The sequence below is a fragment of the Pseudoroseicyclus aestuarii genome, assembly GCF_003217255.1.
Lineage (GTDB): Bacteria > Pseudomonadota > Alphaproteobacteria > Rhodobacterales > Rhodobacteraceae > Pseudoroseicyclus > Pseudoroseicyclus aestuarii.
On sequence record NZ_QJTE01000001.1, the window covers coordinates 388,247 to 610,669 of the forward strand.

207 protein-coding genes and 3 tRNA genes (2 of these 210 only partly in view) are annotated in these 222,423 nt (G+C 69.6%); 110 read left to right on the forward strand and 100 right to left on the reverse strand.

Annotation, left to right across the window (positions count from 1 at the left end; translation table 11 throughout):
- A protein-coding gene (locus DFP88_RS01840) for a CTP synthase (protein WP_110812733.1) crosses the window boundary here: on the reverse strand, positions 1-1,278 show its 5' portion. The gene continues 369 nt to the left of window position 1, outside the view; the window shows 1,278 of its 1,647 coding nt (coding positions 1-1,278); its start codon is at positions 1,276-1,278; the stop codon falls past the left edge of the window.
- A gap of 209 nt (positions 1,279-1,487) precedes the next feature.
- A complete protein-coding gene (gene secG, locus DFP88_RS01845; protein ID WP_110812734.1) occupies positions 1,488-1,856 on the reverse strand; it encodes a preprotein translocase subunit SecG in 369 nt (122 codons plus the stop codon).
- Positions 1,857-1,985: 129 nt separating this feature from the next.
- Between secG and DFP88_RS01850 the strand changes: the two genes are divergently transcribed.
- Positions 1,986-3,278, forward strand: coding sequence for an adenylosuccinate synthase (locus DFP88_RS01850; RefSeq protein ID WP_110812735.1), 1,293 nt, complete (start codon positions 1,986-1,988; stop codon positions 3,276-3,278).
- Positions 3,278-3,493, forward strand: a complete 216-nt coding sequence (locus DFP88_RS01855; RefSeq protein WP_110812736.1) for a DUF2842 domain-containing protein — start codon at positions 3,278-3,280, stop codon at positions 3,491-3,493. The genes DFP88_RS01850 and DFP88_RS01855 overlap by 1 nt, the downstream gene beginning before the upstream one ends.
- Positions 3,494-3,682: 189 nt before the next feature.
- Here DFP88_RS01855 and DFP88_RS01860 read toward each other — a convergent pair whose 3' ends face one another.
- The 4 genes from DFP88_RS01860 to thpR all read right to left on the reverse strand — a co-directional run bounded on the left by DFP88_RS01860 (position 3,683) and on the right by thpR (position 8,144).
- Positions 3,683-5,440, reverse strand: a complete 1,758-nt coding sequence (locus DFP88_RS01860) for an ATP-dependent nuclease (RefSeq protein ID WP_110813283.1) — start codon at positions 5,438-5,440, stop codon at positions 3,683-3,685.
- 230 nt (positions 5,441-5,670) lie between these two features.
- Positions 5,671-6,612 carry an NAD(P)-dependent oxidoreductase gene (locus DFP88_RS01865; protein ID WP_110812737.1) on the reverse strand — a complete coding sequence of 314 codons (942 nt, stop codon included), beginning with the start codon at positions 6,610-6,612 and terminating at the stop codon, positions 5,671-5,673.
- Positions 6,609-7,553, reverse strand: coding sequence for a nucleoside hydrolase (locus DFP88_RS01870; RefSeq protein ID WP_110812738.1), 945 nt, complete (start codon positions 7,551-7,553; stop codon positions 6,609-6,611). Before DFP88_RS01870 ends, DFP88_RS01865 begins: the two co-directional genes overlap by 4 nt.
- A 30-nt stretch (positions 7,554-7,583) precedes the next feature.
- Positions 7,584-8,144 (reverse strand): RNA 2',3'-cyclic phosphodiesterase, encoded by a 561-nt coding sequence (gene thpR, locus DFP88_RS01875; protein ID WP_110812739.1) that lies wholly within the window; start codon positions 8,142-8,144, stop codon positions 7,584-7,586.
- Positions 8,145-8,287: 143 nt separating this feature from the next.
- Between thpR and DFP88_RS01880 the strand changes: the two genes are divergently transcribed.
- The 17 genes from DFP88_RS01880 (at position 8,288) to cysE (ending at position 21,464) form a co-directional block, all read left to right on the forward strand.
- The gene (locus DFP88_RS01880; RefSeq protein WP_110812740.1) at positions 8,288-9,505 is read left to right on the forward strand and encodes a phage portal protein; all 1,218 of its coding nucleotides are present in this window, start codon (positions 8,288-8,290) and stop codon (positions 9,503-9,505) included.
- Entirely contained in the window at positions 9,498-9,716 is a 219-nt protein-coding gene (locus DFP88_RS01885; protein ID WP_110812741.1) for a GTA head formation protein, RCAP_rcc01685 family, read from the forward strand. Before DFP88_RS01880 ends, DFP88_RS01885 begins: the two co-directional genes overlap by 8 nt.
- A gap of 11 nt (positions 9,717-9,727) precedes the next feature.
- Positions 9,728-10,312, forward strand: coding sequence for an HK97 family phage prohead protease (locus tag DFP88_RS01890; protein ID WP_110812742.1), 585 nt, complete (start codon positions 9,728-9,730; stop codon positions 10,310-10,312).
- Positions 10,309-11,463: a phage major capsid protein gene (locus DFP88_RS01895; protein ID WP_110812743.1), complete on the forward strand. Its 1,155-nt coding sequence runs from the start codon at positions 10,309-10,311 to the stop codon at positions 11,461-11,463. The genes DFP88_RS01890 and DFP88_RS01895 overlap by 4 nt, the downstream gene beginning before the upstream one ends.
- Before the next feature lie 59 nt (positions 11,464-11,522).
- Entirely contained in the window at positions 11,523-12,107 is a 585-nt protein-coding gene (locus DFP88_RS01900; protein WP_110812744.1) for a head-tail connector protein, read from the forward strand.
- Complete coding sequence (locus tag DFP88_RS01905; RefSeq protein ID WP_110812745.1) at positions 12,104-12,445, forward strand: head-tail adaptor protein; 342 nt, start codon at positions 12,104-12,106, stop codon at positions 12,443-12,445. Before DFP88_RS01900 ends, DFP88_RS01905 begins: the two co-directional genes overlap by 4 nt.
- Positions 12,442-12,855 carry a DUF3168 domain-containing protein gene (locus DFP88_RS01910; protein ID WP_110812746.1) on the forward strand — a complete coding sequence of 138 codons (414 nt, stop codon included), beginning with the start codon at positions 12,442-12,444 and terminating at the stop codon, positions 12,853-12,855. Before DFP88_RS01905 ends, DFP88_RS01910 begins: the two co-directional genes overlap by 4 nt.
- Positions 12,856-12,876: 21 nt before the next feature.
- Positions 12,877-13,296, forward strand: a complete 420-nt coding sequence (locus tag DFP88_RS01915; RefSeq protein WP_110812747.1) for a phage major tail protein, TP901-1 family — start codon at positions 12,877-12,879, stop codon at positions 13,294-13,296.
- Positions 13,296-13,610 carry a gene transfer agent family protein gene (locus tag DFP88_RS01920; protein ID WP_110812748.1) on the forward strand — a complete coding sequence of 105 codons (315 nt, stop codon included), beginning with the start codon at positions 13,296-13,298 and terminating at the stop codon, positions 13,608-13,610. Before DFP88_RS01915 ends, DFP88_RS01920 begins: the two co-directional genes overlap by 1 nt.
- Positions 13,607-13,807 carry a rcc01693 family protein gene (locus DFP88_RS01925; RefSeq protein WP_281268141.1) on the forward strand — a complete coding sequence of 67 codons (201 nt, stop codon included), beginning with the start codon at positions 13,607-13,609 and terminating at the stop codon, positions 13,805-13,807. Before DFP88_RS01920 ends, DFP88_RS01925 begins: the two co-directional genes overlap by 4 nt.
- Positions 13,797-14,435: a phage tail tape measure protein gene (locus DFP88_RS01930; RefSeq protein ID WP_110812750.1), complete on the forward strand. Its 639-nt coding sequence runs from the start codon at positions 13,797-13,799 to the stop codon at positions 14,433-14,435. Before DFP88_RS01925 ends, DFP88_RS01930 begins: the two co-directional genes overlap by 11 nt.
- A 30-nt stretch (positions 14,436-14,465) precedes the next feature.
- Positions 14,466-15,098, forward strand: coding sequence for a DUF2460 domain-containing protein (locus DFP88_RS01935; protein ID WP_110812751.1), 633 nt, complete (start codon positions 14,466-14,468; stop codon positions 15,096-15,098).
- The gene (locus tag DFP88_RS01940; protein WP_110812752.1) at positions 15,095-15,967 is read left to right on the forward strand and encodes a DUF2163 domain-containing protein; all 873 of its coding nucleotides are present in this window, start codon (positions 15,095-15,097) and stop codon (positions 15,965-15,967) included. The genes DFP88_RS01935 and DFP88_RS01940 overlap by 4 nt, the downstream gene beginning before the upstream one ends.
- Positions 15,964-16,380, forward strand: coding sequence for an NlpC/P60 family protein (locus DFP88_RS01945; protein ID WP_110812753.1), 417 nt, complete (start codon positions 15,964-15,966; stop codon positions 16,378-16,380). The genes DFP88_RS01940 and DFP88_RS01945 overlap by 4 nt, the downstream gene beginning before the upstream one ends.
- Before the next feature lie 37 nt (positions 16,381-16,417).
- On the forward strand, positions 16,418-20,287 hold the full coding sequence (locus tag DFP88_RS01950) for a baseplate multidomain protein megatron (protein ID WP_110812754.1): 3,870 nt from the start codon (positions 16,418-16,420) through the stop codon (positions 20,285-20,287).
- Positions 20,287-20,571 carry a DUF7742 family protein gene (locus DFP88_RS01955; protein ID WP_110812755.1) on the forward strand — a complete coding sequence of 95 codons (285 nt, stop codon included), beginning with the start codon at positions 20,287-20,289 and terminating at the stop codon, positions 20,569-20,571. The genes DFP88_RS01950 and DFP88_RS01955 overlap by 1 nt, the downstream gene beginning before the upstream one ends.
- Positions 20,572-20,648: 77 nt before the next feature.
- Positions 20,649-21,464 (forward strand): serine O-acetyltransferase, encoded by an 816-nt coding sequence (cysE, locus tag DFP88_RS01960; RefSeq protein ID WP_110812756.1) that lies wholly within the window; start codon positions 20,649-20,651, stop codon positions 21,462-21,464.
- A gap of 4 nt (positions 21,465-21,468) precedes the next feature.
- On the opposite strand, the gene DFP88_RS17190 is transcribed toward cysE, so the two are convergent.
- From DFP88_RS17190 to DFP88_RS01975, 3 genes are all read right to left on the reverse strand, one after another.
- Positions 21,469-22,587, reverse strand: a complete 1,119-nt coding sequence (locus DFP88_RS17190; protein WP_220032272.1) for a DUF2278 family protein — start codon at positions 22,585-22,587, stop codon at positions 21,469-21,471.
- Positions 22,588-22,656: 69 nt separating this feature from the next.
- The gene (malQ, locus tag DFP88_RS01970) at positions 22,657-24,486 is read right to left on the reverse strand and encodes a 4-alpha-glucanotransferase (protein ID WP_110812757.1); all 1,830 of its coding nucleotides are present in this window, start codon (positions 24,484-24,486) and stop codon (positions 22,657-22,659) included.
- Between the two features lie 30 nt (positions 24,487-24,516).
- Entirely contained in the window at positions 24,517-25,479 is a 963-nt protein-coding gene (locus DFP88_RS01975) for a DMT family transporter (protein ID WP_110812758.1), read from the reverse strand.
- A 69-nt stretch (positions 25,480-25,548) separates the two neighbouring features.
- Here DFP88_RS01975 and DFP88_RS01980 point away from each other — a divergent pair, with 69 nt between their 5' ends.
- The gene (locus tag DFP88_RS01980) at positions 25,549-26,460 is read left to right on the forward strand and encodes a LysR substrate-binding domain-containing protein (protein ID WP_110812759.1); all 912 of its coding nucleotides are present in this window, start codon (positions 25,549-25,551) and stop codon (positions 26,458-26,460) included.
- 21 nt (positions 26,461-26,481) lie between these two features.
- Here the strand turns inward: DFP88_RS01980 and DFP88_RS01985 are convergent, their stop codons facing one another.
- On the reverse strand, positions 26,482-28,170 hold the full coding sequence (locus DFP88_RS01985; protein WP_220032273.1) for a DUF4091 domain-containing protein: 1,689 nt from the start codon (positions 28,168-28,170) through the stop codon (positions 26,482-26,484).
- A 176-nt stretch (positions 28,171-28,346) separates the two neighbouring features.
- A complete protein-coding gene (locus DFP88_RS01990; RefSeq protein ID WP_110812761.1) occupies positions 28,347-29,195 on the reverse strand; it encodes a glutamine amidotransferase-related protein in 849 nt (282 codons plus the stop codon).
- 359 nt (positions 29,196-29,554) lie between these two features.
- Here DFP88_RS01990 and DFP88_RS01995 point away from each other — a divergent pair.
- The 3 genes from DFP88_RS01995 to DFP88_RS02005 all read left to right on the forward strand — a co-directional run bounded on the left by DFP88_RS01995 (position 29,555) and on the right by DFP88_RS02005 (position 31,369).
- A tRNA-Asp gene (locus DFP88_RS01995) sits at positions 29,555-29,631 on the forward strand.
- Between the two features lie 127 nt (positions 29,632-29,758).
- Positions 29,759-29,835 (forward strand) — tRNA-Asp (locus DFP88_RS02000).
- 82 nt (positions 29,836-29,917) lie between these two features.
- Entirely contained in the window at positions 29,918-31,369 is a 1,452-nt protein-coding gene (locus DFP88_RS02005; protein WP_110812762.1) for a TrkH family potassium uptake protein, read from the forward strand.
- Between the two features lie 104 nt (positions 31,370-31,473).
- On the opposite strand, the gene DFP88_RS02010 is transcribed toward DFP88_RS02005, so the two are convergent.
- Positions 31,474-33,234, reverse strand: coding sequence for a serine protease (locus tag DFP88_RS02010; RefSeq protein WP_110812763.1), 1,761 nt, complete (start codon positions 33,232-33,234; stop codon positions 31,474-31,476).
- Positions 33,235-33,402: 168 nt separating this feature from the next.
- Here DFP88_RS02010 and DFP88_RS02015 point away from each other — a divergent pair, with 168 nt between their 5' ends.
- The 7 genes from DFP88_RS02015 to glmM all read left to right on the forward strand — a co-directional run bounded on the left by DFP88_RS02015 (position 33,403) and on the right by glmM (position 42,905).
- Positions 33,403-34,341, forward strand: a complete 939-nt coding sequence (locus tag DFP88_RS02015; protein ID WP_110812764.1) for a glycine--tRNA ligase subunit alpha — start codon at positions 33,403-33,405, stop codon at positions 34,339-34,341.
- Positions 34,338-34,868: a DUF6446 family protein gene (locus DFP88_RS02020; protein ID WP_110812765.1), complete on the forward strand. Its 531-nt coding sequence runs from the start codon at positions 34,338-34,340 to the stop codon at positions 34,866-34,868. Before DFP88_RS02015 ends, DFP88_RS02020 begins: the two co-directional genes overlap by 4 nt.
- A gap of 27 nt (positions 34,869-34,895) precedes the next feature.
- Positions 34,896-37,028 (forward strand): glycine--tRNA ligase subunit beta, encoded by a 2,133-nt coding sequence (glyS, locus tag DFP88_RS02025; RefSeq protein WP_110812766.1) that lies wholly within the window; start codon positions 34,896-34,898, stop codon positions 37,026-37,028.
- Between the two features lie 54 nt (positions 37,029-37,082).
- Positions 37,083-39,611 (forward strand): putative PEP-binding protein, encoded by a 2,529-nt coding sequence (locus DFP88_RS02030; RefSeq protein WP_110812767.1) that lies wholly within the window; start codon positions 37,083-37,085, stop codon positions 39,609-39,611.
- A 134-nt stretch (positions 39,612-39,745) separates the two neighbouring features.
- Positions 39,746-40,564, forward strand: coding sequence for a dihydroneopterin aldolase (locus tag DFP88_RS17440; protein WP_110812768.1), 819 nt, complete (start codon positions 39,746-39,748; stop codon positions 40,562-40,564).
- A complete protein-coding gene (gene folP / locus DFP88_RS02040) occupies positions 40,561-41,565 on the forward strand; it encodes a dihydropteroate synthase (RefSeq protein WP_110813284.1) in 1,005 nt (334 codons plus the stop codon). Before DFP88_RS17440 ends, folP begins: the two co-directional genes overlap by 4 nt.
- Positions 41,562-42,905 (forward strand): phosphoglucosamine mutase, encoded by a 1,344-nt coding sequence (gene glmM, locus DFP88_RS02045; protein WP_110812769.1) that lies wholly within the window; start codon positions 41,562-41,564, stop codon positions 42,903-42,905. The genes folP and glmM overlap by 4 nt, the downstream gene beginning before the upstream one ends.
- A 31-nt stretch (positions 42,906-42,936) precedes the next feature.
- On the opposite strand, the gene DFP88_RS02050 is transcribed toward glmM, so the two are convergent.
- The 3 genes from DFP88_RS02050 to ilvC all read right to left on the reverse strand — a co-directional run bounded on the left by DFP88_RS02050 (position 42,937) and on the right by ilvC (position 45,566).
- Complete coding sequence (locus DFP88_RS02050) at positions 42,937-43,179, reverse strand: hypothetical protein (protein WP_110812770.1); 243 nt, start codon at positions 43,177-43,179, stop codon at positions 42,937-42,939.
- 60 nt (positions 43,180-43,239) lie between these two features.
- Complete coding sequence (locus DFP88_RS02055) at positions 43,240-44,457, reverse strand: S8 family serine peptidase (protein WP_110812771.1); 1,218 nt, start codon at positions 44,455-44,457, stop codon at positions 43,240-43,242.
- Between the two features lie 86 nt (positions 44,458-44,543).
- Entirely contained in the window at positions 44,544-45,566 is a 1,023-nt protein-coding gene (ilvC, locus tag DFP88_RS02060; protein WP_110813285.1) for a ketol-acid reductoisomerase, read from the reverse strand.
- Between the two features lie 137 nt (positions 45,567-45,703).
- On the opposite strand from ilvC, the gene DFP88_RS02065 reads away from it, so the two are divergent.
- Both DFP88_RS02065 and DFP88_RS02070 read left to right on the forward strand, forming a co-directional pair.
- Positions 45,704-46,159 (forward strand): Lrp/AsnC family transcriptional regulator, encoded by a 456-nt coding sequence (locus DFP88_RS02065; RefSeq protein ID WP_110812772.1) that lies wholly within the window; start codon positions 45,704-45,706, stop codon positions 46,157-46,159.
- A complete protein-coding gene (locus DFP88_RS02070; RefSeq protein WP_110812773.1) occupies positions 46,156-46,623 on the forward strand; it encodes an Lrp/AsnC family transcriptional regulator in 468 nt (155 codons plus the stop codon). Before DFP88_RS02065 ends, DFP88_RS02070 begins: the two co-directional genes overlap by 4 nt.
- 113 nt (positions 46,624-46,736) lie before the next feature.
- Here the strand turns inward: DFP88_RS02070 and DFP88_RS02075 are convergent, their stop codons facing one another.
- Positions 46,737-47,930, reverse strand: coding sequence for an FAD-dependent monooxygenase (locus tag DFP88_RS02075; protein ID WP_110812774.1), 1,194 nt, complete (start codon positions 47,928-47,930; stop codon positions 46,737-46,739).
- A gap of 87 nt (positions 47,931-48,017) precedes the next feature.
- Here DFP88_RS02075 and DFP88_RS02080 point away from each other — a divergent pair, with 87 nt between their 5' ends.
- Positions 48,018-49,853 carry an ABC-F family ATP-binding cassette domain-containing protein gene (locus DFP88_RS02080; protein WP_110812775.1) on the forward strand — a complete coding sequence of 612 codons (1,836 nt, stop codon included), beginning with the start codon at positions 48,018-48,020 and terminating at the stop codon, positions 49,851-49,853.
- Positions 49,854-49,924: 71 nt separating this feature from the next.
- Here DFP88_RS02080 and acs read toward each other — a convergent pair whose 3' ends face one another.
- From acs to DFP88_RS02110, 6 genes are all read right to left on the reverse strand, one after another.
- The gene (gene acs, locus DFP88_RS02085; protein WP_181418559.1) at positions 49,925-51,868 is read right to left on the reverse strand and encodes an acetate--CoA ligase; all 1,944 of its coding nucleotides are present in this window, start codon (positions 51,866-51,868) and stop codon (positions 49,925-49,927) included.
- A 17-nt stretch (positions 51,869-51,885) separates the two neighbouring features.
- Positions 51,886-52,629: an ABC transporter ATP-binding protein gene (locus tag DFP88_RS02090; RefSeq protein ID WP_110812777.1), complete on the reverse strand. Its 744-nt coding sequence runs from the start codon at positions 52,627-52,629 to the stop codon at positions 51,886-51,888.
- Positions 52,626-53,384 carry an ABC transporter ATP-binding protein gene (locus tag DFP88_RS02095; protein ID WP_110812778.1) on the reverse strand — a complete coding sequence of 253 codons (759 nt, stop codon included), beginning with the start codon at positions 53,382-53,384 and terminating at the stop codon, positions 52,626-52,628. Before DFP88_RS02095 ends, DFP88_RS02090 begins: the two co-directional genes overlap by 4 nt.
- A 4-nt stretch (positions 53,385-53,388) precedes the next feature.
- Positions 53,389-54,570 (reverse strand): branched-chain amino acid ABC transporter permease, encoded by a 1,182-nt coding sequence (locus tag DFP88_RS02100; protein ID WP_245904686.1) that lies wholly within the window; start codon positions 54,568-54,570, stop codon positions 53,389-53,391.
- An 85-nt stretch (positions 54,571-54,655) separates the two neighbouring features.
- Positions 54,656-55,687, reverse strand: a complete 1,032-nt coding sequence (locus DFP88_RS02105) for a branched-chain amino acid ABC transporter permease (protein WP_110812780.1) — start codon at positions 55,685-55,687, stop codon at positions 54,656-54,658.
- An 88-nt stretch (positions 55,688-55,775) separates the two neighbouring features.
- A complete protein-coding gene (locus tag DFP88_RS02110; protein WP_110812781.1) occupies positions 55,776-57,119 on the reverse strand; it encodes a substrate-binding protein in 1,344 nt (447 codons plus the stop codon).
- A gap of 201 nt (positions 57,120-57,320) precedes the next feature.
- Here DFP88_RS02110 and DFP88_RS02115 point away from each other — a divergent pair, with 201 nt between their 5' ends.
- From DFP88_RS02115 to DFP88_RS02130, 4 genes are all read left to right on the forward strand, one after another.
- Positions 57,321-58,571 (forward strand): short-chain fatty acyl-CoA regulator family protein, encoded by a 1,251-nt coding sequence (locus DFP88_RS02115; protein WP_110812782.1) that lies wholly within the window; start codon positions 57,321-57,323, stop codon positions 58,569-58,571.
- A gap of 121 nt (positions 58,572-58,692) precedes the next feature.
- A complete protein-coding gene (locus tag DFP88_RS02120) occupies positions 58,693-59,070 on the forward strand; it encodes a response regulator transcription factor (protein ID WP_110812783.1) in 378 nt (125 codons plus the stop codon).
- On the forward strand, positions 59,067-59,339 hold the full coding sequence (locus tag DFP88_RS02125; protein ID WP_110812784.1) for a hypothetical protein: 273 nt from the start codon (positions 59,067-59,069) through the stop codon (positions 59,337-59,339). The genes DFP88_RS02120 and DFP88_RS02125 overlap by 4 nt, the downstream gene beginning before the upstream one ends.
- 6 nt (positions 59,340-59,345) lie before the next feature.
- The gene (locus tag DFP88_RS02130) at positions 59,346-61,985 is read left to right on the forward strand and encodes an ATP-binding protein (protein ID WP_110812785.1); all 2,640 of its coding nucleotides are present in this window, start codon (positions 59,346-59,348) and stop codon (positions 61,983-61,985) included.
- Positions 61,986-62,055: 70 nt separating this feature from the next.
- On the opposite strand, the gene DFP88_RS02135 is transcribed toward DFP88_RS02130, so the two are convergent.
- Positions 62,056-62,826: an ion transporter gene (locus DFP88_RS02135; protein ID WP_110812786.1), complete on the reverse strand. Its 771-nt coding sequence runs from the start codon at positions 62,824-62,826 to the stop codon at positions 62,056-62,058.
- Positions 62,827-63,071: 245 nt separating this feature from the next.
- Here DFP88_RS02135 and DFP88_RS02140 point away from each other — a divergent pair, with 245 nt between their 5' ends.
- From DFP88_RS02140 to glgB, 3 genes are read left to right on the forward strand one after another with little or no spacing between them, the layout of a single operon-like run.
- A complete protein-coding gene (locus tag DFP88_RS02140) occupies positions 63,072-65,084 on the forward strand; it encodes an alpha-1,4-glucan--maltose-1-phosphate maltosyltransferase (protein ID WP_110812787.1) in 2,013 nt (670 codons plus the stop codon).
- Between the two features lie 2 nt (positions 65,085-65,086).
- On the forward strand, positions 65,087-68,404 hold the full coding sequence (gene treS, locus DFP88_RS02145; RefSeq protein ID WP_425450799.1) for a maltose alpha-D-glucosyltransferase: 3,318 nt from the start codon (positions 65,087-65,089) through the stop codon (positions 68,402-68,404).
- 2 nt (positions 68,405-68,406) lie between these two features.
- Positions 68,407-70,605 carry a 1,4-alpha-glucan branching protein GlgB gene (gene glgB, locus DFP88_RS02150; RefSeq protein WP_110813286.1) on the forward strand — a complete coding sequence of 733 codons (2,199 nt, stop codon included), beginning with the start codon at positions 68,407-68,409 and terminating at the stop codon, positions 70,603-70,605.
- 10 nt (positions 70,606-70,615) lie between these two features.
- Here glgB and DFP88_RS02155 read toward each other — a convergent pair whose 3' ends face one another.
- From DFP88_RS02155 to DFP88_RS02165, 3 genes are all read right to left on the reverse strand, one after another.
- On the reverse strand, positions 70,616-71,659 hold the full coding sequence (locus tag DFP88_RS02155; protein WP_110812789.1) for a GTP pyrophosphokinase: 1,044 nt from the start codon (positions 71,657-71,659) through the stop codon (positions 70,616-70,618).
- A gap of 86 nt (positions 71,660-71,745) precedes the next feature.
- Positions 71,746-73,704 (reverse strand): DNA topoisomerase IV subunit B, encoded by a 1,959-nt coding sequence (gene parE / locus DFP88_RS02160; protein ID WP_110812790.1) that lies wholly within the window; start codon positions 73,702-73,704, stop codon positions 71,746-71,748.
- 89 nt (positions 73,705-73,793) lie between these two features.
- On the reverse strand, positions 73,794-75,089 hold the full coding sequence (locus tag DFP88_RS02165) for an alpha/beta hydrolase family protein (RefSeq protein WP_245904637.1): 1,296 nt from the start codon (positions 75,087-75,089) through the stop codon (positions 73,794-73,796).
- A gap of 73 nt (positions 75,090-75,162) precedes the next feature.
- Here DFP88_RS02165 and DFP88_RS02170 point away from each other — a divergent pair, with 73 nt between their 5' ends.
- From DFP88_RS02170 to DFP88_RS02185, 5 genes are all read left to right on the forward strand, one after another.
- Positions 75,163-76,053 carry an NAD-dependent epimerase/dehydratase family protein gene (locus DFP88_RS02170; protein ID WP_110812791.1) on the forward strand — a complete coding sequence of 297 codons (891 nt, stop codon included), beginning with the start codon at positions 75,163-75,165 and terminating at the stop codon, positions 76,051-76,053.
- Between the two features lie 103 nt (positions 76,054-76,156).
- Positions 76,157-77,419 (forward strand): beta-ketoacyl-ACP synthase II, encoded by a 1,263-nt coding sequence (gene fabF / locus DFP88_RS02175; protein WP_110812792.1) that lies wholly within the window; start codon positions 76,157-76,159, stop codon positions 77,417-77,419.
- The gene (mltG, locus tag DFP88_RS02180; protein ID WP_110812793.1) at positions 77,419-78,579 is read left to right on the forward strand and encodes an endolytic transglycosylase MltG; all 1,161 of its coding nucleotides are present in this window, start codon (positions 77,419-77,421) and stop codon (positions 78,577-78,579) included. The genes fabF and mltG overlap by 1 nt, the downstream gene beginning before the upstream one ends.
- A 209-nt stretch (positions 78,580-78,788) precedes the next feature.
- A complete protein-coding gene (locus tag DFP88_RS16795) occupies positions 78,789-79,121 on the forward strand; it encodes a hypothetical protein (protein WP_146227395.1) in 333 nt (110 codons plus the stop codon).
- Positions 79,003-80,412, forward strand: a complete 1,410-nt coding sequence (locus DFP88_RS02185) for a DNA-packaging protein (RefSeq protein WP_110812794.1) — start codon at positions 79,003-79,005, stop codon at positions 80,410-80,412. Before DFP88_RS16795 ends, DFP88_RS02185 begins: the two co-directional genes overlap by 119 nt.
- 90 nt (positions 80,413-80,502) lie before the next feature.
- On the opposite strand, the gene ilvN is transcribed toward DFP88_RS02185, so the two are convergent.
- From ilvN to DFP88_RS02200, 3 genes are all read right to left on the reverse strand, one after another.
- Positions 80,503-81,066 carry an acetolactate synthase small subunit gene (ilvN, locus tag DFP88_RS02190; protein ID WP_110812795.1) on the reverse strand — a complete coding sequence of 188 codons (564 nt, stop codon included), beginning with the start codon at positions 81,064-81,066 and terminating at the stop codon, positions 80,503-80,505.
- Positions 81,067-81,078: 12 nt separating this feature from the next.
- Positions 81,079-82,830: an acetolactate synthase 3 large subunit gene (locus DFP88_RS02195; protein ID WP_110812796.1), complete on the reverse strand. Its 1,752-nt coding sequence runs from the start codon at positions 82,828-82,830 to the stop codon at positions 81,079-81,081.
- Between the two features lie 279 nt (positions 82,831-83,109).
- Positions 83,110-84,054: a YihY/virulence factor BrkB family protein gene (locus DFP88_RS02200; protein WP_110812797.1), complete on the reverse strand. Its 945-nt coding sequence runs from the start codon at positions 84,052-84,054 to the stop codon at positions 83,110-83,112.
- A 136-nt stretch (positions 84,055-84,190) separates the two neighbouring features.
- Here DFP88_RS02200 and DFP88_RS02205 point away from each other — a divergent pair, with 136 nt between their 5' ends.
- Positions 84,191-85,831, forward strand: coding sequence for an alpha-amylase family protein (locus DFP88_RS02205; RefSeq protein WP_110812798.1), 1,641 nt, complete (start codon positions 84,191-84,193; stop codon positions 85,829-85,831).
- A 23-nt stretch (positions 85,832-85,854) separates the two neighbouring features.
- Here DFP88_RS02205 and DFP88_RS02210 read toward each other — a convergent pair whose 3' ends face one another.
- Positions 85,855-86,415 (reverse strand): hypothetical protein, encoded by a 561-nt coding sequence (locus DFP88_RS02210; protein WP_110812799.1) that lies wholly within the window; start codon positions 86,413-86,415, stop codon positions 85,855-85,857.
- Positions 86,416-86,519: 104 nt separating this feature from the next.
- Here DFP88_RS02210 and DFP88_RS02215 point away from each other — a divergent pair, with 104 nt between their 5' ends.
- Positions 86,520-87,266, forward strand: a complete 747-nt coding sequence (locus tag DFP88_RS02215) for a DUF6502 family protein (RefSeq protein ID WP_110812800.1) — start codon at positions 86,520-86,522, stop codon at positions 87,264-87,266.
- Positions 87,256-87,408 carry a hypothetical protein gene (locus DFP88_RS16965; RefSeq protein WP_181418539.1) on the forward strand — a complete coding sequence of 51 codons (153 nt, stop codon included), beginning with the start codon at positions 87,256-87,258 and terminating at the stop codon, positions 87,406-87,408. The genes DFP88_RS02215 and DFP88_RS16965 overlap by 11 nt, the downstream gene beginning before the upstream one ends.
- Positions 87,409-87,504: 96 nt before the next feature.
- Here the strand turns inward: DFP88_RS16965 and DFP88_RS02220 are convergent, their stop codons facing one another.
- On the reverse strand, positions 87,505-88,908 hold the full coding sequence (locus DFP88_RS02220) for a dipeptidase (protein WP_110812801.1): 1,404 nt from the start codon (positions 88,906-88,908) through the stop codon (positions 87,505-87,507).
- Positions 88,909-89,132: 224 nt separating this feature from the next.
- On the opposite strand from DFP88_RS02220, the gene hemA reads away from it, so the two are divergent.
- From hemA to DFP88_RS02245, 5 genes are all read left to right on the forward strand, one after another.
- Entirely contained in the window at positions 89,133-90,356 is a 1,224-nt protein-coding gene (hemA, locus tag DFP88_RS02225) for a 5-aminolevulinate synthase (protein ID WP_110812802.1), read from the forward strand.
- Between the two features lie 123 nt (positions 90,357-90,479).
- A complete protein-coding gene (locus DFP88_RS02230) occupies positions 90,480-91,781 on the forward strand; it encodes a helix-turn-helix domain-containing protein (protein WP_110812803.1) in 1,302 nt (433 codons plus the stop codon).
- Between the two features lie 45 nt (positions 91,782-91,826).
- On the forward strand, positions 91,827-92,975 hold the full coding sequence (gene ispG / locus DFP88_RS02235) for a flavodoxin-dependent (E)-4-hydroxy-3-methylbut-2-enyl-diphosphate synthase (RefSeq protein WP_110812804.1): 1,149 nt from the start codon (positions 91,827-91,829) through the stop codon (positions 92,973-92,975).
- A gap of 99 nt (positions 92,976-93,074) precedes the next feature.
- Positions 93,075-93,692, forward strand: a complete 618-nt coding sequence (locus DFP88_RS02240; RefSeq protein ID WP_110812805.1) for an SH3 domain-containing protein — start codon at positions 93,075-93,077, stop codon at positions 93,690-93,692.
- A gap of 137 nt (positions 93,693-93,829) precedes the next feature.
- On the forward strand, positions 93,830-95,005 hold the full coding sequence (locus DFP88_RS02245; RefSeq protein ID WP_110812806.1) for an endonuclease/exonuclease/phosphatase family protein: 1,176 nt from the start codon (positions 93,830-93,832) through the stop codon (positions 95,003-95,005).
- A 9-nt stretch (positions 95,006-95,014) separates the two neighbouring features.
- On the opposite strand, the gene DFP88_RS02250 is transcribed toward DFP88_RS02245, so the two are convergent.
- Entirely contained in the window at positions 95,015-95,779 is a 765-nt protein-coding gene (locus DFP88_RS02250; RefSeq protein WP_110812807.1) for a DsbA family protein, read from the reverse strand.
- Positions 95,780-95,913: 134 nt separating this feature from the next.
- Here DFP88_RS02250 and DFP88_RS02255 point away from each other — a divergent pair, with 134 nt between their 5' ends.
- The 5 genes from DFP88_RS02255 (at position 95,914) to DFP88_RS02275 (ending at position 102,883) form a co-directional block, all read left to right on the forward strand.
- A complete protein-coding gene (locus tag DFP88_RS02255) occupies positions 95,914-97,047 on the forward strand; it encodes a pyridoxal phosphate-dependent aminotransferase (protein ID WP_110812808.1) in 1,134 nt (377 codons plus the stop codon).
- Complete coding sequence (locus tag DFP88_RS02260) at positions 97,047-98,249, forward strand: N-acetylmuramoyl-L-alanine amidase (RefSeq protein ID WP_110812809.1); 1,203 nt, start codon at positions 97,047-97,049, stop codon at positions 98,247-98,249. The genes DFP88_RS02255 and DFP88_RS02260 overlap by 1 nt, the downstream gene beginning before the upstream one ends.
- A gap of 134 nt (positions 98,250-98,383) precedes the next feature.
- A complete protein-coding gene (locus tag DFP88_RS02265; RefSeq protein WP_110812810.1) occupies positions 98,384-100,909 on the forward strand; it encodes a penicillin-binding protein 1A in 2,526 nt (841 codons plus the stop codon).
- Between the two features lie 249 nt (positions 100,910-101,158).
- A complete protein-coding gene (prfB, locus tag DFP88_RS02270; protein WP_110812811.1) occupies positions 101,159-102,283 on the forward strand; it encodes a peptide chain release factor 2 in 1,125 nt (374 codons plus the stop codon).
- A gap of 72 nt (positions 102,284-102,355) precedes the next feature.
- Positions 102,356-102,883, forward strand: a complete 528-nt coding sequence (locus tag DFP88_RS02275; RefSeq protein WP_110812812.1) for a DUF3291 domain-containing protein — start codon at positions 102,356-102,358, stop codon at positions 102,881-102,883.
- A gap of 140 nt (positions 102,884-103,023) precedes the next feature.
- Here the strand turns inward: DFP88_RS02275 and DFP88_RS02280 are convergent, their stop codons facing one another.
- From DFP88_RS02280 to bcp, 3 genes are all read right to left on the reverse strand, one after another.
- Complete coding sequence (locus DFP88_RS02280; RefSeq protein WP_110812813.1) at positions 103,024-103,533, reverse strand: bactofilin family protein; 510 nt, start codon at positions 103,531-103,533, stop codon at positions 103,024-103,026.
- Positions 103,523-104,830, reverse strand: a complete 1,308-nt coding sequence (locus DFP88_RS02285; RefSeq protein WP_245904638.1) for a M23 family metallopeptidase — start codon at positions 104,828-104,830, stop codon at positions 103,523-103,525. Before DFP88_RS02285 ends, DFP88_RS02280 begins: the two co-directional genes overlap by 11 nt.
- Before the next feature lie 203 nt (positions 104,831-105,033).
- Positions 105,034-105,513, reverse strand: a complete 480-nt coding sequence (bcp, locus tag DFP88_RS02290; protein ID WP_110812815.1) for a thioredoxin-dependent thiol peroxidase — start codon at positions 105,511-105,513, stop codon at positions 105,034-105,036.
- A 62-nt stretch (positions 105,514-105,575) separates the two neighbouring features.
- Here bcp and DFP88_RS02295 point away from each other — a divergent pair, with 62 nt between their 5' ends.
- From DFP88_RS02295 to lpdA, 5 genes are all read left to right on the forward strand, one after another.
- Positions 105,576-108,971 (forward strand): AsmA-like C-terminal region-containing protein, encoded by a 3,396-nt coding sequence (locus tag DFP88_RS02295; protein ID WP_110812816.1) that lies wholly within the window; start codon positions 105,576-105,578, stop codon positions 108,969-108,971.
- Positions 108,968-110,032: a tRNA preQ1(34) S-adenosylmethionine ribosyltransferase-isomerase QueA gene (queA, locus tag DFP88_RS02300; RefSeq protein ID WP_110812817.1), complete on the forward strand. Its 1,065-nt coding sequence runs from the start codon at positions 108,968-108,970 to the stop codon at positions 110,030-110,032. The genes DFP88_RS02295 and queA overlap by 4 nt, the downstream gene beginning before the upstream one ends.
- A gap of 199 nt (positions 110,033-110,231) precedes the next feature.
- Complete coding sequence (locus tag DFP88_RS02305) at positions 110,232-111,521, forward strand: MFS transporter (RefSeq protein WP_245904640.1); 1,290 nt, start codon at positions 110,232-110,234, stop codon at positions 111,519-111,521.
- Positions 111,522-111,605: 84 nt separating this feature from the next.
- On the forward strand, positions 111,606-112,181 hold the full coding sequence (locus DFP88_RS02310) for a DUF924 family protein (RefSeq protein ID WP_110812818.1): 576 nt from the start codon (positions 111,606-111,608) through the stop codon (positions 112,179-112,181).
- A 105-nt stretch (positions 112,182-112,286) separates the two neighbouring features.
- Positions 112,287-113,681 carry a dihydrolipoyl dehydrogenase gene (gene lpdA / locus DFP88_RS02315; protein WP_110812819.1) on the forward strand — a complete coding sequence of 465 codons (1,395 nt, stop codon included), beginning with the start codon at positions 112,287-112,289 and terminating at the stop codon, positions 113,679-113,681.
- A gap of 80 nt (positions 113,682-113,761) precedes the next feature.
- Here lpdA and DFP88_RS02320 read toward each other — a convergent pair whose 3' ends face one another.
- Together DFP88_RS02320 and DFP88_RS02325 are read right to left on the reverse strand one after the other, a co-directional pair.
- Positions 113,762-114,742 (reverse strand): DUF4394 domain-containing protein, encoded by a 981-nt coding sequence (locus DFP88_RS02320; protein ID WP_110813289.1) that lies wholly within the window; start codon positions 114,740-114,742, stop codon positions 113,762-113,764.
- A 260-nt stretch (positions 114,743-115,002) separates the two neighbouring features.
- Entirely contained in the window at positions 115,003-115,347 is a 345-nt protein-coding gene (locus tag DFP88_RS02325) for a DUF3140 domain-containing protein (RefSeq protein ID WP_110812820.1), read from the reverse strand.
- Between the two features lie 166 nt (positions 115,348-115,513).
- Here DFP88_RS02325 and uvrA point away from each other — a divergent pair, with 166 nt between their 5' ends.
- On the forward strand, positions 115,514-118,372 hold the full coding sequence (uvrA, locus tag DFP88_RS02330; protein WP_110812821.1) for an excinuclease ABC subunit UvrA: 2,859 nt from the start codon (positions 115,514-115,516) through the stop codon (positions 118,370-118,372).
- A gap of 50 nt (positions 118,373-118,422) precedes the next feature.
- Here uvrA and DFP88_RS02335 read toward each other — a convergent pair whose 3' ends face one another.
- Complete coding sequence (locus DFP88_RS02335; protein WP_110812822.1) at positions 118,423-118,608, reverse strand: DUF6324 family protein; 186 nt, start codon at positions 118,606-118,608, stop codon at positions 118,423-118,425.
- Positions 118,609-118,736: 128 nt separating this feature from the next.
- Between DFP88_RS02335 and DFP88_RS02340 the strand changes: the two genes are divergently transcribed.
- Positions 118,737-118,813 (forward strand) — tRNA-His (locus DFP88_RS02340).
- Positions 118,814-118,822: 9 nt separating this feature from the next.
- Here the strand turns inward: DFP88_RS02340 and clpS are convergent.
- From clpS to DFP88_RS02365, 5 genes are read right to left on the reverse strand one after another with little or no spacing between them, the layout of a single operon-like run.
- Positions 118,823-119,128: an ATP-dependent Clp protease adapter ClpS gene (clpS, locus tag DFP88_RS02345; RefSeq protein WP_110812823.1), complete on the reverse strand. Its 306-nt coding sequence runs from the start codon at positions 119,126-119,128 to the stop codon at positions 118,823-118,825.
- A 60-nt stretch (positions 119,129-119,188) separates the two neighbouring features.
- Positions 119,189-120,034, reverse strand: a complete 846-nt coding sequence (locus DFP88_RS02350) for a metal ABC transporter permease (RefSeq protein WP_110812824.1) — start codon at positions 120,032-120,034, stop codon at positions 119,189-119,191.
- Positions 120,031-120,903: a metal ABC transporter permease gene (locus tag DFP88_RS02355; protein ID WP_110812825.1), complete on the reverse strand. Its 873-nt coding sequence runs from the start codon at positions 120,901-120,903 to the stop codon at positions 120,031-120,033. The genes DFP88_RS02350 and DFP88_RS02355 overlap by 4 nt, the downstream gene beginning before the upstream one ends.
- Positions 120,900-121,796, reverse strand: a complete 897-nt coding sequence (locus DFP88_RS02360; RefSeq protein ID WP_110812826.1) for a manganese/iron ABC transporter ATP-binding protein — start codon at positions 121,794-121,796, stop codon at positions 120,900-120,902. The genes DFP88_RS02355 and DFP88_RS02360 overlap by 4 nt, the downstream gene beginning before the upstream one ends.
- Before the next feature lie 13 nt (positions 121,797-121,809).
- Positions 121,810-122,757 (reverse strand): metal ABC transporter substrate-binding protein, encoded by a 948-nt coding sequence (locus tag DFP88_RS02365; protein WP_110812827.1) that lies wholly within the window; start codon positions 122,755-122,757, stop codon positions 121,810-121,812.
- Between the two features lie 181 nt (positions 122,758-122,938).
- Here DFP88_RS02365 and DFP88_RS02370 point away from each other — a divergent pair, with 181 nt between their 5' ends.
- Positions 122,939-123,595: a metal-binding protein ZinT gene (locus tag DFP88_RS02370; protein WP_110812828.1), complete on the forward strand. Its 657-nt coding sequence runs from the start codon at positions 122,939-122,941 to the stop codon at positions 123,593-123,595.
- Positions 123,596-123,635: 40 nt separating this feature from the next.
- Here the strand turns inward: DFP88_RS02370 and DFP88_RS02375 are convergent, their stop codons facing one another.
- On the reverse strand, positions 123,636-123,929 hold the full coding sequence (locus DFP88_RS02375; RefSeq protein WP_110812829.1) for a DUF6476 family protein: 294 nt from the start codon (positions 123,927-123,929) through the stop codon (positions 123,636-123,638).
- Here DFP88_RS02375 and DFP88_RS02380 point away from each other — a divergent pair.
- Entirely contained in the window at positions 123,928-124,944 is a 1,017-nt protein-coding gene (locus DFP88_RS02380) for an RluA family pseudouridine synthase (RefSeq protein WP_110812830.1), read from the forward strand. The two genes, DFP88_RS02375 and DFP88_RS02380, sit on opposite strands and share 2 nt — an antisense overlap.
- Positions 124,945-125,096: 152 nt before the next feature.
- Positions 125,097-126,011, forward strand: a complete 915-nt coding sequence (gene rpoH, locus DFP88_RS02385) for an RNA polymerase sigma factor RpoH (protein ID WP_110812831.1) — start codon at positions 125,097-125,099, stop codon at positions 126,009-126,011.
- Positions 126,012-126,137: 126 nt separating this feature from the next.
- Here rpoH and DFP88_RS02390 read toward each other — a convergent pair whose 3' ends face one another.
- The 5 genes from DFP88_RS02390 to DFP88_RS02405 form a co-directional block, all read right to left on the reverse strand.
- Complete coding sequence (locus tag DFP88_RS02390; RefSeq protein ID WP_245904642.1) at positions 126,138-126,824, reverse strand: NAD(P)-dependent oxidoreductase; 687 nt, start codon at positions 126,822-126,824, stop codon at positions 126,138-126,140.
- Positions 126,825-126,861: 37 nt separating this feature from the next.
- Entirely contained in the window at positions 126,862-127,848 is a 987-nt protein-coding gene (locus tag DFP88_RS02395; protein WP_110812832.1) for a Gfo/Idh/MocA family protein, read from the reverse strand.
- A 77-nt stretch (positions 127,849-127,925) separates the two neighbouring features.
- The gene (locus DFP88_RS17445; protein ID WP_281268142.1) at positions 127,926-128,051 is read right to left on the reverse strand and encodes a hypothetical protein; all 126 of its coding nucleotides are present in this window, start codon (positions 128,049-128,051) and stop codon (positions 127,926-127,928) included.
- Positions 128,052-128,084: 33 nt separating this feature from the next.
- Entirely contained in the window at positions 128,085-128,393 is a 309-nt protein-coding gene (locus DFP88_RS02400) for a GNAT family N-acetyltransferase (protein WP_110812833.1), read from the reverse strand.
- Positions 128,390-130,216: a M3 family oligoendopeptidase gene (locus tag DFP88_RS02405; RefSeq protein WP_110812834.1), complete on the reverse strand. Its 1,827-nt coding sequence runs from the start codon at positions 130,214-130,216 to the stop codon at positions 128,390-128,392. Before DFP88_RS02405 ends, DFP88_RS02400 begins: the two co-directional genes overlap by 4 nt.
- Before the next feature lie 196 nt (positions 130,217-130,412).
- On the opposite strand from DFP88_RS02405, the gene osmF reads away from it, so the two are divergent.
- Genes osmF through DFP88_RS02425 form a run of 4 tightly spaced genes read left to right on the forward strand, consistent with a single transcriptional unit; the run spans position 130,413 to position 134,219 of the window.
- Complete coding sequence (osmF, locus tag DFP88_RS02410; protein ID WP_110812835.1) at positions 130,413-131,327, forward strand: glycine betaine ABC transporter substrate-binding protein OsmF; 915 nt, start codon at positions 130,413-130,415, stop codon at positions 131,325-131,327.
- Positions 131,328-131,332: 5 nt separating this feature from the next.
- A complete protein-coding gene (locus DFP88_RS02415; protein WP_245904644.1) occupies positions 131,333-132,526 on the forward strand; it encodes an ABC transporter permease in 1,194 nt (397 codons plus the stop codon).
- Positions 132,523-133,485 carry an ABC transporter ATP-binding protein gene (locus DFP88_RS02420; protein WP_110812836.1) on the forward strand — a complete coding sequence of 321 codons (963 nt, stop codon included), beginning with the start codon at positions 132,523-132,525 and terminating at the stop codon, positions 133,483-133,485. The genes DFP88_RS02415 and DFP88_RS02420 overlap by 4 nt, the downstream gene beginning before the upstream one ends.
- Complete coding sequence (locus DFP88_RS02425; RefSeq protein WP_110812837.1) at positions 133,482-134,219, forward strand: ABC transporter permease; 738 nt, start codon at positions 133,482-133,484, stop codon at positions 134,217-134,219. Before DFP88_RS02420 ends, DFP88_RS02425 begins: the two co-directional genes overlap by 4 nt.
- Before the next feature lie 3 nt (positions 134,220-134,222).
- Here the strand turns inward: DFP88_RS02425 and DFP88_RS02430 are convergent, their stop codons facing one another.
- From DFP88_RS02430 to DFP88_RS02450, 5 genes are read right to left on the reverse strand one after another with little or no spacing between them, the layout of a single operon-like run.
- The gene (locus DFP88_RS02430; protein WP_110812838.1) at positions 134,223-135,293 is read right to left on the reverse strand and encodes an endonuclease/exonuclease/phosphatase family protein; all 1,071 of its coding nucleotides are present in this window, start codon (positions 135,291-135,293) and stop codon (positions 134,223-134,225) included.
- Positions 135,290-136,900 (reverse strand): ATP-dependent DNA ligase, encoded by a 1,611-nt coding sequence (locus tag DFP88_RS02435; RefSeq protein ID WP_110812839.1) that lies wholly within the window; start codon positions 136,898-136,900, stop codon positions 135,290-135,292. The genes DFP88_RS02430 and DFP88_RS02435 overlap by 4 nt, the downstream gene beginning before the upstream one ends.
- Complete coding sequence (locus DFP88_RS02440) at positions 136,897-137,937, reverse strand: ligase-associated DNA damage response exonuclease (protein ID WP_110812840.1); 1,041 nt, start codon at positions 137,935-137,937, stop codon at positions 136,897-136,899. The genes DFP88_RS02435 and DFP88_RS02440 overlap by 4 nt, the downstream gene beginning before the upstream one ends.
- Before the next feature lie 10 nt (positions 137,938-137,947).
- Positions 137,948-138,946, reverse strand: coding sequence for an alpha/beta hydrolase (locus tag DFP88_RS02445; protein ID WP_245904645.1), 999 nt, complete (start codon positions 138,944-138,946; stop codon positions 137,948-137,950).
- Positions 138,947-138,951: 5 nt separating this feature from the next.
- Complete coding sequence (locus DFP88_RS02450; RefSeq protein WP_110812841.1) at positions 138,952-139,242, reverse strand: SCP2 sterol-binding domain-containing protein; 291 nt, start codon at positions 139,240-139,242, stop codon at positions 138,952-138,954.
- Between the two features lie 166 nt (positions 139,243-139,408).
- Here DFP88_RS02450 and DFP88_RS02455 point away from each other — a divergent pair, with 166 nt between their 5' ends.
- The 5 genes from DFP88_RS02455 (at position 139,409) to DFP88_RS02475 (ending at position 144,519) form a co-directional block, all read left to right on the forward strand.
- Entirely contained in the window at positions 139,409-139,891 is a 483-nt protein-coding gene (locus tag DFP88_RS02455) for a tetratricopeptide repeat protein (protein ID WP_245904646.1), read from the forward strand.
- 73 nt (positions 139,892-139,964) lie between these two features.
- Positions 139,965-143,051, forward strand: coding sequence for a helicase-related protein (locus DFP88_RS02460; protein WP_110813294.1), 3,087 nt, complete (start codon positions 139,965-139,967; stop codon positions 143,049-143,051).
- A gap of 40 nt (positions 143,052-143,091) precedes the next feature.
- Positions 143,092-143,409 carry an RNA-binding S4 domain-containing protein gene (locus DFP88_RS02465; protein ID WP_110812842.1) on the forward strand — a complete coding sequence of 106 codons (318 nt, stop codon included), beginning with the start codon at positions 143,092-143,094 and terminating at the stop codon, positions 143,407-143,409.
- Between the two features lie 48 nt (positions 143,410-143,457).
- Positions 143,458-143,793, forward strand: a complete 336-nt coding sequence (gene fdxA, locus DFP88_RS02470) for a ferredoxin FdxA (RefSeq protein WP_110812843.1) — start codon at positions 143,458-143,460, stop codon at positions 143,791-143,793.
- A gap of 216 nt (positions 143,794-144,009) precedes the next feature.
- Positions 144,010-144,519: a CarD family transcriptional regulator gene (locus tag DFP88_RS02475; RefSeq protein ID WP_110812844.1), complete on the forward strand. Its 510-nt coding sequence runs from the start codon at positions 144,010-144,012 to the stop codon at positions 144,517-144,519.
- 135 nt (positions 144,520-144,654) lie between these two features.
- Here the strand turns inward: DFP88_RS02475 and purD are convergent, their stop codons facing one another.
- Positions 144,655-145,911, reverse strand: coding sequence for a phosphoribosylamine--glycine ligase (gene purD / locus DFP88_RS02480; RefSeq protein ID WP_110812845.1), 1,257 nt, complete (start codon positions 145,909-145,911; stop codon positions 144,655-144,657).
- Positions 145,912-145,979: 68 nt separating this feature from the next.
- Between purD and xseA the strand changes: the two genes are divergently transcribed.
- Positions 145,980-147,554 carry an exodeoxyribonuclease VII large subunit gene (gene xseA / locus DFP88_RS02485; protein WP_110812846.1) on the forward strand — a complete coding sequence of 525 codons (1,575 nt, stop codon included), beginning with the start codon at positions 145,980-145,982 and terminating at the stop codon, positions 147,552-147,554.
- On the opposite strand, the gene DFP88_RS02490 is transcribed toward xseA, so the two are convergent.
- Positions 147,551-147,949 carry a hypothetical protein gene (locus DFP88_RS02490; RefSeq protein WP_110812847.1) on the reverse strand — a complete coding sequence of 133 codons (399 nt, stop codon included), beginning with the start codon at positions 147,947-147,949 and terminating at the stop codon, positions 147,551-147,553. The genes xseA and DFP88_RS02490 overlap by 4 nt on opposite strands.
- A gap of 133 nt (positions 147,950-148,082) precedes the next feature.
- Here DFP88_RS02490 and ftsY point away from each other — a divergent pair, with 133 nt between their 5' ends.
- From ftsY to DFP88_RS02510, 4 genes are all read left to right on the forward strand, one after another.
- The gene (ftsY, locus tag DFP88_RS02495) at positions 148,083-149,300 is read left to right on the forward strand and encodes a signal recognition particle-docking protein FtsY (protein WP_110812848.1); all 1,218 of its coding nucleotides are present in this window, start codon (positions 148,083-148,085) and stop codon (positions 149,298-149,300) included.
- Complete coding sequence (locus tag DFP88_RS02500; RefSeq protein WP_110812849.1) at positions 149,297-150,190, forward strand: hypothetical protein; 894 nt, start codon at positions 149,297-149,299, stop codon at positions 150,188-150,190. Before ftsY ends, DFP88_RS02500 begins: the two co-directional genes overlap by 4 nt.
- A gap of 22 nt (positions 150,191-150,212) precedes the next feature.
- Entirely contained in the window at positions 150,213-151,115 is a 903-nt protein-coding gene (locus DFP88_RS02505; RefSeq protein ID WP_110812850.1) for a DMT family transporter, read from the forward strand.
- 83 nt (positions 151,116-151,198) lie between these two features.
- Entirely contained in the window at positions 151,199-151,798 is a 600-nt protein-coding gene (locus DFP88_RS02510) for an inner membrane-spanning protein YciB (RefSeq protein WP_110812851.1), read from the forward strand.
- Here the strand turns inward: DFP88_RS02510 and DFP88_RS02515 are convergent.
- Entirely contained in the window at positions 151,782-152,444 is a 663-nt protein-coding gene (locus DFP88_RS02515) for an SDR family NAD(P)-dependent oxidoreductase (protein WP_110812852.1), read from the reverse strand. The genes DFP88_RS02510 and DFP88_RS02515 overlap by 17 nt on opposite strands.
- Complete coding sequence (locus tag DFP88_RS02520) at positions 152,441-152,992, reverse strand: hypothetical protein (RefSeq protein ID WP_110812853.1); 552 nt, start codon at positions 152,990-152,992, stop codon at positions 152,441-152,443. The genes DFP88_RS02515 and DFP88_RS02520 overlap by 4 nt, the downstream gene beginning before the upstream one ends.
- Positions 152,993-153,189: 197 nt before the next feature.
- Between DFP88_RS02520 and DFP88_RS02525 the strand changes: the two genes are divergently transcribed.
- Positions 153,190-153,750, forward strand: a complete 561-nt coding sequence (locus tag DFP88_RS02525) for a biotin transporter BioY (RefSeq protein WP_110812854.1) — start codon at positions 153,190-153,192, stop codon at positions 153,748-153,750.
- Positions 153,751-153,822: 72 nt separating this feature from the next.
- On the opposite strand, the gene DFP88_RS02530 is transcribed toward DFP88_RS02525, so the two are convergent.
- From DFP88_RS02530 to alr, 5 genes are all read right to left on the reverse strand, one after another.
- Complete coding sequence (locus DFP88_RS02530; RefSeq protein WP_110812855.1) at positions 153,823-154,197, reverse strand: hypothetical protein; 375 nt, start codon at positions 154,195-154,197, stop codon at positions 153,823-153,825.
- A gap of 69 nt (positions 154,198-154,266) precedes the next feature.
- A complete protein-coding gene (purF, locus tag DFP88_RS02535) occupies positions 154,267-155,751 on the reverse strand; it encodes an amidophosphoribosyltransferase (protein ID WP_110812856.1) in 1,485 nt (494 codons plus the stop codon).
- A gap of 153 nt (positions 155,752-155,904) precedes the next feature.
- A complete protein-coding gene (locus DFP88_RS02540) occupies positions 155,905-156,468 on the reverse strand; it encodes a CvpA family protein (RefSeq protein ID WP_110812857.1) in 564 nt (187 codons plus the stop codon).
- An 11-nt stretch (positions 156,469-156,479) separates the two neighbouring features.
- Positions 156,480-157,898 carry a DNA repair protein RadA gene (gene radA, locus DFP88_RS02545; protein WP_110812858.1) on the reverse strand — a complete coding sequence of 473 codons (1,419 nt, stop codon included), beginning with the start codon at positions 157,896-157,898 and terminating at the stop codon, positions 156,480-156,482.
- A gap of 58 nt (positions 157,899-157,956) precedes the next feature.
- Positions 157,957-158,994: an alanine racemase gene (alr, locus tag DFP88_RS02550; protein WP_110812859.1), complete on the reverse strand. Its 1,038-nt coding sequence runs from the start codon at positions 158,992-158,994 to the stop codon at positions 157,957-157,959.
- A 108-nt stretch (positions 158,995-159,102) separates the two neighbouring features.
- On the opposite strand from alr, the gene DFP88_RS02555 reads away from it, so the two are divergent.
- Complete coding sequence (locus DFP88_RS02555) at positions 159,103-159,462, forward strand: VOC family protein (RefSeq protein ID WP_110812860.1); 360 nt, start codon at positions 159,103-159,105, stop codon at positions 159,460-159,462.
- On the opposite strand, the gene DFP88_RS02560 is transcribed toward DFP88_RS02555, so the two are convergent.
- The 6 genes from DFP88_RS02560 to DFP88_RS02585 all read right to left on the reverse strand — a co-directional run bounded on the left by DFP88_RS02560 (position 159,459) and on the right by DFP88_RS02585 (position 166,187).
- Entirely contained in the window at positions 159,459-160,241 is a 783-nt protein-coding gene (locus DFP88_RS02560) for a COG3904 family protein (protein WP_110812861.1), read from the reverse strand. The two genes, DFP88_RS02555 and DFP88_RS02560, sit on opposite strands and share 4 nt — an antisense overlap.
- Positions 160,238-161,554, reverse strand: a complete 1,317-nt coding sequence (locus tag DFP88_RS02565) for a hypothetical protein (RefSeq protein ID WP_110812862.1) — start codon at positions 161,552-161,554, stop codon at positions 160,238-160,240. Before DFP88_RS02565 ends, DFP88_RS02560 begins: the two co-directional genes overlap by 4 nt.
- 114 nt (positions 161,555-161,668) lie before the next feature.
- Positions 161,669-163,174 carry a replicative DNA helicase gene (locus DFP88_RS02570; protein ID WP_110812863.1) on the reverse strand — a complete coding sequence of 502 codons (1,506 nt, stop codon included), beginning with the start codon at positions 163,172-163,174 and terminating at the stop codon, positions 161,669-161,671.
- Positions 163,175-163,406: 232 nt separating this feature from the next.
- Entirely contained in the window at positions 163,407-164,078 is a 672-nt protein-coding gene (locus tag DFP88_RS02575; RefSeq protein WP_110812864.1) for an orotate phosphoribosyltransferase, read from the reverse strand.
- Positions 164,079-164,151: 73 nt separating this feature from the next.
- Positions 164,152-165,192 carry a dihydroorotase gene (gene pyrC, locus DFP88_RS02580; protein WP_110812865.1) on the reverse strand — a complete coding sequence of 347 codons (1,041 nt, stop codon included), beginning with the start codon at positions 165,190-165,192 and terminating at the stop codon, positions 164,152-164,154.
- 65 nt (positions 165,193-165,257) lie between these two features.
- Entirely contained in the window at positions 165,258-166,187 is a 930-nt protein-coding gene (locus tag DFP88_RS02585; RefSeq protein WP_110812866.1) for a hypothetical protein, read from the reverse strand.
- A 245-nt stretch (positions 166,188-166,432) separates the two neighbouring features.
- Here DFP88_RS02585 and DFP88_RS16970 point away from each other — a divergent pair, with 245 nt between their 5' ends.
- Positions 166,433-168,436: an OmpA family protein gene (locus tag DFP88_RS16970; protein WP_110812867.1), complete on the forward strand. Its 2,004-nt coding sequence runs from the start codon at positions 166,433-166,435 to the stop codon at positions 168,434-168,436.
- 63 nt (positions 168,437-168,499) lie between these two features.
- Here DFP88_RS16970 and hmuQ read toward each other — a convergent pair whose 3' ends face one another.
- Positions 168,500-168,817, reverse strand: coding sequence for a heme-degrading protein HmuQ (gene hmuQ / locus DFP88_RS02595; RefSeq protein ID WP_110812868.1), 318 nt, complete (start codon positions 168,815-168,817; stop codon positions 168,500-168,502).
- A 127-nt stretch (positions 168,818-168,944) separates the two neighbouring features.
- Between hmuQ and DFP88_RS02600 the strand changes: the two genes are divergently transcribed.
- Both DFP88_RS02600 and DFP88_RS02605 read left to right on the forward strand, forming a co-directional pair.
- Entirely contained in the window at positions 168,945-169,931 is a 987-nt protein-coding gene (locus tag DFP88_RS02600; protein ID WP_110813295.1) for an XdhC family protein, read from the forward strand.
- Complete coding sequence (locus tag DFP88_RS02605; protein ID WP_110812869.1) at positions 169,928-170,329, forward strand: hypothetical protein; 402 nt, start codon at positions 169,928-169,930, stop codon at positions 170,327-170,329. The genes DFP88_RS02600 and DFP88_RS02605 overlap by 4 nt, the downstream gene beginning before the upstream one ends.
- 80 nt (positions 170,330-170,409) lie before the next feature.
- Here the strand turns inward: DFP88_RS02605 and infC are convergent, their stop codons facing one another.
- The 7 genes from infC to cysG form a co-directional block, all read right to left on the reverse strand.
- Positions 170,410-170,994: a translation initiation factor IF-3 gene (infC, locus tag DFP88_RS02610; protein WP_425450800.1), complete on the reverse strand. Its 585-nt coding sequence runs from the start codon at positions 170,992-170,994 to the stop codon at positions 170,410-170,412.
- Positions 170,995-171,048: 54 nt separating this feature from the next.
- On the reverse strand, positions 171,049-171,837 hold the full coding sequence (locus tag DFP88_RS02615; protein ID WP_110813297.1) for a ferredoxin--NADP reductase: 789 nt from the start codon (positions 171,835-171,837) through the stop codon (positions 171,049-171,051).
- A gap of 88 nt (positions 171,838-171,925) precedes the next feature.
- A complete protein-coding gene (locus tag DFP88_RS02620) occupies positions 171,926-172,333 on the reverse strand; it encodes a DUF934 domain-containing protein (protein WP_110812870.1) in 408 nt (135 codons plus the stop codon).
- A gap of 85 nt (positions 172,334-172,418) precedes the next feature.
- Entirely contained in the window at positions 172,419-173,153 is a 735-nt protein-coding gene (locus DFP88_RS02625; RefSeq protein ID WP_110812871.1) for a phosphoadenylyl-sulfate reductase, read from the reverse strand.
- Positions 173,143-174,822: a nitrite/sulfite reductase gene (locus tag DFP88_RS02630; RefSeq protein ID WP_110812872.1), complete on the reverse strand. Its 1,680-nt coding sequence runs from the start codon at positions 174,820-174,822 to the stop codon at positions 173,143-173,145. Before DFP88_RS02630 ends, DFP88_RS02625 begins: the two co-directional genes overlap by 11 nt.
- On the reverse strand, positions 174,822-175,136 hold the full coding sequence (locus tag DFP88_RS02635) for a DUF2849 domain-containing protein (protein WP_110812873.1): 315 nt from the start codon (positions 175,134-175,136) through the stop codon (positions 174,822-174,824). The genes DFP88_RS02630 and DFP88_RS02635 overlap by 1 nt, the downstream gene beginning before the upstream one ends.
- Positions 175,133-176,524, reverse strand: coding sequence for a siroheme synthase CysG (gene cysG / locus DFP88_RS02640; RefSeq protein WP_110812874.1), 1,392 nt, complete (start codon positions 176,522-176,524; stop codon positions 175,133-175,135). The genes DFP88_RS02635 and cysG overlap by 4 nt, the downstream gene beginning before the upstream one ends.
- Before the next feature lie 141 nt (positions 176,525-176,665).
- Between cysG and DFP88_RS02645 the strand changes: the two genes are divergently transcribed.
- The gene (locus DFP88_RS02645) at positions 176,666-177,127 is read left to right on the forward strand and encodes an Lrp/AsnC family transcriptional regulator (protein ID WP_110812875.1); all 462 of its coding nucleotides are present in this window, start codon (positions 176,666-176,668) and stop codon (positions 177,125-177,127) included.
- Here DFP88_RS02645 and DFP88_RS02650 read toward each other — a convergent pair.
- Both DFP88_RS02650 and DFP88_RS02655 read right to left on the reverse strand, forming a co-directional pair.
- On the reverse strand, positions 177,124-178,302 hold the full coding sequence (locus DFP88_RS02650) for a cytochrome P450 (protein WP_110812876.1): 1,179 nt from the start codon (positions 178,300-178,302) through the stop codon (positions 177,124-177,126). The genes DFP88_RS02645 and DFP88_RS02650 overlap by 4 nt on opposite strands.
- Before the next feature lie 94 nt (positions 178,303-178,396).
- Positions 178,397-178,942 carry a TetR family transcriptional regulator gene (locus tag DFP88_RS02655; RefSeq protein ID WP_110812877.1) on the reverse strand — a complete coding sequence of 182 codons (546 nt, stop codon included), beginning with the start codon at positions 178,940-178,942 and terminating at the stop codon, positions 178,397-178,399.
- Between the two features lie 91 nt (positions 178,943-179,033).
- On the opposite strand from DFP88_RS02655, the gene DFP88_RS02660 reads away from it, so the two are divergent.
- On the forward strand, positions 179,034-179,921 hold the full coding sequence (locus tag DFP88_RS02660; RefSeq protein ID WP_110812878.1) for an SDR family oxidoreductase: 888 nt from the start codon (positions 179,034-179,036) through the stop codon (positions 179,919-179,921).
- Positions 179,922-179,956: 35 nt separating this feature from the next.
- Here DFP88_RS02660 and tpiA read toward each other — a convergent pair whose 3' ends face one another.
- Together tpiA and DFP88_RS02670 are read right to left on the reverse strand one after the other, a co-directional pair.
- The gene (gene tpiA / locus DFP88_RS02665) at positions 179,957-180,712 is read right to left on the reverse strand and encodes a triose-phosphate isomerase (protein ID WP_110812879.1); all 756 of its coding nucleotides are present in this window, start codon (positions 180,710-180,712) and stop codon (positions 179,957-179,959) included.
- A 96-nt stretch (positions 180,713-180,808) separates the two neighbouring features.
- Positions 180,809-181,156: a HesB/IscA family protein gene (locus tag DFP88_RS02670; RefSeq protein ID WP_110812880.1), complete on the reverse strand. Its 348-nt coding sequence runs from the start codon at positions 181,154-181,156 to the stop codon at positions 180,809-180,811.
- A 107-nt stretch (positions 181,157-181,263) separates the two neighbouring features.
- Here DFP88_RS02670 and DFP88_RS02675 point away from each other — a divergent pair, with 107 nt between their 5' ends.
- Positions 181,264-182,406 carry a winged helix-turn-helix domain-containing protein gene (locus tag DFP88_RS02675; protein ID WP_110812881.1) on the forward strand — a complete coding sequence of 381 codons (1,143 nt, stop codon included), beginning with the start codon at positions 181,264-181,266 and terminating at the stop codon, positions 182,404-182,406.
- 62 nt (positions 182,407-182,468) lie between these two features.
- The gene (gene map / locus DFP88_RS02680) at positions 182,469-183,221 is read left to right on the forward strand and encodes a type I methionyl aminopeptidase (protein ID WP_110812882.1); all 753 of its coding nucleotides are present in this window, start codon (positions 182,469-182,471) and stop codon (positions 183,219-183,221) included.
- Positions 183,222-183,236: 15 nt separating this feature from the next.
- Here map and DFP88_RS02685 read toward each other — a convergent pair whose 3' ends face one another.
- Together DFP88_RS02685 and DFP88_RS02695 are read right to left on the reverse strand one after the other, a co-directional pair.
- Entirely contained in the window at positions 183,237-184,070 is an 834-nt protein-coding gene (locus DFP88_RS02685) for a LysR family transcriptional regulator (protein ID WP_110812883.1), read from the reverse strand.
- A 262-nt stretch (positions 184,071-184,332) separates the two neighbouring features.
- Positions 184,333-186,066 carry a mechanosensitive ion channel family protein gene (locus DFP88_RS02695; protein WP_110812885.1) on the reverse strand — a complete coding sequence of 578 codons (1,734 nt, stop codon included), beginning with the start codon at positions 186,064-186,066 and terminating at the stop codon, positions 184,333-184,335.
- A gap of 207 nt (positions 186,067-186,273) precedes the next feature.
- Here DFP88_RS02695 and DFP88_RS02700 point away from each other — a divergent pair, with 207 nt between their 5' ends.
- A complete protein-coding gene (locus tag DFP88_RS02700; RefSeq protein ID WP_110812886.1) occupies positions 186,274-187,563 on the forward strand; it encodes a UDP-N-acetylglucosamine 1-carboxyvinyltransferase in 1,290 nt (429 codons plus the stop codon).
- On the opposite strand, the gene DFP88_RS02705 is transcribed toward DFP88_RS02700, so the two are convergent.
- The 6 genes from DFP88_RS02705 to DFP88_RS02730 all read right to left on the reverse strand — a co-directional run bounded on the left by DFP88_RS02705 (position 187,560) and on the right by DFP88_RS02730 (position 192,530).
- The gene (locus tag DFP88_RS02705; protein WP_110812887.1) at positions 187,560-188,267 is read right to left on the reverse strand and encodes a DUF3307 domain-containing protein; all 708 of its coding nucleotides are present in this window, start codon (positions 188,265-188,267) and stop codon (positions 187,560-187,562) included. The two genes, DFP88_RS02700 and DFP88_RS02705, sit on opposite strands and share 4 nt — an antisense overlap.
- Positions 188,264-188,923, reverse strand: a complete 660-nt coding sequence (locus DFP88_RS02710; protein ID WP_110812888.1) for a hypothetical protein — start codon at positions 188,921-188,923, stop codon at positions 188,264-188,266. Before DFP88_RS02710 ends, DFP88_RS02705 begins: the two co-directional genes overlap by 4 nt.
- Positions 188,924-189,031: 108 nt before the next feature.
- Positions 189,032-189,388 carry an SUF system Fe-S cluster assembly protein gene (locus tag DFP88_RS02715; protein WP_110812889.1) on the reverse strand — a complete coding sequence of 119 codons (357 nt, stop codon included), beginning with the start codon at positions 189,386-189,388 and terminating at the stop codon, positions 189,032-189,034.
- A gap of 133 nt (positions 189,389-189,521) precedes the next feature.
- Complete coding sequence (locus DFP88_RS02720; RefSeq protein WP_110812890.1) at positions 189,522-190,100, reverse strand: YqaA family protein; 579 nt, start codon at positions 190,098-190,100, stop codon at positions 189,522-189,524.
- Between the two features lie 45 nt (positions 190,101-190,145).
- Entirely contained in the window at positions 190,146-191,861 is a 1,716-nt protein-coding gene (gene metG / locus DFP88_RS02725) for a methionine--tRNA ligase (RefSeq protein ID WP_110812891.1), read from the reverse strand.
- 183 nt (positions 191,862-192,044) lie between these two features.
- A complete protein-coding gene (locus DFP88_RS02730) occupies positions 192,045-192,530 on the reverse strand; it encodes a hypothetical protein (RefSeq protein ID WP_110812892.1) in 486 nt (161 codons plus the stop codon).
- Positions 192,531-193,100: 570 nt separating this feature from the next.
- Here DFP88_RS02730 and DFP88_RS02735 point away from each other — a divergent pair.
- The 7 genes from DFP88_RS02735 to DFP88_RS02765 all read left to right on the forward strand — a co-directional run bounded on the left by DFP88_RS02735 (position 193,101) and on the right by DFP88_RS02765 (position 198,444).
- Positions 193,101-194,144 carry an aldo/keto reductase gene (locus DFP88_RS02735; protein WP_110812893.1) on the forward strand — a complete coding sequence of 348 codons (1,044 nt, stop codon included), beginning with the start codon at positions 193,101-193,103 and terminating at the stop codon, positions 194,142-194,144.
- 38 nt (positions 194,145-194,182) lie between these two features.
- On the forward strand, positions 194,183-194,692 hold the full coding sequence (locus DFP88_RS02740; RefSeq protein WP_110812894.1) for a lipocalin/fatty-acid binding family protein: 510 nt from the start codon (positions 194,183-194,185) through the stop codon (positions 194,690-194,692).
- Positions 194,689-196,194: a 3-hydroxyacyl-CoA dehydrogenase NAD-binding domain-containing protein gene (locus DFP88_RS02745; protein WP_110812895.1), complete on the forward strand. Its 1,506-nt coding sequence runs from the start codon at positions 194,689-194,691 to the stop codon at positions 196,192-196,194. Before DFP88_RS02740 ends, DFP88_RS02745 begins: the two co-directional genes overlap by 4 nt.
- 106 nt (positions 196,195-196,300) lie before the next feature.
- Positions 196,301-196,888 (forward strand): EF-hand domain-containing protein, encoded by a 588-nt coding sequence (locus DFP88_RS16975; protein WP_245904648.1) that lies wholly within the window; start codon positions 196,301-196,303, stop codon positions 196,886-196,888.
- Between the two features lie 86 nt (positions 196,889-196,974).
- On the forward strand, positions 196,975-197,589 hold the full coding sequence (locus DFP88_RS02755) for an RNA polymerase sigma factor (protein WP_110813298.1): 615 nt from the start codon (positions 196,975-196,977) through the stop codon (positions 197,587-197,589).
- Complete coding sequence (locus DFP88_RS02760) at positions 197,582-197,962, forward strand: dihydroorotate dehydrogenase (protein ID WP_110812897.1); 381 nt, start codon at positions 197,582-197,584, stop codon at positions 197,960-197,962. The genes DFP88_RS02755 and DFP88_RS02760 overlap by 8 nt, the downstream gene beginning before the upstream one ends.
- A gap of 2 nt (positions 197,963-197,964) precedes the next feature.
- The gene (locus DFP88_RS02765; RefSeq protein WP_110812898.1) at positions 197,965-198,444 is read left to right on the forward strand and encodes a periplasmic heavy metal sensor; all 480 of its coding nucleotides are present in this window, start codon (positions 197,965-197,967) and stop codon (positions 198,442-198,444) included.
- Here the strand turns inward: DFP88_RS02765 and DFP88_RS02770 are convergent.
- From DFP88_RS02770 to DFP88_RS02785, 4 genes are read right to left on the reverse strand one after another with little or no spacing between them, the layout of a single operon-like run.
- Positions 198,441-198,686: a ribbon-helix-helix domain-containing protein gene (locus DFP88_RS02770; RefSeq protein WP_110812899.1), complete on the reverse strand. Its 246-nt coding sequence runs from the start codon at positions 198,684-198,686 to the stop codon at positions 198,441-198,443. The two genes, DFP88_RS02765 and DFP88_RS02770, sit on opposite strands and share 4 nt — an antisense overlap.
- A complete protein-coding gene (locus DFP88_RS02775) occupies positions 198,670-198,876 on the reverse strand; it encodes a DUF4169 family protein (RefSeq protein ID WP_110812900.1) in 207 nt (68 codons plus the stop codon). The genes DFP88_RS02770 and DFP88_RS02775 overlap by 17 nt, the downstream gene beginning before the upstream one ends.
- Positions 198,873-200,264, reverse strand: a complete 1,392-nt coding sequence (gene fumC, locus DFP88_RS02780; RefSeq protein WP_110812901.1) for a class II fumarate hydratase — start codon at positions 200,262-200,264, stop codon at positions 198,873-198,875. The genes DFP88_RS02775 and fumC overlap by 4 nt, the downstream gene beginning before the upstream one ends.
- Positions 200,265-200,302: 38 nt before the next feature.
- Entirely contained in the window at positions 200,303-201,319 is a 1,017-nt protein-coding gene (locus DFP88_RS02785) for a sensor histidine kinase (RefSeq protein ID WP_110812902.1), read from the reverse strand.
- A gap of 359 nt (positions 201,320-201,678) precedes the next feature.
- On the opposite strand from DFP88_RS02785, the gene arfA reads away from it, so the two are divergent.
- The 5 genes from arfA to DFP88_RS02810 are packed head-to-tail and all read left to right on the forward strand — an operon-like array spanning position 201,679 to position 207,384.
- Positions 201,679-203,187, forward strand: a complete 1,509-nt coding sequence (gene arfA, locus DFP88_RS02790) for an arabinosylfuranosidase ArfA (RefSeq protein WP_110812903.1) — start codon at positions 201,679-201,681, stop codon at positions 203,185-203,187.
- A 4-nt stretch (positions 203,188-203,191) separates the two neighbouring features.
- Positions 203,192-204,268 carry an ABC transporter ATP-binding protein gene (locus tag DFP88_RS02795; protein WP_110812904.1) on the forward strand — a complete coding sequence of 359 codons (1,077 nt, stop codon included), beginning with the start codon at positions 203,192-203,194 and terminating at the stop codon, positions 204,266-204,268.
- A 26-nt stretch (positions 204,269-204,294) separates the two neighbouring features.
- Positions 204,295-205,572 carry an extracellular solute-binding protein gene (locus DFP88_RS02800; RefSeq protein WP_110812905.1) on the forward strand — a complete coding sequence of 426 codons (1,278 nt, stop codon included), beginning with the start codon at positions 204,295-204,297 and terminating at the stop codon, positions 205,570-205,572.
- Between the two features lie 55 nt (positions 205,573-205,627).
- A complete protein-coding gene (locus DFP88_RS02805; RefSeq protein WP_220032275.1) occupies positions 205,628-206,512 on the forward strand; it encodes a carbohydrate ABC transporter permease in 885 nt (294 codons plus the stop codon).
- Complete coding sequence (locus tag DFP88_RS02810) at positions 206,509-207,384, forward strand: carbohydrate ABC transporter permease (protein ID WP_110812906.1); 876 nt, start codon at positions 206,509-206,511, stop codon at positions 207,382-207,384. The genes DFP88_RS02805 and DFP88_RS02810 overlap by 4 nt, the downstream gene beginning before the upstream one ends.
- On the opposite strand, the gene DFP88_RS02815 is transcribed toward DFP88_RS02810, so the two are convergent.
- The gene (locus tag DFP88_RS02815) at positions 207,381-208,283 is read right to left on the reverse strand and encodes a LysR family transcriptional regulator (protein WP_110812907.1); all 903 of its coding nucleotides are present in this window, start codon (positions 208,281-208,283) and stop codon (positions 207,381-207,383) included. The two genes, DFP88_RS02810 and DFP88_RS02815, sit on opposite strands and share 4 nt — an antisense overlap.
- A 111-nt stretch (positions 208,284-208,394) precedes the next feature.
- Between DFP88_RS02815 and DFP88_RS02820 the strand changes: the two genes are divergently transcribed.
- Positions 208,395-208,817 (forward strand): RidA family protein, encoded by a 423-nt coding sequence (locus tag DFP88_RS02820; protein WP_110812908.1) that lies wholly within the window; start codon positions 208,395-208,397, stop codon positions 208,815-208,817.
- Positions 208,818-208,842: 25 nt separating this feature from the next.
- On the opposite strand, the gene DFP88_RS02825 is transcribed toward DFP88_RS02820, so the two are convergent.
- From DFP88_RS02825 to DFP88_RS02845, 5 genes are all read right to left on the reverse strand, one after another.
- Positions 208,843-209,808 (reverse strand): aldose epimerase family protein, encoded by a 966-nt coding sequence (locus DFP88_RS02825; protein ID WP_110812909.1) that lies wholly within the window; start codon positions 209,806-209,808, stop codon positions 208,843-208,845.
- Positions 209,809-209,819: 11 nt separating this feature from the next.
- A complete protein-coding gene (locus DFP88_RS02830) occupies positions 209,820-210,674 on the reverse strand; it encodes an SMP-30/gluconolactonase/LRE family protein (protein WP_110812910.1) in 855 nt (284 codons plus the stop codon).
- 48 nt (positions 210,675-210,722) lie between these two features.
- Positions 210,723-211,331: a 2-dehydro-3-deoxy-6-phosphogalactonate aldolase gene (locus DFP88_RS02835; RefSeq protein WP_110812911.1), complete on the reverse strand. Its 609-nt coding sequence runs from the start codon at positions 211,329-211,331 to the stop codon at positions 210,723-210,725.
- Positions 211,328-212,233, reverse strand: a complete 906-nt coding sequence (locus DFP88_RS02840; protein WP_110812912.1) for a 2-dehydro-3-deoxygalactonokinase — start codon at positions 212,231-212,233, stop codon at positions 211,328-211,330. The genes DFP88_RS02835 and DFP88_RS02840 overlap by 4 nt, the downstream gene beginning before the upstream one ends.
- A gap of 67 nt (positions 212,234-212,300) precedes the next feature.
- Positions 212,301-213,230, reverse strand: a complete 930-nt coding sequence (locus tag DFP88_RS02845) for a LysR family transcriptional regulator (RefSeq protein WP_181418541.1) — start codon at positions 213,228-213,230, stop codon at positions 212,301-212,303.
- 139 nt (positions 213,231-213,369) lie between these two features.
- Here DFP88_RS02845 and araD1 point away from each other — a divergent pair, with 139 nt between their 5' ends.
- From araD1 to DFP88_RS02865, 4 genes are read left to right on the forward strand one after another with little or no spacing between them, the layout of a single operon-like run.
- Entirely contained in the window at positions 213,370-214,347 is a 978-nt protein-coding gene (araD1, locus tag DFP88_RS02850; protein WP_110812914.1) for an AraD1 family protein, read from the forward strand.
- Between the two features lie 13 nt (positions 214,348-214,360).
- Positions 214,361-216,103 carry an L-arabinonate dehydratase gene (gene araD / locus DFP88_RS02855; protein WP_110812915.1) on the forward strand — a complete coding sequence of 581 codons (1,743 nt, stop codon included), beginning with the start codon at positions 214,361-214,363 and terminating at the stop codon, positions 216,101-216,103.
- Entirely contained in the window at positions 216,103-217,014 is a 912-nt protein-coding gene (locus DFP88_RS02860) for a Gfo/Idh/MocA family protein (RefSeq protein WP_110812916.1), read from the forward strand. Before araD ends, DFP88_RS02860 begins: the two co-directional genes overlap by 1 nt.
- A gap of 12 nt (positions 217,015-217,026) precedes the next feature.
- Positions 217,027-218,535 (forward strand): aldehyde dehydrogenase (NADP(+)), encoded by a 1,509-nt coding sequence (locus DFP88_RS02865; RefSeq protein WP_110812917.1) that lies wholly within the window; start codon positions 217,027-217,029, stop codon positions 218,533-218,535.
- 66 nt (positions 218,536-218,601) lie between these two features.
- On the opposite strand, the gene DFP88_RS02870 is transcribed toward DFP88_RS02865, so the two are convergent.
- The gene (locus DFP88_RS02870) at positions 218,602-219,102 is read right to left on the reverse strand and encodes an Lrp/AsnC family transcriptional regulator (RefSeq protein WP_110812918.1); all 501 of its coding nucleotides are present in this window, start codon (positions 219,100-219,102) and stop codon (positions 218,602-218,604) included.
- Positions 219,103-219,211: 109 nt separating this feature from the next.
- On the opposite strand from DFP88_RS02870, the gene putA reads away from it, so the two are divergent.
- Positions 219,212-222,423 carry the 5' portion of a bifunctional proline dehydrogenase/L-glutamate gamma-semialdehyde dehydrogenase PutA gene (gene putA, locus DFP88_RS02875; RefSeq protein ID WP_110813300.1) on the forward strand. It continues 250 nt past the right edge of the window, so only the first 3,212 of its 3,462 coding nucleotides appear in the window; it begins with the start codon at positions 219,212-219,214; its stop codon lies off the right edge, out of view.

Here is a 222,423-nt window from a genome sequence, read left to right on the forward strand (position 1 = left end):
CACCCATTCCTTGAGGTGGTAGACCACCGGCTCGAACCGGCGCTTGCCCGAGGATTCGTGGTCGAACTCTTCCGACCCGGCAGAGGCGAGGCCGGCGACGTTGCGGGCCGCCTCGATCACCGCCATCTGCATGCCGAGGCAGATGCCGAGGTAGGGGATCTTGTGCTCGCGCGCGAATTGCGCGGCCTTGATCTTGCCCTCGGTCCCGCGCTCTCCAAAGCCGCCGGGCACGAGGATGGCATGGAAGCCCGACAGATGCGGGGCGGCATCCTCTCGGTCGAAGAGCTCTGCATCGACCCATTCGGTGCGCACCTTCACCCGGTTCGCCATGCCGCCATGGGTCAGCGCCTCGGCGATCGACTTATAGGCATCCTCGAGCTGGGTGTACTTGCCGACGATGGCGACGCGGACCTCGCCCTCGGCGTTCTCCAGCCGGTCCATGACGTCTTCCCACTTGTCCATCACCGGCTTGGGCGCCGGGGCGATCCCGAAGGCATCCAGCACCGCCTGGTCGAGGCCGACGCGGTGGTAGGCCAGAGGCGCCTCGTAGATGGACTTCAGGTCGTAGGCGGGAATTACCGCCTCTTTCCGGACGTTGCAGAAGAGGGCGATCTTCTCGCGCTCGCGCTCGGGGATCTCCTGCTCGGAGCGGCAGACGAGGACGTCGGGCGCAAGGCCGATGGAGCGCAGCTCCTTGACCGAGTGCTGGGTCGGCTTGGTTTTCAGCTCGCCGCTGGCGGCGAGGAAGGGCAGCAGCGTCAGGTGCATGAAGACGCATTGGCCGCGCTGCTTTTCCTGCGCGAACTGGCGGATCGCCTCGAAGAAGGGCAGGCCCTCGATATCGCCGACGGTGCCGCCGATCTCGCAGAGCATGAAGTCGACCTCGTCCTCGCCGATGGAGATGAAGTCCTTGATCTCGTTGGTGACGTGCGGGATCACCTGGATCGTCTTGCCAAGGTAGTCGCCGCGCCGCTCCTTCTCGAGGACGCTCGAATAGATGCGCCCGGAGCTGACGGAATCGGTGCGCCGCGCGGCGACGCCGGTGAAGCGTTCGTAATGGCCGAGGTCGAGGTCGGTCTCGGCGCCGTCGTCGGTCACGAAGACCTCGCCATGCTCGAAGGGCGACATCGTGCCGGGATCGACGTTCAGGTAGGGATCGAGTTTTCGCAGCCGCACGGTATAGCCGCGCGCCTGCAAGAGCGCGCCGAGCGCGGCGGAGGCGAGGCCCTTGCCCAGAGAGCTGACCACACCGCCGGTAATGAAGATGAAACGCGCCATCCCGTGTCCTGTTCTTTTGCAAGCCAGCCGCCGCGCCCGGACGAGAGGTCCGGGTTTCGCAGCATCACGGGAGTCAATGGTATCCCGATCCGGGGCCTCGGGGCAACCGGCGACGCTAGATTTCGTGGGGACATGCCCCGGGTTTCGCAAGTCTGGGGTCGGCCCGCGGGCCGACCGTCATGGCGCCGCTTGCCGCGGCGCCTGCCGGATCACTCGGCCTCGGGGATCACCGGGCCGTCGCCGGCCATGGGGGGCAGCAGGTCGCCGCCCAGCGGCGTGGCGGGCGCGGGCTCGTTCTCGGCCGGGATGGTGGCGGGATCGGTGTCGTCCCGGATGCGGTCGACGACGGAGGAGCCGCCGGCATTCTCGGCCGCGATAATCGTCATCGCGATGGAGGTCGCGATGAAGGCCACCGCGAGGCCCCAGGTCACCTTGGCCATGGCCGTCGCGGCACCGCGCCCGGTCATCGTGCCGCCCCCGGAAAAGCCCAGCCCGCCCCCTTCGGAGCGCTGCAGCAGCACCGCGCCGATCAGCGACAGCGCGAGGACGAGGTGGACGATGAGGACGACGTTTTCCATGCGATGCTCCGGCCCGGCAGGACGGGGCGTATCTAGAGGCGCGCGGCGCCTGCCGCAACCCGATTTGCGGTTTCGCCCCCGCCCGTGCATCGCTATAGCGGGCGACGGTCTAAGAGGGAGTGACCGGGAATGGCGAATGTGGCGGTGATCGGCACCCAGTGGGGTGACGAAGGCAAGGGCAAGATCGTCGACTGGCTGAGCGAACGGGCCGATGTCATCGCCCGGTTCCAGGGCGGGCACAACGCCGGCCATACGCTGGTCATCGACGGCACGGTCTACAAGCTGTCACTGCTGCCCTCGGGCATCCTGCGCCCCGGCAAGCTGAGCGTGATCGGCAACGGCGTCGTGCTGGACCCCTGGGCGCTGGTGGATGAGATCGCGCGGATCGAGGCGCAGGGCGCCAGCATCAGCCCCGAGAACCTGATGATCGCCGAGAACGCGCCGCTGATTCTGCCCGTCCACGGAGAGCTGGACCGGGCGCGCGAGGCCTCGAACTCTGTCGCCAAGATCGGCACCACGGGCCGTGGCATCGGCCCGGCCTACGAGGACAAGGTCGGGCGCCGGGCGATCCGGGTCGCCGATCTTGCCGACGAGGCGACGCTGGACGCGCGCATCGGGCGGCTGCTGACGCATCACAACGCGCTGCGCCGCGGGCTGGGGCTCGAGGAGATCGACGGCGCCGCGCTCAAGGCGCAGCTGCTGGAGATCGCGCCGAAAATCCTGCCCTATGCCGCCCCTGTCTGGAAGGTGCTGGACGAGAAGCGCCGCGCCGGCAGCCGCATCCTGTTCGAGGGCGCGCAGGGTAGCCTGCTCGACGTGGATTTCGGCACCTATCCCTTCGTCACCTCCTCGACCACGCTCTCGGGCATGGCAGCGACCGGCACCGGGATGGGGCCGGGGGCGGTCGGCTTCGTCCTTGGCATCGTCAAGGCCTATACCACCCGCGTGGGCGAGGGGCCGTTTCCCTGCGAGCTCGACGACGAGATCGGCCGGCACCTCGCGGACGTCGGCCGCGAGAAGGGCACCGTGACAGGCCGCAACCGCCGCTGCGGCTGGTTCGACGCCGTGCTGGTGCGCCAGACCTGCGCGCTGTCGGGCGTCAAGGGCATCGCGCTGACGAAGATGGACGTCCTCGACGGGCTGGACGAGCTGAAGATCTGCACCGGCTACCGGCTGGACGGCGAGGTGCTGGACTACCTGCCCACCGCCGCCGAGGCGCAGGCCCGGGTCGAGCCGATCTACGAGGTGATCGCGGGCTGGAAGGAAAGCACCCAGGGCGCGCGCAGCTGGGCCGACCTGCCGGCGCAGGCGATCAAATACGTCCGCCGCATCGAGGAGCTGATCCGCTGCCCCGTGGCCCTGGTCTCGACCTCGCCCGAGCGGGAGGACACGATCCTCGTCACCGACCCCTTCGCCGACTGATGGCGCTGAGCCACAAGGCCCGCAAGCGCTGGTCGCTGGTCATCCTGCTGATCGGCCTGCCGGCCTATATCGTCGTCGCCGTGACGGTGGTGAACCTCTTCGAGCGCCCGCCTATTCTGGTGGAGCTGGGGATCTACGTCGGCCTAGGGGTGGTCTGGGCGTTTCCGTTGAAGGCGGTGTTCAAGGGCGTGGGGAGGGCTGGGCCGGAGGAGTAGGAGGGCTACAAAGCAGCGGCTCGGACAAAGATTTTTTTGTAGCATATCCTTCTGGTCCGAACCGACCATTCTGACTGTACGCCATAGTTCTCGGGTCCAGCCCCGTTGTCTAAAACATCTGTGCTACAAGCTATTGATACGGATGTAGATCGAATATGCAGTTTGGACTGGAATTCACATACATTCGTTCTAGCTATTTAGATGATCCTTCACCTCCTTCAGTATTTCAAAGATACCAGGCGGGATGTCAGCCGCTGTCATTTCATCAATAACTCGCGACGCAGTTACCGTTACCTTCAATGCCTCCTGTATCCTTTTAGCGATTGAGGCGAAAACCAATTTTCCTGGAACGACTCGATATCTAAATTCTAAATCGTCCCAGTTACCTGTAAAGAATTTCTCCTCGTCGGCGGAGATAGTCCCGATATCTTTTTTTGACTTTTTCTCGACGTTATAGCTAATCCTCGCACCGATCCTCGCTGATAAGGTCTTCGATTTTACTTCGTCTAAGCTTGTGTTGATTGCCTCTGACACAACTGCCTTCCAATCAGCTGGAAGTTGATCACGGCCATACTTCTCAACAACCCTAGCAATCGCATCTGGAACTAAAAGCAGGTTTTCAATCTCTTTTCGTGGCAGCACTCGGCAAAGCGTGTCCTCATTGTTCACATTTTCTATGAAGTCGCTAATCTCCTCGTCGCAACGATAATCGCGATCAAAAATAGCGCACACCGGTATCTTGAATTCAAAGAAGTTTTCGAAAACCCAGGAGGAAGTTGTGACCCTCGTCCAATTTTCGAATCCATCCGTCTTCATAAGTGTTACGGAAGAGTTAGAAATGAAATCCATGCCAGCAAGATTTTTGGCAATTTTTGACAATATCTTTGCATCTTTACCTTCGAAATACAGAACTTTCTTTGTTTTTGCTAGCCGGGCGAACTGCGCGTTTTCTGAGCTACCGATCGCTGAGTAAACATCCGAATATCCAGATTCACCTTGAATTCTTTTGGCGCTTCTAGAGCCGGGCCGAATGATTAATATTTCGCCAGCTTCGGCGTCATTTATAATCTCTGTGGAATGTGTGGCAATGAAATATTGACCCACCCGTTGGCCGACTAGCCGGAGTAAGCGATGCTGTAAGTCAGGGTGCAAGTAAATGTCAGGCTCATCCAGAACAAGAGTGGAGACATGATTGGCAGTCGCAAGATGCATCATGGTTTGCATCCAAACTTGGAAACCGAATCCTGCCCATTGCACCTCTCTGACATGGGCTCCTTCTCGAAAGTACATCCGCACAACTGGGCGCTTGCTTCCTCGCTCGACTTCAGGTCGCTGGAGTCTTATGCCTGGCCACCCCAATTCGACTAAATCAGCAAACAGTGAAAACTCTTCTTCAGTTTTTTGGAGCCAGAAATTTCGAAAGTTGCGACTAGCAAGTCGGCTATACCGATTTTTCTCAACTGTTTCTTGCTGCACCAGTTCTTCGTTTTGCTCTAGTGGGCTAAGCGTCGGGACAATCGTCAGATTAAGTGGAAATTGATCTTGCAGAAATTGAGTGCTCTTTCGAGGTTGAAGTCCTGTTTTTAAATAGCACTCCAAAGGTCCGTCGCCCGACATCAAAATAGTAAAAGAGTTTCCATTGTCTAATTTTATAGAAACTCTCGCCCTAGAATCGCCAAAATTATGTATGCAGTATCTCAAGTCAGTTTGTACAGCCGAAGCTGGAACCTGCCAAGTCGAGCATACGCCGTCTTCACCCTGAGACTTTAAAATTGCGTTTCTACGAGCAACGTATCTCAGCGTATCGAAGGAAATCCTGAACGCATCCAGAGCTGTAGATTTTCCTGCGTTATTGGGTCCAACAAGGATATTCTTATCCCTCGCAGAGATTGAGAATCTAGGGAAGGTTTTGTAGTCGTGAAAATCAATCGACTTTATTTTACTCATTAAGACTCCCTATTGGACGGCAGTGCTTGTATATGGGTCTTTCGAGAGGAAATATATCTTCTCTATAGATCGACAAGCTAGTAGATTCAGTTGGTGCGGAAAGCCTATGCACTCTAAATGAGATTAAGAAGACAATTTTCCATACAGCTCGCTCGTGCTCAACGACACCAATGACCGGTTCCCGCCCTATGTTGTCGTCTGCCAAGGGTGGCAAGTCCCCCCCCCCCTCCTCAATACCCCCCCTCCTTCGACACCACCCCGTGCAGCGCCTCGCGCTCTCCGTCGCGCCAGGCCTCCAGGTTCTGCCGCAGGATCGCGCGCATCCGGGCGGTGGTGCTGGGGGCCTTCCAGGAGGTGTGGGCGGTGAGGTGGACGCGGGGGTGGGTGTAGAGCCAGTGGCCCTCCTCGGGCGGCTCGGGGGTGGCGACGTCGAGGGAGGCGCGGGCGAGGCTGCCCTCGTCGAGCGCGGCCTTGAGCGCGTCCTGGTCGACATGGGCGCCGCGGGCGATGTTCACGAGGTGGGCGCCCTCCTTCATCCGGGCGAAGGCCTGCGCATCGAGGATGCCGCGCGTCGCCTCGGTCAGCGGCAGGCAGAGGACGAGGGCGTCGGCGCGGGCGAGGACCTCTTCCTTCGGGGCGGCCTCGACCCCCTCCATGCCCGAGGGGCCCTCGTGACGGCGGGCGGCGAGGACCTCCATGTCGAAGGCGAGGGCGCGGCGGGCGATCGCCTTGCCGATCTCGCCGAAGCCCAGAAGGCCAAGGGTCTTTCCGGCGAGATTGCCGAAGCGGTGCTTTTCCCACTGCGCCTTGTCCGTAACGCGCATGGCGGGGAGATCCTGCACGTGGTCCAGCAGGCAGCCCATGACGTATTCCGAGATCGCGGTGGCCTGGGCGCCGCGGCTGACCGTCAGGATCGGCACCTCGAGCAGCCAGTCCGGCACGTAGTCGATGCCGGTGGAGCTGAGGTGCGCCCACTCTACCGCGCCGGGCCAGCCTTCTGGGCGGGGGGTGTCGTGGTTCAGACCGCCGGCGTTCTCGGGATCGAGGAGGAGGGCATCGGTGCCCTCGGGCAGCCGGTAGGGTGCGGCGGGGTCGTTGGCGGCGAACTCCACCCCCTCGACCGGGCCGAGTTTCTTTAGGCTGGCGTCGGTGTACTGGTGGGCGATCTTCATGGCAGTCTCCGCAGGCGGTCGGTGAGAAGGGTGAAGAAGCCATCCGCATCGACATCGCCGATGAAGAGGGCGTTGGGGGCGCACTCCGTCACGCCCCACCAATCGGCGACGGTCATGCCGAGGGTGAGGTCGGACTGGGTCTCGATCTCGACGTTGATCTCGCGGCCGGTAAAGAGGTCGGGGCGCAGCAGGAAGGCGATGACGCAAGGGTCGTGCAGCGGCGCGCCTTGGGTTCCGTATTTCGCCGTGTCGAAGCGTTCGAAGAAGCCGAGCCAGCCGGTGACGGCCTCGGCGGCACTGGTGCCGAGGGCGGTGATGGCCGCGATCCGGGGCGGCGTGGCGAGCACCTTGTGCGTGACGTCGAGCGGCAGGACGGTGATCGGGCGGCCGCAGGCGAAGACGGCGCGCGCGGCCTCGGGGTCGACGAAGATGTTGAACTCGGCCGCCGGGGTGATGTTGCCGACCTCGAAATAGGCGCCGCCCATCAGGACGATGCCGGCCACACGCTCGACCACGTCGGGGGCGCGGGCGAAGGCACTGGCGAGGTTGGTGAGCGGGCCGAGGGCGCAGAGCGTGACGGAGCCGGCGGGTTCGCGGCGCAGCGTGTCGATGATGAAATCGACGGCGTGCTCCTCCTGCAGCGGCATCGAAGGGTCGGGCAGGTCGGCGCCGTCGAGGCCGGTCGCGCCATGGACATGCTCTGCCGTCTTCAGCGGGCGCAGCAGGGGCGCCTCGCAGCCGGCGAAGACGGGGGTCTCGGGGCGCTGCGCCAGCTCGCAGGTCACGCGGGCGTTCCGCTGCGCGAGGGGCAGGGGCACGTTGCCGGCGACGGCGGTGATGCCGAGCACCTCGATCTCCTCGGGCGAGGCGAGGGCGAGCAGGATCGCGATGGCGTCGTCCTGCCCGGGATCGGTGTCGATGATGATCTTGCGCGGCGTCATGGTTCCCCTCCCTCTGCGCGGCGCAGTCAATCAGGCGCCGGGGGCGCTGGCCAGAGGGGAGGCGGGGTAGAAGGCAAGCTCGTCGTGGATCGGCCCGGCCTTGGTGAGGGTGGAGCGGTAGAGCGCGAGGCCCTCGACCGTCACGGGCGGGCTGGGAAAACCGTCCCAGGTGGCGAGGGTGCGGGCGAGGCGCGCCTCGTCCTGCGGGTCCATCGGGCCGAGCCGGGCGAGGGTGACATGCGGGCGGAAGCGGCGGCGTTCGAGCACGATGTCTGCGCCGTAAAGGGCGGCACGGATCTTCTCGTGCAGGGCCGCGACGGGGGCGGGGTCGGCGAGGCCAGCCCAGAGCGTCTCGGGGCGCTTGCCGGGGGCATGAAGCCCGCGCAGCTGCATCTGAAAGGGGGCGAAGCGCAGCCCCTCGAGCGCCTCGTGCGCGGCCTCTACCGCGTGATCGGGCTGCTCGCCCAGAAAGGCGAGGGTCAGGTGCAGCTGCTCGGGGTCGGTGGGGGTGCCGAAGGGCAGCGCCTCCTGCACGGTTTCAAGGGCGATGCGGGTGGCGCGGGGCAGCGGGATGGCGATGAAGCAGCGCATGGCCCGGAGGGTGGCGTCGCCCGCGCCGGGCCGCAAGGGGGGCGTTGCGCGGCGCCACTGCCGCCCGCGCGGTGCTGTCAGCCCGCGTAAGGACCCCTTCGGCAGAGTGAGCCTCAAGACGCGGCAAGCGGAAGGGGCGGGCGATGTTCGAGATGTTCAGACGCGGGACCGGCGAGGCGGCGGCGCAGGCGGGCGAGGCCCCGGCGGAGCGCAAGGCGAGTGCCGTCCGGGCCAGCACCTGGCCCGGCGCGGGGCGCGTGGCCTGGACCCCGCGCGAGAGCGGGGCGCTGACGCGGGCAGGCTTTGCCGCGAACCCGGTCGGCTTTCGCGCGGTCAAGATGATCGCCGAGGCGGCGGCGGCGCTGCCACTGGTGCTGCAGGACCGCCGCCGCCGCTACGACACGCACCCGATGCTCGATCTGCTGGCCCGGCCCAATGCCGCGCAGGGCCGGGCAGAGCTGCTGGAGGCGCTTTACGGCCAGCTGCTGCTGACGGGAAACGCCTATATCGAGGCCGTGGGCGAAGAGGGGCTGCCACTTGAGCTGCATGTCCTGCGGTCGGACCGGATGGCGCTGGTGCCGGGGCCGGACGGCTGGCCCATGGCTTACGACTACACCGTCAACGGCAAGGCGCATCGCTTTGCCTTGGGGGGCGGGCCGTCCCCGGTCTGCCATATCAAGAGCTTTCACCCGCAGGACGATCACTACGGCTTCACCCCGCTGCAGGCGGCGGCGAGTGCGGTCGACGTCCACAATGCCGCCAGCCGCTGGTCGAAGGCGCTGCTGGACAATGCCGCGCGGCCTTCGGGCGCGCTGATCTACCGCGGCGCCGACGGGCAGGGCGCGCTGGGGCAGGACCAGTACGACCGGCTGGTGAGCGAGATGGAGATGCAGCATTCGGGCGCCCGCAACGCGGGCCGGCCGATGCTGCTGGAGGGCGGGCTGGACTGGCGGCCGATGGGCTTTTCCCCCTCGGACATGGAGTTCCAGCAGACCAAGGAGGCGGCGGCGCGCGAGATCGCCGTGGCCTTCGGCGTGCCGCCGATGCTGCTGGGGATCCCCGGCGACGCCACCTACGCCAATTACCAGGAGGCGAACCGAGGCTTCTACCGGCTGACGGTGCTGCCGCTGGCCGCCCGCGTCACCGGCGCGCTGGCCGACTGGCTGGGCGATCACGCCGGCAGCCATGCCGAGCTGCGCCCCGACCTTGACGGGGTGCCGGCGCTGGCGGCCGAGCGCGAGGCGCAGTGGCGCCGCGTCGGCGAGGCGACCTTCCTGACCGAGGCCGAGAAGCGGCGCCTGCTGGGCCTGCCCGAGGTGGCGCCGGGGCGGACCGCGCAGGAGGAGGCGCAGGATGGCTGAGGAATGGCGCGAGTTCGCCTGTGCCCCGGGCCTGCGGATCGAGGCGCACGAGAGGCTGGTCGAGCTGCAGTTCACGCAGGTCTCGATCGCCCTGAGCAAGATCGAGGCGACGATGGAGCGGCTGGAGCGGCGGCTGTGGCTGGCGGTCTACGGCGTGGTCGCCGCGGTGCTGGTGCAGGGGGTGCAGCAGCTTCTGGATATGGCGGCATGACGGGAGGGACGATGGAGCTGGAACTGAAATTCGCGGGCGCGGGCGCCGGGCCGGTGACCCTGGCCGAGGGCGAGACGGGCACGGTGCTGTCGGGCCACGCCTCGCTTTTCGGGGCGCGGGACGGCGGCGGCGACGTGGTGATGCCCGGCGCCTATGCCGCGGGCCTCAAGCGGTTGGCGGCGCGCGGGGGACGGGTGCGGATGCTGTGGCAGCACGACCCGGCCCAGCCGATCGGCGTCTGGGACGAGGTGTGCGAGGATGCGCGCGGTCTCTTCGTGAAGGGCCGGCTGCTGACCGAGGTGGCGCGGGGACGCGAGGCGGCGGCGCTGATCGCCGCCGGCGCGATGGACGGGCTGTCGATCGGCTACCGCACCCTGCGCGCCAGCAAGCGCCCCGAGGGCGGCCGGTGCCTCGAGGAGGTGGAGCTTTGGGAGGTCTCTCTCGTGACCTTCCCGATGCTGACCGGGGCCCGCGTCGGCGGCGGCGGCATCGCCGGCAAGGCGGCGGCCCCCTTGGACGATCTGGCCCGCGCGCTGGGCGCGGGGCGGGCGGCACTGGCCCGGCGGCGGGCCGATCTTCGGGGAGAGGTGCAATGAGCGATCAGGACATCTCGGCCGCAATGGCCGGGTTCATCAGCGAATGCAGCGGGTTCGCGGATGATGTGAAGGCAAGACTTCAACAGCAGGATGACAGGATGACCAAGCTGGACCGGAAAGCGGGCTACATCGGGGCGCGTCACGCGCTGGCCACCAAGACCGAAGATGCGGCGGCGCCGCATGTTCAGGCCTTCGGCGCCTACCTGCGCTCGGGCGACGACGACGGGCTGCGGGGCCTGACGCTCGAGGGCAAGGCGATGAGCACCGCGGTGGCGGGCGACGGCGGCTACCTCGTCGATCCGCAGACCTCCGAGACGGTGCGCGGCGTGCTGAGCACCACGGCCTCGATCCGGGCCATCGCCAATGTGGTGACGGTGGACGCGACCTCCTACGACGTGCTGATCGACCATACCGAGATGGGCGCCGGCTGGGGCAGCGAGGCCGGCCCGGTGGCCGAGACCGGCACCCCGGTGATCGACCGCATCACCATCCCGCTGCACGAGCTCTCGGCGATGCCCAAGGCCTCGCAGCGGCTGCTGGACGACAGCGCCTTCGACATCGAAAGCTGGCTGGCCGGGCGCATCGCCGACAAATTCGCCCGCTCCGAGGCGGCGGCCTTCGTGCTGGGCGACGGCGTGGGCAAGCCGCGCGGCTTCCTGGACTACGACCGGATCGAGAACGAGCTGTGGGAGTGGGGCCATATCGGCACCGTCGACACGGGCGTTTCGGGCGGCTTCCCCAGCGATGCGCCCGCCGATCCCATCGTCGAGCTGGTCTACGCGCTGGGCGCCGAATACCGCGCGGGCGCGAGCTTCGTGATGAACTCCAAGACCGCGGGGGCGGTGCGCAAGCTCAAGGATGCCGACGGGCGGTTCCTCTGGTCCGACGGCCTTGCCGCCGGAGAGCCGGCGCGTCTGCTGGGCTACCCGGTGCTGGTGGCCGAGGACATGCCCGACATCGCGGCCGGCGCGGTCGCCATCGCCTTCGGCAACTTCGAGGCCGGCTACACCATCCCCGAGCGGCCCGACCTGCGCGTGCTGCGCGATCCCTTCAGCGCCAAGCCGCATGTGCTGTTCTACGCGACCAAGCGCGTGGGCGGCGGCGTCAGCGATTTCGCCGCGATCAAGCTGCTGCGCTTCGCGGACAGCTGATGAGGGGGTGGGCCGCCCCGACGCCGGGGCGGCCGCGTCAGGCGGACAGGAGGCCGGAGATGGTGATCGAGGACGGGGGAATCGCGGAAGGGGCCCTGCCGCTGGCGGCGTTTCGCGCGCATCTGCGGCTGGGCTCGGGCTTTGCCGAGGAGGGGCTGCAGGACCCGGTGCTGGCCGGCTTCCTGCGCGCCGCGCTGGCGGCGATCGAGGGGCGCACCGGCAAGGTGCTGCTGGAGCGCGAGATGGCGCTGCGGCTGACCTGCTGGAGCGATCCGGCCCGGCAGGCGCTGCCCCTGGCGCCGGTCAGCGCCGTCGTCTCGGTCGCGCGGGTCGCGGCGGATGGCGTGGTGCTGCCGGTCGAGGGCTGGCGGCTGGTGCCGGACATGCAGAGCCCGGCGCTCGAGGCGGGGCCGGGCGGCTGGCCCGCGCTGCCGCCGGGCGGGGCGCTGCGGATCGCGGTGCTGGCGGGCTTCGGGCCGGAATGGACCGACGCGCCCGCCGATCTGCGGCAGGCGGTGCTGATGCTGGCCGCGCATTACTACGAGTTCCGGCACGACACCGGCCTCGGCTCGGGCTGCATGCCCTTCGGCGTGACGGCCCTGATCGAGCGGTTCCGCCCGGTCCGGCTGGGAGGCCGGGGATGAGGGTGCCGCGGCTGAACCGGGCCCTCGTGCTCGAGGCGCCGCAGCGCAGCCCCGACGGGGCCGGCGGCTGGATCACCCAGTGGCAGGCGCTCGGCACCCTCTGGGCCGAGATCGACGCGCGGTCCGGCCGGGCCGGGGCAGCGGCGGCGGGCGACGAGGTCAGCCTGACGCGGGTGCGCATCACGCTGCGCGGCGCGCCGATGGGCAGCCCGCGCCGCCCGATGCCCGAGCAGCGGCTGCGCGGGGCGGGGCGGGTCTTTCGCGTCCTCGCGGTGCGCGAGGCGGACCCGGAGGGGCGCTACCTCGTGCTGGATACCGAAGTGGAGGTGGCGCGATGAGCTACGGCGCGGGGGAGGCCCTTCAGGGGGCGGTCTACCAGCGGCTGCCGGGCTGGCCGGCGCTGACCGATCTGGTCGGCGGCGCGATCTACGACGCGGTGCCCGCCGGCGCGCTGCCAGCGCTCTACGTCGCGCTGGGGCCGGATCTAGCGCGCGACCGCAGCGACATCTCGGGCAGCGGGGCGGAGCATGAGTTCACCGTCTCGGTCGTGACCGAGGCGGCGGGGTTCGCCGGCGCCAAGGCCGTCGCGGCGGCGGTCTCGGACGCGCTGGTGGGCGCCGATCTGGCGCTGGCGCGCGGACGGCTGGTGGCACTGGGGTTCTACCGCGCGAAGGCGCAGCGGATCGACGGCGGCGCAAGGCGGCGCATCGAGCTGAGCTTTCGCGCGCGGGTCGACGACGGAATTTAAGGCAGGACAGGAGGATACGACATGGCGGTTCAGAGCGGAAGCGACCTGCTGCTGAAGGTGGACATGACCGGCGACGGCATGTTCGAGACGATGGCCGGGCTGCGCACCACGCGCCTCAGCCTGAACGCGGAAAGCGTCGAGGTGACCTCGCTGGGCAGCGGCGGCCGCTGGCGCGAGCTTCTGTCGGGCGCCGGTGTGCGCAGCGCGCAGGTCGCCGGATCGGGCGTCTTCCGCGACGAGGCCACCGATGAGCGGGCGCGGCAGATCTTCTTCGACGGGCTGACGCCGGATTTCCAGGTGATCCTGCCCAGTTTCGGCATCATCGAGGGGCCGTTCCAGATCATCGGGATCGACTACGCCGGCACCGTCAACGGCGAGGCGACCTTCGAGCTGTCGCTGGCCTCGGCCGGGGAGATGACCTTCGCGCCGGAGCCGGAGTGATGGCCAATCCGCTGGCAGGCGAGGTGACGGTCACGCTGGACGGCGTGCCGCACCGCGCGAAGCTGACACTCGGCGCGCTGGCGGAGCTGGAGGACGCGCTGGGCGAGGACAGCCTGACGGCGCTGATCGCCCGCTTCGAGGGCGGCGCCGTCTCGAGCCGGGATGTCCTTGCGCTGCTGACAGCCGGCCTTCGGGGCGGCGGCTGGCAGGGCGGCCGGGCGGAATTGCTGACGGCCGATCTGGCGGGCGGCCCGCTCGGCGCGGCCAGGGCGGCGGCGCAGCTTCTGGCGCGCGCCTTCTCGGTGCCCGCGTGAACTGGGGCGCCCTGATGCGGGCGGTGCTGCACGACCTTGGCCTGCGACCGGCTGAGTTCTGGGCCCTGACCCCGGCAGAGCTGCGGCTGATGCTGGGCGCGGGGGCCGCGCCGATGGGCCGCGAAAGGCTGGAGGAGCTGCTGGCCGCCTATCCCGACAGGGGCCGAGACGCCAAGGAGAGACGCGATGACGGATGAGGATCTGGACGCGCTGGAGCGCGCAATGGCATCGGCCGGCGGCATGACCGCGGCCTTCACCGAGGAGCTGGGGCAGATGCGCCGCGCGCTGGGCGCGACGACGCGCGATCTCGGCACGCTGGAGCGCGGCTTCTCGCGCGGGCTGCAGCGCGCGCTGAACGGCGTGGTCGTCGGCGGGGATCGCATGGCGGAGGTCTTGCACGGCCTCGCCGGGAGCATGGTCAAGACCGTCCATGCCGCCGCGACGAAGCCGGTCACCGACCATGTCGGCGGTCTTCTGGCGCAGGGGCTGAACGGGCTCGTCTCTGGGCTGATGCCCCATGCCCGCGGTGGCGCCTTGGCGGGCGGGCGCACTGTGCCCTTCGCCCGCGGCGGCGTGGTGACGGGGCCGGTGGCCTTTCCGATGCGCGGCGGCACCGGCCTGATGGGCGAGGCGGGGCCAGAGGCGATCATGCCGCTGACCCGCGGGCCGGACGGCAGCCTTGGCGTCGCGGCGCAGGGCGGCGCGCGGCCCGTGCAGGTGACGATCAACGTCAGCAGCCCCGATGTCGCCGGCTTCCGCCGCAGCCAGGGCCAGATCGCCGCCGAGGTCGCGCGCGCGGTCACCCGCGGCGCCCGAAACCGCTGATCCAAAGCGCGAAGAACGAAAGGTAGGGCTATGGAATTCCACGAGGAACGCTTTCCCATCGCGGTCAGCTTCGGCGCCTCCGGCGGGCCCGAGCGGCGCACCGAGATCGTCACCCTGACCAATGGCTACGAGGAGCGGAACACGCCTTGGGCGAACAGCCGGCGCCGCTATGACGCCGGCGCGGGGCTGCGCAGCCTCGACGATCTGGCCGAGGTCTTCGCCTTCTTCGAGGCGCGGCGCGGGCCGCTGCACGGCTTTCGCTGGAAGGACTGGGCGGACTACAAGTCCTGCGCCCCGAGCGAGGCGATCGACGCGCTCGACCAGCAGATCGCGCTCGGCACCGATGCCGACGACACCTTTGCGCTGATCAAGACCTATGGCGAGGGCGCCCATGCCTGGCAGCGCCGGATCGAGAAGCCGGTGCCGAACCGGGTGCTGATCGCCGTCTCGGGCGATCCGCAGATCGAGGGGGTGGATTACGAGCTGGACGATACGACCGGCCTCGTCACCTTCAGCCATCCGCCGGCCTTGGGCGCGGTGATCTCGGCGGGGTTCGAGTTCGACGTGCCGGCCCGCTTCGACACCGAGCGGCTCGAGGTCTCGGTCGAGACCTTCGGCGCCGGCGCCATGCCGCGCATCGAGGTCGTGGAGATCCGGCTGTGAGCGGGGCGCAGCTTCTGGCGCACCTCGAGGGGCAGGTCAGCACCGTCTGCCGCTGCTGGGCCGTGACGCTGGCGGATGGCCGCGTGGAAGGGTTTACCGACCACGATGGTCCGCTGGATTTCGAGGGCATCGCCTTCCGCCCCGAAGCGGGGATGAGCGCGCGGGCGCTGGTGCAGGGCACCGGCCTCTCGATCGACAACAGCGAGGCGCTGGGCATCCTCTCCTCCGCCGCGATCAGCGAGGCGGATATCGAGCGCGGGCTGCTCGACGGCGCCGGCGTCCGCATCTGGCTGGTGAACTGGCAGGCGCCCGAGGCGCGGCTGCTGCGCTTTGCCGGCACCGTGGGCGAGATCCGGCGCGGCGGCGGCGTCTTCCAGGCCGAGCTGCGCGGGCTGACGGAGCCCTTGAACCAGCCGCAGGGCCGCGTTTTCCAGCGCGACTGCACCGCGGTGCTGGGCGATGCCCGCTGCCGGGTCGACCTGTCGCAGCCGGGCTATACCGTCGAGGTGGCGGTTCAGGCGGTCGAGGATGCCGAGGTCACGGTTCCGGGCCTGACGCAGGAGGCGGGCTGGTTCGCGCGCGGCAGCCTGACCGTCCTGTCGGGCGAGGCAGAGGGGCTGTCCGGCGCGATCAAGAGCGACCGGGGCGGCGATCCGCGGCGCATCGCGCTGTGGCAGCCGCTGCGCGCGGCGCTGCGGCCCGGCGACAGGCTGCGGCTGCAGGTGGGCTGCGCCAAGCGCTTTGCCACCTGCCGGCAGAAATTCGACAACCTGATCAATTTCCAGGGCTTTCCGGACCTGCCCTCGGACGACTGGCTGGCCGCTGTGCCGAGGAGCACCGCCGATACCAGCGGCGGCAGCCGCAGGTGAGCCGGGTCGTGCAGGCGGCGCGCGGCTGGATCGGCACGCCCTACGTGCATCAGGCCAGCGCGAAGGGCGCGGGCTGCGACTGCCTCGGCCTCCTGCGCGGGGTCTGGCAGGAGCTGGCCGGCGCGCCGCCCGAGGTGCCGCCGCCCTATACCCCCGACTGGGGTGAGCCGCAGCGGGCCGAGCTGCTGCACGAGGCGGCGCTGCGGCACCTGGCCCCCCTCGAGGCGCCCGGGCCGGGCGACCTGCTGCTGTTCCGCATGCGCGCGGGATCGGTGGCCAAACATCTGGGGATCTGCACCGGCGCGGGCTTCGTCCATGCCTGGCAGGGACATGGCGTTGTCGAAAGCGCCTTTACCGCGCCCTGGCGCAGGCGGCTTGCAGCCGCCTTCGCGCTGGCCGCGCGGCTCGACTGACACCACCAAGGCGCCGCAGCGCGCAGGGAGATGAACCATGGCGACGATCGTTCTTTCGGCTGCGGGGCTGGCCCTCGGCGGCTCTGTCGGCGGCACGGCGCTGGGGCTGTCGGGCGCGACGCTGGGCCGCTTTGCCGGCGCGGCGCTCGGGGCGGCCATCGACAGCCGGCTTCTGGGGCAGGGCAGCGATGCGGTGGAGACCGGGCGGATCGACCGCTTCCGCCTGACCCGCGCCGGCGAGGGCGGGGCGATCCCGCGCCTTTACGGGACCATGCGGCTGGGCGGGCAGGTGATCTGGGCCTCGCGTTTCCTCGAGGATCGCGAGACGACGGGCGGCGGCAAGGGCGCGCCGCGCCAGCCGAAGGTGACGGAGTTCTCCTATACCGTCAGCCTTGCCGTCGCCCTTTGCGAGGGGCCGATCACCCGGCTGGGGCGGATCTGGGCCGACGGGCAGGAGATCCCGCGCGAGAGCCTGACCCTGCGCGTCTACGAGGGGACGGAGGACCAGCTGCCCGACCCGAAGATGGAGGCGATCGAGGGGATCGGCCGCGTGCCGGCCTATCGCAGCACCGCCTATGTCGTGATCGAGGATCTGCCGCTGGGCCAGTTCGGCAACCGCGTGCCGCAGTTCAGCTTCGAGGTGCTGCGCCCCGTCCCCGAGGAGGTCGGCGACGGCTCCGTCGCGCATCTCGTGCAGGGCGTGGCGCTGATCCCGGGCACCGGGGAATACGCGCTGGCGACGGAGCCCGTGCACCTCGAGCGGTCCTTCGGAGAGATGGTGCCCGCCAACGTCAACACGCCCTCGGGCCTGCCCGATTTCGTCACCGCCGCCGAGACGCTGACCGAGGAGCTGCCCAATTGCGGCACCGTCAGCCTTGTCGTCAGCTGGTTCGGCACCGACCTGCGCATGGCCGACTGCCGCATCCGCCCGCTGGTCGAGCAGGCCGAGGAGGACGGGCAGGAGATGCCCTGGACCGTCTCGGGCGTGACCCGCGCCGAGGCGGGCATCGTTCCGCTGGACGAGGGGCGCCCGGTCTACGGCGGCACCCCGGCGGATGCCTCGGTGATCCAGGCGATCCAGGAGTTGAAGTCGCGCGGGCAGAAGGTCGTCTTCTATCCCTTCATCCTGATGGACCAGATGGCCGGCAACGGCTTGCCCGACCCCTACGGCGGGGGCGAGCAGCCCGCGCTGCCCTGGCGCGGCCGCATCACGCTGAGCCGCGCGCCGGGGCAGGCGGGCAGCCCCGACGGCACCGCCGCGGCGGGGGCGCAGGTCGCCGCCTTCTTCGGCGGCGCGCAGCCGGGCGACTTCGACGGGCTGGACTATACAGGCCCCGAGGACTGGGGCCTGCGCCGCTTCATCCTGCATTGCGCGGCGCTGTGCCGCGCGGCGGGCGGGGTCGATGCCTTCTGCATCGGATCGGAACTGCGGGGCATCACGACGGCGCGCGGGGCCAGCGGCTTTCCGGCGGTGCAGGCGCTGCGGGTTCTGGCCGCCGACGTGCGGGCCATGCTGCCGGGCACGAAGATCTCCTATGCCGCGGACTGGTCGGAATACCACGGCTACCAGCCGGCGGAGGGCGGCAAGCTCTTTCACCTCGACCCGCTCTGGGCGGACGGGAACATCGATTTCATCGGCATCGACAACTACATGCCGCTTTCGGACTGGCGGGAGGGGACCGATCACCTCGACGCACAGACCTTCGACGCGATCTATGACCTCGATTACCTGACCGGCAACGTCGCGGGCGGCGAGGGCTATGACTGGTACTATGCCAGCCCCGAGGCGCGGGATGCGCAGCTGCGCACCCCGATCGAGGATTACCTCGGCGAGCCCTGGGTTTGGCGCTACAAGGACCTCGCGAGTTGGTGGGCTAACCCGCATTACGACCGCCCCTTGGGCGAACGGGCAGAGACGCCGACCCCCTGGGTGCCGCGCAGCAAGCCGATCTGGTTCACCGAGCTGGGCTGCCCCAGCGTCGACAAGGGCACCAACCAGCCCAATGTCTTCGTCGATCCCAAATCCTCGGAAAGCGCGCTGCCCTATTACTCGGACGGCACGCGGGACGAGCTGATCCAGCTTCAGTACCTGCGCGCCGTGCACCGGCATTTCGGCGATCCGGCGAACAACCCGGCCTCGGATGTCTACGACGGGCGGATGCTGGATACCGCGCGGATGCTGGTCTGGGCCTGGGACGCGCGGCCCTATCCGTGGTTCCCGGCGCGGGACGAGGTCTGGGCCGATGGCGAGAACTGGCGCCTGGGGCACTGGATCACCGGGCGCACCGCGTCCTGGACGCTGGCCTCGGTCGTCGAGGCGATCTGTCGCCGTGCCGGGGCGGTCCCCATCGATACCTCGGCCCTCTGGGGGCTGGTGCGCGGCTACCTCTTGGACGAGGTCGGCAGTGCGCGCGCGGCGCTGCAGCCGCTGATGCTGGCGCATGGCTTCGACGCGGTGGAGCGGGGCGGGGTCCTTTCCTTCCGCCTGCGCGGCGATGCGCCTGCGGCGAGCATCGAGACCGGCGAGACGGTGCACCTTTCCGAGCAGCCGCCGATCGAGATCACCCGCGCCGCCGAGGCCGAGGTCTCGGGCCGGGTGCGCCTATCCTACATCGAGGCGGGCGGCGATTACGAGCAGCGCACCGCCGAGGCGATGACGCCGGACGACGCGGCCCTGACCGTCGCCGGCACCGAGCTGCCGCTGGCGCTGACCCGCGCGGAGGCAAAGCAGATCGCCCTGCGCTGGCTGGCCGAGGCGGAGACCGCGCGCGAGACCGCGCGTTTCGCCCTGCCGCCCTCGCGCCTCGCGCTGGGTGCGGGCGATACGGTCACGCTCGAGGGGCCGGGGGGCAGCTGGCGCATCGACCGGGTGGAGCAGGCCGAGGCGCTGCAGATCGAGGCCGTGCGCACGCAGCCCGCGCTTTACCGCGAGGCGCCGGTGACGGACGAGCCGCCGCGCATGGGCGCCTTCACCCCGCCGGTGCCGGTGGTCGGCACCTTCCTCGACCTGCCGCTGCTGACCGGGGACGAGGTGCCGCATACGCCGCATTTCACCGCCGCCGCGCGGCCCTGGCCCGGCTCCGTCGCGCTGTATGATGCGCCGACGGACAGCGACTACGATGTCGACATGGTGCAGCCCGTGACCGCGATCCTCGGCACGACGCTCAGCGCGATGCAGGCGGCGCGGCCGGGGGTCTGGGACCGGGGGCCTGCGCTGCAGGTCAAGCTGGTCTCGGGCGCGCTGCGCAGCGCCACCGAGGCCGCGCTGCTGGCCGGCGCCAATGTCATGGCGATCGGCGACGGCGCCTCGGATCTGTGGGAGGTGTTCCAGTTCGCCGAGGCAGAGCTGGTCGCGCCGAATGTCTACGATCTGCGCCTGCGGCTGCGCGGGCAGGCCGGGACCGACGGCGTGATGCCGCAGGACTGGCCGGCGGGCAGCCGCGTGGTGCTGCTGGACCGCGCGGTGCGGCAGGTCACCTATCCGCCTTCCATGCGCGGGGTGGCGCGGCATTACCGCTACGGGCCGGCGCAGCGGGCGCTGGACGACGCGACCTTCCGGCACGAGGTCCGCGCCTTCGAAGGCGTCGGCCTGCGGCCCTACAGCCCCTGCCACCTGCGCGCCGCGCCCGATGGCGCGGGCGGGCTGCGGATCGGCTGGACCCGGCGCACCCGCATCGGCGGCGACAGCTGGACCGGCCCCGATGTGCCGCTGGGCGAGGCGAGCGAACGCTACCTTCTGGAGGTGCTGGTGGACGGCGCCCTCGCGCGGTCGGAGGTGCTGACAGCGCCGGCTTGGCACCTCGATGCCGCCACGCGCGCGGCGCTGGGCGCGGGCCCGGTGGTGATCCGCGTCGCCCAGCTCTCGGAGGTCTTCGGCCCCGGCCCCTTCGAGGTGCTTTCCCTCTGATGCGGCCGCTGCTGCCGGGGGACATGGATCAGGCGGTGCGCGCGCTTCTGGCAGTGCCGGAGGCGCGGCGCGCGGCCCTTGCCGGCCGCCTGATCCTGCGCGCCCATGCCGCCGACAAGTGGCGCAAGCGCCTGCGCCGGCCGCATCCCCTCTGGGGCGACGGCTCTCTCATGGCCGCGTCGATGCGCGCGCCGCAGGCCGGCTGGCGGGGGCGCTTTGATGCCGACTGGTGCGCCGCGCTGGCGGTGCTTCTGGCGGCACTGGCCGAGTGGCGGCGGCGCTGAGGGGCGGGCGGGGTCTTTACCCTTGGCCCGCGCGTCCCATCTTTGCTATGGCGCGCCAGAGCTTCAGGAGATCCGGCATGGAACAGCACCGGTCCAGCATCGCCCAGGTCGACCCGGTCTGGCACCGCATCAGGCAGGAGGCCGAGCAGGCCATCGCCGACGAGCCGCTGATGGGGCCGCTGATCCATTCGGGCGTGCTGCACCACGCCTCGCTCGAGCGGGCGCTGGCCTACCGCATCTCTCTCAAGCTGGCCTCTTCGGAGATGAGCGAGCAGATCCTGCGCGAGATCGCGGACGAGGCGCATGAGGCCGATCCCAGCCTCGCCGCCGCCGCCCGCGCCGACCTTGGCGCGGTCTTCGACCGCGATGCCGCCTGCCACCGGCTGATCCAGCCGCTTCTCTACTTCAAGGGCTTCCAGGCGCTGCAGGCCTACCGGATCGGGCATTGGCTTTGGCAGCAGGGCCGGCGCGACATGGCCTATTTCTTCCAGATGCGGATCTCGGAGCTCTTCGGCATCGACATCCACCCCAACGCGGTGATCGGCCGCGGCATCATGATCGACCACGCCCATTCCATCGTCATCGGCGAGACGGCGGTGGTCGGCGACAATGTCTCGATGCTGCATTCGGTGACGCTGGGCGGCACCGGCAAGGAAGAGGAAGACCGGCATCCCAAGATCGGGAACGGCGTCCTCATCGGCGCCGGGGCCAAGGTGCTGGGCAATATCCGCGTCGGCAATTGCAGCCGCATCGCCGCCGGCTCGGTCGTGCTGAAGGAAGTGCCGCCCTGCAAGACGGTCGCCGGCGTGCCGGCCAAGATCGTCGGCGAGGCGGGCTGCGACCAGCCCTCGATTTCCATGGACCAGCTTCTGGGCAACCACCTGAGCGGCTGATCCCTCAGCGGAACAGCACGAGGCCGCCTTCTTCCGCCGCGTCGTCGGCGGTATAGGCCACGCCGTCCACCTTGAGCCCGCGCGGATCGAGCAGGCTGATCAGCCCGCCGCCGTTCGACAGCGGCACCTCGATCGCGATCTCGACCGTGCCGCCGGGCGGCAGCCAGAGGTCCGGCGGCAGAACATGCGCCGCCTTGCGGGCGTTCAGCAGCCGCCAGCCCCCCAGCGAGACGCCGCGATCCGAGAGGTTCCGCAGCCAGACCGTCTCGGGCCGGCCGGTAAAGCCGGGGGTATTCTCGGCCCCGACCGGGTTCACCAGCGCGGCGGTGATGACGAGCGGCGGCGCGCCGGGCGTCGCAGGTGTACCGGGCGCCGACGGGGCGGCGGGTTCCGGCGGCGCGGCGGGTGCGGGTGGTGCGGCGGGCTCTGGCGGAGCCGGAGGGGCGGCGGGTCGCCGTGCGAGGAGGGCGGCGAAGGTCGGCACGCCGGGCAGGGCATGGCCGGTCCGGTCGTCGGTATGCACCGCCTGGCTCGCGAAGGCGAAGAACAGCGCCGCCACCCGCCGCTCGCCGGGGTAGCGGATCAGCACCGCGCCATCCTGCCATACCCCGTCGGAGCCGCGGAACCGCGCCTCGGAGCCCTGGTTCATGTGGATGTTGTGGATGCCCTGACCGTCGGAATAGGGATCTCCGAAAAGGTGAACCGTGGCGCCGCGCCGGATCGCGGCCCGAAGCTCTGGCAGGACGAGGTCGATGATGTCGTCGCGCGGCCCGGGCCGGTCATGCGGCAGCAGCCGCCCGCGCGTGACGTCGAGCAGATTGCCCCGGATGTAATCCAGCGCCAGCCCGCCCGGCCGCCGCGGCAGCCGGCTGAAGCCGGGGGCGAGGCCGGGCAGGGCGGCGCTGACCGGATGGACGAAATCCGGGATATGCCAGACCACCAGCTCCGACACCGCCGACTGCGACTTGACGTTGATCGAGGCGCGCTTCGCCCCGTCGAAGGTGCCGCCCGCGCCGTCGTCGTAGAACAGGTGGATATGCGGGCTGTCCGGATCCTGCGCCGCCCGCTCTGCCGTCACGCGCAGGGGGCTGGCGGTCCAGACGCCGTAGTCGCTGAGCGGCATGAAGATATCCGTGCGGGGGCAGGAGGCGGCAGAGTGCCGCCTCCTGCCGCCATTGCCAAGGGGGCGCGATCAGCGCTGCGCGGGGCCGGTCCCCGGGCGCGGGCGTTCGGAGCGCATGAGATCGGTGATCCGGGCAAAGCGCGGATCCTCGGCGATCTGCGCGATATCGACCGTGCTGCGGGGCTGCCAGTTCGGATGCTCGTCCGTCGTGCCCGGCACGTTGGTCTGCATCGCCGGGCCGGTCAGATCAGCCAGTCGGATCGCTGTCAGCAGGCTCGGCGTGCGGGCGAGGAAGCGGTGCGCGGCCTCGAGCACCTCTTCGGGCAGCTCCGGTGCGTCCGCGTTCAAGCGGCCGCGCAGCGTTCCCGACTGCCGCAGCCGCCTGACCAATGCCTTGCGCTCCTCGCGCCGGTGGGCGGCGGCCTGCTCGGACTGCTCCTCGTCGACGAGGCCGTGCCGGCGCCGCTCCTCGATGTCGGAGCCTTTCCACCATTCGCTCAGCACCGGCAGGTCATGCGTCGACAGGCACGCCAGCGCCAGCTCGGGGTAGGCGCTGCGGGGTTTGAAGCCCGCCTCCTCCTGTTCGAAGACGAGGATGCGGTAGGAGAGCACGTTGGCCGATGCCATGGCCCGGCGGAACCCCTTGGGCACGAAGCCCAGATCCTCGCCGATCACCACGGCCTCGTGCTTTTGCGACAGCTCGGCGAGGGCGGCGACCATGTCGGGGAAAGGGTAGCGCAGGTGCGTGCCCTCGGCGGGGCTCTCGCCCTCGGGGATCAGGAACAGCTGCCACAGCGCCATGGCATGGTCGATCCGCAGCGCGCCGGCATCCTGCAGCTGCGCGCCGATCATCTCGCGGAAGGGCGCGAAATCCGTGCGCGCAAGCTCGGTCGGGGAGGGGGCGGAGAGGGCCCAGTTCTGGCCCCTTGCTGCGAACATGTCGGGCGGCGCGCCGACCGTCAGCCCCGGCAGGGCGGCGGCTGCCCCCGACCATGTGGAGGAGCCGTCCGGCACCTCGCCCACCGCGAGATCGAGGTAGAGGCCGATGCGCATCCCGGCCTCCTTCGCGGCCTGCGCCGCCTCGGACAATTGCCGCCGGGCGATCATCTGCAGCCAGATGTGGAACGCGACCTCCTCGGCCAGCTCCTGCGCGAGGGCGCCGACCTCCGCGCGGGCGGGGTCGCGCAGCGCCTCGGGCCAGTCGCGCCAGCCGGCGCCGTGCCCCTCGTCCACCATGCGCTGCGAGATCGCCTCGAAAAGGGCGTGCAGGCGCAGCGCCTCGCCACCCTCGCGGGCGAAGGCCTCTTGCTGCGGCCGCTCCGCGCCGCGGTCGAAGGCCTGGCGAAGGGCCCCGATCTTCAGCGCGGCAACGGCGGCGTAATCGACCATCTCGGTCTCGCGCAGCGCCTCGAGCCCCTCGGGCATCTCGACGCCCTCGACCCGGTCCGGCGCGATGTAGAGCGGGTTGAGAAAGCGCCGGTTCGAGGGCGAGAAGGGGCTGCGGCGGTCCGGATCGGCCAGGAACAGCGCATGCACCGGGTTGATGCCAAGAAAGTCGGCCCCGGCCTCCCCGCAGAGGCCCGCCAGCTGCGCCAGATCCGCGAAATCGCCGATCCCCCAGTTCCGGGCCGAGCGCAGCTCGTAAAGCTGGCAGAAGAAGCCCCAGCCCGGCGCCTCGTGCAGGTTTGGCGGCAGCCAGCAGCGGGCGCCGCGCGGCACCGTCATCCGCTGCGCCGCCCCCTTGCCGGAAGGCGCGGCGTCCGGATCGACGCCGAGCCCCCGCAGCACGAGGCGCAGCGTCTCCTCCGGCACCGGGCGGGGCGCCGTCTCGCCGAAGGGGTCGTCATAGGCCAGCGTCAGGCCGTGATGCGTCGCGAGGCTGCGCAGATCGGGTGCCATGGGTCCATCCTTCCTTGGGTCAGCGAAGACTTAGCGCATCCCGCCGCGCGCCAAGGGCCAGCGCCCGTCGCGCGCCCGTCGCCTGCCGCTCATGAGGACCGCGCCCCCCGCGATCAGGCCAAGGCCGATGGCTTCGCGGGCGCTGGGCACCTCTGCGAAGAAGACCGCGCTCCAGAGGGCGGCGAAGCCGAGGTAGGCGGTATCGACGACGCCCACCACCGGCGTCGGAGCGAGGCGATAGGCCAGCGCGACCGCCGTCGCGATGATCGCCAGAAGCGCCCCGAGCAGGACCACGAGGCCCCAGTCCGCCCCCATCAGCCGCGGCCAGAGGGACAGGACGAAGCTCTCCTCTCCGCCGGGCTGGAGCACCGCGAGGAGGGCCAGCCCCAATGCGGCGACACAGATCAGGCAAAGGTTCAGCGTCAGCGCCATGGCGCCCGGGTGCTCCGCCTGACAGTGGCGGTAGGTCACGATCCCGGCCAGCGCGTAGAACCCGCCGGCGGCGAGCGGAAGCAGCAGCACCGGCGTGAGGGTGCCCGGCGCGGGAGCGACCGCGAGGAGCACGCCCGAAAGGGACAGCAGGATCGCGGCCCAGCCTCGGCCAGTTATCGTCATCCCCAGCACGAAGCGGCCCAGCAGCGCCATCCAGACCGGGGCCGTATAGTAGCAGGCCGCGGCGAGCGCCAAGGTCATGGAGGGCAGGGCCGCGTAGTAGCACAGCCACATCGCGGCAAGGCAGAGGCTGCGCAGCCAGACCCAGAGCGGCCGCCTCAGGCGCAGGCTGGCGACACCTCCGGTCGGCAGCAGCCACAGCGCCAGCAGCAGCGCCGCGACGAGCGAGCGCAGAAGGACCAGCTGCGCCAGCCCGAAGCGATCCCCGCTCAGCTTCACCAGTGCGTCCGAAAGCGACAGCAGGGCCACGCTTGCGAGGATCGCGAGGATGCCTCGGGCGGTGCCGCCGCGCGGGAGCGTGTTTTCGAGTGTCCATGCCATGCCGGATGCAAAGCACGTGCGATCCTGTCTATAAAATGAGATGATCTCGAAACTGCATGAGGATTTGGAATGGATTCCCGTCCGCTGCCGCCGCTGTCCCGCCTTCCGGCCTTCGAGGCGGCGGCCCGGCACGAAAGCTTCACCGCCGCCGCCGAGGAGCTTGGCCTGACGCAGACCGCCGTGACCAAGCAGATCGCCGCGCTGGAGGCGGACCTCGGGCTGCGGCTTTTCGAGCGCCGGAACAGGGCTGTCTTCCTGACCGAGGCGGGGCGCGCCTATGGCCGTGTCGTCGGCGCGGCGCTGGCCGAGATATCGAGCGAGACGGTGCGGCTGCGCGGCGGGCGCGCGCCGGGCGGGCTGGTCCTGCACTGCCAGCTTTGCGAGGCCTTCTACTGGCTGATGCCGCGCCTGTCGCAGTTCCACGAGCGCCATCCCGGCGTCGAGGTCCGCGTCGTCAGCGCACTCGCCCCGCTAACCGCAGCGCCCGATCCCTTCGACGTGGCGATCCAGACGACGGGGCGGCCCTCGGGCTCTGCGCGGCTGGCCTTCACCGCCTCGGACGAGGTCTTTCCCGTTGCCGCGCCGGGGCTGGTGCCGCCCGAGAGGCTGCCCCTCTCGCTCGAGGATCTGGCGCGGCAGCCGCTGCTCTCGCATCAGGTGCTGCCGCAGGACTGGATGGATTGGCCGGACTGGTTCGCCGCCCTCGGGCGCCCCGGCCCGCGCGGCGCGAAGGTGATCGGCTTCGACAGCTTTCCGCTGGTGCTGCAGGCGGCGGTCGCGGGGCAGGGCATCGCGCTGGGCTGGCGCAACACGGTGCGCGGGCTTCTGGCCGAAAGCAAGCTGGTGAGGGTCTGCGACGAGGCGGTGTTCCGGCCCGCCGAGATCTCGGTCTTTCGCGGCAGCCGAAGCGGCAACCATGCGCAGACGGATGCCCTGCTGACATGGCTGCGGGGCGAGCTGGCGGATCCTGCGCCGGCGTGACCGCAAGCGGTGACGCCGGCCTCAGCCTGCGTCTTCCAAAGCGGCGATCAGGCGGTTGCGCAGGTCCAGGTAATGCGCCGGATCGCGGGGGTAGGCGGTCAGCGTAATGGCGCCCTCCGGATCGACGAGGCGCTGCACGGCCTCCCGCCCCAGCCGCGCCTCGAGCATCTGCATCAGCGCCAGATCGTCGAAGGCGTCGCGCAGCACCTTGCCGCGCAGCGAGTGCCATGGCTCCCCCTCAGGGCCGGGGTAGAGGATGAAGGGATCGCCCGCGGGAAAGGCGCCGCCGGCATCGGGCGAGAGGAAGGGGTCGATGACCTGCTTCGACAGGTACCCGTTGTAGAAGTTCAGGCCCCAGTGCAGGAAGCCCGCCGCGCCGGTCAGCCAGAGCTGCAGCCCCAGCGCCCGCGTCCGGGCCGAGGGCATGGCGAAGAAGCGGTTCGACACCTCGCGGTGCTGGCCGACGCAGTAGTAGAGCCACATCGGTTTGACGCCGGCGTCGAGGAAGGGCTGGGCCTTGTCGCTGGCCACGACCGGCTCGGTCACGACCCCCTCGGAGTACAGGAGATAGGCGCTCATCGCGTCAACGACGCGGCAGCCCTCGAGCAGGTCGATCACCGTCTCCCGCGCAGCGCGGTAGCTTTCGAGCATGGCGCCCGTCGGCTCGTCGGAGATGTGGAAGATGACCCTTTCGAGGCCCCATTCAGCCGCGAGATGCGCCTTGAGCGCCGGCAGCAGCGCCTCCATCAGGCGGCGATAGCGCGGGTCGGTCGCGGCGACGTCCCAGCCGAAGTCGCGGCGGGTCTCGTTGCCGTGGGTGACGCGGATCGGCGGCGTCGCTTCGGCGCCCCATTGCGTGAAGAGATGCGCGACCTCGACATAGGCGATCCCGTTCTTGCGCAGCAGGTCCAGCCAGCGGTCGAGGGCCGAGAAATCGACGCTATAGCCATCCTCCTCCGCGCGGATCCCGAGGAGCTGGACGTTCAGCCGCTCCGCGCCGGGGGCGGTGTCTAGGACCGGCATCCAGACCGGCGTCAGCAGGCCGTTCACCCCGATCTCGGCAGCCGCCGCCATGGTCCGGTCAATCGCGTGCCACCATGGCTCGGACAGCGGCTCCACCCCGTAGTACTGCGCCGTGCAATCGCCGTGCAGCCAATGGGTGTTGACGATGCCGAGCGGCTCCAGCGCGATGTCCGCGACCTCGACGCGGAGGGTCAGCCGGGCGATGCAGACGTCCGTGCTGGTCGTCACGGTCAGCTCGATGTCCCGCGGACCGGCCTTTGCCTCGGGCGCGATCTCGATGTCGATCCAGAAGGCCTGCCACTGGCCGACATGGCTCGCCACCCGCTCGCCCGGGGCGAGGGGGCGCAGGGGGTCGGGCCAGAGACCGGGCGTGTCGCGCAGGTAAAAGTCGTCGTGCCCCTCGAAGGCGAGGAAGCGGGCAGGGACCAGATCGACGGCATGGAGCCGCGCCTCGAGGCCGTCCGGGGTGTCCGCCGTGACGCCGACGGAAGGAAGAAGGCCCTCGGGCGGATGCGGCAGGCTGGCGTTGTGCCGGGTCTCGGGCGGGCGCACCGCGAGTTGCACCCGCACCGCGCCGCCCCGCGTCCCGCGCAGCGGCAGGCCGGGGTCGAGGGCGCGCGGCGCGCTGTCTGGAAAGACTTTCTCGAGGCTGTCGCAGAGCACGACGGTCCAGGCGCGCTCGGACATGCGCATCTCCCGTTGGGGGTCAGGGGGCTGATCCGGCGCAGCGAACACCCCGCACGCGCCCTTGTCCAGAGGCGGCGCGGAGGAGGAGCCCTATGGGGCGCTGTCGCCTTGCAAGCCTCGCTGCCGTCTAGGCTAGGCCGGGCAGGGCGCCCGTGCCGACCGGCTCCGCAGAGCGCTCAACGCGGCGAAGCGGCCCCCTTGAGGTGCCGAAGGAAGTTCCGGATCTCCCGCCTGCGCCGCTGCTTGTCGATCACCTCGGCGTCGAGCCCCAGTTGCCATGCCAGATCGCGCCGCGCCGGGTCGGCGTCGAGGGCCTCCAGGTGCCGGCTGTAGCTGTCGATCACCTCCGGGCTGCGGGCCAGACCTTGATCCACCAGCGCGTCCGACTGCCCCCGCAACGCCTCGGCAATCTCCCGCAGCGCAAGCTCGGGGTGGTACTGGACGCCCCAGAAGACCCCGCGCCCCGACCGGATCTCTGCCGCTTCGATCGGAACCTCCGCCGTGCTGGCCAGCACCGTGCCGCCCGCCGGCATCCGGTCCACCATGGCGGAGTGCATCGTCGGTGCATCCCAGGCGCCCGGTCGGCCCTGCAGCATCGGATGGGCGCGCCCCGCATCGCTGGCCACGACACAGCGCGCAAAGCCCGCTTCCATCTCCGCATCCCGCGGCTTCACGGTGCCGCCGGCCGCGACGGCGGCAATCTGGAGCCCGGCGCAGGACCCGAAGGACGGCAGGCCCGCGCCGAAGACCCGCGCCATGAACCCCGCCGCGCTGCGCACCTCGGGCCTGTCCTCGTGCATCTGGATCGGCGAGCCGGCGAAGATGGCCCCGTCGAAGCGGCCAAGCCTCGCCTCGCTGATCGCGTCGCTTCCCTCCACGCAGGAGTGATGCTCGACGATGCAATCCGGATCCATGTCCCTCAGCGTCTCGGCATAGGTCTCGTGCGAGGCCAGTCCCGACCTCCTGCGGCGGGCAGCCTGCTGGTCGGGGGTCTCACTGGCGACCACGAGAAGGCGAAGCGGCATGGTGGGTCGGGACCTCTGGCAAGGGGCGCTGCCGGGCGCGGCGTGCAGCGAGGTGCACCCTATGCCCTCGCAGGCCGGGATGAACCACCCGCCGCGACAGGATGCCCGACCGGGGGGATCGGGCCGCCCCCTGTGCTGCCGTAGGCGGCGCCTTGATCCCGCACCCGGCGGACGAATCCGTCCTGCGCCTGCCGTGCCGCCAGGAGGGGCCCGGGGCGCCGCGAGGCGGGGCAGGGCGTCCCGACCGGACGACCTTGCGGCAGGCAGGGTAAAGCCTGCGCGGATTCGCTTGACGCCCGTCCGCCCCTTGCCTAGAACCCGCGTCACGTCAGGCGCCGGAGACGGTGCAGACGCGATGCGCGGTTGTAGCTCAGTTGGTTAGAGTACCGGCCTGTCACGCCGGGGGTCGCGGGTTCGAGTCCCGTCAACCGCGCCATCACCTTCTCCCAAAGACATCCCCAAGCACTCGGCCCACGGGCCGATGACCGCGCGGCAATAGCCATCGCCTTCTCGGCATCCGGTTATTGACGCCGGCCCTGCGCTCGCCTAAACGCCCCCTCAGCGCGGTTGTAGCTCAGTTGGTTAGAGTACCGGCCTGTCACGCCGGGGGTCGCGGGTTCGAGTCCCGTCAACCGCGCCAGTCTTCCCTCCCCATCCCCATGCGTCCCTGCTGACCCGCAGGCCCGCTTGACAGCCGCCGCGGCTGCGTCCAACGCTGCCTCATGATCGACATGCGGCCCGTCGGATACGTTATCGGCCTATTGCTGTGCGTGCTGGGGCTGACCATGGCCGGGCCGCTGGTGGCCGATATCGCCGTGGGCAACGGGCACTGGCCGGTCTTCCTCGAAAGCGCGACACTCTGCCTCGCCGTGGGGGTGCTGCTCTCGCTCGCCTGCCAGGGCGGCATGGGCGGCGGCGGGCTGACGCTGCGCCAGACCTTTTTGCTGACGACGCTGGTCTGGATCGTGCTGCCGCTCTTCGGCTCCATCCCCTTCATGCTGGGCGCGCCCGAGGCCGATCTGACCGACGCGCTGTTCGAGGCGATGTCTGGCATCACCACCACCGGCTCCACCGTCTTCACCGGGCTGCAGGACCTGCCCGCCGGCATCCAGCTCTGGCGCGGCATCCTGCAATGGCTCGGCGGCATCGGCATCATCGTCATGGCCATGGTCTTCCTCCCCGAGCTCAAGGTCGCCGGCATGCAGGTCTTCCGCTCCGAGGCCTTCGAGACCATGGGCAAGATCCTGCCCCGCGCGGCCGAGATCGCCAGCGGCATTGCCGTCTTCTACGTCGGGCTGACCGTGCTCTGCGCGATCTGCTACATCCTGTCGGGCATGGATACCTTCAGCGCCACGGTCCATGCGATGACGACCCTCTCGACCGGCGGTTTTGCCAATACCGACGCCTCCTTCGGGGCCTACGGCGGCGCCGCGCACTACGTCGGCACCCTCTTCATGATCCTCGCGGCGCTGCCCTTCGTGCGCTACATCCAGCTCGCCCGCGGGCAGGCCGAACCGCTCTGGCGCGACAGCCAGGTGCGCGCCTTTCTTCTGACGATCCTCGTCTGCGCGCTGCTGATCGGCGCCAGCCTCGCCTCCTACTCGCACGGCTTCACCGAGGTCGCCTTCCGCGAGTCGCTGTTCAACGTCGTCTCGATCATGTCGGGGACGGGCTATGCCAGCGCCGATTACATGCAGTGGGGGCCTTTCCCGGTCGCGATGTTCTTCTTCATCGGGCTGATCGGCGGCTGCGCCGGCTCGACCGCCTGCTCGGTCAAGATCTTCCGCTACCAGATCCTCTTCGCCTGCATCGGCGCGCAGATCCGCAAGATCCACGCCCCCCACGGCGTCTTCACCCCGCGCTACGAGGGGCGGCCGATCACCCGCGACGCGCTCAGCTCGGTCATGGCCTTCTTCGTTGTCTTCATCGTCGGGATCGGCATCGTCTCGGTGCTGCTGACCCTGACCGGCCTCGACGCGGTGACCGCCGTCACCGGTGCTGCCACCGCCCTCGCCAATGTCGGGCCGGGGCTGGGCGAGCATATCGGCCCGGCGGGCAACTTCGCCGGGCTCAACGATCCGGCCAAGTGGATCCTGACCCTGTCGATGATGATCGGCCGGCTCGAGATGCTCGTGGTGCTGGTCGTCGTCACCCGCCGCTTCTGGCAGGGCTGACGCGCGCCCCGTCTTCTCTTTTCAAATATCCCGGGGGAGGCCCGGCGCAGCCGGGAGGGGGGCAGCGCCCCCATGACGCCCCCGGGCCCGGCCCGGCGCAGACGCTACTCCCAGCAGCTGACCAGCGCCGTCATCCCGGCGGCGGCCCGGGCTAGACGCTCCGGGCTCTGCTCCGCCGCTTCGGCCCGCGCCGGGCTCACCCCCGCCGCCTCGAGCGCGGCGATCAGGGGACCCGCATCGCGCGCGAGGCCGATGCCATCGGGCAGCGCCGTGTCGCCCGCGCGCTGCGAAGGCAGCAGCAGGCCGATCACAGCCCCCTCGCGGTCGAGGACGGGGCCGCCCACGTCGCCGGGCCGCGCCGCGATCTCCAGCCGGCTCAGCGTCGCTTCGCCCTCCAGCCCGCGGCTGTCGGCAAGGGTGCCGAAAGTCACGGCGGCGGCGGGCAGGGCGCCGCCATAGGGATAGCCCGCCACGGCGATCTCGTCGCCGAGGCGCGGCGGCGCGCTGCGGAACCGGGCCGTGGCCATGGGCGCGAGGGGCGCCGCCGGGCGCAGCACCGCAAGGCCCGTCCCGGCATCGCTGTGCAGGACACTTGCGCCGCGGGTGCCCTCGATCGCGATATCGCCGCAGCCCGCGACGACCGCCTCCGCCGTCAGCACCGTGCCCGCGGCGTCGGCGAAGATACCGCTGGCCTCGCGCAGCGGCTGGCGGATCTGCAGACCCGAGACGAGGTCAGTCGCCTGCGCCTCGTCCTCGGGCATGACGGCGGGGTCGAGAACGCCCGGCAGCCGCTCGAAGCCCGCGCGCATCTGGCCGAGGACTCGGGTGCGCCGCGCCTCGTCGCCCTCGGGCCAGACGAGGGCAAAGCCCTTGATCTGCCCCGCCTCGAGGCTGGCCTCGACGACGGTGTGCCGGCCGCCGCCGGTGCCTTCGATGCTGAAGCGGCCCGCCTCGCGCCGGCGCGGGCCCTCTTCGGGCAGGATTTCCAGCGTCTGCATGATCTCGTAAAGCCCGGCCAGCGTCTCGGCATTGCCCTCTTGGCTGATCAGCAGCACCTGCACCGGCTCCTCGCCGGTGGGCTCGTAGCGCACGAAGGGCGCGGAGGCGGTGCCGCCATCGAGGATCGCGGTGGGCAACGGCAGGGCGATGCCCGCGTCGCGCCGCGCCACGCGGGTCATGCCCAGCCCCTCCAGCACCGCGTTATAGGCCTCCAGCAGCTGCGCGCGCTGGCGGGTGGTCAGGATGCCGGTCGTGGGCAGGCCCTGTTGCGCCTGCCACTGGCCCATCGCGGCCCGCGTCCCGCGCCCGAAGGCGCCGTCGATGGCGGCGTCGTAGACCCCGGCCCATTGCAGCGCGACCTGAAGCTGCTCGCGCTGGGCCCGGCCGAGGGCCGCCTCCGAGGCGCGGGCCTCGGCGGGCGTCTCGTCGGGGCGCTCCGGCTCGGGCTGCGGCTGCGGCTGCGGCTGTGGTTCCGGTTGCGGTGCCGGTGCGGCATCTGCAGAGGGCGCGGGGGCGGGACGCGCGGCCTGCGCGCCGAGGGGCCAGAAGCGCGTGCCGAAGCGGCTGCCGTCGACGATGAAGGCGTCCGAAGGGATCGCGCCGCTGGCCAGAAGGCGGGCGCGCAGGCTCTGGGCCTCGGTCTCGCCATAGGGGCCGAGGACGATGCCGTACCAGCCGCCGCCAAGGGCAAAGCCGCTCACGTCGCGCAGCTGCCCGGCGTAAAGCCGCGCCCGCTGGGTGGCGTCGCTCAGCGTCGGGCGTGCCTCGATCTGCACCCAGGCCTCCTGCGCCAGCGCCGGCAGGGCGGCACCCGCCGCCAGTCCCGAAAGAAGGGCTGCCAGCAGTCTGGCCTTCACTCGTGTCATCGCGCTCTCCCGGTCGGCTTGGTCCTTGAGGTCATGGCCCTAGCAGAGCCATCGCGCGCCCGAAGCCTAAATATCGCGTGAGGGCCGGCCTCGGCCGTGAACCGTGGCGCGATTGACCCGTCCGGCGCCGGGGGCTAGGCAGGCGCGGACCCAAGAGGGACGAAAGAGATGACAGGCAAACCCCGTTCGTTCCAGGACATCATCCTGGCGCTTCAGGCCTACTGGGCCCGCCAGGGCTGCGCGGTGCTGCAGCCCTACGACATGGAAGTCGGCGCCGGCACCTTTCACCCCGCGACCACGCTGCGCAGCCTTGGCCCGAACCCCTGGGCCGCGGCCTATGTCCAGCCCTCGCGCCGCCCCACCGACGGGCGCTACGGCGACAGCCCGAACCGGCTGCAGCACTATTACCAGTTCCAGGTGCTGATCAAACCGAGCCCGCCGGACCTGCAGGCCCTCTACCTCGGCAGCCTCGAGGCGATCGGCATCGACATGGCGCTGCACGACATCCGCTTCGTCGAGGACGACTGGGAAAGCCCGACCCTGGGCGCCTGGGGCCTGGGCTGGGAGGTCTGGTGCGACGGCATGGAAGTGTCGCAGTTCACCTATTTCCAGCAGGTCGGCGGGCATGACTGCCGCCCCGTCTCGGGCGAGCTGACCTACGGCCTCGAGCGGCTGGCGATGTACGTCCTCGGCATGGACCACGTGATGGAGATGCCCTTCAACGACCCGCAGACGCCGATGCCGTTGACCTACGGCGATGTCTTCCGCCAGGCGGAGCGGGAATATGCCCGCTGGAACTTCGACGTGGCCGATACCCCCACGCTCCTGCGCCATTTCGAGGATGCCGAGGCCGAGTGTGCCCGCATCCTCGAGCAGCCCGCGACCGACCCCCGGACGGGTCGGCAGATCGTCATGGCGCAGCCCGCCTATGACCAGTGCATCAAGGCCAGCCACCTCTTCAACCTGCTCGACGCGCGCGGCGTGATTTCCGTCACCGAGCGGCAGGCCTATATCGGCCGCGTCCGCGCGCTGGCCAAGGCCTGCGCCGATGCCTTCCTGCTGACCGAGGCGGGCGGCGGTGCGCCGGAGGCGGCGGCCGCGTCATGACCGCCCGCATCGCGATCATCGCGATGCTGCTCGCCGCGCTCGCGGTGGGGGCGGGGATCTACTACACGCAGGTCTACGCCTTCTACGAGCGGCTGGAGGCCGAGCAGATCGGCCCCGTCGCCCTGCTGCCGGTCGAGGGCGAGGTGGGCGTGCCGGTCGAGGTGAGCGGGATCGAGGCGATCGACAGCCCCTCCTCGCCGATCCGGTTCCGCGCCTGCATGGAGGTCGCCGACCCCGATGCCCTGGCGGGTGCCGCGCTGACAGCCGAGGAGGCCGCGCCGCTGACCGCCCCCGGCTGGTTCGACTGCTATGATGCCGAGATGATCGGCGATGCGCTGGAGGCGGGGCAGGCGCAGGCCTATCTCTGGCGCGGCAATGCGCCCTACGGGATCGACCGCGTTCTCGCCGTCTTCCCCGATGGCCGCGCCTATGGCTGGACGCAGCTCAATGCCTGCGGCCGCACCGTCTTCGACGGCGATCCCGCCCCCGCGGGCTGCCCGCCGCCGCCCCCCGAATACGCCGGCTGATCCGGCCCAGATGACCACGGAGCCGACATGCCCGACCTGCTGATCGAACTGCTGTCCGAGGAAATCCCCGCCCGGATGCAGCGCCGCGCCGCCGAGGACCTCAAGTCCCTCGTGACCAATGGTCTCGTGGAGGCCGGGCTGACCTATGCCGGCGCCGCCGCTTTCTCGACCCCGCGCCGCCTCGCGCTGTCGGTCGAGGGGCTGACCGCCTCCAGCCCCGACACCCGCGAAGAGCGCAAGGGCCCGCGCGTCGGCGCCCCCGACAAGGCGGTCGAGGGCTTCGCCCGCGGCGCCGGGGTCGAGGTCTCGGCCCTTGAAAAGCGCGATGCCGGCAAGGGCGAGGTCTACTTCGCCGTGATTGCGCATAAGGGCCGCCCCGCCGACGCCATCGTGGCCGAAGTGCTGGAGCGGGCGATCCGCGATTTCCCATGGCCCAAGTCGATGCGCTGGGGCACCGGCGATCTGCGCTGGGTGCGGCCCCTGCACGGCATCCTCTGCATCCTGACGGACGAGGCCGGGCCGCGGATCGTCCCGATGGAGATCGGCGGGCTGGCCGCCGGCGCCGGCACCATCGGCCACCGCTTCATGGGCAACGAGGCATTCTCCGTCTCCTCCTTCGAGGATTACGAGGCGAAGCTGAAGCGCGCCCATGTGATCCTGCGCCCCGAGGAGCGGGCCGAGACGATCCAGCACGACGCGCAGACCCGCGCCTTCGCGCAAGGGTTGGAGCTGGTCGAGGACAGGGGCCTGCTGGACGAGGTCTCGGGCCTCGTCGAATGGCCCGTGGTGCTGATGGGCGAGATCGGGGAAGAGTTCCTGCACCTGCCGCCCGAGGTCCTGCAGACCTCGATGAAGGAGCATCAGAAGTTCTTCTCGGTGAAGGACCGGCAGGGCCGGATCAGCCGCTTCGTTACCGTCGCCAATATCGACACGCCGGATGACGGCGCGACGATCCTTGCCGGGAACGGGCGCGTTCTGGCCGCGCGGCTCGCCGATGCGCGCTTCTTCTGGGACAACGACCTGCGCAAGGTGAAGGCCGGCGGCATGGAGGCGCTGGGCGAGGGGCTGGAGGCCGTGACCTTCCAGAGCCAGCTTGGCAGCCAGGCCGACCGCGTCGGGCGCATCGCCGCGCTGGCGCGCAGCATCGCGCCGCAGGTCGGCGCCGAGGCGGATGAGGCCGAGCAGGCCGCGCGGATCGCCAAGGTCGATCTGCGCAGCGAGATGGTCGGCGAATTCCCCGAGCTTCAGGGCCTGATGGGCCGCTACTACGCCGCCGAGGCCGGCCTGCCCGCCGCCGTGGCGCAGGCCGCCGAAGAGCATTATCGCCCGCTCGGCCCCTCGGACGCCGTGCCCGAGGCCCCGGTCTCCATCGCCGTGGCGCTGGCCGACAAGCTCGATACCCTGGCCGGCTTCTGGGCGATCGATGAAAAGCCGACGGGCTCGAAGGATCCCTTCGCCCTGCGCCGCGCCGCGCTGGGGGTGATCCGCCTCGTGCTGGCCAACGGGCTGCGGCTGCCGCTGCTGCCGCATCTGGCCTACACCGGCCTGAGGGCGACGGAAGAGGGCGAGGTCGCGGCCGCGCATGACGCCGTGGTCGAGGCGCAGCAGGGCACTCAGGCGCAGCCCGATGCCGCCGCCGATCTGCTGGGCTTCTTCCACGACCGCCTCAAGGTGCACCTGAAGGGCGAGGGGCTGCGGCACGACGTGATCGATGCCGCCGCCGCGATGCCCGGATCGGACGACCTGTGGCTTCTGGTGGCCCGCGCGCAGGCGCTGGCGGGGGTGCTGAAGACCGATGACGGCGAGAACCTGCTGCAGGGCTTCCGCCGCGCCAACAACATCCTGACCCAGGCCGAGACGCAGGACGGCGTGGAGTACGCCTTCGGCGCCGACCGCAAGTTCATCGAGGACCCGGCGGAGACGGTGCTCTTCGACGCGCTCGATGCCGCCCAGCCGAAGATCGACGAGGCCATGGGGCGCGAGGATTTCGCCGGTGCCATGGCCGCCATGGCCGGCCTGCGCGGGCCCATCGACGGCTTCTTCGAGGCGGTGCAGGTGAATTCCGAGAACCAGATCCTGCGGCGCAACCGTCTGAACCTGCTCTCGCGCATCCGCACGCTCTGCCTCTCGGTTGCGGATCTGACGCGACTGGAGGGCTGAGGCTTGTTACGCGGGGCGCGGCGGCGCTAGGCTTCGCGCCGGGGGGACGAGACAATGCAGCAGATCACGGTCCAGCCCTTGACGCGCGTCACCGAGACCGCCGCGATGACGGCGGCGCAGCATGGCGGGCGGGCAAAATGCCTGCAGCGGCTGGTGCGTCTGGGCCTGCCGGTGCCGCCGACCGTGGCGCTGTCCTTCGGCGCCGTCTCGGGGATCGCGCGCGGGCGGATGCCCGATATGGCGCAGATGCTCGAGGCCTTCGGTCCCGACCCGCTGCTCTCGGTGCGCCCCTCGAGCCAGGAGGCTGACTGGGGCGGTCCCGGCGCGATCCTCAACATCGGCATGAACGATGCCCGCCACGCCGCCCTCTCCGGGCGGCTGGGCGAGGCGGCGGCGACGCAGCTCTACCTGCGCTTCGTGCGGGCCTATGCGGTGCATGTCGCGCGGCTGGACCCCGATGTCTTCGACATGCCGGCCGAGCCGACGGCTGAGGCTCTGGCCGAGCGGCTGCGCGCCTACGAGGAAGAGGCGGAGGAGCCCTTTCCGCAGGATATCGCGGTGCAGCTCTCCGGGGTCCTGCGCTCCATGGCGCGGGCCTGGGAGGGGACGAGCGCGCGCCTGCTGCGCGAGGCGAAGGGGGCGCCGGCAGATGCCGGCCTCGGCCTCGTGGTGCAGGAGATGGCGCTGGGGCTGGGGCCGGAGGAAAGCGGATCGGGGCTGATCCAGTTCGTCGACGGCGCGACCGGCGCGCCGCGCGTGACGGGCCGCTACCGCAGCCAGAGCCAGGGCCGCGCCGCCCTGTCCGGCGCCGGCGCCATCGAGATGACGGGCGAGGGCGGCTTCGAGGGGCTTTGCCCCGAGGCCTTCGCCGCGCTGCTGGAGCATGGCGCCCTGTGCCGCGAGCGCCTGCGCGAGGAGATGCAGATCGAGTTCACGGTGCAGGCGGGCCGGCTGCGCGTGCTGGACGCGGTGCGCGTTCAGCGCAGCGCGCGGGCGGCGGTCAACATCGCCGTGGCGCTGGCCGAGGACGGGGTGATCGCGCGCCGCGACGCGGTCATGCGCATCGCCCCGCAGGCGCTGGGCGAGCTTCTGCACCGGCAGGTCGATCCCGCCGCCGCCCGCCAGAGCATCGTTCGCGGCATCGCCGCCTCGCCCGGCGCGGCGAGCGGGCGGATCGTGCTCTCTGCCTCCGAGGCGCAGGCCGCGGCGGCGCGCGGGGAGCCCTGCATCCTCGTGCGGCGCGAGACGACGCCCGAGGATATCCGCGGCATGCATGCCGCCCAGGCGGTGCTTACGGTGCGCGGCGGGATCACCAGCCATGCCGCGGTGATCGGCCGCGGGCTGGGGCTGCCCTGCGTGGTGGGCGCCAGCGAGCTGGTGGTCGACCGCAAGGCGCGCTGCGTCATCGCCCCCGGCGGCCGCCGCTTCGCCGAGGGCGAGGTTATCACCCTCGACGGCACCGCCGGTGAGGTTCTGGCCGGCCAGCCGGCGCTGCTGGAGCCGGCGCTGGACGGCGCCTTTCGCACGCTGCTCGACTGGGCCGACGATTTTCGCGACATCGGCGTGCGCGCCAATGCCGATACCCCCGCCGATGCCCGCATCGCCCGCACCTTCGCCGCCGAGGGGATCGGGCTGTGCCGGACCGAGCACATGTTCTTCGAGGAGGCGCGCATCGGCCTGATGCGCGAGATGATCTTCGCCGAGGAGCCGGCGGACCGGCGCGCCGTGCTGGACCGTCTGCTGCCGCTGCAGCGCGCGGATTTCACGGCGCTTTTCGAGATCATGGAAGGCCAGCCCGTCTGCATCCGCCTCTTCGATCCGCCGCTGCACGAGTTCCTGCCCTCGGGGCGGGCGGGGATGCGCGAGCTGGCAGAGGGTCTCGCCCTGCCGCTCGCGGATGTCGAGGCGCGGATCGAGGCGCTGACCGAATACAACCCGATGCTGGGGATGCGCGGGGTGCGGCTGGGGCTGACGGTTCCCGAGATCTACGAGATGCAGGCCCGCGCGATCTTCGAGGCGACGGTCGAAGCCTCGGGCAGCGGGGCGCCGGTGGTGCCGGAGGTGATGATCCCGCTGGTCTCGGCGATGAAGGAGGTGGAGCTGGTCAAGGGCCGGATCGACGCCGTCGCGGCGCAGGTGCGGGCCGCCACTGGCAGCACCTTCGACTACCGTCTGGGCGTCATGGTCGAGACGCCCCGCGCCGCCCTGCGCGCCGAGGAGATCGCCCAGCACGCCAGCTTCCTCTCCTTCGGGACCAATGACCTGACGCAGATGACCTACGGCCTCAGCCGCGACGACGCGGGCCGCTTCATGTCGGCCTATGTCCAGCTGGGCGTCTACGAGGAGGACCCCTTCCTGACGCTGGACCTGGAAGGCGTGGGCGAGCTCTTGCGCATCGGCTCCGAGAGGGGCCGGGCCGGGCGCGAGGGCATCACGCTGGCGCTTTGCGGCGAGCATGGCGGCAGCCGCAAGGCGATCGATTTCTGCCGCGGGCAGCGCTTTGACTATGTCTCCTGCTCGCCCTTCCGCGTGCCCCTGGCGCGGCTCTCGGCGGCGCAGCTGGCGCTCGAGGGGCGGGACTAGCCTTGGCGGCAGGACCGGGGGCTTCGCGCCCCCGGACCCCCGCGGGATATTTGCAAAGAGAAGAGAGGGGGGCGCGGCGCTGCTGGATTTCGGGCCGCCGCGCGGCTATCGGGGCGCGACGCCAAGGAGCTGCCATGACAGATCATCCCGACCGGCTGACGCTGCGCGATCACATCGTCGAGGCCGATATCGGCGCCTTCGAGGAGGAGCGGGGGCGGCTGCAGCGGCTGCGCTTCGAGGTCGAGGTGGCGCTGGCGGCGAGCCAGGGGGCCGGCGACGATGTCGACGGCATCCTCAGCTACGACGTGCTGACGGGCGCCATCGCCGCAGCGCTGGCGGCGGAGCGGCGGGCGCTGCTGGAGGTGCTGGCCGAGGATATCGCGGCGCGCATCCTTTCCGCCCCGCAGGCGGCGCGGGTTTTCGTGCGGGTCGAGAAGCTGGACCGTGCCTCTGGCGCGCTGGGGGTGGCGATCACGCGCAGTGGCGGTGCCTCTGCGCCGGCCCGCGCGGCAGAGGAGCCGGGCGGCAGGCTGGTGTTGCTGTCGCAGGCCGCGGCCGAGGCGGCGGATCTGCCGCAGGCGGGCGCCGCGGTGCTGCTGGCCGAGGCGCGCCGCGCACCGCGCGCCCAGGATCCCGAGGCGCAGCGGCGGATCGATCTTCTGGCGCTGGACCAGGCGGCATGGCTGCTGGCCGCGCGCCTGGGCGGGATGGCGGTGGCCGCCACCCGCACCGAGCTGGAGCATGGGCTGCGTCAGGGCGGGCCGGTGGTCTGGGCCCCGTCGCGACTGGTGCTGTCGCAGCCCGAGGCGCCGCAGCGGGTGGAGGCCCCGCGGCTGGCCGCCTGGCTCGCCGAGGCGATGGGGCTGCAGGAGATCCTCGCGCTGGGTTGCGCGCCGCCCGAGACACGGCTGCCGGTGCGCAGCCTGCCGCTGGATGCGGCGGGCGCGCCGTGAGGCCGCGTCCGATTGCCGGGCCCGAGGGTCCGGGCCTGCCGCTGGCCGGCAGCCGCAGCCTGCGGTTCAGCGAGATCTGGCAGGGCGGCGCGCGGCTGCCCGCCGGGGCGCTGGAGCCGGGCGTTCTGGCGCGGCTGACGGAGGAGCGTCCCGCGCTTTGCAGGCTGAGCCTCGATCGCCCGCGCCTCATGGGCATTCTCAACGTCACGCCCGACAGCTTTTCGGACGGGGGCGATCACCTCGCGCCCGAGGAGGCCGTGGCGCGGGCGCGGGCCATGGTGGCGGCGGGGGCGGATATCCTCGATATCGGCGGCGAGAGCACGCGGCCCGGCGCCGCCGAGGTGCCCGCCGCGGAAGAGGCGCGGCGCGTGGTTCCCGTGGTCGCCGCCCTGCGCGCGGGTGGCATCGCGACCCCGATCAGCATCGACACCCGCAAGGCCGCCGTCGCCCGCGCCACGCTGGCCGAGGGGGCGGACATGATCAACGATGTCGCCGCCCTCGGCTTCGATCCCGACCTCGCGGGCGTGGTGGCCGAGGCCGGGGTGCCGGTCTGCCTGATGCATCACCGCGGCACACCCGAAACCATGCAGGCGCAGGCGGATTACGCGGATGTCACCGCCGAGGTCGCGGACTGGCTGGAGGCGCGGATCGAGGCGGCCACCGCCCAGGGCATCGACCGGGCGAATATCGTGATCGACCCCGGCATCGGCTTTGGTAAGACGCTGCAACATAACGTGTCTGTGCTGCGGGGCCTTGCCCTTTATCATGGCCTCGGCCAGGCGCTGCTCGTCGGCGCCTCGCGCAAGCGCTTCATCGGCACCCTTGGCGGCGCCGAGGCGGCGAAGGACCGGATGCCCGGCTCTGTCGCCGTCGCGCTTTGGGCGGCGCAGCAGGGGGCGCAGATCCTGCGCGTGCACGACGTGGCAGAAACCAGACAGGCGCTCAGCCTGCAGCAGGCAATCATGGGCGAGCAGGCCCGGGACGAAGGGACAAGGCAATGAGCAGGACGCTTTTCGGCACCGACGGGGTGCGCGGCACCGCGAACCAGTGGCCGATGACGGCCGAGATGGCGCTGCGCCTCGGGGCCGCCGCGGGGCGGTATTTCCGTAACGACGGCAGCAACGGGCACCGCGTGGTGATCGGCAAGGACACGCGCCTCTCGGGCTACATGTTCGAGACCGCCCTGACGGCGGGCCTGACCTCGACCGGCATGAACACGCTGCTGCTGGGGCCGGTGCCGACGCCTGCCGTGGGGCTGCTGACGGTCTCGATGCGGGCGGATGTCGGCATCATGATCTCGGCCAGCCACAACCCGCATGAGGACAACGGCATCAAGTTCTTCGGCCCCGACGGCTTCAAGCTGTCGGACGAGGCCGAGACCGAGATCGAGGCCCTGCTCGAGGCCGGGGTGGAGCCGGCGCAGGCGGGCAACATCGGGCGCGCGAAGCGGGTCGACGACGGCCGCTTCCGCTATGCCGAGCGGCTGAAGGGCACCTTTCCGCATGGCCGGCGGCTGGACGGGCTGAAGGTGGTGATCGATTGCGCCAACGGCGCCGCGCACCGGGTCGCCCCCGAGGTGCTCTGGGAGCTGGGCGCCGATGTCGTGACCGTCGGCACCAGCCCGAACGGCGTGAACATCAACGACGGCGTCGGCTCCACCGCGCCGCAGGCGGCGGCGGCCAAGGTGCGCGAGACCGGCGCGGATCTGGGCATCTGCCTCGATGGCGATGCCGACCGGGTGATGATCATCGACGAGACCGGCCAGATCGCCGACGGCGACCAGCTCATGGCGCTGATGGCCGCGCGTTGGGCCGAGGCCGGGCGGCTTGCGGGCGGCACGCTGGTGGCGACGGTGATGTCGAACCTCGGGCTCGAGCAGTTCCTGACCGGGCGCGGGCTGCGCCTTGAGCGGACGCGGGTGGGCGACCGCTACGTCGTCGAGGCGATGCGCCGCGGCGGCTGGAACCTTGGCGGAGAGCAGTCGGGCCATATCGTGATGACCGATTACGCCACCACCGGCGACGGGCTTCTGGCCGGCCTGCAGATGCTGAACGCGATGATCGAAACGGGCCAGCCGGCCAGCGCGCTGGTGCGCCAGTTCGACCGGGTGCCGCAGCTCTTGAAGAACGTGCGCTACACGCCGGGCCGCGCGCCGCTGCAAAGCGACAGCGTGGGCCGGGCGATCCGCGACGGCGAGGCGCGGCTGAGCGGGCAGGGCCGGGTGCTGATCCGCGCCTCTGGCACCGAGCCGCTGATCCGCGTCATGGCGGAATCGACCGACGAGACTCTGATGCGCGACGTCGTGGACGAGATCGTTGCCGCGGTCGAGGCGGCGGCCTGAGGCGGCGGCCCTGCGGTCCGGGCCCCGGAGCCTATTGCGGCCTGCGCCCGGACAGTGGCGGCAGGCTGACGCGGTGTTCAGGCCGGGCCTGCGCGACCTCTCCGAGGTGCCGCAGGGTCTCGAGCAGCCGCTCTTCGCCGCTGCCCGTCAGGATGCCGACCTCGGGCAGGTAGCGGCTGATGCGCACGCCCACCGCCTCGATCCGGGCGCGCGCCTCTTCGGGGCGCGACAGCGCGGTCTGCGTCAGGACGATGGTCATGCTGATTTCGGCCATGAGGCTCCCCCGGGGTCCGGCATACATGTAGGACTGCCCCGGCCGGGCGGCCAGTCGCCCTTAGGACAGGGGCGGGCGCGGCGCCTGCGCGAGGCCGGCGCCGACGTCGCGCGCCGGCAGCGGCAGGGGCAGTGCGCTCGAGGTGAGCATGTGCCACAGGGCGCGGCCCCTGAGGGCCGGATCGCTGGCAGCCCAGAGCGCGGCGAGGCCCGCGACATGCGGGCAGGCCATGCTGGTGCCGCGCAGCTTCTTGTAAAGCTCGGGCCGCGGCACGCAGGAGAAGACGCCGACGCCGGGCGCGGCGATGTCGACCTCACCGCCGCCAGCGGTGATGCCACCGCAGGAGAACTCCGCCACCGCCAGCGCCTGGTCCAGCGCCGCCACCGCCATGATCGAGGGCGAATCCGCCGGCGCGCCCACCGGTGCGATCAGCCCGAAACTGCGCGAGCTTTCATTGCCCGCCGCCGCGACAATCAGGCTGCCCGCCTCGAGCGCGAGGGCGCCGAGCCGTTCGTAGGCGAGGGAGTAGCTTTCGCCGGGGCGGGTGCTGCGGCCCAGCGACATGGAGATGACGGCGCAGCCCTCCTCGATCCCCCAGAGCATCCCGGCGAGGATATCGCCCTCCTGTCCCGCGCCGCTGTCGTTCAGCACCTTGCCGACGAACAGCTCGGCCTCGGGCGCCACGCCGTAGCGGGGCACACCCTCGCGCGCGGGGCGCCCGGCGGCGGTGCCGGCGCAATGGGTGCCGTGGCCCTGCCTGTCCTGAACGCCCTCACCCTCAACGAAGCTGCGGGCAGTGATCTGGCGGCCCTGCCAATCGGGGTGGCCCGCGTCGATGCCTGTATCGAGAACGCAGAGCCGGACGCCCGCGCCCGTGGCCTGTGACAGCGCGGCGCCCGTCGCGGCGAGGCCCCAGGTCAACTCCGCGGTATCGGCGAAGGCGGGGGCGGTGTCCTGCGCGAACATCCAGAACTCGGGCCGGATCTCGGCCACGGCCTCGTCGTTCAGCAGGCGGTCGCGCAGGGCGGCTGTTTCCTGCGCGGCCTCCGGCAGGCCGGGCAGGATGGCGATGCCGGTCTCGGCCAGCCGCACGGCGCGGGACCGGGCGCGCATCGCCGGCAGATCGGCCTCGGAGGCGCTGTAGCGGGCTAGGCCGCTGCCGGCGGCATCCGTCAGGCAGCGCTCCTGCCGGCCAGTGTCCACGCCCGGCTTGAAGGTGACGATCAGCCCGCCGGTGGGTTCGGGCCGCAGGGCATCGAGGATCACATCGTCGGGCATCGCGCACTCCGCATCGCTTTACACGCTACGGTAGCGAAAAAGCCCGCCCTGTCGACAGGGCGGGCTTCACGTCACGCGCTCAGGCGTCAGTTGCGGGCCTTGTCGACCATCTTGCCCTTCGAGATCCAGGGCATCATCTCGCGCAGCTTGGCGCCGACCTGCTCGATCTGGTGCTCGTCGTTGATCCGGCGCGTCGCCTTGAAGCTGGGCTGGCCGACGGCGTTCTCCTGCATGAAATCGCGCACGAACTTGCCGTTCTGGATGTCGGTCAGCACGTCCTTCATGCGCTTCTTCGTCTCGTCGTAGGGCAGGATGCGCGGGCCCGAGACGTATTCGCCGTATTCGGCGGTGTTCGAGATCGAGTAGTTCATGTTCGCGATGCCGCCCTCGTAGATCAGGTCCACGATCAGCTTCACCTCGTGCAGGCACTCGAAATAGGCCATCTCGGGTTCGTAGCCGGCCTCGACCAGCGTCTCGAAGCCCATGCGGATCAGCTCCACCAGGCCGCCGCAGAGCACGGCCTGCTCGCCGAAGAGGTCGGTCTCGCATTCCTGCCGGAAGGTCGTCTCGATGATGCCCGAGCGGCCGCCGCCGATGGCCGAGCAATAGCTGAGGCCCAGCTCCAGCGCCGAGCCGCTGGCATCGCGGTCCACCGCGACGAGGCAGGGCACGCCGCCGCCCTTGGCATATTCGCCGCGCACCGTGTGGCCGGGGCCCTTGGGCGCCATCATGATGACGTCGACGCCCGCCTTCGGCTCGATCAGGCCGAAGTGCACGTTCAGGCCATGGGCGAAGGCGATCGCCGCGCCTTCGCGCAGGTTGTCGTGGACGTATTTCTTGTAGGTTTCGGCCTGAAGCTCGTCGGGCATGGTGAACATCATCAGGTCGCACCAGGCGGCGGCCTCGGCGATGCCCATGACCTGCAGGCCCTCGGCCTCGGCCTTGGCGGCGGAGGGCGAGCCCTCGCGCAGGGCGACGACGAGGTTCTTGGCGCCCGAATCGCGCAGGTTCAGCGCATGGGCATGGCCCTGGGAGCCGTAGCCCAGGATCGCCACCTTCTTGTCCTTGATCAGGTTCACGTCGCAATCGCGATCGTAGTAGACGCGCATGGCCATGGCTGGTGTCCTTCTTACCGTGTTGCGGCGATCATAGCGGCGATCTGGCGCGGATATGAAGGTGCGACGAGAGTAAAATTCGGCGTCTGGAGATATGGTCATTCGCGAATCTACGATTTACTGATGCACTCATGCTCGATGATCTCGACCGCCGTCTTCTGCGCCTGTTCCAGGCCGATCCCGCGCTCTCCACAGCAGAGCTTGCGGCGCAGGCCGGCGTGCCGGCGCTGAAGGCCGGGCGGCGGCTGGCGCGGCTGCAGGAGGCCGGCGTGCTGCAGGGGCAGGGCGCGGTGATCGACTGGAAGGCGCTGGGCTACGAGGTCGCCGTCTCGCTGCGGGTGACGCTGGACAAGACCCAGCCGCGCGCCTTCGACGAGTTCCTCGCCGCTGCGCGCGAGGTGCCCGAGGCGGTGGAGATCCAGACCTTCCTCGGCCGCGTGGACGTGCGCCTGTCCGTGGTGGCGCGGGATCTGGCGGCCTACCGCGATCTCTACCGCAGCCGTATCCTGACCCTGCCGCATATCGCCGATATCGAGAGCCTGATGACCCTCGCCGTGGTCAAGGACGAGGAGGCGCTGCCGCTGTGAGCCCGGATGCCCCCGAGATCGACGAGACCGACCGCCGCCTGCTGCGCCTTCTGGCCGAGGATTCTGCCCGTCCCGCCAGCGCCCTCGGGCGCGAGCTGGGGCTGAGCCAGCCGGCGACATGGCGGCGCATCCGCCGCCTGCGCGAGGCGGGGGTGATCGCCGGGCGCCGGCTGCGGCTCGATGCCGCGGCGCTCGGCTTCGGCGTGACGGTCTTTCTGGGGGTGAAGCTCTCGTCGCGCCAGCGCGTCGCGCTGGAGGAGTTCGAGCGTGCCGTCGGCGCGATCCGCGAGGTGCAGCGGGTCGAGCATGTGCTGGGGCTTTACGATTACCGCCTGCGGGTGGTGGCGCGCGATCTCGCGGATTTCGAGCGGGTGCTGCGGCGGCGGATCATGACGCTGCCGGGTGTCGGCGACGTCGAGGCCAACGTGCTGCTGAGCGAGGAGCGGCGGGCGGGGCCGCTTTAGCGCCGGCCGGTCATGCTTGCCCCGGGCGGGGACGGGGGGCCAGCCCCCCGCGCACGGCTGAGCCGCGCGTCCCCCCGGAGTATTTTCAGGAAACATGAAGGGGCAGGCGCGCGTCAGCCCATGGCGCCGAGGCCGAGGCGCATGGCGGCGTGGCGGATCGGGGCGGCATCGTGAAGAAGGCCGAGCCCGCGGCTGCGCAGCGCCCTGAGCGGGGCGGCGCCGGCGATGGAGGCCCGGTTGAGCGCGTCGATCCCGGCCACCCGCAGGCGGATGTCGGGCAGCCGGGCGCGGCTGTAGGCGGAGAGCATCACCGCATCGCCGAGGCCTTCGGGCCGCTCCTGCGCGAGGCGCAGCAGGCAGGCGATATCGGCCAGGCTCATGTTCAGACCCTGCGCGCCGATGGGCGGGATCACATGCGCGGCCTCGGCCGCCAGCGCCACGCGCGGCGCGGTGATGCGGTCCGCCACACGGGTCAGGATCGGCCAGAGCTGGCGCCGGCTGGCGAGGGTCAGGGGGCCCAGCACGCCTGCCGACCGCTCCGTCGCCTCGGCCGAGAAGGCCTCGTCCGGCAGCGCGGCGAGGCGGCGGGCCTCGCCCGTCCGCTCCATCCAGACGACGGAGGAGCAGGGGCGCCCGTCAAGGTCGGGCAGCGGCACCAGCGTGAAGGGCCCGCCGGAGCGGTGCACCTCGGTCGAGATCATCTCGTGCCGGGCCTCGTGCGTCACGGCGAAGACCAGCGCCGACTGGCCGTAGCGCAGGCTGCGCGCGCCGATGCCGCAGGCCGCGCGCACCGGGCTGTCGCGCCCGTCGGCGGCGATGACCAGCCGCGCCGCGACGGTGCTGCCATCGGTCAGCTGCACCATGGCCGTCTCGTCGCGCTGGGTGAGGCCGGCAAAGCCCGTGCCCTGGCGCAATTCGGCCTGCGGCAGGGTTGAGAGGCACTCTGCCAGCGCCCGCCGCAGGGCGGTGTTGGGCAGGTTCCAGCCAAAGGGCGCCTCGCTGAAGTCGCGCGACGCGAAATCCCGCCGCAAGGGCGGCTGCCGCCCGGCATCGACGATGCGCATCACCTCGAGCGGCGCGGCGAGGGGGGCGAGCGCGTCCCACACGCCGGCCTCGTCCAGAAGGGCCTGTCCGGGCTGCAGCACGGCGGTGGTGCGCAGGTCCGCGCCGGGGGCTGCCGCATCGGTGACGACAGGCGCGGGATCGACGCAGAGCGTGTCGAACCCGGCAGCGGCGAAGGCCGCGGCGGCGCTGAGGCCGGCCGGGCCGCCGCCCGCGACGAGGATGTCTGTGCTGCGAATGCTCATGGCCGTCCAGATAGCATGGCCAGCCCAGCGGGGAAGCCCGTTCGATGCGCCCTTGAACCCGGCGCACTTGCCCTCTAGCTGCCGCGCATGGCACGCGCACCCCTTCTTCAGCTTTCCGACATCGCCCTGACCTTCGGCGGCGATCCCCTTTGGCAGGACCTGTCCCTGACCGTGCAGCCGGGCGACCGGCTGGCGCTGGTGGGCCGCAACGGCAGCGGCAAATCGACGCTGATGAAGGTGATGGCGGGGCTGGTCGAAGCCGATACCGGCAATCGCGCCCTCTCGCCCTCGACCCGCGTCGGCTACATGGAGCAGGATCCCGACCTCTCCGGCTATCCGACGCTGGGCGACTGGGCCGCGGCCGGCCTTGAGCCGGGCGAGGAATACAAGGTCGAGATCGCGGCGGAGGGCCTCGATTTCGATCCCACCCGCGATCCGGCCGTGGCCTCGGGCGGCGAGCGGCGGCGCGCGGCGCTGGCGCGGCTTCTGGCCGAGGCGCCGGAGCTGATGCTGCTGGACGAGCCGACCAACCACATGGACATCCGCGCCATTGCCTGGCTGGAAGAAGAGCTGAAGCAGACCCGCACCGCCTACGTCCTGATCAGCCACGACCGCGCCTTTCTGCGCAACCTGACCAAGGGCACGCTCTGGCTCGACCGGGGCGCGGTGCGGCGGCAGGACATCGGCTTTGACGGGTTCGAGGCCTGGCGCGACAAGATCTGGGAAGAGGAAGACCAGGCGCTCCACAAGATGGATCGCAAGATCAAGGCCGAGGCGCGCTGGGCGGTCGAGGGGATCAGCGCGCGGCGCAAGCGCAACCAGGGCCGGGTGCGGGCGCTGCAGGACCTCCGGGCCGAGCGGTCGTCGCATATCCGGCGCGAGGGGACGGCGGCGCTGGAGCTGGGCTCCGGTCCCTCCTCGGGCCGCAAGGTGATCGAGGCGACAGGTCTGACCAAGAGCTTCGGCGGCAAGCAGATCGTCAGCGGGCTGGACCTGACCGTGATGCGCGGCGACCGGGTCGCGCTGGTCGGCCCGAACGGCGTGGGCAAGACGACGCTGGTCAACCTGCTGCTGGGCCGCGAGGCGCCGGACGAGGGCAGCATCCGCCATGGCACCAACCTCGAGATTGCGGTCTTCGACCAGGCGCGCGCCGCGCTGGAGCCGGATGCCACGCTCTGGGACAGCCTGACACAGGACCCCGAGATGCGGGTGTCCGGCCAGTCCGACCAGGTCATGGTGCGCGGCGCGCCGCGGCATGTGATCGGCTACCTCAAGGATTTCCTCTTCGACGAGGCGCAGGCCCGTGCGCCGGTGCGCGCGCTCTCGGGCGGCGAGAAGGCGCGGCTTCTGCTGGCGCGGATCATGGCGCGGCAAAGTAACGTTCTGGTGCTGGACGAGCCGACGAACGATCTCGATATCGAGACGCTGGACCTGCTGCAGGAGGTGCTCGACGGCTACGACGGCACCGTGATCCTCGTCAGCCACGACCGCGATTTCCTCGACCGCGTCGCCACGACGACCGTGCTGATGGAGGGCGGCGGCCGCGCCACCGTCTATGCCGGCGGCTGGGCCGACATGGTGGCGCAGCGCGGCAGCGCGCCGCTGTCCGGTCCGGCAGAGCCTGCGCCAGAACCGGCACGGCCCGCCGCCGCGAAGGCCGCCGACTCCCCTGCGCCGAAATCCGCGAAGGGCGCCAGCCTCAGCTTCACCGAGAAGCATCGGCTCGAGGTGCTGCCCGAGGAGATCGCCCGCATCGAGGCCGAGATCGGCAAGCTCGAGGGGCTTCTGGCCGATCCCGATCTCTTCACCAAGGAGCCGGTGAAGTTTCGCAAGGCGACGGAGGCGCTGACCCAGCGCCAGGCCGCGCTTGCCGCGGCCGAGGACGAATGGCTGACGCTGGAGGCCAAGGCCGAAGAGGGCTGAGGCGCTGGCCCCTTCATGTTTCTAAAAATACTCCGGGGGGTGCGGGGGGCTGGCCCCCCGCTCCCACGCTGTCAGCGATTCATCCGGTTTTCGATAAGGCTCTCGACCACCTCGGGCTCCGCCAGGGTCGAGGTATCGCCCAGGCTGCCGTAGTCGTTCTCGGCGATCTTGCGCAGGATCCGGCGCATGATCTTGCCCGAGCGGGTCTTCGGCAAGCCCGGCGCCCATTGGATCAGGTCCGGCTTGGCGATCGGACCGATCTCCTTGCGCACCCAGGCCTCGAGATCCTTGCGCAGCGCATCGGTCGCCTCGACCCCGTTCATCACGGTGACATAGGCATAGATGCCCTGGCCCTTCACTTCGTGCGGGTAGCCGACGACTGCCGCCTCGGCGACGTCGGGATGGGCGACGAGGGCGCTTTCGACCTCGGCCGTGCCAAGGCGATGGCCCGAGACGTTCAGCACGTCGTCGACCCGGCCGGTGATCCAGTAATAGCCGTCCTCGTCGCGGCGGCAGCCGTCGCCCGAGAAGTAGTAGCCCTTGTACTGCTGGAAGTAGGTCTCCTCGAAGCGCTGGTGATCGCCCCAGATGGTGCGCATCTGCCCCGGCCAGCTTTCGGCGATGCAGAGCACGCCCTCGGTTACCGTCTCCTCGAGCAGCGTGCCTTTCTCGGGCTCGAGGATCGCCGGCACGACGCCGAAGAAGGGCAGCGTGGCGCTGCCCGGTTTCGTCGCCGTGGCGCCGGGCAGGGGGGTGATCATGTGGCCGCCGGTCTCGGTCTGCCACCAGGTGTCCGAGATCGGGCAGCGGTGCTTGCCGATGACCCGGTCATACCACTCCCAGGCCTCGGGGTTGATCGGCTCGCCCACGGTGCCGAGAACGCGCAGCGACGACAGGTCGTGCCCTTCGACGAAGCTCTCGCCCTTGCCCATCAGCGCGCGGATCGCGGTCGGCGCGGTGTAGAACTGGTTGACCTTATGCTTCTCGACGATCTGCCAGAGGCGCGAGGCATCGGGCCAGGTCGGCACGCCCTCGAACATCAGCGTCGTCGCGCCATTGGCGAGCGGGCCATAGAGGATGTAGCTGTGCCCCGTCACCCAGCCGACATCGGCCGCACACCAGTAGATATCGCCGTCGTGGTAGTCGAAGACGTATTGATGCGTCATCGAGGCATAGACGAGGTAGCCGCCAGAGCTATGCACCACCCCCTTCGGCTTGCCGGTCGAGCCCGAGGTATAGAGGATGAAAAGCGGATCCTCGGCCTTCATCGGGCGCACCGGGCAGTCGGGGGCGACCGTCTCCATCATCGCCTTGACGTCCACGTCGCGCCCGTCGATCCAGGTGATCTGGTCGCCGGTATGCTTGACGACGAGGCAGCGCACCTTGTCCGAGCAGTGCAGCAGCGCGGCGTCGGTGTTCGACTTCAGCGCCGTGCGCTTGCCGCCGCGGGGCGCGGTATCGGCGGTGATGACCAGCTTGGCCTCGCTGTCGTTGATCCGGTTCGCCAGCGCATCGGGGGAAAACCCGGCGAAGACCACCGAATGGATCGCGCCGATCCGGGCGCAGGCAAGCATGGCATAGGCCGCCTCGGGGATCATCGGCAGGTAGATCACCACCCTATCGCCGCGCATCACCCCTTGGCTGAGAAGGACATTGGCGAAGCGGCAGACCTTCTCATGCAACTCGGCGTAGCTGATGTGCTGCGTCTCGCCCTCGGGATCGTCCGGCTCCCAGATGATCGCGGTCTGGTCCGCGCGCGTTGCAAGATGCCGGTCGACGCAGTTGGCACAGACGTTCAAAACGCCGTCCTCGAACCACTTGATCGAGACATTGCCAAGATCGAAGCTGGCGTCCTTCACCTTGGTGAAGGGCTCGATCCAGTCGATGCGCTTGCCCTCCTTGGCCCAGAAGGCCGCCGGGTCCTGGGTCGAGGCGCGGTACATCGCCTCGTAGGTGGCCTTGTCGGCATGGCTCTTCGCCGCCGTCTCGGCGGATGGGGCGTGCGGCTCGTGCATGGTCATGGTGTCCTCCCTCAGATCGCGAGGTATTGCTGGCGCAGGGCCTCGTCCTCCAGCACCTCGCGGGCCGTGCCGTCGAAGACGACCGATCCGGTGTCGAGGATGACCGCCCGGTCCGCCAGCTTCAAGGCCGCAACCGCATTCTGCTCGACCAGCACGGTGGTGATGCCCTGGTCTCGGATCAGTTCCAGCGTCTTCGCGATCTCCTGCACGATCACCGGGGCGAGGCCCTCGTAGGGCTCGTCCAGCAGCAGCACCTTGATCTCGCGCGCCAGCGCGCGGCCGATGGCGAGCATCTGCTGCTCTCCGCCCGACAGGGTCACCCCCTCCTGCCGGCGGCGTTCACCGAGGCGGGGGAACAGCTCGTAGATGCGTTCGATCGGCCAGCCGACGGGCGGCGCGATCTGCGCCAGTTGCAGGTTCTCCTCGACCGTCAGCCCGGCGATGATGCGCCGGTCCTCGGGCACGAGGGCAAGACCCTGCGCGGCGGCCTGATGCGCCTTCATCCGGTGCAGGGGGGCGCCGTTCATCCAGATCTCGCCCGCCGTCAGCTGCGGCGTGCCGGTGCGCGCCAGCGTGCGCAGGGTGGATGTCTTGCCCGCGCCGTTGCGGCCCAGAAGCGCGAGGATCTGCCCCTCGGCGAGGTCGAAGCTGACATCCTGCACGATGTAGCTTTCGCCGTAATAGCCCTGGATGCCGCGCACCGAGAGGAAGGCGGCCTCTGTCGGGGCCTGCGCGATACGCTCGTGACGGGTCATACCTGCGCCTCCCCGAGATAGGCTTCGCGGACCTTGGGGTGGCCCTTGATGTTTTCCGGCACGTCCTCGACCAGCGGCGTGCCTTGCGCCAGCACCGTGATCCGGTCGGCCAGCGAAAAGACGACATGCATGTCGTGCTCGATGATCACCATGGTCAGGTTCCGTGTGCGGCGGATGTCTTTCAGCAGCTGGATCGTGTTGTTGGTATCCGCGCGGGCCATGCCTGCGGTCGGCTCGTCCAGCAGCAGCAGCCGCGGCTCCTGCACCAGGCACATCGCCATTTCCAGCCGCCGCTTGTCGCCGCGGCTGAGGCTGCCGGCATGGAGGTCGCGCTTTTCCAGCATCGAGACGTCGTCCAGCATCGCCTCGGCCATCTCGGTGATATGCCGCTCCTTCGGGACGCTTTCGAAGGCATGCAGGCGAAATGGCCCGTCGCGATGGGCGAAGCAGGGCACCATCATGTTCTCGATCACCGTCAGATCGGCGAAGATCTCGGGCGTTTGGAACACGCGGGAAATGCCCATCTGGTTGATCTGGTGCGGCTTGCGCCCCAGCACCGACTGCCCGTCGAAGCTGACGGAGCCGGTGTCGGGGATCAGCTTGCCGACGAAACAGTTCAGCAGTGTCGACTTGCCTGCCCCGTTCGGCCCGATGATCGCGTGAACGGTGTTCTCAGCCACGCTGATGTTCACATCGGACAGGGCCTGCAGCCCGCCGAAGCGCTTGGAGATGTCGCGAACCTCGAGAATGCTCATGGGCCTACTCCGCTGCCGCGCGGCGGGCCGCCGCGTCGGATTCCACGCTGGGGGCGTTCCTGTCGCGGCGCCGGACCACGGCCCCGGCGCGGCGCGCCCCCTCGACCAGCCCGCCGGGCAGGAAGATGACGACGGCCATGAAGATCAGCCCCAGTGTCAGGTGCCAGCCCTTGCCGACGAAGGGGTGGATCACGGCGACCACCGCATCCTCCAGCCCGTCGGGCAGCACGGCGACCCATTGGTGCAGGATGGCGTCGTTGATCTTCGAGAAGATGTTCTCGAAGTACTTGATGACGCCGGCGCCCAGCACCGGCCCCAGCAGCGTGCCCGCGCCGCCGAGGATCGTCATCAGCACCACTTCGCCGCTGGCTGTCCATTGCATCCGGTCGGCCCCCGCGAGCGGGTCCATCGAGGCGAGCAGCCCGCCCGCGAGCCCGGCATACATGCCGGAGATCACGAAGGCGGCCAGGGTGTAGGGGCGCGCCGACAGGCCGGTATAGGCCATGCGGTTCTGGTTCGACTTCACCGCCCGCAGCATCAGCCCGAAGGGGCTGCGGAAGATGCGGATCGACAGCCAGAAGGCCAGCAGCAGCAGCGCCGCGCAGACGTAGTAGCCGACCGAGAAGGTCCAGCTCCAGCCGCCCAGGGTGATCGTCGCGGCCTCGCGCATCTCGGCCCCGAAAAGGCTGGTGACGGGAAGCGAGCCGCTTGACGGGCCGTCCAGCACCCGCGGGTCCGAGAGGGAGAGCTGCAGCCCCGTCTCGCCGTTGGAGATCGGGGTCAGCACGGAATAGGCGAGGTTGTAGCACATCTGCGCGAAGGCCAGCGTCAGGATCGAGAAGTAGATCCCCGAGCGGCGCAGCGAGACGAAGCCGATGACCAGCGCGAAGAGCCCGCCGATCACGGTGGCCAGCAGGATCGCCGGGATCACGTTCATGCTGAGCAGCTTGAACATCCAGACGGCCGAGTAGCTGCCCACGCCCAGAAAGGCGGCATGGCCGAAGCTGAGGTAGCCGGTCAGCCCGAAGAGGATGTTGAAGCCGATCGCGAGAATCCCGTAGATCGCGAAGCGCTGCATGAGATCCGGGTAGCCCGCGTTGAACTGCGCCAGCGCGCTGGCCGTGGGGAAGGGGTTCAGCAGGATCGGCGCGGCCAGCGCCAGCAGCGCCACGATCAGCAGCAGCATCCTGTCGCGCCGCCCCTGCGCGTCACGCGCCGCCTCGGCGCGGGGCGTTTGGGCCGGAAAGGCGGTCTGTGTCGCGTCGGTCATGTTACTCCTCCATCACGCCGCGGCGGCCCATCAGACCGCGCGGGCGGGTCAGCAGGATCACGATCGCGACGAGGTAGATGATGATCTGGTCGATGCCGGGGATCAGCGACTTGACCTCGTTCATCGAGGCGAAGCTTTGCAGGATACCCAGCAGGAATCCCGCCAGCACCGCGCCGGGCAGGGAGCCCATGCCCCCCACGACGACCACCACGAAGCTGAGGACGAGGAAGTCCATGCCCATGTGGTAGTTCGGGCTGAGGATCGGCGTGTACATCACCCCGGCCAGTCCCGCGACGGCGGCGGCAAGGCCGAACATCAGGGTGAACCGCTTGTCGATGTCGATGCCCAGCAGGCCCACCGTCTCGCGGTCGGCCATCCCGGCGCGGACCACCATGCCGAAGGTGGTGAAGCGCAGGAAGGCGAAGACGCCGCCGATGACGAGGGCCGCGAAGACGAAGTAGACCAGCCGCCAGATCGGGTAGACCACGGCATAGGCCTCCATCCCCACCAGCGCGCCGACATCCATTGACCCGCGCAGCGCCGACGGCGCCGGGGTGGGGATCGGGTTGGCGCCGTAGACGGCCTTCACGATCTCCTGCAGCACGATGGCAAGGCCGAAGGTCACGAGGATCTGGTCGGCATGCGGGCGCTTGTAGAAGTGCTGGATCAGCCCGCGCTCCATCACGAAGCCGACCAGCATCATCACCGGGATCGCCAGCACGATTGCCAGCGGCACCGCCCAGTCGACCAGCGCGCCGCCCGTGGCCGGGCCGAACCAGGCCTCGACGTAGGGCGTCTCGACGGTCATCGGGTTGCCGAGGAAATCGGTGCGCTCGGGATCGACGGTCTCGTAGCTGAGGGTCAGCAGCCGCTGCAGCGTGACGGCGCAGAAGGCGCCGATCATGAAGAGCGCGCCATGGGCGAAGTTCACGACACCAAGCGTGCCGAAGATCAGCGTCAGCCCCAGCGCGATCAGCGCATAGGCAGAGCCCTTGTCGAGGCCGTTGAGGATTTGCAGCAGGAAGGCGTCCATCGAAGATCCCTTGTTCGTGCCGAGACCGCCGGATCACCGCCCGGCGGCGCGGGTGTAGGGCGGGCCTCGGCCCGCCCCGACCCGAAGCCTATGCGCCCGGGTTGCACTCCCCCAGGCTGCCGCCGGCGAACATCGGGTGATCGGGCGGGTAGGTGACCTGATCGACCGGCGTCACCTCGACGATGTCGACAAGGTGGAACTCGTCTTGCGGGTCTTCCGCGCCCTGCACCACGACCACGTCCTTGAAGCACTGGTGATCGGCGCCGCGGTAGGTCGTGGGGCCATTGCCGAGGCCGTCGAAGTCGTAATCCTCGAGCGCCTCGACCACCGCGCAGGGATCGAAGCTGCCGGCCCGCGCCACCGCATCGGCATAGAGCAGCGTCTGCGCGTAGCAGGTGTGCGCCGCCTGGCTGGGCGGGAAGCCGTACTTCTGCCCGAAGCTCTGGACGAAGGCCTGCGTGCCCGCATCCTCGAGCTTCCAGTCCCAGTTCTGGGAGCCGGGGATGCCGGCGATGGCGCTGCCGGCGCCGCGTGCCATCAGCTCGGAATAGAGCGGCACGACGATCTGGAAATCCTTGCCGTTGGCCTGCCGGTCCTTCAGCCCGAACTGCACCGCCTGCGTCAGGCTGTTCACCATGTCCCCGCCGTAGTGGTTCAGCACCAGCACGTCGGCGCCGGAGTTCAGGACCGGCGCGATGTAGGAGCTGAAGTCACCGGCCCCGAGCGGCGTGCGCACCTTCTCGACCGTCTCCCATCCCAGCGCCTCGGTCGCGGCGGCGATGCTCTCCTCCTGGGTCCAGCCCCAGGTGTAGTCGGCGGTCAGGTGATAGGCGCGGCGGTCGTCGCCGTAGAGGCTGGAGAGCACCGGCGCCATGGCCTGCGCCGACATGTAGGCGTTGAAGAAGTGCCTGAATCCGTTCGCCTTTCGGTCCTTGCCGGTGGTGTCGTTGGAATGGGTGAGCCCCGCCATGAAGATCACGCCGGCCTCCTGGCACAGCCCCTGCACGGCGACGGCGACGCCCGAGGAGGACCCGCCCGAGATCATGATCGCGCCGTCCTTCTGGATCATCGACTGGGCGCTGGCGCGGGCGGCGTCGGATTTCGTCTGCGTGTCGCCGGTGACGAAATCGACCCGCTTGCCAAGGATGCCGTCTCCCCCCAGCGCGTCCGAGGAGAAGGTGCTCAGCATGCCGCCGTCGCCTTCGCCATTCAGGTGCTCCACCGCCAGCTCGAAGGCCCGCAGCTCGTCCGCGCCCTCGTCGGCATAGGCGCCGGTCTGCGGCACGTTGAAGCCGAGGACGACCGAAGATCCCGTCGGCTCGTTGGTGAAGGCGCTGGCGCGGCTGGTGAAGATCGTCGGCAGCGCAAGGCCGGAGGCGGTGAAGGCCGTCCCGGTCTTGAGCAGCCCGCGGCGCGTGAACCTGCTGGTCATAATTTCTCCTTCCCTGAAGGTTGCGCCGATCTTGACACCCCTCCTCGGGCGGATCGGCCTAATTGCATCAACTATGGGGGGAATTGAGAAAACTGCTCAACAAACCTCTGGCTTACCGAGGATATTCTGTAAACTTATGATCTAGGCGGCGCAGAAATCTGTAAATTCCTTGTCTCGCGTCTGCAGCAGAGGAGAGCGGCGATGGAAGGCTCGGTGCTTGCCGGGGCGCGGATCAGGGACCGGCGCCTCGATCTGGGCATGCGGCAGGCCGATCTCGCGCGGGAGGCCGGGATCTCGGCCTCCTACCTCAACCTGATCGAGCATGGGCGGCGGCGGATCGGCGGGCGCCTTTTGAACGAGATCGCGCGCATCCTCGGCACCGATGCCGCACGGCTGGCCGAAGGGGCAGGCGCGCTGACCGGGGCGCTGCAGGCCGCCGCCGCCACAGCGCCCGAGGCCGGCGCCGAGGTGCGTCGGGCCGATGACTTCGCCGGCCGCTTCCCCGGCTGGGCGGCCCTCGTCGCCGCGCAGGCCGAGCGGCTGGCGCAGACGCAGGACCGGGCCGAGGCGCTGGCGGGGCGGCTGGCGCATGATCCCGGCCTCGCGCGGGTGCTGCACGAGACGCTGTCCTCGATCACCGCGATCCGGTCGAGTGCCGCGATCCTGTCGCAGACCGAGGGGTTGGATGCCGATTGGCAGGCGCGTTTCCTTGCAAATATCGACCAGGACGCCCGCCGCCTGACCGAGGCGGGGCGGGCGCTGGCGCTGCAGCTCGAGGCGCCGGATCCCGGCGCCGGGGCGCTGCCGCAGGAGCAGGCCGAGGCCTGGATCGAGGCGCGCGGTCATCATCTGCCGCAGATCGAGGCCGGCCAGTCGCCAGAGGCGGTGGTCGCGGCCTCGGGGCTGACGGGCGGCGCGGGCGAGATGCTGCTGCAGCGCCTGACCCGCGTGGCAGAGGAGGCGCGGCGGCTGCCGCTCTCGGCCGTCACGGGGCCTTTCGATCCGGTCCGCATCGCCCGGAGCCATGGCACCGACATCGGCCTCGTGCTGCGCCGCCGCGCCGCGCTGGGCGAGGGGCCGCCGGTGGCGCTGGCGGTCTGCGATGCCGGCGGCGCGCTGATCCGGCACCGCCCCGCGCCGGGCCTACGGCTGGCGCGCGAGGGGGCCTGCCCGCTCTGGCCGCTCTACGAGGCGCTGTCGCGGCCCGGCCAGCCGCTGCGGGTCGCCGCGCTGATCCCCGACGGCGCGGGCGAGCGGCGGGTGCTGGCCTGGGCCCATGCTGCCCCGCGCGAGGCGCATGACCCCGATGCCCCGCCGCTGATGGAATCGAGCATGCTGCTGCTGCCGCACGGCGAGACCGGCGGCCTGCCCGAGCGGCGGGTCGGCCCCGGCTGCCGCATCTGCCCGCGACAGGACTGCAGGGCCCGGCGCGAGCCCAGCCTGCTGCGCTGACTGGCACTTTGACAAAAGCGTGACGAGGCGGCATGACTCCTCCTGAGGTTGCCGCGCGATCGGGGGAGGGTCGCGCGGCGCCTGCCGCAGCCGCATCCGGCACGGCAGGAGGGGGAAGGCGATGGCACCGCGCGTGCTGCTGATCGAGGACGAGCCCAACATCGTCGAGGCGCTGAGCTTCCTGCTCAGCCGAGACGGCTGGACCGTGCAGGTCTATGGCGACGGCGCGGCGGCGGCCGAGCGGGCCGCGGCGCTGCGGCCCGATGTCGTGGTGCTGGACGTGATGCTGCCCAACCGCTCCGGCTACGAGGTGCTGCGCGACCTGCGCGCCGCCGCCGAGACGCGGGGGATACCGGTGCTGATGCTGACCGCACGCGGGCAGGCGCAGGATCGCGAGAGGGCGCGCGACCTCGGGGCCACCGATTTCATGACCAAGCCCTTCTCCAACGCCGAGATCCTCGCCCGCGTCAGGGCGCTGGCCGAGGGGGCCCGGCCATGAGCTGGCCCGAGCCGCCGGGCCCCCTGCCAAGCCCCGCGCCGCGCCCGCCCTTCCTTGCCCGCGCCTCCTACCGGCGGCGGCGGCTGGCAGAGGCCGCGCGCCTCGCGCCGCTGGCCGGGGCGGCGCTCTGGTCGGTGCCGCTGCTCTGGCCGCGGGGCGAGACGGCCACCTCCTCGGCGCTGCTCTACGTCTTCGGGGTCTGGGCGCTGCTGATCCTTCTGTCGGCCCTTTTGGCGCGCGCCCTGCGCCGCCCCCCGCCCGAGGCCTAGGGGCGCGTGACGCCGAACCTGCTGGCGCTGATCTCGCTGGTCTATGTGGCCTTCCTCTTCGCGCTGGCCTTCTGGGCCGACAGGCAGGCGGCGCGGGGCGGCGGGCGCTGGCTGCGCAGCCCTTGGGTCTACACGCTCTCGCTGTCGATCTACTGCACTGCCTGGACCTTTTACGGCGCGGTCGGCTACGCGGCGCGCTCGGGGCTGGAGTATCTGACGATCTACCTTGGCCCCTCGCTGGTGCTGCTGGGTTGGTGGGGCCTCCTGCGGCGCATGGTGCGGCTGGGGCGCAGCCAGCGGCTGACCTCGATCGCGGACCTGATCTCCTCGCGCTACGGCAAATCGCCGGGCCTCGGGGGCCTCGTGACCCTGCTCGCCGTGGTTGGTGTGACCCCCTATATCGCGCTGCAGCTGCAATCCATCGCCCAGAGTTTCGCCGTCTTCGCGGGCGGCGAGCTGCGCGCCATTGCCCTGTGGTCGGCCGCCGGGCTCGCGCTCTTCTCCGTCCTTTTCGGCACCCGCAACCTCTCGGCCGGAGAGCGGCATCCCGGCGTCGTCACCGCCGTCGCGGTGGAGGCGGTGGTCAAGCTCGCCGCGCTGCTCTGCGTCGGCCTCTTTACAGTCTGGGGGTTGAACGGCGGGCTCGGCGCGACGCTGGACCGGATCGACGCCTCGCCCATCGCCGCATGGGAGCAAAGCGGCGCGCGCTGGGCGGGCCTCAGCTTCCTGTCGGGGGCGGCGCTGCTCTGCCTGCCGCGAATGTTCCAGGTCATGGTGGTCGAGAACGCCGACGAGCGGCATCTGGCGACCGCAAGCTGGGCCTTCCCGCTCTACCTCGCGCTGATGAGCCTCTTCGTCGTGCCGATCGCCGTCACCGGCCTCGAGCGCCTGCCCGAGGGCGCCAATCCCGACATGTTCGTCCTGACCCTCCCGCTGAGCGAGGGGCGCAGCGGCCTTGCCGTCTTCGCCTTTCTCGGCGGCTTCTCCTCGGCCAGCTCGATGGTGATCGTCGCGACCATCGCGCTGGCGACCATGGTGTCGAACCATATCGCCCTGCCGCTCTGGCTGCGGCTGCGGCGGCAGGGGGCGACCGTCTCGGGCGACGTGCGGCGCGTGGTGCTGCGGGCGCGGCGGTTGTCGATCCTTGGCGTGCTGCTGCTGGGCTGGCTCTACTACCGCGTCTCGGGTGGCGGCGATGCGCTGGCCTCCATCGGCCTCGTGGCCTTCGCCGGTGTGGTGCAGGCGCTGCCGGCGATGCTGGGCGGGCTCTTCTGGCGCGGCGCCACGCGGCGCGGCGCGGCGGCGGGGCTGACCTGCGGCTTCGCGCTCTGGGTCTGGACGCTGCTCCTGCCGGGCTTCGAGGTGCTGCCCGCCCGCGTCATGGCCGAGGGCCCGCTGGGCCTGGGCTGGCTGCGCCCAGAGGCGCTCTTCGGCATCGCCGGGATCGATCCGCTGCTGCATGCGGTGCTCTGGTCGCTGGGGCTGAACGCGGCGCTCTTCATCCTCGTCTCGCTGGTCGACTTCCCCGGCCCGGTCGAGCGGCTGCAGGGCGCGCAATTCGTCGGCGTTCCGGGGGCCGAGGCCGGTGGCTGGAGTGGCGGCCATGCCGCGGCAGAGGACCTGCTGGTCATGGCGCAGCGCATCCTCGGCCCCTCCGAAGCGCAGGCCCTCTTCGCCTCTGCCGCCGCGGCACAGGGCCGGGCCGCCCCGGCGCTCCCCGAGGTCACGCCCGGCTTCATCCAGCGTCTCGAGCGCGAGCTCGCGGGATCGGTCGGCGCCGCGACGGCCCACGCGATGATTGGCCGGATGACGCAGGGCGCCAGCGTCACGGTCGAGGATCTGCTGGCCGTCGCCGACGAGGCCGCGCAGATCATCGACCACTCCGCCCGGGCCGAGCAGAAGTCCCGCGCGCTCGAACAGGCGCTCTCGGCGCTGCACGAGGCCAACGACAAGCTGACGGCGCTTTCGGCGCAGAAGGACGCCTTCCTCAGCCAGGTCAGCCACGAGCTGCGCACACCGATGACCTCGATCCGCGCCTTTTCCGGCATCCTCGGCGAAGAGGGGCTGGAAGAGGCCGACCGCGCCCGCTTCGCCGGGATCATCGAGGGCGAGGCCGCGCGGCTGACCCGCCTGCTCGACGATCTGCTCGACCTCGCCGCGCTGGAAGGGGGCGGCGGGGGCCGGAGCATCGCCCGCGGCCCCCTGTCGGAGGTGCTCGACCGCGCCCTGGCCGCCGCCGTCCCGGAGGGTACGCTCGCGCTGCGGCGCGACCGCGCGGCAGAGGCCGTGATCGTCGAGACCGATCTCGACCGGCTGGCGCAGGTCTTCATCAACGTCGCCTCCAACGCGGCCAAGTATTGCGATGCGCCGCAGCCGCGCCTTTGGGTGCGCGTGACCTGCCGCGAGGGCCGCATCGAGATCGACATGATCGACAACGGCAGCGGCATCGACCCCGCCGAGGTGCCGGTGATCTTCGAGAAGTTCAGCCGCCTCGGTGATCCGGGACGGGCAGGGGGCGCCGGCCTCGGCCTCGCGATCTGCCGCGAGATCATGGCCCGCCTCGGCGGCGCCATCGCTTATCTGCCGGGGCAGGGCGGCGCGGGCTTCCGCATCACACTTCCCGCGGCGCCCCGATCTTCTCTTTGAAAATATCCCGCGGGGAGCGCGAGGGGCGCGAAGCCCCTCGCTCCCGCAGCCGGTCGCCGCCCCGACGCCTTCAGTAGACGCCTTCCGTCTTGATCTGCAGCCTCTTGCCGCAATGCTTGCAGTGGATCGCGTCGATATCGTGCAGGATCAGCCCGCAGCGCGGGCAGGGCTCGCGCACCTTGGTCGGGCGGAAGGTCACCTGCGCCAGCCGCAGGAACAGCGTCACCCCCACGATCATCACCGCCACCGACAGAAGCCGCCCGCCGGTGCCGGGCAGGGTGATGTCGCCGAAGCCGGTTGTCGTCAGGCAAGTGACGGTAAAGTAGAGCGCATCGGCGTAATTGCCGATATCGGGATTGGTCCGGTGCTGGGTGACGTAGATCAGCCCGGTCATCACGAAGAGGAACACCGCGAGGTTGGTGGCGGCGGTCAGCACCTCCTGATTGCTGCGCAGGGTCGGGCTGACCTTTCGCAGCCGCGCCAGAAGCTCGTAGGAGTGCAGGAACCGCAGCGTGCGCAGCACCCGCAGGAAGCCGAAGCCTTCGCCCGCCAAGGGAAGCAGGAAGGAGACTAGGGCCGCCAGCTCGGCCAGCGTCAGCGGGCTGGCGAGGAATGTCATCCGCTTGCGCGAGACCGCCAGCCGCGCCGCCAGATCCGCCGCGATGACGAGGCCGAAGAGGGTATCGACCCGCTCCACCCAAGGTTCGTGCGGGAAAAAGGAGGTGGCGATGACGTAAAGGATCGTCAGCGCGTCGAAGCCGAGCAGCCCGTAGCGGAACCGCCGCGCGCGGGCCGTATCCGCCTCGTAGAGCTCTCTCAGCAGGGGCAGGATGAAAGACATGCAAAGGGCTCCGTCGGGCGAGGGTGGCAGTTCATCACAGTCGCGCTCCGGGCGAAAGTCCGCCCCTGCCCAATGCGGCGGCAGGGGCGAGGCAAAACCCGCCTAAGCTGCGCCGCCGGCCTTGCCGAGGGGAACATCGGGGCCGCGCCGGTCGTTTGAGGCAGGACGGCTTGCACCGTCACCAGTTGCAAGAGGGGGCATTTTATGAAGACGCTATTTCCGATCACGACCGGAGCCGCGAAACCATGAGGCGCCCCGGACGGCAAGCCGCCGCCCCGTCCATCGCCGCCCTTGCCGCGCATCGCGTGGCGATCGAGGCGGTAGAACCCGAGATCGACGCCGGCCGTTTCCCGGCCAAGGGGGTCGCAGGACAGCCTGTCACCGTGACGGCCGATGCCTTCACCGACGGGCATGAACTCATGCGCGCCTCGCTGCTGTGGTGGCCGCTGGGCGAGAAGGAGGCCACGGAGGTCGAGATGACGCATGTCGTCAACGACCGCTGGCAGGCCCGCTTCACCCCGCCCGAGAACCGGATGTATGTCTATACCGTCCTCGCCTGGCGCGACGACTTCGGCACATGGCACAAGGACACCCAGAAGAAGATCGCCGCAGGGCAGGATGTCGCCATCGAGGCCGAGGAAGGCCGCAGGCAGATCGCCGCGGCCGCGGCTGCCCGTCCCGCGCCGAGCCGCGAGGATAAGGCTGCCCTCAAGGCGCTGGCCGATGCCGCGGGCGTCGAGGACACGCAGGCCCGTCTCGACGTGCTGCTGGCGCCCGAGACGCTGGCGCTGATGAACCGCGCCGGCCCACGCACGAACCTGACCCGCTACGCGCGCGACCTGCAGCTCTGGGCCGACCGGGAGGCCGCGGCCTTCTCTGCCTGGTACGAGATGTTCCCGCGCAGCCAGGGGCAGGGGCTTGAGCATGGCACCTTCCGCGATGTGATCGGCAAGCTGCCTTATGTCCGCGATCTTGGCTTCGACGTGCTCTATTTCACGCCGATCCACCCGATCGGCAGCACCAATCGCAAGGGCAAGAACAATACCCTGACACCGGGCCCGGACGATGTCGGCAGCCCCTATGCCATCGGCAGCGCCGAGGGCGGTCAGTCGGCGGTTCACCCGCAGCTCGGCACGATCGAGGGTTTCGATGCGCTGGTCGGCGCGGCCGACGAGCATGGCCTCGAGATCGCGCTGGACATCGCGCTGAACGCCTCGCCCGACCATCCCTGGATCAAGCAGCATCCGGACTGGTTCGAATGGCGGCCCGACGGCAGCATCAAGTATGCCGAGAATCCGCCGAAGAAGTACGAGGACATCGTCAACTATCGCTATTACCTCGACGACGGCAGCGCGAACGCGCCGTTCTGGGAAGCGATCCGTGACATGTTCCTGTTCTGGGCGGGCCACGGCGTGCTGACCTTCCGCGTCGATAACCCGCACACCAAGCCCTATCCCTTCTGGGAGTTCATCATCTCCGAGGTTCAGGCCCGCCACCCCGGCGCGATCTTCCTGTCGGAGGCCTTTACCCGGCCCAAGGTGATGAAGCGCCTCGCGAAGCTGGGCTTCAACCAGAGCTATTCCTACTTCACCTGGCGCAACGAGAAGTGGGAGCTGGAGGAATACCTGACGGAGCTGACGACGGAGGAGTGCCGGCACTACATGCGGCCGAACTTCTTCACCAGCACGCCCGATATCAACCCGGTCTTCCTGCAGACCTCGGGCCGTCCCGGTTTCCGCATCCGCGCGGCGCTGGCGGCGACGCTTTCGGGGAACTGGGGCGTCTACAACGGCTTCGAGATCTGCGATGCCGCGCCCCTTCCGGGCAAGGAAGAATTCCTCGATTCCGAGAAATACGAGATCAAGGATTGGGACTTCGACGCCCCCGGCCACGTCAAGGACGACCTGCGCCTGCTGAACGCGCTGCGGCGCGAGAACCCCTGCATGCGGGACTTCACCAACCTGAAGTTCTTCGACGCGGGCTCCGAGCAGGTCCTGTACTACGGGCGCTTCGATCCCGAGAGCGACAGCTACCTGCTGTTCCACGTCCTGCTGGATCCCCACAACCCGGCCGAGTTCGGCTTCGAGGTTCCGCTGTGGGAATTCGGCCTGCCCGACGAGGCGAGCATCGAAGTGCAGGATGCGATCCAGGGCAACTACTTCACCTGGCACGGGAAGGAACACCGGCTGACGCTGGATCCCGAGACCCGGCCCTATGCGATCTGGCGACTGCTGCCCCCCGGCGGCGCGAGAGGATGAGAATGGAAGACCAAGCAATGACCACGGCGGCCGATGCGGGCGCCGACGCGATCGACCGGAGCCGCAAGGACTGGTACAAGGACGCCGTCATCTACCAGGTGCACGTCAAGGCCTACCAGGACAGCAACGGCGACGGCATCGGTGACTTCAAGGGCCTGATGAGCCGTCTTGACCACGTCGAGAGCCTCGGGGCGACGGCCATCTGGCTGCTGCCCTTCTACCCCTCGCCGCTGCGCGACGACGGCTACGACATCATGGATTACGACAGCATCAACCCGTCCTACGGGGTGATGGAGGACTTCAAGGTCTTCGTCGAAGAGGCGCATCGCCGCGGCATCCGGGTGATCACCGAGCTGGTGATCAACCACACCAGCGACCAGCACCCTTGGTTCCAGCGCGCCCGCAAGGCGCCGAAAGGCAGCCCCGAGCGGGACTTTTACGTCTGGTCCGACGACGATCAGAAATGGCCCGAGACCCGGATCATCTTCACCGATACCGAGAAGTCGAACTGGACCTGGGATCCCGAGGCCGGTCAGTATTACTGGCACCGCTTCTTCAGCCATCAGCCGGACCTGAACTTCGACAATCCGGCGGTCATGGAGGAAGTGCTGCGCACCATGCACTTCTGGCTCGACATGGGCGTCGACGGGCTGCGGCTCGACGCGATCCCCTACCTCGTTGAGCGGGACGGGACCAACAACGAGAACCTCGACGAGACGCATGATGTCCTCAAGGCGATCCGCGCCGATCTCGACAAGCATTATCCCGACCGGATGCTGCTGGCCGAGGCGAACCAGTGGCCCGAGGACACGCGCCCCTATTTCGGCGAGGGCGACGAGTGTCACATGGGGTTCCACTTCCCCCTGATGCCGCGGATGTACATGGCCGTTGCGCAGGAGGATCGGCACCCGATCACCGACATCATCCGCCAGACGCCCGAGATCCCGGAAGATTGCCAATGGGGCATCTTCCTGCGGAACCACGACGAGCTGACGCTCGAGATGGTGACCGACCAGGAGCGCGATTACCTGTGGGAGACCTACGCCAGCGAGAAGCAGGCGCGGATCAACATGGGCATCCGGCGCCGCCTTGCGCCGCTGATGCAGAACGACCGCCGCAAGATCGAGCTTCTGAACTCCATGCTGATGAGCATGCCGGGCACGCCGATCCTCTATTACGGTGACGAGATCGGCATGGGCGACAACATCTTCCTGGGCGACCGGGACGGGGTGCGTACGCCGATGCAGTGGTCGCCCGACCGCAACGGCGGCTTCAGCCGGGCCGAGCCGCAGCGGCTGTACCTGCCGACGATCCAAGACCCGGTCTACGGCTTCGAGGCGCGCAACGTCGAGGCTCAGTCGAACGATCCGTCGTCCATGCTGAACTGGATGCGGCGCATGGTCTCGGTCCGGAAGACGCAGAGCGTCTTTGGCCGCGGCGAGATGAAGCTGCTTTACCCGTCGAACCGCAAGGTTCTGGCCTACGTGCGCGAGCACGAGGGGACCTCGGTGCTTTGCGTGGCGAACCTCTCGCGGCAGGCGCAGGCGGTCGAGATCGATCTGAGCGATTACAACGGCTCCGTCCCGATCGAGCTGACGGGCCATTCGGCCTTCCCGCCGATCGGCGCGCTGCCCTACCTGATCACCCTGCCGGCCTATGGCTTCTACTGGTTCATGCTGGCCGGTGAGGCGGATGCCCCCAGCTGGCATTCCGCGCCGCAGCAGATCTTGCCCGACTTCATCACCCTGACCACCCGCGACGGCCGCGTCTCGAGCGCGATAACCGGGCGCGAGGGGCGCCAGCTGGAGACGGACATCACCCGCTACCTGCCGCTTCAGCGCTGGTTCGCGGCCAAGGATCAGCGCGTCAGCAGCACCGCGATCACGCCGCTGGCGGATATGGAAGGGGGCCGCTCGGCCCTGACGACGCTGGACGTGACGCTGGCGGATGGCGAGACGCAGCGCTACCTGCTGCCGCTGGCCGCGCTCTGGGGCGAAGAGAACGTCTCCTTCGGCTCTTCGACGTTGGGCTTCACACTGGCCAAGCTGCGGCAGATGGCGAAGGTGGGCGGCCTGATCGACGCCACCGCCGATACCGGCTTCACCGCCGCGCTGGGCAAGGCCCTGTCGCAGGGCGGGGACCTGAAGGCCGAGGGCGGTTCGGTGGTCTTCGACACCACCGCCGCCATGGCCGAGATCGAGGAGATGGGCGAGCCGCGTCTTCTGGGGATAGAGCAGTCCAATGCCTCGATCGCCTATTCCGACAAGGTGATCCTGAAGCTCTATCGCCGCCTGCGCGAAGGCGTGCAGCCCGATATCGAGGTCGCCCGCTTCCTGACCGAAGAGGCCGGATTCGACGGCACGCCCGCCTTCCTGGGCGAGATCGCCTATCGGCCCGATGCGGGGGCACCGACTTCGCTCGGCGCGGCCTTCGCCTTCGTGCCGAACCAGGGCGATGCCTGGGCGGCGCTGACCTCGGCGCTGGATCGCTACGCCTCCGAGACATCCTTGATCGAAGGGGAGACGCCCTCCTACATCCCGACGTTGGATATCGCGCCGGTGCTGGGTGCCCGCACGGCCGGGATGCACAAGGCCCTCGCCAGCGGCACTTCCGAGGCCTTCGCGCCCGAGACGCTGACGCAGGAGGCGCTGACGGCGCTGGTCGCTGAGGTTCGGTCCGAGGTCGAGGACATGCTGACGCGCCTGTCGAAGGCCAGCCTCTCGGGGCGGGCCGCCGATCTTGCCACGCAGGTCGTCGAAGGGCGCCGGGCGCTGGAAGCGCGTCTTGACCAGGTGGCGCAGATGCCGCCATCCGGTGCGCTGACCCGGATCCACGGCGATTATCACCTAGGTCAGGTCCTGATGGCGCAGAACGACGTGCAGATCATCGACTTCGAGGGAGAGCCGCGCCGCAGCCTCGAGGATCGGCGCCGTAAGGCGCATCCGCTGCGCGACGTCGCGGGCATGCTTCGCAGCCTCGACTACGCCGCGCAATCAGCGCTGCGCTGGGCGGCCTCGGCCGGCTCTGACGCAGAAGGGGTGGAGAGCCGCGTTCTGCAGTGGCGGGAACGGGCGATCACCGAGTTCATGGAGGCCTACGACAGCGAGATCGCCGGAAGCCCGGCGCATCCGGACGACCCGAAGGTCGCCCGCGCGCTGCTCGACCTCTTCCTCATCCAGAAGGCGGCCTACGAGGTCGTCTACGAACTGGCCAGCCGCCCGACCTGGGTGGATATCCCGCTGGCCGGCCTGCTGGACCTTATCCGCGACGAGGCGCCCGGCACGACCGGCGACGCCGCAGACGAAACGGAGACGCAATGACCATGACTGATCTGCCGACCGACCTGCCAGCCACCGCCCCCGATGCCGCCACACTCGAGGCCATCGTCCGCGGCCGTCTTGGCGACCCCTTCTCCCACCTCGGCCCGCGCGAGGTGGGGGGGCAGCGCGTCCTGACCGTCTTCGCCCCCGACGCCGCCGAGGTGACGGTGCTGGATCCCAAGGGCAAGGAGGCGGGCAGCCTTGCCCGCATCCACCCCGAGGGCGTGTTCCACGGTGTCCTTCCGAAGGCGATTAAGGAAGACTACCGCCTGCGCCTGAAGGCGGGCGAAGCGATCTGGGACCGTGACGATCCCTACCGCTTCTACCCGGTGCTGGGCGAGATGGACGAATACCTCTTCGCCGAAGGCCGCCACGAGGAGCTGTGGGAGCGGTTCGGCGCCCATCCGATGACCCATCAGGGTGTCGAGGGCACGGTCTTCAGCGTCTGGGCCCCCAATGCCCGCCGCGTCAGTGTCGTGGGGCACTTCAACGCTTGGGACGGTCGCCGCCATCCGCTGCGCAAGCGCATGGGCGGCGGGCTGTGGGAGTTGTTCATTCCCGGCCTGACCAAGGGCGAGCTCTACAAGTTCGAGATCGTCGGCGCCTATGGCGATGTCCTGCCGCTCAAGGCCGATCCCCTGTCGTTCAAGCAGGAGATGCCGCCCGCGCAGGGCTCCATCGTCAACGGCCTCATCAAGCACGACTGGCAGGACGGCGACTGGATGGCCCGCCGCGAAAGCCTGCACAACAAACCCGTCAGCATCTACGAGGTGCACCTGGGCAGCTGGCGCCGCGGCGCCGAGGGCGAGATCCTCGACTACGACCAGATCGGCACCCAGCTGGCCGATTACGCGACCGAGATGGGCTTTACCCATATCGAGTTCCTGCCGGTGACCGAGCATCCCTTCACCGGGTCCTGGGGTTACCAGCCGATCGGCCTTTTCGCGCCGACCGCGCGTTATGGCACGCCGGAGCAATTTGCCTCGATGGTAGACAAGCTGCACCAGGCGGGGATCGGCGTCCTCGTGGACTGGGTGCCGGCGCACTTCCCCTCGGACGCGCATGGTCTGGCGCAATTCGATGGCACCGCGCTTTACGAGCATGCGGATCCGCGCCAGGGCTTCCACAAGGACTGGAACACGCTGATCTACAACTTCGGCCGGGTCGAAGTGGCGAACACCCTGCGCGCCAGCGGCACCTTCTGGATCGACCAGTACCACATCGACGCGCTGCGCGTGGATGCGGTGGCCTCGATGCTGTACCTCGACTATTCGCGCAACGACGGCGAGTGGGTGCCCAACATGTACGGCGGGCGCGAGAACCTCGAGGCGATCGAGTTCCTCAAGCGGACCAACGACCGCGTCACGCATCTGGGCGGCGCCAGCATTGCCGAGGAAAGCACCGCCTTTCCCGGTGTATCGCGTCCGGTGAACGAGGGCGGCCTCGGCTTCGACTTCAAGTGGAACATGGGCTGGATGCACGACAGCCTGGCCTACATGCAGGAAGACCCGCTCTACCGCAGCTACCACCACAACGAGATGACCTTCTCGATCCATTACGCCTGGTCCGAGAATTTCGTCCTGCCGATCAGCCACGACGAGGTTGTGCACGGCAAGGGCAGCTTGCTGAACAAGATGCCCGGCGACCGCTGGCAGAAGTTCGCGAACCTGCGCGCCTACCTCGGCTGGATGTGGACGCATCCGGGCAAGAAGCTGCTCTTCATGGGGTGCGAGTTCGGGCAGGAGCGCGAGTGGAACCACGACCAGTCGCTGGACTGGCACCTGCTGGACGATCCGATGCACAAGGGCGCGCAGGACCTCGTGCGCGACCTGAACCACCTGATGAAGGCCGAGCCGGCGCTGCATGCACTCGACTGTTCGCCCGAGGGGTTCGAATGGATCGAGGGCGGCGATCACACCCGCTCCGTCTTCGCCTTCATGCGCAAGGGCGGGCAGGGAACAAAGCCGCTGCTGGTGGTCGCCAACATGACCCCGACGGTGCAGGAGGGCTACAAGCTGGGCGTGCCCCATGCCGGCACATGGACCGAGCGGCTGAACACCGACGCGAGCCTTTACGGCGGCTCCGGCGTCGGCAACGGCGGCAAGGTGGTGACGCTGCCGGAAGAAAGCCACGGGCGCGCGCAGAGCCTGTTCCTGACGCTGCCGCCGCTGGGGCTGGTTGTGCTGCAGCCGGAGGGGTAACGCCTCTCAGTCAACTAGGTGGTTCGATCTCTATGCTGTACTTTTTAAATACGGCGTAGAGATCCGTCCTTCCAGAGGCTTCTTCAAGATATGGTATATCTTGCTCTAGTATGGTGGAGAAACCATAGCGCCAAGCATCGTTAAAATATCTTTCAGCATCGCGGCAGATCATGAAGTCTCGGATTAGGCCTGTGACTGTTTGGTTTTCATCGGATGCGTCAAAAAGGGTTTTCAGGTCGACTGTTTTAAGTAGCGCGGTGAGATCTGCGACAGTATTTATTCCGAAGCCGTTGAGTTCGGTTAATGCGGCATCTTGAACGGACAAGTCGCCGAGAGAATCCACATCACCTCCAACGAGCGAAATTTCTTTACGAAGAACTTCTATGATGGCAAGCTTTGAAAGGTTTTCATTCTTTTCGGACTGATCATCTTCGCTAATGCTTCTTGCATATGCGGCAGCTTCATGGGTGATCTGAGCAAATTCACGATCAATAAGTTCAAGCGTACCTGCTAAGACCATGAGGCGGTGAGCCAAATCATCGGGTAAGGCGTGGAGCCCTTTGTAATTATATTTGTGTTCTATTTCCGCCCAAGTATTCTGCAAGGCTGTTCTGATTTGTATTTCGAAGTTGAGATCGCCGATATTTCTATATTCTGGTAAAGATCTTCGAGCGTTATCGATTTTTCCTACAATGTGAAGGGAGCGATAACCTACACTGTCCGCGCGATCAAAGTAGCGTTTATCGATGCTGTTGTTTTCGTCGACATCTATGTAGTTCTTTATGGCTTCTGCAACTTTATCTACATGGCTTTCTAGATAAACGACTATTCGAAACCCTACCAGATCTGTGCATTCCGTAAACGGATCATTATAAGGCTTGGCTTCGCTTTTCTTATAGGCGCTTTCTGCGGACTTTATTCTAGACGTGAGGATCTGGAACTCGCTGCCAGATTCCCTTAGTGCATCTTCTAAAAGCGACTTAATTTTTCTATCCAGAGTCCGTAGGCGCGGCAGTTCCTCTTTGTAGCGAGCTAGGAATTCCTTGTGGCGCATGAAGGCTTGACTCTTAATAAATTAAATTAACAGGCCCGAAATTTTTTTTTATACGTGTGCGAAGGTGTTTCATGCCTTCTATAAATTTATACATCCAGCTCTTCGACAAACCGCGCGTTCTCCTGGATGTACTGGAACCGCAGCTCCGGCTTCTTACCCATCAGGCGCTCCACCAGATCGGCCGTCTCGCCGGGCATGTCGTCGCCGACGGTGACGCGGATCAGCTTGCGAGACGACGGGTCCATCGTCGTCTCTTTCAGGTCCTTGGCGTCCATCTCGCCCAGACCCTTGAAGCGCTGCACGTCGATCTTGCCGCGGCCGCCCAGGCCCTGCGCCATCATCCGGTCCTTCTCGGCGTCGTCGGCGACATAGAGGCGCTTGGCCCCCTGCGTCAGGCGGTAGAGCGGCGGGCAGGCGAGGTAGAGGTGGCCAGCGTCGATCAGCGGGCGCATCTGGCTGAAGAAGAAGGTCATCAGAAGCGCCGCGATATGGGCGCCGTCGACGTCGGCGTCCGTCATGATGATGATCTTGTCGTAACGCAGGTCGTCCAGCACGAAGCGGCTGCCAAGGCCGGTTCCCAGCGCCTGGGTCAGGTCGTTGATCTCCTGGTTGGTGCCGATCTTCGAGCTGGCGGCCCCAAGCACGTTCAGGATCTTGCCGCGCAGGGGCAGCAGGGCCTGCGTCTTGCGGTCGCGCGCCATCTTGGCGCTGCCGCCGGCGCTGTCGCCCTCGACGATGAAGAGCTCGGTTCCGGCGCGGGCGCCGGTGGAGCAATCGACCAGCTTGCCGGGCAGGCGCAGCTTCTTGGTCGCGGACTTGCGCTGCGTCTCCTTCTCCTGCCGGCGGCGCTGCCGCTCCTCGGCGCGCAGGATCAGGAAATCGAGGATCGCGCCGGCGGATTTCGTATCGCCCGCCAGCCAGTTGTCGAAGCGGTCGCGCACCGCGCCCTCGACGAGGCGCTGCGCCTCGGCGGTGGCGAGGCGGTCCTTGGTCTGGCCGACGAACTCCGGATCGCGGATGAAGCAGGAGACGACGGCGCAGCCGCCGACCATCAGGTCCTCGCGCGTGATCTGCGCGGCCTTCTTGTTGTTCACCAGCTCGCCGTAGGCGCGGATGCCCTTGAGGATCGCGGCCCAGAAGCCGCTTTCATGGGTGCCGCCCTCGGGCGTGGGCACAGTGTTGCAGTAGGACTGGATGAAGCCGTCGCGCGCAGGCGTCCAGTTCACGGCCCATTCGACCTTGCCCGGCACGCCGAAGCGCTCCTGAAACTCCACCGTGCCGGCGAAGGGTTTTTCGGCATAGGTGGTGGCGCCGTCCAGCACCTCGGTCAAGTAATCGGCAAGGCCGCCGGGAAAGTGGAAGGTCGCCTCGGCGGGCGTCTCGCCGTCGTCGATGGCCGACTTCCAGCGGATCTCGACGCCGGAAAAGAGGTAGGCCTTGGAGCGGACCATCTTCAGCAGGCGCGCGGGCTTGAACTTGTGGTGGCCGAAGATCTCTTCGTCCGGGTGGAAGGTGGTCGAGGTGCCGCGCCGGTTCGGCGCCGCGCCGACCTCTTGCAGGGGGCCCTGCGGGATGCCGCGCGCGAATTCCTGCGCCACCAGCTTGCGATCCCGCGCCACCTCGACCCGCATCCGGTCCGAGAGCGCGTTGACCACGCTCGCCCCGACGCCGTGCAGGCCCCCCGAGGTCTGGTAGGCCTTGCCCGAGAACTTGCCCCCCGCGTGCAGCGTGCAGAGGATCACCTCCAGCGCCGATTTCCCCGGGAACTTGGGGTGTGGATCGAAGGGCATGCCGCGCCCGTTGTCGCGGATGGTGCAGGAATAATCGGCGTGCAGCTCCACCTCGATGCGGTTGGCATGGCCCGCGACCGCCTCGTCCATCGAGTTGTCGAGAACCTCGGCCACGAGGTGATGCAGCGCCCGCTCGTCGGTGCCGCCGATATACATGCCGGGCCGCTTGCGCACCGGCTCCAGCCCCTCGAGGACCTCGATCGAGGAGGCGTCGTAGGTGGAAGGCTCTTCGCCGGAAAGAAGGTCGTCGGCCATGGGGGCTGCTCTTGTTGCTTTTGGGGTAGGGGGCATTGTGACAGATCCGGCCGGGACGGGGAAGCGGGGTGGCCCGCCCCGGCCCGAGGCTATTCGCCCGCCTCGCGCGTCTCGAGGCGCAGGCCCGGCGCCTCGCCGCCGGCGAAGCCGTCCCAGTACTCGCCGCTTTGGCCCTCGACCGGCTGCTCGGGGACGAGGTCGAGGTAGGCCGCCTTGCCGGTATCGCCCTTGAGGTGAAGGTCGAGGAAGGCGGTGACCATGTGCTGGGCGATGTTGTTCATCCGCACCGTGTCCCAGACCGGATCGGCGTAATGGGTGAAGGGCAGCCAGTCCATGTCCGGGAATTCGCCCCAGGCGGCAGAGGGGGCGGGCATCGGCGCCCCGGCGTTATGGCCCGCGTTCTCAAAGGTCAGAAGCTGGCGGCGGGTGCCGGTCGTCTCCTCGAAGATCGCGCGGATGGCGGGGTACCCAGAGGTCGCATCGGCGCTGCCGGCGAGGATCAGCAAGGGGATCTCGATCCCGGCCAGACCCTCGGCATCCCAGAAATCAGTGTTGCGGCCCCAGGGGCCGAAGGCGACGGCGGCCTTGAGGCGGTCGTCGCGCAGCGCGGCGAAGCCCGGGGTTCCGGCGCGGTTCACGGCCAGCAGCTCCATCGGCGGGGCATAGCCGCTGTCCAGCGCGGCCTCGCTGACACCGGCGCCGGCGAAGATCAGCGCCCCGTAACCGCCCATGGAATAGCCGATGATCGCGGCCGTCTCGCCATCGGTGATCGCGCCGAGATCGCCGTCCAGCGCCGCCATGCCGTCGAGCACCGCCTGCTGGTCCCATGGACGGTTCACGAGGGTCGAGGCGAAGGCGCCCTGGTCGGAATAGGTCGAGTCGGGATGGTCGATGGAGGCCACGACATAGCCCTTGGAGGCGAGGTTCTCGGCCAGCGGCGAGAGCAGGAAGCGGTTGCCGGGATAGCCGTGGCTGACGAGGACGAGGGGAAAGCTCTCCCCGCTCGCGGCGCCGGCGTCGCGCGCGGCGCGGCCGCTCAGCGTGACGGGGGTGGTGCCGTCGCGCAGGACGGTCTCGTAGGTGGTGCCTGCTTGCGTGCCCTCGGCGGCGGGATACCAGACCTCGACCGTCAGGCTGCGGGTGGTCAGCGGCGCCTCCTCCGGGCCCCCCTCGGGCGCCTCCATCGCCATGACGGCGGGCACGTCCGGCACATCCTCGCGCGCGATCGTCAGGCTGCGCACGCCCACCGGCCAGTCGCCATAGGCGGCAAGCTCCGGCGCGTCGGGGCGGATGGTGTCGATGGGATCCTGCGCCAGCGCCGGGGTCCCGGCCAGTCCGGCGGCCATCACGGCGGCGCAGCCGGCCTTGTATCGCGTTACCTTCATTGAACTCTCCGCGTGTTCCGTGCTTTCCACTGTGACGAGTGTAGCGGCCCAGGCCGCAAGAGGGAGGCACAACATGCGTATCTTTTTCACCGGCGGCAGCGGCAAGGCCGGACGTCACGCGATCCAGTACCTGCTTGAGCAGGGGCACCGCGTCACCAATGCGGATCTGGCGCCGTTGAACAATCCGAAGGTCCACGACCTGAAGGTCGACCTGACCGACAGCGGACAGGTCTTCAACGCGATGCAGGCCTGGGACGGCATGGACGAGCTGGAGCCGGGCGCGGCCCAGCCGAAGTACGACGCCGTCGTGCACTTTGCCGCGATCCCGGCGATCCTGATCCGTCCCGACAACGAGACCTATCGCATCAACGTCCTCTCGACCTACAATGTCATGGACGCGGCTGCGAAGCTCGGCATCCGCAAGGTGATCTTCGCCAGCTCCGAGACCACCTATGGCGTGTGCTTCGCGCAGGGCGAGGTGAAGCCGGAGTATGTGCCCGTCGACGAGGAGCATCCGACCGTGCCGCAGGACAGCTACGCCATGTCCAAGGTGGTGAACGAGGCGACGGGCCGCAGCTTTCAGGCGCGCACCGGCTTCGACATCTACGGTCTGCGGATCAACAATGTCATCGAGCCCGACGAATACGAGAAAAATTTCCCCGCCTTTATGGAGGATCCCTCGCTTCGCCGTCGCAACATCTTCGCCTATATCGACGCGCGCGATCTGGGCCAGATGGTGCAGAAGTGCCTCGAGACCGACGGGCTGGGCTACGAGGTCTTCAACGTCTCGAACGACGACATGTCGGTCGGCATCACCACCAAAGAGGTGATGGAGCGCTTCTACAAGGGCGTTCCGCAAAAGCGCGAGATGGGCGAGACCGAGACCTTCTACGCCAATGACAAGGCCAAGCGGATGGTCGGTTTTCAGCCCCAGCACGGCTGGCGCGACGTGCTGAAGGCCTAGGCCGGCAGGACCGGCAGGCGGACAGACGCCGAGGGCAGGCTTGCCCCCGGCTTTTGCGCTGCTGTATCAGGGGCGCGATTTACCAAGACGGGCGGAGACGGCGATGCGGCGCGTAGTTGTGACAGGGCTGGGACTGGTGACACCTCTGGGCGATGGCGTCGAGACCAGCTGGTCCCGCCTGCTCGAGGGGCGGTCCGGGGCAGGGAAGATCACGCGTTTCGACGCGAGCGGCCTTGCCACGGACTACGCCTGCGAGGTGCCGCTGGGCGATGGCTCGGACGGGACCTTCGACGCGAACCGCTACATGCAGCCGAAAGAGCGTCGGAAGGTCGACGACTTCATCCTCTACGGCCTTGCTGCCGCGCAGCAGGCGGTCGAGGATGCGGGCTGGATGCCCGAGGATGTCGAGGCGCAGGAACGCACCGGCGTGATGATCGGCTCCGGCATCGGCGGGCTGAATTCCATCGCCGAGACGGCGCTGCTGATCAAGGAGAAGGGGCCGCGCCGCGTCTCTCCCTTCTTCATCCCCGGCGCGCTGATCAACCTGATCTCGGGGCAGGTCAGCATCCGCTACGGCTTCAAGGGGCCGAACCATTCGGTCGTCACCGCCTGTTCCACCGGCGCCCATGCCATCGGCGACGCGACGCGGCTGATCAAGTACGGCGCGGCGGATGTCATGGTCGCCGGCGGCGCCGAGGCCGCGATCTGCGAGATCGGCATCGCCGGTTTCAACGCCTGCAAGGCCCTTTCCACCAAGTGGAGCGACGAGCCGCAGCGCGCCAGCCGCCCCTATGACGCGAACCGCGACGGCTTCGTCATGGGCGAGGGCGCCGGGATGGTCGTGCTCGAGGAGTACGAGCATGCCAAGGCCCGCGGCGCCACGATCTACGGCGAGGTGCTGGGCTACGGCATGTCGGGCGACGCCTACCACATCACCGCCCCGTCTGAGACTGGCGACGGTGCCGAGCGCGCGATGCGCGCCGCGCTCAAGGACGCCGGGATCGAGCCGGGGGCCGTGGACTACGTCAACGCCCATGGCACCTCGACCATGGCCGACACGATCGAGCTGGCCGCGGTGGAGCGGATGCTGGGTGATGCCGCCGGGCGGGCCACCATGTCCTCGACCAAGTCGATGACCGGGCACCTTCTGGGCGCCGCCGGTGCCATCGAGGCCGTCTTCTCGATCCTCGCGCTGCGCGATCAGGTCGCCCCGCCGACCATCAACCTCGAGGATCAGGCCGTCGAGACGGCGCTCGACCTCGCCCCCAACGTGAAGCGAGAGCGCGAGATCAACGTCGCCATGTCCAACAGCTTCGGCTTCGGGGGCACCAACGCCAGCCTCGTGCTGGGCAAGGCGCCCGCCTGATGTGGCGTAACATCGCCTCCAACGCGCTGACCTTCCTGATCATCGGCCTCTTCCTTGCGGCCGGGGTCGTGGTCTGGGGCGCGCGGCAGTTCCGCGATCCCGGCCCGCTGGCCGCCGCGATCTGCCTGCAGGTCCCCTCGGGCGGCACCATGCGCGGCGTCAGCAGCGATCTGGCCGGGCAGGGGGCGATCACCTCCGGCACGATCTTCCGCATCGGCGCCGATTACGCCGACCTCTCGGGCCAGCTCAAGGCCGGCAGCTTCCTCGTGCCCGAGGGCGCGAGCATGGAGGAGATCCTCGGCATCGTCACCCGCGGCGGCCAGAGCACCTGCGGCACCGAGGTCGTCTTCCGCGTCGGCGTCAACGCGCTTCAGGCCGAGGTGCGCGAGCTCGACCCCGCGACCGAGCGCTTCGAGGAAGTGGCCGAGTTCGACCCCGCCTCCGACGAGGCCCTGCCCGAGGAATACCTCTCGGTGCGCGAGGCCATCGATACCCGCTACCGCCTGGTGGTGGCCGAGGGCACGACAAGCTGGCAGATCGCGACCGCGCTGAACGCGCTGGATGTCCTCGAAGGCGAGGTCGCGGTGCCGGACGAAGGCATCCTCGCCCCCGGCAGCTACCCGGTGGAGCCGGGCATGCAGGCCGGCGGCCTCATCGCGCAGATGGAGGATGCCCAGCAGGCCATCCTGCAGGAGGCCTGGGCCAACCGCGCCAGCGACCTGCCGATCCAGACCCCGGAAGAGGCGCTGGTCCTCGCCTCGATCATCGAGAAGGAGACAGGCATCGCCGAAGAGCGGCCCGAGGTCGCGAGCGTCTTCGTGAACCGCCTGAATTCCGGCATGCGGCTGCAGACCGACCCGACGGTGATCTACGGCATCACCGAAGGCGAGGGCGTGCTGGGGCGGGGCCTGCGGCAAAGCGAGCTTCGCGCCGCGACGCCCTACAATACCTACGTGATCCTCGGCCTTCCGCCGACACCGATCGCCAACCCCGGCCGCGCCAGCATCGAGGCCGCGACCAACCCGGCCCAGACCGACTACGTCTTCTTCGTCGCCGACGGCACGGGCGGTCATGCCTTCGCCGAGACGCTGCAGGAGCATAACGAGAACGTCGCCCGCTGGCGCGCCATCGAGGCCGAGCAGCAGTCGTCCGGAGAATGAAGATTTCGTAACCATGGCGGGCGCTTGGCGCCCGCTCTTCACGCGATCAACCTTGACTCTGCGTCCGCTATGACGTAAGGGTAAAGCCAAGCTGAGACAGCTGGGCAAGCGGCCCGGGGACCTTCCCCGAGGCCGCTTTTTCGCGTTCGGACCATATCCCCATCGCGATCATGGACCCGGCTGCCGGCGATACCCGAGCAGGAGGCAGCATGGACGACAGAACCGGTCAGGGGCAGGAGGCCGCGGCGCGCGCCAAGGAAGTGGAGGATGCACGTGCGCTGCTGCTCTCGGTGCGCTCCACCGTCGCCGATCTTCTGGCGGCGGTGGCAGCGGGCGAGGCGGGCGCGCTTGGCGCCCTCGTGCAGAAGCAGGGAGAGCTGGAAAGCGCCCTGAAGCGTCTTTTCGAAACGGAGGGGAAATACAATGACTGGATCGGCAAGCAGACGGGACGCGGACGGGACGGGGACATCGATCTCGCCGCCGTCAGACACCAGATCGGGTGCCGCCTGGCTCGCCTCCGCGCCTGCTGCCGCGAGGGATGAGTTCCTCGCGGGGCTGACGGAGGCGGAACTGCACGGGCTGCCCTGGCTCTTCGACTTCTGGGCCCTCGACCACCAGCTCCCGCCCGAGGGCGACTGGCGCGCCTGGGTGATCCTCGGCGGGCGCGGCGCCGGCAAGACCCGCGCCGGCGCCGAATGGGTGCGCAGCAGGGTCGAAGGCGCCGGCCCGATGGACGCGGGCGAGGCGCGGCGCGTGGCTCTCGTGGGCGAGACGCTGGACCAGGCGCGCGAGGTCATGGTCTTCGGCGAAAGCGGCATCCTCGCCTGCTCGCCCCCCGACCGGCGGCCCACCTGGATCGCCGGACGGCGGATGCTGGTCTGGCCGAACGGGGCGACGGCGCAGGTCTTCTCCGCCCATGATCCCGATGCCCTGCGCGGGCCGCAGTTCGACGCCGTCTGGGCCGATGAGCTGGCCAAGTGGAAGCAGGGGCAGGAGGCCTGGGACATGCTGGAATTCGGCCTGCGCCTCGGGGACCGCCCGCGCGCCTGCGTCACCACCACGCCGCGCAACGTCGCCGTCCTCAAGGACCTGCTGGAGCGCGAGGGCACGGTGCGCACCCATGCCCCGACCAGCGCCAATCGCGCCTACCTGGCCGACAGCTTCCTCGAGGCGGTGCAGCGCCGCTACGCCGGCACAAGGCAGGGCCGGCAGGAGCTCGACGGTGTGCTGCTGGCCGATGCCGAGGGCGCGCTCTGGCCGAGCGCCCTCCTTGAGGGCTGCGGCATCGACCGTGCGCCCGATCTCGACCGCATCGTCGTGGCGGTGGATCCGCCGGCCAGCGGCCACAAGGGCTCCGACGATTGCGGCATCGTCGTCGCGGGCGCGGTCACCAAGGGCCCGCCCGAGACATGGCGCGCCTATGTGCTCGAGGATGCGACGGTCTCGGCGGCCTCGCCGCAGGCCTGGGCCCGCGCCGCCCTCGCCGCGCTCGAACGCCACGGCGGCGAGCGTCTCGTGGCCGAGGTGAACCAGGGCGGCGCCATGGTCGAGGCGGTGATCCGGCAGATCGACCCGCTCGTGCCCTTCAAGCCGCTGCGCGCCACCCGCGGCAAGGTCCTGCGGGCCGAGCCCGTCGCCGCCCTCTACGAGCAGGGGCGCGTGCGCCACCTGCGCGGCCTCTCGGCGCTCGAGGACCAGATGGGCCAGATGAGCCTGCGCGGCTTCGACGGGCCGGGCTCCCCCGACAGGGTCGATGCCCTCGTCTGGGCCCTGCACGAGCTGATGATAGAGCCCGCGCGCAGCTGGCGCCGTCCGCGCCTGCGCGTCCTCTAAGCAGAAGGGCCGGCTCCTTTCCGGCGCCGGCCCCTTCATGTTTCTGGAAATACTCCGGGGGTCCGGGGGCTGGCCCCCGGTCCCGCTACTTCAGCCGGCGCTGCCGCGCGACAGCGCCGCGACCCCGGTCCGCGCCATCTCGGTCAGCCCCAGCGGCCGCATCAGCTCGGCAAAGGCATCGACCTTGTCGCTGGTGCCGGTGATCTCGAAGATGAAGCTCTCGAGCGTCGTGTCGACCACGCTGGCGCGAAAGATATCGGCCAGCCGCAGTGCCTCGACCCGCGCCTCGCCCTGGCCCTCGACCTTGAAGAGCGCGAGCTCGCGCTCCACGCTGCGTCCCTCGACGGTCAGGTCGTGCACCTCGTGCACGGGCACGATGCGTCCCAGCTGCGCCTTGATCTGCTCGATCACCTGCGGCGTGCCGGTGGTGACGATGGTGATGCGGCTGGTATGGCCGGTGTGGTCCACCTCGGCCACGGTCAGGCTCTCGATGTTGTAGCCGCGCCCGGAGAAAAGGCCGATCACCCGCGCCAGCACGCCCGGCTCGTTCTCGACCATCACGGCCAGCGTGTGCCGCTCTTCCACGTCCGAGAAGGTGGAGCGCAGGTTGTAGGCGGAATGGCTCGTGGAGCCCTGTTCGATGTTCAGCGCCATGACCTCGTCTCCTTACACCAGCACCGCGCCGCCGGCCTCGATGGCCTGCTCGGTCGCCGCTTCGCCCATTAGCATCTCGTTATGCGCCTTGCCCGACGGGATCATCGGGAAGCAGTTCTCGTGCTTCTCGACGAGGCAGTCGAAGACCACCGGCCCGTCGTGATCCAGCATCTCCTGGATCGCCTCGTCCAGCTTGTCCGGATCGCTGCACTGGATGCCCTTGGCGCCGAAGGCCTCGGCCAGCTTGACGAAATCGGGCAGCGCCTCTGACCAGCTTTGCGAGTAGCGCTCGCCGTGCAGAAGCTGCTGCCATTGCCGCACCATGCCCAGCCGCTCGTTGTTGAGGATGAACTGCTTGACCGGCAGGCGATACTGCGCCGCCGTCCCCAGTTCCTGCATGTTCATCAGCCAGGAGGCCTCGCCCGCGACGTTGATGACCGTCGCGCCGGGATGCGCCACCTGCACCCCGATCGAGGCCGGGAAGCCGTAGCCCATGGTCCCGAGCCCGCCGGAGGTCATCCAGCGGTTCGGCGCCTCGAAGCCGAGGAACTGCGCCGCCCACATCTGGTGCTGGCCGACCTCGGTCGTGATGTAGCGGTCCTGCCCCTTGGTCAGCGCCTCGAGCCGCTGCAGCGCGTATTGCGGCTTGATCACGGTCTCCGAGCCCTTGTAGCGCAGGCAGTCCTGCGCCCGCCAGGCGTCGATCTGCGCGTGCCAGCGGCTCATCGCGGCGCGGTCGGTCTTCGACCCGCGCGCCTCCCAGGCCTCCAGCAGGTCGGTCAGCACGCTGGCGCAATCGCCAAGGATCGGGATGTCGACCGGGATCACCTTGTTGATCGAGGAGGCGTCGATATCGATATGCGCCTTGATCGACTGCGGCGAGAAGGCGTCGGTGCGGCCGGTGATCCGGTCGTCGAAGCGGGCGCCGACGCAGATCAGCAGATCGCAGCCGTGCATCGCCATGTTCGCCTCGTAAAGCCCGTGCATCCCCAGCATGCCCAGCCAGCGCTCGCCCGAGGCGGGGTAGGCGCCGAGGCCCATCAGCGAGGAGGTGATCGGGATGCCGGTCTTGGCCACAAGATCGCGCAGCAGGCGGCTCGCCTCGGGGCCCGCGTTGATCACGCCGCCCCCGGTATAGAGGACCGGCCGCTCCGCCGTCTCGATCGCCTGCGCCAGCGCAGCGATGACCGCCGGATCGCCCTTGGTGCCGGGCTGGTAGCGGCTGCGGATCGCCTCGGGCGCGGTATAGGTGCCGGTGGCGAACTGCACGTCCTTGGGCACGTCGATCAGCACCGGGCCGGGACGGCCCGAGCGGGCGACATGGAAGCCCTCGTGCAGGGTGCGGGACAGCGCGTCGGTGTCCTTCACCAGCCAGTTATGCTTGGTGCAGGGGCGGGTGATGCCGACGGTATCGGCCTCCTGGAAGCCGTCGGTGCCGATCAGGAAGGTCGGAACCTGCCCCGAGATGACGAGGATCGGGATCGAATCCATCAGCGCATCGGTCAGCCCGGTGACCGCATTGGTCGCGCCGGGGCCCGAGGTGACGATGGCCACGCCGACGCGCCCGGTAGAACGGGCATAGCCCTCGGCGGCATGGATCGCCGCCTGCTCGTGCCGGACGAGGATGTGCTTGATCCCGCTTTGCTGGAACAACTCGTCATAGATCGGAAGGACGGCGCCACCGGGATAGCCGAATACCGTGTCCACGCCCTGATCCGTCAGTGCCTGGATCACCATCCTTGCGCCGGTCATCGCCTGGGTCATCGCCTGTGTCCTTCGGTTGCCTGTCGCGTGCTGTGTCATGAGAGGGGGGGACGAAAAAGCCCCCGGCGGGGACCGGGGGCGCATGGGAGACCGTCATGGTCCTGCCGTTACCGGCCCATGCGCCCTTCTTCCACAAGTACGAGGTGCTCTTGCATCCGCGTATCGCCCCTATTCATCCTGCTTGCGGATTAAGCATGGGGGCGCGGCGGGGTCAACAGGCTGCGCCGATAAAGTGTCGCGAAAGACGCTCTGGGCGTAACATTATTTTGTGCGGGCCGCTCATTCCTGCGTCGGTCTTGTTCCGTCCGGCACCTCGGGCTTCTCCGCAGGGCCGGAGGGGGAGCCGCTTTCCGGCTCCGGGTCGTCCTTGGCCTGACCCTCGATCTCGGAATCCAGCGTCGCGCCGAGAAGCACGATATAGGCAGTCAGCCAGAGGAACATCAGCAGCACGATCATGCCGGCGAAGGTGCCGAAAGTCGCGCTGTAGGCCGATGTGGTGCGCACGTACCAGGCGAAGGCCAGCGTGCCCGCCAGCCAGACAAGGCAGGCCACGGTCGAGCCCGGCGTGATCCAGCGCCAGCGCCGCGGCGGATGCGCCGGTCCGAAGCGGTAGAGCAGGGCGAGCGCGATATCGACGAGCACGAGGATCAGCGGCCAGCGCAGCACCCGCGCGGCATCCTGCGCCCAGTGCCCCACGAGGAGGTGATCCGTCACCTCGGGCAGCAGCGCCACGGCGCTGACCCCGGCCAGCGCCCCCAGCATCGCCATGAGCGTCAGCAGAAAGGTATAGGGGATCAGCTTGAACAGGCTGCGCGTCTCGCGCTTGTGGAAGGCGACGTTCAGCCCCTCGATCAGGGAGGCCATTCCGCGCGAGGAGGAGTAGAAGGCCACCCCGAGGCCCAGCGCAGCCGTCAGCCCCAGCTGGCTTCCGGTGCTGCCGGCCACCTGCTGCGCCTGCTCGATCACGATCTCGGCGGCCTGCGCGGGCAGGATCTGCCCGATCTCGCGCAGCGGCACCACCAGCGCGGCGGGATCGATCAGCAGGCCTGCGACGGCCATCATCGCGAAGAGGCCGGGAAAGATCGCGAGCATGCCGAAGAAGGCGCAGCCGGCGGCGATCAGCCCGACGTGGTCACGCAGCTGCCGCAGCCAGACCCGCCCCAGCAGCGAGAGCCAGCCCTTCGGCGTTATGTCGAACGGGCTGGCGTGGCGTCTTTGCGTCATGATCACTGATCTTTGAACGGTCGGAAAGGCAACGCCGCCCTGACGGAACCCGTTCCGTGGCGCGTCGGCCCGCTCTCGCCGCGCCGCGGCGCAGCGCTATCTCGCGGCGGGCAGGAAACCCCGAAAGGCTCGGCCCATGATGGATCTTTGGTACAAGAACGCGGTGATCTACTGCCTCGACGTGAAATCCTTCATGGATGCAAGCGGCGATGGCTGGGGCGATTTTCAGGGTCTGACGGACCGCCTCGACCATCTCGAGGCGCTGGGCGTGACCTGCGTCTGGCTCAATCCCTTCTATCCCAGCCCGAACCGCGACAACGGCTACGACATCTCGGATTTCTACGGCGTGATGGAGCGGCTCGGCAGCCCCGGCGACTTCGTCGCCTTCTCGCGCGAGGCGCGGGACCGCGGCCTCAAGGTGATCATCGACCTCGTGGTGAACCACACCTCGAGCGAGCATCCCTGGTTCAAGGCCAGCCGCGAGGACCCCGACGGCCCCTACGGCGATTTCTACGTCTGGTCGAAGGAGAAGCCCAAGGACATCACCAAGGGCATCGTCTTCCCGGGCGTGCAGGACGCGGTCTGGACCCACGACGAGACGCGCGATGCCTGGTACATGCACCGCTTCTACAAGTACCAGCCCGATCTCAACATCTCGAACCCGGCCGTCCGGGAGGAGATCATGAAGATCATGGGCTACTGGCTGGAGCTGGGGGTCTGGGGCTTCCGCATCGACGCCGCCCCCTTCCTGATCGAATACGAGGGCCTCGACGAAGAGCCGGATCGCGATCCGCTGCTGCTTCTGACCGAGATGCGCGATTTCCTGTCCTGGCGCCGCGCCGGCGGCATCTTCATGGCCGAGGCGAACATCACCCGCGACAAGGCGCCGGGCTATTTCGGCGGCCACGAGAACGGCACCGAGGAGCGGCTGCACATGCTGCTGGACTTCCCGGCCAACCAGGCGATGTGGCTCGCCTTTGCGCGTGCCGATGCCCGCCCCATCGCCGAGGCGCTGCGCAGCCGGCCGCAGAAGGTGCCGGGGCAGGCGCAATGGGCGAACTTCCTGCGCAACCACGACGAGCTGAGCCTCGACAAGCTGAGCGATGACGAGCGGCAGGAGGTCTTCGACGCCTTCGGCCCCGAGAAGGACATGCAGCTTTACGGGCGCGGCCTGCGCCGCAGGCTGGCGCCGATGCTGGGCGGGGATACCGAACGGCTGAAGATGGCGCATTCGCTGATGCTGGCGCTGCCGGGCACGCCGGTCATGTGGTACGGCGACGAGATCGGCATGGGCGAGGATCTGTCGCTGGAAGAGCGCGAGGCGGTCCGCACGCCGATGCAATGGGCCGACGAGCGCCACGCGGGCTTTTCCTTCGACGGCACCGACCTCGTGCGTCCGGTGGTCGAGGATGGGCCGATGGGCTACCACGAAACCAACGTCGCCAGCCAGCGTGGCCGGGCCGGCAGCCTTCTGACGCAGGTGCAGCACCTGATCCGCACCCGCCGCGCCTGTCCCGAGATCGGCTGGGGCGAGACCGAGATCATCGTGGGGCTGCCCGATTGCGTGCTGGGCCTCGTGTGCAGCTGGCGCGGCGGGCGCGTGCTGACGCTGCACAACCTGTCCGATCAGCCGCAGGAGGTGCAGGCGCCGCTCGATGGTGCCTCGCACCTCGTGCCGCTCATGGGCGATGCCGGAGAGGCGCTGGAGGCCGACAACCGCATCGCCATGACGCCCTACGGCTACTGCTGGTTCCGGGTGGACGGCGAGCGGCGCTAGGGCCGCTCGGCCCCGGCGCCGGGTTAGCCCGGGCGCCGGGCGATCCCGCGCAGCATCTCCTCGACCACAGGCAGCGCGGCCTGCGCGATGTCCGCCGTCACCCGCTCCAGCTGGGCCGGGTTGCGGATCGGGCCGCCCCAGAAGCCGCGCCGCCCGCCGGCGGGCGAGACCGCCTGCGCCGTCGCCATCACCCCGCCCGAGGCGGTGTGATAAAGGACGATATCGGCCGATCCGGTCTCGGGCTGCATGCGGAGCAGGATCAGGTAGGCGTAGCGCTGCTGCCGCGCGGTCTCGATCAGGGCGGCGGTGCCTCCTCTGGCGGAGGGCATCCCGGAGGAGACGAGGGGCGTGAAGCTGCCGAGGCTCGACGCGCGCTCGGCAAGGTCCGTCCAGAGCGCCGCCTCATCGGCCCCCGCAGGGATCGCATGGCCATAGACGCTGCGCGCCAGCGCGAAGCGGGCGGGTAGTTCGAAGCGGTCCGGCGTCTCCTCGACTTGGGAAATCGGCGCGGCATCCCCGACGAAATTCGGGGCAGAACAGCCGCCGAGACAGGCGGCGAGGCAGGCGATCAGGAGGATTTTCATTTGGGAACTCCGGTGCGGGTCTGGGTGGCTGAGAGGTGCGTGTGCATAATGCACATTCCAGCCTGCGCCTTGCCCTGTCAAGGGTGAGTGTGCAAGATGCACATATGCACTGGCTCGACCCGATCCTCTCCCCCTTGGCCCGCCTCGCCGTCCGCAAGGGATGGCTCTTCCCGGCGGTGGAGCGGCGGCTGCGGCAGGCCTATATCGCCGCCGCGACCTCAGGCGGGGAGGGGGCGATGACCGACAGCCGGATCAGCGTGATGACCGGCTTGCAGCGGCGCGACATCGCACGGCTGCGCCGCGAGGAGGCGCCGGAGCAGCCGCCACGCCAGCCGCTGGCCGAGATCATCTCGCGTTGGTGGGACGACCCGGCCTACGACCCCGCTGGCCTGCCGATCCAAGGCGAGGCGGGCAGCTTCACCGCGCTCGCGCGCAGCGTGCGGCAGGACGTTCATCCAAGAACCTTCCTCGACCTGCTGATCGAGAGCGGCGCCGTCACCGAAGAGGCGGGGCGGGCCAGCTTGACCACGCGCAGCTACCAGCCGCTTCCGGGATCGGAAGAGCAGCTGGGTTACCTTGCCGACAATGTCGGGGACCACCTCTCGGCGGCCGTCTCCAATGTCCTCGGCGAGGCCGGCAACTACGACATGGCGGTGCATTACGACGGGCTCTCGCCCGAGGCGATCGCGACGCTCGAAGAGCGTTACCGCGCCGGCATGACCCGGCTGGTGGAAGAGCTGGACAGCATGGTGCGCGCCCTGCCGCAGAGCGCCGAGGGGCAGCAGCGCTTCCGCGCCGGCGGCTATTTCTTCAAGACCTCAGGACCCGGGACAGACCAACATGATCCGTAAAGCCCTTATCCTTGCCGCGCTCCTCGCACTCAGCGCCTGCTCGCCCCCGGCGCAGTTCAGGACCTGCCCGCCCGAGGGCGGCATCGGCGGCACCGGTGCCTGCGCGATCCAGCCGGAGGCCCTGCCTGCCGCGCGGGTCTGACCGGCAGGCCTGACGCCGCAAGACAAAGGGCCGGGCGCTGTCGCACCCGGCCCTTCGGTTATGCGTCCCGGGGCGCAGAGGCCTTGGGCTGCGCCCTCAGCTCTCGCGCGAGAGGGCGGCGAGGATGCGCGCCCAGCTGCGCACGCCGTGCTGGAAGCTGTCGAGGTCGTATTTCTCGTTCGGGCTGTGGATCAGGTTGTCCTCGCGGGCAAAGCCGATCAGCATCGCGTCCATCCCGAGGATCGTGTTGAAGTAGCCCGCGACGGGGATCGACCCGCCGGTGCCGGTGAAGGCGGCCTCCTTCGGCCATTCGTCCGAGAGCGCCTGACGCGCCAGCTCGAAGGCCGGGTTCTGCGTCGACATCACGCTCGCCTTTGAGGCGCCGTGCTCGGCGAAGCTGACCGAGCAATCGGCCGGCAGCACGGATTGCACGTAGGCGCGGAAGTTCTCGCGGATCGCGTGCGGGTCCTGATCGCCGACCAGCCGGAAGCTGATCTTGGCGCTGGCCTTGGAGGGCAGGACCGTCTTGAAGCCCGCGCCCTCGTAGCCGCCGGAGATGCCGTTGACCTCGCAGGTCGGGCGCGACCAGAGCATTTCCAGCGCGCTGCGATCCTGCTCGCCCGCCGGGACGCTGACGCCGACATCGCCGAGGAACTCCGCCTCCCGGAAGCCGAGCTCCGCCCATTGAGCGGCGATATGCTCGGGCACCTCGGGCACGCCGTCGTAGAAGCCGGGGACGGTGATCCGCCCCTCGTCATCATGCAGCCCGGCGATGACCTTTGACAGCACGCGGATCGGGTTGATGACGGCGCCGCCGAACATGCCCGAATGCAGGTCGCGGTTCGGGCCGGTGATCGTCACCTCCTCGCCCAGCAGGCCGCGCAGCATGGTGGTGATCGCCGGACGCTCGCCCTGAAAGAGGTCGGTGTCGCAGATCATCGCGACATCGGCGGTCAGCGCCTCGCGGTTCTCCTCGAGGAAGGGAATCAGCGACGGGGAGCCCGATTCCTCCTCGCCCTCGAAGAACATCGTGACCTTGACCGGCAGGCTGCCATGCACCGCGACCCAGGCGCGGCAGGCCTCGACGAAGGTCATCAGCTGGCCCTTGTCGTCGGAGGAGCCGCGCCCGGTGATGATCTTGCCGCGCGGGCCGTCCTTGATCTCGGGCTCGAAGGGCGGGCGGTCCCAGAGATCCAGCGGATCGACCGGCTGCACGTCGTAATGGCCGTAGAACAGAAGGTGCCGCTCGCCGGTGCCGGCGGTGCCCATGACCATCGGATGGCCCGGCGTCGGGCGCGGGGCCGCATCCTCGAAGCCGATGCCGCGCAGTTCCTCGGCCAGCCATTCGGCGGCCTGCTGGCAATCGGCCTTGTGCGCCGGATCGGTCGAGATCGAGGGGATGCGGATCAGCGCCTGCAGCCGCTCGAGCGCCGCGTCCATCTGCTGATCGATGCGGTCGAGGACCGGCTCGAGGCGCGGGTCGGTATCGGATGATGTCATGGGCAGGCTCCTGGGTCTTGCTTCGCGCGCGAGGGTAGGGGGGCCAGCGGCGGTGTCCAGACGCCGCTTCGCAGGGGCGCCGCGGGGCGTTCCGGCGAATGCGACATTTTGTGGCGTGTTGCTCCGGCGGGCGGCTGTCTATAACACCGGGACTGCAAGACCCGGCGGCGCGCCGGGACCGCCAGCTGCCCCCGAAGGGCACGCCAGAAGACAAGGACAGCGCCGTGGACTACAACGCCCAGCTAGATGCCGCGCTCGAGCGGCTTCACGCCGAGGGCCGGTATCGGACCTTCATCGACATCGCGCGCAAGCAGGGACAGTTCCCGCACGCCACCTGGCACCGCTCTGACGGGACCCAGCGGCCGGTGACGGTCTGGTGCGGCAACGATTACCTCGGCATGGGCCAGCATCCGGCGGTCCTCGAGGCGATGCACGAGGCGGTCGATGCCGTCGGCGCCGGATCGGGCGGGACGCGCAACATCTCGGGCACCACGGTCTATCACAACCGGCTCGAGGCCGAGCTTGCGGATCTGCACGGCAAGGAAGCGGCGCTGCTGTTCACCAGCGCTTACATCGCCAATGACGCCGCGCTCTCGACCCTGCCGAAGCTGTTTCCGGGGCTGATCATCTATTCGGACGCCCTCAACCACGCCAGCATGATCGAGGGCATTCGCCGCAACGGCGGCGCCAAGCGCGTCTTCCGCCACAACGACGTGGAGCATCTGCGCGCCCTGCTCGAGGCGGACGATCCCGCGGCGCCCAAGCTGATCGCCTTCGAGAGCGTCTATTCGATGGACGGCGATTTCGGCCCGATCGAGGCGCTGTGCGACCTGGCCGAGGAATTCGGCGCGATGACCTACCTCGACGAGGTGCACGCCGTGGGCATGTACGGCCCGCGCGGCGGCGGCGTGAGCGAGCGGGATCGCCTGGCGCACCGGATCGACATGATCAACGGCACGCTCGGCAAGGCCTACGGCGTGCACGGCGGCTATGTCGCCGCCAGCGCACGCATGGTCGATGCAATCCGCTCCTATGCGCCCGGCTTCATCTTCACCACTTCGCTGCCGCCCGCCGTTGCGGCGGGGGCCGCGGCCAGCGTCGCGCATCTGAAGACCGATTCTGCCCTGCGCGAGCGGCACCAGACGCAGGCGAGCATCCTCAAGACCCGGCTCAAGGGGCTGGGTCTGCCGATCATCGATCACGGCAGCCATATCGTGCCGCTGATCGTCGGGGATCCCAAGCATACCAAGCTGATATCGGACATGCTGCTGGAAGATCACGGCATCTACGTGCAGCCGATCAATTATCCGACAGTGCCCCGCGGCACCGAGCGGCTGCGATTTACGCCCTCTCCCGTGCACGGTCCGCGTGAAATGGACGCACTGGTTCATGCCCTTGATGCGCTATGGTCGCATTGTGCGCTGAATCGCGCTGAACTGGCGGGGTGACTCGCTTTCTGCGGTCGCAGGTCTCCTTCCGCTGTGTTAAATCGGGCCTAAGCGTGCTTCGGGATTCGTCCGGGACGGGACGGGCCGGCACGCTTCGGCACAGGGCAGCTACGGGACGTCGCGATGATCGGGCGAGGCTTCAGGCACGGGAATGATGCCGAAGAGGTGAGCGCTGATGCCAGAGGGTTCGACGATTTCGAGCTGAAGCTCGGCGACATGATGCGCGGTGAGCGGGCGACCATGGGCAAGAGCCTGCTGGACGTCCAGCGCGAGCTGAAGATCAAGGCCGCCTATATCGCGGCCATCGAGAATTCCGATCCCACGGCTTTCGATACCCCCGGTTTCATCGCCGGCTACGTCCGCTCCTACGCCCGCTATCTCGACATGGACCCGGACGAGGCCTTTCGCGTCTTCTGCCGTGAAAGCGGTTTCGTCACGGCGCATGGCATGTCCGCCGCCGCCTCGGCCGTGCGGCCGTCGCGCGACGCGCAGGTCAGCTACAGCGCCATGGGGCGCGACATCTTCACCGACAGCGCGACCCCCTTCATCCCCGCCGGAGAGCGCCTGCTCTCGGGGATCGAGCCGCGGGCCGTCGGCTCCATCCTCGTGCTGGCGGCGCTGATCGGCGGGCTGGGCTACGGCGGCTGGACGCTGCTGCAGGAGGTGCAGAAGGTCACCCTCGCGCCGGTCGATCAGCCGCCCACCGTCGTGGCCGATGTCGATCCGCTCGCCGGCAATGCGCAGCGGGGCGAGGGCGCCCTTCAGATGGCCGAGGCGCAGCCCGCCTCGCCCGAGTTGCTGGACCGCCTCTACCGGCCCGAGGCGCTGGACGTGCCGGTCATGGTGGCCCGCGACGGCCCGATCTCGACGCTTAGCCCGCGTCTCGTGGCGCAGGCCCCGCAGGAGCCGGTGGTCGAGCCGCCGATGCCCGGCCCGATGGTCGCCGGCATGGACCAGCTGCCGCGCAATCCGCCGCTGCTGCCCGCGGTCGCGCAGGGGCAGGAGGGGGTCGACGCCGTCCTCGCCGGCGTGATCGGCAATCCGGCCCTGACGCCGCAGGCCGGCAGCGTGCAGGTCACCGCCGATGGGCGGCCCGGCCTGTCCCTCGTCGCGGTGCGGGACGCTTGGGTGCGTGTGCGCAGCTCGGACGGGACGACGCTTTACGAGGCGACGATGCACAAGGGCGATACCTGGCAGGTGCCGGCGCTGGAGCAGGCGCCGACGATCCGCGTCGGCGACAGCGGCGCGCTCTACTTCCAGGTCGCCGGAACGCATTACGGCCCGATCGGTGATCGCGGTGCGGTGACTTCGGATCTGGCACTGTCGGTGGACAATCTGACCGCAAGCTACCAAGTAGCGGACATGAGCCAAGACAGCGACCTGCAGCAGATCGTCAACATCGCGCAGGCCGACCTGACAGAATAGGGCGCCCGCTCTCCGCGCGCGTCCCCGCGATACCGGAGCAATACCATGTCCCTCGGAGCCGTTCGTCCCTGGCGCACCATCGAGCGTCGGCCATCGCGCAAGATCATGGTCGGCTCCGTCCCCGTGGGGGGCGATGCGCCGATCAGCGTGCAGACGATGACCAACACGCTGACCACCGATATCCCCGGCACGATCGCGCAGGTGCAGGCCGCCGCCGATGCCGGCGCCGACATCGTCCGCGTCTCTGTCCCCGACGAGGCGAGCAGCGCCGCCCTGCACGAGATCGTGCGCGAGAGCCCGGTGCCGATCGTTGCGGACATCCACTTCCACTACAAGCGCGCCATCGAGGCCGCGCAGGCCGGCGCCGCCTGCCTGCGGATCAACCCCGGCAACATCGGCGATGCCCGCCGCGTGGCCGAGGTCGTGCAGGCGGCCAAGGATTACGGCTGCTCGATCCGCGTCGGCGTCAATGCCGGCAGCCTCGAGCGGCACCTGCTGGAGAAATACGGAGAGCCGTGCCCCGAGGCGATGACGGAAAGCGCGCTCGATCACATCCGCATCCTGCAGGACCACGACTTCCACGAGTTCAAGATCAGCGTGAAGGCCTCTGACGTCTTCCTCGCCGCCGCGGCCTACCAGCAGATCGCCGAGGCCACCGATGCGCCCATCCACCTCGGCATCACCGAGGCGGGGGGGCTGACCACCGGCACGATCAAGAGCGCGATCGGCATGGGCAACCTGCTGTGGATGGGCATCGGCGACACGCTGCGCGTCAGCCTCAGCGCCGATCCTGTCGAAGAGGTGAAGGTCGGATTCGAGATCCTCAAGGCGCTCGGCCTGCGGCACCGGGGCGTCAACATCATCTCCTGCCCCTCCTGCGCGCGTCAGGGCTTCGACGTCATTAAGACGGTCGAGGCGCTCGAGCAGCGGCTGGAGCATGTGAAGACGCCGATGAGCCTGTCGATCATCGGCTGCGTGGTGAACGGCCCCGGCGAGGCGCTGCTGACCGATGTCGGTTTCACCGGCGGCGGCGCGGGCAACGGCATGGTCTATCTCGCCGGCAAGCAGTCGCACCGCATGTCCAATGACCAGATGATCGACCACATCGTTGAGCAGGTGGAAAAGAAGGCCGAGCAGATCGAGGCCGACCGCGCCGCCGAGGCGCAGGCAAAGGACAGTGTCGCTGCGGAATGATGCCGATGCCCCCGGCCCGAGGGATCGGGCGGGGGTGGTCGGGCGTTTGCTCTTCAATACAGCGCCGGCACCAGGTCGGCGCATGATTGGAGAGACATCATGTTCCGCAAGACTGTCGCCACCGCCGCCCTGCTGACGGGCAGCCTGCTCGCCGTTCCCGCGCTCGCTCAGACCGTGACCAGCGCAACGGCGACCACCGATCTCAACATCCGCTCCGGCGCCGGCGTCGGCTACGACGTGGTCGGCTTCATCCCCAACGGCGAGACCGCCGACCTCATGGGCTGCACCGAGGGCAGCACCTGGTGCGAAGTCACCTATGACGGCACCACGGGCTGGGCCTCCGGCGGCTATCTCTCGGCCGAGGCCGAAGGATCGCCGACGGTGATCTACCAGAACGAGGCCGGCCTCGACATCGCGACCGTGACCTACGACCCCGAGCTGCCCGATGGCGCGGTCACCGTGAACGGCGCGCTCGTCTCGCCCGGTGACGGCACGACCGACGGCACCAGCGTCGAGTTCGAGAACGGCGAGCTGACCTATGTCAACGACAACCCCATCGATCCGATCTACCTCGAGGGTGAGGTGGTGATCGGGGCCGGCGTGCCCGAGGACGTGGTGCTGACGCCGATTCCGGACAGCGACTACAGCTATGCCAACGTCAACAGGCAGCAGGTCGTCGTCGGGCCGGAGCGCAACATCGTTTACGTCGGGCGTTAAGTCCCGGCAAACCAGCCATTTTCTTTTGGGAACGGCCGCCTTGTGGCGGCCGTTTTCATTTGGTCGCAGAATCGCGGTAAGGTTGGGTCGTACCCGCTGCTGCTGCCCGCCCGCCGCGCCCAGACCCGAAAGAGCCCATGACCCTGACCGTCGTCACCTATTGCCTTCTCGCGCTGTCGATCCTTCTGGCGGTCGTCACCTTCCTGCCGCTGTCGAAATCGCCGCGCTGGTGGGTTCGTGCCTCGGAGTTCCCGCGCATGCAGGTCGCGGTGATCGCGATCCCGCTCCTTGTCGCCACGGTCTGGATGGCCTTCGCCGGCTACGGCCAGACCTACATAGACTGGCTGGCCGCGGCGATCACCGCCGTCAGCCTCGGCGCGCAGGCGATCTGGTGCGTGCCCTACACGCCGCTCATGCCGCGTGAGATGAAGCGGGCGCCGGAGGGGCCGGGAACGGTCAGCTTCCTCGCCTCGAACGTGCTGATGCAGAACGAGCGCAAGGAGGACGTCGCAAACGAGATCCGGCGCCTCGATCCGGACGTCGTGCTGCTGATGGAGACCGACCAGGCCTGGATCGACGCGATGGAGCCGGCGCTTGCGGGCTACGACTTCATCCTGCGCTACCCGCTGGACAACTGCTACGGCATGGTGCTGGCCACGCGGCTCAAGGTCGAGACGGCGCAGTTCGTCCTGATGACCGAGGATGACACGCCGACCGCCTTTGCCCGCCTGCGGACCCCGGACGGTACGGCCTTCCGCTTCATCGGGTTGCATCCCGTCCCGCCCGTGCCGGGGCAGGACACCATGACCCGCGACGCCGAGGTGCTTTATGCCGCGCGCTATGCGGGCGACAGCGACGAGCCTGTCGTCGCCATGGGCGATTTCAACACCGTCGCATGGTCCCGCGCGGCGCATCAGTTCAAGCAGGGCGGCGGGTTCCTCGACGCGCGGATCGGGCGCGGGCCGATGCCCAGCTTTGATGCGCGGCGCTGGTGGATGCGCCTGCCGATTGACCAGTTCTACCTGACGCAGCAGGCCGCCATGGTCTCCTACGAGCGCGGGCGCTTCGTCGGCTCGGACCACTTCCCGATGTTCGCCCGCGTCCGCTTCGATGCCGAGATCGCGAAAGGCCTGAACAGGGAGATCCTGCCGGTTCCCGATCATGTCGAGCGCGATATCCGCGAGCTGGTGGAAACCCATGACGCCCGGCTCGAACGCCACCATGGCGCCAAGCGCATCATCGCCGGAGAGGACACCCGGCCCCGGCAGACGGCCGAGGATATCACCCGCGATCCCGAGGGGACGGAAAGCTAGGCCCGCGCCTCAGTCCTCGCGCGTCTGGTCCACCAGCGCCTGCATCTGGCCCAGCGGCAGGTAGCCACCGATCAGCTGATCGCCCATGATGAAGCTGGGCGTGCCGTTGATCTGCAGGGCCTGCCCAAGGGCGTAGTTCGCCTCGATCACCTCGGTGACCTCGTCGCCGGTCATCGCCTCGAGGATCGGCGCGGGATCGAGGTCCAGCGCCTCGGCCAGCTGCGACAGGCTCGCCTCGCCGACATCGCCGCGCATCGTCAGCAGGGCGTCATGCGTGTCCTTGTAGGCCTCGTCCCCATGCAGTTGCCGCACCGCGATGGCAAAGCGCGAGGCAAGGACCGATTGCTCGCCCAGGATCGGGAATTCCTTGAGCACGAGGCGGATGTCGCCGTCGGTCTCGACCAGTTCCTCGATCTCGGGGAAGGCGCGGCGGCAGTAGCCGCAGCGATAGTCGAAGAATTCGACCAGCGTGACGTCCCCCTCGGGGTTGCCGCCGGTCCAGTCGGTCTCGCTGGCGTAGATCGCATTGGCGTTCGAGGCGATGGCATCGCCGACGGCCTGCGCCTGGGCCTGCGTCTGCCGGTCCTCGAGGGTGGAGATCGCCTCCATCAGCACCTCGGGGTTCTCCAGCAGATAGGTGCGGACCTCGGCGCCGAAAGCCTCGCGCTCGGCACTGCTCATGCCCTCGAAGTCCATCTGCTGCGCCGCGGCGGGCAGGGGCGCTGCCCCGGCAATCGCGAGGGCGAGGGCGGTCAGGCTGGTGCGGATGCGCATGGCGGTCTCCCTGTGGCCGGTGCGGGTCACAGAGCACAATCGCGGCAGGCTGCCAAGGCCCGCATTGACCGCGGGCGCGCGGGGCGAAACAAGGGCAGCAAGCCCGAGATTGCCGCCCATACAAGGAGAATCCGATGCGCAGATCGCGCCGAAGCGAGGTCGATCCCTTCATCGTGATGGACGTGATGGAAGCCGCGCGCCGCGAAGAGGAGGGCGGCCGCAGCATCGTGCACATGGAAGTGGGCCAGCCCGGCAGCGGCGCGCCGAAGGCCGCGCTCGAAAGGCTGGAGGCGGACATGCGCGCGGGCCCGCTGGGCTATACCGTCGCTCTCGGCCTGCCCGAACTGCGCGCCCGCATCGCCCGCCACTATGGCGAGTGGTACGGCGTCGACATCGATCCCGCGCGGGTGATCGTCACTTCCGGCGCCTCGGGGGCCTTCCTGCTCAGCTTCTCGGCGCTTTTCGACGAAGGGGCGCGGGTCGGGCTGGGGGAGCCCTGCTACCCCTCCTACAGGCAGATCCTGACGGCGCTGGGGCTGCAGCCCGTGGCGATCCCCACGACGCTCGAGGCGCGGATGCAGCCGCGCCCCGAGGATGTCGCCGGCCTCGACGGGCTGATCGCCGCCTCGCCGGGCAATCCCACCGGCACCATGCTGGGGCGAGAGGAGCTTTCGGCCCTCGCGCAGGCCTGCGAGGCGGCGGATGCGGCGCTGATCTCGGACGAGATCTACCACGGCATCGGCGCCCGCGGGACCAGCGCGCTCGAGGTGACGGACGAGGTCCATGTCATCGGCTCCTTCTCCAAGTACTTCTCGATGACCGGCTGGCGTGTCGGCTGGATGGTGGTGCCCGAGGCGCAGGTCCGCATGGTCGAGCGGCTGGCGCAGAACCTCTTCATCTGCCCGCCCCATGCCAGCCAGCGCCTTGCCCTGCACGCGATGGACTGCCCCGAGGAGCTGGAGGCGAATGCCGCCACCTATGCCCGCAACAGGGACCTGATGGTCGCGGGGCTGGCCCGCGCCGGCCTGCCGCGCATCGCCCCGCCCGACGGCGCCTTCTACATCTACGCTGATGTCAGCGCCTATACGGAGGACAGCCTCGCCTTCGCGCAGGAGATGCTGCGCGAGGCGGGGGTGGCGGCGACGCCGGGCCTCGATTTCGACAAGGCGCGCGGGCATCGCTGGATGCGCTTTTCCTACGCGCGCGGCACCGAGGAGATCGAAGAGGGGCTGCGGCGGATCGAGGCCTTCCTGAAGGGGCGCGGCTGATGCAGGGGTTGGCGCTCCGCCGTCTTGCCGGGCTGGTGCTGGTGCTGCTGGCGCTGCTGACTGGCGCCGCGCGGGCGCAGGAGTTCTCGGGCCTCGCGCGGCTTGAGCCGGGCGAGAGCCGGATCGCCGACGAGGGGCGGGGCCTCGCGCTCGATCTGGCGCTGGACCAGGCGGTGCCCTGGCGCCTCTACCTGCTGGACGCGCCCCGGCGGCTGGTGGTGGAGCTGTCGGAGCTGGATCTCTCGCCGCTGGAGGAGGGTATCCTTGCGCCGGGGCGGGGAGTCGCGCTGCGGGCCGGGCGCGGCGCGCCGGGCTGGAGCCGGCTGGTGCTCGACCTGGCCGAGCCGCTGCTGATCGAGCAGGCCGAGATGCGCGTCGCGCGCTCCGGCGCGGCCCGGCTGCGCGCCAGCCTGCGTCCCGTGAGCGCCGAGGCCTTCGCCGAGGCCGCCCGCCCGGAGCCGGCGCAGGCGGCACCCGGCCAGCCCGAAAGGCCCGAACCGGGCCCGCTGACCGTGGCGATAGACCCCGGCCACGGCGGCCGCGATCCCGGCGCGCAGCGGGCGGGGCTGTCGGAAAAGGACCTGATGCTCACCCTCGCGCAGGAGCTGGGCGAGGCCATGCGCCGCGCCGGTCTGGGGGTAGTTCTGACGCGCGAGAGCGATGTCTTCGTCCCGCTGGAGGATCGGATCACCCGCGCGCGCGAGGGCGGCGCAGATCTGCTGATCTCGCTCCATGCCGATGCGCTGGAAGAGGACGAGGCCTCCGGCGCCTCGGTCTATACCCTGTCGGCCGCGGGCCGGGACGGCGCCTCCGAGCGGATGGCCGAGCGGCACAACCCGGCGGACCTTCTCAGCGGGCTGGACCTGACGGGGCAGGACGACACGGTCGCCACGGCGCTGATGGATCTGGCGCGGGTGCAGACCTCGCCGCAATCGGCGCGTCTGGCGAATGCCGTCGTCGACGGCCTGCGCGAGGCCGGCGCATCGGTGAACGACCATGCCCACCGCGTGGCGCTGCTCGCGGTGCTGCTGGCGGCCGATATCCCCTCGGTCCTCGTCGAGACGGGCTTCCTCTCCGACCCCGCGGACCGCGCCGCGCTCTCCACTCCGCAGGGGCGCGCGCCGATTGTTGCCGGGATGACGCGCGCGGTGCAGGTCTGGGCGGCAGAGGAGGCCGCGCGGGCACCGCTTCTGCGCCGCTAGATCCGCCTTTCGCCCCGCCTCGCGCCAAGGTGAGCGGGGCGCGGGCCGGGTGCCGCCGATTGCACGGGTTTGTCTTTTGACCGCCAAGCCCCCGCACCCTATAAGCCAGGCACTTCCCTGCCTGGAGATCCCCCTTGCTGCGCTTCGTTCTGTCGTTCTTCGGCGGCATCTTCTCGATGCTGACGCTTGGCCTTGCGATGGGGGCGGTGGCCCTGGGCGCGATCTTCTTCGTCTACGGCCGCGATCTGCCCTCGACCGAGACGCTGTCGAGCTACTCGCCGCCGACGATCAGCCGGATCTACAACGCCGACGGGCGCATCATCGATGAATTCGCCACGCAGCGGCGCCTCTTCACCCAGATCGAGGAGATTCCGCCGCTGGTGCAGCATGCCTTCGTCAGCGCCGAGGACCAGCATTTCTACACCCACCCCGGCTTCGACGTGCGCGGCATGGCGGCGGCCTTTGCCGATGCGGTGCGCACCCGCGGCGCCGACCTGCGCGGCGCCTCGACCATCACGCAGCAGGTGATGAAGAACTTCCTGCTGAACGCCGACCGCACGGTCGAGCGCAAGATCAAGGAGATCATCCTTGCCGTGCGGATCGAGAACGCGCTCGACAAGGATCACATCCTCGAGCTGTACCTGAACGAGATCTTCCTCGGCCAGAACAGCTACGGCGTCACCGCCGCGGCGCAAAGCTACTACAACAAGCCGCTCAGCCAGCTGAGCGCGGGCGAGGCCGCCTATCTCGCGGCGCTGGCGCAGCGGCCCGGCAACCTGCACCCGGTCTACGACCACGAGGACGCGGTGAACCGGCGCAACTACGTGCTGCGGCGGATGTGGGAAGACGGCTGGATCGACGAGGCGACCTATGAGGCGCAGCGCGAGGAGCCGCTCGAGACGGTGCAGGCGGGCGATTACGAGAGCTTCCGCAGCGCCCTGCCGCCGCGCGACTACTTCAGCGACGAGATCCGCCGCCAGCTCTCGGCCGAATTCGGCGAGGAGGAGTTCTTTTCCGGCGGCCTCGCGATCCGCGCCACGGTCGATGCCGACCTGCAGACCGAGGCGGCGCAGGCGCTGCAGGCCGCGCTCGAACGCTACGACCGCCAGCAGGGCAGCTGGCGCGGCACCGGCAAGGCGCTTGAGCCAGAGGCCCTCGAAAGCGAAGAGGCCTGGCGCGCCGCCCTGTCGAGCACCCGCGTGCCGCGCGACATCGCGCTCGATGGGCCCTGGCTGCCGGCGGTGGTGCTGGGCATCGAGGACCAGGTGCTGCGCCTGGGCGTCGAGGGCGTGCCGCTCGAGGGCGGGCCGGACAGCGGCCCCACCGATGTCCCGCGCGAGGACATCGCCTGGCTGCCCGGCGATTTCTTCGAGACCTTCGAGGTCGGCGATGTGGTGATGGTCCGCCGCATGACCTCGGACGAGGACGGCAGCTTCCTCCGCTGGACGCTGCGGCAGGTGCCGCGCGTGCAGGGCGCCTTCATGGCGATGGACGTGAACACCGGCCGCGTTCTGGCGATGCAGGGCGGCTTTTCCTACCAGTACTCGGTCTTCAACCGCGCCACGCAGGCGATGCGGCAGCCCGGCTCCTCCTTCAAGCCCTTCGTCTATGCCTCGGCGCTGGACTCGGGCTTCACCCCCGCCTCGATCGTCGTCGACGCCCCGATCGAGATCAACACGCCGCAGGGCATGTGGCGGCCGATGAACGCTTCGAACCGCTTCTACGGGCCGACGCCGCTGCGCACCGGGATCGAGCAGTCGCGCAACATCATGACGATCCGCCTCGCGCAGGAGGTCGGCATGGACACTGTCGCCCGCTACGCGGAGCGCTTCGGCGTTTACGACGACCTCTCGCCCTTCCTGTCGAACGCGCTCGGCGCGCAGGAGACGACGCTCTACAAGATGGTCGCGGCCTACGCGATGTTCGCCAATGGCGGCGAGCGGGTGGAGCCGACGCTGGTCGACCGGGTGCAGGACCGGAACGGCAATACCGTCTACAGCCACGACACCCGCGCCTGCCTCGATTGCGCGGTGCCCGAATGGCCGCGCGGCGAGGGGCCGCGCATCATGTCGAACCGCGACCGGATCATGAACGACGTCACCGCCTACCAGCTGACCTCGATGATGCAGGGCGTGATCCAGCGCGGCACCGGGCGCGGCATCTCGCTGCCCGTGCCCGTCGCCGGCAAGAGCGGCACGACCAACGACGCCCGCGACGTCTGGTTCATCGGCTTCACCTCGAACATCGTGGCGGGCTGCTACATCGGCTTCGACAACCCGCGCCCGCTGGGCCGCGGCGCCTCGGGCGGGGGCACCTGCGGGCCGGTCTTCCAGACCTTCATGCGCCACGCGGTCGAGCGCTTCGGCGGCAGCGAGTTCCCGGTGCCGCAGGGCTGCCGCTTCATCAACATCGACCGCTACACCGGCGCCCGGATGCCCGACGGCGCTTCGGGCGAGAACGTGCAGCGCGAATGCTTCCGCGCCGGGGAAGAGCCGCTCTTCGGCGTGACCTTCGACGGCGGCTTCGCCATGGCCTCCGACCTGCCGCTCTACAACGAGGCGCAGCAGAACACCCGCCAGGTCGAAACCTCGGAGGGCAACACCGTGACCGTCGGCCCCAACGCCAGCTTCGGCACGCTCAGCTCGGGCGGGCTGTACTGAGCGCGCGGGCAGGAGGGGCGCCCGCTCCGCGCGCTACTCCGCCGCGGCTCAGCCAAGCCGCTACCTAAGCGCTTCGCCCGAGGGGGTTGAAGCGGCGATGATTGCGCATCGCGGCCGAAGCGCCGAACGGACCACGGTGGTCGAGGTCTCTGTCGAGACGCCGGCCGGCTGAGCGCCGCGACCTTGTGACGCCCGCCGCAAGAGGCTATCTCGCCCCTCACGCAGCCGACACTCCCTGGAAGGTCCCCCATGCGCGCCGAGACGCAAAGCATCATCGCCGATATCCGCAAGTCGCTGGAGCTTCTGGCCCGGCGCATGGACTGGGATACCGCCAAGCACCGGCTCGAGGAATTCGACGCAAGGGTCGAGGATCCGACGCTCTGGGACGATCCCGCCGCCGCGCAGAAGCTGATGCGCGAGCGTCAGATGCTGGTTGATCGCATCGGCACCTACGAGGGGCTGAGCCGCGAGCTCGAGGACAATGCCGAGCTGATCGAGATGGGCGAGGCCGAGGGCGACGAGGAGGTCGTGACCGAGGCCGAGGCCGCCCTGCGCTCCGTCCACGAGCGCGCCGCCCAGAAGGAGCTCGAGGCGCTGCTCGACGGCGAGGCCGACGGCAACGACACCTTCCTCGAGATCAACGCCGGCGCCGGCGGCACCGAGGCCTGCGACTGGGCGCAGATGCTGCAGCGGATGTATGTCCGCTGGGCCGAGGCGCATGGCTACGAGGTGGAGCTGCAGTCCGAGGAAGCGGGGGGCGAGGCAGGCATCAAGTCCGCCGCATACAAGATCAGCGGCCCCAATGCCTACGGCTGGCTGAAATCCGAGAGCGGCGTGCACCGGCTGGTGCGCATCTCGCCCTTCGGCAAGGGCACGCGAGAGACCTCCTTCGCCTCGATCTGGGTCTACCCGGTCGTCGACGACAACATCGAGATCGAGGTGCCTGCGAACGACATTCGCCTCGACACCTACCGCTCCTCGGGCGCGGGCGGCCAGCACGTCAACACCACCGACTCGGCGGTGCGGATCACCCACCTGCCGACCGGCATCGTCGTCACCAGCTCCGAGAAGTCGCAGCACCAGAACCGTGACATCGCGATGAAGGCGCTGAAATCGCGCCTCTACCAGATGGAGCTCGACCGCCGGAACGCCGAGATCAACGCCCAGCACGAGGCGAAGGGCAGCGCCGGTTGGGGCAACCAGATCCGCTCCTACGTGCTGCAGCCCTACCAGATGGTGAAGGACCTTCGCACCGGGCACGAGACCTCGGACACCGGCGGCGTGCTCGACGGTGATCTCGACGGCTTCATGGCCGCGACCCTCGCCGGGCAGGTCTCGGGCAAGAGCCGCGCCGAGGCCACGGCCGAGGAGTGATCGCCGCCGCCGCTCTGGCCCTTTCCGTAGCGTCGTGCCATCTCGGGGTAGGATGGGACGCAGGAGGCGGCAGTGGCGCTCGCGCTCTATACATTTGGGATGTTCGCGCGGCGGGCCGATGATCCGGCCAATGCCTCCTTCGATGCGCTCAACGGGCCGATCTTCGAGACCGTCGACAGGGCGCCGGGGCTCATCGCCCGCTCGGGCTATGCCTCCGATCCCGGTCCCGACCCCTGGGGCTCGGAGATCTACCCCCGCTTCTACGAGGAACGCGGCGACGGCTGGTCACCGGCCACGCTCTCGCTCTGGCAGGACCTCGAATCGATCTTCTGCTTCACCTACACCGGCCTGCACCAGGCCGCGCTGCGCCGCGGCCGCGAATGGTTCGAAGAGCCGCGCTGGCCGCCCCTGGTCCTCTGGTGGCACGAGGGGGAGGGGTATCCGCACTGGGCCGAGGGCGCCTCGCGGTTGGAGCGCCTGCACGATCACGGCCCCGGCCCGGCGCACTTCACCTTCCGCGCACCCTTCGGGCCGGACGGGCAGCCGATTGGCCTCAACCGCACGCGTCTCGCGCAGCTCAAGGCCAGCGCCAGCGCCTGACGGCGCGCCCCCCCTCTCTTCTCTTTGAAAATATCCCCGCCGGAGGCCCCGGTCTCCGCCGCCACGCCGCCCGACCTTAAGGCAGATACGAAAAAGGGGCGCCCCATGGCGCCCCGCAAGGATCGATCGTCCGGTCGTGCCTATTCGGCCGCTTCGCTCGGCGTCGGCTTGGGCAGCGTCTTCTGCGCGCCAGAGGTGCTGAGCGGATCTTCCTGGCGCTGGACGGAGCCTTCGAAATGCGCGCCGCTCTCGATCGCGATGGTCTTGTGGATGATGTCGCCCTCGACCCGCGCCGAGGAGGTGAGCCGCACCTTGAGACCGCGCACGCGGCCGATGATCCGGCCGTTGATCACCACGTCGTCGGCGACGAGCTCGCCCTTGACGGTGGCGTTCTCGCCGACGGTCAGCAGGTGGGCGCGGATGTCGCCGTCGATCTGCCCCTCGATCTGCACGTCGCCAGTCGTCTTGATGTTGCCCTTGATGTGCAGGTCCGCCGAGAGCACCGAGGCCGGCGGTTTCGCCTTGGGCGCGCCGCCGCCATAGGCGGGCGCAGGCGCGGGCGAGGCGGGCTTTCCGGCGGTTTCGGGCACGGGCTGACCCCCTTCGGCTGCTTTCGGTCCGGGCTCGTTGATCTTGCTCTTAGAAAACATCTTGTCCAGCTCGTATGTAGGTCATCGGGTTGACGGGAGTGCCCCCGACTCGGACCTCGTAATGCAGGTGCGGTCCGGTAGAGCGTCCGGTACTTCCCATATCACCGATATGGTCCCCGCGCGAGACCCTTTGCCCGACCTGAACGTCGATCTCGCTCAGGTGACCGTAGCGGGTTTCGATGCCGAACTCGTGCTGGATCTTGATCAGGCGGCCATAGCCGGAGGCCCAGCCGGCCTGGATGATGACGCCATCGGCGGTGGCGTAGATCGGCGTGCCGGTGGGGGCCGCCATGTCGACGCCCTCGTGCATCCGGCCCCAGCGGCTGCCGAAGGTGCTGGAGATGCGGTAGCGGTCCAGCACCGGCATGCTGAAGGGCGCCTTCTCCGCGGCGATGCGGTAGAGGTTGATGTCGTCCAGCTTGTTCAGGATCGCGTTGGCGCGGTCCGTCACCGGATCGGCGCCGCCGCCCATGGTCGAATAGCTCAGCGGGGTCAGCGGGCCGCCGACGCCGTTGTAGCCGCGGCGCACGGTGCGGATCATGTTGTCGGGATCCATCCCGGCGGCGCGGAACATCTCGTTCAGCGGCTCGACCGAGACTTCCATCGCCTCTTCGAGCTGCTCGAAGATCTCGGCGGTGCGCTCGTTGGTCAGGCGCAGCTCCAGCTGCAGCTCGGCGGCCTGGTCGCCGGCGAGGTCGGCGTCCTGCGCCATGGCGTCGCGCTGCGCGGCGGTCTCGGCCAGCGCGTCGGCAAGGATGTCCAGCTGGGCGAGGGTCGATTCGTCGGCGGCAGCGGCAAGGGCGCCGCCTTCGACGGCATCGAGCTCGGCGATGCGCGCCTCGGCCGTCTCGCGCTCGAGGATGGCGCGGCGCAGCGTGGCCTGCACCACCTCGAGGCCGGTCTCCATCTCGCGGCGGCGATCCTCGGAGCCGAGGAGCTCGCTTTGCATGACCGAGACCTGCTGCAGCGCGGAGGCAAAGCGTTGCTGCGCGGCGGCGGCTTCGGCGGCGCGCATGTCGCGCTCGCTGGCCAGGGCGTTCAGCCGGTCCTCGTAGACCTGGCGATCGCGTTCGGCCTGGGCGCGGACATTGCCGGCGCCGATGTTGTCCATGAGCAGGATCGCCGAGGCGACGATGGTCCAGGCCAGGGTCAGCGACACGCCCGTCCAGGCGATCAGCTGCATGCCGGGCCGGAGCCGGATGAACCGCGTCTCGGAGTCCGACTTCAGGAAAAGCCGCCGTTCCGGAAAGCGCCGTTCAAGCGCGGTGTGCACCATGTGCGTCAGCCGTTTCGGCACGCGTCTGCCCCCATCTTGTTGCACGCAGCCGGGGCGCAGGTCGTCGCCTCAGCCGCAACAGCCTGTTAACCCGGCGGCGCCTCGGCCCGCAACGTGGCTGGCGGAGGCTGGGGGGAAAACGCCGGGAGACGGCATGGAACCGGCAATATCTTGCCGATTCCGGGGTTCGGCGGCGGCAGGAGCCGGGGCCGGGGGCCGCGGCGTCAGATCGCCCTTGCGGCCTCGAGCACCTCCTGCGCATGGCCGGGCACCTTCACCTTGCGCCAGATGCGGGCCAGCCCACCATCGGCCGCGATCAGGAAGGTCGACCTCTCGATGCCCATACTGGTCTTGCCGTACATGTTCTTCTCGACCCAGACGCCGTAGCTTTGACAGACCTCCGCCTCCTCGTCCGCGAGCAGCGTGACCTTCAGGCCGTGCTTGTCGCGAAAGCGCCCGTGCTTGGCCACGCTGTCGCGCGAGACCCCGAGAACGCGGATGCCGGCGGCGGCGAACTCGGCCTGAAGGGCGGTGAAATCCTGCGCCTCGGTCGTGCAGCCCGGCGTGTCGTCGCGGGGGTAGAAGTACAGCACCACCGGCGCGCCGCGCAGCGCCGACAGGGTGACGCTGCCGCCGTCATCGGCGGGAAGGGTGAAATCGGGGGCCTCGTCGCCCGTGGCAAGGGTCTCGGCGGTCTGTGGCATGGGTCCGTCTCCTTGGTGTGTATGGCCGATCCGGCTTCTCCGATTTAGTCTGCCCCGGTCCGATGCAACAGCCCGACACCGAATCCAGCCCGTCCGAGGGCGCGGCCCCGACCGGGCCCGAGCGGCGGCGCGACCGGCGCCGGGCGCGGCGCATCGCGCGGGCGCGCTGGCGGCCGCTGCGCCGCGTGCTGGCCGCGCTGCTGGTGCTGCCGGTGGTTCTGATGCTGGTGCTGCCCTTCCTGCTTCTGGACCAGGAGCTGCGCACGCCGTCCTGGCTGCGGGACCGGATCGAGGCGCAGGCCGGGCGGATGCTGGCCGGCGGCAGCCTGACCTTCGACGAGATCACCGTGACGCTGCGCCGCGACCTGCATCCCGTGGTGCGGCTGCGCGGCGTCGAGCTGCGCGATGCCGAGGGCCGGCGCCTCGCGCGCGTGCCCCGGATCGAGGCGCAGATCAGCCCGCGGGGCCTGCTGCTGGAGCGCGAGTTCCTTGTGCAGGAGGCGGTGCTCCGGGGCGCCGAGATCAGCCTCGCGCGCGACGAGGCGGGGCGGATCGGCATCAGCTTCGACACCGGCCCGGGCGAGTCGCCCGCCGCCGGGGCCGCGCCGAGCGAGGCGCCCCCGGCCGGGCCCGAGGCCAACCGGGAGGCGACCGGCCTCAGCTCTGCGCTGGCCGAGGGGCTGGCCCGGATCGACCGGCTGACACAGCGCCCGGCCCTTGCCGCGCTGGAGCGCCTGCAGGCCGAGGGGCTGGTGCTGAACTACCTCGACGCGCGGGTCGGGCGCAGCTGGACGGTCGACGGCGGCACGCTGGACATCGACCTGACGCGCGGCACCCGCGCCTCGGCGCGGCTGGCCATCCTGTCGGGGCGCAGCAGCGTCACAGGGCTGGGGCTTGCCTACGACCGGCCCGAGGCCGAGGCATCGGCGCAGGTCTCGGTTACCCTCGACGAGGTCTACAGCGGCGATGTCGCCAGCCAGAGCCCGGCGCTCAGCTGGCTGGCCGCGATCGACGCACCGCTCTCGGCTGCGATCCGCGGCAGCATCACGCCCGAGGGCGGGCTGGGCCCCTTCAGCGCCAGCCTCGAGATCGGCGAAGGGCACTTCGGCGCCGAGGGCGTGGACGTGCCCGAGGCGGTGCTGGCCGACTTTTCCGGTGCGCAGGTGAACCTCGCCTATGATCCCGCCCGCGCGGCGCTGGATTTCAGCCGCATCGCCGTCGACAGCGACTGGGGCCGGATCGAGGGGGTGGGCGCGGCCTGGCTGCGCGACGTTCAGGCCGGCTGGCCCGCCTCGCTGGTTGCGCAGTTGGATCTCTCGACCGTGTCGCTGAACCCCGCCGGCCTCTACCCCGAGCCCGTCGCCCTGCGCGACGGCTGGGCCGAGTTGCGGCTGCGCACGGCGCCGCTGACGCTCGAGATCGGCAGCGTCGGCATGATCGACGACGAAAGCGGCGCGCGGCTTTCGGGGCAGGGCCGGATCGACATCGGCCCCGGCGGCTGGGACGTGGCGCTGGAGGGCGCGGTGGACGCGGTTCCGCTGGGCCGCGCGCTGCAGTTCTGGCCCGAGACGCTCAACCCCGGCGCCCGCCGCTGGGCCGCCGAGAACATCGGCCCCGAGGCGCGGATCACCGACCTTGCCGCCGCGCTGCGGCTGGACGGCGATGGCCCGATGCTGGCGATGACGCACAGCTTCTCGGGCGCCAGCATCCGCGCGCTGCGCGGTATGCCCCCGATCGAGGAAGCGGCGGGCACGGTCAGCACCGGCGAGGGGCGCTTCGGCGCCATGCTCGAGGCGGGCTGGGTGGCGCCGCCCGAGGGCGGGCGGATCGACCTTGCCGGCAGCAGCTTCACCATCCCGGACGGCAAGGCGCCGCGCCGCCCGGCGCAGGTGGATCTGCGGGCCGAGGGCGGTCTGACGGCGGTGCTGTCGCTGCTGGACCAGCAGCCGCTGACCGCGCTGTCGCGCGCCGGGCAGGGGGTGGATCTGGCAACGGGGCAGGCCAGCGTCAGCGGGCAGATCACCCTGCCGCTCGAAGACCCCCGGCCAGAGGAAATCGTCTGGGACATGGCCGGCGCGTTGACGCAGGTCGAAAGCACGACCCTCGTGCCCGATCGCAGCCTCACGGCCGAGCGGCTGGAGGCGCAGGCGAACAACGAGGGGCTGCGGATCGAGGGGCCCGTGCGGATCGGCGCAGCCGCGCTCGACGGCCTCTATATCCAGCCCTTCGACGGCACCCCCGGCCGTGTCGAGGGCACGGCAACCCTGAACCAGGCGCTGCTGGAGGAGTTCGGCGTCGTCCTGCCCGAGGGCAGCGTAAGCGGGGCCGCGCAGGCTGCCGTGCGCCTCGACCTCGCCACTGAGCCGCGACTGACGGCGAATTCCAATCTTGCCGGCGTCGCGCTGGCGCTGCCGCAGATCGGCTGGTCCAAGCCGGCCGGCACGCCCGGATCGCTGTCGCTCGAGGTGGCGCTGGCCGATCCGCCGCGGGTCGAGCGGCTGGCGCTCGAGGCGCCGGGGCTGAGCGCCTCGGGCGATGTCACGCTAACGCCCGGCGGCCAGCTCGACCGCGCGCGCTTCTCGCGGCTGCAGGTCGGCGGCTGGCTCGATGCGCCGGTGACGCTGCGCGGGCGCGGGCCGGATGCGGCCATCGGGATCGAGATCGCCGGCGGCGCGCTCGACCTCGGGCGGGCGCAGTTCGGTGAGGGCGGCGGCGAGGACGGCGGGCCGATCGAGGTCGCGCTTGACGATCTGCGCGTCGCCGACGGCATCGGTCTGACCGAGTTTCGCGGCAGCTTCGACGGGCAGGGCGGGCTCTCGGGCCGCTTCGACGCGCGCGTGAACGGCGGCACGCCGATCACCGGCCTCGTGGTGCCCGACAGGCGCGGCACAGCGGTGCGGGTGCAGGCCGCCGATGCCGGCGCGGCGCTGCGCGATACCGGGCTATTCGCGACGGCGCGCGGCGGGCGGATGGACCTGACGCTGCGGCCCGAGGGCGCCGCCGGCACCTATGACGGCAGCCTGACGGTCAGCGACATCCGCCTGCGCGACGCGCCGGTCATGGCGCAGCTTCTCGATGCCGTCTCGGTGGTGGGGCTGCTGCAGCAGCTGGACGGGCAGGGACTCGTCTTCGACGACGTAGAGGCCGATTTCCGCCTGACGCCCGAGACGGTGACCCTGCGCCAGGCCAGCGCCACCGGCCCCGGCCTTGGCATTTCGCTGGACGGCGTGTACACCTTTGGTTCTCAACGAATGGATTTCCAGGGCGTGCTCTCTCCCTTCTACTTTCTGAACCAGCTCGGCGAGGGGCTGACCCGTGCCGGCGAAGGGCTGCTGGGCGTGACATTCACGCTGGGCGGCACCCCCGCGCGGCCCCGCGTCTCGGCCAATCCGCTCTCGGCGCTGGCGCCGGGCGCGCTGCGCGACCTGTTCCGCCGCCAGGCGCCGGTGGCGCCATGAGCGGGCCCGGCCTCACGCTCGAAGATTTCGACTTCGACCTGCCGGAGGAGTTGATCGCCACCCGCCCGGCGCGGCCGCGCAGCTCGGCCCGGCTGCTGGTGGCCGAGGGGGGGAGCGGGATCAAGGATCGCCACGTCGCGGACCTGCCCGATATCCTGCGCCCCGGCGACCGTCTGGTGCTGAACGACACCCGCGTGATCCCCGCCCGCCTCAGCGGCATCCGCCGCCGCAGCGGCGAGACCGGCCAGACCGAGGCCCGGATCGAGGCGACGTTGCTCGGCCCGCGCGCGGACGGCTGCTGGAACGCGATGATCAAGCCGCTCAAGAAGCTGCGGATCGGCGAGACGGTGGATTTCGGGCAGGGGCTGACGGCCGAGCTCGTGGCGCGGGACGCGGCGCAGGGCGTGCTGCGGTTTTCCGAAGCGGGCGAGGCCTTCGATGCCGCGCTCGACCGCGCCGGATCGATGCCGCTGCCGCCCTATATCGCCGCCAAGCGCGCCCCCGACGACGAGGACCGGACCGACTACCAGACGGTCTGGGCCGACCGTCCCGGCGCCGTCGCCGCGCCCACGGCCAGCCTGCATTTCGACCAGCCGCTGCTCGATGCGCTGGCGGCGCGGGGCATCGGTTTTACCCGCGTGACGCTGCATGTCGGTGCGGGCACCTTTTTGCCGGTGAAGGTCGACCGGATCGAGGATCACCGCATGCATGCCGAATGGGGCGAGGTGACGGAGGAGGCGGCTGTCCAGATCGCCGCCACCCGCGCCGCCCGCGGCCGCATCATCGCGGTGGGCACCACCGCGCTGCGGCTGATCGAGACGGCGGGGCAGGGCGGCTTCATCCAGCCCTGGCGCGGCGAGACCGATATCTTCATCCGCCCCGGCTACCGCTTCCAGGTGGCGCATGGGCTGATGACGAACTTCCACCTGCCCAAGTCCACGCTGATGATGCTGGTCTCGGCGCTGATGGGCATGGACCGGGTCCGCGGCATCTACGATCACGCGCTGGCCGAACGCTACCGCTTCTTCTCCTACGGGGACGCGTCGCTCCTGCTTCCCTGAGCGGCGTTTTCTGGCGACGGATCGCAGTGTAACGAAATCTTCGTCCGGGCAGGGCATATCTGCTATTGCCTCGGTCAAGGCGCTTCGTCATTGGGGCGGCGATCGCGGCCCGGTGCCGAATCCATCCCCGTCAGTCCCGGCGCCGCCGGATCCAGTTCTTTCCGGTGAAGACGGCCCATGGCGCGTCAAGGAGGATCTCTTGCTTCAGGTTATCGGCAGCAGCTGGGCGCTGCTTATCGGCATGTTCATGTTGATGATCGGCAATGGCGTGCAGGGCACGCTTCTGGGCCTTCGCGGCCCGCTCGAGGGATTCTCGACCGGCGAGATGTCGGTGGTCATGTCAGCCTATTTCGGCGGTTTCCTGATCGCGGCGCGCTATGCGCCCCGGATGATCCGCCGCGTCGGCCATGTCCGCGTCTTCGCGGCGCTCGGGTCGACCATCTCGGCGATCCTGATTCTCTACCCCGCCTTGACGGAGCCCTGGGCCTGGGCGCTGGGGCGCCTCGCGATAGGCTTCTGCTTCTGCGGCGTCTACATCACCGCCGAGAGCTGGCTGAACGATGCCAGCGACAATACCAACCGCGGCAAGGCGCTGTCTCTCTACATGCTGGTGCAGATGGCCGGCATCGTCACCGCCCAGTCGCTGCTGGTGCTGGGGGACGTGTCGGGCTTCATCCTCTTCATCGTGCCCTCGGTTCTGGTGTCGCTGGCCTTCGCGCCGATCCTTCTGTCGGTCAGCAAGGCGCCCGAGTTCAGCACCACCAAGCCGCTGCCGCTCAAGCGGCTGATCGAGGCCTCGCCGCTCGCCTGCATGGGGATCTTCCTGCTGGGCGGCGTGTTCTCGGCGCAGTTCGGCATGTCGGCCGTTTACGGCGGGCAGGCGGGGCTGAGCGTGGCGCAGATCTCGGTTTTCGTCTCGGCCACCTACATTGGCGCGCTGGTGCTGCAATATCCCATCGGCTGGCTGTCGGACCGCATCGACCGCCGCTTCCTCGTGCTGGCGCTCTCGGCCGTGGGCGGTGTCGGGGCGCTGCTGTCCTTCGTCTTCCCCGGGCACTACTGGCTGATCCTGCTTTCGGGCGCGATCGTCGGCGGCACCTCCAACCCGCTTTACGCGCTGCTCATCGCCTATACGAACGACTACCTCGAGCGGGACGACATGGCCGCCGCCTCGGCCGGGCTGCTGCTGATCAACGGCGTTGGCGCGGTCATGGGCCCGATCCTCGTCGGCTGGATGCTCTCGGCCTTCGGGCCGCGCGGCTTCTGGCTGTTCATCGCCGGTCTGATGATCTTCCTGACCATCTACACCCAGTGGCGGATGGCCCGCCGCCCCGAGCGCAACACCATCGGCGAGACGGTGTCCTACGCCCCGGTCTCGCCCACCTCGACGGCCGTCGCCCTCGAGGTTGCGCAGGAATACTACGGCGAGGCGGCCGAAGAGGCCGAGCACGAGCACGACGAGGAGAAGGCGCGCCACGAGGCCGCCTGACCGCGGCCCCGGCCGCCCTGCCTTCCGGTGCTTGCCCTTGCCTCGCGGGGGCGGCACTGTGACCGGGAAGGTAGGAGTGCTGCGATGACGAGGTCCGAGGAGCTGCGCCGCTGGTGGATCGAGGAGATCGGTCCCGAAGGCTGGTACAAGGGCGGCGAGGCACTGGATTCCCGCATCCGCGAGCAATGGCTCGACCTCTGGCAGGAGGCCGAGGGCGGCGGCCTCGGGCACTGGCTGGTCGATGCGCAGGGCACGCTGTCCTACCTGATCCTGACTGACCAGCTGCCGCGCAACATGTTCCGCGGCACCGGCCAGGCCTTCGCCACCGACGCAAGGGCGCGGGCGGCGGCGAAGATGGGCCTTGAGCGGGACTGGGACCAGCGCTTCGACGGGCTGGGGCGGCAGTTCTTCTACATGCCGCTCGAACATTCTGAGAGCCTGATCGACCAGGACCGCGCCGTCGCCCTTTTCGAGGCGCGGCTGAGCGAGCCGCCGGACTACCTGCATCATGCCCGCGCGCATCGCGCGGTCATCCGGCAGTTCGGACGCTTTCCCTTCCGCAACGAGGCGCTTGGGCGCGAGACGACCCCCGAGGAGGCCGCCTGGATCGAGGCGGGCGGCTACGGCGCCGAGGTCGAGCGGATCAAGGCCAAGGGCTGAGCCCTTGCACCGGGCGCCGGTCTGCCCTGCGCCGCGGCGGGTGGCGGGCCCGCCCGCGATGGTTTACATGCGAACCACTTTTCCAAGCTGCAGGAGCACGTGCCGATGGCCGAGCAGAACTTCGACATGATCGTGATCGGCTCCGGCCCCGGCGGATATGTCTGCGCCATTCGCGGCGCCCAGCTGGGGCTGAAGGTCGCCGTGGTCGAGCGGTCCGAGCTGGGGGGTATCTGCCTGAACTGGGGCTGCATCCCGACCAAGGCGCTGCTGCGCAGCTCCGAGGTCTATCACCTGATGCACCGGGCCAAGGACTTCGGCCTCTCGGTCGAGAAGCCCGACTTCGATCTGGATGCCGTGGTCAAGCGCAGCCGCGGTGTCGCCGCCCAGATGAACTCTGGCGTCAAGCACCTGATGAAGAAGAACAAGATCACTGTCTTCGCCGGCACCGCCAAGCTGGCCGGCAAGGGCCGGGTCAGCGTTGAGGGCGAGGGCGGCCGCCAGGAGCTGACGGCGAAATCTATCGTCGTCGCCACCGGCGCCCGCGCGCGTGATCTGCCCGGCCTCGAGGCGGATGGCGACCGCGTCTGGAACTACCGGGCCGCACTGGTGCCGAAGCGGATGCCGAAGAAGCTGCTGGTCATCGGCTCTGGCGCCATCGGCATCGAATTTGCCAGCTTCTACAACACCATGGGCGCCGAGACGACCGTGGTCGAGGTGCTGGACCGCATCCTGCCCGTCGAGGACGCCGAGATCAGCGCCTTCGCCAAGAAGCAGTTCGTCAAGCAGGGCATGACCATCCTCGAGAAGGCCGTGGTCAAGAAGCTGGACCGGCAGAAGGACAAGGTCGTCGCCCATATCGAAAGCGGCGGCAAGCTGCAGGAAGTGGAGTACGACACCGTCATCTCCGCCGTCGGCATCGTCGGCAATACCGAGAATCTCGGCCTCGAGGAGGCCGGCGTGAAGGTCGAGCGCAGCCATGTGCTGACGGACGAGTACTGCCGCACCGACGCCGAGGGCATCTATGCCATCGGCGATGTCGCGGGCGCGCCCTGGCTGGCGCACAAGGCCAGCCACGAGGGGACCATGGTCGCCGAGCTGATCGCCGGCGGCGACCCGCATCCGATCAAGCCCGGCGCCATCGCGGGCTGCACCTACTGCCACCCGCAGGTCGCCAGCGTCGGCCTGACCGAGGCGAAGGCGAAGGAAGAGGGGCGCGAGGTGAAGGTCGGCAAGTTCCCCTTCATCGGCAACGGCAAGGCCGTCGCGCTTGGCGATGCGGAAGGCATGGTGAAGACCATCTTCGACGCCAAGACGGGCGAGCTTCTGGGCGCCCACATGGTCGGCCCCGAGGTGACGGAGCTGATTCAGGGCTATGTCGTCGGCCGCACGCTCGAGACCACCGAGGTCGAGCTGATGGAGACGGTCTTCCCGCATCCGACGCTGAGCGAGGCGATGCACGAAAGCGTCCTCGCCGCCTATGACCGGGTCATCCACATCTGACCGCTGCAGGCCACGCCTGACAGCATCGGCGCCGCCCCCTGCGACAGGGGGCGGCGCCTTTCGTCAGAGGGGCAGGGCGATCAGGCCTTGCGCATCTTGCGGCGCAGGGCGCCGAGGCCGCCGAGCGCGGCGACCAGCATCAGGCCGCTGGCCGGCACCGGAACCGGCGCGGGCGCGGTCGAGGCGGCGAAGCCGATGTAGGGGAAGACGCCCGGTGCATTGGCGTCACCAAGGCGGGTGGAGCGGCCGTTCGACAGGTCGATCTCGAACAGGCCCGCGGTGCTGCCGTTGGAGAAGTTCAGCAGCGCGAGGGCGAGGTTGTCGCCCTCGAAATCCGACAGGATCTCGAGGCCGCCGATGCCGCTGATATCCAGCACCTGATCGGTCGAGGAATCCACCAGCGCGCCGACGGTCTCGAGCGTGCCGGCGTTGTTGGCGATCGTCACCAGCGAGTTGTTCGCGGAGTCGAGGCCGTATTGCAGCGTCGTCGAGGCCAGCATGCCGTTCACGGCATTGGTATAGGCATTGGCGAAGATGTCGGGCGCCATCAGGCCGGTAGAGTCGCTGTAGGCAAGGTCGGTCACAGCGAAGACGCGCCCGTCGGGGCCCATCGGGTCGAGCGTGCCGATGGTGTCGCCCGGCACGAAAACGGCGTTGTCTTCGCGGGTCGAGACGGCGCGGGCCGCGTCGAGCGTGTTGTTGAAGTCGAAGCCGACGCCGGCGCTGTTGTCGATCGCGACGCCGCTGCCGATGGTGGCATTGGTGTTCGTGGCGACGCCGGTCATCGTGTCGATCACGAAGACCGCGTCGTCGCCCTTGCTGGCATAGCCGTAAAGCTGCTGCGTCACCGGGCGCCAGGCGAGGGCGTCGATGGTGCCGCTGCCCGACAGCAGCAGCGTCGTGGTATCGCTGAGGTCGGCGAGATTGTTGAAGACGACCAGCGAGTTGCCGTTGTTGGTCAGGGCGTAGCCGGTGCTGTTGCTGAGGGTCGCGGCAAAGGCCGGGGCCGCCGAAAGGGCGGCGACGGCGGCTGCGACGAAGGGTACGGATTTAATCTGCATCTCCTTGTTGGGGACGCTTCTGGGTAAGCGCGTGATGCAGAATAAGGCGGAATCCGGCCTTTCCTTAGGCCTTTATTAGCCGATCCCCCTGCAACTTTTCGGTCCGAAAATCGTGTGGCCGCCTGTCGCGCGCCCAAGGGGGCCGTTTGATTGTTTCGGGGCTGGAAACGGCGCTTTCGCGGGCCGATCCGGGCCCTGACATCTTCGTGAGGTGGCGCAGGACGCAGCGATGCGCCCCGCGCCGCCGCGCGAGGGTCGGCCTAGTCCTTCAACGGGTCGTGGCCCCAATTCATCAAGCTATACCGCCACTTGGAGTGCTCGACGTCGCTCGACGGCCCCTGTTTCAGGTGCCTGTGGCAATAGCCGACCACCTTGTTCATCCAATCGTGATCGTCCTCCGTCAGCTCGTCCACGGTCTTTCGCTTCAGCTCCACGATGCGGCGCCCGGACTTGTGGCCGGTCGATTCGCCGTCGCCGCCGGTGTCGCCGACCGATTTCGACTCCTCCGTCTCGAGCCAGTCCTCAAGCTCCGAGGGGCTCATGTTGACGACCTCCCCGAACTCCTTCCGGACCTCCTTGCGCTCGTCTTCCGTACGCTCCGTCATCGCATCCTCCTGCATCTCGGCAGGCCAAGGCACGGGCGGGCCGCGGGGTTCCCGCCGCCCCTTTCCGCCGCTGGCGCCGCGTGGTAAAGGTTGCCAGAATGTTCCACGGGGTGGCAGATCGCCTTCGCGCACCTATCTGCAGCACGTGGTAGAGCGGCGGGGCAGAATGGCTGAGCAGAAGTTCATCGAGGTGCGCGGGGCGCGCGAACACAACCTCAAGAACGTGGATGTCGATATTCCGCGCGACCAGTTCGTGGTCCTGACCGGGCTCTCTGGCTCGGGCAAATCCTCGCTCGCCTTCGACACCATCTACGCCGAGGGGCAGCGCCGCTACGTCGAGAGCCTTTCGGCCTATGCGCGGCAGTTCCTCGACATGATGGAAAAGCCGGACGTCGATCACATCACCGGTCTCTCGCCCGCGATCAGCATCGAGCAGAAGACGACCTCGAAGAACCCGCGCTCCACCGTCGGCACGGTGACCGAGATCTACGACTACATGCGCCTGCTCTTCGCGCGCGCCGGCACGCCCTATTCGCCCGCCACCGGCCTGCCGATCGAGGCGCAGCAGGTGCAGGACATGGTCGACCGCGTCATGGCCATGCCCGAGGGGACGCGGGGCTACCTGCTTGCGCCCATCGTGCGCGACCGCAAGGGCGAGTACCGCAAGGAGATGCTTGACCTGCGCAAGCAGGGCTTCCAGCGCGTGAAGGTCGACGGAGAGTTCTACGAACTGGACGAGCCGCCGACGCTGGACAAGAAGTTCCGGCACGACATCGACGTGGTCGTCGACCGCATCGTCGTGCGCGAGGGGATGGAGACGCGGCTGGCCGACAGTTTCCGTACCGGCCTGGACCTGGCCGACGGGATCGCCATCCTCGAGACTGCGCCGCAGGAGGGGGAGCCCGAGCGCTTCACCTATTCCGAGAAATTCGCCTGCCCGGTCAGCGGCTTCACCATCCCCGAGATCGAGCCGCGGCTGTTCTCTTTCAACGCGCCCTTCGGTGCCTGCCCGGTCTGCGACGGCCTCGGGGCGGAACGCTTCTTCGACGAGCGGCTGGTGGTGCCGGACGTGACGCTGAAGATCGCCGACGGCGCCATCGCGCCCTGGCGCAAGGGCAAGACCCCCTATTTCCTGCAGACCATCGAGGCGATCTCCAAGCATTACGGCGTCTCCTCCAAGGCGCGCTGGAAGGACCTGCCGGAAAAGGTGCAGAAGGTCTTCCTGCACGGCTCCGGCAAAGAAGAGATCACCTTCCGCTACGACGAGGGCGGGCGGGTCTATACCGTCTCGCGCCCCTTCGAGGGCGTGCTTCCGAACATGGAGCGCCGCTATCGCGAGACCGACAGCGCCTGGGTCCGCGAAGAGTTCGAGCAGTATCAGAACAGCCGCCCCTGCGGCGCCTGTCACGGCTACCGCCTGCGCGACGAGGCGCTGGCGGTGAAGATCGCCGGGCTGCATGTCGGGCAGGTGGTGCAGATGTCGATCCGCGAGGCGCATGACTGGTGCGCCGAGGTGCCCGAGCACCTGAGCAAGCAGAACAACGAGATCGCCCGCGCCATCCTCAAGGAGATCCGCGAGCGGCTCGGTTTCCTCGTGAATGTCGGCCTCGACTACCTGACCCTCAGCCGGAACTCCGGCACCCTCTCGGGCGGGGAAAGCCAGCGCATCCGCCTGGCCAGCCAGATCGGCTCCGGCCTCACCGGCGTCCTGTACGTGCTGGACGAGCCGAGCATCGGGTTGCACCAGCGCGACAACGACCGGCTTCTGACGACGCTGAAGAACCTGCGCGACCAGGGCAACACGGTGATCGTGGTCGAGCATGACGAAGAGGCGATCCGCGAGGCCGATTACGTCTTCGACATCGGGCCGGGGGCAGGGGTGCACGGCGGGCACGTCGTCAGCCATGGCACGCCGGCCGAGGTCACGGCTGATACGAACAGCCTGACGGGCCAGTACCTTGCCGGCACGCGCGAGATCGCGGTGCCCGCCGAACGGCGCAAGGGCAGCGGCAAGAAGCTGAGCGTGGTCAAGGCGACGGGCAACAACCTCAAGGACCTCTCGGTCGATTTCCCGCTGGGCAAGTTCGTCACCGTGACCGGCGTGTCGGGCGGCGGCAAGTCGACGCTGACGATCGAGACGCTCTACAAGAACGCCGCGCTCAAGCTGAACGGCGCGCGCGAGGTGCCGTCCCCCTCTGAGACGATTAAGGGCTTCGAGCACCTCGACAAGGTCATCGACATCGACCAGCGGCCCATCGGCCGCACGCCGCGGTCGAACCCCGCCACCTATACCGGCGCCTTCACCCCGATCCGGGACTGGTTTTCCGGCCTGCCCGAGGCGAAGGCGCGCGGCTACAAGCCGGGGCGTTTCAGCTTCAACGTCAAGGGCGGCCGCTGCGAGGCCTGCCAGGGCGACGGCGTCATCAAGATCGAGATGCACTTCCTGCCGGACGTCTACGTCACCTGCGAGACCTGCAAGGGCGCGCGCTACAACCGCGAAACGCTGGAGGTGAAGTTCAAGGGCAAGAGCATCGCCGATGTCCTTGATATGACTGTGGAAGATGCGCAGGACTTCTTCCAGGCAGTCCCCGTGATCCGCGAGAAGATGGATGCGCTGGTCCGGGTCGGCCTCGGCTACGTCAAGGTCGGCCAGCAGGCGACGACCCTGTCAGGGGGCGAGGCGCAGCGCGTGAAGCTGGCCAAGGAGTTGTCGCGGCGGTCGACGGGCCGCACGCTCTACATCCTCGACGAGCCGACGACCGGCCTGCATTTCGAGGATGTGAGAAAGCTGCTCGAGGTGCTGCACGAGCTGGTCGACAGCGGGAACACCGTCGTGGTGATCGAGCATAACCTCGACGTGGTGAAGACCGCCGACTGGGTCATAGACATCGGCCCCGAGGGGGGCGATGGCGGCGGCCTTCTGGTCGGCACCGGCACCCCCGAACAGATCGCCGGTATCGAGGAAAGCCATACCGGCCGCTACCTCGCCCCGCTGCTCAAGCCGCGCAAGCTGGCGGCGGAGTAGCGCGGGGGCGGGGCCTTCTCGCGCCAGCGGGGCGAGAAGGCCGCTGCGCCTCAGCCGACGGCGCGCGCGGCGCGGGCGGCTGCCTTGATCTCTTCGGCGATTTCCTCGGCTTCCTCGGGATCGAAGTCCATCGGGATCTCGGTGCTGCCTGATTCCACGAAGATGCGGACCATGCCCTTGTCGGTGGGGCCGATCTGCATGTTCGCCTCGACGTCGCGTTCGCTGTTGATGCCCATGGGCCTGCTCCTGACTGCTTGAGGGGATCAGGTAGGGGGGGCGCGCCCCGGGTGCAAGCCGTCGTGACGGAAGCCACGCGCGAGCGGTCTTGCATTTCGCCGCGGGGGGCGATACCTCCCCCGCCAGTGCCGCCTTAGCTCAGTTGGTTAGAGCGCTGGATTGTGGATCCAGAGGTCCCCTGTTCAAGCCAGGGAGGCGGTACCATCCTCCCCCTCAGCTCTCTCGTTCGGTGGTGAAAGCCAGCGGATAGCCCAGCTTGCGCCCCGCCTCGAGCCCGGCCTGTGCCTTGGTCTCGGCGATCTCCTTGGTGAAGACGGCGACGACGCAGGCGCCCCGGCGATGCGCGGTCAGCATCACGCCAAGCGCCTCGCCTTCTGTCATCCGGAAGACCGATTGCAGCACGCGCACGACGACCTCGCGCGGGGTGTAATCGTCGTTCAGCAGGATGACCTTCCACAGCCGCGGCCTCTCGGTCCGCGTCTCCTGCTTGGGTCTGGGCGGTGCGACGACCTCGTCCATGGTCCGGGTCCCCCTTGGGCCGCTTCAGTGCAGCACGGGCCCCGGCGCGGGCGCAAGGCCTCAGCCCGGCGCGTCCGCTCCTGAGCGGGAGGCAGCGCGCACGGCGGCCATGCGCAGTGCCAGCGCGGCAAGGAAGATGCCGGTCAGGATCAGCACCACGGTCGGCGCCGGCGCTGAGTCGAGGTAGAAGCTGATCCAGACGCCGGTGATCATCGCGATCTCGCAGACCGCCACGGCGACCCCCAGCATGGCGGCAAAGCTGCGCGCCACGAGAAAGGCGATAGCCCCCGGCGCGATCAGGAGCGCGACGGTCAGGATCATCCCGATGGAGGACAGTGTCGCGACGATGGTCAGCGACAGGATCGACAGCAGCCCGTAATGCAGCAGGCGGGTCGGCAGGCCGCTGGCCTGCGCCTGCGCCGGATCGAAGGCATGCAGCAGGAAATCCTTCCACTTCAGCAGCAGGACGCCCGAGACGAGGACGGCGATGATCCCCGCGGTCCAGAGGTCCTGCGCGCCCACCCCGAGCATGTTGCCGAAAAGGACGTGGTCGAGGTGCTGGTTGGTGTCGATGGCGGTGTAAAGGATCAGCCCGATCCCGAACATGCCCGAGAAGACGACGCCCATGACCGTGTCCTGCTTTACCCGGCTGTTGCCCGAGAGGTAGCCGGTCGACAGCGCGCAAAGCATCCCGGCGGCGAAGGCCCCGACAATCAGCGGGATGCCGATGATCCAGGCCAGAACGATGCCCGGCAGCACGGCATGGCTGACTGCATCGCCCATCAGCGCCCAGCCCTTGAGCACGAGGAAGCAGGACAGCAGCGCCGTCGGCACCGCCACGAGCGCGGCGATCAGGAAGGCGTTCTGCATGAAGCCGAACTGGAAGGGCTCGATCAGCGCGCTCATTCCGCGGGCTCCGGGGCAGGGGCGGCCAGCGCTTGGCGCGCCTTGGCGCGTGCGGCCAGCAGCCCGTGTTTCGGCGCCAGCAGGAAGGCGGCAAGGAAGAGGGCGGTCTGCAGCACCACGATGACGCCGCCTGTCGCGCCGTTCAGGAAGTAGCTGGCATAGGCCCCGAAAAAGCCCGTCAGCGTGCCGATCGCCACCGACAGGGCGATCAACCGCGGGAAGCGGTCGCAGAGCAGGTAGGCGGTGGCGCCGGGCGTGACCACCATGGCGATCACCAGAAAGGCGCCGACGGTCTGCATCGCCGCCACCACCGCCGCCGAGAGCAGCACGAAGAACATCGCCTTCAGGCGCTGCGGATGCAGCCCGATGGAGCGGGCGTGGCTCTCGTCGAAGAAGACCACCATCAGGTCCTTCCACTTCAGCAGCAGGACCCCCAGCGTCACGACGCCGATCAGCCCCAGCTGCAGCGTATCGCCCGGCGTGATGGCAAGGATATTGCCCATGGTGATCGTCTGGATGCTGACCGCCATCGGGTTGATCGAGATCATGAAGAGGCCGAGGCCGAAGAAGGCGGTGAAGATCAGCCCGATGATCACGTCGATCTTCAGGCCCGAGCGTTCCGACAGCAGCAGCATCGAGGCCGCGGCAAGCCCCCCGGCGATGAAGGCGCCGATGGCGAAGGGCAGCCCCAGCATGTAGGCCCCGGCGACGCCGGGCACGACCGAGTGCGAGAGCGCGTCGCCGATCAGGCTCCAGCCCTTGAGCATGAGGTAGGCCGAGAGGAAGGCGCAGACCGCCCCGACCAAGGCCGAGACCCACATCGCATTGGCCATGTAGCCGTAGGAAAAGGGCTCCAGCAGCAGGGTCACGAGGCGTCCCCGCTGGTGCGCGTACGCTCGCCGTAGCGGACGAGGGGCCGCTCGTCGTCGGTCAGGATGGTGATGTGGCGCTGGTCGGCGTCGTGGTCGTCGTGCAGGTCCGACCCGCCGAGGGTGAAGTGCCGCAGAACGCCGCCGAAGGCCGCCTCGAGGTTGGCGCGGGTGAAGGTCGTCTCGGTCGGGCCATAGGCCAGCACCGTGCCCTTCACCAGCACGGTCCGGTCGCAGAACTCCGGCACGGAGCCGAGGTTGTGGGTCGAGACCAGCATCACGCGCCCCTCGTCCTTCAGCTCGCGCAGGAGGGCGATGATCTGCTCCTCGGTCTTCACGTCGACGCCGGTAAAGGGCTCGTCCAGCAGGATCACCTGGCCGTCCTGCGCCAGCGCGCGGGCAAGGAAGACGCGCTTGCGCTGGCCGCCCGAGAGCTCTCCGATCTGGCGGTGGCGGAAGTCGGTCATGCCGGTGCGGGCGAGGGCGGCCTCGACCGCGTCGCGGTCCGCCTGCGCCGGGCGGCGCAGGAAGCCCATGTGCCCGTAGCGGCCCATCATCACCACGTCCTCGACCAGCACCGGGAAGGCCCAGTCGACCTCCTCGGCCTGGGGGACATAGGCGACGAGGTTGGACGTCAGCGCCTCGCGCACTGTTCTGCCCAGAAGCCGGATCTCGCCCGCCGCGGCGGGAACGAAGCCCATGATCGCCTTGAAGAGCGTCGATTTCCCGGCGCCGTTCACGCCGACAAGGGCCGTGACGGTGCCGCGCGGGATCTCGAAGCTGGCGTCGCGCAGGGCGGTATGGCCGTTGCGGTAGGTCACCGTGACGCCCCGCGCCTCGATACCGGCGCCGGTCTTGGCCTCGGCCTCTGCGGGGATGGTCTGCTGGAGCATCGTGTCGCCTTCGTCAGTTGCCAAGCGTGCCGGTCAGCCCGTCCGCGACGGTGCCGGCTGTGCGCTGGAGAAGATCGAGATAGGTTGGCACCGGCCCTTCGGCGGTGCTGAGGCTGTCGACATAGAGCATGCCGCCATAGCGGGCGCCGGTCTCGCGGGCCACCTGCTCGGCCGGGCGCTGGCTGACGGTGCTTTCGCAGAAGACCACGGGAATATCCTCGGACTCGACCGTATCGACCACGCGGCGCACCTGCTGCGGCGTTCCGGTCTGGTCGGCGTTGATCGGCCAGAGATAGAGCTCCTTCATGTCGAAGTCCCGCGCGAGGTAGGAAAAGGCGCCCTCGCAGCTGACCAGCCAGCGCTGATCCTCGGGGACCTCCAGCACGCGCTGGCGCAGCGGCTCGAGCGTGTCGCGGATGCGGGTCCTGTAGGCTTCTGCATTGGCGGCATAGAGCGCGGCGTTCCCTGGGTCGTGCTCGGACAGGGCGGCCTCGATATTGTCGATGTAGATCATCGCGGTATCGAGCCCCATCCAGGCATGCGGGTTGGGCCGCCCCTCGTAATCGCCCGAGCCGATGGGGATCGGATCGACGCCTTGCGTCAGGGTGGCAGAGGGGATGTCGCCGACATTGTTCAGGAACTGTTCGAACCAGCGCTCAAGGCCGAAGCCGTTCCACAGGATCAGGTCGGCCCCCTCGGCCTGCAGGACATCGCGGGGCGTCGGCTCGTAGCCGTGGATCTCGGCGCCGGGGCGGGTGATCGAGGCGACCTCGGCGGCGTCGCCTGCGACGTTGCGGGCCATGTCGGCGATCACGGTGAAGGTGGTCACGACCTTGAAGCGATCATCCGAGGCGCCGCCGGGGCCGCCCAGCAGAAGGGCAGAGGCGACGACAGCCCCACCGCAGACCACAAGCGTGCCGAGCAGGAAGGTGCGGATGGGGTGGCGGGGCGCGTCGGCCATGGGTGGTCCGTGATGAAGAAGGTCTCGCTTTCGACAGTGATAATCATTCGCAAATAGTCAACGCCTCTCTGCATCTTTTGTGAGAGCAGCGCCTGCATGTTGCGAAGGCTGCGAGGACGAGGTAGCAGTCAAAATGTGATAACGTATCACTCTTTACTGTTCCGACCGAGAGGCTGACCCGATGACGACGACCCGCACCACCAGCGCCGCGCTGCTGACGGCCCTGACGCTTATGGCCGCGCCGGCCTTCGCTCAGGACCACGATCATGACCACGAGCACGATCATGACCACGGCGGCGTCAGCGAAGAGATCAGGAGCGGCTATTTCGAGGACGCGCAGGTCCAGCCCCGCACGCTGCAGGACTGGCAGGGCGACTGGCAGTCGATCTACCCCTTCCTGATGGACGGCACACTCGATCCGGTGATGGCGCATAAGGCCGAATCCGGCAAGATGAGTGCCGAGGAGTACCGCGACTACTACGAGATCGGCTATGCCACCGGGGTGGAGCGCATCGTGATCGACGGTGACACGGTCACCTTCTACGAGGACGGAGAGCCGACCGAGGCCCGCTACGAGAGCGACGGCTACTGGATCCTCGAATACGAGGCCGGCAACCGCGGCGTCCGCTATTCCTTCGAGAAGGCCGAGGGCGACGAGGACGCGCCGCAGTTCATCCAGTTCAGCGACCACCTGATCTGGCCGATGGAGGCCGGGCACTACCACCTCTACTGGGGCGACGACCGTGCCGCCCTGCTCGAGGAAGTGACGAACTGGCCGACCTACTTCCCCGCCGATTGGAGCGGCGAGGAGGTGGCCGAGGACCTGCTGGCGCATTGATCGGCGCCGGGCGGCGGGGCTGTCCCGCCGCCCAACCCGATCACTCGATCTCGACGGTCTGGCGCAGGCTGCCGGTGGCGCGGTTGTAGATCAGGATGCGATCCGCGTCCGTCACCACGGCAAACCAGTCCGATCCTTGCGTAAAGGCGCGGGCGCTTTCGCCGTCGGGCAGGGAAATCCGTTCGGGCAGTGGCAGGGGATCGGCGTTCAGCCGGATGACAAGGGCGATCATCAGCACTACGAAGCAGGCGATCATCGCCACGCCCATCGCCGCGACCAGCCATTTTAGCCAGCGCAGCTGCGGCGGCACCTCTCCGGGAGCGTCCTGCTGCATGTCCATCCTTCGCTTCACCCTCGCGGCCGATCCGCCGCCCCGGCTTGATAAGGCGCTTGCCCGCGACGTGCCAGAGGCGGCGGCGCTGTCCCGCTCGCGCCTCGCGCGGCTGATCGCCGAGGGCGCGGTCTGCGTCGACGGCGCGGTGGTGACCGACGCCAAGGCCCGCGCGGGCGAGGGCGCCGAGGTCGAGATCGCGCTGCCCGAGGCGGAGGAGACCGAGATCTTGCCCGAGGCGATCCCGCTTGCCGTGGTCTTCGAGGATGGCGACCTGATCGTCATCGACAAGCCGGCGGGCATGGTGGTGCACCCCGCGCCCGGCAGCCCCTCCGGCACGCTGGTCAATGCGCTGCTGCATCATGCGCCGGATCTGTCGGGCGTGGGCGGGCGGCGCCGGCCGGGGATCGTGCACCGGATCGACAAGGACACCTCGGGGCTGCTGGTGGTGGCCAAGACCGACCGGGCGCATCACGGTCTTGCCGCCCAGTTCGAGGCGCATAGTGCCCGCCGCCTGTATCGCGCGATGTGCCACGGGCTGCCCGATCCCGCCGACCCGCGGCTGCGCGGCGTCGCGGGCGTGCGCTGGGAGGACGGCGCCACGCTGCGGATCGAGACGCTGCTGGCCCGCCACCCGACCGACCGCCAGAAGCAGGCCGTCAGCAAGGCAGGCGGGCGTCGGGCGGTGACGCGGATGCGCGTGACCGAACCGCTCGGCCATCCCCCTGCGGCGGCGCTGGTCGAATGCCGGCTGGAGACCGGGCGCACCCATCAAATCCGGGTGCACATGGCGCATGCCGGCCATGCGCTGATCGGCGATCCGACCTATGGCGGGCGGCGCAAGCTGGCGCTACGCTCTGTCGGGCAGGCGGGCGCGGCGCTGGCAGCCGGCTTTCCGCGCCAGGCGCTGCATGCCGCCGAACTTGGCTTCACCCATCCCGGCACCGGCGAAGATCTGTTGTTTCACAGCCCCTTGCCGGACGACATGAAGGAACTCCTTGCCGCCCTGCGGGTTTGATCCGTCCCAAGTCGAACAGCCTCTGTGCAGCCCGGTGGATTGTGCACGACGGAACCGGATGGCAGTCTCGTTCATCTTCTATCAACACTTGGCGCCTAGCGGTTCTTGCCAGACATGCGCCGTTACACCATATCCATGTCAAACCCTTTAACATGAGGAGGGGCACTGTGGCAGCGACCTACAGCAATCTCCCGGCCCCCTCGCCGGAACAGGGCCTGAACCGCTACCTTCAGGACATCCGCAAATTTCCGATGCTGGAGCCGGAAGAGGAATACATGCTGGCCAAGCGCTGGGTGGACCACGAGGATTCCTCGGCGGCACACAAGCTGGTGACCAGCCACCTGCGCCTCGCGGCGAAGATCGCCATGGGCTACCGCGGCTACGGCCTGCCGCAGGCCGAGGTCATCTCCGAGGCCAACGTCGGGCTGATGCAGGCGGTCAAGCGCTTCGATCCCGAGAAGGGCTTCCGCCTCGCGACCTACGCCATGTGGTGGATCCGGGCGAGCATCCAGGAATACATCCTGCGCTCCTGGAGCCTGGTGAAGCTGGGCACCACCAGCGCGCAGAAGAAGCTTTTCTTCAACCTGCGCAAGGCCAAGGCCCGCCTCGGCGCGCTGGAAGAGGGCGACCTGCGCCCCGAGACGGTGCAGCGCATCGCCACCGACCTCGGCGTGACCGAGACCGAGGTGATCTCGATGAACCGGCGCATGGCCGGCTCCGACGCCTCGCTCAACGCGCAGGTCGGGCAGGAGGGCGAGGGTACGACCCAGTGGCAGGACTGGCTCGAGGACCAAGACGCCGACCAGGCCGGCCACTATGCCGACCAGGAGGAGCTGGACAGCCGCCGCGCCCTGATGACCGAGGCGATGGAGGTTCTGAACGAGCGCGAGCGGGATATCCTTGTCCGCCGCCGCCTCTCGGACGAGCCGGTGACGCTGGAGGATCTGTCCGGCGTCTACGACGTCAGCCGCGAGCGCATCCGCCAGATCGAGGTGCGGGCCTTCGAGAAGCTGCAGAAGCGGATGCATGATCTGGCGCGCGAGAAGGGCATGATGGCCCTCAGCTGAGACGGTCAGACGTTCTGCGCCCGTCCGGCGTGGCAGGGGGCTCTGCCCCCCGCCTGCGCCAGGGCGCAGGCGCCCCCCGGGATATTTTCAAAGAGAAGATGGGGGGCGCCGGGCGGGCGAGCCCGGTCAGGCCAGCATTTCCTTGACCAGTTCGACGTTGCTGCCCATTTCCTCCGGCTCCTTCCGGGCCACGGCGGGGGTGGCGCGGGACCAGGCGCCGGTCGTGGCGCAATGCAGCATGAAATGGGCGAGATCGCCGTGGCGGGTGCGGATCATGTCCTCGGGGATCATGTCCGGGCCGGTCCAGTAATCGCCCGTCACCTCGCCCGGCATCAGCCAGCCGGGCCGCACCGCCGTCCAGTCGAGGGGGGAGGCGCGCAGGTAGGCCTCCATCTCCTTCATCTGCTCGATCACCTGGTGCAGCGCCGGGATCGCCGTTGTCCGGAAGAGAAGCGGCCCGCGCTGCGTCGTGGCAACCCAGCTGGCCGAGATCGTGACGAGGCGCGAGACACCCTCGGCCTGCATCGCCTCGGCGACGCGGCGGGTGCCGTCGGTATAGAGCGGCGGCGGGTCGAGAAGGGTTTTGGGATCGCCCGGCACGCCGAGCGCGGAGATCACCGCCTCGACCCCGCGCATCGCCGGGGCCAGATCGCCAGAGAGGATGTCGGCCTCGATCCGCTCGACCCCCGGCTGGGCGGGCTCGGCGCCCTCCCAGCTGATGTCGGCGGCGCGGACGCTATGGCCTTCGGCGGCGGCCAGCGCGGTCGCCGCGCGGCCGGTGGCGCCGCGGGCGCCGAGGATGAGAAGGTGCATGTCAGGTCCCACTGGTTGGTTCGGGGCCGAACGCCTGTCAGCCCGCGCCGTTCCCGCGACCTGCCGCCGCATAGACCGCGTCGATCATCGCCTGCGTGCCGCGGCTGAACTCCAGCGGGCAGGCATAGGGCGCGCCCTCGCGGACGGAGCGGCAGAAGGCCTCGACCTGCAGCACGTATTGGTTCAGCCCCGGCCAGCTTTCGCGCTGTTGCGGCTGGCCCGTGCGGTCGAGAACGATCTCGGCCAGCCCTGCCGCATTGGCGGTGAAGGGGGTGGTCATGGTCAACCGACCTTCGGTGCCGTGGAAGACGACGCCCTGCCGGTTGTCGAGCCGGGTCGAGACGAGCCCCGAGTAGCGGAAGCCGGGGAAGCGCGCCGCGACATGGGCGTAGGTGTCGACGCCGGCCTCCCAGTCGAGATCGGCATGGGTGATCGCCTCTGGCTCTTGCCCGGTGGCGAAGCGGATCGAGCCCATGACGTAGACGCCGACATCCGGCAGCGCGCCGCCGCCGACCTCGGCCCGGTTGCGGATATTGGTCATGTCGTCGTTCTTGAAGCAGAAGACCGCCTCGACATGCCGCAACTCTCCCAGCGCGCCCTCGGCCAGAAGCTGGCGCACGCGGGCCCATTGCGGGTGATGCGTGATCATGAAGGCCTCTGCCGCCATCAGCCCGGTCTCGTCGCGCGCCGCGATGACGCGGTCGAAATCCTCGGCCTTCAGGCCCAGCGGCTTTTCGCACAGCACGTGCTTGCCCGCCGCCAGCGCCTTGAGCGTCCAGTCGACGTGCAGCGCGTTGGGGAGCGGGATGTAGACGGCATCGACCGAGGGATCGGCGAGGAGCGCGTCGTAGTCGAGGTGGACCTTCAGACCGGGGGCGAAGGCCTCGAAGGGCGCGGCCTTCTCCTGCGACGAGGTGGCGATGGCCAACAGCTCTGCGCCGCGTGCGGCATGGATCGCGGGGGCCATCTGGTTCAGCGCGAAGCGCGCGGCGCCGAGTACGCCCCAGCGGAGGGTCTGTGTCATGGGGGCATCCTTTTGGCAGCGGGTCTGAGGTGCGCGGCAGCCTAGCGGCCCGCGCGCTGGCGGCAAGGCATCGGCCTTCAGCCGCGCAGGTCCAGCCGCATGATGTGCTGCGGCTCGGCGCTGGCGCCGGTGAAAGTTCTGCCAGTATCTTCCCAGCCGCCCGAGAGGTAGAGCCGCCGCGCCACCGGGTTGCGGGTGTTCACCGTCAGCCAGAGCTGGTCGAGGGCGGGATAAGCCTAGCGCAGGTAGCCGGGCAGGGCGGCGAAGGCGGCGCGGCCGATGCCGCGGCCCTGGTGGTGCTGGTCGATCATCACGCCGCGCAGGCCCCAGGTGCCGGGGCCGGCGAAGCTGCGACCGTCCTCGTAGGCGCGGTCGATCTTGAACAGGCCGACAGCCTTGCCCGCCTCGCGGATCACGTGGAAATCGAGGTGCGGGCGCGGGTCCGACAGGATGCTTTCGGCACTGCCGGCGAACTCCATCTGCTCGGGCGCCGGGGCGAGGTGCAGCACCTCGCCCCGGTCCGTCAGCGCAGAGAGGGTGATCACCCCTCCATCGCCTCCAGCTCGTCGATCATGCCCTCGATCATCGACAGGCCCTTGTCCCAGAAGGCCGGATCGCTCGCGTCGAGGCCGAAGGGGGCCAGCAGCTCCTTGTGGTGCTTCGACCCGCCGGCCTTCAGCATCTCGAAGTACTTCTGCTGGAAGTCGGGCTGCCCTTCCTCGTAGGCGGCGTAGAGCGCGTTCACGAGGCCGTCGCCGAAGGCATAGGCATAGACGTAGAAGGGCGAGTGCACGAAGTGCGGCACGTAGCTCCAGAAGGTCTCGTAGCCCTCGGCGAAGTCGAAGACCGGGCCGAGGCTCTCGCCCTGCACGCTCATCCACAGCTCGTTGATGTCGTCCGGGGTCAGCTCGCCCTTGGCGCGGGCTTCGTGCAGCTTGCACTCGAAATCGTAGAAGGCGATCTGCCGGACGACCGTGTTGATCATGTCCTCGACCTTGCCGGCCAGCAGCACCTTGCGCTCGGCATCGTCCTTCGCCTCGGCCTGCAGCTTGCGGAAGGTCAGCATCTCGCCGAAGACGCTGGCGGTCTCGGCCAGCGTCAGCGGGGTGGAGGCGAGAAGCTCGCCCTGTCCGGCGGCGAGGCGCTGGTGCACGCCGTGCCCCAGCTCATGCGCCAGGGTCATCACGTCGCGCGGTTTGCCGAGGTAGTTCAGCATCACGTAGGGATGCGCGGTGGTGACGGTGGGATGGGCGAAGGCGCCGGGCGACTTGCCCGGCTTCACGGCGGCGTCGATCCAGCCGTCCTCGAAGAAGGGCTGGGCCAGCTCGGCCATCTTCGGATCGAAGGAGGCATAGGCCTCTTCGACGGTGCGGCGCGCCTCGTCCCAGCCGACGATGCGGTCGCTTTCCATCAGCAGGGGGGCGTTGCGGTCCCAGACCTGCAGCCTGTCGAGGCCCAGCCATTTCGCCTTGAGCACGTAGTAGCGGTGCGAGAGGCGCGGATAGGCCTTGACCACGGCATCGCGCAGCGCCTCGACCACCTCGGGCTCGACGTGGTTGGCAAGGTGGCGGCCGGTCTGCGGCGTGGGCATGCCGCGCCAGCGGTCCTCGACCTCCTTCTCCTTGGCGATGGTGTTGTGGATGCGGGCAAAGAGCTTGACGTTGGCGCCAAAGCTGCCGGCCAAAGCGTGGAAGGCGGCCTCGCGCTTGGCGCGATCCTGCTCGGTCAGCAGGTTCAGCGTCTCCTCGATGGTCAGCGCCTCGCCATCGACTTCAAAGCCCATGCCGGCGATGGTCTCGTCGAAAAGCTTGTTCCAGGCGGCGGCCCCGACGGTGGATTGATCGTGCAGGAACCGCTCCAGCTCGTCGGAAAGCTGGTAGGGCTTCATCGCGCGCAGGCGGTCGAAGATCGGCTTGTAGCGCGCCAGCTCCTGGCTCTGGCCCAGAAGGCTTTCCAGATGCGCGTCCTCGAGACGGTTGAACTCGAGGCTCCAGAACACCAGCGGCGCGGTGAAGGCGGTCAGCCGGTCCTGGCAGTCGGACAGGAACTTGGCCCGCTCTGCGTCGGTGGAGTTCTGGTAGTAGCGCAGCCCGGCATAGGACATGATCCGGCCCGCGACCTCGTCGATGCGCTCGTAGCGCTTGACGGCGTCGAGCAGGCCATGCGCGTCCAGCGTGTCCAGCTTGCCCTCGTAGTCCTGCGCGAACTCGCGGCAGGCCTCTTCCAGCCAGTCGATGTCGTTGTTGAACTCGGCGGCATGGGGGGCGGAATAAAGGTCCGAGAGATCCCATTCGGGCAGCGCGCCCAGATCGCGGGCACCGGCCTCTTGCGCGGCATCGCGGAGCGGGGCGGGGCGGGGCAGGGTCATGGCGGCATTCCTGTCGTTGGGGGTCGCGCAGACATAAGCGCCCGCGCCGCGCCGCTCAACCCGCCGGATTGATGGCGCTCATGGCTCTTGTGTACGCTATTTCGGGCCTGCTGCACCTTGCCGCGCGCGATGACGCCCTAGTTGAGCCTGCCAACCGCATCTGTGCGATACACCCCAGCCGCGAAAGGCCAGTACCATGACCACACGCACCCTTCTTGCCGCCGCCGGACTGGCCGCCCTTGCCGGCGCCGCCAGTGCCCAGGACGATGCCGTCACCGTCTCGTCCAAGATCGACACCGAGGGCGGGCTGCTCGGCAACATGATCGCCCTCGCGCTCGAGGATGGCGGCGTGACCGTCGACCGCCGCCTGCAGCTGGGCGGCACGCAGGTCGTGCGCGAGGCGATCCTCGCCGGGCAGATCGACATCTACCCGGAGTACACCGGCAACGCCGCCTTCTTCTTCAACGAGGCCGACAGCGGCGACTGGAACGATGCCGCCACCGCGCTCGAGCGGGCGCGCGAGCTCGACGGAGAGGCGAACGACATCACCTGGCTTGAGCCGGCGCCGGCCAACAACACCTGGGCGATCGCCGTGACCGGCCCCGTTGCCGAGGAGAACGACCTGTCCACGATGTCCGACTTCGGCCAGTGGGTCGCAGGCGGCGGTGACGTGACGCTGGCCGCCTCGACCGAGTTCGTCTCCTCGCCCGCCGTCCTGCCGGCGATGCAGGAGACCTATGGCTTCGAGCTTTCGGACGACCAGCTGGTGATCCTCTCGGGCGGCGATACCGCGGCCACGATCCAGGCGGCGGCGCGCGGCACATCGGGCGTAAACGCGGCCATGGTCTACGGCACCGACGGCGGCGTCGCCGCGACGGGGCTGAAGGTCATGGAAGACGACAAGGGCGTGCAGCCGGTCTACGAGCCGACCCCCATCGTGCGGGACGAGGTCCTCGAGGCGCATCCCGAGATCCCCGAGATCCTGAACCCGATCTTCACCGGCCTCGACCTTGAGACCCTGCAGGAGCTGAACGGTCGCATCCAGGTCGGCGGTGAGCCGGCCGAGGCCGTGGCCCGCGATTACCTGACCCAGACCGGCGTTCTGGACTGATCGGCGTGACGGCCGCGCCGGACCTGCGCGCCCGGCCGGCCGGGGCAGCCTCGGCGGCGTTTTCGCCGCCGGGGGTGCTTTTCGCCGTGCTGGGGCTGGCCTCGCTGGCGCTGCCCTTCGTGACGCTGCGGGCCAACCGCATCGTGTTGGGCGAGGGGCTGGCCCCCTGGGCCGCTGCGCCCGGCGCCTTCGTCGCCTTCACGCTCGCCGCCGTGGTCCTTGGGTTGGGCTTGGGCGTTCAGCGGGGCCGCCCTTGGCTGCGCTTCGGCGGCAGCCTTCTGGGCCTTGCCGGCATCGTGACGCTGCTGGCGCTGGCCTTGCCCTATCTTCTGGAGGAGGCGGGTGATCTGGCCCGCGTCTCGCCCGCTGCGGGCTTCTGGTGCCTTGCGCTGGTGCTGATGCTGCTGATGGCGGATGCGCTCTCGGCGCTGAGGCCGGGGCCATGGCTGCGGCTCGGGCTGCTCGTCGCGGTGCTGGGGGCGCTGGGGCTGGTCCTGGCCTCGGGCGCGCTGGACCGTCTGTCGATCATGCTGGAATACCGCGGCCGCGCCGATGCCTTTGCGCAGGCGGCCTGGCGTCACGTGGCGCTGTCCATCGGCTCTCTCGCGGCGGCGGCGGCAATCGCCTTTCCGCTGGGTATTGCCTGTCACCGCTCCGGGCGCCTGCGACGGGCGATGGTGCCGCTTCTGAGCTTCGTCCAGACGATCCCCTCGCTCGCGATGTTCGGCATCATGATCCCGCTTCTCGCCTGGGTCGCCGCCACCGTGCCCGGCGCGCGAGAGGTCGGCATTGCCGGCATCGGATTCGCCCCGGCCTTCCTCGCGCTGCTCCTCTATTCCCTGCTGCCGGTGGTCGCGAACACGCTGGCCGGCCTCGACGCCGTGCCCCCCGCCGCGCGCGAGGCGGCGACGGGCATGGGCATGACGGCTCTTCAGCGGCTCCGCAGCGTGGAGCTGCCGCTGGCGCTGCCGGTGATGCTCGCCGGGCTGCGGATCGTGCTGGTGCAGAACATCGGCCTTGCGGTGATTGCCGGGCTGATCGGCGGCGGCGGCTTCGGCACCTTCGTCTTTCAGGGGCTGAACCAGACCGCGACGGACCTGATCCTTCTGGGCGCGCTGCCGACGGTGGTCATGGCCCTCTCGGCGGCCATCGTGATGGATGTGGCGGTGGAATTGACGGCCCCGGGAGGCACGCGATGATCGAGATCGACGAAATCACCAAGATCTATCAGGGCCAGCGGGCCGTCGATGCCGTCTCGACCACGATCGAGACGGGCACCATCGCCTGCATCGTCGGCACCTCCGGCTCCGGCAAGACGACGCTGCTGCGGATGATCAACCGGCTGGTGGAGCCGACCTCGGGCGAGGTCCGGCTGAACGGCGAGGCGACGAGTGCCATGCCGCCGCACCTGCTGCGCCGCCGCATCGGCTACGCGATCCAGGGGCACGGCCTTTTTCCGCACCATACCGTGGCGCGCAACATCGGCGCCGTGCCGCGCCTTCTGGGCTGGCCCAAGGCGAAGATCGCCGAGCGGGTAGACGAGCTGCTGGATCTGTTTGGCATGGAGCCTTCGCAGTTCCGCGCCCGCTATCCCGCCGCCCTGTCAGGCGGGCAGCAGCAGCGCGTCGGCGTGGCCCGCGCGCTGGCCTCGCGCCCCGACCTTCTGCTGATGGACGAACCCTTCGGCGCGCTCGACCCGATCATCCGCGCCCGCGCGCAGGAGGATCTGCGCCGCATCCAGCGGCAGCTCGGCTCGACCATCCTGCTCGTCACGCATGACATGGAAGAGGCGATCCGCCTTGGCGACAAGGTTTGCGTCATGGACGGCGGCAAGCTGGTGCAGGACGCCGCGCCGACGCGCATCGTCGCCGATCCGGCCAGCCGCTTCGTCGCCGAGATGGTCGGCGATGCCGAGCGGCCGCTGCGGCTGCTCTCGCTGATCCCGCTCTCCGACCTGCTGGAGCCGGGCGAGGCGCCGGGCGATCCGCTGGACGAGGGCGCGAACCTGCGCGACGCGCTCTCCGCCTGCCTCTGGACCGGGCGCGAGGCGGTGCCGGTCAGCCGCGATGGCGCGCCCGTGGGCCGCGTCACGCTTGAGGCCATCCGCGCCGCCGCCCTGCGCCATGGCGCCACGGACGACGCGCCGGTGCCCGCATGAGGCGGCGCGGCCTGCTGCGCCTGATCCCGGCGCTGCTGCTGGTCGCTCTGGTGGTCTGGCCGCAGGCCTTCGCGCCCCTCTTCGCGCCCTTCGCGCCCGAGGGCGGGCCGGTGATCTACACCCGCACCTCGCTGCTCTCGCTCTCGCTCAGCCATTTGGGGCTGGTGGCGTTGGCCTCGCTCGCCGCGACGCTGATCGCGGTGACGGCGGCGGTGCTGGTGACGCGTCCGGCAGGCGCGGCCTTTCGCCCGCTCTCGCGCAGCGTGGTCAACATCGGGCAGACCTTTCCGCCCGTCGCCGTCCTCGCGCTGGCGGTGCCGGTCCTCGGCTTCGGCGCCGGGCCAACGCTGGTGGCGCTGTTCCTCTACGGGCTTTTGCCGATCTTCGAGAACGCGATGACCGGCCTCTCGACCCTGCCGCCCTCGGTCATGGAGGCAGCGCGCGGCATCGGCATGACCCGCTGGCGCCGGCTCTGGGTGGTGGAGCTACCGCTGGCGCTGCCGGTGATCCTTGCCGGCGTGCGCCTGTCGGTGGTGATCGCGCTGGGCACCGCGACCATCGGATCGACCGTCGCGGCGCGCACTCTGGGCGAGGTCATCATCGCCGGGCTGCTGACCAACAACACCGCCTTCGTGCTGCAGGGCGGGGTGATCGTCGGGCTTTTCGCCGTGCTGATCTACGACGGGCTGACCCTTCTGGAACGGCGGCTCTCTCCCGACCGGAAGGCGGGCTAGGCCCTAGTCCGCGACGCCGTTCAGGGCGCGCGCCGCATCGAAGCTGGTCTGCGCCTCCTCCATGTCATCGGCGCGGCGGGGCACCACGCGCGCCTCGGTCTCGCTGGTCAGGCACAGGTCCGCCTGCACCGGCAGGTGGTCCGAGCCGATGGGGTCCATCACCGCGAAGTCCAGCAGCGCCGGCCCCGGCTGCCAGAGGATCTGGTCGAGCGGCCATTTCATCCAGGCGCTGTGGTGATCGAAGCTGATCGCGAGGCCGCGCCCGACGCGCGGATCGACGAGGCCGCCGATGCGCATGGCGCGGCGCGCCGTCCGCTCCCACGGGGTGCCGTTGTAATCGCCTGCGACGATTGCGGGCACATCGCTGCGCGCGGCCGTCACGGCGGCGTCGAGCACCACGGCATCGCGGATGGTCGAGGGCTGGCCCTGCTGCGGCGGGCGCGGATGCACACCGATGAACCGGACGTCGCGCGCGGGGTGGCGCAGGGTGGTCACCAGCATCGGCGTATCGGCCCCGAGGGGATGCCGGATCTCGGTCTCGTCCATCGGGTGGCGCGAGAAGGCATGAAGGCCGAAGTAGGTCGCCTCGTCGGGGATTGCCTGCACGTGGTAGGGGAAATCCGCGTCCAGCGCCGAAAGCTGCGCGTCCCACCAGGCGTTGATTTCCATCACGAAGAAGATGTCGGGCTTCTGCGCGCGGGCCAGCGCGATCACGGCCTCGGCGTCCCGGTTGGAACGCTGGACATTGGCGATCAGCACCCGCAGGCGGTCTCCCTCGTCGCATTGCGCGGCGGTCGCCACCATCGGCGCGGCGAGCGGCTGGTAGGGCCAGAGCTTCCAGCCGTGATAGCCAAGCGCGGCCAAGGCCGGCAGCAGCAGCAGCGCCCGCCGCCCGCGCCAGCCGCCAAGGATCAGCCAGAGCAGGAGCAGCGCTAGAAGCGCGGCGCCGAACTGCAGGCGCGGAAAATCGAGAAAGCGCACCCACCAGATGTTGGTCTCGACCAGCGGCAACAGGGAGACGGCGCAGAGGCCAAGGATCAGGAGGGCGGTTATCCAGCGCAGCACCCGCATCATGCCGCGTCCTCGCCTGCGTAAAGCCTCAGCATCTCGTGCAGGTCCTCCAGTGTATTGGCCTCGGCCAGGGGCTTGTCGTGGCGCCAGCGTAGCATGCGCGGAAAGCGCAGGGCGACGCCGGACTTGTGGCGCGGGCTGGGCTGGATGCCCTCGAACCCGATCTCGAAGACATGCTCTGGTGTGACCTGCCGCACCGGCCCGAAGGTCTGCTGCGTGTTGCGGCGCACCCATGCAGTGATTTGCCGGAACTCGGTATCCGTGAGGCCGGAGTAGGCCTTGGTGAAGGGCACCAGCGCCTCGCCGTCGCGCACGGCGAAAGTGAAGTCTGTGAACAGGTTCGCGCGCCTGCCGGAGCCGGATTGCGCGTAGATCAGCACGGCGTCGATGGTCAGCGGGTCGACCTTCCACTTCCACCAGTCGCCCTTCTTGCGCCCCGAAAGATAGGGCGAGCCGCGCTTCTTCAGCATTAGCCCCTCGGCCATCAGCTCGCGGCTGCGCGCCCGCTCCTCGGCCAGCGCCTCCCAGCTCTCGCCCGCGACGACGGGAGAGACGCGCAGCGGCGCCTCGGGCGGCAGGGCCTTCGCCGCCTCTTCCAGCAGGGCGCGGCGTTCGGCGAAGGGGCGGGGGCGCAGATCCTCGCCCTGCCATTCCAGCAGGTCGTATCCCATCAGGATCGCCGGCGCCTCGGCCAGCAATTTCTTGGGCACGGTCTTGCGGCCGATGCGCTTTTGCAGCGCGTTGAAGGACAGCGGGCGCGCCTCGGGGCCGTTCCAGGCCAGCACTTCGCCGTCGATCACGGTGCCCTCGGGCAGGAAATCCACCAGCCGCCCCAGCTCGGGAAAGCGGTCGGTCATCAGCTCCTCGCCGCGGGACCAGAGGTAGTGCCCCCCGCCGCGCAGGATCAGCTGGCCGCGGATGCCGTCCCACTTGCGCTCGGCCAGCCAGTCGGTGACGGGGCCGAGCGCCTCCAAGTCCTCGAGCTGGTAGGCGAGGTAGAAGGGGTAGGGGCGCGACAGGTCGGCGCCGGGGTCGGGGGCATGGATCAGCGTCTCCCAGCTGACCGTCTCGGGCGTCCAGTCGCCCATCAGGCGATGGGTCATCTCGGCCTCGTCGATGCCGGTGGCCTGCGCCAGCGCGCGCGTCATCAGCTTCTGGCTGACACCGATGCGAAAGCCGCCCGTCAGCAGCTTGGTGAACAGAAGCCGCTCGGTCGGGCCGAGGCTGTCCCAGGCGGACAGGATGCCGGCCTTGCGGTCCTCCTCGGGGGCGGCGGAGAGGCGGCGGATCTCGGCGATCCACTCCGACAGCGGGCGGTCGTCCTCCTGCCCCGGCTCGGGCAGGACGAGGGCGATGGTCTCGGCCAGATCGCCGACGATGGGATAGCACTCCTCGAAGAGCCAGGCGGGGATAGCCGCCCGCTCTGCCGCCCATTCGCGCAGCACGGTGGCGGTGATGGTACGCCGCGGGCGCCGCCCGGAAAACAGCGCGACGCACCAGAGCTTGTCGGCATCGGGCGCGGTCGAGAAATACTCGGCCATGGCCGCGACCTTGCGGCTGGTCTTGGTCGTCTGGTCGACGGCGCGGAAGAGGGCGGCGAAGTGCTTCACGAGGCCTCCGCCTGCTCCGGGGTCGCCTCTTCGCCATCCCCCTCGTCCTCGCCGTATTCGGTGCTGACGATGCCGGCGTCATACCCTTGTGTTTCCAGCCAGCGGCGGAAGGGGCCGGTATAGCCATGGGTGACGAAGACGCGGGAGGCGCCGGTGGCGCGGATCGCCTCGTTCAGGCCGGGCCAGTCGGCGTGGTCGGACATGATGAAGCCGCGGTCGGCGGCCCGGCGGCGGCGCACCCCGCGCAGGGCCATCCAGCCGCTGGCAAAGGCGGTGCTTGCGGGGGAGGCGGCGCTGCCGAAGCGGCGCGCCCATGTGCCGCCAAGGGCGCTGGGCGTGGCCACCACCAGCGCGCCGGGATGGGCCTTGAGGTCCAGATCCGGCGTCACGCGGATGGTCTCGGGCAGGGCCAGCCCCTGATCGCGCAGCACCTGCGTCACATTCTCGACCGCGCCATGGGTCAGGATCGGCCCGATGGCGGGATCGACGGCGCCCATGACGCGCTGCGCCTTGCCAAGGGCATAGGCGCCGATCACCGCCGTGCGCCCCTCGGCCGCGGTCTGCGCCCACCAGGCGTTCAGGTCCTCGGCCAGTCGGTCCGGCGGCGTCCATTTGAAGACCGGCAGGCCGAAGGTCGATTCGGTGATGAAGGCATGGCAGGGCACGGGCTCGAAGGGGTCCGACAGCCCGTCCGCGACGAGCTTGTAATCGCCCGAGGCGACCCAGACCTCGCCCTTCACCTCGACCCGGATCTGCGCCGAGCCGGGGACGTGCCCGGCGGGATGGAAGGACACCTCGGCATCGCCGATCCGCCGCCGCTCGCCGTAGCGGATGGTCTGCAGGTCGATATCGCCCAGCCGGTGGCGGATCACCGGAGCGGCGAGGTCGGTGCAGAGGTAGCGGCGCATCCCCCAGCGCGAATGATCGGCATGGCCGTGGGTGATCAGCGCCCGGTCCACGGGGCGCCAGGGGTCGATGTAGAAATCCCCCGCGGCGCAGTAGATGCCGCGGTCGGTGAAGCTGAGCACATCCGCCATGGTGGCCGATCTAGCGCGCGGCGTCCCCCGGGCCAGAGGGCGCGGCAGCCTCGAAGAGGTCGAGGATCGCCTCCATCGCCTGCGCGCGCAGGGCCGGCGCCTCCATCAGCACCTCGTGGCGGGCGCCGGGGATCTCGACCAGCCGGCCCCCGGGCCAGCGCGCCATGCGGCGCCGGATCGCGGCGGGATCGACGATCGTCTCCGCGCCGCCGAGGACCGTGACGCAGGGCAGGGCGGGCGGCGGTATCCGCGCCAGCGCCCGCCCCTCGGCCAGCGCGCCGCCGAGCCAGGCCAGCGTGGGCGAGCCGAGCGCCAGTTCGGGATGGGCGGCAAGCTGACCCTGCATGGCGGCGAAGGCCTGCGGGTCGGTCGTCAGCATGTTGCTCTGCACGGGCGCCGTCTCGACATAGCTGCCGGCCTCGAGCCCCGGCACAGGCCTGTGGTGTTGCCGCGCGGCCCGGGCCGAGGCGCTGAGGGCGCGGGCGAGGATGCGCATCCCGCCGGTCATGTGGATGCCCCACATCGGCGCGCTGAACGCGGCCGCGGCGACGGTCAGGCCTTGATGCAGCGCGCGCAGCCCGATGCAGCCGCCCATGGAATGCCCCAGCAGCAGATACGGGCGCGGCAGGTCCTGCGCCTGCGCATGCTCCGTCAGCGCGGCAACGTCGTGCTGGTAATCGGCGAAGCTGGGGACATGGCCGAGGCTGGGATCGGGGTGCAGCCGCTGCGACAGCCCCTGTCCGCGCCAGTCCAGCGTCGCGACGGCAAAGCCGCGCTCCGCGAGGCTCGAGGCGAGGGCCGCGTATTTCTCGATGTATTCGGTGCGCCCGGTGAACAGCAGCACGGTGCCCCGGCCCGGCCCCTGTGGCCGCCAATGCGCCATGCGCAGCAGGACCCCGTCGGCGGCACGCGCCCAGCAGGTTGTCGCCCCCGCCATGGCGGGGGCGATATCGTCCAGACGCGGGGCGGGGCTGCCCGCCACCGCGCCGGGAGGTGCGCTCTGCGGCATCCCGCTCAGGACAGCGCGCCCGCGAGCTTCATCGCCTGGCCCATGTCGCCGTCGACCGACAGCTGGCCCGACATGAAGGCGGCGGTGGCGTTCACGGTGCCTTCGAGGATGCCGCGGAAGGTCTCGGCATCGGCGGTCAGCGTGACCTCGGCGTCCTCGTCCGCCTCGCGCGCGCCGGCGTCGTCAACGATGATCGACCCTTCGTTCTCGATCACCATCTTCGCCTTGCCGTCGAAGCCGTCAGTCCCCAGTTTCTCGTTCAGGGCGGCCACGGCCGCATCCACAGTCTCGGTCATCGATCGCGTTCCTTTTGTCACGTGCTGCCGCGGGCGGCCCTTTCAACAGGCGCCGCGACCTTCTAGGGTTTAAGGCATGAAACCGGATGTTCGATCCAGACTATCCCGCCCGCTGGCCCTTATTTGCGTCGCAACGTCGCTTTTCGCAGCCGCCCCCGCGGGCGCGTTGGACCAGGCCCGGGTCGAGGACCTGCTGGCCGAGTTGCAGCAGGCCGAGCCCGAGCAGGCGGAGCGTCTCGTAGCCCAGCTTCGCGCCGAATGGTCGAAAAGCGGCTCTGCCACCATCGACCTGCTGGTCGATCGCGGGCGCGCGGCGCTGGAGGAAGGCGACGTCCTCACCGCGGCAGAGCATCTGACCGCCGCCATCGACCACGACCCGGATTTCGCAGAGGCCTACCAGCTGCGCGCGACGGCCTACTACCTGGGCGATCGCATCGGCCCGGCGCTGGACGATCTGCGCCAGGCGCTGGTGCTGAACCCCGACAATTTCGACACGATGAAGGGCGTCGCCACCCTTCTCGAGGAGCTGGAGCGTCCCGAGGACGCGCAGGAGGTCTGGATGCGGATCACCGCGCTGAACCCGCACGACCCGGAGGCCGAGGCCGCCCTGGCGCGCCTTGAGCGCAGCCTCGGCGGCCAGCCGACCTGATCCGGGCCCCGCGCCCCCGAAGCCTGCCGCCCCGGCGGGCGCCCCTTCACCGAAAGCGATGCAGATGAACCACATGGCGCCCAGAGCCTCGTCCTCGCGCATCGCCGCCGTGCTGGGGCCGACCAATACCGGCAAGACGCATTACGCGATCGAGCGGATGCTGGCCCATCGCACCGGCGTCATCGGCCTGCCGCTGCGCCTTCTGGCGCGCGAGGTCTACGACCGTGTCGTCGCGGTCCGCGGCCCCTCCGTCGTGGCGCTGGTCACGGGCGAGGAGCGGATCGTGCCGCCGCGCACCGCCTACTGGGTCTGCACGGTCGAGGCGATGCCCGAGACCGATTCGGATTTCCTCGCCGTGGACGAGATCCAGCTTTGCGCCGATCCCGAGCGCGGGCATGTCTTCACCGACCGGCTGCTGAACGCGCGCGGGCGGCACGAGACGCTGTTCCTCGGCTCCGACACCATGCGCCCGGCGATCCAGGCGCTGGTGCAGGGCAGCACGCTGGCGCGGCGAGAGCGGTTCTCGACCCTGACCTACACCGGCGCCAAGAAGATCAGCCGGATGCCCGAACGCTCGGCTATCGTCGGCTTCTCGGTCGACAACGTCTATGCCATCGCCGAGCTTCTGCGCCGGACCAAGGGCGGCGCGGCGGTGGTGATGGGCGCGCTCAGCCCCCGGACCCGCAACGCGCAGGTCGAGATGTATCAGAACGGCGATGTTGACTACCTCGTCGCGACGGATGCCATCGGCATGGGGCTGAACCTCGATATCGCGCATGTCGCCTTCTCGGGGCTGTCGAAGTTCGACGGCCACCGGATGCGGATGCTGAAACCGGACGAGCTGGCGCAGATCGCCGGCCGTGCCGGGCGCCATACGGCGCAGGGCACCTTCGGCGTGACGGGAGAGGCCGCGCCGCTCGACGACGAGGTGATCGGCCAGATCGAGAACCACCAGTTCCGCCCGGTCACGCGCCTCTTCTGGCGCAACGGGCGGCTGGATTTCGGCAGCGCGCAGCGGCTGATCGGCAGCCTCGAGCAGCGCACCGACAACGAATGGCTGGGCCGCGTGCGCGAGAGCGACGATCTCGCCGCGCTCAAGGCGGTCTCGGCCGATCCGGTCGTGCAGGCCCGCGCCGGGGGGCCGCAGGAGGTGCGCCTGCTGTGGGACGTGTGCCGGATCCCCGACTTCCGCGGCATCGGGCGGGGCGAGCATGCCGACCTCGTGGCGCAGATCTTCGCCCATCTGCAGGATCGCGGCCGCATCCCCGAGCAGTGGTTCGCCGACCGGGTCAACCGCATCGACCGGACGGACGGGGATATCGATACCCTGTCGAAACGGCTGGCCTACATCCGCACTTGGACTTATGTCGCCCAACGCCGCGGCTGGCTGCCGGACGAAGAGCATTGGCGCGGGGTCACGCGCGCGGTAGAAGATAGATTGTCGGATGCACTTCACGGCGCGCTCACGCAGCGCTTCGTGGACAGGCGGACCAGCGTGCTGGCCCGCAGACTGAAACAGAAGGAGGACCTGGTGGCCGAAGTGACGGATCAGGGAGAGGTGACGGTTGAGGGGCAGGTGCTCGGCCGGCTCGAGGGATTCCGCTTTCGCGCCGACAAGGCCGGCAGCCCCGACGAGGCGAAGACGCTGCGGCAAGCCGCCGAGCAGGCGCTGAAGCCGCAGCTGCACCTGCGCGCCGACCGCTTCTACAACGCGCCCGACACCGAGCTCGACGTGACCGAGCAGGGCGGTCTGATGTGGGGCTCCAGCGCCGTGGGCAAGCTCTCGCGCGGGCCCGATCCGCTGCGGCCGCAGGTTCAGGCCTTCGTGGACGAGGATGCCGGGCCCGAGATCGCCGAGAAGGTGCAGCGCCGCCTGCAGCATTTCATCGACCGCAAGATCTCCGCCACGCAGGAGGCGCTGCTGGCGCTGAAGAACGACGAGGCGCTGACCGGCCTCGCGCGCGGCTTTGCCTACCGCATGGTCGAGGCCTTCGGCGTGCTGCCGCGCGGCGATGTCGCCGAAGAGGTGCGCGCGCTCGATCAGGATGCGCGGGCCAGCCTGCGCAAGCACGGGCTGCGCTTCGGCCAGTTCACCGTCTTCATGCCGCCGCTGCTGAAGCCCGCGCCGACGCGCATGCGGCTGGTGCTCTGGGCGCTGGACAAGAACCTCGACGAATTCCCCGAAAGCCCGCCGCCGGGCCTCGTGACCGTTCCGGCGCAGAAGGGCGCGCCCGCGGGTTATTACGCCATGGCCGGCTACCGCGCGGCCGGAGAGCGGGCGATCCGCATCGACATGCTCGAGCGGCTGGCCGACATGCTGCGCGACAAGGACAGCCGCGGCGGGTTCGAGGCGACGGCGGACATGCTGTCGATCACCGGCCTCACGCTCGATCAGTTCGCCGAGCTGATGGGCGGCCTCAGCTACAAGGCCGAGAAGGGCGAGCGCGCCAAGCAGAAGCCTGTGAAGGCCGCGGGCGATATCCCCGGCGCGCCGGCCCCGGCGCCCGGGCCCGACATGCCCGATCCCGGCCCCACGCCGGATGCCCCCGATGCGCCCGTCGAGACGCCGCCGGCGCCCGAGACCCCTGACGTGCCGCAGGAGCCGCCAGCGCCGACGCAGCCCGATGTCCCCGAGGTGCCGGAGACCCCGACGCCCGGGCCCGATGTGCCCGATTCGCCCACCGTGCCCGACCTGCCGGACGAGACGCCGCCCAGCCCGCCCGCCGAGGCCCCGGCCGAGACGCCCGGAGAAGTGCCGCCCGCGCCGCCGACGGAGTTGCCGGGCAGCGACGCGCCGGTCGGGATTCCCGCGCAGGCCGCGCAGGCCGAGGCCGAGCCGGAGGTCGAGAGCTACTATACCTTTACCTGGGCTGGCCGCGGCGGCCGCGGCGCGCGCTCCGGCGGGCGGGGCCGCGACGGCGAGGCCGAGGGCGCGCAGCGCGAGCCGCGCCGCGGCAAGGGGCGTGGCAAGGCGCCTGCGGCCGAGGGGGCCGAGGCCGGCAAGCCGCGCCGCGGCAAGCCGCAGCGCCGCGACGGCAAGCCCGGCAAGGGGGCGCGCGACGAACAGCCGCGCAGCTTCTCGTCCCAGCCCAAGCGCGAGAAGGCCGTCGATCCCGACAATCCTTTCGCCGCGGCCCTGGCCGGCTTCAAACCCGAGTGATCGCGCCCGGCGCCGAGCGGGCCGCCACCGGGACGCGGTGATGGCGCGGGCGCCGGAGCCGCCGCCGCGCGAGGTGATCCGGCTTGACCGCTGGCTCTATCACGCGCGCTTCTTCCGCAGCCGGGCCATCGCCTCGGCTCTCGTCTCCAAGGGCCGGGTGCGGGTGAACGGCGACAAGGCGGCGCGCCCCTCGCGCATGGTGGGCGAAAGGGATGTCCTGACCTTCCCGCAGGCCGGCGAGATCAGGGTGATCCGGGTGCTCGCCCCCGGCACGCGGCGGGGTCCCGCCAGCGAGGCGCGGGCGCTTTACGAGGATCTCGATGCCCCCGCGGTGGAGGCGCCGGATGCGCTTGAATGATCCTTGGGCCTGTCTTAGTCAGGCCCACGTCTGAAAGGGGCCGTCTCAATGACATACGTCGTCAAAGACAACTGCATCGCCTGCAAATACACCGATTGCGTGGAAGTCTGTCCGGTGGACTGCTTCTACGAGGGTGAGAACATGCTGGTGATCCACCCCGACGAATGCATCGACTGCGGCGTCTGCGAGCCGGAGTGCCCGGCGGACGCGATCCGTCCCGACACCGATCCGGGTGCCGAGGAATGGGTCGAGTTCAACCGCAAGTATTCCGAGATCTGGCCGGTCATCGTGACCAAGAAGGACCAGCTTCCTTCCGCCGCGGAGATGGACGGCAAGCCCGGCAAGATGGAGATCTTCTCCGAGGCGCCGGGCGAGGGCGGCTGAAGCCGCGCTCTGGCGGATTGCCGCCGGCGCCCCGGGGCGCCGGACCCGGCCCATGCCAAGGCCCGCTGCGGGATGCTTCCGCAGGCGGCTTTTTTGTGCTATGATGCCGGTCTATGCTGCTGAAACCCTGAATGCCGCCGCAGTCGCCGCACCCCGACGGGTCCCCCCGCCGGGCTGTTCGTGATCGCGCATCCGGCGTCCGACAGGAAGGATACCATGACCAAGGCCAAGAAAAGCGACTTCCGCCCCGATGATTTCGTGGTCTACCCCGCGCATGGCGTCGGAAAGATCGTCTCCATCGAGGAGCAGGAAGTGGCCGGCATGACGCTGGAGCTCTTCGTGATCTCCTTCGAGAAGGACAAGATGACGCTCCGCGTGCCGACTCACAAGGCGACCGAGGCCGGGCTGCGCCAGCTTGCCTCGGCCGACGAGGTCGAGCATGCGATGAAGACGCTCAAGGGCAAGGCCAAGGTCAAGAAGGCCATGTGGTCGCGCCGTGCCCAGGAGTACGAGCAGAAGATCAACTCCGGCGATCTGATCGCCATCGCCGAGGTGGTGCGCGACCTGCATCGCGCCGATGACCAGCGCGAGCAGTCCTATTCCGAGCGCCAGCTCTACGAGGCCGCGCTCGAGCGGCTGACCCGCGAGATCGCCGCCGCCTCGGGCAACGACGAAAGCTCTGCCGCCGAGAAGATCGGCAGCGTCCTGGTCAGCCGCGCGGCCTGATCGCCGGGCGGGACACATTGGAGGGGCCGCGGCGGAGACGCCGCGGCCCCTTTGTCGTGCCGGGGCGCGCGCGGCGGCCGCGGGAGCGGGGGCCAGCCCCCGCACCCCCGGGATATTTGCAAAGAGAAGAAGGGGTCAGAGAGCGCGCCAGCCGATGTCCCGGCGGTAGAAGCCCTCGGGCCAGTCGATGGCCTCGGCCAGTGCATAGGCGCGGTCGCGCGCCTCTCTCAGGCTGGCGCCGCGCGCCGTGGCCGAGAGGACGCGCCCGCCGGCGGCGGTGACGGCCCCGCCTGTGCGCGCCGTGCCGGCATGGAAGACGATCTGCGAGGAGGTTTCGGGCGGGGCCTCGAGCCCGCCGATCACGCTGCCCTTCTCGTAGGCCTCGGGGTAGCCCTTGGCGGCGAGGACGACGGTGAGGGCATGATCCTCGGCGAAGACGGGGCGGATATCGGCGAGGCCGCCCATGGCGCAGGCCTGCATCAGATCCAGGACCTGGCCGCCCAGCCGCATCATCAGCACCTGGGCTTCGGGATCGCCCAGCCGGGTGTTGTATTCGATCAGCTTCGGTGCGCCCTTCTCGATCATCAAGCCGGCGTAGAGGATGCCCTGGAAGGGCGTGCCGCGGCGCGCCATCTCGGCCAGTGTGGGGTGGACGATCTCGTCCATCGCGCGGGCGGTGACATCGTCGGTCATCACCGGCGCCGGGGAATAGGCGCCCATGCCGCCGGTATTGGGGCCCTTGTCGCCGTCGAAGGCGCGCTTGTGATCCTGTGCGGTGCCGATCGGCACTGCCGTCTCGCCGTCGCAGAGCACGAAGAGCGAGGCCTCCTCGCCCATCAGCCACTCCTCGATCACCAGCTCGGGGCTGCCGAAGGCACCGGCGAAGACCGCCTCCACGGCTTCGAGCGCCTGGGCCTCGGTCTCGGCCATGGTCACGCCCTTGCCGGCGGCGAGGCCGTCGGCCTTGATCACCAGCGGCGCGCCGCGCTGGCGCACGTAATCGGCGGCCGCCGCGGCATCGGTGAAATGGGCGTAGGCGGCGGTGGGGGCGCCGCAGGCGTCGCAGATGCTCTTGGTGAATGCCTTGGAGCTTTCGAGCCGGGCCGCCGCGGCGCCTGGGCCGACGACCGCGATGCCGGCGGCGCGCAGCGCGTCGGCGACCCCGGCGGCCAGCGGCGCCTCGGGCCCGATGATCACCAGATCCATCGCCGTCTCGGCGGCGAAGCCGGCCACGGCATCGGCATCCTCGATCGGCAGATCGGCGAGCTCGGCGATGCGGGCGATCCCGGCATTGCCCGGCGCAACCACCAGCCGGTCGCATTTCGGGTTCTGAAGCACCGCCCAGGCCAGCGCATGTTCGCGCGCCCCGGCGCCGAGGATCAGGATGTTCATCGTGCCCGCCTTTCCCTTGCAGCCCCGGCGTTCTAGGGTGGCCCCCGCTTGGCAGCAAGGTGTTCGGCATGGACCTGTTCGAGGACGAGGCCCCCAAGGGCGGGGACAACGCGCATGAATTCTCGGTCTCCGAGATCTCGGGCGCGGTCAAGAAGACCGTCGAGGGCGCCTTCGGCCATGTGCGCGTGCGCGGAGAGCTGGGGCGCGTGACGCATCACCGCTCGGGGCATGTCTACCTCGACCTCAAGGACGAGCGGGCGAGCCTCTCGGGCGTGATCTGGCGCGGCTCGGCCTCGAAGATGGAGACCCGCCCCGAGGAGGGGATGGAGGTCATCGCGACGGGGCGGCTGACGACCTTTCAGGGGCAGTCCAAGTACCAGATGGTGATCGAGAGCCTTGTGCCCGCCGGGGCCGGCGCGCTGATGGCGATGCTGGAGAAGCGGCGCAAGATGCTGGAGGGCGAGGGGCTGTTCGACCCCGCCCGCAAGCGCCCGATTCCGTGGTTGCCAGAGGTGATCGGTGTCGTCACCTCGCCCACCGGCGCGGTAATCCGCGACATCCTGCACCGGCTGCGCGACCGGTTTCCGCGCAAGGTTCTCGTCTGGCCCGTTGCCGTCCAGGGGCCGAACTGCGCGCCCGACGTGACGCGCGCGATCCGCGGTTTCAACGCGCTGAGCGTGGGTGGCGCGCTGCCGCGCCCCGACCTGATCATCGTGGCGCGGGGCGGCGGGTCGATCGAGGATCTCTGGGGCTTCAACGAGGAATCGGTCGTTCGGGCGGCCGCCGAAAGCGCGATCCCGCTGATCTCGGCCGTGGGGCACGAGACCGATACCACACTGATCGACCATGCCAGCGACCGCCGCGCGCCGACGCCCACCGCCGCCGCAGAGATCGCGGTGCCGGTGCGGGCCGAGCTGGCCGCCGATATCGCGCAGATGGGCGCGCGGCTGGGGCAGCTGCAACGCTATGCCATGGACCGGCGGGGGGAGCGGCTGCGGGATCTCTCGCGCGGGCTGCCGCGTAGCGATGCGCTGCTGCAGGGGCCAAGGCAGCGGCTGGACGATCTCGACCGCCGCCTGCCGGGGGCGCTGCGCGCCGCCATCGCCGCCAAGCGGCTGGCCCTGTCGGAGCATCCGCTGCGCCCGGCGCTGGCCGCCGTGCCGGTGGCGCGGGCGCGCGACCGGGTGGAGCGCGCCGCCGCGACCCTGCCGGGCGCCTTTCGCGGCGGCATCGCGCAGCGGCGGCTGGCGCTGTCGCAGCACAGTCTGCGCCCCGCCGGGCTGAGCGAGCGCCTGCGCCAGGAGCGGCGCCATGCCGAGCGCGTGGCCGGGCGCCTGACGCCCGAGCTGGTGACGGACAGGCTCAGGCGCCTGTCCGAACGGCTCGCCGCGCTGGACCGCCTGCGCGAAACGCTGAGCCATCGGGCCACGCTGGAGCGGGGGTTCGCCGTCGTGCGCGCGGGTGGCACCGTCGTGACGGATCGGGCCAGCGCCGCCGCCGCGGCAGAGCTGGAGATCGAGTTCAAGGATGGCCGGCTGACGGTCGGGCAGGGCGGCGGGGGCAGCGAGCCGCCCGCCGCACCGGCCCCCAAAGCGCCGCGCCGCAAGCCCGCCAGCAAGCCCGAGCAGCCGGATCTGTTCTAGACGCCGACCTCCGGGCCGCGGCACTCCAGCGGCTCGTCCCGCGTTTCGGTGTGGTAGAGCGTGGTGCCCCCGGCCTCGCTGAAGACCGCGCGCAGGGAGCCGCCCTCGTCGTAGAAGCGCCAGCATTGCAGGGGCGTGCCGTCCTCGTAGGCAAAGCAGATCTCGCCCGCCTGCTCGAACCATTCCCCCTCGAGGCAGTCACCGTCGAGGTCGGACCATGTCACCCGGCGCCCGGGCTCGTAGCGCTCGGCGCCATAGGGTCTGCCGCCGTTTTCGTAGCTGAGGGTCAGGCCGGTCACCCGCGCCTCGAACTCGGCCGCGGTCAGCGGCTGCTCCGCCTGGGCGGCCAGCGGGGCGGCCAAGCCGCAAAGAGCAAGGGCGAGAGGGCGCATCATCGGGCGACCCTGCCACCGGGCGCGAGGCCGCGCCAGCCCTTCCCCCAAAGGGGGCGCCGGAGGCGGCGGGATCTTTCCAATGGGCGCCGCGCGGCTTAGGTGACGGCAAAGGCACTTTGTGAGGCGAGGCAGCATGGCGTTCTTCCGCAAGCTCAAGGATCGGCTGATGGGCAGCTCTTCCAGGCTCGACGAGGGCCTCGAGGAGATCGTCTCGGAGGGCGCGGCGCCCGAGGAGACGGCGCCGGAGGAGACCGCGCCCGAGGCGCCTGAGGCCCCCCGGCGCGAGCCGGAGCCGGAGCGCGCGCCGACGCCCGAGCCTGATCCGGAACCCGTCCCGGAGCGTCCCGCACCGCCCGCCACGCCGCAGCCCATGCCCGGCGCGCCGGCCGCGCCAGCCATGCCGATAGAACCCGCCGTTCCCGAGGATCCGCTCCCCGAGGCCGAGCCGCAGCGAGAGCGTGGCGGCATCCTTGGCCGGATGTTCGGCCGCAGGGCCGATGCCGCGCCCCGGCGCGAGCTCGACGACGAGATGCTGGAACGGCTGGAAGAGCTGCTGATTCAGGCCGACATGGGCGTCGAGACGGCGCTGCGCGTCACCGCCAATATCGCCGAGGGGCGGATGGGCCGGAAGCTCTCGGTGCCCGAGATCAAGGAGCTGCTGGCCGGCGAGGTCGCGCGCATCATGCAGCCCGTGGCCAAGCCGCTGCCGATCTATCCGAAAAAGCCGCAGGTCGTCCTCGTCGTCGGGGTCAACGGATCGGGCAAGACCACGACCATCGGCAAGCTGGCGAGCCAGTTCCGCGACGCCGGTAAGTCGGTGGTGATCGCCGCCGGCGATACCTTCCGCGCCGCCGCGGTCGAGCAGCTTCAGGTCTGGGGCGAGCGGGCCGGGGTGCCGGTGATGACCGCGCCGCAGGGCACCGATCCGGCGAGCCTCGTTTACGATTCGATGACCAAGGCGCAGGAGGAGGGGGCCGACCTTCTGCTGATCGACACGGCGGGGCGCCTGCAGAACCGCGCCGACCTGATGGAAGAGCTGTCGAAGATCGTCCGCGTGATCCGCAAGAAGGACCCCGAGGCGCCGCACAACACGCTTCTGGTGCTGGATGCGACAACGGGCCAGAACGCACTGCGCCAGGTCGAGATTTTCCGCGCCATCGCCGATGTCTCTGGCCTCGTGATGACCAAGCTCGACGGCACCGCGCGCGGCGGCGTGCTGGTGGCGCTGGCCGACAAGTTCGGCCTGCCGATCCATGCCATCGGCGTCGGCGAGCAGATCGACGACCTCGCCCCCTTCGACCCCGAGGAATTCGCCCGCGCCCTGACGGGGGCCGAAGGAGAGCTGGCATGAGGCTTGCCGCCGCGCTCTGCATGCTCGCCCTCCCGGCTGCGGCGCAGGAGGCGGAGGATTGCACGCGGCTCTGGTCCGTGGCGCAGCAGCGGGCCGAGATCGGCGGGTTCGCTTTGGAGGGCCGGGTGACGCAGGACGCCTCGGGCTGCGCTGCCGAGGATGTCTCCCTCCTGCCCGAGGGCGGATACGCCAGCCGCATCCTTGCCGACCGCGTGACCCTCGCGGCGCCGGATCTCGGCCCGGCGCTGGCGGGCGGCCCGCTGCCGGACCGCGCTGAGCTGGGGGTGGAGGGGCTGCGCATCGCGCCCCTGACCGGAGATCCGATCACGGACTGGCTGCTGGCGGAGCAGGCCTATCCGGGCCGCATCGGGGCGGAGCTTGCGCTGCGCGCCGATCCCAAGTCCGGGCACCTGCTGGTCGAGGCGCTGCGCATCGATTTCGGCGCCCTCGGAACGCTCGCCCTGTCGGCGCGGATCGAAGGGCTGAGGCTAGCCTCCGCCAGCGCCTTCGGGGGCAGCCTCGGGCAGGCCGGCCTTACCACGCTCGATGCGGAAGTTACATCAGACGGCCTCTTCGAGACCTACGCCCTGATCCCGCTGGGCAGCCTCCTGCTGCAGCCGGGCGCCGATCCCGAGGTGCAGGTGGAGGCGCTGAAACAGGCGGGCGAGAGGGCCATTGCCGCCGCGCCAGAGGCGATGCTCGACGTCGAGAGCCGCGCCGCGCTGACAGCCCTTCTCGGGGACATGCCGCATCCCTCGGGGCGCATCGCCGCCAGCCTCGCAATAGAGCCGCCGCTGGGGCCGGGGCGCTTGACGCCGGCACCCGGCGCCGATCCCTCCAGCATCCTGCGCGGCATGGCGCTGAGCGTCGACTACGAGCCCGCATCATGAGCGCGCCGCGCGGGATCACGGCGTGAGCGACTGGCTCGCCGCGCTGGCCGGGACGCCCGAGGGCGCGCGCCTCGCCGCAGGCTTCGCGCTGCTCTCGGCTGTGGCGCATGCCAGCTTCGGCGCGCTGCAGAAGGGGGCGCACGACCCCTGGCTCTCGCGCGGGTCGATCGACCTCTGGCTGGCGATCCTCTCGGCCCCCATCGCGCTTTTCGTGGTGCCGGCGCCCGATGCCGTGACCTGGATGGCGCTGGCCGGCGCGCTGGTCATCCACTTCGTCTACAAGCTGTGCATGGCGCTGGCCTACGAACGCTCGGCCTATACGGTCGTCTACCCGGTGGTGCGCGGCACCGGCCCGGTGGTCACCGTGCTTTTCGCCGGCATCGTCTTTCACGAGCACTTCGCCCCGATGCAGTGGCTCGGCGTGGCGCTGGTCTCGGGCGCGATCCTCGGCCTCGCGCTGCGCAACATCGCGGAAGAGGCGCTGGATCTGCGGCGGCTCAAGCAGGGCATGGCCTGGGCGCTGGCGGCAGGGCTGACCGTGGCGCTCTACACCACATGGGACGCCTGGGGCATCCGCGCCGCGCCCGATCCCTTCACCTTCCTCGCCTGGTTCTTCTTCGTCACCTCGCTGGATTTCCCGCTGATCGCCTATGCGCGCTGGCGCCGGATGCCCGCGCCGCCGCGGGTGGGGCCGCTGATGGTCCGCGGCGTGATCGGCGCGCTCATCGCCTGGCTCAGCTTCGGCGGGGTGATGATCGCGACCTACCTCGACAAGGTCGGAGAGGCGGCTGTCCTGCGCGAGACCTCGACCGTCTTCGCCGCGCTGATCGGCTGGCTGATCCTGGGCGACAAGGTCGGCCCGCGCCGGGCGCTGCTGATGGGGCTGATCGCGCTGGGGGCGGTGCTCGTAGAATTCGGCGGCTGACGGCAAGGTGCCTTGAACCCGGCCCGATTGCGCGCAAGAACCCGGCTGCCGCCCCCCCGCGCGGCGCAAAGAGGAGACCCGAGATGGCGGAAAAGCGGATCAACCCGGTCCTCAAGCAGGTGCTGGAACTGGGGCCGACGCTGCTGTTCTTCCTCGCCTACCTGCGGCTGAAGGAACGAAGCTTCGAGGTCGGCGGGACGGAGTATTCCGGCTTCATCGTCGCGACCGTCCTCTTCGTGCCGATCCTGCTCGTGGCGATGGGCATCCTCTGGGCGCTGACCGGCAAGCTTAGCCGGATGCAGATCTTCACCGCCGTCGTCGTGGTCTTCTTCGGCGGGCTGACCGCCTGGTTCAACGACGAGCGCTTCTTCAAGATGAAGACTTCGATCGTCTACGGCCTTTTCGCCGTGCTGCTGGGCATCGGCATCGCCATGCGGAAAAGCTGGCTCGAATGGATCATGGGCGAGGTGCTGCCGATGCAGCGCGAGGGCTGGGATCTGCTGACCCGGCGCCTGGCGCTGATGTTCGGCGGGCTGGCGATTGCCAACGAGGTGATCTGGCGCACCCAGTCCGATCAGACCTGGGTGACGATCGAGACCTTCGTCTTTCCCGCCGTGCTCTTCGTCTTCCTCTGGGTGCAGATCGCGGCGCTGCAGAAGTACCTGATCACCCCCGAGGAGTAGCGCCGAGGATCCGCGGCAGCAGCCGCGCCGCCTCGGCCCGCGGGTCGGCCAGCGCCGTGCGATCCTCGCCCGGGAAGAACCGCCCGCGCAGCGAGGTCGGCATCGCCTCGGGCGTCAGGATCTCGACCCTCGGGCCGGTGCGCTCCGTCTCCTGCTGCCAGGACCGGGCGAGGGCGATCTGCGCCGCTTTCGTGCTGCCGTAATGGCCGAAAAACTTCTCGCCGGCGCGGGCATCGTCGAAGAAGACGGCCGTCCCCTCGCGCCCCAGCAGCGGCGCGACATAGCCGATCAGCCGCTGCGTGGCGGCAAGGTTGGTGGCGACGGACTTCTCGAAATCCTTCTCCGCAAGGTGCGAGGTCGGGCCCAGCGGTGCCGCATGGATCGCGGCATGGATCCAGAGCGAGAGCCCGCCCCAGCGGTCGTGGATGCCGCGGCAGAGCTGCTGCATCGCCGCCGCCACGCCGATGTCCATCGGTGCCAGGGTCGCGCTGCCGCCCGCCGCCTGGATGCGGTCGTCCAGCTCTTCCAGCGCGCCGGTGGTGCGGGCCACGGCGATGACGTGATGCGTCGGCGCCAGCGCCTCGGCGAGAGCGGCGCCAAGGCCGCGGCCGGCCCCGGTGACGAGGGCGGGCAGGGGGTCGGTCATTGTGAACCTCTTGCATTGTGGCGTTGCGCCAGCGCGGCGCGGGCGGCGCCGCGGTCGGGGCCGGCGCCGATCCAATCGGCGAAATCCTCGAAATCTGTGGCCATCTCTTCCATCCGCAGCCGGCGCACATGCGCGCGGGTGGCGAGGAAGGCCTCGATATTGGCGGTGACGGTGGCGACGTAGTCGCGGCAGACCTCCAGCGTCTCGGCGCCCGGCGCCCGGTAGAGGATGCCCTCGCGATAGGCGCGCAGGATGCCCTGGCCCGCCCGCGCGGCAAAGCTTTCGGCCACGGCCTCGGGATCGCGGGTCAGGTGCAGGTAGCCGGCGCGGTCGCCCCAGGTGGTCCCCAGCCGCCCCAGCATCCAGGCGAGGCGATTGTCGACCTCGATATGCCGCGCCGGATAGGCCAGCCGGTCGGCGCCAAGGCGGCGCACGCGCGTCTCGTGCCCGGCGGTCCAGCCGGGCAGATGCGCCGCGGCCCGCGCCAGCGTGGTGGACCCGCAGCGGCCGGTGCAAAGCACGAAGACGGTATCGAAAGGCGCAGCCATGGCCCGCCTCTTGGCGCAAGCGCGCCGCCGCGGCAAGGGCGCGCGCCCCCCATCTTCTCTTTGAAAATATCCCCGCCGGAGGCCCCGGCATCCGCCGCCGCACCGCCGGGCCTCGCGCGCCGCAGCTTGACTTTAGCCCTGCGGAACAGGACAGAAGGGGGTAGATTTCGACGCTTCAAAACCCCGGGGGATCCTCGATGCGCACGACCCTTACCGCCGCGGCCCTGCCGCGCAGCCTGCCCGTCCAGACCCTGATGGTCCTTGGCGGCAGCCTCGCCATCGCCGTCGCCGCACAGATCTCGGTGCCGATGATCCCGGTGCCGATGACATTGCAGACGCTGGCGATCCTCGTGGTCGGCCTGACCTATGGCGCGCGCCTCGGCGGCGCCACGCTGCTGGCCTACCTCGCCGAGGGCGCGCTCGGCTTGCCGGTCTTCTCGAACGGCGGCGCGGGCCTCGCCTACATGGCCGGCCCGACGGGCGGCTTCCTGCTGGGCTTCGCGCTGATGGCCTGGCTCGCCGGCCTTCTGGCCGAGAACGGCCTGGGCCGCGGCACCCTGCGCCTGACCCTCGCGGCGCTGGTGCCGGCCGCGGTTCTCTACCTGCCGGGCATCGCCTGGCTGACGGTTCTCACGCCGCTCGATCTGTCGGGGGCCTTCACCGCCGGTGCCGCGCCCTTCCTGATCGGCGATGCGGTCAAGGCCGTGCTGGCCGCGATGATCGTCTCGGGCGGCTGGGCCGCGCTCAAGCACCGCTGATCCCCGGCCCGGCGCCGCGCCCCCGGGCGCGAGAGACGCCGCCCCCCGGGGCGGCGTCTTGCGTTCCGGGGGTCAGCCGCGGCGTTTCGGGCGCTGCACCTCTTGCGGTGCGATGCGGCCCCGTTCCACCGCCTCGGCAAAGCGGCGGCCGGGCCGCTCGTGCGGGCGGGGCAGCGGCTCGAGGCTGGCATCGATCTGCGGCAGGGTCAGGCTGCGGGTGCGCCCGCCATCGACCATGTGCAGCCCCCTCTCGTCGACCGAGACGACATGGGCCCGGCCCAGCCGGTCACCTGCCGCAACGCGCTGCAGCCTGCCGCCGGGCAGTCGCACCAGCGCAGTGTCGCGCTCCGCGCCGAGGAACACGCCGAGAAGGACCAGTTGGCCCAGGTCGATCCTGTCCTCCTGCGTGGCAGTCTCGGCGGCGGCGGTGGTCTCGCGCGTTGTCATCTCGCTCCCCCATGGGTCATGAGGCACGCGAGGTATGCGCTTTCGCCCGGACTTCAACGCGAGGGGGCGCTATTCCGCCGCTGTCTTCAGCTGGAATCCGCGCTCGACCATGTCGGCGGGGACGATGGGGTACTCGCCCGAGAAGCAGGCGTCGCAATACTGCGGACGCTCGGGGTCGCGGCCCCGCGCCTCGCCCACGGCACGGTAGAGGCCGTCGAGAGAGATGAAGCGCAGGCTGTCCACGCCCAGGTGCGCGCACATCTCCTCCTCGCTCATGTGACTGGCGAGCAGCTTGTCCCGCTCGGGCGTGTCGACGCCGTAGAAGCAGGGCCAGGCGGTCGGCGGGCTCGCGATGCGGAAATGCACCTCGGCGGCGCCGGCATCGAGGATCATCTCCTTGATCTTGCGGCTGGTGGTGCCGCGCACGACGCTGTCGTCGACAAGGATCACCCGCTTGCCGCGGATCAGCGCGCGGTTGACGTTCAGCTTCAGCCGGACGCCCATGTTGCGGATCTGCTCGCTGGGTTCGATGAAGGTGCGGCCCATGTACTGGTTGCGCACGATGCCCATGCCGTAGGGGATGCCGCTCTCGGCGGCATAGCCGATCGCCGCCGGGGTGCCGCTGTCCGGCACGGGGCAGACGAGGTCGGCCTCGACCGGGGCCTCCTTCGCGAGCTCCACGCCGATCTGGCGCCGCGTCTCGTAGACCGACTTGCCGCCGAGGATGGAATCGGGGCGGCTGAAATAGACATGCTCGAAGATGCAGAAGCGCGAGGGGCGGGGGCGGAAGGGGCGGTGGCTTTCGACGCCCTCGCCGGTGACCACGACCATCTCGCCCGGCTCGACCTCGCGCATCAGCTCTGCGCCGATGATGTCGAGCGCGCAGGTCTCGGAGGCGAGGACATAGCCGTCGCCCAGACGGCCCAGCACCAGCGGCCGCACGCCCAGCGGATCGCGCACGCCGATCAGCTTGGTCCGGGTCATCGCGACGACCGAGAAGGCGCCCTCGACCTTGCGCAGCGCCTCTTCCATCCGGTCGGGGATCGTCCGCCCCATGGAACGCGCCATCAGGTGGATGATGCACTCCGTATCCGAGGAGGACTGGAAGATGCTGCCCCGTTCGATCAGCTCCTTTCGAAGCTGCGCGGCATTGGTGAGGTTGCCGTTATGTGCGACGGCGGCGCCGCCCATCGAGAATTCGCCGAAGAAGGGCTGCACGTCGCGCATCGCGGTGCCGCCCTTGTTGCCCGAGGTCGAGTAGCGGACATGGCCGATGCCGATGGTCCCCGGAAGCGTCCGGATCACCTCGTGGCTGGTGAAGTTGTCGCGCACGTAGCCCATGCGCCGGGCAGAGTTGAAGCCGGCCTCGGGATCGTGGGTGACGATCCCGGCGGCTTCCTGACCCCGATGCTGCAGGGCATGCAGGCCGAGGGCGACGAAATTGGCCGCATCCGTCACGCCGATCACGCCGAAGACACCGCACTCCTCGTGCAGGGCGTCGTCGTCGAAGGGCAGGGACGGAAGGGCGCGGTCCTCGGCGGCGGCGGCGGACATGCGGAACCTCGAATCGGATGCGTGCAGGGCGGGTTTAAGACTTTGCGGGACCGGTGTCACGAAACGATCATGCAGGAGGCGCAGGCTGGAGTCAGAAGGGGCGCGCAGTCTGCACTGCACGCCCCTTTTTGCATCGCGTCAGCCGGTCCGGGATCAGATCGCGGTGCCCGAGCAGGCGCCGACGAGCTGTTCGTACTGCAGCGTGATCCAGCCGAGGGCCTGCTGCGGCTCGTCGACCGAGAAGCGGCCGGTGATCTGCGCGAAGACCGCGGAAGAGCGGCTGTCCTCGACCATGGCGATGTCCTGCGCCGAGAGGATCACGTCGTACAGGAAGAAGGCCACGGCACAGAGCAGCACGCCGCGCGCCACGCCGAAGAGGAACCCGCCGGCCTGATCGACCGCCCCCAGCGCGCTGCGCTGCACGGCGCCCGAGAAGAGCGGGATGAAGATCGAGAAGATTACCAGCGCGACCGCGAAGACGGCGGCGAAGGCGGCGATGATCGACAGCTCGCAGCTGTCGCCGATGAAATCCGACAGCACCGGGATCTGCGCGATCAGCGGGCGCACCGCATCGGCGAAGATGAAGGCGAGGATCGTCGCCGCGACCCATCCGGCGATGGCCAGCACCTCCCGCACGAGGCCACGGGCATAGGCCAGCAGTGCCGAGACGACGATGACGAGCGCGACGACCGCGTCGATGATTGTGAATCCGTCCAAACCCCGTTCCTTCAGTCCTGGTCGGACGGCACCTGCGTGCGTCCGGGCTCGGTGCCGAACAGAGCCTCGACGAACCCGGCCAGATCGTGCATCTCGCGCACCTCCGGCAGGGCAGCCCGGTCTGCCGGTGTCCCCGTTGACATCCTTGCACGCCGGCTTGGCACCGGCGGAATGATGGCGGTGGTGAAACCAAGTTTCTTGGCTTCTTTCAACCTCATTTCCGACTGCGCGACGGGGCGCAAGGCGCCCGAGAGGCTGATCTCGCCGAACAATACGGCGCTTTCGGGCAGGGCTGTATCCTCTCGCGCGGAAAGCAGCGCGGCGGCGACGGCGAGGTCGGCCGCCGGCTCCGAGATGCGCAGCCCGCCCGCGACGTTCAGGTAGACGTCGAGCCCGGCGAAGGCGACGCCGGCCCGCGCCTCGAGCACGGCGAGGATCATCGCCAGCCGCCCGCCGTCCCAGCCCACGACCGAGCGGCGCGCCTGTCCAGCCGGGGCCGGGCTGACGAGGGCCTGTATCTCGCACAGCAGCGGGCGCGTCCCCTCGATCCCGGCGAAGACTGCCGATCCGGGCGTGGCGGCGCCGCGTTCGGCGAGGAACAGGGCCGAGGGGTTCTTCACCTCGGCCAGCCCGCGGCCCGTCATCTCGAAGACGCCGATCTCATCGGCAGGGCCGAAGCGGTTCTTGTGCGCCCGCAGGATGCGGAAGGGGTGGCCGCGGTCGCCTTCAAAATAAAGGACGGTGTCGACCATGTGCTCGACCACGCGGGGGCCGGCGATCGTGCCTTCCTTGGTGACATGGCCGACCATGATGCAGGCCATGCCACGCCGCTTGGCGAAACTCGTCAGCTCATGCGCGGCGGCGCGCACCTGCGTGACCGAGCCGGGCGCGGAGGAGACGGTGTCGGACCAGACGGTCTGGATGGAATCGATGATGGCGAGATCGGGCTTCTCGGTCTCGAGCGTCGTCAGGATGTCGCGCAGGTCGGTCGCGGCGGCCAGCTTCACCGGGCTCTCGGTCAGCCCAAGCCGCTGCGCGCGCATCTGCACCTGGCCGGCCGATTCCTCGCCCGTGATGTAGATCACCTTCAGCCCGCCGCGGGCAAAGCGCGCGGCCGCCTGCAGGAGCAGCGTAGACTTGCCGATGCCCGGGTCGCCCCCCACAAGGATCGCCGAGGCCGCGACGAGGCCGCCACCCAGCACGCGGTCCAGCTCGTCAACGCCGGCATGGGTGCGGGCGGGCGGCGCCTCTGTCGTGGCGAGGTCGGTGAGGGTCAGGGCGCTGCCGCGCGTCACGCGCGGCCCCGGCCCGGTCGAGATCGCCTCGTTTTCCTTGATGGTGTTCCAGGCGCCGCAGGCGTCGCATTGCCCGGACCACTTGGCATGGGTGGCGCCGCAGGCGGTGCAGATGAAGGAGGCGTCCTTGGCCATGCCGCGCTATCTGCCGGATCGCGGCGGCGGCGGCAATGGCAAGCGTGCCGCCGCGCGGTCAGCCGCCGAGGTAGCGGCGGGCATAGCGATGGCCCAGCGAGGTCAGCATCTCGTAGCCGATGGTCCCGGCGGCCTCGGCCAGCCGGTCGACCCTCTGGTGCCGGCCGATCAGCGTCAGGTGATCGGGATCCTCGGCGAGATCGGTCACGTCCACGCAGATCAGATCCATCGAGACGCGGCCGACGGCGGGGCAGGGGCGATCCTCGGCCCAGAAGGTCACGCGGTCGGACAGCGCCCGCATCAGGCCATCGGCATAGCCCGCCGCGACGGTCGCGATGCGGCTGGGCCGCTGCGCCTGCCATGCATTGCCGTAGCCCACGACCTCGCCCGCGACGAGGTCACGCAGCTGCACGACGGGCAGGTCGAGCCGCACGGCGGCGCGCGCCTGCGCATAGGGCAGCCCGCCGTAAAGGCCGATGCCGGGGCGGGTCAGGTCGAAGTGATACTCTGGCCCCAGCAGCAGGCCGCCGGTCGCGGCGAGGCTGCGCGGCACGCCCAGCCCCTCGGTCATCTGAGTGAAGACGTCCAGCTGGTAGGCGTTCATCGGGTGGTCCGGCTCGTCGGCGCAGGCCAGATGGCTCATCAAAAGGACCGGGTTCTGCGCCAGCACGTCCTCGGCCACCGCGGCCCAGTCCGCCCATTCCATCCCCAGCCGGTTCATCCCGGTATCGAGCTGCACGCCGAAGGGATGCTCTGGCAGCGTCTCGAGGTGCCGCGTCACCTGATCGAGGCTGTTGAGCATCGGGATCAGCCCCTCTTCGCGCAGAAGATCGGCATCGCCCTGCATGTGTCCGGAAAAGATGCAGATATCGGCGTCCGGCCCCACGGCCGCGCGCACCGCGGCGCCTTCCTCGGCCATGGCCACGAAGAAGCTGCGCGCGCCCGCGCCCTTGAGGGTGGCGGCGACGCGCCCCGCGCCAAGGCCGTAGCCGTTCGCCTTGACGACGGCGGCGGTTTCGACGGCGGTCCGCGCGTCGAGGGCGGCCCAGTTCGCGGCGATCGCGTCGAGGTCGATGGTCAGGGTGCCGGTGCTCATGGCGCCCTTGTGACAGGCGCCGCGCGCGGGTCAAGAGGCCGCGGATCGCTTGCCCGTGATGCCGCCGACCTATACGGTACACCAAGGTATACCGAAAGGAGCGCCGCGATGCTGCTAGACCTGCACCACGTGCAACTCGCCATGCCCGAGGGGCAGGAAGATGTCGCCCGCGCCTTCTACGGCGGTGCCCTCGGCCTGCCGGAAGTGGAGAAACCCGCTGCGCTTCAGGGGCGCGGCGGCGTCTGGTTCGAAACGGGCGCCTTGCGCCTGCACCTTGGCGTCGAGGCGCCCTTCACCCCCGCGCGCAAGGCGCATCCGGCCTTTCGCACAGGCGATCTGGCCGATGCTGTGCGCCGGCTAAAGGCCGCGGGGCTGGTGGTGCGCGACGGCGGCGCCCTGCCGGGGCTGGTGCGGGTCTATGTCGACGACCCCTTCGGCAACCGGATCGAAATCCTCGAGACGCGCTAAGCCTCCTCGGCCTCGGGCGTCACCAGCCGAAATCTTTCCAGCTCCTCTGGCAGCAGCAAGTAGATCTCGTCCGGCGGCGTCTCCATCGCGGGCTGCATCAGCGCCGGATCCACGCCCATCTCGATGAGATAGCCCATGACCTCGGCCTGGCCGCGTTGGATGTCCGAGACGGCGGCGAAAAGCGGCATTGCCGGGCTTTCGCCGAAATAGTGCTGGTGGACGCCGACCATGGCCCCCTCGGCCACCCGCCGCTCGGTGCCGGCGGCAAAGACATAGGGGCAGGCCGAAAGGCAGATCGCCCCTTCGGTCATACGCGTCTCGGCGCCCGCCTCGCGCAGGGCGCGCCCGATTTCCAGCGCATCGGTCACCGATCCGCCGGGGCTGTTCAGCTGCACCACCTGCGGCGCCTCTTCCGCGCGCTCCAGCGCCTCGGCCAGCCGCTGTGCATCGCCCGGCGCGATGCTGCCGGTCAGCGTCAGCACCGTACCCTCGCGCTCGAAGGCCAGCCGCTCGGGCATCGGGCCGGTGCTCGGCATCGGCTGGCCGGGGCTTGCCGGACGCTCAAGCTGGCGGGGGCTGTAGCGGCGGGTCTGGTCGCCGGGGGCGACGGGCTGCGTCAGCGCCGGCGCCGAGGAGGGCAGGCCGAGCCGGGGCAGGGCGAGGCGCATGTCCGAGGCGAAGAGCACCAGCGCCAGCGCGCCCTCCAGCCCCAGGACCGCCATCAGCCAGCGCCGGGTGCGACCCGGCTTCGGGCGCGGCGCCGCCGCCTGCGCGGTCATTCGGCGGCGAGGTCGGTCTGGCCCGGGGCCGGGGCTTCGGCGGGTCGCGGCGTGGCGGCGGCGCTTGCCGGGGCGGCGTCGCGCCGGGCGGCAGGCTGTGGCTCCATCTCGCGCAGGACGCGCATGGCAGTGCGCAGCTCGGCCAGGGTCATCGTCTCGTCCTCTGCCGCGCCTTCGCGCCCCGTCCGGATCGCGGCCTGCGAGACGGCGATGATCAGCACGAGAACGGCAGGCAGCAGGTCGATGGCAATCGCCCCGGCCCAGGAGGGGATGAAGTTGCGGGCATAGAGGATCACCGCATCGGCGGCCGAGATCGGCGTGTAGATCGTCTCGTCCGGCTGCTGCATGGCCGTCACCTCTTCGGCGGCGAGGCGCAGCGTCTCGGCCCGCTGCTCCAGCACCGCCAGCACCGACTGGATCGTCGCCTGCTGGCTGGTCCGCGTCTCGGCACTGTTGCCGTCGAGGTCCGGCAGCACCACAGCATCGCCCAGATCGCTTGCCGCGCGCACCACGAGGGGCGCGACCGAGAGTTGCCGCAGCCCGGTGATCACGCCCGCCAGCCGCACCGCCTCTTCCGAAAACTGGACCGAGCGCGTCTCGACCGGCCCCGGCTCGACCGTCAGGGCGCGCATCCGGCTGAGGATGGCATTGCCCTCGGCGAAGGCGGCCTCGACCGTGGGCGCCTGCGCGGCGATCTGCGCCTCGAGGGCCGAAAGCTCGTCCGCCTTCTGCCGCAGCAGGCGGAAGACCGCGCCGCGCCCGGCGAAGCCCGACAGATCGCCAGAGGCCTCTTGCTCGCCCAGGTCCTCGAAGCTGGTGCGCACCCGCGCCACGTCCCGCTCCAGCCCCTGGCCCGAGACGGCGATCTCGTTCGCCCGCTCCAGCGCGCCCTGATACTCCTGCACCGTGGTCGCGAGATGCTGCTCGACCGCCGCGGCCCCGGCGAGGGCGGCGGCGTTCAGCCAAGAGGACATGGCGATGATCGCGAGGCACCCCAACCCCATGGCCGCCATCAGCCCGAGCCGCGAGGCGAGGGAGCGGACGGCGGGCAGCAGCCGCATCATGTAGGACCAGAAGACGAAGATGCCGGTCGAGACGGCGATGGAATAGGCCATCGCGGCAAAGACCGAGAGCGCGCCGGTATCGTCCAGCAGCGAGGAGACGCCGAGGTAGGTATAGATGCCCGAGGCGACCGAAAGCACCGCCAGCGCCGTGCCGGTGAAACTGTCGAGCCAGCCGAGATGCCGCTCGATCTCGCGCGCCTGCCGAAGGCCGCGGCTCTCGGCCCGGCTGTGACTGCTGTCGTCGTCCATCGGGTCTCCCGCCATCGCGCCCTGTGTCCCCCGGGGACCGAGACTAGGCGAGGCGGCGCGCAAGCGCGAGTCGCCCGCGCCCCGTCCTGACGCGAATGTGCAGGCGGCGGAGGCCTAGAAGCCCTCGCCCTCCTCGCCGTTCTGCCAGGGCCGCACGAGGTTGCCGAAGCGGGTGAACTGCCCCTCGAAGCTCAGCTCGACCGTGCCGATGGGGCCGTGCCGCTGCTTGCCGATGATGACCTCGGCGCGGCCGTGCAGGCGCTGCATCTCGTCCTGCCAGGCGGCCATCTTCTCAAGCTCGTGCTCGCCGGGCTTCTCGCGTTCCTTGTAGTATTCCTCGCGGAACACGAACATCACCACGTCGGCGTCCTGCTCGATGGAGCCCGATTCCCGCAGGTCCGAAAGCTGCGGCCGCTTGTCGTCGCGGCTTTCGACCTGGCGGCTCAGCTGCGAGAGGGCGACCACGGGGATGTCCAGCTCCTTGGCGACGGCCTTCAGACCCATCGAGATCTCGGCGATCTCGTTGACCCGGCCGTCCGACCGGCCCGAGCCGCGCAGAAGCTGCAGGTAGTCCACGATCAGCACGTCGAGGCCATGGGTCCGCTTCAGCCGCCGCGCCCGGGCAGCGAGCTGCGCGATCGGCAGGGCAGGGGTGTCGTCGATGTAGAGCGGGCAGCTCTCCAGCGTCTTGGCGGCATCGACGAAGCGGCGGAACTCCGTCTCCGTCATGTCGCCGCGGCGGATCTGCTCCGAGGGCACCTCGGCGGCCTCCGACAGCACGCGCGCGGCCAGCTGCTCGGCGCTCATCTCCAAGGAGAAGAAGCCGACGACGCCGCCGTTCACCGCGCCTTCGGTTCCGTCGTGAAGCTGGCCGCGGCGATAGGCTTTGGCGATGTTGAAGGCGATGTTCGTCGCCAGCGAGGTCTTCCCCATCGAGGGGCGCCCGGCGAGGATCAGAAGGTCCGAGCGATGCAGCCCGCCCAGCTTCTTGTCCATGTCGACCAGCCCGGTCGAGACGCCGGCAAGGCCGCCGTCGCGCTGGTAGGCGGCATTGGCCATCTTCACCGCATCGGTGACAGCGCGCAGGAAGGACTGGAAGCCGCTCTCCGACGTGCCCTGCTCGGCCAGCCGGTAAAGGGCCTGCTCGGCCTCGACGATCTGCTCCTTCGGCTCGCTCGCGACATCGACCTTCTGCGCCTTGGCCGAGATGTCGTTGCCCAGCTGGATCAGCTCACGCCGCACCGCGAGGTCGTAGATCATCTGCGCGTAGTCCCGCGCCGCGAAGGCCGAGATCGCGGTGCCCGCCAGCCGCGCGAGGTAGGCGGGCCCGCCCAGCTCCTTCAGCCCCTCGTCATCCTCGAGAAAGGGCTTCAGCGTCACCGGGCTTGCCAGAGCGTTCTTCGAGATGCGCTGCTCGGCCACCTCGAAGATGCGGGCATGGACCGGGTCGTAGAAATGCTTGGCGCCGATGATCGCGGCGACCCGGTCGAAGATGTCGTTGTTGGTCAGGATCGCGCCCAGCAGCTGCTGCTCGGCCTCAATGGAGCTTGGCAGCCCCTGGGTCGCGGCCTCGCTCACCTCGCCGCCGCCGCCGGGGCGGAATGTCGTGATCTCGTTCATCGCTGTCCCTCGTTCCCCGCATGGGCCTTCGGCCTTCTGGCGGTCGCGGCCGGTTCTCCGGCTCCTTGGTTCCGCGGCCCGGCCATCGCCGGGCCCGCGGTGCCTGCCTGCCTACCCGCGTGCCCCGAGTCGTTCAAATTGTATAAGGCTGTGGAAAACCCGGGGATGATTGCTCACGCAGCCTCATCTTGCGGCAGGGGCTGCCCACGCGTCAACATCTGGTTGTGCGCGCTCAGCCGCGCGGGGCCCAACCGGCGGGATCCCGCAGATAGCGCTCCACCTCGTCCAGCGTCGCGGCATCGAAGGCCTGCTGCGCGCGCGCCTCGGCCAGCATGTCCCACCAGGTGCACAGGTGGATCAGCTTCAGCCCGGCCTCCGCCAGCACCTGATCGGTGTGCTTGTGAATGTCGTAGTAGAAGATGACGGCGGTCCAGTCGCAGCGCGCGCCGGTCTCGCGGATTGCCTCGGCGAAGCCGACCTTCGATCCGGCGTCCGTGGTCAGATCCTCGACCAGCAGCACGCGCTGGCCCTCGCTCATCGCGCCCTCGATCCGGGCGTTGCGGCCGTAGCCCTTGGGCTTCTTGCGCACGTAGCTCATCGGCAGGGCCAGCCGCTCGGCGATCATCGCGCCGAAGGGGATGCCCGCGGTCTCGCCGCCCGCGACATTGTCGAAGGCCTCGAAGCCCGCCTCGCGCATGACCTGCACGGCCAGGAAGTCCATCACGGTGGAGCGGATGCGCGGGTAGGAGATCAGCTGCCGGCAATCGACGTAGGTCGGCGCCTGCTTGCCCGAGGCCAGCGTGAAGGGCTCCTCGGCATTGAACCGCACCGCGCCGATCTCCAGCAGCATCCGCGCCACCAGCCGCGCCATCTCGTCCTTCGGAGGGAACCCGCTCGGGATCATATCGCGCCCCTTTTCTTCTCTTTGAAAATATCCCGCGGGGGTCCGGGGGCGCGAAGCCCCCGGTCCCGCCGCCTCAGCCCTCGACCCGCCAGTGCAGCGCGAAGCCGGGATCGAAGACGGTGACCGGCCCCTCGCCGGTCGCGATCTGCGCCGGCGGCGACCAGGCCTCGCCGCGGGTCATGGTGATCCGCGCCTCGTTCGGCGGCAGGCCGTAGAACTTCGGCCCGTTCAGCGAGGCGAACTGCTCCAGCCGGTTCAGCCGGCCCGCGGCCTCGAACATCTCGGCAAGGATCGGCATGGTGACCGGCGCGGTGAAGATGCCGGCGCAGCCGCAGCCCGTGTGCTTGGCCGCCTGCACATGCGGCGCGCTGTCGGTGCCCAGGAAGAACCGCGCATCGCCCGAGACCGCCGCCTCGGCCAGCGCCAGGCGATGAGTCTCGCGCTTGGCCACCGGCAGGCAGTAGTAATCGGGCCGGATGCCCCCCGCGAGGATATGGTTGCGGTTGATCACGAGGTGATGCGTGGTGATCGTCGCGCCGAGATTCTTGGGATTGTCGCGCACGTAATCGACGGCATCGGCAGTGGTCACATGCTCCATCACCACGCGCAGGTCGGGCAGCTGCCGCCGCAGCGGGGCGAGGACCTTGTCGATGAAGACCGCCTCGCGGTCGAAGATGTCGATCTCGGGGCTGGTGACCTCGCCGTGCACGCACAGCGGCATGCCGATCTCGGCCATGACCTCGAGCGCCGGCATCACCTTGGCCATGTCGCGCACGCCCGAGGCGGAATTGGTCGTCGCCCCCGCCGGGTACAGCTTCACCGCCGTGGTGATCCCCTCGGCATGGGCGCGGCGCAGGTCCTCGGGATCCGTCTCCTCGGTGAGGTAGAGCGTCATCAGCGGCGTGAAATCGGCGCCCTCGGGCAGGGCGGCCTCGATCCGGGCGCGATAGGCCACGGCATCGGCGGCGGTCACCACGGGCGGCACGAGGTTCGGCATCACGATGGCGCGGCCGAAATCGCGGGCACTTTGCGCGGCCACGGCGGCCAGCATCGCGCCGTCGCGCAGATGCAGGTGCCAGTCGTCCGGGCGGCGCAGGGTCAGTCTGTCTGGCATGGCCTCTGTCATGCCCCCCGCTTACACCCAGCCCGCGCCTCGCGCCAGCCCGCGCGCGGCCCGGATCACGGCGCCGGCGGTCCGCCGTCGAGCGCGGCGAGACGGGCCCGGAACTGCGCGGCATCCTCGGTCTGAAGGCCGTAGCGCGCGGCGCGGGCCGCCAGGGCCGGGTGCCCGCGCGTCTCGGCAGCATCTACCAGGCGCCGCAGGTAGCCCGGCAGCCGCCGCCGCGCGCGCCACATATGGCCGAAGCTGCGGCGCGACAGGCTGCCCTCCATTGCCGCCTCGATCAGCGGCACGGTCATGTCGATCCTGTCGAAGCCGGCCTCCATCTCGGGGCCCATGTAGCGGGCGGGCAGCCGCAGCAGGTTGGGCCGGCGGAAGAGGGCGGCGTGGATGTCGTCCTCGCGGCAGGTCGGATCGACCACGACATAGGCCTGCCGCAACGCCTCGATCATGTCGGGCGCGAAGCCGTAGCGCGAGGTGAAATCGTGCCGGCGCTTGTCCTCGTAGCGGTGGTCCCAGCCCGCGACCGAGGGCTCGAGCGTGGCGAGCGGGCGCAGCAGCAGTGCCCGCGCCCCTGGCGCGGCAACCGAGAAGGCGGCGGCGGCATAGGCCTGCACGTGGTGGCCGTAGAACAGGACCCGGTCGAAATCCTCGAAGAAGCCGTCGTCGATCAGGCGGTCGAAGTAGCCCCAGACCGCGCGGCTGCGGAACCAGCCGTCGCCCTCCGAGATCAGCGCCAGCAGCGACCAGCCGTTGCGGTTGACCAGCTCGAATCCGCGCGGGCGCGCGCCACCCTGGGCCCGGATGCCGGCTCGGGTCTCGAAGGTCACCAGCAGGGTCTTGCCGGCATCGAGCAGCAGCGCCGTGTCCTCGGCGCCCACCGGTTCGAGGTATCCATGCGCCTCGCCCAGATCGTCCAGCCGCTGAAGCCAGTCCTGAACGGAGAGCTCGGACAGGTCGTCGCAGAGGCTGGGGTCGTTGTTGGGCATCGGGAACCTTCACAAAGCGGTGCGGCCGGGGTCCGCCCTTTGTTCCAATGCTTCGGGAATAAGGCCGAATTGGGCAGCCAAATGGCTCATTTCCGCGCAGAAAAGTGGTCCGGCCCCGCGGCGGACTACTCCGAAGCGCGCGGTTATCCGATAGCGGGGGGCGTCATCGAACCGGTTCCGCCCAGCCGGCGTTTGCGTCTCGAAGGCAGATGGCCCGTTTCTCGGGCCTTGCAGGAGGATGCACCATGAAGACCAAGACCAGCTTCCGTACGAGCACGGCGCTCGTCGCCGGCCTGTCGCTGATGATGCCGGCCGCGCCGCTCGTCTCGCCCGCCGCGGCGCAGGAGGCGGAGCCCGTTCTCTGCGAGGACGGCAGCGAGCCGCCCTGCGCGGTCCCCGACGGCGCGACCGAAGAGGGCACCGCCCCCGAGCCGGCGCCGGGCGCCGAGGGCGAGGCCGTCGAGGATGCCGAGGCGAACCAGGCCGTGACCGAGGCCGAGCCCGCCCCCGCCGCCGCCGAGACCGCTGAGGAGGCAGTCGAGCCGGCGCAGGAGCCCGCACCCGAGGAGGCCCCGGCAGAGGCGGTCCCGGCTGAGGCGGCGCCTGCAGATACAGCCCCCGCGGAGCCGGCGGCCACTGAGCCCGAAGCCACGGAGCCCGCTGCCGCACCCGAGGCCCCGGCCGAGGCTGTCGAGCAGCCCCAGCCGACTGAAGAGCAGCCTGCCGAAGAGCAACCCGCCGAAGAGCAGCCTGCCGAAGCGCCCGCCGCCGAGGAGCCCGCAGAAGCCCCGGCCGAGATGAGCGCGCCGCTGCCGGGCGCCGAGACCCCTGCCGAGGCCGATGCCGAGGCAGCCGATGCCGCTGCCGAGGCGGCTGAGGCGATGCCCGAAGAGGCGGCCCCTGCCGAAGCTGAGCCGGCTGCGCCCGAAGCCGAAGTCGAAGCCGCACCCGAGGCGCCTGCCGCGCCGGCCGAAGACGCCGCTTCGGTAGAGCCTGCGGTGCCGGCTGCCGACGCTGCCCCCGACGAAGACGCGGCCGAGCGGCCCGCGGAAGACCCGGCCGAGCAGCCCGCGCCGCAGGAGCCGGCCGCGCCGACCGCCGATCAGCCGGAGGCGACCGAGGCCGGTGACGCTGCCGTCACGGACGCCGAGGGACAGGCCCAGCCGGACGCCGCGCCTCAGGCTGCCGCTGCCGCTGCTGCCGCCGGCGGGGGTGAGGGCGATGCCGAAGCCCCGGAAGTGACCGAGACCGTCGTGGACGAGGAGAACTCGCGCCAGAGCGACGAGGAGTTCGACACGGCCGTCGATGCCGAGGCGCAATCCGCCGAGGAGGATGACGACGAGGATGACGGCCTGAGCAACTTCCAGAAGGCGCTGCTTCTGGGCGCCGGCGCCGTGGCCGTTGGCACCCTGATGCGCAATGGCCAGCAGGTCGTCTCGAACACCGGCGACCGTGTCGTGACGCAGGACGACCAGGGCAACTACCAGGTCTACCGCGACGACGACGCGCTTCTGCGCCAGCCGGGCAGCGACATCAGGACCGAGACCTTCTCGGACGGCTCCACCCGCACCACGCTGGCGCGCGAGGACGGCAGCCAGGTCATCACCATCCGCGACGCCGAGGGCCGCGTTCTGCGCCGCACGCGCCAGTTTGCCGACGGCACGCAGGTGCAGCTCTTCGACGACCTGATCGAGACGCAGCCGGTCGACGTGCGCCAGCTCGTCGCGAGCGAGCCGCAGCCGGTGACGGTCACGGACTCGGATGCCGATATCGAGGCGCTGCGCGCGGCGCTCGATCGCGGTCTGCTGGCCGATGCGGGCCGCAGCTTCAGCCTGCGTCAGGTGCGTGACATCCAGGAGGTGCGCCAGCTGGTGCCGGCCATCGATCTGGACACGCTGACCTTCGCCAGCGGCTCTGCCGCCATCACCACTGACCAGCTTCAGGGCCTTGCCCGTCTGGGCAACCTGATGGAGGGCGTCATCGCCGAGAACCCGCGCGAGGTCTTCCTCGTCGAGGGGCATACCGATGCCACTGGCTCCGAGCAGCTGAACCTCGCGCTGTCCGACCGCCGCGCCGAGACGGTCGCCCTCGCGCTGACCGAGGCCTTTGCCATCCCGCCCGAGAACCTCGTGGTGCAGGGCTATGGCGAGAGCTACCTCAAGGTCGCGACGCAGGAGGCCGAGCCGGCGAACCGCCGCGCCACCGTGCGCCGGATCACGCCGCTGCTGCAGCAGGCCGCCGCGCAGTAAGGCATTGCCAGCACATCGGAAGGGGCCGGTCCTTGGGGCCGGCCCCTTTTTCGTGCGGGCGGCTCAGGCCGTCAGCGCCTGCAGGCTTTCGAAGATCTCGAGCTCGGGCGGGCCGAGGTAGATGTCGCGGCTGGGCCGCGCGCCGGCATGGGCGCGGCGAAACTGCTCGGAGGTCGTCCAGTCGCGGAAGGCCTGCTCGCTCTCCCAGACGGTATGAGAGGCATAGAGACGGTGGGACCCGTCGACCTCCTGCCCCTTGAGCAGGTGGAAGGAGACGAAGCCCGGCACCTCCTTCAGCACGCTGTCGCGGCTGAGCCAGATCTCCTCGAAGGTGGCTTCCTCGGCCAGCTTCACCTTGAACCGGTTCATCGTCAGGTACATCTCGCCCTCCTGTGGCTGCGGCAGGCCGGGGCCGCCGGGATGACGCAGGATCGCCCTCCGGCGCGGGGCCGTCCAGCCCTTGGCTGTCGCTGCATGGCGGCTAGATCCCCGGGCCAGGAGACAGATGATGCATGACAGCGACGATATTCCCGCCGTAGCCCTTGGCTGGCACCGCGCCGGCCGCGGCGCGGCCCTGGCCACGGTGGTCGAAACCTGGGGCTCCGCCCCGCGTCCGGTGGGCGCGCAGCTCGCGGTGGACGGGCAGGGGGCCATGGAAGGCTCCGTCTCGGGCGGCTGCGTCGAGGGCGCTGTCGTGGCGGAGGCGATCGAGGCCATTGCCGACGGTCGCCCGAGGCTGCTGACTTACGGCGTCAGCGACGGTGACGCCTTTTCCGTCGGCCTCGCCTGCGGCGGCACGATCCGCGTGCTGGTCGATCCAGTAGGCGGCGCGCTGGAGCCGGCCCTTCTCGAGGACCTCGTCGCCGCGCGCGCCGCGCATCGGCCCGTCGCGATGGTCTCGGCCCTCGAGGGGCCGGAGCGTCGTCTTGCCCCGCCGGAGGAATTTCCCGACCGCTTCACGCGCGATGCCTCCGGCGTGGAGGAGGGGCGGCTGATCGCCGTGCACAACCCGCCGCTGCGGCTGGTGGTCGTGGGCGCCGTCCATGTCGCGCAGGCGCTGGTGCCGATGGCGCGGCAGCTGGGCTATGCGCCGGTGATCGTCGATCCGCGCCCCGGTTTCGCCAGTGCCGACCGCTTCACCGGCGAGACGCTGGTCGACGACTGGCCGGACGAGGCGCTCGAGGCGCTGGGGATCGATGCCCGTACCGCTGTCGTCACCCTGACCCACGATCCCAAGCTGGACGATCCGGCGCTGCGCGTCGCGCTGACCTCGCGCGCCTTCTACGTCGGCGCGCTGGGCTCGCGCCGCACCCATGCTCAACGGATGGAGCGTCTGGCCGATCTCGGCCCGGCGCTCGACAGGCTCGACGCGCCCGTCGGCCTCGACATCGGTGCGCGCTCGCCCGCCGAGATCGCGCTCTCGGTGCTCGCGGCGATGACATTGACCCTGCGCGGTCCCAAGTTTGCCCCGAGGACACCGGAGGAGACCCGATGAAACGCCTGATCTTGCCGCTGCTCATGCTGCCCCTGCCTGCCGCCGCGCAGGAGGCAGAGGATGCCCCGCCCGTCCCGCCGGCCCTTTCGGCCTGCACTGCGCTGGGCGAGCTCGTCGATTACGACACCGTCCCCGAGGGCGACGCGATCGAGATCGAGGAACTGCGCGAAGCCGCCGCCTCGGGCGAGGAGGACACCTGCCTCGCCACGCTCACGCTGATGCAGCTTGACCAGGGCTTCGCCGATCCCGACTGCGCGGCGCTTCTGGGCTATATCCAGGAAGCGGGGCTGCCCGAACCCGAGGCTTCGGCCGGGGTGATGCGCATGGCCCTCTCGGCCGAGGATCCGGCCGCCTGCGCCGCGGCCTTGGGCCGCCTGACGGGCGATGAGGCCGGCTGACCGGACCTGCCTGACAAAAGAAAGAAGGCCCCGCCGCAGCGGAGCCTTCCTTAACGTTCAAACCGTGGACCAGCCCGCGATCAGCGCGCGCTGGGGCCGATCATCATGACCATCTGACGGCCTTCCATCTTCGGCATGTTCTCGACCTTGCCCAGCTCGCTGACGTCGCCCGCCACGCGCTGCAGAAGCTCGCGCCCCAGGTCCTGGTGCGCCATCTCGCGGCCGCGGAAGCGCAGCGTGACCTTAACCTTGTCGCCGTTCTCGAGGAACTTGAGCACGTTGCGCATCTTCACATCGTAATCATGGGTGTCGGTGTTCGGGCGGAACTTGACCTCCTTGATCTCGATGATCTTCTGCTTCTTGCGCGCCTCGGATTCCTTCTTCTGGCTCTCGTACTTGAACTTGCCGTAGTCCATGATCTTGCACACGGGCGGCGCCGCGTTGGGAGAGATCTCGACGAGGTCCAGACCGACCTGCTCGGCAAGGGCAAGCGCACGCTCGGGGGTCACGACCCCGACGTTCTCGCCCTCGGGGCCGATCAGACGGATTTCCGGAACCCGGATGCGGTCGTTGATGCGCGGTCCGGTGTCACGGGTAGGGGGGGCATTATGCGGTCTGCGGGCTATGGCAGTGGTCCTTTCGGGTCGTTCTAATTCTCTGTGCAATAGGTAGGGCCACGGGCGATTCGGTTCAACCGTTTCACCGGGACGGCGGCCCCTTTAACCGACGAAGGCCTTTTCCACAACGAATTCCGCCGGGTCCGAATTCGCCCCCTCGCGCAGCCCCGCCTGCTCGAGCAGCGCCTTGATGTCGAGGTTGAAGGCCAGCGAGCCGCAGACCATGGCGCGATCCTCCTCCGGGTTCAGCGCCGGCACGCCCAGGTCCGAGAACAGCGAGCCGTCCTCGATCCGCGTGGTGATGCGGCCCATCGTCCCGCTCTGCTCGCGCGTGGTGGTGGGGTAGTAGCGCAGCTTGCCGAGGGCTTCGACGCCCAGCAGCTCCTCGAGCATCTCGTCGGACTTGATGCTCTCCACCAGCTCGCGGCTGTAGGTCAGCTCATCCACGTCGCGGCAGGTATGGGTGACGATGATCTCGTCGAACTTCTCGAAGGTCTCGGGATCGCGCAGCAGCGAAGCAAAGGGGGCAAAGCCCGTCCCGGTCGAGAACAGCCACAGCCGCTTGCCCGGCAGCAGGGCGTCGTGCACCAGCGTACCCACGGGCTTGGGGCGCAGGATGATCTGGTCGCCCGGCTGCACATGCTGCAGCTTGCTGGTCAGCGGGCCGTCCTGCACCTTGATCGAGTAGAACTCCAGCTCCTCGTCCCAGGCGGGGGAGGCGATGGAATAGGCGCGCAGCAGCGGCTTGCCGTTCTCGCCCATCAGCCCGATCATCACGAATTCGCCCGAGCGAAAGCGCAGGCTCTGCGGCCGCGTCACGCGAAAGCTGAAAAGCCGGTCGCTGTAGTGCCGGACGCTGGTGACGGTCTGCGCATCGGGCAGCACCGGCATCGGCTTGCCGGGCGCGCGCGCCTCGTCCTGGTGATGCTCGGCGGTGGCGGGATTGGTGGTCATCGCGTCTCGTCTTTCCTGTCTGGTGTCAGCCGCGCAGGCGCGCCTGGTAATCATGGTCGCGCCAGTCGGCGCGGAATTGCCACTGGTCCTGCGGTTGGCGCGCGGCCAGCTCCTCCGAGATCTCGACCTCGTCGAAGCCGCAGCGCCGCGCCATGGCGTATTGATCGGCGATCACGTGGCCCTGCGCGCGCAGCCGCCCAGCGAACCCCCGGGCCCGCAGATCGCGCGCGAGGGTGAAACCGCGCCCGTCCGAGAAGCTTTGAAAGGCGATGCGGATCGCCTCGAGGCTTCCCAGCCGCCCCTCCAGCGCCTCGAGCCCGTCGGCCGGCCCAACGTCCACGGCGCGGTCGCCCTCGGCCAGCGCCTCGAGCGGCACGAAGCTGCCGGTGAAATCCTCGGGGGCAAAGCCCGTATCGCGCACGATCACGCTCATCTCTCGGTCTCCGATGGGGGCGCGCCGCCCCTCTTCATGTTTCCCAAAAATACTCATGATCCGCCGGCTGCAACCCCTCGGGGCCTCAGCCGGTCTTCGCACGCGACGGCTTGCCGCCCTCGAAGTGGATGCCGCATTCGTCCTTGGCCCGGCCGCGCCAGCGCCCGGAGCGCTGGTCCTCGCCTTCCGCGACGCGGCTGGTGCAGGGCGCGCAGCCGATCGAGGGGTAGCCCTGCGCCACCAGCGGATGCCGGGGCAGGCGGTTCTCGACCATGTAGTCCTGCACGTCCTGCGGTGTCCAATGCGCCAGCGGGTTGATCTTCAGCCGGGCCGCCCCGTCCGGCTCGAAGAAGTCGAGCGTCGCGCGCCGCCCGCTCTGGTAGCGCTTGCGCCCGGTGATCCAGGCGTCGAAACTGCCAAGAGCCTCCTGCAGCGGGCCGGTCTTGCGAAAGGCGCAGCAGCTGTCAGGATCGGTCAGGTGCAGCGTGCCATCGGGATCCCAGCCGCGCTTGTCGGCCTCGGCGGGGCGCAGGATGCGCAAATCGCTCAGCCGCATCCGCTCCGCGATCTCCTGCTGGTAGGTCAGCGTCTCGGCAAAGAGCATCTCGGTGTCGATGAAGAGGACCGGCGTGTGCCGGTCGACCATGGCGACAAGGTGCAGCAGCGCCACCGATTCCGCGCCGAAGCTGCTGACCATGGCCGTGCGCCCGACCTCGGCGTCGCGCAGCGCGCGCTCCAGCACCGCGGTCGCGCCGTGATGGCGATAGCGCGCGTTCAGGGCCGGCGCGCGTTCGGCGGCTGGGGCAAGATCACGCGGCAACGAACCGCTCCCTCTTCGGGGCGTCCGGGTAGAGCGCCTGCTTGAAGGGCGCGATGCCCATCCGGCGATAGAACTGGAGGAAGGTCTCCTCCGGCCCCTCGCGCTTGTCGAGGTAGGCCAGCACGATGGTCTCCACCGCGCCCACGACCGCCTCGGCGCCGAAGCCGGGGCCCGTCCGCTCGCCCAGCGTCATCTCCTCGGTGCCGTCGCCGCCCAGCGTCAGCTGGTAGTTCTCGACCCCCGCGCGGTCGAGGCCGAGGATGCCGATATGGCCGACATGGTGATGCCCGCAGGCATTGATGCAGCCCGAGATCTTGATCTTCAGCGGGCCGATGTCGTGCTCGAGCTTCAGCGCCTCGAAGCGCAGGGCGATCTCCTGCGCGATGGGGATCGAGCGGGCGGTGGCGAGCGCGCAGTAATCCATCCCCGGGCAGGCGATGATGTCCGAGATCAGGCCCACGTTGGCGGTGGCGAGGCCGATCTCCTTGAGCGCGCGGAAGACGCCCGGCAGCGCGGCCTTCGGCACATGCGGCAGGATCACGTTCTGCTCGTGGCTGATCCGCAGCTCGCCATAGGCATGGGCTTCGGCCAAGTCGGCCAGCGCGCGCATCTGCGCCGCCGTCGCATCGCCCGGCGTCTCGCCCGGCGCCTTGAGGGACACGGTGACGATGGCGTGATCGGCCTGCCGGTGCGCGGCGAGGTTCACTTCCGTCCAGGCGCGGAAGGCCGGGTCGGTGGTCAGCGCGGCCTCATAGGGGCCGGTCTCCAGCCGACGGTACGCCGGCTCGGGGAACTGCGCCTTGATCGCGGCCAGGATCTGCTGGTCGATGCCGGTGAAGCGCGCGCGGGTCAGGGCGAAGCGCTCGTCGACCTTGGCGCGGAAAGCCTCGAGGCCGGTCTCGTTCACGGTGATCTTGATCCGCGCCTTGTACTTGTTGTCGCGCCGCCCGAGCAGGTTGTAGGTCTCGACGATGGCCTCGAGGTAGGGCAGCAGGTCCGCGCCGGGCACGAACTCCCGGATGACCTTGCCGATGACCGGGGTGCGGCCCAGCCCGCCGCCCACCAGCACGCGGTAGCCGATCTCGCCGTCCTCGCCCCGCAGGATGCGGATGCCGATGTCATGCGCCGCCGTCACCGCCCGGTCCGAGGGGGCGCCGGTCACGGCGATCTTGAACTTGCGCGGCAGGAACTGGAACTCGGCGTGATCGGTGGACCATTGCCGCAGCAGCTCGGCCACCGGGCGCGGATCGGCGACCTCGTCGGCAGCGGCGCCTGCGAAGTGATCGGCGGTCACGTTGCGGATCGTGTTCCCGCTGGTCTGGATCGCGTGCATCTGCACATCCGCCAGCGCCTGCAGCATGTCGGGCACATCGCCAAGTTCTGGCCAGTTGAACTGGATGTTCTGCCGGGTGGTGAAATGGCCGTAGCCCTTGTCCCAGCGCTCCGCGATCATCGCCAGCTGGCGCATCTGCGCCGAGGAGAGCGTGCCGTAGGGGATCGCGACCCGCAGCATGTAGGCATGAAGCTGCAGGTAGAGGCCGTTCATCAGCCGCAGCGGCTTGAACTCATCCTCGGTGAGGGAGCCGTCGATCCGCCGGGCCACCTGCGCGCGGAACTGGTCCACGCGGGCCTGGACGAAGTCGCGGTCGAAATCGCTGTACTGGTACATCAGGCCTCCACGGCGGGGGTGCCCGCCTGTTTGCCAAGCGGGTAGTTCGAGGGGCCGCGGCTGCGGAACGCCTCGCGGAAATGGGTGGGCTCGGGGCCCATCGGGCCTGCCTTGGCATCGGCGAGATAGGCGCCGACGACGAGGTGGGGCTGGCTCTGCGCCCACAGCAGGCGCAGGTCGGCATGGGCCTCGTCCTCGATCAACTCGGCCTCGTGCATGTCGGGGCTCCAGCCGTCGTCCTCGGTCAGCCAGACGGCATCGCCCTTCAGCAGGCTGTTGGCGGTGACGACCTTGGGGGTGAAGGGCTTGCTCACAGCGCGGCCTCCTCTTGCCGCAGGGCGGATCGGGCGGCCTCGCGCGGGGCGAGGCCGAGCAGCAGGAGGGCCGGCCCCTCGGGCGCGGCGGCCCGCATTTCCTCGGCCAGCCGGCCCAGCACCGTGCCGGTGCAGCGCTGGTCGGGGCGCGAGGCATTGGCGACGACCGTGACCGGCGTCGCGGGATCGGCGCCGACCATGATCAGCCGCCCCTGGATGAAGCGGGCGGCCCGCTTGCCCATGTAGATGCCGGCCACCGTGCCGGGGCGGGAGAGGGCGCGCCAGTCGGCCTCGGCGAAGCCATCCATGTCGTGCCCGGTGATCAGCCGCAGCTCGGTGTTGCGCCCGCGCCGGGTCAGGCTGCGCCCGAGCGAGGCGGCGGCGGCGCTGGCGGCGGTGATGCCGGGCACGACGGACCAGGCGACGCCGGCCTCGTCCAGCGCCTCGGTCTCTTCGTCGAGTCGTCCGAAGACCGACGGATCGCCGCCCTTCAGACGCACCACCTGCGCGCCCTGCCGGGCGTGTTCGGTGATCATCGCGTTGATCTCGCTCTGCGGGGTCGAGGGGCCGAAGCCCTCCTTCCCGGCGGCGATCAGCAGCGCCTCGCGCCGCGCCAGCTCGAGGATCGGGCCGGGCACGAGGCGATCGTGCACCACGACATCGGCCTCGTGCAGCAGGCGCCGCGCCTTGAGCGTGAGCAGCTCCGGATCGCCCGGCCCGGCGCCGACGAAGGCGACATGCCCCGCGCGGGTTTCGGCCTGCTTGTGGCGGGCGAGCAGGGCATGCAGCGCCTCGCGCACCGCCCCCTCGCCATGGCCCGCGGCGCGGGGGCCCTCGGCAAAGTAGAACTCCGACCAGAAGTCGCGGCGCCGCCGTCCGAAGGGCAGGGCGTCGGCATGATGGCGAAAGCCCTTGCCCAGCCGCGCCAGCATGCCCAGCTGCGCCGGCAGCCGCTCTTCGAGGTCGGCCTTGATCGCACGGGCGAGGACGGGGGCGGCCCCCTCGGTGCCGATGGCCACGGTCACCGGATCGCGGTCGACGATCGCCGGCGTGATGAAGTCCGAGGCCTGCAGGTTGTCGACGAGGTTCACCAGCGCGCCGGCTGCCCGGCCGATGGCGCCGATGCGCGCATCCTCGGCATCGTCTTCGGTGGCGGCATAGACCAGCGCCATGCCATCGGCATCGCCCGGCGCCATGGCCCGCCGCACGAGGCGCAGGCGCCCCTCGTCGGCCAGCTGCACCAGCTCGGGGCAGGGCGCGGGGCTGAAGACATGCAGCCGCGCCTCGGTCTTCATCAGCAGGCGCAGCTTGGCGAGGGCGGTCTCCTCGCCGCCGCCAAGGGCCACGTCGCGACCCTTGAGGTCGAGGAAGATCGGATAGTGCTGCATGGCGGCCTCCGGCGGTATCGCTGCGTCGCAATATAGAACAAATGACTTGCAAGCGGCCACGGGGCGGCGCAGATAAGGACGTCCGTTCCGCCCTCTGGCGGATAGGGCGACACGTGTTCCATCAGGGCAGGGAGAGGGTGCATGCCAGTCCGCATCGACGAGACCGACCGGAAAATCCTCTCCGAGTTGCAGCGGGACGCCGGGCGCCCGCTGGACGAGATTGCCCGCGCGGTCGGCAGCTCCAAGACGCCGGTCTGGAATCGCATTCGCAAGCTGCGCGAGGCCGGGGTGATCGGCGCGCAGGTCGCGCGGCTCGATGCCGAGGCGCTGGGCTTCGAGGCGACCTTCTTCGTGCTGATCCGCACCAGCGAGCATGATGCCGCCTGGCAGAGCCGCTTCCTTGATGCCGTGAAAAGCCGCCCCGAGGTGCAGGAGGCGCATCGCCTCGCCGGCGAGATCGACTACATCCTCAAGGTGCGCGTGCAGAACGCCCGCGCCTACGACGTCTTCTACCAGGCGCTGATCGCCGAGGTGAAGGTGCAGTCGGTCACCGCGCTTCTGTCGATGGAAGAGATCAAGTCGACGCTGGCGCTGCCGCTCTAGCCCGCCGTCACCATCAGCCGGTTCAGCCCGTGAAAGCCGTAGCTGTCGGCGTATTCGGGCGCCTCGGCCAGCGCGAGGTCCGGGCAGCGCTGCATCAGCGCCGAGAGCCCGATCTCAAGCTCCAGCCGCGCCAGCGGCGCGCCTACGCAGAAGTGGATGCCCGCGCCGAAGCCCTGTTGCGGCGGCACCTTGTCCTTGAAGCGCGCGGGATCAAAGCGCTCCGGCGCCTCGTAGGCGGCGGGATCGCGGTTGGCGGCGGCCAGCAGGCAGGCGACCTGATCGCCCCTGCGGAAGCTCTGGCCGAACAGCTCCACATCCTCGTAGACCCAGCGGGTGAAGAGATGCAGCGGCGCATCATAGCGCAGCAGCTCCTCGACCGTGGCGGCATCGACCTTGCGGTGGTCATGGGCCAGAAGCGCGCGCACGGCATTGCCGATGGAATGCACCGTCGCCTCGTGACCGGCATTCAGCAGCAGGATCACGGTCGAGGTCAGCTCCTCGGCGCTCAGTTTCTCGCCTTCTTCTTCGGCGGCGATCAGCTCGCTGATCAGGTCGTCCGCCGGGGCGCGCCGCTTCTGCGCGATGGCCTCGTCCAGGAAGGTGCGGAAGGCGAGCGTGGCCGCGACGGCGGCATCCTCATGCGCGCGGCTGCGCCCGGCCTGATACATGCCGACCATGGCGTTCGACCAGGCGAGGAGATCCGGCGCCCGTGCCTCCTCCACGCCCAGAAGCCGGGCGATGACGGTGACGGGAAGCGGCCGGGCAAAGGCCTCGAGCAGATCGAAGGGCCCCTCGGGGAAACCGTCGATCAGCGCATGGCTCAGCGCCTCGATATCCGGGGCAAGGGCCTTGATCCGGCGCGAGGTGAAGGCCCGCAGCACCAGCCCGCGCAGACGGGTATGCCGCGGCGGCTCAAGCTCCAGCATGGAATGCGCCTCGACCTCGTAGAACGGGGCCAGCCGCTCGGGGATCTCTGGCGCGGTCTCGGGCGGCGCCTCCCGTCCCAACCGCCGGTCGCGCAGCAGCGCCGAAACGGCGCGGTGGCTGACGGCGCAGGGCATGCCCATCTCGGCCCAGAAGACGAGGTCGGCGCCATCGGCGCGCGCCTTGTCGTAGAAGGCATAGGGGTCCTGCACGAAGGCGCGGTCGGTCGGGGATTGCTTAAGGTGCTGCATGGCGTCCTTCCTGCCGCGCAGCGCGGCCCGCGGCAAGCGGTCACGGGCCGCTCTGTGCCCGACATGGGTTTCCAGGCGCCCGGCTCGGCGCAGGTCAGATCAGCGCCTTCAGATCCTGCTCCGCCCGGTCCAGACGGTCCCTTAGGGAAGGCCCCGTTTCGCTCAGCCAGGCCAGGGTGACGTCAGCCAGGACAGCCATCCCGATCCGCGCGGCCAAGCGGGCCCGGTCTTCCGGGATGCCGCGCGTGCGCAGGGCCTGCGCGAGAGCCTCGGCAAGCGCGGCCATCTTGGCCAGCTCGCGCTCCTGAAGCGAGGGCGTGGCCGAGATCACCGCTTGCCGGGGCTCGGAAAAGGGGCGGTTGGCCTCGAGCAGCGGGCAGACCGACCGGAAGGCGTGGAACAGGATATCCAGCGGCGGCGCATCGCGCGCGCCCGTCTCGATCCCAGTGAGAAGCGCCTCGAGAAGCACCGCCTGCCCGTCGAATAGAACTTCGCGCTTGTCGGCGAAATGCCGGAAGAAGGTGCGCTCCGTCACGCCTGCGCGGGCGGCGATTTCGGCAGCCGTGGTGCTGTCGAAGCCACGCTCCCCGAACAGATCCACCGCCGCCTGCTGCAATCGTGTGCGCGCCGTCGCTGCCATCGAGTCCCCCTTGTCAGTGACTGACATTGGGATATGTCAGTCACTGACAAGGATCATAGGATCGGCGTCACCAAGCGCAAGGAGATCGATCATGCGTGTTTTTCTGACGGGGGCGAGCGGCTGGATCGGCTCGATGATCGCGAGGGACCTTCTCGCGGCGGGCCATTCTGTCACGGGACTGACGAGCAAGCCGGGCAAGGCAGAGGCGCTGGGCGCCGCGGGGGTGACGCCGCTGGTCGGGACGTTGCAGGATACCCATGTCCTGCGGCGCGGCGCCGAGGATGCGGAGGGGATCATCCACACGGCCTTCGGGCTCGATATCTCGAGGATCGCTGATCTCGCCGCCGAAGACGCAGCCGCGATCGAGACCTTCGGCGAGGTCTTCGCGGGATCGAGCCGGCCGATCGTCGTGACCAGCGGCTTTCTGAACGTGACGGGCGGCAAGACCCTTGAGGACGAGCGGCCGGAGGTTCTGCCGGACTTCCCGCGCGCCTCGGAGCAGACCGCCTTTGCGCTCGCGGGTCGCGGCGTCCATGCCAGCGTCGTCCGCAACCCGCGGTCCGTGCATGGGCAGGGCGAGAAACACGGCTTCGTGCCGATGCTGGCTGCCGTCGCGCGCGACAAGGGCGTCTCGGCCTATATCGGCGAGGGGCAGCAGATGTGGCCTGCCGTCCATCGCCTCGACGCGGCGCGCCTTTACCGCCTGGCGCTGGAGCGCGGAGCACGGGGCGAAGCCTACCATGCCGTGGCGGAGGAGGGCGTGCCGTTCAGAGACATCGCCGATGCCATTGGCCGCCAGCTTGGCCTGCCGGCCGTGTCGCTGACACCCGAGGAGGCCGAGGCGCACTTCGGGCCGCTGGCGATCTGGGTCGCGAACCACGGCCCCGCCTCGAACGCCTGGACGAGGGAAACGCTTGGCTGGCATCCCGAACAGCCCGGCATCGTGGAGGATGTCGAGCAGCCCGGCTACCTGGGCTGAGGCACGTCAGGCCCTCGCAATCGCTGCCGGCCCGCCTACCGCGGTGCGGCAGCGAGGGCGGCGATGATGGGGCAGAAATCCTCTGCCTTCAGGCTGGCCCCGCCGACGAGCGCGCCGTCGACCTGGGGCAGCGCGAAGAGCGCCTCTGCATTCGCCGCCTTGACCGAGCCGCCGTAGAGCAGCGGGATCGCCTCGGCCGCATCGCCAAGGCGCCGCAGCAGCGCGCGGCGGATCGCGCCGTGCATCCGTTCAATCGTTTCGGCATCGGCGCTGCGGCCGGTGCCGACCGCCCAGACCGGCTCGTAGGCGAAGACGGTGTTGTGGGGCCCCGCGCCATCGGGGACCGATCCCTCGACCTGCGCGGTGACAAAGGCCTCGGCCTCGCCGGCATCGCGCACCGCCTCATCCTCGCCGACGCAGAGCACCGTGACCAGCCCGGCGGCCCAGGCGCCCTCGGCCTTGGCGCGGACCTGCGCATCGCTCTCGCCGTAGGCGGCGCGGCGCTCGGAATGGCCGAGGATGACGTGGGTTGCGCCGGCCTCGCGCAGCATGGCGGCCGAGAGATCGCCGGTATGGGCCCCGCCCGCGGCGGCATGGCAGTCCTGCGCCCCCACAAGGGCGGCGGTGCCCTCCAACGCCCGTGCGACTTCTGCAATCAGGGTGGCCGGGGGGCAGATCAGGACATCGGCCCCGGTCATGTCCTTCGCGCCGTCCGCAATGGCCCGCGCCTGCGCCACATCGGCCAGATGACCGTTCATCTTCCAGTTCGCCACGGCAAGTCTTTGGCGCATCGCGCGATCTCCCCCCTCAAGGCCCTCGGGAAGGCTAGCAGCCGCCGGGGGGCGGGCCAAGCGGCCCGGCGTTGGTGGGCGGCGGCGCCACGGGCCTCAGACCGCGAACTTCACCGACTCGCCGCAGCCGCAGGCATCGACGACATTGGGATTGCGGAACTTGAAACCGGATTCGAGCAGGCTGGTCTCGTAGTCGATCTCGGTGCCGAAGAGGAACATCTGCGCCATGGGCGCGATCAGCACCCGCGCGCCGTCCTTTTCGACGACCTCGTCGTTGGGATCGGCCTCGTCGACATAGTCCATGGTGTATTCCATGCCCGCGCAGCCGCCCTTCTTGACGCCGATGCGCAGCCCCTGGTGACCGCCCTTCGCCATCAGCCGCGCGATCTGCTTGGCGGCCTCGGGGGTGACGCTGACGGGGGGATTGCCGGGGATCGAGAACATGGGCGGTCTCCTTCGCTTGGTGCCAATATAGGGGCAGGGCGCCGCGCACTCAACGGGGGTGGCGCCCCTGCGTCGCGGCCCTATGCTGCCATGCCGAACGAGGGGCCATGGCCAGAACACCGAAGACGGCAGAGATGGCGCGCCGCGACGCGCGGCGACACTGGATCGCGGCGCAGCGGCTGGACCGGCCCGCGCCCTTCGGCGCGGGGGCAGGGGCCGTGGCCGCCTGCGTGGCGCATCTGGGCTATGTGCAGATCGACACGATCAGCGTGATCGAGCGCTGCCATCACCATATCCTGTGGTCCCGCATCCCCGATTATACCCGCGCCGACCTCGCGCAGGCGCAAAGCCGCGACAGGTCGGTCTTCGAATACTGGACCCATGCGCTGTCCTACGTCGCCACGCAGGACTTCCGCTACTTCGTCCCCGAGATGAGGCGGCACCGGCGCGAGGCGGGCGGCTGGGACGCGGGGGCCCGGCGGCGGCAGATCCGCGCCATGCTCAACCGGATCGAGGCCGAGGGGCCGCTGACCCTGTCGGACATCAAGGACGACCGGCTGGTCGAGAAGACCCATGCCTGGGCCAGCCGCAAGCCCAGCCGCACCGCCCTCCGCGCCGGCTTCTTCAACGGCGAACTGGCGATCTCCGCCCGCGAGGGGATGCTCAAGACCCACGAGCTGACCTTGCGCCATTTCGGCTGGGAGGCGCTGCCGAAACCTGCCACCCCGGCGCAGATCACCCGCTACAAGCTGGAGCGTGCGCTGCGGTCGCAGGGCATCATCAGCCTTGCCTCGGCCTGCTACATGGATGCCGCCGCCAAGCCCGATGTGCTCGCCCTGATCGAGCGCGAGGGGCGCGCGGGCCGCTTGGTCGAGCTGCGGATCGAGGGGCTGAAGGATCGCCACTGGTGCCGCCCCGAGGTGCTGGAGGTTCCGCCCGCGGCGCCGGAGCTGGTGCATATCCTCTCGCCCTTCGATCCGCTGATCATCCAGCGCAAGCGCACCGAGGCGCTGCTGGGCTATGCCCATCTCTTCGAGGCCTATGTGCCGAAGGAGAAGCGGCAGATGGGGTATTTCACCCTGCCGGTCCTCGACGGTGACGCGGTGATCGCCGCGCTCGACCTCAAGGCGGACCGGCAGGCCGGGCGGCTGCTGATCCAGGCCTGGCACTGGACCGGCCCCGGCGGCGAGGCGCATCGCCCCCGCGTGGAGGCGGCGCTGGAGCGGTTCGAGCACTTCCAGCTGGGCTGAGAGGCGGGACATGCGGCGCCCTGTCCGCTAAGAGGCCGGGGCGACAGCATCGGGAGCGCGCCATGACCATCACGCAGGACGACCAGCTTCAGGGGCTGAAACACATCGGCCGGATCGTCGCCAATGCGCTGCAGGCCATGGGGCGGGCGATGGTGGCGGGCATGACCACCGCCGAGCTGGACGAGATCGGTGCCGCGTATCTCGAGCGCGAGGGCGCGGTCTCGGCGCCGCAATCGACCTACGGCTTTCCCGGCGCGACCTGCATCAGCGTCAACGAGGAGATCGCCCATGGCATCCCCGGAGGCCGGGTCCTGAAGACGGGCGATCTGGTGAACATCGATGTCTCCGCCTCCAAGGGCGGCTACTTCGGCGATACCGGCGCGACCTTCCGCCTTGGGGCCGTGACGCCTGACCTCGACCGGCTGTGCCGGGACGGGAGGCGCGCGATGGAGATCGGCGTCGCGCAGGTCGGCGCGGGCAAGCCGCTTGCCGGCATTGGCACCGCCATCGGCCGCTTCGCCGAGGGCCGCGGCTACACGCTGATCCGCAACCTCGCCAGCCACGGCATCGGCCGCGCCCTGCACGAGGAGCCGGGCGAGATCCCGACATGGCCCGACCGGGGCGAGCGGCGGCGCATCGCCCGCGGCATGGTCATGACCGTCGAGCCCTTCCTGTCGAAGGGCGGGCTCTGGGCAGAGGGCGGCGACGAGGACGACTGGACGCTCTATGCCGACCCCCGCGCCCCGGCGGTGCAATACGAGCACACGGTCGTCGCCACCCGGGGCAAGCCCATCGTGCTGACGCTGCCGGGATAGACCGGGAGCCGGCCATCAAGCGACGCGCTCCTGCGTCAGAAGACGGGTCACGGCGTCCAGCGCGCGGCGCACGGGCGGCGTCTCGCGCGCGTCCTGATGGGCGACGATCCATTCGTCGTGGGCGATCTCGGCGATATCCTCGGACAGGCGGACCAGACCGGGTTCGGCCTCGCCGACGAAGGTCGGCAGCACGATCCGCCCCAGCCCTGAAAGCGCCAGGTCCAGCATCAGCCGCCCTTCGGTGGCCGTGGTGACGATGCGGTCGGGGTGCGTCTCGGCCAGCCAGCGGTCGGATGGCGTCGTGGGCTGTCCCTCGGCCCGCCCGACGAAGCCGGCGACCTCCGGCCCCTTGCCGTAAACCGCGTACCCGATACGGGCGGTGCGCCGCCCGGCGAGCCAGGGCTGTTCGGGCCGCCGATTGCGGACTCCGATATCGACCTGACGCCGCGCGATATCGAGGATGGCGTTGCCCGGCAGAAACTCCGGCGTCCAGCCGGCGCCGGGCCGCCAGACGTCCCCGATCCGCCGTGCCAGGAAGCGCGAGGTCCAGAAGCCCGCGGTGATGCGCACCCGCACCGGTGCGGCGCCCATGGCCCAGTCGCGTACCCGGTCCAGCGTGCGCGACAGCGGCTGCGCCGTCTCGGCCAGGGCGCGGCCATCGGGGGTGAGGGCATAGCCCTGCGCCCCGCGCAGGAACAGCCGCCGTCCCAGCTGCGCCTCGAGCGCGGCCATCCGCCGCGACAGGGTCGGCGCGCTGGTGCCGGTGGCCAGAGCCGCCCGCGCGAGCCCGCCCGTCTCGGCCAGCGCGAGGAACAGGAGCAGGTCGTCCGGGCGCGGCTCGTCTTTCATTTATGGAAGTCCCCTTTCGATAAGAACGGCTTCTGATGACTGTATCGACGGATATCGTGGGATCATCCTTCCAAATATGAAAGGCATTCGTCATGCTCGTCAATACGGCATACCACGGGGACGGCCTTCGCAGCCTCAGCGAGCTGGAGGTGATCGCACGGCGCATAAAAAGCAGACGGCGCCGGATGAGGCGTCTCCGGCTGCTGCGCCTGCGGGCGGCGGTCTTCGGTCGGAGGCGCCTCAGGGCGCCGGGCGACCTCCCTCAGGCCGCGCCTTCGGCGGCGCTGGGCTGGGGAAAGTAGCCGCCGCTCTCGCCTTCGAACTCTGCGGCCTTGATCAGCAGCTTCTCGCGGACCTCGCAGGACAGCGCCCAGGCGGTATCGGCGTTCGCGCAGGCCAGCGCGACCATGACCTCCTGCCCGAAGACGTCGTGATCCGTCACCGAGACGAAGTGGTTCTCGCGCTCCTGCAGCTCTTCGGGGTCCATGGCATCCACGATTTCGAAGAAGGCCTCGCGCAGCCGCTCGACCTTGGCGGTATGCGACAGGCGGATCTTGAAGAAGCGGATCATCTTGGGATCGGCGAGGGTCCAGTTCTCGAAGGGCTCGGAGACGAACTCCGACACCGGGACGACGATGCGCACGTCGGTCCATTCGCGCAGCTGGACATAGGTGAAGTTGATCCGCTCCACGTAACACAGGTGGTCGCGGTACATGATCTTGTCGCCGATCCGGGCGCTGCGGTTGAAGGCGATCTGCAGGCTGGACAGGATATTGCCCAGCACCTGCCGCGCGGCAAAGCCGAAGACCAGTGTCAGTGCCCCGGCCGAGGCCAGCAGCGACAGCCCCAGCCCGCGGAACAGCTCTGCCCGGCTGAGGATGATCCCGAGGCCGAAGATCACCACCACGACGACCAGCACACGCCGGCCCGCGGCGATGTTCGTCGCGAGCTCACGCCTGTGCCCCTCGCGCGCGTCGAAAAGCGCGTCGCTGCTGGGGCTGATCAGACGGTCGAGGATCTCGTCCACCCCGTTCAGCAGGAAGACCAGCCCGGCGAGCGTGAAGCCGATGGTCCGAAGCGGCCCCAGCAGCATGTCGATGCGGCCCGAGAAAACGAAGTAGGTGCCCGTCAGCCAGGTCAGCGTCGCGGTGAAGGCAAAGACGATCAGCGGTCGCCGCGCCGCCCGCAGGAGGGAGGTCACGAGCTTGCCATTCGCGCGCGAGGCCAGCAGCCGCATCAGCCGGCTGGTCAGGACACCCGCGAGGACGGCGATGCCCAGCACGAGGGGCAGACCCAGAAGCTCCCACCGCATGAGGCCCCAAATCGCCTCCTGCCGCAGCTGTTCGGGCAGCGACATCTCGAGCGCGGTGGGGCCGTAGCGGTCGTGCAGCACCGGGATGTTCGCCACCGTCTGCCGCGAGATGACCCAGACCGGGTCTCCCTCGGGGGGGCGGACCCGGTTGAGGCGCAGTTCCACCGGACGGCCGCGCATCTCGACCGTGCCCAGCAGGATCGACCGCCGCGCCTGGCCCGCCATCGGGTTGTCCGACCGGGTCACGAGGGCATCGGGCCGGTCCGGCAGGTCGGACCAGTCCAGCACGACCTTGCGGTTCAGGATCTCGACCAGCTCGCGCGCGCGGCGCGAGCCTTCGAGCGGTTGCTCGGCCTCGTCGACGAAGCCGAGGTCCAGCAGATGCGCGGCGGGGCCCCAGGCCCGGGCCGCGTTCAGGTCGAGGAGCGCCTCCATCGTGCCCTGCGGCGTGCTCCGGTCAAGGTCGGCTGGTGCATCGCCCAGCCCGGCATTCAGCGCATCGACGTCGAAGGCGGGCGGTTCCGACGGATCGGGCGCAGCGGCGGAGCCGCTTTGCTCGCCCTCGCTGCCTTGGGTATCGGGGGGCAGGGATGCGCCCTGCGCGGCAGCGATCTGCGGCGCCAGAAGCAGCAGGACGAGGGAAAGGGTCCGCCAAAGGGCGAAAGGGCGTATGATCCGGCGCATGTGATCCTTCGGCGTCTTTGGCCCCCGCCTTTCGTGTTAGCCCGCGCGGCCCGGCCGGACAAGGCTGGCGGCCGGCCCGTACGCTCCGGCACGCCCGCGGTGCTCGGCAGTGCGCCGCCTTCTGCCGCATCTGCTGCCGTGGGGCATCGCGCTTCGCGCGCGGGGGCTGTAGGATGCGGCCCAAATCGGAAACCGAGGGGCAGATCCATGGCAAACCTTATCGTCAACGGCGGCGTGCCGCTGAACGGTCGCATCAGGCCGTCCGGCAACAAGAACGCGGTCCTGCCGATGATGTGCGCGTCGCTGCTGACGGCAGAGCCGGTGACCTTCACCAATGTTCCCGACATCACTGATGTCGCAAAGATCGGTGCCTACTTCCGCGAGATCGGCTCCGAGGTGGAGCACGACGTGGAGGCCGGCACGCTGCGCCTGCACCACCCCAAGACGCTCGATCCGGCGGGGGCGGAGCATCTGCCGCTGGGCATCCGCTCGGCGGTGCTGCTGCTGGCGCCGGTGCTGCACCGCATGGGCCGCCTGCGCTTCGACGTCGATGCCAAGGGCTGCGCGCTGGGCATTCGCGAGATCGACCCGCATATCGACACGCTGACGACCTTCGGCGCGGCGCTGGACAAGTCGGGCGGCATCGACCTGACGCTGAAGACCCGTCCCGAGGCGCGCTCGATCTGGGCGGAATATGCCTCCGTCACCGCGACCGAGACCTTCGCGATGATCGCCGCCGTGGCCGAGGGCACCAGCGTGCTGACCAATGCCGCCTCCGAGCCGCATGTGCAGGCGCTGTGCCGGATGCTCTCGGACATGGGCGCCGGGGTCGAGGGGATCGGCACCTCGCGTCTGACGATCAAGGGGCGCGACCGGCTGGGCGGCACCACGCAGCGCGTGCCGGACGATCACCACGAGGTCGCGACCTTCCTCGCCTTCGGCGGCGTGACCGGCGGGCAGGTGACGGTCGAGACCGACATCATCGCCGAAATGCCGCTGATCCTCGAGCAGTTCGGCAAGCTGGGCCTTCAGTTCGAGACCCGCGAGGGTGAGGTCACGGTGACCGGCTGGACCCGACAGGTCACCCAGCCGCTGACCCAGCAGATGACCGCCAAGATCGAGGCCGCGCCATGGCCCTATTTCCCCGCCGATCTGCTGCCGCAGGCGGTGGGCGTGGCCGTGGGCTGCGAGGGCGACGTGATGTTCTGGAACAAGGTCTACGAGGGCGCCCTGGCCTGGAGTTCGGAGCTCGCCAAGTTCGGCGTGCGCGCGCATCTGTCGGACCCGCACCGGCTGATCCTCTTCGGCGGCAACCGCCTGAAACCGGCCGAGGTCGAGGCGCCCTATATCATCCGCGTCGTCGTGGGCCTTGCCATTGCCGCGATGCAGATCGAGGGGCGGTCGAAGATCCTCAAGGCCGATCCGCTGCGCCGCGCGCATCCCAACCTGATCGAGAACCTCACGCGCCTTGGCGCCGATATCGCCTGGGAGGGCTAGAGCGCGGGCAGGGGCGCCCCCAGCGCCACCATCAGCCCGCGCGTGGCATAGGCGCAGGCGATGCCCCAGCCGAAGGAGGCGAGTGTGCCGATGATGACATACTCGCCCACCGGCCCCTCGTTCTTCGCGGTCTCGAAGCGCAGCACCGATTTCGCCGCGATCAGGAAGCCGATGCCCGCGGGCTGGGCCACCAGCACCAGCAGGAAGATCAGCGCGCGCTCCAGCAGGCCGATCAGCCTGCCGCCGCCCGGCAGGCCGGGCGGCAGGGCCACATCGGTCCAGGGCGCCATCAGCAGGCCCACGGCAAAGCCGCCCGCGCGGGTGGCCAGGACAAAGCCCGCCGCGGCCGCCATTGCCGCGGGCAGCAGCGCCATGCCGGCCCAGGGGGCCGCTGACCACAGCGCCGGGGCCACGACGGCGGTGATCAGCAGCGTCGCCAGATGCGCCGCCTGATCGCCGAGGAAGGCGCGCAGTCCGGGCGGCAGCAGCAGCTTGGCGGCGTCGAGCGCCAGATGCGCCAGCGCCAGCGCGTAAAGAAGCGGGATATCCAGCCGCCCGAAGACCGCCAGCAGCACGGCCAGCACCACCAGCCCATGCGCCAGCAGCATCAGGGGGTGCCGCTTGTTCTGCGCCATGCGGTCCGGCTGCAGCACGAAATCGGCCATGACATGGGCGAAGAGGAGGGCGGCGAAGGTCTCGGTCATGGCACCCACTCATCGCTTTCGAAGGCCTCTGCCGCCTCGCGCAGGACGCCCCATCCTGCCCCGGCAAGGCGCTTCTGAACGGCCTGCCGGGTGACGCCGAGGCGCTGTGCAAGGCTGTCTTGCGTGTCGTCGGGATGCTCTATCGCCAGGGCAATCGCCTCGGCCTGTCGCTCTGTCCAGCCGCCACAGATATAGCCGGCAAGCTGGAAGATCGCCTGTTGGTACCCGCCGCCGGCACGCTCGGTGCGACAAAGGCTCAGCCGGTCGGCGCCCGTCATGCCGTCGAGTTGCCGCCCCGAGGTCGTGAAGGCCTCGCCTCGGGCGTCCGAAAGATCGGCCGTGCCGAAGGCTTCGACTGGCCCGAGGCCGGTGGCGATCCGTGTCGACAGGCCGGGATGGGCGCCTGCCAGTCTGGCCGTCATGTAGAGGCTGGCCTCAAGGCACAGGCCCGGAGTGTCCAGCAAGACCTGCCAGCCGTCCCCGCGAAACCGGGTGAACCGCAGGGCCATGTCATGGGTCTTGCCGTAGCGCGCGGCTGCATCGCCCAGAGTGGCCAGTGCCGCATCGAGCGCGGCGGCGGATAGCCTTTCGGAGGCGACGAGATCGCCGGTCAGGACCGCGAATACCTTGGGTGATGCGCCTTGCTGTCGCTCCATGTGGCAACCATTATCGGTTGCTATATGAAAAGCAACCTTATTCAGCTGCATCTGCAAAGGACGCCCAGAAGAGTTGCTATCGCGAAAGCAACCCCAACAGGGTGCCTGTTACATGAAGCCCAACTCGAGCCGCGCCTCGTCGGACATCATGTCCATGCCCCACTGCGGCTCCCAGGTGATGGCGACATCGACCTGCTTCACGCCCGGCACGGCGCCGACGGCATCGGCGACCCAGCCCGGCATCTCGCCGGCGACGGGGCAGCCCGGGGCGGTCAGCGTCATCGCGATGTCCACGGCGCTCTCGGCGTCGATCTTGATCGTGTAGACAAGGCCGAGGTCGTAGATGTTCACCGGGATCTCGGGATCATAGACCGAGCGGCAGGCCTCGACGATCTGGTCGTAGAGCGGGTGGTCGGTGTCCGACGGCGCGATGAGCGGGGTGCCGGGGGCCTGGTCTTCGGGCATGACGCGATCCTCTGCTGCAAGGCCGTGGCCTTGGGGTGGCGGGCGCCATCATAGGCGCGGCGGGTGCGGCGGTAAAGCGCGCCCGCCCCCGAGATGGGAGGGCGCGCGCCGCGATCAAGGCGCGGCCTGCGCCCTACATGTAGCGCGTCGCGTAGAAGCCGCCGATCAGGATGACCACGAAGGCGACGAAGACCAGCCCCAGCCGCCGCTCGATGAAATCGCGGATCGGCGCGCCGAACTGCCACAGCAGCGCCGCGACAAGGAAGAACCGCAGCCCCCGCGCCACGAGGCTCATCAGCAGGAAGGCCACGAGGTTCAGGCCCGTCGCGCCCGACAGGATGGTGATGACCTTGAAGGGGAAGGGCGTGACCCCGGCCACCAGCACCGCCCAGACTCCGTAGTCGTTGTAGCGGTCCGAGAAGCCGTCGAAGTAGACGTCCTTGCCAAAGAACTCGAGCACGGGCCTGCCGACGCTCTCGAAGAGGGTCGCGCCTATGACGTAGCCGCCCAGCGCCCCCAGCAACGATCCGGCCAGCGCCACAGCGGCGATGCGCCAGGCGCGGCCGGGGCGGGCGAGGATCATCGGGATCATCAGCGCATCGGGCGGGATCGGAAAGACGGAGCTTTCGGCAAAGGCGACGATGAACAGCGCCCACATGGCATGGGGCGTGTCCGCGAGGCGGATCGTCCAGTCGTAAAGGCGTCTGATCATCGCGCGTCCTGTTGCCGGGCGCGGGGGCCCTGAAGGTGATGTGCCCTAGCCGCGGCGACCGGCGAAGCGGCTTTGCCAGTCGGCCCGCTCCTCGTCGGTGATCTTGCGGAAGAGGTTCTCCGGCACGGTGAAGGGGGCACCGGGCGCCAGAGCGCTCAGCGCTGCGGCGACATCCTCGGGCCAGGCGCCGGCGCCGCCCATGGCATCGGCCATCTTGGCCGCGGCATCGGGGATGAAGGGCTGCGAGAGGACCGCGTAAAGGCGCACGAGGTTCAGCCCCAGCCGCACCTGCATTGCCGCCGTCTCGGGGTCTTCCTTGAAGGTGGACCAGGGCGCGGCGGATTGCAGGTACTCGTTCCCCGCGGCCCAGATGCCGCGCAGCTCTGCCGCGGCCTTGCGGACCTCGATCGCGTCCATCAGCTGCTCGTAACGCGCGAGCCGCGCCGTCAGATCGGCGACCAGCGCCTCTTCCCGCGGCCCGTAGGCGCCGCCCTCGGGCAGGGTCTCGCCGAACTTGGAGCGGCAGAACTTCGTCACCCGGCTGGCGAAGTTGCCCAGCACATCGGCCAGATCCTTGTTCACCGACTGCTGGAAATTCTCCCAGGTGAACTCGCTGTCGCCGGACTCGGGCGCATGGCTCAACAGCCACCAGCGCCAGTAGTCGGCGGGCAGCACCTCGAGCGCCTGGTCCATGAAGACGCCGCGGCCCTGGCTGGTCGAGAACTGGCCGCCGTCGTAGTTCAGGTAGTTGAAGGATTTGATGTAATCCACGAGCTTCCAGGGCTCGCCAGAGCCCATGATCGTCGTCGGGAAGCCGAGCGTGTGGAAGGGCACGTTGTCCTTGCCCATGAACTGGGTGTAGCGCACGTCGTCCGCGCCCTCGTCGGTGCGCCACCAGCGCTGCCAATCCGCCTCGCCCAGCCCTTTGGCATCGGCCCATTCGCCGGCGGCGGCGATGTATTCGATCGGCGCGTCGAACCAGACATAGAAGACCTTGCCCTCCATCCCCGGCCAATCGGCGTCGCCGCGCTTGACCGGCACGCCCCAGTCGAGATCGCGGGTGATCCCGCGGTCCTGCAGGCCGTCGCCGTCGTTCAGCCATTTCTTCGCAATGGAGGTTGTCAGGATCGGCCAGTCCGTCTGCGCGTCGATCCAGTCGTTGAGCTGCCCGCGCATCGCCGACTGCTTGAGAAACAGGTGCTTGGTCTCGCGCACCTCGAGATCGGTGGAGCCCGAGATCGCGCTGCGCGGATCGATCAGGTCCGTCGGATCAAGCTGCTTGGTGCAGTTCTCGCATTGATCGCCGCGCGCCCGGTCGTAGCCGCAGTTCGGGCAGGTGCCCTCGATGTAGCGGTCGGGCAGGAAGCGTCCGTCGGCATTGGAATAGACCTGCCGCTCCGAGACCTCCTCGATCAGGCCGGCCTCGGCCAGCTTGCCGGCGAAGTGCTGCGTCAGCTGGTGGTTCCGGGCGCTGGAGCTGCGGCCGTAGTGATCGAAGCTGAGGCGAAAGCCCTCTGCCAGTTCGGCCTGAACGCCATGCATCCGGGCGCAGTAATCGGCCACGGCCTCGCCGGTCTTGGCGGCGGCAAGCTCGGCCGGGGTGCCATGCTCGTCCGTGGCGCAGAGGAACAGCACCTCGTTCCCGCGTCCGCGCTGGTAGCGGGCATAGAGATCGGCGGGAAGCTGGCTGCCCACCAGATTGCCGAGATGCTTGATCCCGTTGATGTAGGGCAGGGCGGAGGTGATGAGATGGCGGGCCATGGACACTTCTTCTTTAGCGGCTCTCGGCGGTCTAGAGCAGAGAGGGATCTTTGGCCAGCCGCCGGCTGCCCTTCGCGGCGGGCAATAGGCCTGGCCAAAAGCAGATGGCCGCACCCGAAGGCGCGGCCATCTTGAGTGGTCTCAGGGCGTCCGGCCCCCGCGGGGGCCGGTGCCGTGAAGGCCTCAGGCCTTCGACTTGCGACGCGAGACGAAGCCCGCACCGGCCAGCGCGAGGACCAGCAGGCCACCGGCGGCGGGAACCGGCACGGCGGCCGCTTCGACGTCGAAGGAGTAGGTCAGCGAGACCGGCTTGTTCACGCCGGTGGCGTCGAACTGCAGCGTGAAGGGCGACGAGGTCACCATGCCGTCGAGGAAGGCAGTGGCAGCCGAGATGCCGCCCAGCTGGTAGATTTCCTCGAAGCCTTCGTCGGTGCTGTCGACACCGAAGCTGACTTTGACCAGGTCGGCGCCTTCGCTGCCGCCGGTGCCCGAGATGGCGAAGTTCGAGATCTTGACCTGGCCGGTCGGCTCGAAGGAGTAGCTGGCGGTCGAGCTGTCGCCGCCGAGGCTGAAGCCGTCGGTAAGGTAATCGCCGGCCGAGATCGGCGCGGCGGCGGCGGCCACGGGAATGGCGGTCGCGAAGAGTGCTGCTGCGATGTACGTTTTCATTGTCATCTCCAGTTGTAGCGAGGGCCCTGCGTCAGCAAGACGCTCGCCTGTTTCGTTGCGTGGCTCGTTGTCGTCCTAGTTCTAACGACGCCCAGCCACATTTGTGCCCAAGAACCGACATAAACGATCGCGGGCGGCATGACAGGCCCCCTTCTGCCATGTCGCCCGCGTACAGACCGTTTCCCGAGCATGTTAAGTCGCCCGGAACCGTTCAAAGGTTGTGCGCAACTGATCCCAAGCCTTTGAAATACTGATGTTTTAATTTGGGCTCTTTTCAAAATGACAGAACACCCCAGTCGCAGCGCGGCGCGTTTCGGTCTCCGAGTCATCACATGGATGTGAAAGGTTGCCCGCTGCTCCCCGAGGTTCCGAGAAAACATGTCCCAATTCCGCCTCAAATTGTAGCGTGCGCGCTTTGGTCGCGTACGGCCACTCGCCTGCCGGTGGTGGTGTGCCGCCGTGGGCGATTCTGGTGCCGAACGCGATCTGCTTGCTCTCTTCTGCGGGCGCGGTCAGTGTCGCGCGGCAGAATTCGCGCGCGAGCGCACCAGACGAGCGGAAGGGCAATCCATGGAACGTACAACACTGGGCCGGTCGGGCATCGAGGTTTCGGCCTGGTGCCTTGGGACCATGACCTTCGGCAACCAGACGGACGAGGCCGAGGCGCATCGCCAGATCGACATGGCGGTCGAGGCCGGCATCGATTTCCTCGACGCCGCCGAGATGTATCCGGTGAACCCGGTCAAGGCCGAGACCGTCGGCCGCACCGAAGAGATCGTCGGCAACTGGATGCGCGCCAGCCCGCGCAGCGGAGACGTGAAGATCGCCACCAAGATCAGCGGCCCCAACGGCGGCTTCGTCCGGGGCGGCAAGGGCTATGACGGCGCCACGATCCGCGAGACGATTGAGGCACAGCTGCGCCGCTTGAACGTCGAGCGCATCGACGTTTACCAGCTGCACTGGCCCGAGCGCGGCTCCTTCGCGTTCCGGCAGATGTGGTCCTACGACCCCTCCGCGCAGGATCCCGCCACCACGCGGGCGCATATGGACGATGTGCTGGGCGCGCTCTCCGACCTCACGACCGAAGGCAAGATCGGCGCCTTCGGCCTGTCGAACGAGAGCTGCTGGGGCACGACGAAATGGATCGAGCGGTCCGAGGTCACCGGCGGGCCCCGCGTCGCGGCGGTGCAGAACGAATACAACCTGCTCTACCGGCACTGGGACACCGATCTCGCCGAGATGAGCGTGAACGAGGATGTGCCGCTCTTCTCCTACTCGCCGCTCGCGGCGGGGCTTCTGACCGGCAAGTACCAGAACGGCGCCAAGCCCGAGGGCAGCCGCGCCGCGATCAACGGCGATCTGGGCGGGCGGCTGACCGAGCAGGCGCTGACGGCGGTGCAGGCCTATGCCGATCTGGCGCAGGAGCATGGCCTCGACCTGGTGCAGATGTCCCTTGCCTGGCAGCGCCAGCGGCCCTTCCCGGTGATCCCGATCCTGGGCGCCACCACCGCCGCGCAGCTTCAGCAGCAGCTGGCCGGCGCCGACCTCGTGCTGAGCGAGGCGGTGCTGACCGGCATCGATGCGATCAACAAGGCGCATCCTTTCCCCTACTGACGGCGTTGACCGCCATCTTCAGAGACCGGAGTGCGCCGATGATCCCCTGCCGTTTCCCCGCCATCCTCGGCCTCGGCCTTCTGGCCCTTGCCGCTTGCGCCCCGGCACCGGAGGCGCCGCAGGGGTTCCGCGACGCGCAGGCGCCCATCGCCTCGACCACGCGCGGTCGGCCGAGCGATCTGAACGGGCTCTGGCAGGTGGAGGCCGCCTATCCGGGCGGCCCGCTGGCGCCGGGTGACAGCGCCACCTTCCAGCTGACTGCAGAAGGGGACGGGCTTCTCAGGATCACCGGCGCCGACGGGGCGGCGCGGCTGATCCGGCTCGAGGCGGCGGGCCCCAGCCGCTGGAGCGGTGCGGGCCGCGACTGGTGGCTGCTCTGGGCCGACGACGGCTTCCGCACCATGGTGCTGGGCGCGCCGGACGGCCTGCTGGGCGCGGTGCTGAACCGGCCCGGCGCCGCCAGCCCCGACCGCAGCCGGGCGGCGCGGGAGCTTCTGGATTTCAACGGCTACGACCTTACCGCCCTGCGGGCGGGACCCTCGGCATGAGCGCTCCGGCCCAGGGGCAGCGCATCGCCGCTATCCTCGGCGCCGGGCGCACCGGCGCGGGCTGGGCGGCCCGCTTCGCGCTGATGGGCTGGGACGTGCGGATGCACGATCCCGACATGCGCGCCGCCCCGCATTTCGAGGCGGTGCTGGCCCGCGCCCGGCGCAGCCTGCCGGGCCTTCTGGATGTCGCGCCGCCGGTCGAAGGGACGGTCAGCTGGCATGCCGGGATTGCCGATGCGGTCAGAGGCGCCAGCTGGATCCAGGAAAGCGTGCCCGAGCGGCTGGACCTCAAGCAGTCCGTGCTGGCCGAGCTGGATGATCACGCGGAGCCGGAGGCAATCATCGCCTCCTCCTCGGCGGGAATCGATCTGGCGCAGCTGCAGGGCGATCTGCCGCGGCGGGGGCGGATGGTGATCGCGCGGCCGCTGGCGCCCGTCTACCTCGTGCCGCTGGTCGAGCTGGTCGCCAGCGCCGCCTCCCGCGACGAAGTCGTGGAACAGGCCCGCAGCACCCTGCTGTCGCTGGGCTGCTACCCGCTGCGCATGGGGCGCGAGGAACACCTGATGGGCCGCCTCTCGGCCGCGCTCTGGCAGGAGGCGGCGCAGCTTGTCGCCGATGGCGCGGCGGATGCCGAGACGGTCGATGACGCGCTGCGGCACGGCGCGGCGCTTCTCTGGACGCAGACGGGCCTTTTCGGCACCGGCCCGATCGCCGGCGAGGACCTGCGCGTCGAGGTCGAGGAGCCGGTGCAGACCGAGAGCGACCCGCTCTCGGGCATGCCGCGGGCGCCGAGGCGGGCGCAGCCGCTGCACGATGTCATCGACCGGCTCGAGGCGCGGGCCGGCGGTCTGCCGGATGGCCGCGATGCCCCGCAGGAGGTGCGCGATGCCGCCCTCTCCTCGCTCTTGCGCGGGCTCAAGGGGGCGGATTGGGGCGCCGGCCGGCTGCTGCGCGGCATGGATCGCCGCTACGACGACACCCCCGATCTCGAGGCGCTGGCCCTGACCAGCCCGTTGCCCACCGCCAGCCGCACGATCCCCGTCGACTGGGTCGGGCAGGATGGCTGCGTCGCAGAATGGCGCGTGGCCGAGCTGATGGACGGCGCGACATGGCGGCTGCTGCGCATGGTCGGTTGCGACGAGGCCGAGGGCGATCATCAGGGCGGCGGCGGCCCCAGCGACCGCGGCGAGACCTTCCTCATGGCCGAAACGCATCTGCGCCACCTTGGCGTTGCGCGCGCCGGCGACGCCGTCACGGTCGAGACGCAGGTGCTGAGCTTTCAGGGGCGTCACCTGCAGCTGTTCCACAAGCTCTGGCTCGACAAGCGGCTGGTCGCCTCGGCGGAGGTGCTGCTGGTCCATGCCGACCGGCGCGAGAGGCGCCCCACGGTGCCGGCCGCGGATCTGGCAGCGCGGCTCTCGGCGCTGGCCGCGGCGCATCAGCGCCTGCCGCGCCCCGAGGGGTCCGGCCGCGTCGCCATGCGGCCCGAGCCGGAGGTCTGACGCCGCGGGGGCGGGCCTGCAGAAAGCGGCGACGGAATGCAGGCCGCGCGCCGTTGGAGAGGGCATCAGGGGCCTGAAGCGCCCCGCCCAATCCAGAGGTTACCCGATGACGCGCATCCTACTCGCCACCGCCGCCCTCGCCGCGCTGACCGCCGGCGCCGCCACCGCGCAGGGCCGGGACCGCGGCCCCCATATGGGCCGCGGCATGCCCCCGATGATGGGGCCGATGATGGACATGGAGCGCCTCGACGCGGATGGCGACGGCGCCGTCACCGCCGCCGAGATCGATCAGGCCATGGCGACGCGCTTTGCCGCGGCGGACACCAATGGCGACGGCGCCCTCTCGGCCGAGGAGATGGCCGCCGAGGCGGAGCGGATGCGCCAGGAGGCGCTGCTGCGGCAGATGCAGCGCCTGATCGGCCACATGGACGCGGATGACGACGGCCTTCTGCAACTGGCCGAGATCGAGGCGCGCGCCCCCTCGTCCGAGGCGCTGCTCGACCGGCTGGACCGCGACGATGACGGCAGCCTCTCGGCCGAGGAGCTTGAGCCTCCGCGCGGGCCCCGGGGCTGGGGGCGCGGCGGCCCTTGGGGGCATCGCGGCGGACCCGGTGGCGAAGGGCGCCACGGCCCGCGCGGCGGCCCGGCTGCCGAAGAGGCGCGGCCCGGGGCCGATGCGCCGCAGGACGAATGAGCATGTCCTCCGGCGCGATGAGCCTGGGGCCAGCCCCGGCGCGGCTGCGCCGGGGCACCGCCGTCCGGGGCGCTGGACGGCTGCAGATGCAGGCCGTACCACCCCCTGAAGCGCGAGAGGATGCGAGGCTGGCCCTGACCGGATTGTCCGATGGCGACCTGCTGGTGGCCTATGCCGCCGGGCAGGAGGCTGCGGCCCAGCTGCTGACGGAGCGGCTGGTGCCGCGCGTCTATGCTCAGGCCATGCGAATGCTGGCCGACCGGGCCGAGGCCGAGGACGTGGCGCAGGACGCCATGCTGAAGCTCTGGCAGGTGGCGCCCGACTGGCGCGAGGGCGAGGCGCAGGTGACCACCTGGCTCTACCGCGTGACCGCGAACCTCTGCATCGACAGGCTGCGCCGGCGGCGCCGGACCGCGCCGCTCGAGGCCGCGGCCGAGCCACCCGATCCCGCGCCCGGCGCCGCCGAGCGCCTGCAGGGCGCGGCGCGAAACCGCGCCCTCAGCGAGGCGCTGGCCAGCCTGCCCGAACGGCAGGCCCGCGCCGTTGCGCTGCGCCACCTCGAGGGGTTGGGCAACCCGGAGATCGCCGGGATCATGGACATCGGGGTCGAGGCGGTGGAAAGTTTGACCGCCCGCGGCAAGCGGGCGCTCGCGCGCCTGCTGTCGAAGCGCCGGGCGGAACTGGGGTACGAGGATGAGTGACAGGATCGAGACCCCGCCGGGCGGGGCGGCCGGGGATGCACGGGCCGAGGATGCGCTTGACGCGCTGCTGGGCGAGGTCAGCCAGCGGGCCGAGGCGCCGGGCGAGGCGCTGATGGCGCGCATCGCGGCGCAGGGCAGGGCGATGCAGCCACGGCCCGGTGCGGCGGCGCCCTCAGGGCAGGGCGCGGGTTGGCTGCGGGCGCTGCTGGGCGGCTGGCCCGTGGCCGGCGGTCTTGCCGCCGCCGCGGCGGCCGGCGTGATGATCGGCGGCGCGCCGCCCGCTGCCCTGACCGCCTTCGCCTCGGACGTGATGGGGCAGACGGTGTCCTACAGCCTGCTGTCGGACGCGGACCTCTACGGGCTGGAGGACTGAGCATGGCCCAGCCCCCGACCCCGCCGCGCCGCTTTCGCTGGCTGCTGATCGCCTCGCTGGCGCTGAACCTCGCCGTTGCCGGGCTGGTGCTGGGCGCCGTGCTCTTCGGCCCGGCGCGTCACGGCCCGCCGCGCAACGTCGACTTCGCGCTTGGCCCCGTGGTGCGGGCGCTGGGGCCCGAGGTGATGCGCGACATCCGCGAGACCATGCGCGCCGATCCTGCCCTGCGCCCGCCGGGCCGCGGCGAACGGCGCGCCTTCGAGGAGACCCTGCTGGAGGCCCTGCGCGCCGAGCCCTTCGTGCCGGAGGCACTGTCGCGCCAGCTGGGGGCGATGCGCCAGCGCGTGACGGCGGTGCAGACCGCCGCGCAGGAGGCCGCCGTCGCCGCGCTGGAGGCCTTGTCTCCCGAGGAGCGCGCCGAGATCGCCGACCGGCTGGAGCGCGAGATGCAGGAAGGGCAGGGCCGGGGGCCGCGGGACTAGCCGTCGGGCTGCGCCGTGGCCCGCTGCGCCTCGCGCAGCACGTAGACGCGGATCGCTGAGGCGAGGCCGATCTCGCCGCGAGCGGCGTCGATCTCGGCGGCGAGGCGGTTCAGCGGCAGGCCCCGCGCGGCGGCGCTGGCGCGGAAGCCCTGCCAGAAGGCCTCTTCCAGCGAGACCGAGGTCCGGTGCCCCTGCAGCGTCAGGGAGCGTTTGACCGGCCGCCCCTCAGCCGCGATCGTCATCGCCCTGCGGCCCCCGCTCGCGCCGATGCGCCTCGATCCGGCGCGCCTCGGCCTCTTCGCGGGCCGTCTGCAGCGCCGTCTCGGCCTTGGTGCGGCCGAAGCGGGCTGCATTCTCGTCGGCGCGGGCCCGCTTCTCGGCCCGCGCCTTCTGCTTGCGCAGCCGGTTCAGATTGACCGGCGCGCTGCTCACTTCGGGCCGATCATGTCTTCGGGCCGGACCACGCGGTCGAAGGTCTCGGCATCCACGAAGCCGAGGTTGATTGCCTCCTCGCGCAGGGTGGTGCGGTTCTTGTGCGCGGTCTTGGCCACCGTCGTCGCGTTGTCGTAGCCGATGGTCGGGGCGAGGGCGGTGACCAGCATCAGGCTTTGCTGCATCAGGCTCTCGATCCGGTCGCGGTCGGCGCGCAGCCCGGCGATGCAGTTGTCGGTGAAGGCGCGCGCGGCATCGCCCAGAAGTTGCATGGATTGCAGCACGTTGTAGGCCATCATCGGCTTCATCACGTTCAGCTCGAAATGCCCCTGGCTGCCAGCAAAGCCGACGGCGGCGTCGTTGCCCATGACATGGGCGCAGACCTGCGTCAGCGCCTCGACCTGCGTCGGGTTCACCTTGCCCGGCATGATCGAGGAGCCGGGCTCGTTCTCGGGCAGCAGCAGTTCTCCCAGCCCGGTGCGGGGGCCGGAGCCCATGACGCGGATGTCATGCGCGATCTTGTAAAGCGTGACGGCGACCGAGCGCAGCGCGCCCGACATCTCGACCATGGCGTCGTGCGTGGCGAGCGCCTCGAACTTGTTGGGGGCGGTGACGAAGGGCAGGCCGGTGATCTCGGCCATCTTCTGCGCCACGGTCTCGCCCCAGCCCTTGGGGGTGTTCAGCCCGGTGCCGACGGCGGTGCCGCCCTGCGCCAGCTGGTAGATCGCCGGCAGCGCGGCCTTCACCCGGCGCAGGCCTTGGCCCAGTGCATGGACGTAGCCCGAGAATTCCTGCCCCAGCGTCAGGGGCGTCGCATCCATCATGTGGGTGCGGCCAATCTTGATGATATCCTCGAAGCTTGCGGCCTTTTCCTCGAGTGCTGCATGAAGATGCTCGAGCCCCGGGATCAGCACGTCGCGCGCCGTCGTGGCGACCGCGATATGCATCGCCGTGGGGAAGGTGTCGTTCGAGGACTGGCCCTTGTTGACGTCGTCGTTGGGATGGACCGGGTCCTTCGACCCCATCGTGCCGCCCAGCATCTCGATCGCGCGGTTCGAGATGACCTCGTTGGCGTTCATGTTCGATTGCGTGCCGGAGCCGGTCTGCCAGACCACCAGCGGGAAGTGATCGTCGAGCTTGCCTTCTGCCACCTCGGCGGCGGCGGCGGCGATGGCATCGGCCTTGCCGGCGTCGAGCGCGCCGCGGTCCTTGTTGGCCAGGGCGCAGGCCTGCTTGATCACGCCGAGCGCCCGGACGAGGGCGAGGGGCTGCGTCTCCCAGCCGATGGGAAAGTTTTGCAGGCTGCGCTGTGTCTGCGCGCCCCAGTACTTGTCCGCCGGCACGTCGAGCGGGCCGAAGCTGTCGGTTTCAACGCGGGTCTGGGTCATTGCGGCATCCTCGGTTGCAGGCTCGCGCGCTTTTTGCGTCAAGCAGACCCATCCCGCAATGTTTCAATTGCGCCCGGCGCCGTCTGGGCAAAGAGACCGCCGCCCGGTCCCTGCGCGCGCAGGCGGAACCCGGCAGGCCAGTAGCGGATTTCGCAGCGGCTGCCGAAGAGTTTCAGCATCGAGGCGCGCACGAACAGGCTGCCATAGCCGGAATGGGTCGGCTCGCGGATCGGGGGGCCGTCGCGTTCGGCCCAGGTCAGGACCACGGCGCCGGTCTTGTCAGGATGGCTCAGCTCGAGGTCCACGCGGCCCTGCGGCGTCGAAAGCGCACCGTATTTGACCGCGTTGGTCGCCAGCTCGTGCAGGCAGAGCGCCAGCTGCCGCGCCGGTTCGGGCTGGAGTGGCAGGGAGGGGCCCCGGATTGACACCGCCTCGCGCGAGGCGCCGTGCGGGCGCAGGATGCGGCCGGCGATATCCTCGAACAAGGCGGTGTCCTGCAGCCCGGCACTCAGCGTGCCATGGGCAGCGGTCAGCGCGTCGAGCCGCGCGATGAAGGCATCCATCGCCTCGAGCGGCGGGGCGGTGCGCTGGGTCATCTTCGCCATGGAGCGGATCGAGGAGACGAGGTTCTTGTTCCGGTGCCGCATCTCGCGCAGTTCGGCCGCCGTGGGCTGGTGCGCCATGTCCGGCGATGGAAACTCGTGGCCGGTCGACAGAAGCCGCGTGACCGTCCCGTCCGGCGCCCGCAGCGGAATGAGCTGGAAGATCGCCCGGGCGCGGCCGTCCCCGGCGGTGCGCGTGATCTCGTCATGGCGGCTGGAGATGCCCTGCGTGGCCAGCGCCACGGCAGCCTCCATCCGGTGCTGCAGGGCGGGGTCGTAGCTGAACCATGGACCCGTGGCGAAGGGCGTGCCCTTCACCTCCTCGAGTGTCAGGCCGACGGCATCAAGGCCGCTCTGGCAGATGTGCTCGATCATGCCGTCGGCATCCAGCACCGAGGCGAAGCCGAGCGTGCCCTCGATGATCTGGTACAGCAGGGGCGGGATCGGCGGCATGGGCGGCCCTCGATAACGGAACTTGGCACGCCTTCAGGGGGCTGCGGGGACAACCTAGGGGCGATCATGTTGCGAGTCACGTCTCTGATGCGGTTGGTCAGGAGCGGACAGATGGCCGAGGTATAACACCTTTGATATAATAAATCGCTTTACTAGCATTTGACGCGCATGGCTCGCGACGGTTAGGCAGGTATTAACGGGCGATAGGAGCGTCCGGCGGCCCCCGGGCCGCACCGAGGAGGACACCGTCAGATGACCGGCCGCCGTGCCGGCGCTCGCGCGGCGCGGGCCTGCCCTTTCGGGGCATGCGCGCCCGTGCCGGCGCATAGCGTCCATCTGCAGCGAAGGAACTACAGCGCATGAAAGTCAGCGCCGACCTGCACCGCGAATTCACCGTCGCCCGCATCGACGACAGGCTCTACTCGGCCTTCATCGAGCATATGGGCCGGGCCATCTACGAGGGCATCTACGAACCCGGGCACCCCAGCGCCGACGAGCACGGCTTTCGCGGCGACGTGCTGCAATACGTCAAGGACCTGAAGATCCCGGCGATCCGCTACCCGGGCGGCAACTTCGTCTCGGCCTACGACTGGAAGGACGGCATCGGTCTGAAGGAGGATCGGCCCGTCCGTCTGGACCTGGCCTGGCGCAGCAAGGAGACGAACCAGGTCGGCATCAACGAATTCGGCATCTGGGCGGAGAAGGCCGGCATCGACATGATGCTGGCGATGAACCTCGGCACCGCCGGGATCAAGGAAGCCCGCGAATACGTCGAATACGTCACCCATCCGGGCGGCACGACATGGTCGGACCTGCGCCGCAGCCACGGGCAGGAGACGCCCTGGGACGTGAACATGTGGTGCCTGGGGAACGAGATGGACGGCCCCTGGCAGGTCGGCCACAAGGAGGCCAAAGAATACGGCCGCCTCGCCGACGAGACCGGCAAGGCGGTGCGTGGCCTCAACCCCAATGCCGAGCTGATCGTCTGCGGCAGCTCCAACGACGCCATGCCGACCTATCCCGACTGGGAGCGGGGCGTGCTGGAAGAGTGCTACGACACCGTCGATTACATCAGCCTGCACAAGTACTTCGGCAACTCCAGCAACGACACGCTGAACTTCTTCGGCAAGATCGAGGAGACGGGCCGCTACATCCAGGCGATCGCCGGGGTCATCGACTTCGTGCAGGCCAAGAAGCGGTCGAAGAAGAAGGTCGGCATCTGCTTCGACGAGTGGAACGTCTGGTATCACATCCGCGGCCAGGACGAGAAGAACTGGAAGAGCTGGGACTGGCCCGAGGCGCCGCATCTTCTCGAAGAGGACTACAACTTCGAGGATGCGCTCTTCGTCGCCGGCCTGCTGAACGAATTCATCCGCCGCAGCGACCGGGTGCGCATCGCCGCCATCGCCCAGCTGGTGAACGTGATCGCGCCGATCCGGACGCTGGCCGGCGGTGCCGCCTGGCGCACGACGATCTACTGGCCCTACCAGATGGCCTCGCTGTATGGCCGCGGCATCGCGCTGAACGTCGCCGTCGACGGGCCGACCTACAACTGCGAGGTCAGCCAGGACGTCCGCTACATGGACATCTCGGCGGTGCATAACGACGGCGAGGGGATGGTCACGGTCTTCATCGTGAACCGCCACCTGACCGAGGAGGCCGAGCTCGACATGCGGCTGACCGGCTTCGACGGCGCGACCCTCGCGATGCATCAGGTCATGCAGGGCCACGATCTGCAGGCGACCAACATGCCCGATGCCCCCGACCGGGTGGCGATGCAGAAGGGCGAGGGCGTCGGTGTCGAGGACGGCCGGCTGAAGGGCAAGCTCGCGCCGCTGTCCTACCACGTCGTCCGGCTGAAGGTCTGAGGCGATGAGCGGCGTCACCCTGACATCGGTCTCGAAGAAGTTCGGCGAGGTGGAGGTGATCCACGACGTCTCGATGGAGATCGCCCAAGGCTCCTTCGCCGTCTTCGTCGGCCCCTCGGGCTGCGGGAAATCCACACTGCTGCGGATGATCGCCGGGCTCGAGGAGACCTCGGGCGGGCGGATCGAGATCGAGGGCAGGGACGTCACGCGCGAGGAGCCGTCGAACCGCGAGGTCGCGATGGTCTTCCAGAACTACGCGCTTTATCCGCACCTGTCGGTCTTCGAAAACATGGCCTTCTCGCTGCGCCTCGCGAAGGCCAGCAAGGAGGAGACGAAGGCAAAGGTCGAGGAAGCGGCAGAAATCCTGCAGCTGACCGACCAGCTCAAGAAAAGGCCAAAGGAGCTGTCGGGCGGGCAGCGTCAGCGCGTGGCCATCGGCCGCGCCATCGTTCGCCAGCCCAAGGTCTTCCTCTTCGACGAGCCGTTGTCCAACCTCGATGCCGAGCTGCGCGTGCAGATGCGGTTGGAGCTGGCCCGGCTGCACCGGCAGATCGGCGCGACGATGATCTACGTCACCCACGACCAGGTCGAGGCGATGACGCTGGCCGACGACATCTTCGTGCTGAAGGGCGGCTATGTGCAGCAATCCGGCGCGCCGCTCGACCTGTACGACGATCCGACGAACCGCTTCGTCGGCGGCTTCATCGGCAGTCCGGCGATGAACTTCCTGCCCGGACGGGTCGAGGCGGTGCAGGACGGCCGGATGACCGTCGCCATCGATGGCAGCGATGGCGCCCGGATGGAGGCTGCGCGGCCCGCCGCCTTGTCGCAGGGCGACGCCGTTGTGCTGGGCGTGCGCCCCGAGCACCTGGACCTGGCAGAGACCGGCCCGAGGGTCCGCGTCGAGATGGCCGAGGCGCTTGGCGGCGTGTCGTACCTGCACGCGAAGATGGCCGATGGCCGACAGGTCGTGATCGAGCGTCGCTCGATCCGCGACCGGCTGGAGGGCGAGGAGGTCGCGCTGACCGCCAGACCCGACGATATCCTCGTCTTCTCCCCTGAAGGGGAGCGGCTGAGGTGACATTGAAACGCAAGGGAGGAGACAGGATGATCAATCTCAGGACGACCATGGCGGCAAGCCTTGCCGCGCTGATGGCCATGCCCGCAGCGGCTCAGGAAACCGTGGTCTGGTGGGACTTTCTCGCCGGCGGCGACGGCGTTCGCATGAAGTCGCTGATCGAGCAGTTCAACGAAGAGCACCCGGAGATCCAGATCGACGGGACGACGCTTGAATGGGGCGTGCCCTTCTACACCAAGGTGCGCACTTCTGCCGCCGTGGGGCAGGGCCCCGACGTCATGACCTACCACCTCAGCCGGCTGCCGCTGGCGCTGGAGGAGGGCGTGCTCAGCCCGATCACCGATGAGGACATGCAGGTCGCCGGCCTCTCCGAAGAGGACTTCTTCCCTTCGGCGCTCGAGGCGGCCAAGGGGCCGGACGGTCAGCTTTACGCCGTGCCCTTCGATATCCATTCGATCGTGCTCTACTACAACAAGAGCTACCTCGAGGGGACCGATTACCTCGACGAGAACGGCGAGCTGACCGGCATCGACAGCCTCGAGTCCTTCGAGGCGGCGCTGCAGGCCGCGGCCGCGAACGGCGCCAACCCGCCGCTGAGCTACCAGACCGGCGGTGAAGGCGGCGTTTGGCGCATCTTCTACACGCTGCTGGCGCAACAGGGCGGAGAGTTCATCGTCGACGGCGAAGTTCTGCCCGGCGACAATGCCGACAAGGCCGTGACCGCGCTGCAGACCATGCGCCATTGGGCCGAAGAAGGCTGGACTCCCGAGCAGGCCGAATACGAAGCCTCCGTCGCGCTGTTCAGCTCGGGACAGTCGGCGTTCCAGATCAATGGTGTGTGGGAAGTGCCGACGCAGGTCGACATGGCCGAGGCCGGCACGCTGGGCTACGAATGGGGCGCCGTGCAGGTTCCGACCCTGATGGGCACCGAGGCGACCTGGGCCGACAGCCACGCCTTCGCGATCCCGGTCCAGGGCGATGAAGAGATGTCGCCCGAGAAGCGCGAGGCGGTGATGACCGTCATCGGCTGGATGGAAGAGCATGCGATCCAGTGGGCCAGCGCAGGTCACATCCCGGCCTACCGCCCGATCACGGAGAGCGACGAGTACCAGCAGATGGAGCCCAACGCGACCTATGCCTCGTTGGCCGATACCGCCGTCTTCGATCCGCGCGACCCGATCGCCGGCGTCGCCTCTCCGGTCTACGATCAGGCGCTGAACATCATGGTTCCGGCCATCGCCGGCTACCTCTCGCCCGAAGATGCCGTGGCGCAGATGCAGTCCGACCTCTCCGGCATGATGCAGTAAACGACCGCCGGGCGCGGTGGTCCCCGCGCCCGGCCCGATCGAAGGAGCGCCCGCCGTGGCCGTCATCCGCAACCGTCGCAGGGAAATGGTCAACGCCTACGTGTTGATCTTTCCGTTCGTTGCCATCTTCAGCCTCGTCTTTCTCTGGCCGACCATCGAGGTCGTTCGCCTGAGCTTCACCAACGCCCCGCTCGTGGGCGAGGGGGAATGGGTCGGGCTGGACAACTACAAGCGCCTGCTCTCGGATCGGTTGTTCTTTACCGCTCTGAAGAACAACGGCTATTTCCTTTTGCTGACGGTTATCCCGACGACGCTGCTGGCGCTGGGGATTGCGCTGATGGTCAACCGCCTGAAGGGGCGGATGCAGGCCTTCGTGCTGGCGATCTTCTTTCTGCCCTACATCCTGCCCGTGTCCGTCGTGACGATGATCTGGAGCTGGATGCTCGACCAGCAATTCGGCGTCGTCCAGCCGCTGCTCGAGATGGTCGTCGGTAAGCGGGTGAAGGTATTCCAGAATCCTTATTGGGTCATGCCGATGATCGCGCTGGTGACGGTCTGGTGGACCAATGGGTTCAATGTGCTGCTGTTCATCGCCGGCCTGCGCAACATCCCGACCGAGCTTTATGAGGCCTCGGCCCTCGACGGCGCGACGAAGCGTCAGCAGTTCTTCAAGGTGACCTGGCCGCTGCTCTGGCCGGTGACGGCGCTGGTCCTGACCCTGCAGCTGATCCTTCAGCTGAAGATCTTCGACCAGGTCTATCTCCTGTCTCAGGGCGGACCGTTCAACTCGTCCTACGTGCTGTTGATGCTCGTCTACCGCGAAGCCTTCCAGCTGAACCACGGCGGCTATGCCTCGGCGGTGGCGCTGGTGCTGTTCCTGCTGATCGTCGTCGTCTCGGTCCTGCAATTCCAGCTTCTGCGCCTAGGAGGCCGTCGATGAGCCTTGCCACAGCTTCCGCCGTTCCCTCTCAGGGCGCGGTCAAGTCCCGCTCCCGCCGGATTGAGAACGGGCTGATCTCGGTCTTCACGCTCGTCGCCTGCGCGATCTGGTTCTTCCCGATCTACTGGGCCTTCGTCACGTCGATCCGGTCGGAAGAGCGGGCGGTCAGTGCAGGGGCGGGCGTGGTGCCGGACGAGTTCAACCTGTCCAACTACGTCGAGGTGCTGACCGGCACCAAGCTTCCCCTGTGGTACTGGAATTCGATCGGAACCTCGCTGATCATCACCGCGGCGGTCATCGCCACCGGCATGATGTGTGCCTATGCCCTCAGCCAGATGCGCTTTCCGGGGCGGCGGCTGCTGTACGGCGTGGTGCTGGCCTGCTTCATGATCCCGGCGCAGGCGCTGGTGGTGTCGCAGTTCATGTTGATGAACGACATGGACCTCGTGAACAAGTGGGGTGGGATCATCCTGCCGCAGCTGATCGTTCCCGTTGTCATCATCGTCTACAAGCAGTTTTTCGACGCCATCCCGCAAGAGATGCGCGAAGCCGTGCTTCTGGACGGCGGCGGGGACTACACGCTGCTGTGGCGTGTCTACATGCCGCTGAACTGGGGCATCACGACCGCCCTGGCGATCATCACCTTCATCGGCGCCTGGAACAGCTTCCTCTGGCCGTTCCTGATCATCACCACCGAGAACCAGATGACGATTCCGGTCGGTATCACGCAGGTCAACGACGCCTTCGGCGTGTTCTATGCCCGGCTCATGTCGGTGGCGCTTCTGGGCGCGATGCCGGTGGCCCTGGCCTATCTGATCTTTCAGCGGCGGGTGACCGAGGCGGTCATGATCTCGTCCGGGGTCAAGGGCTAGCGCGGCAGCGCCGCCACCATGAGGTCGATGAAGCGGCGCACCCGCGGCTCGAGCAGGCGCCGCTCGGGGTAGAGGGCGGTGACCGCGATCGCCTCGGTCGTGTGATCGGCCAGGACGGGCTGCAGCCGGCCGGCCTCGATCTCGGGGTCGGCGAGGAAGCCGGGCAGCAGCGCGATGCCGAGGCCCGAGAGGGCGGCATCGCGCAGCGCCTCGCCGCTGCCAAGGCTTAGCCGCCCGCGCGCCGGGACGGTCTGCCACGCCTCCGCGCCCGTTGCGCGCAGCCGCCAGGCTTGCCGCCCGGCGCTTCCGCTGAAGGGCAGGCAGGCGTGATCGGCCAGATCGGTTGCGTCTCGTGGCCCGGGCCGGGCGGCAAGGTAGCCCGGCGCGGCACAAAGCCTCGTGCCATGGCGGGCTACCACGCGGGCGGTCAGCCCGGCATCCGGCAGCCTCTCGCCGCCGATCCGCACGGCAAGGTCATGGCCCGCCTCGACGATGTCGGTCGTGCGGTCCGAGAACTCGACCTCGGCCCGAAGCTCGGGCCAGTCGCGCAGGAAACGCTGCACCAGCGGCATCAGCACGATCCGCCCATAGGCATCCGGCACCGTCAGCCGCAGCGTGCCGCGCGGCGTGCCGGCGCCCTCGCTGACGCTGGCCTCGGCCTGGCGGACGGAGGCGCGGACCTGCAGCGCATGGGCGTGGAAGCGCGCGCCTTCCTCCGTCAGGCCAAGACGCCGCGTCGTGCGGCTGAGCAGCCTCGCGCCAAGCCGCTCTTCCAGCCGGGCGACGGCCTTGCCCGCGGCCGAGCGCGACAGCCCCTGCGCGCGGCTGCCTGCGGCGAAGCCGCCAGCCTCGACCACCGACAGGAAGATCAGGATATCGCCGAGGTTCGCGCCCTGCACGAAGCTCCTCCGTCTTGTCGACCCAGTGGCGACGCATATTCGCCAATCGCATCCCTATCTCGATATCGCAGGCGGTTTAACCCCGCATCGACGATCCCGAGGACCCTATCGATGACCATCACACCAGCCACTGACCCCGTCCGGGGCCTCAACCCGCCCACGCTGCCGGATGCCGGGGCGGTCGGCTATTCGCAGATCACCACGGTGGAGCCGGGCCGGCTTGCCTTCGTCTCGGGGCAGGTCGCCTGGGGGAGCGGCGGCGAGAGGCCGCCCGAGGGCCTCGAGGCGCAGACGCGGCAGGTCGTCTCGAACCTGCGCGCGGCGCTCGAGGCGGTGGGGGCGGCGCCGAAGGACATCGCCATGCTGCGCTGCTACATGACCGACCTGCGCCCCGAGACGCAGGACATGGTCATGCCCTGCCTCGCGGAGCTTTTGCAGGGCGCGCAGCCCAGCCTGACGGGCATCGGCGTCGCCGCGCTGGCGACGCCCGATTTGCAGATCGAGATCGAGATGGTTCTGCGCCTGCCGGACTGATCCCGGCGCGCGGCGGAGTGGTGGCCTAGCCCTTGGCGAACCGCCACTCCGTCACCTGGCGGAAGGTCTCGCCCGGGCGCAGGGCGATCGAGGGGAACTCGGGATGCGAGGGCGCATCGGGCCAGAGCTGCGCCTCGATCGCGAGGCCGGCATAGGTCGGCAGACCCGCCGCGTCGGTATTGCGCCCGTCGAAGACCTGCAGCCCCGGCGCGGTGCTGGCCATGCGCAGGGTCACGCCGCCTGCCTCGAGCATCGCGACCTCGCGCAGCTCCACCTCGGCGCTGGCGGTGCAGAAGTTGTGATCGAGCGGCGGCGCGCCCGGCACGACGCGCTTGCCCGCGCGAAAGTCGTAATCGCCGCCCTCGACCGGCGCGATCTCGCCCGTCGGAAGCACCTCGTCGTCGGTGGGCGTGTAGCTGTCGGCATGGACCGTCAGCCGATGGTCGGTCACGCTGTGGCTGCCATCAAGGCACCAGTAGCTGTGATTGGCGAGGTTGAAGAGCGTCTCGGCATCGGACACCGCCTCAAGCTCCAGCCGGAGCGTCGCATCCGCCTGCAGCGACCAGCGCGCCGTGATGCGGCGGTTGCCGGGAAAGCCGTCGATCCCGTCCGGCAGGTCCAGCACCAGCGTCGCGGCATCATCCGCCTCTTCGGCGACCTGCCAGTTGCGCGACCAGGTGCCCTGCCGCCCGCCGTGCAGCAGCGAGTTGATATGATTGGCCTCGAAGCGGTACTCGGTCCCGGCGATCTCGACCCTGGCGCCCGACAGGCGGTTGGCGACGGGGCCGACGATGGCGCCGAAATAGCCCATCGCACCCTCGTAATCGGCGATGTTATCCGAGCCGAGCGTCAGGTCGTGCCCGACGCCCTCGAGGCGCAGGCTTTGCAGGACGGAGCCGCGGGTCAGCAGGGTCGCGGTCAGCCCGTGGCCGGTCAGGGTGACAGCCTCGACGCTCTCGCCCCGGCTGTCGGTGGCAAAGGGGGTGCTCATGGCAGGCTCCTTCAGAGGATCACTTGATGCTCGGCTTGGCCCTTGGCCTCGACCTCCACGACGAAGGTCTGCCCGCTCAGCGGTTTCTCGGAAAAGGCGCTCTCCGCGAGGCCCACGGCGGCGCTGGTGCAGTAGAGGGTCGAGGATCCGGCGCCCGCGAAGGCGGGGCAGGTCACCTGCTCGGCCGGGATCGCGACGGCGGCGATCTCCTGCCCCTCGGTGTCGTAGGCGGCGACGCGGCCGCTGCCCCATTGCGCGCTCCACAGCCGCCCGTCCTGATCCGTGACGGCGCCGTCGGGCGCATGGCCGGCGGCGTTCAGATCGACATGCACCTCGGGCTCGCCCTCGGGCCAGCCGTCCTTGTCCGACAGGCGCTGGCGCATGATCTTCTTGGTCGGCGTATCGGCGAAATAGGCGGTGCCGCCATCGGGCGAGAAGCAGATGGCATTGGGAATGGTGATGCCGGGGTAAAGCTGGCGCAGCTCGCCCTTGTAGAAGCGGTAGATCGCGCCCGCGCCGTGTTCGGCGCCGCGCCCCATGGTGCCGATCCAGAAGCCGCCGAATGGGTCGGCGCGCCCGTCGTTGCAGCGCGTGACGGGCTGGTCGGCCTCCAGCGGGCAGAGGTCCTCGGTCTTGCCGGTTTCCAGATCGAAGCGCATCAGCGCCACGTCCGAGGCGACCAGCAGTGTGCCCTCGTCGACCCAGCCGGCAGCCGAGACGGTGCGGTCAAAGCCCCAGTGCCGCCCCTTGCTGTGCAGGCGGCGGGCCATGATGTCGAACCAGAACAGCTCCTGCCGCTGCGGATGGTAAAGCGGGCCTTCGCCCAGCAGGCAGAGCGTGTCGTCGTAGACGGCGGCGTCGGTCATGATGTGGTCCCTCCCATGGGCGGGCTGCTCCTCCGCAGCCCGATGATGTCAGCTTGCGAAGGCGGCGTCGTAGGCCGCGACGATCTCGGCGGCCTTCGTCGCGGTGTCCTGCACCGTCTGCCCCGGCTTGTAGAGCGCGCTGCCAAGGCCGAAGCCATCGGCCCCCGCCGCGCGCCACTCGGCGAAGCTGTCCGGCCCGGCGCCGCCCACGGCATAGACCGGCACTTCGCGCGGCAGCACCGCGCGCATCGCCTTGAGGCCGGCGGGCCCAACTAGCTCGGCGGGGAAGATCTTCAGGCCCGTGGCCCCGGCGTCCAGCGCGGCGAAGGCCTCGGTCGGCGTCATCACGCCGGGCCAGCTTTGCAGCCCGAGGTCGCGGCTGGCGCGGATCACCTCCGCGTTGCAGTTCGGGCTGACGGCGATCTTGCCACCGACCAGCGCCAGCTCGGCCACCTGCTCGCGGCGCAGCACGGTGCCGGCGCCGATCACGGCGCGGCTGCCCATCGCCTCGACCATGACGGCGATGCTCTTGAAGGGGTCGGGCGAGTTCAGCGGCACCTCGATCACGGTGATGCCGGCCTCGACCAGCGCCTCGGCGGTCTGCACGGCCTCTTCGGGGCGGATGCCGCGCAGGATCGCGATCAGGGTGCGTGTCATTGCTGGTCCTTCCAGGCGGCCGTCAATCCGGCCAGTGTGGTATCGGTGGCATCGAAGGCCTCGGCCGGGACGCCCTGCGCGGTCAGCGCGCGGGCATAGAGCGCGGCGAGGGGGCCGGCGCCGATCAGCGCCACCTCGCGGCCCAGCCAGTAGGGCTTGGCCGCCGCGAGTTCCGCGCCGATCAGCAGGCCAGAAAGGCGCCCGCGCGCGGCGCGCGGCTCCAGACCGTCCAGAAGGCCCGCGGCGCGGATGCCGAAGAGGCCGCCGGCCAGCCGCTCGGGGCGGGACAGAGTCTCGGAGACCGCCGCGTCGAAGGCGGCGACCTCGGTCTCCTCCGCGGTCAGCGAATGGCGCAGCACCGAATGCTCGGCCAGCGCGGCATAAAGCTCTCCGGTCATGAAGCTGCGGAAGCTGACGACCTCACCGGCGCTGATCTCGGCCCATTTGGAATGGGTGCCGGGCAAGCAGACGACGCCGTCCCAGCCGGGGCGCAGGGCGATCAGCCCGGCGATCTGCGTCTCCTCGCCGCGCATGACGTCGGGCGGGCTGGCCTGCGACAGCCCGGCGATGATGCGTACGTCCATCGTGCCGGGCGCGCGGGTCAGATCGGGGCCGAGGGGCGGGCAGGGCACGCGGCCGTAGGCGGCTTCGACCCAGCCCTGCCGCGCGCCGACCATGCCGCAGGCGATGACCGGAACCGAGGCGAGGCCGCCCGCGGGAAGCCAGCTGCCGGTCAGCGCGCGCAGCGCCGGCTCGAAGGCGTCAGAGGTCAGGCGCCCCATGCCGTCGTCGCTGCTGGCCGTGTCCAGCACCTCGCCCGAGGCGGACATGGCCCAGGCGCGCAGGCGGCTGGTGCCCCAGTCCACGGCGATCCAGTCGGGAATGCGGTTTGCGTCGGTCACAGGCCCCCCCTTCCTGTCGGTGCTCGGCCCCGTTGTCGCGGCGGGCGCGGCAAAAGGCAAGCCGGCCTCACGCCTCCTCCGGCGGGCGGCGCAGAAGCGCGCGCAGCCGCTGCGCCGCCGGTGTCAGCCGCCCCGAGGCGCGGGTGATGATGCCGAAGGGCGCGACCTGGATGCCCAGATCCAGCGGCACCACGCGGTAGGGCGAACCCTCACCAGCGAAGCGCGCGGCGACCGATGCGGCAAGCGGCGCGATGGCATTGCTGCGCCCGATCAACGCCAGCGTCAGCAGGAAGGACGAAGTGGCGATCCGCCCCGGCGGGCGCGACAGCCCCAGCTCCGCCAGCCGGGTCAGCACGGTCTCGCGCAGGATCGCCCCCTCGCCGGGCAGGATCCAGTCGTAGCGCATCAGCGCCTCGGGCGTCGGCTGCGGCCCCAAGAGCAGCGCATGGCCGGCGCGCACCAGCAGGGCCACCGGCTCGGGCCCCAGAAGCTCCATGTCGAAGAGCGCCGGGTCGTGCCCGGCGGGCAGCCGCGCCACCGCGAGGTCGAGGCGCCCTGCCGCCAGCATGTCGCCCAGCAGGTCCGAGGTGCCGACCTCCACCTCGATCGAGAGATCCGGCAGGCTCAGCCGGGCGCTGCGCAGCATCGGCAGCACCCGGTCCATCGCCGGCCCGGTGACCGAGCCGATGCGCACCGCACCGCCGGCGCCGCCCGCGATCTCGTCCATCTCGCGCCCGGCATCGGCGATCTCGATCAGCACGCGCGCGGCCCGGCGGGCGAGGGCGGCGCCCTCCTCGGTCAGGGCGATTCCGCGCCCTTCGCGCCGGCGCAGCGGATGGCCGGCGATCCGCTCTGCCTCGGCCAGCAGCCGCGAGGCGGCGGGCTGCGTCAGCCCGAGACGCGCCGCTGCGAGGCCGATCTGCCCGGTCTCGCCGAGCGCCGCGAGAAGACGCAGATGCGCCAGCTTCAGCCCGCGGCGGAGGAGCAGATCGGTCATAGTGGTATCCCCATCCTGATATGCCATATGGCTGTAATATCAATTGACCGGCATGGCCAGCCTTGGCAGGGTCGCGCGGCACGGGGCGCGTCGGCGCCGCGGCGCCCGCCGGGAGGGCGGAGAAGCGGGGAGGACGATCATGCTGCTGTCGCAGATCAGGACGCCGGATGGCGTCGCCGTCGTGGCGCGCGAGGGGGCCGAGGCCGCCATCGTGAGAGGCGCGCAAAGCGTCTACGCGCTGGCGATGACGGCGGCGGGCGAGGGCCGGCCGCTGGCCGAGGTGGTGACCGAGGCGGGCTTCGGCGAGGCCGTGAACCTCGAAGAGGCGGCGGCGCAGGGGCGGATGATGCTGCCCGTGTCGCACCCCGATCTCGCGCATATGCACCTGACAGGGACGGGGCTGACGCACCTTGGCAGCGCCTCGACCCGCGACGCGATGCACAGCGGCGATCCGGACAAGATGACGGATTCGATGAAGATGTTCCGCATGGGGCTGGAGGGCGGCAAGCCCGCCTCGGGCGCCGGCGTGCAGCCCGAATGGTTCTACAAGGGCACCGGCGCCGCCGCCGTGGCGCCCGGACAGCCGCTGACCAGCCCGGCCTTCGCCGAGGACGGCGGAGAGGAGCCGGAGCTTGCGGGCTTCTACGTCATCGCGCCCGACGGCACGCCCTGCCGGATCGGCTGGGCGCTGGCGAACGAGTTCTCGGACCACGTCACCGAGAAGGTGAACTACCTCTGGCTCGCCCATTCCAAGCTGCGCTGCGCCAGCTTCGGCCCCGAGATCCTGCTCGGCCCGCCGCCGCAGGACGTGCAGGGCACCAGCCGCATCCGCCGTGGCGATCAGGTGCTGTGGGAAAAGCCCTTCCTCTCGGGCGAGGCGAACATGTCGCACAGCATCGCCAACCTCGAACACCACCACTTCAAGTACGACATCTTCCGCCAGCCGGGCGATCTGCACGTGCATATGTTCGGCACCGCGACGCTGAGCTTCGCGGACGGCATCCGCGCCCAAGAGGGCGATGTCTTCGAGATCGAGGCGGCGCCCTTCGGCCTGCCGCTCACCAATCCGCTCGCCGTGGCCGAAGACGAAGGTCTCGCCACCGTTCGCACCTTGTAAGGGAGCCTAAGCCATGGCCTTCAAACCCGCCGAATGGCCCCGCCGCCTGCGCTCTCAGGAATGGTTCGAGGGCACCTCGAAGGACGCGATCTACCACCGCAGCTGGATGCGCAACCAAGGCTTCCCGGCGGACGAGCTGGACGGGCGGCCGATCATCGGCATCTGCAACACATGGTCCGAGACGACGCCCTGCAACGCGCATCTGCGCGACCTCGCCGAGAAGGTGAAGTTCGGCATCTACGAAGCCGGCGGCTTCCCGGTGGAGTTCCCGGTGTTCAGCCCGTCGGAATCGACCCTGCGGCCCACGGCGATGATGTTCCGCAACCTCGCCGCAATGGACGTCGAAGAGGCGATCCGCGGGAAATGCATGGACGGCGTGGTGCTGCTCGCGGGCTGCGACAAGACCACCCCGGCGCTGCTGATGGGCGCGGCCTCGGTCGATCTGCCGGCCATCGTTGTCTCGGGCGGGCCGATGCTGAACGGCTATTTCCGGGGCGAGCGCGTCGGGTCGGGCACGCACCTGTGGAAATTCTCCGAGGCCGTGAAGGCCGGCGAGATGACCGCCGAGGAGTTCGTCGAGGCCGAAAGCTCCATGTCCCGCTCCGCCGGCTCCTGCAACACCATGGGCACCGCCAGCACCATGGCCTCCATGGCCGAGGCGCTGGGGATGGCCCTCTCGGGCAATGCCGCGATCCCGGCGGTGGATTCGCGCCGCCGCGTCATGGCCTGGCTGTCGGGTCGGCGCATCGTGCAGATGGTGAAGGACGACCTGAAACCCTCTGACATCATGACGAAAGATGCCTTCGAGAACGCGATCCGGACGAACGGTGCGATCGGCGGATCGACCAATGCGGTGATCCACCTGCTGGCCATCGCTGGGCGCGTCGGGATCGACCTCACGCTCGAGGATTGGGACCGCTGCGGCCGCGACGTGCCGACGGTCGTCAACCTCATGCCCTCGGGCAAGTACCTAATGGAAGAGTTCTTCTATGCCGGCGGCCTGCCCGTCGTCATCAAGCGTCTGGGCGAGGCCGGGATGCTGCACAAGGACGCGATAACCGTCAGCGGCGGCGGCATCTGGGACGAGGTCAAGGACGCGAAGAACTGGAACGAGGATGTCATTCTTCCGGTCGAAAAGGCGCTTGCGGCCTCTGGCGGCGTGGCGGTGCTGCGCGGCAACCTCGCGCCCGACGGCGCCGTGCTGAAGCCCTCTGCCGCGACGCCCGCGCTGCTCGTTCACAAGGGCCGCGCCGTCGTCTTCGAGAACATCGACGACTACAAGGCGCGGATCGAGGACGAGGATCTCGATATCGACGAGACCTGCGTCATGGTGCTGAAGAACTGCGGCCCGCGCGGCTATCCCGGCATGGCCGAGGTCGGCAACATGGGCCTGCCGCCCAAGGTGCTGCGCAAGGGCGTGACGGACATGATCCGCATCTCGGACGCGCGCATGTCCGGCACCGCCTATGGCACCGTCGTGCTGCATACGGCGCCCGAGGCGGCGCGGGGCGGGCCGCTGGCGGTCGTGCGCAACGGCGACATGATCGAGCTCGACGTGCCGAACCGGCGCCTGCACCTCGATATCTCTGAGGAGGAGCTGGCCCAGCGCCTGGCCGACTGGACCCCGCAGGTTGAGCAGCCGACGGGCGGCTATGCCCAGCTGTACCACGAGCGGGTCATGGGCCCCGATACCGGCGCCGATTTCGACTTCCTCGTGGGCTGCCGCGGCAATGCCGTCGCGCGGGAGAGCCACTGATGAAGATCGCCCTCGCCGGCATCGGCAAGATCGCGACGGATCAGCACGTGCCCGCCATTGCGGGGTCCCCGGACTGGGAGCTGGCGGCGACAATCTCGCGCTCCGGCAGCGTCGAGGGGGTCGAGGCGCATCACGACATCGACGCCTTCCTCGAGGCGCGGCCCGACATCGATGTCGTCTCGCTCTGCATGCCGCCGCAGCCGCGTTTTCCCTATGCCGAGAAGTGCTTGCGGGCCAAACGTCACGTGATGCTTGAAAAGCCGCCAGGCCAGACGCTGGCCGAGGTGCATGCGCTGACCGCGCTGGCGCAGGAGATGGGCGTCACGCTTTTCGCCACCTGGCACAGCCGCATGGCGCGCGCTGTCGCCGCCGCCAAGGCCCGGCTCGAGGGGCAGGAAATCCGCGCCGCGCGGATCATCTGGAAAGAGGACGTGCGGCACTGGCATCCCGGGCAGGACTGGGTCTTCGAGCCGGGCGGCATGGGCGTCTTTGATCCCGGCATCAACGCGCTGTCGATCCTGACCGAGATCCTGCCGCGCCCGGTGCACCTGACCTCCGCCACGCTCGAGGTGCCGGAGAACCGCGATACGCCCATTGCCGCCGAGCTGCAGTTCACCGGCAATGTTTCTGCCGTCTTCGACTGGCGGCAGGAGGGGACGCAGACCTGGGACATCGAGGTCGAGACGGGCGAGGGCCTTCTGGCGCTGCGCGAGGGGGGCAATCGCCTCGTCCTTGGAAGCGGCGAGGAGCCGGCAGAGTTCGACCTGACCGGCGAATACCCTAGTCTCTATGCCCGCATGGCCGAGCTTGTCCGCTCTGGCCGCTCTGACGTGGACCTCTCGCCGATGGTCCATGTCTTCGATGCCTTTTCTCTGGGGCGGCGCGTGAGCACCGCTCCCTTCGACTTCTGAAGGAGACGCAAGATGACGCAAGGCGCACATTGGATCGCCGGAGATCCCGTCACCGGCGGCGACAGCTTTCATTCCGACCCCGCCACAGGCGAGGCGCAGGTTTATCCCAAGGGCACGACCGACCTCGTGGACCGCGCCGTCCGCGCGGCCGAGGACGCCTTCCCGGCCTTTTCCGCCACCACCCGCGAAGAGCGGGCCGTGCTGCTGGAGAAGATCGCCGAGGAGATCGAGGCCCGCGTGGACGCGATCACCGAGGTCGCGATGGCCGAAAGCGGCCTGCCCGAGCCGCGCATCCGCTCGGTCGAGCTGCCGCGCACCTGCAACCAGCTTCGGCTTTTCGCCAGCCATATCCGCGACGGCGCCTATCTCGACCGCCGCCACGACGATGCGCTGCCGGATCGCAAGCCGCTGCCGCGCCCGGACCTGCGGCTGATGCAGGTGCCGATCGGGCCGGTCGCCGTCTTCGGCGCCTCGAACTTCCCGCTCGCCTTCTCGACCGCCGGGGGCGACACCGCCAGCGCGCTGGCCGCCGGCTGCCCGGTGGTGAACAAGGGCCACCCCGGCCACCCCGGCACGACCTCTCTCGTCGCCGAGGCGGTGAGCGCGGCCGTCAAGGCCTGCAACATGCCCAGCGGCACCTTCTCGATGGTGCATGACGGCGGGACCGAGATCGGCCGCGCGCTGGTCGAGCATCCGCTGATCGCCGCCGTGGGCTTCACCGGCTCCCTGCGCGGGGGCAGGGCGCTGTTCGATCTGTGCGCCAAGCGGCCGAACCCGATCCCCTTCTTCGGCGAGCTGGGCAGCATCAACCCGATGTTCTGCCTGCCCGCCGCGATGGGCGCCCGTGCCGCCGATATCGGCAAGGCCTGGGCCGGTAGCCTCGCCATGGGCGCGGGCCAGTTCTGCACCAACCCCGGCGTCGCCTTCGTCGTGGACGGCCCCGCCGCCGACCAGATGATCGAGAGCGCGACCGCCGCGCTGGACGAGACGCCGGCCCAGACCATGCTGACCTCCGGCATCGCCGAGGCCTTCCGCAGCGGCTCGGCCAAGATGAAGGACGGCACCACCCACCGCTTCGGCGAGGCCGCCGAGGGGCGCAATGTCACCCCCTGGCTGCTGCAGACCGACGGCGACACCTGGGCCGCGAACGAGGATCTGGCCGAAGAGGTCTTCGGCCCGCTCGGCCTCGTCGTCCGGGTCCGTGACGAGGCGCAGATGACGGAGCTGGCGCATGGGCTGCACGGCCAGCTGACCGCCACGCTGCAGATGGATGACGAGGATCAGGGCCTTGCCGCCCGGCTTCTGCCGGTGCTGACGCGCAAGGCGGGCCGTGTTCTGGCCAATGGCTTCCCGACGGGTGTCGAGGTCGCCGATGCCATGGTGCACGGCGGGCCTTACCCGGCCTCGACCAACTTCGGCGCCACCAGCGTCGGGACCATGGCGATCCGGCGCTGGCTGCGCCCGGTCAGCTACCAGAACATCCCCGAGGCGCTGCTGCCTGCTGACCTGCAGAAGGTCTGAGCGGCGCCCCGAAGGGGGATTGGAAAGAGAAGGGGCTGCGGACCGGCATCGGTCCGCGGCCCTTTTTCATGGACGCGCGTCGCCGCCGATCTCCTTGACCGCCTGCATCGAGACATGGGTCGAGGTGCTGGCGACATGCGGCAGGCCGGAGATGACCTTGCCCAGGATTTCGCGGTAGTCGCGGATGTCGGCGCAGCGCACCTTCAGCAGGTAGTCGAAGCCGCCGGCGATCATGTAGCACTCCTCGATCTCGGGGGCCTCTGCCACGGCGGCGTTGAACTCCTCCAGCGCGGCGACGCTGGTGTCGGTCAGCCGCACCTCGACGAAGGTCACGTGGTCGCGCCCCAGCACCGCCGGATCGACCACCGCGCGAAAGCCGCGGATCGCACCGCTCGCCTGCAGCCGCGCGAGCCGCGCCTGGCAGGGCGTGCGCGACAGGCCGACGCGCTCGGCCAGATCGGTGACCGAGATCCGCCCCTCGCGCATCAGCTCGTTCAGGATGCGGCGGTCGATCCGGTCAAGATGTAGCGGATCGGTCTGTTTTGTGGTCGAAGCGTCTGGATGCATCGTGAATTACGGCCGAATTAGCGTCATCGAGCGCCTTCATCGGACAGATCGCCCTGCGCGTCCAGTGCTATGCTACGCTCAGACCACCCTGCCTGCGGAGACCGCCATGATGCCCCTGAGTTCCGAGCAACGGCTCGCCGCCCTCCGCGACGCGATCCGCGCCGATCACCGCCGCCCCGAGGCAGAGGTGCTCTCCGCGCTGACCTCGGCCCATGCCATGGACGAGAGGATGCGCAGCCGCGCCGCCCGCCGCGCCGCGGATCTGGTCGAGACGATCCGCGCCGAGGGCAAGCCCGCGCTGATGGAGGCCTTTCTTGCCGAGTATGGCCTTGGCAGCACCGAGGGGCTGGCGCTGATGGGCATGGCCGAGGCGCTGCTGCGGGTGCCCGATGCCGCGACCGCCGATGCGCTGATCGCCGACAAGATCCTGCCCGGCGACTGGGCCGCCCATCGCGGCGCCTCCTCGTCCTCGGCGGTGAACCTCGCGACGCGGGGCCTGGGCGTGGCGCAGGACATGCTGGGCCGGGGCGGCAGCATCGCCGCCGCCGCGCGGCCCGCCGTGCGCATCGGGGCCCGCAGCGCGATGAAGATCATGGGCAAGACCTTCGTGCTGGGCCGCGACATCGCCGAGGCCGAGCGCCGGCGCGAGGAGGGGGTCACCTATTCCTACGACATGCTGGGCGAGGCGGCGATGACCGCCGAGGACGCGCACCGCTACCTAGAGGCCTATTCGGGCGCGATCTCCTATCTCGCGCAGGATGCCCATGGCAGCGACATCCGCGAGCGGCCCGGCATCTCGGTCAAGCTTTCGGCCCTGCACCCGCGCTACGAAGAGGCGCAGCGCGGCCGCGTCCTGTCGGAGCTGGCGCCGCGTCTGCTGCGCCTCGCGCAGGAGGCGAAGGCCGCGAACATGGGGCTGAACGTCGACGCCGAAGAGGCCGACCGGCTGGAGATCAGCCTCGACGTGATCGAGCAGGTCCTGCGCTCTCCCAGCCTTGCCGATTGGGACGGCTTCGGCGTGGTGGTGCAGGCCTACCAGCGCCGCGCGCCCAGCGTCATCGACTGGCTGCACGCGCTGGCGGCGCGGCATGACCGGCGGATCATGGTGCGGCTGGTCAAGGGCGCCTACTGGGACACCGAGATCAAGCGCGCCCAGGTCGAGGGGCTGGAGGATTACCCGGTCTTCACCCGCAAGGCGGCCACCGACGTCGCATGGCTGGCCTGCGCGAAGAAGCTGCTCGATCTGACGGATCGCATCTACCCGCAGTTCGCCACCCACAACGCCCATTCCGTCGCCGCCGTGCTCGAGATGGCCGGCGGGCCGCGCGACTTCGAGTTCCAGCGCCTGCATGGCATGGGGCAGGCCCTGCACGAGACGGTGCGCAAGTCCGAGGGGACGCGTCTGCGCATCTATGCCCCCGTCGGCGCGCATCGCGACCTTCTCGCCTACCTCGTGCGGCGCCTGCTGGAGAACGGGGCCAACAGCTCCTTCGTGCACAAGATCGCCGATCCGGCTGTGCCGGCCGCCTCTGTGGCCGCCGATCCGGTGGCGGCGCTGCTGGCAGAACCGCAGGCCGCGCTGCCGCTGCCCGCCGATCTTTTCGAGCCCGAGCGGGCCAATTCCGCCGGCTGGGACCTGAGCGCCCCCGAGGTGCTGGCCCGCCTCGAGGAGGCCCGCGCCCCCTTCGCCGAGGCGCAGTGGCAGGCCGCGCCGCGGCTGGCCGCGGATCCCGACCCCGAGGCGCCCGAGCCGCAGGCGGTGCGCAACCCGGCCCGCCCCGAGGACCGCGTCGGCACCATCCGGCTCGCGACCGAGGCCGAGGCCCATGCCGCGCTGGATGCGGCGCGTCCCTGGGGCGCTACTGTCGCCGAGCGGGCCGAGGTGCTGAACCGCACCGCCGATCTCTTCGAGGAGAACTGGGGCGAGATCTTCGCGCTTCTCGCGCGGGAGGCCGGCAAGACGCCGCGCGACGCGGTGGCCGAGCTGCGCGAGGCGGTGGATTTCCTGCGCTACTACGCCTCGCGCGCGCCGCTTCTGGATCGCCCCGCGCGCGGTCTTTTCGCCTGCATCAGCCCCTGGAACTTCCCGCTCGCGATCTTCACCGGGCAGATCGCCGCCGCGCTGGCCGCCGGCAATGCCGTGATCGCCAAGCCCGCCGAGGCGACGCCGCTGATCGCCGATCTCGCCGTGCGGCTGATGCAGGAGGCCGGCGTGCCGCAGACCGCGCTGCAGCTTCTGCCGGGCGAGGGCGGGCGCATCGGCGCCGCGCTGACCGGCGATCCGCGCGTGGACGGCGTCTGCTTCACCGGCTCGACCGCGACGGGCGCGGCGATCGACCGGGCCATGGCCGGCAACCTCGATCCCGCCGCCCCGCTGATCGCCGAGACCGGCGGGCTGAACGCGATGATCGTCGATGCCACGGCGCTGCCCGAGCAGGCGGTGCGCGACATCGTCGCCTCGGCCTTCCAGTCCGCGGGGCAACGCTGCTCGGCGCTGCGCATGCTCTACGTGCAGGAGGATGTCGCCGAGGGGCTGATCGAGATGCTCAAGGGCGCGATGAACGAGCTGCGGCTTGGCGACCCCTGGGAGCTTTCGACCGATGTCGGCCCGGTGATCGACGCCGCCGCCCGCCGCGGGATCGAGGCGCATGTCGCGCAGCAGCGCGCGGCGGGGCGGCTGATCTGGCAGGTCTCCGCGCCCAATGCCGGGCATTTCACCGGCCCCGCGCTGATCCGCCTGCCGGGCATCGGCGCACTCGAGCGCGAGGTCTTCGGCCCCGTCCTGCATGTCGCCACCTACAAGGCGGGGCAGGAAGAGGCGGTGATGGATGCGGTCAATGCCGCCGGCTACGGGCTGACCTTCGGGCTGCACAGCCGAATCGCGGCGCGGCACCGGCTGGCCGAGGCGCGGGTGAAGGTCGGCAACCTCTATATCAACCGCAACCAGATCGGCGCTGTCGTCGGCAGCCAGCCCTTCGGCGGCGAAGGGCTGTCGGGCACCGGCCCCAAGGCCGGCGGGCCGCTCTACCTGCCGCGCTTCACCCGGCCGGCGCGGCAGCGTCCGATCCCAGCCGAGGGGCAGCCGGTCAGCGCCCGCGCCCTGCAGCGCCTGATCGAGAAGGCCGCGCGCCGCGCGGAACCCGCGCCGCTGTCGGTGCAGGAGCTTCCCGGCCCGACCGGAGAGCTTAACCGCCTGGCCGCCCATGCGCGCGGCCCGATCCTCTGCCTCGGGCCCGGCGTGGGGCGCGCGGCCGAGCAGGCGCGCCAGCTGCGCGCGATCGGCTGCAGCGCGGTGGCCGTGGCGCCCGGCCTTGGCGAAGA

Bases quoted from the DNA above. Each gene is read 5' to 3' on its own strand.
- secG (WP_110812734.1), bottom strand. From the start codon at position 1,856: ATGGAAAACGTCGTCCTCATCGTCCACCTCGTCCTCGCGCTGTCGCTG.
- DFP88_RS01850 (WP_110812735.1), top strand. From the start codon at position 1,986: ATGGCGAATGTGGCGGTGATCGGCACCCAGTGGGGTGACGAAGGCAAG.
- DFP88_RS01855 (WP_110812736.1), top strand. From the start codon at position 3,278: ATGGCGCTGAGCCACAAGGCCCGCAAGCGCTGGTCGCTGGTCATCCTG.
- DFP88_RS01860 (WP_110813283.1), bottom strand. From the start codon at position 5,440: ATGAGTAAAATAAAGTCGATTGATTTTCACGACTACAAAACCTTCCCT.
- DFP88_RS01865 (WP_110812737.1), bottom strand. From the start codon at position 6,612: ATGAAGATCGCCCACCAGTACACCGACGCCAGCCTAAAGAAACTCGGC.
- DFP88_RS01870 (WP_110812738.1), bottom strand. From the start codon at position 7,553: ATGACGCCGCGCAAGATCATCATCGACACCGATCCCGGGCAGGACGAC.
- thpR (WP_110812739.1), bottom strand. From the start codon at position 8,144: ATGCGCTGCTTCATCGCCATCCCGCTGCCCCGCGCCACCCGCATCGCC.
- DFP88_RS01880 (WP_110812740.1), top strand. From the start codon at position 8,288: ATGTTCGAGATGTTCAGACGCGGGACCGGCGAGGCGGCGGCGCAGGCG.
- DFP88_RS01885 (WP_110812741.1), top strand. From the start codon at position 9,498: ATGGCTGAGGAATGGCGCGAGTTCGCCTGTGCCCCGGGCCTGCGGATC.
- DFP88_RS01890 (WP_110812742.1), top strand. From the start codon at position 9,728: ATGGAGCTGGAACTGAAATTCGCGGGCGCGGGCGCCGGGCCGGTGACC.
- DFP88_RS01895 (WP_110812743.1), top strand. From the start codon at position 10,309: ATGAGCGATCAGGACATCTCGGCCGCAATGGCCGGGTTCATCAGCGAA.
- DFP88_RS01900 (WP_110812744.1), top strand. From the start codon at position 11,523: ATGGTGATCGAGGACGGGGGAATCGCGGAAGGGGCCCTGCCGCTGGCG.
- DFP88_RS01905 (WP_110812745.1), top strand. From the start codon at position 12,104: ATGAGGGTGCCGCGGCTGAACCGGGCCCTCGTGCTCGAGGCGCCGCAG.
- DFP88_RS01910 (WP_110812746.1), top strand. From the start codon at position 12,442: ATGAGCTACGGCGCGGGGGAGGCCCTTCAGGGGGCGGTCTACCAGCGG.
- DFP88_RS01915 (WP_110812747.1), top strand. From the start codon at position 12,877: ATGGCGGTTCAGAGCGGAAGCGACCTGCTGCTGAAGGTGGACATGACC.
- DFP88_RS01920 (WP_110812748.1), top strand. From the start codon at position 13,296: ATGGCCAATCCGCTGGCAGGCGAGGTGACGGTCACGCTGGACGGCGTG.
- DFP88_RS01930 (WP_110812750.1), top strand. From the start codon at position 13,797: ATGACGGATGAGGATCTGGACGCGCTGGAGCGCGCAATGGCATCGGCC.
- DFP88_RS01935 (WP_110812751.1), top strand. From the start codon at position 14,466: ATGGAATTCCACGAGGAACGCTTTCCCATCGCGGTCAGCTTCGGCGCC.
- DFP88_RS01950 (WP_110812754.1), top strand. From the start codon at position 16,418: ATGGCGACGATCGTTCTTTCGGCTGCGGGGCTGGCCCTCGGCGGCTCT.
- DFP88_RS01955 (WP_110812755.1), top strand. From the start codon at position 20,287: ATGCGGCCGCTGCTGCCGGGGGACATGGATCAGGCGGTGCGCGCGCTT.
- cysE (WP_110812756.1), top strand. From the start codon at position 20,649: ATGGAACAGCACCGGTCCAGCATCGCCCAGGTCGACCCGGTCTGGCAC.
- DFP88_RS17190 (WP_220032272.1), bottom strand. From the start codon at position 22,587: ATGCCGCTCAGCGACTACGGCGTCTGGACCGCCAGCCCCCTGCGCGTG.
- malQ (WP_110812757.1), bottom strand. From the start codon at position 24,486: ATGGCACCCGATCTGCGCAGCCTCGCGACGCATCACGGCCTGACGCTG.
- DFP88_RS01975 (WP_110812758.1), bottom strand. From the start codon at position 25,479: ATGGCATGGACACTCGAAAACACGCTCCCGCGCGGCGGCACCGCCCGA.
- DFP88_RS01980 (WP_110812759.1), top strand. From the start codon at position 25,549: ATGGATTCCCGTCCGCTGCCGCCGCTGTCCCGCCTTCCGGCCTTCGAG.
- DFP88_RS01985 (WP_220032273.1), bottom strand. From the start codon at position 28,170: ATGTCCGAGCGCGCCTGGACCGTCGTGCTCTGCGACAGCCTCGAGAAA.
- DFP88_RS01990 (WP_110812761.1), bottom strand. From the start codon at position 29,195: ATGCCGCTTCGCCTTCTCGTGGTCGCCAGTGAGACCCCCGACCAGCAG.
- DFP88_RS02005 (WP_110812762.1), top strand. From the start codon at position 29,918: ATGATCGACATGCGGCCCGTCGGATACGTTATCGGCCTATTGCTGTGC.
- DFP88_RS02010 (WP_110812763.1), bottom strand. From the start codon at position 33,234: ATGACACGAGTGAAGGCCAGACTGCTGGCAGCCCTTCTTTCGGGACTG.
- DFP88_RS02015 (WP_110812764.1), top strand. From the start codon at position 33,403: ATGACAGGCAAACCCCGTTCGTTCCAGGACATCATCCTGGCGCTTCAG.
- DFP88_RS02020 (WP_110812765.1), top strand. From the start codon at position 34,338: ATGACCGCCCGCATCGCGATCATCGCGATGCTGCTCGCCGCGCTCGCG.
- glyS (WP_110812766.1), top strand. From the start codon at position 34,896: ATGCCCGACCTGCTGATCGAACTGCTGTCCGAGGAAATCCCCGCCCGG.
- DFP88_RS02030 (WP_110812767.1), top strand. From the start codon at position 37,083: ATGCAGCAGATCACGGTCCAGCCCTTGACGCGCGTCACCGAGACCGCC.
- DFP88_RS17440 (WP_110812768.1), top strand. From the start codon at position 39,746: ATGACAGATCATCCCGACCGGCTGACGCTGCGCGATCACATCGTCGAG.
- glmM (WP_110812769.1), top strand. From the start codon at position 41,562: ATGAGCAGGACGCTTTTCGGCACCGACGGGGTGCGCGGCACCGCGAAC.
- DFP88_RS02050 (WP_110812770.1), bottom strand. From the start codon at position 43,179: ATGGCCGAAATCAGCATGACCATCGTCCTGACGCAGACCGCGCTGTCG.
- DFP88_RS02055 (WP_110812771.1), bottom strand. From the start codon at position 44,457: ATGCCCGACGATGTGATCCTCGATGCCCTGCGGCCCGAACCCACCGGC.
- ilvC (WP_110813285.1), bottom strand. From the start codon at position 45,566: ATGCGCGTCTACTACGATCGCGATTGCGACGTGAACCTGATCAAGGAC.
- DFP88_RS02065 (WP_110812772.1), top strand. From the start codon at position 45,704: ATGCTCGATGATCTCGACCGCCGTCTTCTGCGCCTGTTCCAGGCCGAT.
- DFP88_RS02075 (WP_110812774.1), bottom strand. From the start codon at position 47,930: ATGAGCATTCGCAGCACAGACATCCTCGTCGCGGGCGGCGGCCCGGCC.
- DFP88_RS02080 (WP_110812775.1), top strand. From the start codon at position 48,018: ATGGCACGCGCACCCCTTCTTCAGCTTTCCGACATCGCCCTGACCTTC.
- acs (WP_181418559.1), bottom strand. From the start codon at position 51,868: ATGCACGAGCCGCACGCCCCATCCGCCGAGACGGCGGCGAAGAGCCAT.
- DFP88_RS02090 (WP_110812777.1), bottom strand. From the start codon at position 52,629: ATGACCCGTCACGAGCGTATCGCGCAGGCCCCGACAGAGGCCGCCTTC.
- DFP88_RS02095 (WP_110812778.1), bottom strand. From the start codon at position 53,384: ATGAGCATTCTCGAGGTTCGCGACATCTCCAAGCGCTTCGGCGGGCTG.
- DFP88_RS02100 (WP_245904686.1), bottom strand. From the start codon at position 54,570: ATGCTGCTGCTGATCGTGGCGCTGCTGGCGCTGGCCGCGCCGATCCTG.
- DFP88_RS02105 (WP_110812780.1), bottom strand. From the start codon at position 55,687: ATGGACGCCTTCCTGCTGCAAATCCTCAACGGCCTCGACAAGGGCTCT.
- DFP88_RS02110 (WP_110812781.1), bottom strand. From the start codon at position 57,119: ATGACCAGCAGGTTCACGCGCCGCGGGCTGCTCAAGACCGGGACGGCC.
- DFP88_RS02115 (WP_110812782.1), top strand. From the start codon at position 57,321: ATGGAAGGCTCGGTGCTTGCCGGGGCGCGGATCAGGGACCGGCGCCTC.
- DFP88_RS02120 (WP_110812783.1), top strand. From the start codon at position 58,693: ATGGCACCGCGCGTGCTGCTGATCGAGGACGAGCCCAACATCGTCGAG.
- DFP88_RS02125 (WP_110812784.1), top strand. From the start codon at position 59,067: ATGAGCTGGCCCGAGCCGCCGGGCCCCCTGCCAAGCCCCGCGCCGCGC.
- DFP88_RS02135 (WP_110812786.1), bottom strand. From the start codon at position 62,826: ATGTCTTTCATCCTGCCCCTGCTGAGAGAGCTCTACGAGGCGGATACG.
- DFP88_RS02140 (WP_110812787.1), top strand. From the start codon at position 63,072: ATGAGGCGCCCCGGACGGCAAGCCGCCGCCCCGTCCATCGCCGCCCTT.
- treS (WP_425450799.1), top strand. From the start codon at position 65,087: ATGGAAGACCAAGCAATGACCACGGCGGCCGATGCGGGCGCCGACGCG.
- glgB (WP_110813286.1), top strand. From the start codon at position 68,407: ATGACTGATCTGCCGACCGACCTGCCAGCCACCGCCCCCGATGCCGCC.
- DFP88_RS02155 (WP_110812789.1), bottom strand. From the start codon at position 71,659: ATGCGCCACAAGGAATTCCTAGCTCGCTACAAAGAGGAACTGCCGCGC.
- parE (WP_110812790.1), bottom strand. From the start codon at position 73,704: ATGGCCGACGACCTTCTTTCCGGCGAAGAGCCTTCCACCTACGACGCC.
- DFP88_RS02165 (WP_245904637.1), bottom strand. From the start codon at position 75,089: ATGAAGGTAACGCGATACAAGGCCGGCTGCGCCGCCGTGATGGCCGCC.
- DFP88_RS02170 (WP_110812791.1), top strand. From the start codon at position 75,163: ATGCGTATCTTTTTCACCGGCGGCAGCGGCAAGGCCGGACGTCACGCG.
- fabF (WP_110812792.1), top strand. From the start codon at position 76,157: ATGCGGCGCGTAGTTGTGACAGGGCTGGGACTGGTGACACCTCTGGGC.
- mltG (WP_110812793.1), top strand. From the start codon at position 77,419: ATGTGGCGTAACATCGCCTCCAACGCGCTGACCTTCCTGATCATCGGC.
- DFP88_RS16795 (WP_146227395.1), top strand. From the start codon at position 78,789: ATGGACGACAGAACCGGTCAGGGGCAGGAGGCCGCGGCGCGCGCCAAG.
- DFP88_RS02185 (WP_110812794.1), top strand. From the start codon at position 79,003: ATGACTGGATCGGCAAGCAGACGGGACGCGGACGGGACGGGGACATCG.
- ilvN (WP_110812795.1), bottom strand. From the start codon at position 81,066: ATGGCGCTGAACATCGAACAGGGCTCCACGAGCCATTCCGCCTACAAC.
- DFP88_RS02195 (WP_110812796.1), bottom strand. From the start codon at position 82,830: ATGACCCAGGCGATGACCGGCGCAAGGATGGTGATCCAGGCACTGACG.
- DFP88_RS02200 (WP_110812797.1), bottom strand. From the start codon at position 84,054: ATGACGCAAAGACGCCACGCCAGCCCGTTCGACATAACGCCGAAGGGC.
- DFP88_RS02205 (WP_110812798.1), top strand. From the start codon at position 84,191: ATGATGGATCTTTGGTACAAGAACGCGGTGATCTACTGCCTCGACGTG.
- DFP88_RS02210 (WP_110812799.1), bottom strand. From the start codon at position 86,415: ATGAAAATCCTCCTGATCGCCTGCCTCGCCGCCTGTCTCGGCGGCTGT.
- DFP88_RS02215 (WP_110812800.1), top strand. From the start codon at position 86,520: ATGCACTGGCTCGACCCGATCCTCTCCCCCTTGGCCCGCCTCGCCGTC.
- DFP88_RS16965 (WP_181418539.1), top strand. From the start codon at position 87,256: ATGATCCGTAAAGCCCTTATCCTTGCCGCGCTCCTCGCACTCAGCGCC.
- DFP88_RS02220 (WP_110812801.1), bottom strand. From the start codon at position 88,908: ATGACATCATCCGATACCGACCCGCGCCTCGAGCCGGTCCTCGACCGC.
- DFP88_RS02230 (WP_110812803.1), top strand. From the start codon at position 90,480: ATGATCGGGCGAGGCTTCAGGCACGGGAATGATGCCGAAGAGGTGAGC.
- ispG (WP_110812804.1), top strand. From the start codon at position 91,827: ATGTCCCTCGGAGCCGTTCGTCCCTGGCGCACCATCGAGCGTCGGCCA.
- DFP88_RS02240 (WP_110812805.1), top strand. From the start codon at position 93,075: ATGTTCCGCAAGACTGTCGCCACCGCCGCCCTGCTGACGGGCAGCCTG.
- DFP88_RS02245 (WP_110812806.1), top strand. From the start codon at position 93,830: ATGACCCTGACCGTCGTCACCTATTGCCTTCTCGCGCTGTCGATCCTT.
- DFP88_RS02250 (WP_110812807.1), bottom strand. From the start codon at position 95,779: ATGCGCATCCGCACCAGCCTGACCGCCCTCGCCCTCGCGATTGCCGGG.
- DFP88_RS02255 (WP_110812808.1), top strand. From the start codon at position 95,914: ATGCGCAGATCGCGCCGAAGCGAGGTCGATCCCTTCATCGTGATGGAC.
- DFP88_RS02260 (WP_110812809.1), top strand. From the start codon at position 97,047: ATGCAGGGGTTGGCGCTCCGCCGTCTTGCCGGGCTGGTGCTGGTGCTG.
- prfB (WP_110812811.1), top strand. From the start codon at position 101,159: ATGCGCGCCGAGACGCAAAGCATCATCGCCGATATCCGCAAGTCGCTG.
- DFP88_RS02280 (WP_110812813.1), bottom strand. From the start codon at position 103,533: ATGTTTTCTAAGAGCAAGATCAACGAGCCCGGACCGAAAGCAGCCGAA.
- bcp (WP_110812815.1), bottom strand. From the start codon at position 105,513: ATGCCACAGACCGCCGAGACCCTTGCCACGGGCGACGAGGCCCCCGAT.
- DFP88_RS02295 (WP_110812816.1), top strand. From the start codon at position 105,576: ATGCAACAGCCCGACACCGAATCCAGCCCGTCCGAGGGCGCGGCCCCG.
- queA (WP_110812817.1), top strand. From the start codon at position 108,968: ATGAGCGGGCCCGGCCTCACGCTCGAAGATTTCGACTTCGACCTGCCG.
- DFP88_RS02310 (WP_110812818.1), top strand. From the start codon at position 111,606: ATGACGAGGTCCGAGGAGCTGCGCCGCTGGTGGATCGAGGAGATCGGT.
- lpdA (WP_110812819.1), top strand. From the start codon at position 112,287: ATGGCCGAGCAGAACTTCGACATGATCGTGATCGGCTCCGGCCCCGGC.
- DFP88_RS02320 (WP_110813289.1), bottom strand. From the start codon at position 114,742: ATGCAGATTAAATCCGTACCCTTCGTCGCAGCCGCCGTCGCCGCCCTT.
- DFP88_RS02325 (WP_110812820.1), bottom strand. From the start codon at position 115,347: ATGACGGAGCGTACGGAAGACGAGCGCAAGGAGGTCCGGAAGGAGTTC.
- uvrA (WP_110812821.1), top strand. From the start codon at position 115,514: ATGGCTGAGCAGAAGTTCATCGAGGTGCGCGGGGCGCGCGAACACAAC.
- DFP88_RS02335 (WP_110812822.1), bottom strand. From the start codon at position 118,608: ATGGGCATCAACAGCGAACGCGACGTCGAGGCGAACATGCAGATCGGC.
- clpS (WP_110812823.1), bottom strand. From the start codon at position 119,128: ATGGACGAGGTCGTCGCACCGCCCAGACCCAAGCAGGAGACGCGGACC.
- DFP88_RS02350 (WP_110812824.1), bottom strand. From the start codon at position 120,034: ATGAGCGCGCTGATCGAGCCCTTCCAGTTCGGCTTCATGCAGAACGCC.
- DFP88_RS02360 (WP_110812826.1), bottom strand. From the start codon at position 121,796: ATGCTCCAGCAGACCATCCCCGCAGAGGCCGAGGCCAAGACCGGCGCC.
- DFP88_RS02365 (WP_110812827.1), bottom strand. From the start codon at position 122,757: ATGGCCGACGCGCCCCGCCACCCCATCCGCACCTTCCTGCTCGGCACG.
- DFP88_RS02370 (WP_110812828.1), top strand. From the start codon at position 122,939: ATGACGACGACCCGCACCACCAGCGCCGCGCTGCTGACGGCCCTGACG.
- DFP88_RS02380 (WP_110812830.1), top strand. From the start codon at position 123,928: ATGTCCATCCTTCGCTTCACCCTCGCGGCCGATCCGCCGCCCCGGCTT.
- DFP88_RS02375 (WP_110812829.1), bottom strand. From the start codon at position 123,929: ATGCAGCAGGACGCTCCCGGAGAGGTGCCGCCGCAGCTGCGCTGGCTA.
- rpoH (WP_110812831.1), top strand. From the start codon at position 125,097: ATGAGGAGGGGCACTGTGGCAGCGACCTACAGCAATCTCCCGGCCCCC.
- DFP88_RS02390 (WP_245904642.1), bottom strand. From the start codon at position 126,824: ATGCACCTTCTCATCCTCGGCGCCCGCGGCGCCACCGGCCGCGCGGCG.
- DFP88_RS02395 (WP_110812832.1), bottom strand. From the start codon at position 127,848: ATGACACAGACCCTCCGCTGGGGCGTACTCGGCGCCGCGCGCTTCGCG.
- DFP88_RS02405 (WP_110812834.1), bottom strand. From the start codon at position 130,216: ATGACCCTGCCCCGCCCCGCCCCGCTCCGCGATGCCGCGCAAGAGGCC.
- osmF (WP_110812835.1), top strand. From the start codon at position 130,413: ATGACCACACGCACCCTTCTTGCCGCCGCCGGACTGGCCGCCCTTGCC.
- DFP88_RS02420 (WP_110812836.1), top strand. From the start codon at position 132,523: ATGATCGAGATCGACGAAATCACCAAGATCTATCAGGGCCAGCGGGCC.
- DFP88_RS02425 (WP_110812837.1), top strand. From the start codon at position 133,482: ATGAGGCGGCGCGGCCTGCTGCGCCTGATCCCGGCGCTGCTGCTGGTC.
- DFP88_RS02430 (WP_110812838.1), bottom strand. From the start codon at position 135,293: ATGATGCGGGTGCTGCGCTGGATAACCGCCCTCCTGATCCTTGGCCTC.
- DFP88_RS02440 (WP_110812840.1), bottom strand. From the start codon at position 137,937: ATGGCGGATGTGCTCAGCTTCACCGACCGCGGCATCTACTGCGCCGCG.
- DFP88_RS02445 (WP_245904645.1), bottom strand. From the start codon at position 138,946: ATGCCGCAGAGCGCACCTCCCGGCGCGGTGGCGGGCAGCCCCGCCCCG.
- DFP88_RS02450 (WP_110812841.1), bottom strand. From the start codon at position 139,242: ATGACCGAGACTGTGGATGCGGCCGTGGCCGCCCTGAACGAGAAACTG.
- DFP88_RS02460 (WP_110813294.1), top strand. From the start codon at position 139,965: ATGGCGCCCAGAGCCTCGTCCTCGCGCATCGCCGCCGTGCTGGGGCCG.
- DFP88_RS02465 (WP_110812842.1), top strand. From the start codon at position 143,092: ATGGCGCGGGCGCCGGAGCCGCCGCCGCGCGAGGTGATCCGGCTTGAC.
- fdxA (WP_110812843.1), top strand. From the start codon at position 143,458: ATGACATACGTCGTCAAAGACAACTGCATCGCCTGCAAATACACCGAT.
- DFP88_RS02475 (WP_110812844.1), top strand. From the start codon at position 144,010: ATGACCAAGGCCAAGAAAAGCGACTTCCGCCCCGATGATTTCGTGGTC.
- purD (WP_110812845.1), bottom strand. From the start codon at position 145,911: ATGAACATCCTGATCCTCGGCGCCGGGGCGCGCGAACATGCGCTGGCC.
- xseA (WP_110812846.1), top strand. From the start codon at position 145,980: ATGGACCTGTTCGAGGACGAGGCCCCCAAGGGCGGGGACAACGCGCAT.
- DFP88_RS02490 (WP_110812847.1), bottom strand. From the start codon at position 147,949: ATGATGCGCCCTCTCGCCCTTGCTCTTTGCGGCTTGGCCGCCCCGCTG.
- ftsY (WP_110812848.1), top strand. From the start codon at position 148,083: ATGGCGTTCTTCCGCAAGCTCAAGGATCGGCTGATGGGCAGCTCTTCC.
- DFP88_RS02500 (WP_110812849.1), top strand. From the start codon at position 149,297: ATGAGGCTTGCCGCCGCGCTCTGCATGCTCGCCCTCCCGGCTGCGGCG.
- DFP88_RS02510 (WP_110812851.1), top strand. From the start codon at position 151,199: ATGGCGGAAAAGCGGATCAACCCGGTCCTCAAGCAGGTGCTGGAACTG.
- DFP88_RS02515 (WP_110812852.1), bottom strand. From the start codon at position 152,444: ATGACCGACCCCCTGCCCGCCCTCGTCACCGGGGCCGGCCGCGGCCTT.
- DFP88_RS02520 (WP_110812853.1), bottom strand. From the start codon at position 152,992: ATGGCTGCGCCTTTCGATACCGTCTTCGTGCTTTGCACCGGCCGCTGC.
- DFP88_RS02525 (WP_110812854.1), top strand. From the start codon at position 153,190: ATGCGCACGACCCTTACCGCCGCGGCCCTGCCGCGCAGCCTGCCCGTC.
- DFP88_RS02530 (WP_110812855.1), bottom strand. From the start codon at position 154,197: ATGACAACGCGCGAGACCACCGCCGCCGCCGAGACTGCCACGCAGGAG.
- purF (WP_110812856.1), bottom strand. From the start codon at position 155,751: ATGTCCGCCGCCGCCGCCGAGGACCGCGCCCTTCCGTCCCTGCCCTTC.
- radA (WP_110812858.1), bottom strand. From the start codon at position 157,898: ATGGCCAAGGACGCCTCCTTCATCTGCACCGCCTGCGGCGCCACCCAT.
- alr (WP_110812859.1), bottom strand. From the start codon at position 158,994: ATGAGCACCGGCACCCTGACCATCGACCTCGACGCGATCGCCGCGAAC.
- DFP88_RS02555 (WP_110812860.1), top strand. From the start codon at position 159,103: ATGCTGCTAGACCTGCACCACGTGCAACTCGCCATGCCCGAGGGGCAG.
- DFP88_RS02560 (WP_110812861.1), bottom strand. From the start codon at position 160,241: ATGACCGCGCAGGCGGCGGCGCCGCGCCCGAAGCCGGGTCGCACCCGG.
- DFP88_RS02565 (WP_110812862.1), bottom strand. From the start codon at position 161,554: ATGGACGACGACAGCAGTCACAGCCGGGCCGAGAGCCGCGGCCTTCGG.
- DFP88_RS02570 (WP_110812863.1), bottom strand. From the start codon at position 163,174: ATGAACGAGATCACGACATTCCGCCCCGGCGGCGGCGGCGAGGTGAGC.
- DFP88_RS02575 (WP_110812864.1), bottom strand. From the start codon at position 164,078: ATGATCCCGAGCGGGTTCCCTCCGAAGGACGAGATGGCGCGGCTGGTG.
- pyrC (WP_110812865.1), bottom strand. From the start codon at position 165,192: ATGCCAGACAGACTGACCCTGCGCCGCCCGGACGACTGGCACCTGCAT.
- DFP88_RS02585 (WP_110812866.1), bottom strand. From the start codon at position 166,187: ATGCCCAACAACGACCCCAGCCTCTGCGACGACCTGTCCGAGCTCTCC.
- DFP88_RS16970 (WP_110812867.1), top strand. From the start codon at position 166,433: ATGAAGACCAAGACCAGCTTCCGTACGAGCACGGCGCTCGTCGCCGGC.
- hmuQ (WP_110812868.1), bottom strand. From the start codon at position 168,817: ATGTACCTGACGATGAACCGGTTCAAGGTGAAGCTGGCCGAGGAAGCC.
- DFP88_RS02600 (WP_110813295.1), top strand. From the start codon at position 168,945: ATGCATGACAGCGACGATATTCCCGCCGTAGCCCTTGGCTGGCACCGC.
- DFP88_RS02605 (WP_110812869.1), top strand. From the start codon at position 169,928: ATGAAACGCCTGATCTTGCCGCTGCTCATGCTGCCCCTGCCTGCCGCC.
- DFP88_RS02615 (WP_110813297.1), bottom strand. From the start codon at position 171,837: ATGCCGGTGCTGCCCGATGCGCAGACCGTCACCAGCGTCCGGCACTAC.
- DFP88_RS02620 (WP_110812870.1), bottom strand. From the start codon at position 172,333: ATGAGCGTGATCGTGCGCGATACGGGCTTTGCCCCCGAGGATTTCACC.
- DFP88_RS02630 (WP_110812872.1), bottom strand. From the start codon at position 174,822: ATGTACCAGTACAGCGATTTCGACCGCGACTTCGTCCAGGCCCGCGTG.
- cysG (WP_110812874.1), bottom strand. From the start codon at position 176,524: ATGCAGCACTATCCGATCTTCCTCGACCTCAAGGGTCGCGACGTGGCC.
- DFP88_RS02645 (WP_110812875.1), top strand. From the start codon at position 176,666: ATGCCAGTCCGCATCGACGAGACCGACCGGAAAATCCTCTCCGAGTTG.
- DFP88_RS02650 (WP_110812876.1), bottom strand. From the start codon at position 178,302: ATGCAGCACCTTAAGCAATCCCCGACCGACCGCGCCTTCGTGCAGGAC.
- DFP88_RS02655 (WP_110812877.1), bottom strand. From the start codon at position 178,942: ATGGCAGCGACGGCGCGCACACGATTGCAGCAGGCGGCGGTGGATCTG.
- DFP88_RS02660 (WP_110812878.1), top strand. From the start codon at position 179,034: ATGCGTGTTTTTCTGACGGGGGCGAGCGGCTGGATCGGCTCGATGATC.
- tpiA (WP_110812879.1), bottom strand. From the start codon at position 180,712: ATGCGCCAAAGACTTGCCGTGGCGAACTGGAAGATGAACGGTCATCTG.
- DFP88_RS02670 (WP_110812880.1), bottom strand. From the start codon at position 181,156: ATGTTCTCGATCCCCGGCAATCCCCCCGTCAGCGTCACCCCCGAGGCC.
- DFP88_RS02675 (WP_110812881.1), top strand. From the start codon at position 181,264: ATGGCCAGAACACCGAAGACGGCAGAGATGGCGCGCCGCGACGCGCGG.
- map (WP_110812882.1), top strand. From the start codon at position 182,469: ATGACCATCACGCAGGACGACCAGCTTCAGGGGCTGAAACACATCGGC.
- DFP88_RS02685 (WP_110812883.1), bottom strand. From the start codon at position 184,070: ATGAAAGACGAGCCGCGCCCGGACGACCTGCTCCTGTTCCTCGCGCTG.
- DFP88_RS02695 (WP_110812885.1), bottom strand. From the start codon at position 186,066: ATGCGCCGGATCATACGCCCTTTCGCCCTTTGGCGGACCCTTTCCCTC.
- DFP88_RS02700 (WP_110812886.1), top strand. From the start codon at position 186,274: ATGGCAAACCTTATCGTCAACGGCGGCGTGCCGCTGAACGGTCGCATC.
- DFP88_RS02705 (WP_110812887.1), bottom strand. From the start codon at position 188,267: ATGACCGAGACCTTCGCCGCCCTCCTCTTCGCCCATGTCATGGCCGAT.
- DFP88_RS02710 (WP_110812888.1), bottom strand. From the start codon at position 188,923: ATGGAGCGACAGCAAGGCGCATCACCCAAGGTATTCGCGGTCCTGACC.
- DFP88_RS02715 (WP_110812889.1), bottom strand. From the start codon at position 189,388: ATGCCCGAAGACCAGGCCCCCGGCACCCCGCTCATCGCGCCGTCGGAC.
- DFP88_RS02720 (WP_110812890.1), bottom strand. From the start codon at position 190,100: ATGATCAGACGCCTTTACGACTGGACGATCCGCCTCGCGGACACGCCC.
- metG (WP_110812891.1), bottom strand. From the start codon at position 191,861: ATGGCCCGCCATCTCATCACCTCCGCCCTGCCCTACATCAACGGGATC.
- DFP88_RS02730 (WP_110812892.1), bottom strand. From the start codon at position 192,530: ATGAAAACGTACATCGCAGCAGCACTCTTCGCGACCGCCATTCCCGTG.
- DFP88_RS02735 (WP_110812893.1), top strand. From the start codon at position 193,101: ATGGAACGTACAACACTGGGCCGGTCGGGCATCGAGGTTTCGGCCTGG.
- DFP88_RS02740 (WP_110812894.1), top strand. From the start codon at position 194,183: ATGATCCCCTGCCGTTTCCCCGCCATCCTCGGCCTCGGCCTTCTGGCC.
- DFP88_RS02745 (WP_110812895.1), top strand. From the start codon at position 194,689: ATGAGCGCTCCGGCCCAGGGGCAGCGCATCGCCGCTATCCTCGGCGCC.
- DFP88_RS16975 (WP_245904648.1), top strand. From the start codon at position 196,301: ATGACGCGCATCCTACTCGCCACCGCCGCCCTCGCCGCGCTGACCGCC.
- DFP88_RS02755 (WP_110813298.1), top strand. From the start codon at position 196,975: ATGCAGGCCGTACCACCCCCTGAAGCGCGAGAGGATGCGAGGCTGGCC.
- DFP88_RS02760 (WP_110812897.1), top strand. From the start codon at position 197,582: ATGAGTGACAGGATCGAGACCCCGCCGGGCGGGGCGGCCGGGGATGCA.
- DFP88_RS02765 (WP_110812898.1), top strand. From the start codon at position 197,965: ATGGCCCAGCCCCCGACCCCGCCGCGCCGCTTTCGCTGGCTGCTGATC.
- DFP88_RS02770 (WP_110812899.1), bottom strand. From the start codon at position 198,686: ATGACGATCGCGGCTGAGGGGCGGCCGGTCAAACGCTCCCTGACGCTG.
- fumC (WP_110812901.1), bottom strand. From the start codon at position 200,264: ATGACCCAGACCCGCGTTGAAACCGACAGCTTCGGCCCGCTCGACGTG.
- DFP88_RS02785 (WP_110812902.1), bottom strand. From the start codon at position 201,319: ATGCCGCCGATCCCGCCCCTGCTGTACCAGATCATCGAGGGCACGCTC.
- arfA (WP_110812903.1), top strand. From the start codon at position 201,679: ATGAAAGTCAGCGCCGACCTGCACCGCGAATTCACCGTCGCCCGCATC.
- DFP88_RS02795 (WP_110812904.1), top strand. From the start codon at position 203,192: ATGAGCGGCGTCACCCTGACATCGGTCTCGAAGAAGTTCGGCGAGGTG.
- DFP88_RS02800 (WP_110812905.1), top strand. From the start codon at position 204,295: ATGATCAATCTCAGGACGACCATGGCGGCAAGCCTTGCCGCGCTGATG.
- DFP88_RS02810 (WP_110812906.1), top strand. From the start codon at position 206,509: ATGAGCCTTGCCACAGCTTCCGCCGTTCCCTCTCAGGGCGCGGTCAAG.
- DFP88_RS02820 (WP_110812908.1), top strand. From the start codon at position 208,395: ATGACCATCACACCAGCCACTGACCCCGTCCGGGGCCTCAACCCGCCC.
- DFP88_RS02825 (WP_110812909.1), bottom strand. From the start codon at position 209,808: ATGAGCACCCCCTTTGCCACCGACAGCCGGGGCGAGAGCGTCGAGGCT.
- DFP88_RS02830 (WP_110812910.1), bottom strand. From the start codon at position 210,674: ATGACCGACGCCGCCGTCTACGACGACACGCTCTGCCTGCTGGGCGAA.
- DFP88_RS02835 (WP_110812911.1), bottom strand. From the start codon at position 211,331: ATGACACGCACCCTGATCGCGATCCTGCGCGGCATCCGCCCCGAAGAG.
- DFP88_RS02845 (WP_181418541.1), bottom strand. From the start codon at position 213,230: ATGACCGATCTGCTCCTCCGCCGCGGGCTGAAGCTGGCGCATCTGCGT.
- araD1 (WP_110812914.1), top strand. From the start codon at position 213,370: ATGCTGCTGTCGCAGATCAGGACGCCGGATGGCGTCGCCGTCGTGGCG.
- araD (WP_110812915.1), top strand. From the start codon at position 214,361: ATGGCCTTCAAACCCGCCGAATGGCCCCGCCGCCTGCGCTCTCAGGAA.
- DFP88_RS02860 (WP_110812916.1), top strand. From the start codon at position 216,103: ATGAAGATCGCCCTCGCCGGCATCGGCAAGATCGCGACGGATCAGCAC.
- DFP88_RS02865 (WP_110812917.1), top strand. From the start codon at position 217,027: ATGACGCAAGGCGCACATTGGATCGCCGGAGATCCCGTCACCGGCGGC.
- DFP88_RS02870 (WP_110812918.1), bottom strand. From the start codon at position 219,102: ATGCATCCAGACGCTTCGACCACAAAACAGACCGATCCGCTACATCTT.